Source organism: Enterococcus sp. DIV0183 (genome assembly GCF_050541505.1).
GTDB lineage: Bacteria > Bacillota > Bacilli > Lactobacillales > Enterococcaceae > Enterococcus > Enterococcus faecalis.
Window position 1 is genome coordinate 2357501 of record NZ_CP172932.1, and the last position, 230686, is coordinate 2588186.

The window sequence follows — 230686 nt, forward strand, 5'->3', positions numbered from 1 at the left end:
GAGCTTATTTGATTGAGAGTAGACCTCTCAAAACTGAACAAAGTAAAGACGAAATGTGTATTTCCGTAATATCCCTTAGAAAGGAGGTGATCCAGCCGCACCTTCCGATACGGCTACCTTGTTACGACTTCACCCCAATCATCTATCCCACCTTAGGCGGCTGGCTCCAAAAAGGTTACCTCACCGACTTCGGGTGTTACAAACTCTCGTGGTGTGACGGGCGGTGTGTACAAGGCCCGGGAACGTATTCACCGCGGCGTGCTGATCCGCGATTACTAGCGATTCCGGCTTCATGCAGGCGAGTTGCAGCCTGCAATCCGAACTGAGAGAAGCTTTAAGAGATTTGCATGACCTCGCGGTCTAGCGACTCGTTGTACTTCCCATTGTAGCACGTGTGTAGCCCAGGTCATAAGGGGCATGATGATTTGACGTCATCCCCACCTTCCTCCGGTTTGTCACCGGCAGTCTCGCTAGAGTGCCCAACTAAATGATGGCAACTAACAATAAGGGTTGCGCTCGTTGCGGGACTTAACCCAACATCTCACGACACGAGCTGACGACAACCATGCACCACCTGTCACTTTGTCCCCGAAGGGAAAGCTCTATCTCTAGAGTGGTCAAAGGATGTCAAGACCTGGTAAGGTTCTTCGCGTTGCTTCGAATTAAACCACATGCTCCACCGCTTGTGCGGGCCCCCGTCAATTCCTTTGAGTTTCAACCTTGCGGTCGTACTCCCCAGGCGGAGTGCTTAATGCGTTTGCTGCAGCACTGAAGGGCGGAAACCCTCCAACACTTAGCACTCATCGTTTACGGCGTGGACTACCAGGGTATCTAATCCTGTTTGCTCCCCACGCTTTCGAGCCTCAGCGTCAGTTACAGACCAGAGAGCCGCCTTCGCCACTGGTGTTCCTCCATATATCTACGCATTTCACCGCTACACATGGAATTCCACTCTCCTCTTCTGCACTCAAGTCTCCCAGTTTCCAATGACCCTCCCCGGTTGAGCCGGGGGCTTTCACATCAGACTTAAGAAACCGCCTGCGCTCGCTTTACGCCCAATAAATCCGGACAACGCTTGCCACCTACGTATTACCGCGGCTGCTGGCACGTAGTTAGCCGTGGCTTTCTGGTTAGATACCGTCAGGGGACGTTCAGTTACTAACGTCCTTGTTCTTCTCTAACAACAGAGTTTTACGATCCGAAAACCTTCTTCACTCACGCGGCGTTGCTCGGTCAGACTTTCGTCCATTGCCGAAGATTCCCTACTGCTGCCTCCCGTAGGAGTCTGGGCCGTGTCTCAGTCCCAGTGTGGCCGATCACCCTCTCAGGTCGGCTATGCATCGTGGCCTTGGTGAGCCGTTACCTCACCAACTAGCTAATGCACCGCGGGTCCATCCATCAGCGACACCCGAAAGCGCCTTTCACTCTTATGCCATGCGGCATAAACTGTTATGCGGTATTAGCACCTGTTTCCAAGTGTTATCCCCCTCTGATGGGTAGGTTACCCACGTGTTACTCACCCGTCCGCCACTCCTCTTTCCAATTGAGTGCAAGCACTCGGGAGGAAAGAAGCGTTCGACTTGCATGTATTAGGCACGCCGCCAGCGTTCGTCCTGAGCCAGGATCAAACTCTCATAATAAAAGTTAGAACAATCTTACGATTGTTAAGCTCAATTTGTTTGCTAGCATATTGCTTGCTTGTTAAAAATGTTTGTTGTCTTGAATTGAATCAAGACGCCCTACACATTTGGTTCGTCTATTCTTTGTTCAGTTTTCAAAGGTCTACGTTACCTCGCAGCAACTTTTATATCATAACAAACTTTCGTTTGAATGTCAAGAACTTTTTTAAAAAAGTTTTTTTAAGTTGTTTTGCTCGGTTGTTGTTGTCTGTTGTGACAACTTCTATATCTTATCATCTCGCTTGTTATTTGTCAACAACTTTTTTGTTGTTTTTTCAAACTTTTTTCGAGAGATTTGAAATCAAGAATTGTTATTTAATTATTGATTTCTGAATCGCTCAGCTGTGTGACTCGCCTTGCGACATGTAATAATATATCAAGATTTTGATGTTTGGTCAACACTTTTTTTCAAAAAAATTAAAAGAAGTTTTCAATCTGTTTTCATTCTTTTCAATTATTTCGTTTTTAAACTTTTTAAATCCTAATTGTCTATCAAAACAGTTTAATTCCTTACTAAAAATCGAACAATTTGAATCATATATTTGAAATAGTTCGATTAACTTTTTTACGTACAACATAAAAAAAGAAAGAATCTGTTCGATTATCGACAGATTCTTTCTTTTTTGTTTAAAACATTGGGACACCTTCAATATGATATTTTGACCAAATCGTTTTTAATTCTGCAGGTGCTACCCATGTATAGTCTTTATCCATTTCATTTTTAAGTGCTTGTTCATCCATCTCGAAGACAAACAGCGGAACATTTTCTTTATTGATATGCGCGTTAGTTAATTCTACTAAGCTAATTGAAGTAACGTCCAATTGAACCTCTTCTTTGAACCATTGTAGCATACTAGCTAAACCCGTCATCTCATCAGAAACTTTTGCCATCGCAAACTCAATCGCTTCACCTATTGGATGCATCAAAAATTTTTTACTACCATCGTTTAAGTTCAGTATGATTGTTCCAGCGACTTTTTTGTTAGACACGACATCCACCTCAATTAATTTTTAGATTCACTAACAAAAGAAATTGTAACACACTTTCTGAAAAAATACAGAATTATTTTTCAAGCAACTTATCCATTGCTTCATCAATCCATTCTGGAAGTTCTTTGTCTAAGGTTGCAAAGCCAATTTTTTTATTCTTATCCGTAAAATATTTTTTGCGTCGATGGTTCACTGAATGAACTTTGTCTTCAAGGGTTCGTAAAGATAAGCTAATCTTTTGAGAATATTCATCAACATCAATAACTTGAACGGTTACTTTTTGTCCAACGGTTAAGAGTCCATGGATATTTTTGGTAAAGCCAGCTTGTACTTCCGAAACATGAATCAGTCCTTGTGTTTCTTCGTCTAAAGAAACAAATGCGCCATATGGTTGAAGTCCGGTAATTGTGCCAGAAAGTACCATACCAATTTTGTACTTCATCAAATTTCCTCTTTTCATACGATAAATTTCTTTTTCCGTTTCTACTCATTTAAAATAATAGCATTTTTTCAACGTTTGTGCATTATTTCTTCCCTAGTTGTTAAAACTATTGTTTCATCTTTTAAGCAAAATCTACTATACTATAGGAAGTAAGACTTTATATAGAAGAAAAGGAGTTATCTTATGTTTAATTTTAATGAAACCATTGAGCGTCGCCACACGAATTGTGTTAAATGGGACACCGTTGAAACGAGTTACCACGAAAAAGATTTACTACCTTTATGGGTTGCTGATATGGATTTCAAAGTACATCAGCCTATTCTTGATGCCTTGTCACAAGTTATTGAACAGGGCATTCTAGGATATGCGGTGGCACCTAATGAACTGTATCAAGCAATTCAAGATTGGCAACGGCAACACCATCAATTGATTGTTGAAAAAGAAGAAATTTTGTTTAATAGTGGCGTGGTACCCAGTTTGGCCACAGCCGTTCAAGCGTATACAGCACCTGCTGATTCTGTCATGATTTGTGATCCAGTCTACCCCCCTTTTGCAGATGTGGTAAAACAAAATGAGCGTAGACTCGTGCGACATTCTTTACTAGAAGTTAACGGACATTATGAAGTTGATTTGGTTAAAATGGAACAACAGATAATCGAAGAAAAGGTGAAACTGTTACTTTTTTGTAATCCCCATAATCCTGGTGGACGTGTTTGGACAAAAGAAGAATTGCTAGCAATTGGCCGTTTATGCCAAAAACACCAAGTAACTGTGGTTAGCGATGAAATTCATCAGGATTTGATTTTCAAACCGCATACCTTCACTTCCTTTACTGTCGCTGATGAAGCATTTAAGGAATTCACTGTTACCTTAACCGCGGCAACGAAAACCTTTAATTTAGCGGGGATTAAAAATTCAATGCTGTTCATTCCTAATGAAAAACTACGGCAATCTTTCGTATCTTTACAAGACAAAAATCATCAAGGCGGTATCAATACTTTTGGCTACGTGGGAACGGCAGCTGCCTATCAAACAGGGGAAGAATGGCTAGCGGCGTTACTTGATTATTTAAAAGAAAATATTGATTTTGCCCTTTCTTTTTTCCGTGAAGAGCTGCCTAGCGTTCGTGTAATGGAGCCTGAAGGAACCTATCTTTTATGGTTAGACTTTAGTTCTTATTCACTAACGGATCGAGAACTTCGCGATACCTTAATTCATAAGGGGAAAGTGGTTCTAAATCCAGGAATTAGTTTTGGTCCCCAAGGTTCTCAACACATGCGTTTAAACTTAGCTTGTTCAAAAGAAACTCTCGAAGAAGGCCTTTTACGTATCAAAAAAGCCTTTAATTAAAAACAGCTGTCCTAGTTTTTAGGACAGCTGTTTTTAATTCTTTCTTTTGCGTTTAGCTAAATAAACTCTGACGAACCAGATACCTGAAAATAGAAGTAAAATTTCTCCAATTATTATTGTATAAAATCCTGGTTCATGAACGATTCCTTGCTGATCTACATACGTAAAAAACGTTCCTATAAATGGGAGTATTACTGCAAACAAAGCCAAGGCCATTGGATATCTGTATTTTTCTAACAAATTCGCTTCCTCTCCTTCTATTCTTTAACTCAGTATCCTATAAAGACTTCATTAAAAGAAGCGATTTGGATGCTTTTAAAAAAAAGTTAGTCGTTTTAAGAAAAAAATAAAGAGTACCAACGAATTTGTCCCTCGTTGGTACCCTCTTTTTCAATTGGTTAAACTTATTCACCAATGATTTCAACTGTGTCCATCACGACGTCAAATGTTGGACGGTCTTGGGCATCCCGTTGGACTCCACCAATTTCATCCACTACATCCATACCATCAACAACATGACCAAAAACAGTATGACGGAAGTCTAACCAAGGTGTTCCGCCTTGTTTGTAAGCTTCAATAATTTCTTCTGGAAAACCAGCGTCTTCTAACTGACTCATCATTTGAGCTGGAACATTTTGATTAGTAACAACAAAGAATTGGCTACCATTTGTGTTAGGACCAGCATTTGCCATTGACAATGCGCCACGCAAATTGAAAACATCCCGAGAAAATTCATCCTCAAATGCTTCTCCATAAATACTTTCGCCGCCCATTCCTGTTCCGGTTGGGTCACCGCCTTGAATCATAAAATCAGGAATCACACGATGGAAAATAACGCCATCATAGTAGCCCTTTTTCGCTAATTCAACAAAATTTTTAACCGTTTTAGGCGCTTGTTCTGGGAATAATTGAACAGTGATGTCGCCTCGGTTTGTTTTAATGACCGCTTTTGGGCCTTTAGCATTTTCTAAATCTAATTGTGGAAATTGTGACATGAGAATGTCCTCCTAGATAATTATTTTATAGTTCCATCATATCGAAAAATGCTGAAAATTGCTATGATCTTTTTCCAATGATTAAAGAATGCTTTGATTCGTTAGCCAAACTTGCTTTTTTCGAAAAGCCGTGCTATTTTGTGAAGTGTTCGCAAAACGATCAATAGTTGTCTCAACCCTAAATGAATTAGGAGGAATTTTCAAATGTCTGATGAAAAAGATATTTATGATTTAACGATTATCGGCGGCGGTCCTGTTGGATTATTTGCCGCTTTTTATGCGGGAATTCGTAAAGCGAAAACGAAAATCATTGATAGCCTGCCGCAATTAGGTGGTCAGCTAACAATGCTGTATCCCGAAAAATATATTTATGATATTCCTGGATTCCCTGCTATTAAAGCCGGTGAGTTAATTGCCAATTTGGAAAAACAGATGCAGCCATTTCAGCACGATGTTTGTTTGGAAGAAGAGCTCACACACCTTGCACAGGAAGCAGATGGACTTCTGCGCTTAGACACAACTAAAGGCACACATTATTCTAAAACGGTTATCTTTGCGATTGGTAACGGTGCTTTCCAACCTCGACGTTTAGCTATCGAAAATGTTGAAGCCTTTGAAGGTGAGTCAATCCATTATTATGTGACTGACATGAAAAAATTCGCTGGCAAAAAAGTTGCGATTGCTGGTGGCGGCGATTCCGCAATTGACTGGGCTTTAATGCTAGAAAACGTTGCAGAAGAAGTATCTATTATCCATCGTCGCCCACAATTTCGCGGCCATGAACATAGCGTGGAACAACTGGAAAAATCTAGTGTTTCTATCAGAACTCCTTATATCATTAGTGATATTTTAAAGGAAAACGAAACGTTCACAGGCATCCAATTAACGGAGACAAAAGGTGACCAAACATTGGATCTCCCTCTGGATGATTTAATTATTAATTATGGCTTCACTTCTTCTTTAACACACCTCAAAGAATGGGGATTAGACGTTTCTAGAAATGCTATTAATGTTCATTCCGATATGTCAACTAACATTCCTGGTGTATACGCTGTAGGGGATATCTGTTCCTATGAGGGAAAAGTGAAATTAATCGCTACAGGATTTGGTGAGGCACCTACTGCCGTAAATAATGCTTTACATTACTTACGGCCCGATGCTCGACGTCAACCAGTTCATAGTACAAGTTTATTTGAAAACGGCGTACCTAAATAAGGTTAGCACTGGACTTTAGCAGTTTTTAAGCCAAGGACAAAAATCTAAATCGGATTTTTGTCCTTGGCTTTCTGCTTTACTGAAAAGCCTTTCTTTTTCTCTTTTAAATTTATTTTTGATACAATAAAAAGTGCTAGGAGGAAGAAAGATGAACCAACCAATTATTTATTTAAATGAAGTATTCAACGAAGAACAACTGGAACAAGTGAAAGCTGTGGCGCCCAATTATCTAGTTAAAACATCTACCGATCATTTATCCTCTGCTGAAGAAGAGGCAATCGAAATTATGTTAGGCTGGCATAAAGAAATTGGTCCGCGTTTATTAGCCTCTGAGACTAGTCACCTAAAATGGATTCAGCTCATTTCTGCTGGTGCTGATTATATGGATTTTGATAAATTAAGAGAAAAAGGCATTCTGTTGTCTAATGGTAGCGGAATCCATAGTGTTTCTATCTCAGAACATGTTTTAGGCGTTTTATTAGCACATACCCGCGGACTGCAAGAAAGTATCCAACAACAAATGCAACACACATGGAATCAAACAGCCCCTTCCTATCAACAACTTTCTGGGCAAAAAATGTTAATCGTAGGCACCGGGCAAATCGGACAACAATTAGCTAAATTTGCTAAAGGTTTAAATCTTCAAGTTTATGGCGTGAATACCTCTGGACATGTGACGGAAGGCTTCATTGAATGCTATTCACAGAAGAATATGAGTAAAATTATCCATGAAATGTCCATTGTTGTGAACATTCTTCCTTTGACTGAAACAACAAAACATTTATACAATCAGGCACTTTTTGAAAAAATGGCTCCTGAAACAATTTTCGTAAATGTTGGTCGCGGCGCCTCAGTAGCAACGAACGATTTGATAACTGCCTTAAACAATAAAACCATTGCTTTTGCTGCCTTAGATGTCTTTGAAGAAGAACCTCTTCCCGAAGATAGCCCTTTATGGGAGATGCAGAATGTTTTATTAACACCTCATATTTCTGGCATGACACCGAAGTTCAAATCAAAATTACTGGCGATTTTTATTCCAAACTTAAATCAATTTGTGACGGATCAGACCCTCGTCAAAAACCAAGTTTCCTTAAAAAAAGGCTATTAACTCAAAAAAGGCCTTCAACCATCTTTCAAGTAATTGCATGGTTGAAGGCTTTTTTTGCTATTTTTTACCAGATAACCTTGAAGTTATCATTTGTCGACGCTTGAATGATTGGATGTTTTTTTAAATATTCTGCAATCAGTTCCGTCATATCAATTTGAATTTCTCGAATAATTTTTTCAGGTTGGAACATTTGATAGTTTCCGCCACCGACTGCTCGGTATTGATTTGTCACGATTTCCAAAACATCTTCTGCTTGCACTGCTTTGCCATGATAATTAAGTTTCGTCACTCTTTCACCAAACGGTTGTCTTAAGTCAAGCGTATACTCAATGCCTTCATACATATCATAATTATAGTATTGTGGTTTTGGATCGACATATTTCGGGTTGAAAATTGGTTGGCCTTTTTCTAACACAAAATAAGTAGCGCTTTGTTCTAACGCTTCACGGAGGTCTTGTCCAGTGACACGCAATACAGCCAAAGTATTTGGATAAATGTAGTTGGTAATGATATCGCGCATCGTAATTTGATTATTAAACCCTTTGCCTTCATTGTTAAAAAGTGCAGTCCCTGAAATATCCGTTCCGCTTGAAGCCATTTGGACGTTATTAATAAATTCTATATACGGATGTTCTTTGAGGCGTACGGCATTCGGATTTTGAATCGTCATATCCCCTTCCACATTTCCCACTGGTTGATCAAGCCACTCTTCTACCTCGTCATGTAACGCTGTTGTCAAAGCTAAAACTTCTGCATCTGGTTGTTCGTTTCCAACAGGATGAATAGCTGCATCACTTCCAATAACGCGATAGCCTTTAGCCATAGGTTCAATTTCTAAAGTAATTTCTCCAACGAAAGCTCCTCGAAAACCTGGTTGAATCACAGGTATTCCATTCAGTTTTGTAGCAATTTCTCGATGTTGGTGACCAGTGACTAAGGCATCAATCCCAGGAACTTTTTCCAATAAATCGTAGCCTTCATTTTCTCCTGTTAGTAATTCCGTGGGTTCCCCTGTTTCTAAATCTTTTTCAAAACCGCCATGGTAAGCGACAACAACTAGATCCGCTTCTTCCCGCAGTTTTGGCACGTATTCCGCCGCTGTTTCAACGACACTTTTAAACGTTAAATTTTTGACTGTTGCCGGCTGTTCCCAATGAGGAATATATTGAGTCGTCACGCCAAGGATGGCTACTTTAACCCCTTGTTTTTCTATGATGACATACGGCTGACCGAAATAAGGTTGTCCATCTTTACCAAGAATATTGGCAGCTAAAACTGGCTGTTGATAACTGGCAATCGTTTCCTTTAAATAATCTAAACCGTAATTAAATTCATGGTTGCCTAAAATGCTAACATCATAATTCATTTGATTAATGATTTTAGTGATGGCTTCCACTGAATGTGTTTCTGCTTTTCTTACGTAGTAACTAAGCGGCGAACCTTGAATAAAATCCCCATTTTCAATTTGAAAAACTGGTCCTTTGGCAGACGCCCGTAACTTTTTCAGCATGGTTGCTGCTTTTGCGGTTCCAAAAGGCAAATCCATCTTTTTTTCACTATAACTTGTTGGCATAATGTACCCATGCATATCACTTGTTGCTAAAATTTTTATTTGCATTTTGTTTCTCTCCTTCTTCCGCCCAAAAGAACAGGAAGGTTAGAACACGAGCCATAACGACTCAGATCCCAACCTCCCACGTCTGTTTATTTATTGATTATTGGTTCCATGCTTGTTCAAATTGTGATGTTGCATCTTTCAATAATTTTTTCGTGTCTTTATTTGATGAAGCAAAAATACTTTCCATAATTGTCCGCATTTCATTATAGGCTGAATCAGCATTTTCTTCTACTGGGATAGCGAATAAATCTTTTACTGCGTTTTCAAGTTGTGCAGGTACTTTGGTTGTCTTAGAATTTTTGTACTCATCACTGTGTAAAACAGATTCTAAAATTGGCATATAACCTGTTTGTTGTGCCCAGTACAATTGTGAATCAGGCGTTGCTAAGAATTTCATGAATTCAAATGCCGCTGTCCGTTGTTCTGGCGTAGCACTATCGAACATATAAATATCTGTTCCTTGTTGTAAGTTGATTTTTTCAGGACGTGGTGCAACACCGTATTCATAGCCACCAGCTTCAGCATCTTTTTGAACAAAACCAGCACCAGCAATACTACCGACAAACATTGCTACCTTTTTGTTTGCAAATGGGCCAGATAAATATTTATCTGAACCAGCTGTGCGGAAGTAACCTGCTTCGATACCATCACGGTAATAGTCCACGACTTCTTGTGAATCTTTGCTTGTTAAATCTAAGTCTTTATTAAAATCAACGCCTTTGTTTTTCATTCCAATTGCGTAATAGTTATTTAACGAGTCAAAACCAGCACCAACGACTTCTTTGTTGGATTTTTCGTAAATTGTTTTAGAAGCTTCTTTTAATTCCTCTAATGTTTTCGGTACTTCAACACCATATTCTTTCAACAAATCAGCATTATAGAATAACATTTCTGTCGATTTATTAAATGGAATGCCGTATTGTTTGCCGTCGATTTTGGCGCCGTCTAACAATACTTCACGAATTGGCTCTGCATCTTTCCAGCCGATTGTGTCATCATCCATATATGGTTTTAAGTCCACTAACATTTCATCTTGTGCAGCATTCCATAACCAGCCTGGGTACGCTTGCGTAATTGTTGGTAAATCTTTTGGTGAAGTTAAAGTCGAATTGATTTTGGCTTGTAAATCAGGGTAAGCAGATTGATTTTGTAATTCCACTTTAATTTTTGGATTTTCTTTCATGAAGTCTTTCGTTAATTTTGTTAACGCTTCTTCTTGAACCCCATTCATTGCATGCCAGAAAGTGATTGTCGTATCTTCCTTCACTTCTTTCACAATATCGTTTGATTCTTTGGCCCCATTACCGTTACCACAAGCCCCCAATGCGAAAATAGCTGCGGTTGCTAACACTGTTGTTGCTAGAGTTTTGAACTTCATTTTTTTCTCTCCCTTAAAAAAATTTATAAAACAATTTGCTCGCCACGTTCTGGCAATATTCTTTCACCATACGGGTTTTCCAGTTTTTCTGGTTTTAACGTATGGATTGGAACCAATACTTGAGGTTCAATCAATGCAATAATTTTATCCAGATCTTCTGGAATTGCATGTCCTGAACAAGCTAAACGGACAAAAGTAATGTCTTTTTTAGCCAACAAATCTAAAAACACGCGATACTGTGGATCAAAGTCCCCTAACGGTTGCGCATCACTGTGAATGTATAAACTACCTTCTTGGAGGTTGTCAAACTGGTTCACAACTTGCCACAAATAGTCTGTTTTGTCCTTTAGTAACGTGTCATACGGGATTTCTAACGCTGGATTCAATTCTAGTATTTTACCAGATTCAGCATAATAATAACGAACTTCTATTCCAAATACTTCAAGTAACAACGCAGCCATATTTGCTTCTAAAACGACTGTACGTGGTGACTTTTCAATAATCTTAGCAAAACGTTCCACGTTTGCTGGATAACCATTAAAGGTAATTTGTCGATTCGGGTTTTCTAGTTCTAAACGAACCAAGTGCTGAACAAGATCTTCTTCACTTACAACCGCTATTTGGGCTGGATCTGGTTCACGTTCTGGGAAGCTAATGCTTACGCCTTCCATCATTAATAATTCAGTATGTTTAGCTTTTTCACAAAAAGCTAAAGTCTCTTCACGATTATGGCCATGTAAGCGCAAATCACCTGTGTATGTGATAAAATGGTCAGGCGTGCGAATCAGTAATGCCGAAGCACCGTACGCATCATGATCAACAGGTACGATTTCCACTGAAATTTCGCCAACTTTAATCACATCGTTTTTATTAAGACCAATCATTTCTCGGGTAAAATTCTTTTCTTCAAACGGTGATGGAATCAAAAAATCACCTTTGCGATTTAAACTATTTAGAATCATCTTCGTTTCTTTTAATGCGTACAACGGAACAGCTGGGTCTAAATAATTAATCATGCGTGAATGATCTAAATGGGCATGAGATAAGAAAACAGCGGTGTGTTGATACTCTTTGTCTTCTGCACCATGATATTCATAACCTAAACGTGGGTCATATAAGTCTTTTAATTCTGGCACTAAACGATTATTAATTAAGGTTTCAATGTGATCATCGGGCAAATCTAATTCTGGTCGAAATTCTGTACCAAAATCAAAGAAGATGTGGGCATCTTTATACGCCACTTCAATCACGGTTCCTCCAATTGTTAAAATGCCACTGTGAAAAGTCACAGTTGTTTTAGCCTTTGATTCCATTTTTTGCAACTCCTCTGATAATTTCTTTTCTGAAAATCAAGTAAATAATTAAAATTGGAATAACGGTTAATGTTGCAGCAGCCATTTGTAAATGTACGTCACTACCGCTCTCTGTCGCAAAGGCCGATAGTCCATTATTCAATAGACGGTATTTTTTCTCGTTCGTCACCAACAATGGCCACAAGAAAGAATTCCAACTAGAAATGAATGTTAAAATCCCTACTGTTACCAACGCTGGTTTTGACATTGGTACTAAAATACGCCAAATATATTCTAAATCACTAGCGCCATCAATCTTGGCAGCCTTGTAAAAAGTATCAGGAATACCTTTTAAATAACCGTTTAAATAGTAAATATAAAAAATACTAGTTAAAAATGGAATAATTAAGGCGCTGTAAGTATTTAACAAACCTAATTGCGCAATCGTTTGATAATTGGTAAAAATAATAGATTCATACGGAACCATTAACAACGAAATCATCAAAGCAATGACCACATTTTTAAAACGGAACTTCAAACTCGTTAATGCGAATGAAGCTAACACGGCGGTGACTACCGTAGCAATCGTTGTAACGCCTGAAACAAAGACTGTGTTCAAGAAATACCGAAGAAAGGGTGCTTTTTGAAAGACCTCTGTGTAGTTTTGCCATTGTGGTTGTTTTGGAAACATGGTTGGCGGCATGCTGGTCGCTTCAGAGTAACTCATTAAACCAGCTAAAATCATATAGACAAATGGAAATAACGTAATAACGGCTAAAATGCCTAAGAAAACAAATGCGATAATCGTTAAAACTTTTTTCATTGGCTTATTGCCCCACTTTCTTTAAGAGTTTATTTTGTAAGAAAGTGACCACTAAAATAATCACAAATAAAATCACTGTGGCGGCCATCGCAATTCCGGGACGCCCTGCAATGTGGAATTTGTCATAAATATAGTACACTGCGGTTGTGGCACTATTGGCAATCCCCGCACGACCACCGAATAAAGCATAAACTTGTGTATAAACTTTAAAGGCGCCAATTAAATTGACCGTTAATAAAAAGGCAATGGTCGGGACTAGCTGCGGAAACGTAATACGTCGGAAAATTTCGCCGTCTGAGGCGCCAAACATTTTTGCAATTTTAAAATGTTCTTCATCAATATTTCTCAACCCAGCCAACAAAATAATAATATTAAATGCTAAACTCGTCCAAACCCCAAAAATAATCAATGTCGGCATACTCATTTGAACATTATCTAGCCAGTTGACAGAAGGAATGCCGAAAAAGCCTAAGACGTAATTGACAATTCCATAATCGCCATTAAAGAAGTAACGGAAGACAATCCCAATGGCAATCGTACTCGTTACATAAGGCATAAAGAAAATCGTTTCAAAGAAACTCTTATGTTTAACTTTTTCAAAGATAATCCAAGCAATTGCTAGGGAAATTATCAAGGCAATCGGTACCACAGCAAATGCATAGAGCGCTGTATTTTTTAACGCTTTATAGAAGATTGGATCATTCAATACACGTTGATAATTTTCTAAACCAGCGTAGCGTTGGTTAATTAAGGAACCTTTTTGGAAGCTCATCCACAAAGAACGAAACAGTGGATAAACGCTAAACAGTAAAATGATTCCTAATGATGGCAGAAGGAAGAGCCATGCTTTTGGTTGATTTTCTGGATTGTATTTTTTCATTAGTAAACCCGGTCTCCCGCTTCGTTAAAGATAAATACTTTTTTATATGAAAAATCAAAAGATAAAGTGTCTCCTTCTTCAATCGCTTCTTCTACACTTACAATTGATTTCACTTGTTCATTTCCTAATGTAAATCGTAAAATACGTTCTCGACCAATCAATTCCACTAAATCTGTCGTTGTGGTAAAGAGACCTGTTTCAGTTGGTACCACATCTTCTGGACGAGAAGCAAACGTATATTTCCCATCAGTCATTGGCATTTTAAAGCGTGCTTGCTCAAAACGCTCAAGCGGAATTTCAAAACTTTCGTGGTACATTTTGCCGTCTTTCACTTCAACAGACAATAAATTAATAATTGGGTTACCTATGAACTGAGCAACAAATAAGTTATTTGGTTCTAAGTAAAGGTTTTGAGGTTCATCATTTTGTTGAATAACCCCTTCGTTTAATAAAATAATTTTATCACTGATTGATAGCGCTTCCTCTTGGTCGTGCGTTACAAAGATTGTTGTAATGCCTACTTCTTTCACCAAGCGGCGGATTTCTTCACGAATTTTCAAACGCAAACGTGCATCCAAGTTACTTAAAGGCTCATCTAATAATAAAACATCTGGTTTTTGAACTAACGCCCGGGTAATCGCAACACGCTGTTGTTGACCACCAGAAAGTGTGCCTGGCTTTTTATGGCTTAACTCTTCAATATTCGTTAGTTTCATATATTCTTCGGCAATAGCTTGTGCCTCTGCCTTGGGAACTTTCTTACTTCCTACCGTCAAAGGAAACATTACGTTTTCTAGAACAGTCATATGTGGATATAAGGCATAATTTTGAAAAACGAACCCGATGTTCCGATCTTTTGGTGCTGTTTTGACAACCGATTGCTGTCGAAACTGAATATCTCCATCACTTGGATGTAATAAACCTGCAATTAAGTTTAAAATTGTGGATTTCCCACACCCACTTGGTCCTAACAAACAAACCAAGTCCCCTTGCTCAATCGTAAAATTGACCGATTTTAACGCTTCAAACCCATTATCGAATACTTTTTTCAAGTCGATAACTTCTATCATGACCCAACCTCCAAAAAAACATTTAATAGCATACCTTTTGATTTTAACATTTATTTCTTGCAACCGCGAGAGCAAAGCTGTTTCATTAAGATAAAAATAGGTAAAGTTAATGTATTTTTTATGTAAAAAATGTTGTTTTTCTGAAAAGTCTATTCACACTTTTTTTAATGCACAACAAAAAAACAGAGAATTTTTCTCTGCTTTTTTGGTTATTTTTTAGAATCTTTTTCTGATTCCTTTACAATATAAATTGGTCGTTTTTTCGTTTCTAAGAAAATTTTGCCGATATATTTGCCAATAATTCCTAAACATAATAGTTGCAAACCACCTACAAAAAGTACAATACAAACCATTGAAGGCCAGCCGCTTGTTGGATCACCATTAACTAATGTTCGAAAGATAATCACTAACATTGCTAGTGCAGAACCAATACACGAAAAGGCGCCAACGTATGAAGCAATATTCAATGGTGTTTCTGAAAAATTGACAATCCCGTCAATTGAATAACTTAATAGACTCCAGAAAGACCAAGAGGTTTCTCCAGCAATTCGTTCTCGATTTTTAAATTCAATATATTCTGTTTTAAAGCCGACCCAACTAAAAATCCCTTTTGAAAAACGATTATACTCAGATAACTCTAAAATCGCATCGACCATTTGTCGGGTCATGACACGAAAGTCACGGGCACCATCCACCATTTCCGTCTCAGCAATTCGATTAATGAGTTTATAGAACATCCGTGCAAACAAGCTACGAATGGGCGGTTCGCCGTCTCTTGTTATGCGTCGTGTGCCAACACAATCTAAATCTGTACTGGTTTCAATCATCTCAATCATTTGAGGTAATAACTCAGGCGGGTCTTGTAAATCAACGTCCATGACTGTCACTAAGTCACCTGTTGCTTCTTTTAAACCAGCGTATAAGCCTGCTTCTTTCCCAAAATTTCGTGAAAAAGAAAGATAACGGACCTTCTCTGGATGTTCGCGATAAAGCTGTCTTAAAACAGCTAACGTATTATCTTTTGAGCCATCATTCACAAATATATATTCTACTGAATGAGACAGTTGCTGGCTAATTTTTTCTACTTCTTCAAAAAACAGCGGAATCGCTGCTTCCTCATTATAACAAGGGACAACAATTGATAACATTTTATTTCCTCCACACTTCAGTTAATTATCATTATACCATATAATAGCCTTATTAAATAACGATATCCAACTAAAAATAACTTAAATAGAAAGAACCTGAGAAAAAATCCAAAACGATTTTTTCTCAGGCTGACTAGCGGTTAAACGAAAGCAACAGAAATAGTCCTACGCACTACTTCATCTTTTTCTGTTTAGCACTAAATTTATTTTGTTAAATCTTCTTGGTTCGCTTCAAATTGATAACGCGGTTCATCATTCTTTTCATCATAATCAACAATCAAATCATACCCTTTAAAGAACCAATCATCTGTTTCTTCAATAAAATAGGTAATCCCATCTAGGTTCTCTTTAATCATTGGCTCATCTGGCGCTTCTACAGACATCGCAATGGAAAAACCATCATGAACAGGTGTTTTTCCGTAAATTTTTCCGAAAAAACGAATGCCTGTCTCAGGCTGAACCCCGGTTTCTTCTTTAAACCATTGTTGGGCTTTCGGTGTCACTTCTAATTTCATTCTTTGTTCCTCCTTCACATCTCTGTCGCCATTTATTGTAGCACAGCGTAGTGCTTTTAGAGAATAAAGTGCTTAGCCATTCATTTTTTCATCTAATAAATCCACGTCTGCTGTATCACCGATAACTAATAAATTGTCGTTTTCTCGAACAATTTCAGAAGCATCTGGCGAAGCAATTACTTCTGTTTTCGAGCGGCGAATCGCTACCACAGTTAAACCAAATCGCTGACGGAAATTTAATTCTGCTAAGGTTTTATTGTAAAATTTAGGATTGGTGACCCGAACCTCAGCTAATGAAAATTCGCTAGATAATTCAATATAATCTAAAATATTGCGTGAAACAAGTTTGTGAGCAATTCGAATGCCCATATCCCGCTCTGGGTGAACGACCATGTCTGCCCCAATTTTATCTAAGACACGGGCATGATATTCATTGACTGCTTTGGCTAAGACATTGGGAACCCCCATCTCTTTAACCATTAATGTTACTAAAATACTCGCTTGAATATCTTCACCAATTGCCACCACTACGTGATCAAAATTCCGAATCCCTAAAGAACGCAACGTCATTTCATCTTGGGCGTTAGCCACCACTGCATGCGTTGCAATATTCATATATTCATTGACACGGTCTTCACTGCTGTCAATGGCCAAAACTTCTTGACCAGCTTCCACCAAAGTTTGGCATATGCTGCCGCCAAAACGTCCTAAACCAATAATTGCAAAATTTTGTTTCATTTCTTCTGACCGCTCCTGTCTGTTCGTTAAAATTAGTATAACAAATCCATAAATAAATTCCTAGAAGGATTTCCTAGAATTTATTTATGGATTTATCTGATATTTATTTGGCTAAACCATGTTGAAAAGCATAAATCGCCGCTTGGGTCCGATCATCCACATCTAGTTTTGCTAAAATGTTTGAAACATGTGTTTTAACTGTTTTCAAAGTGATAAAGAGTTCATCAGCTATTTCCTGATTACTTTTACCTTGTGCAATCAACATTAAAATTTCGTGTTCCCGGTTTGTCAAATCTTCGTGCAACACCGGCTCTTGTTTTTTTGTTAACCGTTCCATCATCTTATGCGTCACTTCAGGTTCCAACACACGCTCTCCGCGATAAGTCGCCCGAATTGCATCAGCAATCTCATGTGCTGTTGATGTTTTTAATAGGTAGCCCGCTGCACCAGCTTCAATCGCCGGATACACTTTTTCATCATCAATAAAACTCGTCACAATAATAATCTTGGCTTCTGGCCAATCTTTCAAGATCGCTTTTGTTGAATCAATGCCGTCCATTTCTTCCATTACCAAATCCATCAAAATAACATCTGGACGTAGTTCCAATGCTTTTTCATAGCCAATCTTACCGTTTTCTGCTTCGCCTACGACTTCTATATCCTCTTGAATAGATAAATATGATGAAACGCCTAAACGGACCATTTCATGGTCATCCACTAACATTACTTTGATCACTTGCAGTTTCCTCCTTTATGACAGGAACTTTAATTTCAACGCTGGTTCCCTGCCCTTTAAAACTAATAATTTTAACTGTACCGCCCATGCCGACAACACGTTCTCGAATATTATTTAAGCCATAACTACCGGCTTTATTACTTTGTTCCTTCATATCAAAGCCGACACCATCATCAACAATACGCAATAACACGTTTTTATCGACTTGGTGTAAGTATACCTCTAATTCCTTTGCTTTGGCATGTCTTAAGGTATTTGAAAGTAACTCCTGCACAATTCGGAAAAGATGATCCTCAATGCTGCTATTTAAATGAACATCTTCAACATCCCAAATCAATTCAATTTTAATTTTTGTTTGTAGTTCTTTCAGTAATTGTTCAATACCTTTACGCAAACTTTTTCCTTCTAGACTGATAGGACGCAAGTGCAATAGTAGCGCGCGCATTTCCGATTGGGAGGCATTAATGATTTCTGCCACCATGGCTAGTTGTTTACGATATGGTTCCGGGGTTTCTGTTCGTTGTGCTTGTTCATTTAATGCAGACAACATCATCATGGCTGCAAAAAGTTGTTGACTGACTGAATCATGCAACTCCCGCGCCAAACGATGCCGCTCGTTCTCTAAAATTTCTTCTTTTGTTTGCCCATCCATTAATTGCGGTCGACTGTTTAATAATTGCAATTCTTTAGACATCTCTAATAATTTATTTTTAATCGACCAAATATCTTGTTCGACTTCGGTTAGATAATGGTCTTGATTTTCACTGGTCGTTGGTTTGTTTAAGACTGGACTTTCATAATTACCGTTGGCCAATAACCGAAGTTTTTCTTCAATCCGTCCATATTGCCCTTTTTGAACCAATGAAATCAGTAAAAAGGTCAATAAGCCTATTAGTAAGGATATGAGAACAATGTGCACAATTAGTGGTAGATAAAAGACTTTTCTCTGAAGAAGCTCTAATAGCCACCGGTTTTGTTTAATCGAATGAAAATATGAAAACAATGTAATTAAGATAACAATAAAGGTGCTAAGGGACGCATATAATGAAATCATGCGTCTTGAAATCCGATCGGTCATACACGGATCACCTCAACATCTCCTACTAAAGTGTTCGTCATAATTTTCAAACGACGAAGATTGGTATCATAATCATTGCTGTAAATTTTTAATGATTCGTTTTTCAATTGATATTTTTCTTCTTCAAAACGTACCGTTCCGTAAAAAGTTGAATGTTCTAACAAAATAGCTACACCTAACGGCACTAGAATTCGCGTGCGGCCAAAACCTTTACGAATAATAATAATATTGTCTTCTTTCGGTAGTAGCGTATTACCTAAATCAATAATGGTGTCCCCAGAGATTAAATCAATATTGATATCGTCCCATTCATAGATATTGTTACCAATGCGTTCGTTGGCAAACCAGCGGCGTTTAAATCGTTTGCCATTTTTAGGTTCTTTTGCCGCCGTCTCCACCATAATCATTTGTTTTTTTCGCCAAGGTGCTCGCTCAGCTATATCCACGCCTGAAATCTCAAAGCCTTTTAAGCCGATAAAGAGTACGCCAAAAATCAACATAAACCAAACAGCCGTGCTATTCATTGCACCAATGACAATAAAAACAACGCCGAGGACGAATTGAAAGTTGTTAAAATGTGTTTTAGATGCTTTCCTGGAAACGTAGGCTACAAGTAAAACGCCAATTGTTAATAAAACAGCTAATCCAGGATTATGTACAATTTGCCATAACGCCAGAATAAAAAGTAATGCTTCTGCGACGATAAAAAAGCGCCAAGGGTTATTCATAGATTTGCCTCCTCCCTCTGTCATTTATTTTACTCGTTTATTTTATTTAATCATAGTGGTTTGCGCCTCAGGTTACCATAGGACTTTAGCCCTAAATGTCTTAGATTGCGAAAGGACAGGCCTTGGAAGCTGCCTGCCCTACTCAATTATTTAGTTTGCTTCAACTTTTGTAATTTTAACTGTCATGTCGCCACCAGGTGTTGCAATAATCACTTGGTCACCTAATTGTTTACCAATTAAGGCTTGCGCAATCGGTGAATCGTTAGAAATTTTACCAGAAAATGGATCGGCTTCGGCACTTCCTACGATTGTGTATTCCTCTTCTTCTCCATCAGGCAATTCTTGGAAAGTAACTGTTTTACCGATGGAAACTTCGTCTTGGTCCACGCCATCATTATCGATGATTTCTGCAAAACGAATCATATTTTCTAACGTTGTAATACGTCCTTCAACGAAAGCTTGTTCATCTTTAGCTGATTCATACTCTGAGTTCTCTGAAAGATCCCCAAAGCTACGAGCGATTTTAATACGCTCTACGATTTCTTTACGTTTAATTGTTTTTAATTCTTCTAGCTCTTGTTCTAATTTTTCTTTTCCTTCAAGAGTCATTGGATATACTTTTTCTACCATGTTAATTCTCCTTTTTCGCTTAACGATACGTAGTTCTTGGTTGGTTATTGAAAAAAATTCCGCTTTCAATCCACAAAAGAGTACCACGCTTTTTCTAAATTGTAAATATAATTATTGAATTTTTGTGATTTTGCTAAATTTTATTTATATAAATTTCTAGTTGCTACTCTTTCCCTCTGTTAAACAGATTAATTTTTGAGTATCTAAAAGCTTGGTGAATCATACAAAATTGATTCACCAAGCTCTTTTATGTTTTCATTTTATTCACTACTTGAATTATTGACATACTGATCTACTAATACTTGATGTTCTTCATATGTTTTTGAGAAGTAGACTTTTCCTGTAGAAATATCTGCTACAAAGTATAAATAGTCACTTGGTGTCGGATTCAAGACTGCTTTAATTGACTCCTCACTTGGGCTATCTAATGGTCCTGGTCCATAACCAGTATTTTTATACAAGTTATAAGACGAGTCCACTTCCAAGTCAGCATACGTTACAGTTTCTTTGTGTTCTCCTAGAGCATACAAAATAGAAATATCTGATTGGATCGGCATATCGGCAGCCAAGCGGTTAAAGAATACTTGCGCAATTTGTTTGCGGTCTGCTTCTTTGACTCCTTCTTTTTCAACCAATGAAGCTAACGTTAAGACTTGCTGATTGGTTAAATTCTTTGCATGAATTGTCGGCGTATATTGTTCCATTACTGTGTTCATTTTAGCAATCATTTGTTCGACAAATTCAGGAAGTGTTGCTTTTTTGTAGTAATCATAAGTTGCCGGGAATAAATACCCTTCTAAGCGATAACGAACCCCTTCTGCGGTTGCAGCACTTTCAAGTAAATCAGGATACTTAGCCTTCATTTGATTGAAGAAGTCTTCGTTTTTCATTAATGCAATGAAATCTGCTTTCTTGAAATCTGTATTTTTTTCAATAGCTTCGCCAATTTTATCTATATCGTAGCCTTCAGGAATCGTTACTTTGCCATCTGCAATTTTAGTTGGTTCTGGCGTGCCTCCTTCTTTTAGCATTTCACCAATTTCATCGAGTGTCATACTTGGAGACATTTGATAATAGCCCGCTTGAAAATCTGTTAAGTTTTTAAATTTTACGTAGTAGTTAAAAACCATTCCGCTTTTAATGACGTTGCTTTCTTCTAAAACCGCAGCAATTTGCTTATTAGAAGATCCTTCTGGGATATGCACTTGAACAAGCTTCTTATTGTTCTTGTCTAGTGGCTGTAGCCCAGCATCTACATATTTATAAAAAGTAAACCCAAAGATTGCCATCATTAAAACTAATACAGAAACTACAATTAACACGATACGACCGACTAAACGATCTTCTTTTTTACGTGTTTGTTTTTTTGTATTTGTTGGCTTTTCGTCTGTTTCAATCGGGGTTGGCTCTTCGACTGTCTGTGTTGTCTTGTCTTTCCCACGTCTTCGAGCAGCTCTAGAACCTGCACGTGTTTGTGTTGTGCGGCTCGCTGTTTCTTGTGATTCATCATATGAAGGTTGGGGAGACCTATCATTTTTTTCAGAGGAATCAGGTTGATCGCCATCATTTCTACCTTTTAAAGACCCAGTTACTTGATCTCTAAGCGAAGATTTGGGATCTTGGTTATTTTGGTTATCATTAGCCAAAACTAACCCTCCTTACTATTCTATCGTTTATGACTGAAACTATTATACATGAAACCTCTTTAAAATTAAATGTTTTTAATAAAAAGACCGTCATTCCCCGATAAAAAATTCATCATTGACAACGTTTAAAGCCTATGATGGCGCTTTTCTATTGAAACGATAATAAATCTTAAAATCCTCCTAAATTTATCGAAAATCCATTTTCTATTAAGAATTTTGTAGCAAAATAGCACCTAAGTCTTTAGGCGATTGTACTAGGAATGTCGCTCCCGCCTCTTGTAATTCTGTTTCTTCACCAAATCCATACAAGACACCTATACTATCTAAGCCATTTTGTTGAGCACCAAGAATGTCATGATTACGATCACCAACCATGATAATTGCTTCTTTGGTTGGGTCTAATTGAGCTTCCGTTAATGCATACTGAATCACATCTGCTTTTTTAGAACGATGACCGTCCATGCTCGCTCCATAGATGCCTGTAAAATAACGATCTAAATCAAAATGAGTAATAATCTTTTTAGCAAATTCTTCTGGCTTGGAAGTCGCAATGTATAACTTTGCTCCCGCTTCCTTTAACCTTGTTAGTACCTCTGGGATCCCTGGATACACATGATTTTCAAACATACCTTTTCTCTGATAATACGCTCGATAATGACCCACGGCTTGTTGCGCTGCTTCAGCTGAAGGCGCCATGTGCAAAAATGACTCATATAAAGGCGGCCCTATGAAAGAACGTAACGTCTCCTCGCTAGGAGCTGGCCAGCCTAATTGTTCTGTTGCGTACAAAATAGAACGCATAATGCCGCTACCAGAATCCGTAATTGTGCCATCTAAATCAAATAAAATCGTTTGATACATCTTCACTTCACTACTTTCTAGCATTTTTTGTCTAATTGATTCTTCAAAATAAGATACGCAAAAGAAGCACATTTTTCAGCGCTTCTCTGCCTTTTTATTTATTTTGCTGTAAACGTATCTGGTTTTTTATCTGATTGCTGCATTTCATAGGCAATGGCTTCAACGATTCGACGGCTAGCTTGACCATCCCCATACGGATTTTGTGCATGCGCCATCGCGTGGTAAGCATCAGAATCAGTCAATAATGTTTTCGCCTCTTGATAGACTACTTGTTCGTCTGTACCAACCAATTTCAATGTTCCTGCCGCTACGCCTTCTGGACGTTCCGTTGTATCTCGTAAAACTAAAACTGGCACCCCTAAGGAAGGAGCTTCTTCTTGCACACCGCCAGAATCAGTTAAAATTAACGCACTTTTCGCTGCAAAATTTTGAAAATCTTTGACATCCAATGGTTCAATTAAATGCACACGAGCTAATTCACCTAAGTGTTCCGCTACTATTTCACGGACTTTGGGATTTTTGTGCATAGGGAAAATGACTTCAATTTCTGGATGTTCCATTACAAGTCGACGAACAGCTTTAAAAACATTTGCCATTGGCAGGCCTAAATTTTCACGACGATGCATTGTGATTAGTACAATGCGTTGGTCTGTAGGGATTTTTTCCAATAAATCATTTTGATAGTGGGCATCAACGGTGTACGCCATCGCGTCAATCGCTGTATTGCCAGTCACATAAATATGTTCTTCTGGATGATTTTCTTTGATTAAATTGTCCTTACTTTGAGTGGTTGGGGCAAAATAAATATCAGTTAACACGTCTACCAGTTGACGATTCATTTCTTCCGGAAACGGAGAATATTTTTGCCAGGTCCGCAATCCTGCTTCCACATGTCCCACTGGAATCTGTTGATAAAAAGCAGCCAATGCAGCCGCAAATGACGTGGTTGTATCGCCATGAACCAAGACAATATCCGGCTGTTCTGTCACAAGAACCTCAGTTAATAAATTCAAAACACGACTTGTAATATCTGTTAAGGTTTGCCCATCTTTCATGATATTTAAATCATGATTCGGTGTAATTTGAAAATCTTCTAACACTTGATCCAACATTTGGCGATGTTGCGCTGTTACGACTACTACAGAGTCAAATCCTTGACTTTGCTCTTCTAAAACTTTGATTAAAGGGGCCATTTTGATTGCTTCTGGCCGTGTTCCAAAAACCGTCATTACTTTAATTTTCTTCATCATTTTCCTCCTAATTCTATGTTAGTTTCGGGTATTTTTGTTGGCGAAATTCTTCTGCTCGTTGAATATAATGTAAGGCGTTCGTATGATTACTGGCTATTTCTGCTGCCGTTAACGGACGGATAACCTTCGCGGGTCGACCAAATGCTAAAACATTTGGCGGGATAATTTTGCCTTCTGTCACTAAAGAGCCCGCACCAATCAGGCTGTTTTCTCCAATAATGGCGTTATTTAGAATGGTTGAACCCATGCCAATCAAAGCACCATCACCGATTTTACAACCGTGTAACATGCATTGATGGCCCACCGTTACATACTTGCCTACAATTGTCGGGGCATCTTCATCAACATGAATAATCGTGCCATCTTGAATATTACTACCTTCACCAATGGTAATTGTGTTACTGTCACCTCTTAAGACCGACTGAAACCAAATATTACTATCCTTCGCTAGTTGTACGTTTCCATAGACATCTGCACTAGCAGCAATAAAATATTCTTTTTTCAAACTCTGTCACCTCTTTTCATTAAGTATAGACAAGAATTCCTCACTTTCATAGTAAAAAAGACAAGAAAAGAGCGTGGGACAAAAATCACTTTGGATTTTTGCTCCACGCTCAAAAACTGATAAACGGCGGGAACAAAAGCAACTACTTCGGAAATAAGCCGGAATTCTCCAAAAATTACAGAACAATTTTCGGAAATTCCTTCTTATTTCTCGGAGTTAAACGCTTCTGTCCCGACCTCTTTTTATTCCTCATAGTCGCCTTCTTCAGCAAATTGACTATTGTATAGTTTTTCATAGAAGCCACCTTGTTCCAGCAACTCATGATGCGTACCTTTTTCAATGATTTCTCCTTGTTTCATAACAAGAATTAAATCAGCTTCACGAATAGTTGATAGGCGGTGGGCAATAACGAAACTCGTTCGTCCTTCCATAACACGATCCATTGCTTTTTGAATTAAGGCTTCCAAGCGTGTATCGACTGAACTAGTCGCCTCATCTAAAATCAAAATTTTCGGATCAGAAATTACCGCTCGGGCAATGGTCAACAATTGTTTTTGACCAAGGGAAACGTTATCTCCCTCAGAATTGATTTCCATTTCATACCCATCTGGCATTGTCCGAATGAAGTGATCCACATTGGCCGTTTTCGCTGCATCGACAACTTCATAATCCGTGGCATCCAACTTCCCAAAACGAATGTTATCTGCAATGGTACCTTTATACAACCAAGCATCTTGCAATACCATTCCAAATACAGATCGGACATCACTACGGTTCATTTTTTTCGTGTCAATGCCATCAATTTTAATGGCGCCTTCTGTTACATCATAAAAACGCATTAGCAAATTGATTAAGGTTGTTTTCCCAGCGCCAGTTGGTCCCACAATCGCAACCATTTGGCCCGCATCAACTTTAAAGTTCAAATTACGAATTAACGGTTTTTCTGGGTCATAACTAAAGCTGACATTTTCAAATTCAACAGAGCCTAAAATAGGTTCTGTTAAAGGAACATCTTGTTCGTTAAGTTCTTCTTCTGGTTCATCTAGGATTTCAAAAATCCGCATGGTCGAAGCTGAAGCGCTTTGTAAAGCTGCAGACAACTGCGTAATATTCCCCATTGGTTGGCTAATTTGCCAAATATATTGAATAAACGCTTGTAATTGCCCCACTACGATCACACCAGCAACCACATAGTAACTACCAAGGACAGCTACCCCGATATAGGTCCCATAAGCGGTCATCTGAACCAATGGCAACATTAATCCTGAGATAAAGGATGCTTTGAAACCAAAACCATTTAAACGATGATTAACTTGTTTAAAGCCTTCAAGGGTTTCTTTTTCCCGGCCATATAGTTTTAAGACACTGAACCCAGTCATATTTTCTTGAACATAACCATTTAAGTCTCCTAAAGAATTTTGCATTCCTTGGAAATATTTCTGGGAGATTTTAACAATTGTTCTGGAAATAATCAGAGACAACGGAATCATAATCACTGAAAAAATCGCCATCAGCGGATTGATCAAGAACATCATCACTACCGCCATCACAATCCCTAAGACTGCTGAAACAATATTGATAAAACTTTGTTGCATCGCATTGCTGACAGCATCCACATCGTTCGTCACCCGTGACAAAATATTTCCTTGTTGGTTCTTATCAAAATAAGAAACTGGCAAACGATTGATTTTTTCTTCAATATCGCGACGTAAATCGCGCATGGATTGTTGAACGACATTCGTCATTAAAAAGCCTGACAAAAATTGTGCCACACAATAACCTGTTCCCACAACTAAAATCCAAATTAAACATTGGATTACATAATCAAAATTAATGGATTCGCCAGCTGCAATATTACGGCTAATTTCTGTCGTTGGTAATCCAGTCAAATAAGGCAACGCTGCATTAAAGGCAACGGTTAATATTGTAAATAAAATAACTAAATAAAACGTCACTCGGTACGGTTTAATATAGCGACCGATTCGTTTCATAGAAGAAAAGGCGTGTTTCATGCTAATTCCTCCTCTGACAATTGAGAAGCCGCAATATCATAGTAAATTGGACAAGTCTCAAGTAATTCACGATGTGTGCCAATTCCGACCACGTCGCCTTCGTTTAAAACAACAATGCGGTCCGCATGCATAATTGTTCCAACACGTTGTGCCACAATTAAAACAGTAGATTCTGTTGTTTCTTTTTTCAGACGCGCTCGTAAATTTGCATCTGTTTGATAATCTAACGCAGAAAAACTATCATCAAATATATAAATTTCCGGATTGCGAATAATCGCCCGTGCGATAGCTAAACGTTGTTTTTGACCACCAGAAAAGTTCGTGCCACCTTCTGAAAGAGGTTCATCATAGCCTTGCGGTTTTTGTGAAACAAATTCTGTAGCTTGAGCAATGTCAATTGCTCGTTCCATTTCTTCTAACGTCGCATCTTCCTTACCGTAGCGAAGGTTATCAGCAATTGTACCAGTAAAAAGTAACGCTTTTTGTGGAATATAGCCAATCTTATTGCGTAATGCACTAAGTTGGTAATCTTTTACGTTCACTCCATCGATTAAAATTTCACCTTCTGATACATCATAAAACCGTGGAATCAATTGAATTAATGTTGATTTCCCACTACCTGTGCTCCCAATGAAGGCCACTGTTTCACCAGGTGACGCCTTAAAACTTACATTGCGGATGACTGGGCTTTCCGCATGTCCAGGATAGGCAAAGGTTACATTTTTAAACTCTAGATAGCCTTTAGTAGCTGTTTCTGTTACGCCTTCTTCTTCACGAATAGCTGGTTTCATGTCTAAGGCTTCTTGAATCCGCGAAGCCGAAACCGCAGCCCGCGGATACATCATAAAGACACTGGCAAATAACATAAACGAGAACAGCGCATGGAAAATATATTCAATAAAAGCTATTAAATTCCCAACTTCTAAATCCCCATGGCTGATTTGAACAGTCCCGCTCCAAATGATTAAGACCATCACAATATTAAATAAGAAAAAGAACCCTGGTTGGGCTGCTGCCATTAAACGAAACAAACTTTTTGAACTTTTAGTGTAAGTTTCATTGACTTTATTAAAACGAGATTCTTCAAATTTTTCATTAACAAATGCGCGTATTACCCGCAATCCAGAAAGATTTTCTCTTAAAATCCCATTGATTCCATCTAAGTTCTTTTGTTGCTTTTTAGATAACGGTTCTGACAAACGAGCAATCCCGACAACTGCTAGCAGCAGAAAAGGCAAGGCACCTAAAACGTACATTCCTAACGACGGACTCGTTCGCATCACCATGTAAAGACTGGCAATAAACATCACTGGCGTCATAAAGCCAAGACGTAAAATATTTCCCATGAAGAGCATAATTTGGTATGCATCATTGGTAGTTCGCGTAATTAAGGAAGAAACCCCAATACTTTCATATTCACTGTGTGAGAAAGTTTGAATCTTTTCAAATAAATCATCACGAATATCACGAACAATATTTGTTGTAATTCTGGCACCAAAGTACCCCAGCAAAATATTCATTGCGACACCAATAATCGTAATTACAACCATCCAAATCCCTTGCTGATAAATATAGTCCATATCTTTAGGAATAATTCCTTTGTCAATCATTCTTGCTAAAATGGTCGGCAAGCCTAATTCAATTAAAATAAAACCAAACACACAAATAAAATCAGCGAAAAGTAATTTCTTATAACGCATTGTGTAACGCCACATTAACTTCAATTAATCATCTCCTTCTTATCTTACTTTAAATTTTCTAGTACTCCCACTGTATCAAAAAGAAATCGGTAATACAAGCTGTCTGGCTAGAAAAAACAGCCTTTCTCTTTCTATCCTTTCTCTTTTAGATTTTCTAAAAAATAGATAATTTTAATGATTTACTTATACGATTAAAATTGCTACTTCCTTTTGATTGTGCCATAATTGGGAAAAACTGAAAGGACCCTTTGAATGAAAAAATTATTCTTCATTTTTCTCGGTTCCTGTACGTTTGCTTTAGGCACGTTAGGAATCTTTTTGCCGCTTTTACCCACCACTGGTTTTTATTTATTAACGGCCTTTTTTTGGATGCGTAGTTCAGATAAACTTTATAACAAATTTTTAGCTTCTTCTTATTATCAAAAATATATCCAAGAAGCCTTCTTTGAGAAAAAAATTACTCGTAAAGGTAAATGGAAACTATTTATTTCCATGTTTCTTTTATTTGCCATTCCGTGTTTAATTGTCCGAAATACGTTGATGACTACGACTTTAGCGATTGTTTATTTAGCCCACGTGATCGGCTTAAGTTGGTATTGGCGTCCTAAAAAAAAGGCACTCGAACTTGATCAAGAATAAGGTGAAACAAGAAGTTTGTTTTTTTTAAAAGTCCAGTGAGTGTTTCTATACTTCCTTATCATTCTATGATAAAATAAGCTTAATTGTTGTTATTCACAACACACGGGACGGTTGAAAAAAGAACACATAAAATCAAATACCCAGAATGAAGCAAAGTCGAGGCTTCATTTCATCATTAACAGATGTTTTTGATGAGCATTCTTTTTTAGGTGATCAGCACCTCGTTTTGTTGTGTTTAATTTTCTGTCTTAAAATGAAAAAAACTATAAATTGCTACTATTAGTAGCTGAAGGAGAAATGAATCGATGATTTACAAAGTATACTATCAAGAAACAAAAATCAGAAACCCAAAAAGAGAAGACACAAAATCTCTTTACATGGAAGCCGATAGCGATGTAATCGTGCGCCAATTAGTTGAAGAAAATACCCCATACAATATTGAATACGTTCAATTATTAGACGAAAAACATCTTGCTTACGAGCAAGAACATGCGGACTTCACTCTAACGGAGTTTTAACATGAAAGTAAACATAAAAAATAACGAAACTGGCGTTTTTGCAATCGGTGGTTTAGGCGAAATTGGAAAAAACACATATGGGGTACAATTCCAAGATGAAATTATCATTATTGATGCTGGGATCAAATTCCCAGAAGATGATTTACTTGGGATTGACTACGTGATTCCAGATTATAGCTACATCGTTCAAAATTTGCATAAAGTCAAAGCACTCGTTATTACCCACGGTCATGAAGACCATATTGGTGGCGTTCCTTATCTTTTACGTCAAGCGAATATCCCAATCTATGCGGGACCACTAGCCTTGGCTTTAATTACCAACAAACTAGATGAACATGGTTTATTGCGAGAAGCGGAATTACACGAAATTAATGAAGATACGGTGATTCGTTTTAGAAAAACAGCGATTAGCTTTTTCCGGACGACTCACAGTATTCCTGATGCCTTGGGCGTTGTGGTTAAAACGCCTTCTGGTAACATTGTCGCAACAGGTGACTTTAAGTTTGACTTTACACCCGTTGGCGAGCCAGCCAACTTACACAGAATGGCAAAATTAGGTGAAGAAGGCGTTCTTTGTCTTCTTTCAGACAGTACCAATGCTGAAATACCCACCTTTACAAAATCCGAAAAAACAATTGGGACCTCTATTTTAAAAATCTTTGAAAAAATTGATGGTCGGATTATCTTTGCCAGTTTTGCTTCAAACATTTTCCGTTTACAACAAGCTGCTGATGCAGCCGTGAAAACCGGTCGCAAAATTGCTGTTTTTGGTCGTAGCATGGAAAATGCCATTGTCAATGGCGAACGCTTAGGCTACATCAAAGTGCCAAAAGGAACGTTTGTCGATGCGGCGGAACTGAATCAATTGCCAGCAAATGAAACAATGATTTTATGTACTGGCTCTCAAGGAGAACCTATGGCCGCGCTTAGTCGGATTGCTAACGGTACACATCGCCAAATTAGTATTCAACCAGGCGATACGGTTGTTTTCTCAAGTTCACCAATTCCTGGGAATACGACAAGCGTTAACCGTTTAATCAACTTATTATCTGAAGCCGGTGCAGAAGTTATCCACGGAAAAATCAATAATATCCATACTTCTGGTCACGGTGGACAAGAAGAGCAAAAATTAATGCTTCGTTTGATGAAGCCTAAATATTTCATGCCTGTTCATGGTGAATTTAGAATGTTAAAAATCCATGCTTCGCTCGCTCAAGATACAGGGGTTCCTGAAGAAAATTGCTTTATTATGGGCAACGGCGATGTCTTAGCTTTAACGGCTGATAGCGCACGTCCTGCTGGTCACTTCAATGCTAATGACGTGTACGTTGATGGAAATGGTGTCGGTGATATCGGGAATGTTGTTTTACGGGATCGTCGTATCTTATCTGAAGAAGGTTTAGTTTTAGCGGTAGCAACAGTTGATATTAAAAATAAAGAAATTATGGCTGGTCCAGACATTCTTTCCCGTGGTTTTGTCTACATGCGTGAGTCTGGTGATATGATTCATGAAGGCCAACGTCTTTTATTCAATGCTCTACGTGAAGCAATGAAAGATAAAAACTGTACCGAAGCAAAATTAGGCGAAGCCATGACGACCGCTTTACAGCCTTTCTTGTTTGAACAAACAGAACGTCATCCAATGATTCTGCCAATGATTATGACTGCCACAGTTAGTGATCAATAAAGCTCTCATTTAATAGAGAAGAAAAATGTTTGTCCATTTTTCTTCTCTATTTTTTCTAACAAAAAAACACCTAACATGCGTTAGGTGTTTTTGGATTATTTTTTATTAGTTTTTTTCTACGTTAACTGCTTGAGGGCCACGGTCTGAATCTTCAACATCGAAAGTCACTGCTTGACCTTCTTCTAAAGTTTTGAAACCATCACCTTGGATAGCTGAGAAGTGTACGAATACGTCGCTTCCGTCTTCGCGTGAGATAAACCCAAAACCTTTTTCTGCGTTAAACCATTTTACTGTTCCTTGTTCCATTCTTTTGTTCCTCCTCGTGCATTTGCACATAAATAGTCGTAACTTTGCTCGCTTCCAATAGAATATTTAAAAAAATTTAAAAAGTCTACATAATTCCAAACAAGATTACCCTTTCATTTTACACGTGATAAAATATTTTTGCAAGAATTGTCCTCATTCTGAAGCAAAAAAATTCTCTTCTCTCAAACTAATGTATCCGCTATCACCAACAATAATATGATCCAACAATTGAATCCCCATCATTTCGCCACATTCTTCCATTCGTTTGGTAAATTGAATATCTTGTGGAGACGGTGTCGGATTGCCAGATGGATGATTATGAGCTAATAGTATGCGAGCAGAAGAATATTTAACCGCTTCCCGAAAAATTTCGCGTGGATGAGCAATACTTTGATTCAGTGATCCTTTGAAAATCGTTTTCTGTTGGATAATGTCATTCTTGGTATTCAAGTAAATACAAATTAAATGTTCTTGTTGCAGCCCCTTCATCTCTTGGAGTAATCGTTGAGCGACTTGTTGACTGGACGTAACTTTGCCAAATTTGATTTGACTACTTTGATAAATTCGACACCCCAATTCAATAGCCGCACGTAATTCAATGGCTTTCACTTGGCCAATGCCTTTAATAGCCATTAACTCGTTCAACGTGGCTTGCTGCAAATAAGAAAGCTGCTTAAACTGTTTTAACAGCGTTGCGGCAACAGTCATCACGTCTGCTTCTTTTGAGCCAGTACGTAACAGAATCGCCAACAACTCTTGATTCGATAATGCTTTTTCTCCTATCGCTAAGAACCGTTCTCGTGGTAAACAATCACTCGGCATCTCACGAATAAACAGATCCGATACTTGCATAAAAAAACCTCCTTTGCTAGTCATTAATAAACTACGCAAAGGAGTGTTGTTTTTATTATTTTAAATAATGTGGCGCTTGATGTAAACTCTCCAAGACATGTAATGTTTTCTCTTGGATAACTTCAGTTGGTTGCAATAAATCAGGTACCATGATCACTGGAATGCCCGCACTATGAGCCGCACTTACCCCATGAAATGAGTCTTCGAAAATCAAGGTTTTCGGGGCTTCTGTTCCTAAAAGTTGACGAGCTTTTTGAAAAATTTCTGGGTCTGGTTTTGCTCGTTTAACGTCCTCTGCTGAAACAATTCCTACAAAACGATCCTGAATCCCAGCATGGCTTAATAACATTTCAATTGCTGGACGGACGTTACTTGAAGCAACCAATCGAGGAATTTTTTGATCATCTAAAAAGTCGAGAAATTCCACCACCCCTGGTTTTAAAGGGACGTTACCAGATCGAAACTCTTGCAAGGTATCATCATAAGAACGGCGGATAAATTCTTCCACTGTGTCGTGACCATAGGATGCATAAATACGTCGGTAATTCTCTTGTACTTCTTCATCGGAAATCCCAACATAGTCTAAATAGACTTCTTTACTATATGGTAACCCCATTGCATCTGCTACTTTTTGAGTAGATGTATAGTAAATCAACTCCGTATCAAAAAGCAACCCATCCATATCAAAAATTACGCCATCAAATTTCTTCATCATTTCCTCCTATAGTTAAAAGTAATTCTCTTACTTGAGAAACAAAATATAATGAACCTGTTACTAATAATAAATCATCTGTCGACATTTTTTCTAAAATTTCGCCTAAGCCAAATTGCCATAAAGACACAATTTCTGTTAAATCGTCTTCATATTTTTCCATTTCTGTAAGTGCAATAGCTTTAGGGTAATCAAAGCTAGTTAAGTAAAGATGCGCATTCGGTACTTGCTTTAAGTCCTGAATCATCTCATCCACATCTTTAGTTGCTAAAGCTGAAAATAAAATATGAATCGTGTGTTGTGGAAACTCTTTGCGCAAGTTTTCAACTAAGCGTTTTACTGCATGATCATTGTGGGCACCATCTAAAACAATCAACGGTTCATCACTAAGACGTTCCATTCGAGCTGGCCATTGCGCTTTAGCTAACCCTTGAGTAATGTCTCGTTCTTTAAACGGCAAATGTTGTAGTTGGCAATACTTGTCAAATAATTGAATAGCTACCGCCGCGTTTTCTACTTGGTGACGCCCCAACAAGGGAACTTTAATCTTTGTCAGTTTGCCCATTTCTCCATAGAAATTAAATACTTCCCCCCATTGTGTATCAGGATGTAGATATTCCACTTGATACTCTTTGCCAAAACGAAAAATTGGACTCTGTTTTTCTTGTGCGACTTTTTCAATGACTGCTAGCGCATCAGCACAAATGTTGCCTGTTACTACTGGGACTTTTTCTTTAATAATACCCGCTTTTTGATAGGCAATTTCAGCAATTGTTTCACCTAAAATTTCTGTGTGATCCTTCCCAATTGTCGTAATTCCCGTCAATAATGGCATCACGACATTGGTGCTATCAAGTAATCCACCTAAGCCAACTTCAACAACTGCGATATCCACTTGTTCATTCACGAAATAGTCCAAGGCCATTCCTGTCAATGTTTCGAATTCTGTAATTCCAGCCACTTCAGTGATCTGGTCTAATTCTTTAATGATTGGTTGATACTTTTCCACATAAGTAATCAATTGTTCGTCTGAAATTGGTTGACCATTTATCGCAATTCTTTCATTAAATGATTCAATATAAGGAGAGGTAAAGGTTCCGACTTTCAAGCCCATTTCTTCTAATAGACAGCGTAAATATGTCACGGTTGAGCCTTTACCATTGGTTCCTGCGATATGAATCGTTGGCACTTTGTTTTCTGGATGATCAATTTTTTCTAATAACGCATTAATCCGATCCAAACCAGGTCTTGAACCAAAGGGTAACCGGCTATGAATCCATTCAATGGCTTCTTCTATTGTTAATTGCATCTTGTCCAACTCCTTGTCTTCTTCTACATTATAACTAAGTTAGGTGACTTTTTCACTAATAACCAATTGAAACTTTTTCTTGAAAACTTTTTGCATTTTTCATAATTTTGCGTTATTAGCGGATACATTAATGAACTTATGGTAAACTAACATTCTGGATGGTTCATTCCAGCCAGCCAATTAAAAACTATTTTTAGAGCGTTCAACACGCTTATTCATGATTTTTTTATAAAGGTGGACTTATTTTGATGAAAAACAAATCGAAGCTTTTATGGTTAGGAAGTTTTTTCTTGCCGTTTTTACTTCTATTGCTTGTATGGATGACATTACAACTTGCGCCTTTTGGTGACAACAACTTATTAGTTAGTGATTTAGGCACACAATACATGCCTTTCTTGAGTTTTTTAAAACGCTCTTTTCACGAGGGAATAACTACATTCTACTCTTTTTCCAATGAGATTGGTGAGTCGATTGTTCCTTTGGCAGCCTATTACTTACTGAGCCCTTTTAATGTGTTGGCTTTCTTTTTTCCTTATGAACAATTACCTATAGCAATTTTATGGATTATTACCTTAAAACTTGCCTTGATGGGCACGACGATGTTTAGCTATTTAAAATACACCTATCAAAAAGTTGATGGCACCACGTTACTTTTTTCAACGTCCTATAGTTTCTGTGGCTTTGTCACCGTCTATAGCCAAAACTTTATGTGGTTGGATGCACTAATTCTATTCCCGCTTATCTTATTGGGACTCCAACGTTTATGGGATCAACGCAAATGGGGCTTATACAGTATAACCCTGTTTTTAGCGATTGTGACGAATTACTACATGGGTTATATGATTTGTCTCTTTGCTGTTTTGTACAGTATCTATTGGTTCTTTAAAAAGAATACCCAAGCCCATGCTATTCGGCAATTTTTTAAACAAAGTCCGTTATTCATCCTCGTTTCTTTTTTAACAGGAACTGCAACTAGCTTTTTATTATTACCTGCAGCAGAAGGGATGCTCTATACAAAAAAAGCAGATTTTGATGTCTCGACGTTCTTTTTAACGCCTAAGTTCAACACTTCGTTTTTCTCGCAATTAGGCTTAGGTTCTATTAATTATGAGTTGCGTTTAGACCATTTACCAACCGTTTTTGCTGGATTATTTGTGACACTCCTCTGTGTTGCCTATTTTCAAACGAAACAAATTGCGTTAAAAGAAAGAATAGCTTCAGCAATTCTTTTATTCATTCTCTTTTTAAGCTTTTGGTTAGAAGCCTTTAACACTGTGTGGCACATTTTTCAAAGCCCAGCTGGTTTCCCTTACCGAAATGTCTTTATTTTTAGCTTTTTATTGATTGTCTTTGCCTATGAAGTTTGGCTTAAAAAAGTGACCATTCCTTGGACCGCACCTATTATTTTTAGTCTGCTGTTAGTCATTGGCTACGGATCTTTGTATTATGGTCCACAAAAGAATCTCTTAATTTCGATCAATTATTTATGGCTAAGTTTACTTTTTATTTGGTTGATTTTCTTTTGCTTGCGTTTAGCACACAAAAAGGCCTTAAGAAACTATGTAGTCGTGGCTTTATTCTTACTGGTCAGCACAGAATTAACAACGAATTTCTGGATTTCTTTTAAACATATGCCCTTTGGTAGCCAAGCAACATTTGCCCAAGATTACCGAAAACACAGCCAATTAATCGATGAAAAAATGGCCTCAGCACCAGAACTTTATCGCATGAAACAAGTCATTCCTTCCAAAGAAACAGGGTTCCGTGAAATCAATAACGGCTACAATAATCCTTTACTTTATGGCTATGCTGGCGTTTCTAGCTATACTTCGACTTTAACTGCCACTACCCAAGACACATTAAGTGCGCTAGGTTTATATCGAAAAAATGATCGCCGGATTGCCTATGTGGATAATTCACAACTAACCAATTTACTTTTAAATGTGAAATATGACTTTTTACCAATTGAAAAACCTACGAGTGAAAAATTGCTAAAAACAGTTGGTTCCACGAAAATCATGGAAAATGATGAAGCGATTGGTATGGGCTTTTTGGCGCCAACCGCATTAACCAAGTTAAAATTAGCAAAAAATAATCCTTTAGATGCCCAAGAAGAACTCCTGCAAACGCTCGTGCCGACGGATAAACCTTACTTTAAAACAGCTTCGTTGATAAATGAACCTCATCATACCAACGAAACAATTGAAGCAACCTTTAAAGTGAATAGCACTGGTGACTTGCATCTTTATATTCCGAATTTAAAATGGAAAAAAGTTACACAATTGAAGGTAAACCAACAAGTTATCTCGACGCCGATTTATATTGCAACCAATCAACTGTTCAATTTAGGGCATTTTGAAAAAGGAACTACCGTGACCCTGTCACTAACTGCTGAACAAGTGGTTGATTTAACCAATTGGCAACTTCAAACTTTAGACCAAACAGCCTTTAATCGTGCGGTTGACAAATTACGCCAACAAGCTCTTCAAGTGAATGCAACTAAAAAAGGCCATTTAAATGGCGCACTGAATGTACCTGGAAATGACACTCAGTTACTGTATACGTCCATTCCTTATGACCAAGATTGGCAAGTCAAATCGTCGCTACAAAAAGAACCCTTAAAAACACAACGCATTCTAGGTGGCTTTTTAGCTGTTGAAGTCCCAGCTGGCAAACAGCAGTTAACCTTTGCCTATCATCCAAGAATGATTTATCTCGGTACTGCCGTCAGCGGAACGGTTTTACTGGGAACGGCTGGTTATCTTGGCTTTAAAAAATACCGTCGAAAACGTCAGGAGGCCACTCATGACTAATCAGAAAAAATTTTTAAATGGACTCATTCGGTGGTTACCCCTAGTTGGACTGGTGCTTTTCTTCGGCTTAATTTTATGGGGATATTCCAGAGGAATTTTTCATTCTGTTGCTTCCTTGCAAGCTTTTATTAAACAGTTTGGTAACTATGCGGTTCTGTGTTTCATTCTTTTACAAATCGTCCAAGTGATTATCCCTATTCTACCTGGAGGAATCTCTTCTGTTGCAGGAATGTTGATGTTTGGCAATTTGCAAGGACTTTTGTATAGCTATCTTGGGTTGATCATTGGTGAGTTTATTGGCTTTTTACTGGTTCGTTACTATGGACGTAGCTTTGTAAAAATAATCCTTTCACCCAATAAATACAAAAAATTTGAAGAGATTTTGGACAAAAATGAACACAATGTCAAAAAGCTCTTAATCTTTACTATGTTAGTCCCCTTCGCTCCAGATGATATTGTTTGTTTAGTGGCGGGAATTACAGATATTTCTTTAAAAGAATTCATGAAAATTGTTCTTTTATTGAAATTCTGGTCTGTGGCTACTTACAGCTACTTAATGTTGTATTTGTTTCAATTATTTGGCAAATTATAACAAAAAGACAACAAAACCAACGTTTGGTTTTGTTGTCTTTTCTTTTTTAGATTGAACGTAATTGGGCAATCCGTTCTTTGACAGCCTCTTGTTTTTCAAGGTAGTCCTTTTCTTTTGCACGTTCTGCTTCCACGACCTCATCTGGTGCATTTGACACAAAACGTTCATTTGAAAGTTTGCCTTGCACACGTTTGACTTCTTTTGTCCATTTGTCTAATTCTTTTTCTAAGCGAGCAATTTCTTCCTCGATATTAATCAACCCAGCTAATGGTAGGAATAGTTCTGCGCCTGTTAATACAGCGGACATGGCTAATTCTGGCGCTTCTATTTCACGACTGATGACTAATTCCTCTGGGTTACAGAAGCGTTCTAAGTAGCTAGTATTAGCTGTTAAAAATTCTTCTACTTCTGTATCGTTTGTTTTAATTAACAAGGTAATTGGTTTAGAAAGTGGTGTATTCACTTCTGCTCGAATATTCCGAACCGAACGAATAACTTCTTTCAGAACTTCCATTCCTCGAGCTGCTGCTTCATCGTTAAATTCTTCATGAACAACTGGGTACTCTGCCACAACCAATGACTCACCTTGATGCGGAATTTTTTCCCAAATTTCTTCTGTTACAAACGGCATAATTGGATGCAATAAGCGTAAGATTTGATCCAATGTGTACACCAAGATGCTCCGTGTTGTTTGTTTAGCTGCTTCATTTTCTCCGTAAAGAATTTCTTTACTCATTTCAATATACCAATCACAGAAATCATCCCAGATGAAGTTGTATAATTGGCGACCTGCTTCACCAAATTCAAAACGATCAAATAATTCTGTCACACGGGCGACTGTTTCGTTTAAGCGCGTTAAAATCCAACGATCAGCGACAGTCTTTTCACCACTAAAGTCAATATCTGCAGCAGTCATACCTTCTACATTCATGATAACGAAGCGACTTGCATTCCAGATCTTATTGATAAAGTTCCAAGAAGCATCCATTTTTTCATAACTAAAACGAACATCTTGACCTGGAGCTGAACCATTTGATAAGAACCAACGCAATGCATCTGCGCCATATTTTTCGATGACATCCATTGGATCAATCCCATTCCCCAATGATTTACTCATTTTGCGTCCTTGCTCATCACGAATTAAGCCGTGAATTAAGACATTTTGGAAGGGACGTTCACCTGTAAACTCTAAGCTTTGGAAAATCATACGACTTACCCAGAAGAAGATGATGTCATAGCCAGTAACTAATGTGCTTGTGGGGAAGTAACGTTGATAATCTTCGCTTGCTTCATCTGGCCAACCCATCGTTGAAAATGGCCATAAAGCAGAACTAAACCATGTATCTAAGACGTCACTATCTTGAACCCAGTTTTCACTGTCGGCTGGCGCTTCCATCCCAACATACATCTCGCCCGTTTCTTTGTGATACCAAGCAGGAATTTGATGGCCCCACCATAATTGTCGCGAAATAACCCAGTCATGTACATTTTCCATCCAACGTAAAAATGTTTGATTGAAGCGTGGTGGATAAAATTCAACAGCGTCTTCTGTTTCTTGATTTTCTATTGCTTTTTCAGCTAATGGTCCCATTTTTACAAACCATTGGGTCGATAAACGAGGTTCCACGACAACGCCTGTTCGTTCTGAATGGCCCACGCTGTGATTCATTGTTTCGATCTTAATTAAGCGACCTAATTCTTTCAAGTCAGAGACAATCGCTTTACGTGCAGCAAAACGATCCATTCCTTCGTATTTTCCAGCCAGTTCATTCATCGTGCCGTCTTCGTTCATAACATTTACTCGAGGTAAGTCATGACGATTACCGACTTCAAAGTCATTTGGATCATGGGCAGGTGTGATTTTTACAACCCCTGTTCCAAATTCCATATCTACATAGTCATCTGAAATAATTGGAATTTCTTTATCTACTAATGGCAAGACAACTGTCTTACCAATAAGTTCCTGATACCGTTCATCTTCTGGATGGACCGCAATCGCCGTATCTCCCAACATTGTTTCAGGACGCGTTGTCGCAATTTCAACAACGCCAGAACCATCTGATAATGGGTAGCTCATGTGGTAAAAAGCTCCTTCAATATCTTTATGGATTACTTCAATATCAGACAATGCTGTTTTCGCTTTTGGATCCCAGTTAATGATATATTCACCACGGTAAATCAAATCTTTCTCGTAAAGAGAGACAAACACTTTACGAACGGCCTCAGATAGCCCTTCATCTAAAGTAAAACGTTCACGGCTGTAATCTAAAGAAAGGCCCATTTTTGCCCACTGTTCACGAATGTGAGAAGCATATTCTTCTTTCCATTCCCACACTTGATCAACAAATTTTTCACGACCTAAGTCGTAACGTGAAATTCCTTGTTGCGCTAGTTTCTCTTCTACTTTTGCTTGCGTGGCAATTCCGGCATGGTCCATTCCTGGCAGCCATAACGTATCAAAGCCTTGCATTCTTTTTTGGCGGATAATCATATCTTGTAATGTTGTATCCCAAGCATGTCCTAAGTGTAGCTTCCCTGTTACATTAGGTGGTGGAATAACAATTGAATAGGGCTTCGCTTTTTTGTCGCCACTTGGTTTAAATAAATCTTGATCTAGCCATTTTTGATAACGGCCAGCTTCGATTTCTGTCGGTTGATATTTCGTTGGTAAGTTTTTTTCTTCTGACATTTTTTCCCCTTCTTTCTTAAAATACGCGATTTGGAGCGGTAATTATTTTACAAATGAGTTTTTTGGGCTAAACACTAAAATACGCCCTAAAATACTTTCGTATTTTAGGGCGTAGACTCATCTTATTTACGCGGTACCACCTAAATTGCATTTGAATTGAATTCATTCAAATGCCACTCATTCGTGAGATAACGTTCACGAAACGAATCGTTCTACTAACGTACTGTGTTCAAACCATTGACTCACAAGCTACCTTCTCACTGGTTGTGTAAAAGTCTTGCACCTGAACGACTTTTTCTCTAAAACGACGCCAATGATACTCCTCTTGTTCGCTGTCTTTGCTTCATTCTACAATGAAGCGCAAGCAAAGTCAATTTGTAATCTAGAGGGATTACACTTTTTTTGCAGCTTCTAACGCTTGTTGATAATCGGGTTCCGACGAAACTTCTGAGACGATTTCTTCATAAACTAACGTTCCTTCTGGGTCAATCACAAAAATAGCACGTGCTAAACGGCCCATTTCTGGAATATACAAACCATAAGCTGCACCAAATGAGTCTTCAGTATCATGAAGCATTTCCATTTCGACACCCTCAGCGGCACACCAATTTGCTTGTTCTTCAACTGTGTTATTGGAAATCGTGATAATCTGAACACCGTCTAATTTCGCCGCTTCTTGATTGAAACGTTTCGTTTGCAGTGAACAAACACGTGTGTCGATATCAGGAACCACACTAATTAAAACCGTTTTACCTTTATAATCTGCCAAGTTGATTTCTTGGTTGTTTAAATTTTTCAAAGAAAAGACGGGGGCTTTTGTGCCAACTTTAGGCTGCTCACCTGTCAATTCTAATACGTGCCCTTTTCTTGTAACATTCATTCTGAAATCCTCCTTTTCCACTTTCAATAATAAGTATAGTAGAGGATTTTTATGAAGACAATTTTATTGCTTTGGGCTATTTGCTAGTGAAAAAGTTTCATTAAAATAAATCAGTGTTTGCAGTTCCGTTGTTAAATCAATATACTGCACACTAACGTTGGCTGGCACACTGACACGGTCTGGCGCAAAATTTAAAATCGCAGTCACACCCGCTTGTACAATTTTGTCGATGGCTTTTTGAGCATGGTGACTTGGTACTGTAGAAATGGCTACCGTGACCCCTTCTTGTCGAACGAATGCTTCTAACTCAGACATATCATGAACTAATAATCCATTAATCGTGGTGCCAACTAAAGCCGAATCATTATCAAAAGCACAGACAATATTCAAATTCTCGTTGCGTCTAAAATTATTTTTTAATAATGCCTTGCCTAAATTGCCACAACCAATCAGAGCAATTCTTTTTTCTTCTTGCGTATTTAAAATATTACTAAATACCTCAATTAAATACGGCACATCGTAACCATAACCGCTTCGACCCAGTTCACCAACGTGGGAAAAATCACGCCGAATCGTTGCAGAAGGAATCTGGATCATTTCACTAAACTCTCGTGATTTAATGCGTTTAACACCAGAATCCCCTAACATTTTTAAATAACGTAAATAAACCGGCAAACGTTTTGCCGTTGCTTTAGGCATTTTTTTCTCCATCCTCTGTCCTCCTTGTTACCTACTTCACATATTCAGTTTATCACGGTTCCCCTCTCCGAGCAACTTGTTTGTGAAATAAGTACAAAATAAATACAGTGACGTCTAAGCGACCGTCACTGTATTTATTTCTTATAGGAAATCTGCAAATTCGTCTTCTTGTTTATCTTTCGCTGTTTCTGCTGAAATCTCTGTAATTTTGAGTCCTTCTAAGGCCCGAGCCATTAAACCTTCTAAGTCTAAGCGCGCTTCATAATCTTGCGCTTTATCCAAGCGAGGTCGTGTTTTCGGTTGCGGTGGCGCAAAAATTGTACAACAATCTTCGAAGGGTTGGATGGCTAATTCAAACGTGTCAATTTTTTCGGCAATTTCGATAATTTCTGTCTTATCCATTGAAACAACGGGTCGAATTATCGGTGTTGAGGTAACCTCATTAATTGCTACCATACTTTGAAGTGTTTGCGAAGCCACTTGTCCTAACGATTCACCGTTAATAATGACTAAACCTTTCCGCATTTCACGAATTGCATCTGTTAAGCGTAACATTAAACGTCGTGTAATGGTCATTAAGTAGCCTTGGGGAACGACTCGTTTAATTTCTTCTTGAATTTCTGTAAAGGGCACTTCAATAAATTGAATAGTTCCTACATAAGGGACTAATTTTTCAGCTAAATCTTTAGCCTTTTGTAACGCTTGTTCACTTGTATAAGGCGGACTAGCAAAATGGACAGCTTCCACTTCCACGCCACGTTTCATAGCTAAATAACCAGCAACTGGTGAATCAATGCCTCCTGACAACATCAACATACCACGACCACTGGTGCCCACTGGCAATCCACCCGCACCGCGAATCGTTTCATAAGATAAATACGCCGCATCTTTACGAATTTCAATTCTTAAGTTGATATCAGGCTTTTTCATTTGTACTTGAATTTCCGGAATGGCTTCAATAACAGCCCCACCTAATTCTTGATTCAAGCCATTTGAATCAAGTTCAAATGAATGGTCCGAACGTTTAGCAGTAATTTTAAACGTCTTACCTGGCGTATAAACTTCCCGAACAACCTCTTGAACCATTGCACGAATCGCTGGCATTTCTTTTTCAATACGAATACTTGGCGAAAAATTTTGAATTCCAAACACTTTACTTAGTTTTGGAATCACTTCTTCACTATCTTCCCCATTTAATAAAATATGCATTCTATCTCGATCTGCATGGATTTTCAATGCTGGAAAATCAGCTAACGCACGTTTCACATTTTGTGCTAACTGCATGATAAACGTTTTACGATTTTTTCCTTTAGTTGATAATTCGCCATAGCGAACCATAATTTCTGTATATTTCACTCAATTAATTCCTCTCTGTTCCTGTATCTTCACAGGTCAATGTCTTTGCAAATTATACATCAAATAAGGGGCGTTTTTCTAGTGCTTAGTCGAAAAAAAACAGTTGATTCATAAGTTCATTGTCTTATGAATCAACTATTTGATAACTTTCTCTCTTGCTTATTGCGCATTCAGGATCCACATGAATCCGACAAAAACAAAGAACAAGCCATACATAATTGGCGAAACTTCTTTCCCACGTTTTGCCGCAATCATTGTAATTGGATAGAAGATAAAGCCTAAGGCAATCCCATCTGAAATGCTGTATGTCAATGGCATTCCTAACAAGATTAAGAAGGAAGGAATCGCAATTTCCATCTCGTTCCATTTAATTTTGCTTAAGGATTGTGCCATCAAAACACCAACAATAATCAACGCTGGTGCTGTAACTTGCGAAGTGACAACTGCTAACAAAGGAGAAAATAGCAAACTGAAAATAAATAAAATCCCGGTTGTAATAGCTGTGATTCCTGAACGACCACCCACAGCAATCCCCGCAGATGATTCGACATATGCGCCAACTGGCGATGTCCCTAATAGAGAACCAGCTAACATCGCTGTTGAATCAGCGGCTAAAGCTTTCCCCACACGCGGCATTTTATTGTCCTTCATAAAACCTGCTTGATTGGCTAAGCCCACCAACGTACCAGCCGTATCAAAGAATGTTACTAATAGGAACGTTAAAACCACGACCCACATTTGAATCGTATTGATATCTTTCACATGTCCTAACGCCACTAAAAATGTTGGTTCTAAACTTGGCGCGCTTGAAATAATCTTATCAGGCATTGGAATAACGCCTGTCGCTAAACCAACAATCGTTGAAATCGCCATCCCAATAAAAATACCACCCGGTACTCGACGAACTAACAAAATTGCAGTTACGACTAAGCCGACAATGGTAACCCACGTTGAACCAACATTCAAAGGTCCTAAGCCAACGAGTGTCGCATCATTAGCCACAATTAAGCCACCTTGGCTTAACCCAAGAAAAGCAATAAACAACCCGATCCCACCTGAAATGGCAAATTTCAAGTCTGCAGGAATTGCATCAATAATTAGCTCGCGTAATTTAAAAATTGTAATTAAAATAAATATCAATGAAGCCACAAAAACGCCTGCTAATGTCGTTTGCCAAGGAATCCCCATACCAACAGAGACTGAATAAGCAAAGAATGCATTAATTCCTAAAGCTGGTGCTGTCGCAATCGGATATTTCGCCAACACACCCATTAAAATACAACCTAAGGCACTCGCTAAAGCGGTGGCAGTAAAAACAGCGCCTTCGTCCATGCCAGAAGCACCAAGTACGGTTGGATTAACGAACAAAATATACGCCATTGAGATAAATGTGGTGAAACCAGCTAACATTTCTCGCTTCATATTCGTATTCAATTGTTCAAGTTCAAAATATGAACTTATTTTTTCTTTCATGTTCCGTCCTCCTAAAATCTAAATATTTTACAATGTTCGTAAAATATTCAATTTATTAATGAAACAACGTGTTTAATCATATAATAAACCAACAAATAAGTAAATATCAAATTCTAAATTCTGTAAAAAACGAACAATCACGATTAAAAAAAGTATTCCTTTCTAGGAATACTTTTTAAATTAAATCGTTTGTGTGGTCGGGCGAACAACCATTTCACTGATTGACATACGATCTGGCGTGTCTATGGCAAAGACCACTGCTTGCGCAATGTCTTCCGCCTTTAAGCCCCAACTTAACTGTTCTAGATGTAACGTTTCAGCTACTACTCGATTAGAAATTGTTTGATAAAGTTCTGTTTGTACAGCACCTGGTGAAATAATCGTTGATTTAATGTTATTCTCTCTTTGTTCTTGTCGCAATCCTTCCATAATTGCTCGAACAGCAAACTTTGTTCCACAGTAGACAGCCGAATCTGGATAAACGACATGTCCTGCCACAGAATCAGTAGCAATAATCTGCCCTGATTTTTGTTCAACCATAATTGGAAGAACTGCCGCAATGCCATTTAAAACACCCATAATATTAATATCTAGCATTTGACGCCATTCTCCTTTTGGTGCTTCAATAAGAGGCGCCGTTGGCATAACTCCTGCATTGTTAAAAAGAACATCAATTCGTCCATATTTTTCCATTGTAAGCTTGATTACACGCTGAACTTCCTCTTCTTTCGTTACATCTGCTTGTTGCACGAGAATCGTTGCTTCAGGAAGTTCTTTTTTTATAGCAATTAAACGTTCTTGTCGACGTGCTGCAATGACTAACTTCGCTCCTTTTCTGGCAAGTAAACGGGCTGTTGCCTCACCGATGCCACTGGAAGCGCCCATGATAACAATAACTTTTTCTGATAATGATTTCATTATATTTCCTCCTTATCTTCCTGAATCCAACGAATAATTTTAGCTGGTGTTCCTGCAACAATAGCGTTAGCTGGCACATCTTTAGTTACAGTCGCATTAGCTGCTACGATAGCATTTTCACCAATCGTAATACCTGGTAAAACAGTGACACCCGCGCCTAACCACGCAAATTTTTTAATGGTAATTGGTGCTAGCAATACGCCTCGCCGTTTCATTGGCAGTTCCGGATGATTGACACTTAAGAGATTAACGCGCGGACCAATTAAAACATTGTCTTCAATTATAATGCCCCCTAAATCAACAAACATAGCTGCCCGATTAATAAAAATATTTTTACCAAAATGTATATTGCGTCCAAAATCTGTATAAAAAGGCAATAAAATCGTAACGGTTTCGTCAATTTTGTCTTGGATAATCGTGGCAAGAAGATTCCTTACTTCATTATGTGTATAGGCTTGTTGATTTAATTCTATTAAATAGCGACTATTTTCCTCTTGAATCTGATGAATAAGTTGAAATAGTGGTTCATCTTTATCAATGCTACCTGTTGCAATTAGTTCTTGGAGATTTTTTGTAAGCATTCCTAATCGCCTCCTTTTGCTAAATTTATCGTAATACGTGACAACTCCTCTGTCTAATACTTATAATAAATAGATAAGTATGCGTTTTAGTTATAGGAGGGAAAGTAATGGAATTACGAGTGATTCACTATTTCTTAGCAGTGGTCCAAGAAAAAACGATTAGTGGCGCAGCCAAACAATTGCATGTATCACAACCAACATTATCTAAGCAATTAAAAGAATTAGAGGAAGAATTAGGCGTGACATTATTTATACGAGGAAATCGACAAATACAATTAACACCTGAAGGAGAATATTTAGCTAAACAAGGGCAAGATATTTTAAGCTTAGCGAATAAAACAGTCACCAACTTGTCGCAAAATGAATTCATTAATGGCGAAATCACGATTGGTGGTGGCGAAACAAAAGCTATGTCTTTTTTAGCGAATGCACTACAACAAATAACAAGCCAGCACTCAGCTGATATTCACCTTCATTTATACAGCGGGAATGCAGATGATGTAATAGAACGGCTAGACAAAGGATTATTAGATTTTGGTTTAATTATTGAGCCTGCACCTAAACAAAAATATAGCTATTTAACATTACCAGTTGTAGATACATGGGGCTTAATTACTGTAAAGGACCATCCCTTAGCCACTAAAAATGTTATTACTGCAGCCGATTTAAAAGAAGAACCTTTATTTATTTCTCGACAAGCACAAGTTCCGAGCCAACTCTCTGATTGGCTCGAAGCAAGTCTAGATCAGTTCCGAATCGTTGGGACCTACAACTTACTTTACAACGCTTCACTGATGGTAGAAGCTGGGCTAGGTAGCGCCCTAAGCATTGATGGTATTCTAGAAACAAAGCAAACAAATTTACGTTTTATCCCGCTATATCCTGCTTTAACAGCCAAAATTAGTTTAATTTGGCGCAAAAATACGATTCTTTCCACAGCTGCTGCATTATTTTTAGAACAAATAAAAAAAAGTATTCAACGCCCTGAATAATAGGTCGTTGAATACTTTTTTAAATCATCACTGTGATCGTAGCTGCTGCCAAAATCAAAACTAAGCCGATAATCGTTACGGTCATTTCCTTGGCTGTTTTCTTTTGACCTAAGAACCAAATACCTGTCAACGTTGCAAGCACAACTGATGTTTGGGATAGAATAAAGCCAGTTGCCAAGCCGTTCATATCTGGCTGCGCTGAAATTAAATAAGTTAACGCTGCAAAGGCGAAGAAAAAGCCTGAAAAAATTTGTTTGTAAGAAACGGCTTCTATAAATGGGGATATTTCCCCACCCTTAATAGTGACAACCGCTGAGTAAATAACTGCGACAATTACCATGCCTATTGCTTGTGGTAAAAAGGCATGCATGCCATCAATTGCCGTTGCTTGAGGTGCTGCAGAGTACGCCCAATAGCCGATTTCACCAACGGCTAATAGAAGAACTGCTTTTTTCATAATCCCAGCACTCTCAGCGGACTCCGTTTCCGACCAGACCGTCATTTTGGCACCAATCATGATTAACACTAAGGCAAATGCGCCTAACAATTTGGCTGTCGCACCTGGCCAGTTTCCTAAGAAAAAGACACCCCAGAGAGAAGCACCTAAAAGTTGGAACGCGGTCGTTACTGGCATGGCACGTGATGAACCAATCATCGTGAAGCATTTAAACGTAATGATTTGCGCACAGGCCCAACCGACACCAGATAAAATTGAAAAGAATAAATCCATGCCCGCTGGAAAAGCTAAACCATTAATCATTGAAAAAATAGCGGCAAAAATCAATGTTCCTAAACTGGTACCGAGAATTTGATTCACTGGACGACCACCAATTTTGGAAGCGATTGTTGGGAAAAGCCCCCAACCTAGAAGCGGTCCTAAACCGATTAATAATGCAGTCGCATTCATCTCTATTTCCCCTCTCTCGTTTAAAAGACAACGTTACTTTCTAATAAAATATTTGCGTAAGGAGTCATTTCCCCTGTCCGAATAAATGCATGGCAGTTGTTTAATTCTTGTTTCATTTCTGTATGAGGAATAAAACTGATGGGAGTTTCTGGTAAACGAGTTTCAATTGCTGCCAACATGTCAGGATTTTCTGTTTTAATTTCTTCTGCTAAATAAATTCGTTGAACTGCCAATTCCTCAAGGACATTGTTTAAAACTTCCATAAAACTAGGGACGCCATTGGTAACTGCTAAATCAATTTTTTCTGTAGTCCGAGGCACTGGCATGCCTGCATCACCAATACTTAATTTATCAAAATGACCCATTTGTGCGATGACGCGGGAAATATCTGAATTAATAACTTTTGTTTTTTTCATGTCGCTCGCTCCTTTTTATTTGTCTGCCAATTCGTGTTGATAAGGAATCGAAGGTTGGGCTCCAAAACGTTGAACAGTCAACGAAGACGCCTTGTTTCCATAACGAATAGCTTCTTCCAAATTGCTAAAATCTTTTTCTAATATACTACTTAATGCGCCAATAAAAGTATCGCCAGCAGCCGTTGTATCAACCGCTTTCACTTTAAAAGCAGGCACAATACCACTTCGTCCATTGACGTCATAAAAGGCGCCTTTACTACCTACTGTAATAATTACTGCTTCAATCCCTAATTGATGAAGTGCTTCTGCGGCTTTACGCATACTCGCTTCATCTGTGATTTTAATGCCTGTTAAAATTTCGGTTTCTGTTTCATTTGGTACAATCATATCTGTCACGTTTAGTAATTCTTCAGGAACTTGTTCTAACGCAGGTGCGGGATTTAAAATCGTTTTGACGCCTGCTTTTTTAGCAATTTTAAACGCTGCAATCGTACTATCAATCGCACTTTCAAATTGGGCAATCACAAAATCACTTTTTTCAATAATTTCTTGATGTTCCTGGACTTGTTTTGGCGTAAAGGCGTTATTGGCTCCTGCGTAAATCATAATGCTATTTTCACCAGCGTTATCTACCATAATAAAGGCTTGGCCAGTAGCTGTTTTCTCTAAAGTGGTGACCCCAGTTAAATTAATTTCATCTTGACTCATTAAATCAGTCATCATAGCTCCAGCGCCATCATTTCCCACAGCACCAATAAAATATGTTTCTGCGCCTGAACGTTTCGCTGCAACTGCTTGGTTTGCTCCTTTACCACCACCTGCTGTAAAATGTTCAATGGCGTGAATTGTTTCGCCTGGTTTTGGCATTTCTTTGACTCTTAATGTTGTGTCTAAATTGATACTTCCGATAATTGTAACCGCGTTCATTTTCATCCACCTCAATAAAATTTATTTTTTCATTCTAATTAAAACGTTTTAGTAAAACGTTTTAATTCCACAACAAAAATATAGCACACCTTGAAAGCTATTTCAAGGGTGCTGTCGAAAATCGTTCAATCAGTTGGACAGGCAAGGTTTGCTCCTCCCAATCTTTTGCAGGCTGATGGATTCTTTCCAATAATAAAGTCGCCGTAGTTTGCCCCAATTGAAAAACAGGTTGAGCAATTGTTGTTAGCGGCGGCGAAACATACTCGCACATATCAACATTGTCATAACCAATAATACTATAATCCTCAGGAATTTTTTTGCCCGCTTCTGCTAATCCTCGATATAAACCAAAAGCAATTTCATCATTGATAGCAAAAATTCCGGTGCTCTCTGTTTTTAAAATTTCGGGGACAGCTTGGTAGCCGCCAGTTTTTGATAATTCTGTTTCGATCAACTGGACCTTTTCCGTATAAACAGAACAAAAACCTTTTAACCGTTGCTGAATATTGACTGGCGCATGTGGCGGCATTACCACGATGACTTGTTCATGTCGTTGCTCTTGTAAATGCTTTGCTGCTAGTTGCCCACCTCTATAATCGTCTGTCAAAACAGCGTCGCTAAAGCCTTCTGCTTTTTTTTGGTCAAGTACAATAAACGGAATCTTTTTCGCACGTAGCGTTTCATTAATCGTTTGATTGGAAATTTCAGAACTTGCAATCACAAAGCCATCGACACTACGACGAATCAACTCTGTTAAATATTCATGTTCTCTTGTAACATCTTGGTCCGCATTGCATAACATCAGTATAAAATTTTCTTTGTATAAAACACTTTCAATTCCTCGAATCAATTGCGCGAAAAATGGATTGGTAATGTCAGGTACGATTACGCCAATCGTCTTACTTTTTTTCATCACCATACGTTGCGCAAAATAGTCGGGCTGATAGTTTAATCGCTCTTTTGCAGCCAATACTTTTTCGACCGTTTTCCCACTAAACCGTGCCCCATTCCCGTTTAAAATTTGTGAAACGGTAGTAATGGAGACACCTGAGTCATTGGCAACATCTTTAATTGTAACCTTTTTATTTGTCATCCTACTTCTCTCCTTGCCGTGAACGCGCCCATTCACCGGACCTCTTAATCTCATTTAATTTACTACAATCATTTACTTTACGCAACCACAAATAAATACGTACATTCGTTTAAACCGTCCTTTCATCCCTTCAACAAATTTCGTTGTTCTACTTTTAAAATGTTATACTGTAGAAAAAATGATTTACTTTTTGCTGAATGGAGGGCCTTAATTGAAAAAGAAATCGATTGGTTTGTTGTTAGCTAGCGCATATTTATTTCACGCACGTTCTCGTCAAAAATCCTTAAAAGCCTGTCTTTTTGAAGATTCTTTACGTCTTTCCCAAATTGCTCGACTTGAACGAAATCCGAAAGTCACCAAGGCTTTTTATCATTGGCAACGATCATTAAATGAACAAGTAACTTTGCCAAAACATTTACGTCATCTTTTTCCTCTTCAAGAAATGACTCAATTTCCTACGATGTATCGCATGGCAAACTCCGTTATTGCGCCTACCAAGAAAGCTGTACTGTACCTGCATGGTGGGGGCTTTACATTGAATCTCGCCTATAGCCAATTAGACTTTAGTTATAAACTAATTGAAGATCTCTCTTTTGCAACAGATTATTTTATCCCTGTATATCCATTAGCACCAAATAAGTCTTTTGCTGATATTTATAATCATTGCTATGCTGCTTACCAAGAAATTTTACAGCATTATGATCCCGAAGATGTTATTTTATTAGGTGATTCTGCTGGTGGTACATTGGTTTTAAACGTATTGCAGAATTTAGCCATCGATTTCCCTGAACGCTTACCCAAAGCTGCTGTTTTAATTTCTCCTTGGTTAGATGGACATTTAGACATTCCTGTTGCCAAAAGTTATCAAAAAAAGGACAAAATGATTGGCATGAACTATTTACAATTAATTGCCCAAGAGATTGACGACACGGCCAATCACTCCACGCTTTCTTTAAATTGCTTGTCCTTTGATTATCAAAAATTTCCGCCACTTTTTTTCGTGGGCGGCACACATGAAGTTTTTTGCCCTTCCTATCACCAATTTTTAAAACAATTAGGGCCACGACCACAAGATACTTGCCGATTGGTGCCTGGCATGCAACACGTTTTCGCAATGAAACAGTACTTGCCAGAAGGACGACAAGCGCGGAAACAAATTGCACAATTTATCCAAGAACAATGGTAAAAGGCAAATGGGACAGAAGTCAAAACGACTTCTGTCCCACTTGCCTTTTTAGAACAAAACACTTAGTTTTCTTCGGCGACTTTTTTCTCCCGCATAGTCAAAACAGCGCTAGCCAAAAGAACAACCACTACAAAAGCAATGATTCCTCCTACTAAAAGACTCGGACCTGCCTCACCTAATTTGCCTAAAAATAGGCCTGGGATTAAATAATCCGTATCCGCGAACGTTGAGGATGCTAACTGTAGATCACCCAAGACTGGTAAAATGAATAACGGTAACCAACTAATTAATAAGCCATTAAACGCAGCCCCTAAAATCGCTCCCCGACGTCCCCCTGTGGAATTTCCAAAAACGCCTGCCGCGGCACCACAGAAAAAGTGCCCGACAACGCCTGGTATAATCACGGTGGTATTCAGACCAACCATCGCTAACATTGAAATAGTTCCCACAATAAAGCTCACAAAGAACCCAATCAAGACAGCATTTGGCGCATAAGGAAAGATAATGGGAACATCAAGTGCTGGTTTAGAATTAGGCACTAATTTTTTAGCAATTCCTTGGAAAGCTGGCACAATTTCTCCTAAAACCATCCGCACACCCTGTAAAACCACTACGAAACCAGCCGTAAAGGTTCCTGCTTGAATTAATGAAAAGATGATCGCATTTTCGCCATTGCTTAACTCATGCTCGACATAGCCTGTCCCAGCCAGCAAAGCCAAAATCACATAGACAATCGACATCAAAATCATAATTGAGATGGTTGAGTCTCTTAAAAAACCAAAACTTTTAGGAATTTTAATATCTTCCGTTGACTTTTCTTTATTCCCAAAGACTTTTCCAATAAAGCCACTTGCCGCATAACCAATATTCCCTGTATGCCCCATTGCTACTTTATCATTTCCAGTAATTTGTTTCATAAAGGGCTGACAAAGAGCAGGTGTCACTGTTAATAAAGTTCCTTCAAATAAACCACCTAAAAGAATCATTGGCAAACTAACGCTAAAACCGGCCCCCACTAAAATAACGGCTGTCAAACACGAAACGTACATCATCGCTTGACCTGTCAAAAAGATATATTTAAAACGTGTAAAACGCGCCAACAGAATATTAACAACCATGCCCACCAACATAATCAGAGCAGTTGGTGTCCCATATTGTTGCAAGGCAATCGCTACAACTGCTTCATTACTAGGCACCACGCCTTGTGTATTTAACGCGGTTTGGAACATCTCCGCAAAGGGCGTTAACGAATTCGCTAATAGCCCTGCGCCACCAATTAAAACTAAAAAGCCGACGAATGTTTTCAACGTTCCTTGAACAACATCAGAAAATTTCTTTTTCTGTAAAACTAATCCCAACAAAGCAATTAATGAAACCAGAATCGCTGGCTGGCTAACAATTGAAACAAATAAATTCAATAAAGTTTCCATGTTTTTCCTCCTTCTTATTGATGTGCAATGCCATTGTCATCTAAAACTTTCAAGACTTTCTCCTTCGTTTCATCGTAATCAATAATCGCATTTAAAGGAATGATTTTTTCAGCAGGAATTGACCCTAAAGCATCTTGCAATGTTTTTTCGACAAAGAAGTAATCAGCCATATCGCCACTGGCACTCCCGACATCTGTGTGATCAATTTGAAAATTATCTGTATCAACACCGACTTCCTCTAAAATTTGTTGGATATTCATTTGCACCATAAAACTTGTTCCTAAACCACTTTGACAAACTGTAAAAATCTTCATCTTATTTCTCTCCTTCTTGGATAATTGATAGTATTTCTGGGACGGTTTCAGCCGCCACTAAGCGATGTAATGATTCTTTTTTTGATAGAATTTTTGTCAGACTAGATAAGGCCCGTAAATGTGTTTCGTTATCTGAAGCAGCTAAACAAATAAAAAGGTGAATTTCATGCTTAGGATCTTCTAATAAATCGACACTTTTTTGGATTTTTAGTAATGACATGCCTAACTGATTAACGCCATCTTCTGGTCGCGCATGAGGCAATGCTACGTCTGGACAGATATGGATAAATGGCCCAAACGATTCGACTTTTTGAATCATTGCATCAATGTACTTTTCCGTAATACTGCCATTTTTTAATAACGGCTTGGCAGCTTCTGTAATTCCCGCTCGCCAGTCTGCAACTTCAGGCAGGACTTGGACTGTTTCTGTTGTTAATAATTCCGATAACATTGGACGCAGATCCTCCTCTTTTTCTAAAATTTTGTTCATTTTACGATGCAAGACACGATATAACTGCGCTTCTGTGACTCCTTTTTTTAAGGAAATGTAAGGTTTTAACGCATCTAAAATATCTTTAACATCTGGCATGGAAATACCTGGCAATAGCCAATCTGATTGAACTTGGTGCATCAATTGATTTTTCTCCAAAGAGCTCATAATGGGCTTGGTAAGATAAACCTTTTTGGCTGTTTCAATAGGGACCGTTGAGAAAATGATGTCATAGCTTTTTTCAGATACATTCTCTATTTCCCTCACCGCATTTGTTTCTTTAAATTCAATCATTGGAAATAGCCGACGCAATTCCGATTGCAAAATCAACGAAGAACTGATACCACTGGGACAAACAATTAGCGCTTTTAGCTTTTCTTGCCGCTGTTCATTTTTTTGCCCGAAAATTTCTCCACCAAATAATATGGTAAAAAAACCGATTTCCTCTGACGGGATTGACCGTTTCGTTAATTTTTCTAAAGGAGCTAACGCTTGTTCACAAAGATGATAAAGCGACCGATACGATTGTCGAATATCCTTGATTAAAACATTCGGCAAGTAAAAGCCATAGTTAATTCGAAAATAGGCAGGAACCAGATGATAATACACATTCATGAGCAATTCACGAGGCTGCTCAAATTGAACGACGGCCAATAATTCCATTTTCCGAATAATTTCACCAGAAATATCTAATAAAAACTCTAACTTCGTATCTCGCAATTCTCCTTGCAAGGCTGTCATTAAACAAATCGTGAAAAAAAGACTCTCAGTTTCTATATTCGCCACAGGCCCAACTAAATCACTTAAAATACGACGACTGACGGGATAAGCGCGTAAGGACTGAATTAACTGGTTCTCAGGCCAGACGACTGTTTTATATTTGCCTAATCTTTTTTGAGAAAAAGCAAGAAAGTAACTAATTTCATCCAATCTGCTGGGTACTAGTTGAAGCTGCGCTTCCTGGACGGCTAATTGAATGCCGTCACGCATTTTTGCGTATTGGCTCATTTGATGCTGACTGAGCCAGCAAAATAAAGCGAAGGTGCCCGACTTTTGTTGTAAGAGGCGGGCAAGCCAATTTTTCCCGAAACGACGAATCCGAAATTCATCTCCTTCTAGGTAAAACCCTCGTTTTCGTTCGTAGGATAAAGCAATGTTTTCAGTTGCTAGTTGGTGTCGGACTTTTTTGATGTCCGCTAAAATAGTGCCTTTCGAAACGTCTAAAAAATTTTGGTAATGATAAACTGATAGTTCTTCGATCTCTGAATAAGTGAGTAAAAAAATGAGTGCTTGTCTTTCTGCTTCGCTATAGATCACTTGACGTTGTTGAAAAAGTTGCTTCCCCCATTCATTTGCGGAAAGACTTGGAATGCTGACAGTATTCTGTTGAACTTCTCCGCCTATTGCCGAAAGTTGCGTCACTAATTCTCGTTGCGAAAGATCGGTTATTTGTTGAGCCAAAGAGAGCGCAATTTTTTGCCCTGCATACTCGTCAAGGAGATAACTTATTTTATAATTCACAGCCTGTGTCCTCCTCCTGTAATCATCATATAATGGTAGCGCTTTATTTTCTATCTAAGTTGGGTACAAATGTCTACTGTACTTTTTTGATAAATTGTACCGTTCTTTATTTTAAAGTTAACAAAAACCCGTTGCAAGTTTCTTAAAAACTTACAACGGGTTTTCTTTATGTTAATTGTGTTTGTAATGCGATATTCAGCAAAATAGCCACCGCCACCCAGCCGCCACACATCACCAGAAGCAGCCAACTAAACATTGATTGTTTTACTAAAGACTGCTTAGGCTTTGCCAGATGTACAAAATTCATGCTATTTACTAAGAATAGTAAAAATAAAGCAAAACAAAGGACGGCCAAGCCAGCACAAATCCAAATCCACATCGTAATCTCCATCTATATTCCTCCTTCTACAATTGACTCTGTTTATAAAAACAGCACATTATTTTTCCTTTTTCCTTTTTTTATTCAAATAATAGAAACTTGTTAGTACTACGAGTAAACATGCAATACCAAGGCTGTAAAGCCACGTGCTATTTCGTTCACCTGTCCTTGGTAATGACGTCTGTGCATTAGTCGGATTCGTTTTAGCAGTGGTTTTTCTGCTCACTTTGTCTTGTTGTTGTGACGTTTTTTTATCTTTATCAGTGACTGGTTGCTCTGTTGGCTTAATGACACCTTCCGTTTTTAGTGGCTCTTTCCCTCCATAGAACGTTACACCGATATTCGTTTGCCCTACTTCTTCTGCAAAACTCTCAGAAGAAACAATTAGACTCGCAATGCCAACGGTTAAAAGTATTCCCAACATCACCAGAAGTGACCCTTTACTTTTCATTGTCATCATAGCGTGCTCCTTGTCTATTTTTCAAGGCTGCCTGTTTTTCTTGTTGTAAATAGGCTTGTTGTTTCAGTGTTGCTTTCTGTTGCGTAAAACGCCAAATAGCTAGAATTAGACTCACAATTGTTGCAGCTAACAAGCCATAAAAAGCTTGATTCCACCAAGTCGGTAGGACCAATTTCACTACTGCTTCTTTATTTAATTTTTTGGCTTCTTGACTACTGATGGTAAATTCTTGCTTAAACGGCCACACTTGTTGTTCATCTTCTTTCAAGACCGCTTTTCCTTCAAAAATATAGGTTCCTGGACGAACATCTTCTTTCCCGAAATCTAAATGGAAGTTCATCGTCGAATTTGGCGCAAAACGAACACTTGGTAAAATCCGTTTGGCATATTCTTTCGTTTCGCCTTTTTTCGTTACTTTTCCTTCTAAACGCACTTCAGGAAAAATAGCGGATGTCGGATTCTGAATAACCGCTTGGACCGATTTATTTCCTAAAGCAATGGTCGGAACTAATTTAACTAATTGAAGAGTCTCTGCTAGATACATCGGTGTATCTTCTGACATTCGTAAAGCAATTGCTACATTAAATCCATATCGACTGGTTAAACCCGTTGATTTTCCTTTTTCTTCCTTTTCATCTTCTGCAAGCGAAGCATAAACACCACCCAAAACTAATCCTTGGAAACCATTCGCTGGAATTTCGACAGTCATTTTGGCTGTTACGGTTTTCTTAGCGGGAACTTTTACATGTTCCTCAGGTAATTTAATTAATGTTGTCAAGGGTACTTTTAAACTTGAATCTGGTTTTTTCTCGAAATCATTGTACACAATTAAACCATTGTCATTCGTCACAGCATTCGCCAAATTTAAATCAATCGTCAATTCTTCATCTGTTTTATTAATTAAAGATAATTCGACTTCTTGTTTCTGTCCTGGTTTTACAATGATATCGTAGTAGGATTGCGTATTTTTCGCTTGATTCTCAGGAATATTGGGTTTAACTGTAAATTTTGTATTCATGTTGTCATCCGCTTCTTCTGCTTGTACAGCAGAAGGGATGCTTAATGCCATCACACAAATAAAAACTGTGACGATTAGCCAGCGCATTGTCTTCATTATTTGTTCCTCCTATGTATCGAAAAGGAGCCGTGCACCACTGCGCAGCTCCTTTTCTAGTAATGCAGTATTCTCGTTAGTAACTTTTTATGGCGCAGCCACTAATGTCCAAGTTACGTTACCTGTATACGCACCATTTGTAATTTGTGAACTAGGTGTTGTAATGTTTAATTTTACATTTGATAATTCAGAATCCCATGTACCTTGACCTTTACCAACTGCTGCTGTAGCAATTGATACAGCTGCTCCACCTACTGGAATAGTTGTTCCAGCAAATTCAGGACTTCCTGGATCTGCTGCAAAGGCAGCTACATCACGTGAGTATGTTTTTGCTGTTTCATCGTATTTCGCTACTGCTCCTGTTTGTGCAAAGGTAATTGAGCCTTCTAAAGTAGCAGTGCCATTTTTCATTTCAGCAACGCCGGCAGTAACTGACCAACCCGCTTGTGTTCCACGAACATCCCCAACGGCATAACGTTTTGTTTGGGTACCTGTCGCATCTAACGAAATCGCTGATAAATCAGAACTAACTTCTGTCGAAGCAAATTTGAATTCTGTTGGAACATATAACAAATCAAAATTTGTATTCGAGCCTGGTTCTGGTTCTTGGGTGCTTCCATCATCTCCATCACCCGTACCGCCTGGTAATGAACCACTTGTCATCTCTACGTTTGCTGGTGTTGTACCAGTTGTTGTTGCATGTGCTGCTGCAGGAGCAATGCTTGCCCCTAAAATTGCCGTTCCTGCAAATAAAGTTACCAATGTTTTTTTCTTCATTTTACTCTCTCCTTTATATCTTGGTTAATTAATGAATAAAAAAGTGAAAAACTTTTCTATCTCAGTAGAACGTAAACTAAGTATAGCGAAAAAAAGACTGCTTGTGATTTCAAATTTTAAACACCTCATGCAAAAAAAATGAATTTACTATAACAGCAAGATTCCAACGACTTTTTGTGTCTTTGAAAACGTAATTTTCAAAAAATATATTGTTTTTTTTCATATATAAAGTAGTAATTTTATAAAAAAACAGCGAGAAAACGTCAAAACATTAGTAACAAACACTAACATTTTGACGTTTTCTCGCATTTATTAAATCAAAATTTCCTCAATATTTTTAAAAAAAATAGTGAAAACTAAAATTATATCGTTTTCATAGACAAAACGTACATTTTTTCTTACGAAAATTGATAATCACTCGCTGACTATTCTCTAATCAAAGCTTGCGTTGTACAACGGAAAGAACCACCTAACATTCTAGAAACATGGTAATCAATTGCCTCAACTTTGATACCTTTTGCTTCTATTTGAGGAATTAAGGTTGTAAACGATTGGTCCGTTATATACGTTTCTTCGTTAAGCGGTAGACCATTTGTCACTAAATACGCTGCTTCTTGCAAAGTAACGTGAATTTTTTCCCAGTTTGCTAATTGCGCAGGAAGTCCATCCAAAAAGGCCTCTTCACAAACAATCATCAAGCCTTCTCTCAACAAGCTTAACGCACAATCTAAGTGGAGAATATGCGGATGTAACCGAACCGGCACCACTTCATAACCAAAATGACCAATCATATTGGCTAACCACTGAATCCCTGCTAGGTTACTTGCCAAGCCAGAGTAGCCCACAAAAATTGTTGTTCCTAGAACTAAAACATCGCCGCCTTCAATAAAGGGACCTGCTTCACTTAAAGCCCCTTCAGAAATGTCAGGTTGTGGCGCAGCAAAATAATAGCCTTCTGCTTCTTGTGTCCACTGCTGAATAATCGGACGAATTGGTAAAATTTCTTGTCGACGGTGTTGAAATCTTAAGTTTCCTTCTATTAAGAGATTGCCAATTGTAAAAAAAGGGTCTCGTGAAAAGAAGTTACTATATCCTACGCCCAATTCCTTGCCATGTTCTTTTTCATAGGTTGTCAATAAACGTGGACGAAATACTTCTACGCCATAAGATTCTAATACTCCTTGCATGACTTCTTTTTCTTTTTCCCAACGCACTTGTTGTTCTGGTGCAAAGTCTGCTAAATCACGCCCTTCATTATTCTGTGTTAAACGGGCATTTTCCTCTGTTAAAAAAGTCGTATCCGCTTCATCAAATTTATCTGGTAAACAAAATTGCGATTGTGCTAAAACAACTGAACGCAACGGTGCAAATTCACTTTCAACATGCATTTTTTTCATTATTTGACCTCACTTTTATCTGGTTACCTTCATTATAACAGAGATAAAATTTTTATGCCTTCAATGAAGAAAAAGCAGAACTTCTATACGTTCTGCTTTTTCTTCATTTTGTTATTTACCAATACCTTTATCTTTAATCTCAGCTTTTTGCCCGGTGCCATCTACTAAGCCAAAAATAATCTTCGCTTGGTCTGTATTATCAATTTGTCCTGAAAAAGCTTCTGCTTGTGGGCCATAAGCATAGACATTTACATCTTCTCCTGTGTGTCCGCCAGTAGTCCAACCAGTATTCGAACGTTCATCAAAAATCTTTCTTAATGCCTGAGCTATTTTTTCAACATCTTTTGACTCCGCCGCTGTTTTCACTGCTTTCAATTCAGCCTCACTTAATTGAAAATCAATATACTCAGTCACTGTTTTTTCCACATTACTATTTTTAATAATTTCTTCTGCCATAAAATCAGGCGTGCGTTTTGCCGCATGTAAAGGCTCCGTCAACCAGTTGTATTGATCTCCTTTGCCTAAAGACAAGCCCCCTGTTGAATGATCTGCAGTTGTAACCACCAATGTTTCACCATCTTTTTTGGCAAAATCGATAGCCTTTTCAAACGCCGCTTCGAAGTCTTGCATTTCGCTCATCGCGCCAACAATATCATTGCTATGCCCGGCCCAATCAATTTGACTACCTTCAACCATTAAAAAGAAACCTTTTTCATTTTTATCTAACCGTTGAAGAGCCGCTTCTGTCATATCAGCTAATGAAGGGACTTCTTCCGTTCGGTCAATCATTTTAGGTAGCCCGCCTGGTGCAAACAAGCCTAAAATTTTGTCGTCTTGGTTCTCATTCAACGACTTTTTGTCTGTGACATGACCATAACCCGCTTGGGAAAATTCTTTGACTAAATCACGATCTTTCCGGGCAAATAATTCAGAGCCGCCGCCAAGTAACACATCGACTTTGTGTTGTCCGTCGATTTGATCATCAAAATAGTCATCGGCGATTTCTGCCATATTTTTGCGTGAAACATTATGTGCGCCATATGCAGCAGGGGTTGCATGTGTTATTTCAGATGTTGCTACAAGACCCGTTGATTTCCCCACTTTTTTCGCACGTTCCAGCACTGTTTCTGTTTTGGACTTGTCATTATCGAGCGCAATAGCATTATTGTAGGTTTTCACTCCAGCAGCCATCGCTGTCGCTGCGGACGCTGAATCGGTGACATTCTCTTCTTCATCTTCTGGATAAGTGGCTTGTTGCCCAACTAAATAGGTATCAAAAGCTGTTTGGGGAACACGCTTGTCTGAGTGATTGGCTTTGAAATAGCGATAGCCCGTTGTATACGGATTCCCCATGCCATCTCCAATCATAAAAATAACATTTTTTACTGGTGCTTTTTCGGATTCAGTTGCCTTCGCTTCAGCAACCTCTGTTTGTTTTTCGCCGCTTTTTTGTTCAGATAAATTTGTACAACCCGCTAATGTTGTGAATGTTAATAAGGTAACCCCTAGCAAAGCTCTTTTCTTCATTTCCTTGTTTCCTCCTTCATATCTACCCATACATTGACTATAACAAGTCTTAGTTGATTTCTGATAAATAACAAGTAAACAAAGTGTTAAGTTGTTGTATTGCTTCTGTTAAGTTCCTTATTTGTCGCGTCTTGCTGCTCTTTTTTCGGCCTCTTTGCGTAATTGTTTCTGCGCTTTTTTTGAGCCGCGTTCAATATCTTTGAGTTTCTTTCGTTCATGGAAATCTGTAAATAAACTTTCTAAATCATAGTCTTGCGGATACAGATCTTGTGCTTTCGCTTGTAATTTCAACCGTCTTCGTGGTACATTTTCAATTTTATCATTCACAAATACTTGGATTTCTTGTTCACCCTCATCTGTAAAAACCAACCCAATTTGTTGTGTTTCTGTCAATAGGACACGATCACCTTTTTGATAACGGTCTGTTTCTTCTACAAACGTGGCAAAGGTCGTTTCTTTTGCTTTCAGGGGTTTAAATAGACTTCGATTAGTAGGGTATTCTTTCCGCTGAATATAATGAGCCGCCTTTTCAATGAGCTGTGGCTCCATCTTCATTTTACGTGCAATCCAAAGAGCCTGACTATCGCCAACTTCACCAATTTTCAATTGATATTTGGGCGTTAATGTTTCACGATCGAAGGCCATTGCGGCGGGCACAAAATCGTCATGCTCTTGGGCAAAACGTTTAATTTCACCATAATGGGTCGTTGCAACTACCAAGGCTCCCTTTTGATACATCGTTTCCATGATAGCAATCGCTAAGCCAGCTCCTTCGTTCGGCTCGGTACCACTGCCAATTTCATCTAATAAAACAAGCGTGTGTCGCTTAACATTACGCAACATTTCCGCAATATTTTTCATGTGCCCAGAAAAAGTGCTTAACGCATTTTCTAGATTTTGCTGATCACCAATATCGACAAAAATTTCATCTAATACTGGAATCTCTGTGCCCGCTTGTGCTGGAATTTGCAACCCAAATTGTGTCATGACAGTCAATAAGCCAACTGTTTTCAAGACAACCGTTTTACCACCAGCATTGGCACCTGTAATGACAAGTCCTCGATACTCTGCTCCTAAAGAAAACGTCAATGGTACTGCGTGTTCTAATAAAAGAGGGTGTTTTCCTTGAACAATGCGCAAGCGTTCTTCTTTGTTTACTTTTGGCGTAATCCCACCAATTTCGCGACTATACTTTCCTCGTGCAAAAATAATATCTAAGGTGGTCATTGTATCGACGGCTTGATCGACAAGTCGTTCTTGCTCATTAATTAACCCAGTTAGTTCTGCCAAAATTTGATATTCTTCCGCTGTTTCTTCCGCTTTTAAGAGTGTCAATTGTTCATTTAATTTACTAATTGCTACAGGTTCAATAAAGACCGTTTGTCCTTTATTGGATTGCTCAATGATTGTGCCTGAAACCTTATTTTTATAGCTAGCTTTGATTGGTACTGTGTAATGTTCCCCTTTTTTCACCATCATATTTTCTTGAATATACAGTTGATTATTTTTATTACGTAAAAATTTGGTGACTTTTGTTTCAATTTCTTGTTGGCATTCATTGATTTGACGCCGGATTTTCCGAAGTTGTCGAGAAGCATCGGTGGCAACTTTTTGATTATGGATTTTCGTATAAATTTGTTCTTCAATTGCTCTGAAATCAGCTAAGTGCTGACTGTAACTAAATAGGCGTGGTGTTTGGTATTGATTTTTTTCAAAAAACTTCTGGATTCGCTGACTACTTCTTAAAAAGTCAGCGACCTCAATCAATTCGTTTGGTGTAAGGATTAAGCCTTTTTTCACTTGCTGAAGCAAGCGGGTAATTTGGCTCAAGCCCATGAAAGGGACGTGTTGTCCGCTATCAATAATTAAGCGGGCCTCGGTTGTTTCCGTTAAGCGGGACTGCACTGTTTCTAAACGTGTTGCAGGGACCATTTTCGCCAACCGTTCTTTACTATACTCGCCAATCGCACGTGTTTGAACTTCTTTAAGAATTGTTGTAAATTGTAATTTTTGAATGGTTTCATGATTCATTTGTTTTTTCTTCCTTTCTATCACGAAAAGAATACCTGGCGCCTTTAAATAAAAACCAGTTTCTATAGAAAAAAGAGGACAGCGTTCTACCGCTGTCCTCTTTATCATTGGATAAAGGTTACTAAAGAAACCTCTTCTAAAGGAGGTATTTAGTAAATGAGATGACTGACAGGTATCACTTTCTAAGCACACCAAATAAACCTTGCTTGGTTCACTGGTTATTCAACTTATCAATTAGATACCTACGACACTCACCAAAATACCCCACATTCATTTGTTGGTTTTTATTTATTCTCCACTTGAGAGTAGCAAATCTGGCGAAGAAAGTCAAATAAAGATTGGCCCTTTACTTATTCAATGTGTTTTTCATCATGGTTAGTAACGTTTTCACGTCTTCTGTTCTAGTGTCCCCTGTTTCTTGATCGATAATTGAGCTGTAAACATGAGGAATGATTTTTTTAACGCCGACATCCACCGCAATTTGAACAATTTCTTCAAAGTTTTCTAAATCAATGCCCCCTGTTGGTTCTAAATAAAAGTCATACTTGGCACAAGCTGCTGCTACTGCTTGGTATTCTTCTTTGTGAGCCAAGCCTTTCATCGGGAAATATTTAATGGAACTGCCCCCCATGTCTTTCAACAATTTGATGGTGGTTTCGATAGGCACTTCCGCCGCTGGCGCACCCGAGCTTAACGGACCTGTCGCAATGTTGACATAGCCAACTTTGCCTGTGGGTGAAACCAAGCCATTAATCACTGTTTCGTCTTGACGAAGTAAGGCCCGCGAAGCGCCGACACCTGTGAAGACTTGGTTCACGTGTTGCGGTTGTAGAACTTCTGATAAGCGAGCCACCATTTGACTTTGATTTGGATCACCAGCTCCTAAGCCGACAGATAAAGCGTTGTTGGTTGCTGCTTGGTATTTTTTCATATCGTCAATGGCTGCTTCATCGGTTTCATAGTTTTTTGAAAGGACGCCTAACACAACATGCCCTTCTGCTGCTTCATAACAGGCTTGGGCATTTTCTACTGAATTGGCTAAGACGTTTAAACAAATGCGTTCTTCTAAATAATTAGGTTTTAATGACATGACTTATTTCTCCTTTGTGTCCATAATTTCTTGTAATCGTTGCACGATTTTGTTCATTTCTTCTTGATTGACAGAACGAATGTCAAACTCAATGATGCCATTGTTGGCTTGATATTCACGCGTATAAATGGCCGGACTTTCTGCTTTTAATGCTTGGATGACTTCCTTAGCGGTTTTTCTGCCGTCCACTTTGACACTGGCGCGATAAATGTCTCGGCCAGCGCCATCTTGGACGATTTTGGCGGTTAAATCTGACAAGTTGTTGATAGCTTCAACAAACGGTTTTAAACGCTCTTGCATCGAAGCCCCTGATTCACTGCCATGCGCCAAATATTCTTCCACTGCTTGCGTAAAGCCTAGAATATTGTCTTTGCCAATTTTCATTGCTCGACCAATGCCTTTGCCTTGTAGGCGCACCCAGTCAATGTATTCTTTTTTCCCGACCACTAAACCGGCACTTGGCCCTTCAATGGCTTTGGCGCCGCTGTAAATCACCAAATCAGCGCCTGCTTCAGTGTATTTGAAAAGATCTTCTTCTGCTGCCGCGTCAACAATTAGCGGCACCTTGTGGCGTTGCGCCACTTTGGCCGCTTCGGCCACCGTCAGCATACTTTTTTGCACGGTATGATGGCTTTTGATGTATAGAATGGCCGCTGTTTTTTCAGAAATCATCATTTCCACGTGTTCTGGACTGCACATGTTGGCGTAGCCAGCTTCCACCACTTGGCCGCCACCTTGCGCTACCATAACTTCTACAGGCGTGCCGTAGTCCACGTTGTGCCCTTTAGGTAAAACAATCTCTCGCTGTTCAATTTTTTCTGTATAGGGATGATACGCGTGGTACAAGCTGCCTTTTCCAATCAATGCAGCCACCGATTGGGCAATCCCCGCCGAAGCCGAGGAAACGATTTGGGCATCTTCTACCTTCAACAAGTTGGCTAAAAAGGCCCCTATTTGCACACTAAGTTCACTCATTTCAAAGAAATGTTCGCCGCCGAATCGTTGAGCTGCTAGGACTGCCTCCGAAACTTTGGAGACACCTAGAATGGTCATTTTGCCAGAAGCATTGATGACTTCTTTTAAGTGAAATTTTTCGTAACTATTCATTATTTTCTCCTTTATAACAAACCAAAGAATGAAGTGACCAAACTAACTAAGACAATCGTGCCGATAATGATACCGTAACGTGGGCCTTTTTTTACCATGAAGAAATAAATAGCCATGACTGCTGCTAAAGGAAGTAACCCTTTCATAATTTGATCTAGAATATCTTGTAAAACAATCGTGGCACCGCCAGTAACTTTAAACGTCATCGGGCTAGCAATTTTAACATAACTCGCACTTAAAGCGCCCATCATCATCATTCCTAAAACATTTGCTGAATAAATGACTTGCTTGATTTTGCCGTCTTTTAACAAACTTAAGATTGAATTACGCCCTAATGTATAGGACTTATTCACTAACGTCCAACTGATGTATAATGTAATGGCTGTGTACAGAACCAACGGACCGATACTTCCAATCACGTTACCTCCTTTAGCCATTGGAATAAAAATGGAAATGATTAACGGCATTAATGCTGCCCAAATAATCGAATCGCCAATCCCAGCCAGCGGACCCATCAGCCCAGTTTTAATCGATGTGATCGCCGTATCAGAGATCGCTGCGCCATTGGATTTTTCTTCCTCCATAGCAATTGCAATCCCTTGAATGGAAGCCCCTACTGTTCCTTCAGTATTAAAAAAATTCAAATGACGTTTCAGAGCTTCTTTTTGTTGTTCTTCATCGTCTGCGTAAAGTTTTTTAATTGCAGGAATCATCGATGCACAAAAAACTAAACTTTGAAGACGTTCATAAGAATTTGATAATTCACAGCCTAGTTGATAAATCCAAAAGGCTTTGGATAATTCTTTTTTAGTAATTTTTTTCTGTTCCAATTGTTGTTCATTTGCTTGTGTCATTTGTTCCATTATGCTGCCTCCTCACTCAATGCCTTGTTTCTAACTAAAAAGGCAATACAGATTCCTAAAATAGCGACGGCCATAACTTCTGCGCCAAAATATACTACTGCAACAAAACCAATTAAAAAATAAGGAATCAAATTTTTCTTGCCAATTACCATAATTGTTAAGGCGAATCCTAACGCTGGTAAAATACCACCCATTACTTCAAAGCCGTGCATCAACCATGCTGGGATAACTTCTAAGACTTTATTCACCACAGATTGACCAAAAAAGTTCGCCGCAAAAACCAACGGAAAGCGAATTAAAAATCCTGCTAAAGCTGGATAAACAAACGCAGCTCGGTAAATCCCCCCATAATTTAACTCTTCCGCATATTTATCAGCCATATGCACCCACGTCGCATTGATGGTGCGCCGTAATTGATCCATAAAGACGCCTAACACACCAAAAGGAACAGCTAGTGCAACAGCCGCCTCGGCATTCATTCCCACACCTAAAGCAATCGGAATCGCGATTGCTGAAGCTAAAGCCGGATCACTAGGCACATTGCCACCCGGTGTGGAGGTGACTCCGAGATAAACAAGTTGAATCCCCGCCCCCACAACCATTGCTTCACTAAGTTTTCCTGTTGCTAAACCAACCACAAACGCTGCACCTAATGGCTGAGACAGCATGCCTGAAAATGTGTACCCAAAACGCAAACGTGCAAACCAATAATAAAGTCCCATAATAATTGAAACACCTAAAACGCCCATATGATTCTCTCCTTTTTCTCTGATTATAGTGATTGATATTTTTCAATTAATTTTTGAATTGGTAGGGGATTTTCTTCGGGAATCGCTTGGAAGAAAACATGGATGCCCTTCGTTAAAAGTTCAGTCAAAATTGCAACATCTTCTTCAGATAAATTGATATTTTTTAAAACATTTTTCCGATTTGGTCCGCCACCTAAGCCACCAACTTGAATCTCCTCTTTAATAATTTCTTGGTCCACCATCGCTTTTAAGGTCGTTAAATCTGGCACTAAAAATAACACCTTTTTCTCTTCCTTTTCTTGCGATTCCCAATATTCTTTGGCACTTTCAATCCCTTTAATTACTACAGAAACCCCTGGAGGCGCCGCCATTAAATAAATACTTTGTAAAAATTCATCTTGCTCTAGTTCATCACTCACTACCAAAATTTCATTTGCACCTGATTGTTGTAACCATTTAGTCACTACTTGTCCATGGATTAAACGGCTATCGACTCTTGTTAATACGATTTTTGACATTCTGTTCACCTGTACTTTCTTATTTTGGAATTTCTAAAATTTGACAACTGTCTACTGCTGCTTGTTGAATCATCTCTGCATCTTGTAAACGAAATCCAGGACCACTTTGTTTCATGACGGATTCTAATAATAACGATGTGCATAATCCTGACACAATCAGGAGGTCATAATCTTTTGATAAACGTAATGCAACGTTACTAGGTGTGCCGCCTTTAACATCTGTTAAAATTAGCAACTGGTTGTGCCACGTTAATTGGTCAATTTTTTCTGTGACTCGTTCTAAATAATCCCCCAGTGAATCCTCTGCTTGTAATGCTACTTCATGTACATTTGTGACTTCTCCTACAATCATCTGGACGCTTTTGACTAATTCCAAGCCCCAACCATTGTGTGTTAAAAGTAAAATTGGTTCATTTTCCATAAACAAACTCCTTTGCTAATTAATCATTTTATTAAAAGCAATAAGTGTGCCAACTTTCATTTCCGTTTGAATTAAGCCTTTTCAAAGAGCAATTCATAAATATAGCGCACTTCCAAAGGTGGAATCAACAGATTATAGGACACTTCAAGCGGTCGAAACGCCATTTTTATGACAGATACTGCTTCTGGCAACTCTCGATATGACACTTCATAAGCTGTCGGGTCATATTCTGGATTCAATAATTGCCGTTCTAACATACAGGCACAATGAATGATAAAACGAAGTAAAATCTTTTCGTCACTTTTTATTTTAGTTTGCAAGCAAATGTCTGAATAAATCTTAGCTAATTCGATTGAAATGGTTGTAGGATTCAAAACCGTTAGTAAGTCTGTAATAGCTTCGATTGATAATCCTTGAATATATTTAGCTGAAACTTTTTTTAGTAACTCTTGGTTTTGTTTTTCTTCTAAATGATGGCCTAATAATTCGAAAACTAGCTGAATACCCCGCTTCGATAGTAAATCTTGTAAAGAAATAAACGGAATATCTGGCACTTCTGTCTTTACGGTGCCAATGATACCAACGATTTTCTCTTCTTTTCGAACAAAAGAATGCAAGCGATCAATATCTTCCACTTCTCTTTTCTCTAAAGTAATGATGCGTACATTCGTTAGTAATTCATTAGGAAAAGTTTTTAGTAACAACTGTTCAATTTTAATAGCAGTCCCCATGCCAGTTAGACAGGAAATAATGAGAACTTTTGCCTCGTTGAAGCGACCTTTACTGCAAATCAAGGCGCGATGATTTTTTTCTTTTAAGACTGGTAATAGATACTCAAACGCCGTCGATTCATAAATGACTTCTCGGGCCACTTCTAGCAATGTTAATAGATTGATATTGCTAATTAGCAGCACTTCCATTTGAAACGTTTGACTGATAGCATTACCAAAGTAAACCAGGGAACCGATGTCCACCATTAAAATAATTTTTTTATACTGATTTTGCTTTACAATTGTACGGACTTTTTCTAATGTTTCTTCCACTGATTGATTAATCGGCATATCAACTGCACGCATGACCGTTGTTGAAAACAGAAGGTTGGTGTACTCAACCATGCTACTGGCCGTCGCGGCACCATGTGCAACGACGATAACGCCACAGTTTTCTTCATCTGAGTGCGCTCTTTTTTTAGCTGTGACTTTACGAATAAATAGATCGAAAAAGAGGATTTCCGTATCAGCAAAAGAAATCCCAAACAATGTTTGTAGAAAGTCCACCATGGTCTTAGCAGCTTGATACTGGGTTACTTTGCCAGAATAGATATTTTTGGTATCTGAATAAAATGTTTCATTCATTTGTGCAGAATAAAAAACAGCAGAATAAAGGTGGACAATTAAAATATTCTGGAAATCCTCTGTCAATTTTTCTTGGATTAATTGTTCAAAAAAGACAATGGCTTCTTGAATTTTTGGCTGCAATGTTTCGTCAATGGCCTCTAAGGCTAGCGGTTCTTGAGCAAAAATGTCCATATCATAAAGTTGCTCGACTTTGTTTTGCATGATTGCTAGCGCATCCTCTGTCGAAAGAGTTAATTTTTTCAAATCCGCATATTCTTTCAATAGAAAATTATAAAAACGATCATTTTTCAGACTTTCCGATTTGAGTAACTCTTGACTGCTTAAATAAAAATGGTTGTATTGAATCGTGAGGCCATCGTTAGGTATCCACTCATTAAAAGCCAGCAGACTTTCTACATCAGGTTGCTCTTTGACTGTCCCCTCGTTTGCTTCAATGCAAATAGTTTCCGTTAATTGATCGAACACTTCTAAATAGGCTTGTGCGCTCATAAATTGAATCGCCGCTTTCAATTCGCCAACGTTGGCTTCAAAATGAGTAAACGTTAATTGTTTCAACGCCTCATAACGAATATGGATATTCTTTTGAATCCGTTGACTTTCTTCTAAGAAAAAGGACAAAATCAATTGAATTTTTTCTTTCAAAGAGCGCTCGGCTAAAGCTGGAATGGCTAATGTCACAGGGATCCTTCTTAAAAACGTTTTCAAAAAATGTTGATTGACTGCTTCGGTTGTTGCAAAAATAAATTTTATCGATACATTTCTTTGTTTTTCGGCTTCGCCCATCCGTGTAAAATACCCTTTATCCAAAACTGTAAACAATTTTTCTTGGCCTTCGCTCGTTAATCGATGGACTTCATCTAAAAATAAAAAACCGCCATCTGCCAACTCCACTAAACCTTTTTGGTCATTGACGGCACCAGTGAAACTGCCTTTTTTATAGCCAAACAGATGCGAAGTTAATAATTCTGGATTGTTGAAATATTCTGCACAATTAAAATAAATAAACGGAACTTCTTGGTTCATTTTAACTTGATAAAATTGGTGTAATTGTTCTGCAATTAAGGTTTTCCCCACCCCAGATTCTCCAGTAAGTAAAATATTCAAGCCATTAGGCGGATATAAAATAGCGGCTTTCAACTTCTTGATGGCGTCTGCTAAGCTCCCATCAAAACCAATTACGTTCGCAAATGGATTCATTTTCAGTAGCTGCTTTTTCTTATGTATCTGTTCTGTCTGTTGATAAATGTCCTCTTGCAGCGAAGCGAGGGAATCGTAGCACGTGCTACTTTTAAAAAAAGGAAACTGTTCCTCTAAGTAGTCTTTATCAAAAAATAACACTGGTCTAGATTTAACTTTAACGACTTGGTCTTTTCTTACTAATTCTGAAAGCTCTTCACTAACAGCGGTTCGGGTATAGCCAGAGGTCTGACTTAATTGCGAAGCCGTTGCGGGCAACAAGATTTCTTTGCTACTTGGATTTTGTACGTGAAACTGTTTTAACGCTTGATGAATATTATCAATTCTCATAGTCTTTTCCCCATTTCTTTTTTGATCCAAAAGTTAATTTATTATACATTAAAACGGAAGCGGTTTCTTATTTACCATAAAAAAAATCAAGTCTTTAACCAAAAGATTAAAGACTTGATTTTTATTCTCCGTATTGTACAAGTTGTGTATTTTCACAATGAAAGTCCAAGAAATCTTGGATTTTTTTACCATTGAAGTAGTTATCAATGACTCGCATAACCGCATTGTGGCAAACAAATAGGTAAGTTTCCTCTGAAGCCAAGGCTTCCTCAATCAGGGGATAAATTCGACCCGCGACATCTAGGACTGATTCCCCTTCTGGAAACGGCAAGGAAATCTCAGAACGATTTTCTTGGAAAGCCGTTGTTTCAATCGGTTCACCATCATAAATGCCAAAATTCATCTCAATTAAACGAGGTTCTGTTTCAATCGTCAATTGATTTCGTTCTGCAATTTTACGTGCTGTTTCTTGCGCCCGTTTTAAAGGGGACGCCAGTAAACGGTCGATTTGAATTCCTTGTTTGGCAATTTTTTCAGCTACCAATTCCGCTTGTTGATAGCCTTTTTCGGTCAATTGCGCTTCCGCATGACCACAAATTCTACGGGCCACATTATAATCTGTTTCACCATGTCTCACTACGTACAGCATTTTTCCACCTCAGTTTTTTGTCTTGTGTCTATTTTATCTGAAATTTGGTCACAATAACACCCTATTTAGCGGTAACTTTCTGGTAATTTAAATTTACCTTTTTGCTCAAACTGTTCGCCTACTTGGAATAAGAGATCTTCACGTCCACGAGCAGCCAGCAATTGAATGCCTAAGGGTAACCCAGCTGCCGTAATATGTGTGGGCAAGCTGATAGCTGGTTGTCCTGTCAGGTTCGCTAATTGAGTATAAGGTGTTAGCTGTAAACTTTTATCAAAATAATCATAGATTAATTCAGCTAGCTCTGCTTCTGTTAATTCAGCTGCCTGTTCCATTCGTTGACGAATATGCTCACTTTGCAAATCTTCGTTAATTTTTGGTGCTGAAAAAGCCGTTGTTGGTGATAAAAACAGATCAAATTTTTGAAAAAGTTCTTCCATCGTTACTGCTGCTTGATCCCACAACTGTAATGAATGAACATAGGTGGCTGCTGGAATCTTTTGGCCGAATTGATGCATGGTCCATGAAAAAGGTTCGATTTCTTCTTTACGAATTGGGCGCCCGAGCCCCTGTTGAATGCTGTTCATCATCGCTGTAGTTTCTGCGCCGTTCATTTGATAATAGGAGCGAATCAGCGCTGCACCATCGACTGGATAAGGAATTTCAATGATTTCATGGCCAGCGGCTGCCAGAAAATCAGCCGCTTGTTTCGCCGCTAGTGTTGCTTCTGGCGAAATCATTGAGCCGATAGGCGAAGCGGTACACAGAGCAATTTTTAGCCGTTGTTTTTTAGGGTGTGTTTGCCATTCTGCCAAGGGCGCTTGGTAGGGGGCGCCACTGTGGCTACCACGTAGGCCATAGAATAACGCTTTGGTGTCTCTCATAGAAATAGTCAACGCAAAGTCAATCGAGGCACCTTGCCAGCCTCGCCAGCCTTCTGGGCCGACAGGCATGGAGCCACGGCTAGGTTTTAAGCCAATTAAGCCACTAAAAGAGGCGGGAATTCGGATGGAGCCACCGCCATCGCTAGCGCCGGCGATAGGAACAATCCCGCTAGCGACAACTGCGGCAGCGCCGCCACTGGAACCGCCTGGCGAACGTTCCAGGTTCCAAGGATTGCGGGCTGGCCCGTAAAGCGCAGGGTCCGTAATATTTTTAAAGCCAAACTCTGGAGCGTTGGTTTGTCCTAAAGGCATCAAACCAATCGTTTCTGCTTGTTTGACAAAGTTAGAGGTCGTTGTTGCAGTACTATTTTTAAAAAGTTGCGAGCCGGCCGTTGCTGACCACCCCGCTTTTTCTTGGCCTAACATTTTCAATGGAAATGGCAAACCAGCAAATAGTGTGTCCTGCTGTTTATTTTTTTGATAAGTTGCTTCTGCTTCTTGGCTATCAAAAGTTACAAAGCCATTGATCTTTGGATTTAACTTTTGGACTTTTTTCTCAATATCCTTTAAGAGTTCTGTGCGACTTACTTTCTGTTCTTTTAATTGTTGTACCCAATATAGTCCGTCTTTCATACAGACCCACCTCCTATACTATTCCGTATTAGTATAGCATGGTTTTTAGGGGTCATCCTGTGATGGTGATTTTCATTCGTCAAGAGTTTCTTTATTTTAAGTAAATAATTCGCCAATGTAAGGAAGCAACTGCGGATGCAGTTTGTAGCCTTTATACCGTGTATTTTGGATACCTTGTTTTTTAAAGCCCCCTACTTGAATTTTTTTATTTAATTTTGTCAGCTGTTTGGTCATTTTTTTTCGATTATTGGCTGTTTCTTCTGTGTCATATATTAATTTACAAAGGCGCTCCATTGGTAAGTGTTCTTTTGGCGTACTATACAAGACAGCCAGTAGTGCACGTTCTGCGGCTGTTAGCTTTATCCCCTCTACATCTAACTTTTCATCTTCTCGTTGGATGGGTTTATTTAATTCTGCCAAAAGGAGATTTTCTCTTAATGTATCCAAAGTCGCATCCAATCGTAACCAATTGAGAATGCCATATTGATAGCTAATGCTCAATTCTTCCGAGGTAGGAATGTCTTCCGAGCGAAGAAACAACGGCGTTTTAACTCTGGCTAATTCCTTTAGATATAAATATTGTTCTTTGCGAGGAATCGTTTCGCTGAGAATGATGGCATCAAATTTTCGATAAAACAAATGACTTTCCTTAATTTCACCAATCAGACACGTCGTACAAAAAACTTGATGATCTAAATGCTGTAAGCGGTTTTGAAAAGCAGTTTCTGATAAAATATTTTTTGTGATGACCATTATTTTCATTCTTGATTCCTCCTTAATTCTTTTTTAGTTCAAAATTTTCTCAATTTTCGTGTTTTGTTTTGATATATTTAGTATACTGGAATTTTTTCGAATTAAAATTTAGAAATTTACAAGCAAATCAGTCATTAACAGTCATTCCTGTAATCCCCGATTTATAAAGGATTTCCAATAGTCTTATTTAAAAAATGTTTGTTATTTAATCCTCAACGTGCTATTTTTTTAATTTTTTTCTTTTTTATTTAACTGACAAACGTCAAAAGGTTGGTAGCTAATATCAACCTTTTGACGTTTGTTAGCTACTTTCTCTTGAAATCTTTGGATTTTTTTCTACTTTCACTAAAAAAAACAGCCAAAAATGGCTGTTTCTTTGCTGTTTATATTTATTTCATAATATCGATCAAGTCTTTTTTTGAAGCTGCCGAGGCAGGGAAATAGCTAAATACAACCCCGATAAAGACAGAAATCCCAATGGCTAATGAAACGGTCATTAAATCTGGTCGAACAGAAAACGGTAGTGCCATTGAGGCTAAGTAGGCAATAATCATTCCTAAAAGATAACCAGTAATTCCGCCGATTAAGGTCAAGGCAATCCCTTCTGTTAAGAATTGCTTTTTAATATCACTGGCTGTCCCGCCCAATGCACGTCGGATACCAATTTCCTTAATCCTTTCTGAGACCGAAATGTACATCATATTCATAACGCCGACCCCAGCAATTACCAGTGAAATGGCCGCAATTGCGGAAATAAACAAGGTTAAATTATTTAATAAAGAGCCCATTTCTTTGATGGTATCTTTAACATTATATTCTTGATACGTCCCACTGTTTTTCATGGTTCCTTGTTGAGAGAGAGTTTTTATTGTTTCTTTCAATACTTGATCTGGTTGATAGCCAGGTGCTACTGTTAGTTTCAACGTAGATGTATCTTTTAGCTTGCCGAAATAATGTTCATAGGTCTTTTTGGGAAAATAAAGCAATGAGTCATCATTACCTGGACCAATGGCACCGCTGGTATTGGTTGTCACGCCAACAATGGTAAAAAGTTGCTCTTTATATGGAAAAGTTCGATTAACTGCTGCAGTTGGGTCTTGGTAGAGTTCTTTGGCAACCAGTTCATCCACCACCACTGTTTTATCCAGTTTTGCATTGTCTCCATCATTCAGTTGGCGTCCCGCCAACAATTCTTTGGTGGTTTTGTCGGCAAGTTCATAGGTTACGGAAAGATTTTTCGGTCCTGCTTGAAAATTCAGTGTACCTTTTTGGGCGCCATCAACTTCTCTTTGATCAAAATCAATTTTTTCTACGCCAGGAACCATGCGCACGACCCCTAAATCATTGTCGGTAAACATCGCTTGGTCACTAAACATATCCGAAGTGTTGTAGGCCGAAAAAGAAATCTTTTTCACATTTTCTTTTTGTTTTTCAGCAGATAATTTATCGACCATGTCTTCTTTAAAGCCGTTACCGATAGCCACGATGGTAATCACCGAAGCGATCCCGATGACAATCCCTAGCATCGTTAACAAGCTGCGTCGCTTATTTTTCAAAATGGAACGGAAGGCGGTTTTCCAAATAATTGAACGTTTCATGTCAGCACCTCCTCTAAAATCTTTCCATCACGAACTTTAATCAAACGATTGCAGTATTCAATTGTTTCTTCATCATGTGTCACTAAAATAATGGTGACACCTTCATTGTTTAATTGCTGAAAGAGCGTTAAAATTTCTTCCGATGTTTTACTATCTAAAGCCCCAGTTGGTTCATCTGCAATAATAAAACTTGGCCGATTGACAATCGCACGCGCAATGGCAACACGTTGTTGTTGTCCGCCCGAAAGTTGTTTTGGATGCTTCTTGCCTTTATCTGGCAAGCCGACTTTTGTCAGAACTTCGTGGACACGATCTTTGGCTTCTTTTGGGGTTAACCCACTATATAAAAGAGGTAATTCAATGTTTTCTTCAACTGTTAGTGTTTCAATTAAACTAAAATTCTGAAAGACAAAGCCGACTGCTTCATTTCTAATTCGGGATAGTTCCTTATCAGAAAAGTCGCCAATTTCACGGTCTTCAAATAAATACGTTCCTTCAAACTTTTTATCAATAAAGCCTAGCAAATTAATCAAAGTCGATTTCCCAGAACCAGAAGGACCCATAATCGCTAAAAATTCTCCAGCGTCTACTTGGAGGTTAATATCATCTAACACATGCAGTGTTTCTTCTTCGGAATAATAATATTTATGAATATGGGCTAGCTTAATCATTGGCAGCTACCTGAACATCTTGATTATCTTTTAATTCTTTATTGGGATTGGCAATCACTTGGTCTTTCCAATTCAAGCCACTTTTGACAACTTTACGACCTAAATTTGTTTCTGTTTCAATCGGTGTTTTTTTCGCTTTGCCCGCTTTGTAAACATAGACAAATTCTTTTTGGCCTTCTTTTTGGATTGCTGCTGTCGGTATAATCATTTGCTTTTGCGGCACAGCGATGCTAGTAGACAAGCCTTCTGCCCAAGGAAAATCACCTTCTACTGTAAATTGATAACTCACTACTGGATTGCCTTCATTTTTAGCTATTGGGGTTTGCGCAATGGAAACAATTTTGCCTGGTGCTGATTTGCCTGAACCAACGGTCGTCACTGTTACTTCTTCCCCTGTCTGTAATTTATCGTAATCATATTCGGTTACTTTTCCTTGAATATTTTTCTTTTGTGTTGCAATTTTAATGACTGGTTTGTCGGTACTACTCATGGCACTAGCATCAACAGTGACTTGGCCATCAATTGGTGCTGTAACAACTGTGTTGACTTTGCCACGTGTTTGTTCAAGCGTGTTTGCTGCTCCGACGGCATCACTGTTGGCTAATTGAAGGGCTTGGTTAGCTTGGGCGACTTCACTATTCGCAGCACTAACGGCTTCATTCAATTGCTGAATTTCCGCATTTAGTGTTTCTTTCTCTTCAGCCTCTTTTGCGGTGTTTAATTTTTGCTTGGCTGCAGCAACTTTGTTTAACGCTTCATTGTATTTTTGAGTGGCTAAGTTAACGTTCTCTTGTGCTTGTTGAACTTGAAGATTGTTCCGATTAACGGCATTCGCTTGTTCTGTTTCTGTGGCTTGGATGTCTGAGTTATTGTACGTTAACAATGGACTATCTTTCTTGACTTCTTTACCATTTTCAACATTTATTTCGGCAATTTTTCCTAGAGAAGGATCAAAGAAAATATCCCGAGTATCTAGAAAACTCACTTGACCATCTAATTTTAATGAGGCCATTTCTGTAATGGTATACGTTGTGTATTCAGGTTCAACTTCTTTTGAAGAAAAAACTGTTTTTGCTCCGATAAATCCGACGACGACCACTGCGGCACCAATACCGAACCACACTTTTTTATTTCGCTTCTTCTGGCCTGACTTTTTCATTTATTTGTTCCTCCTTGATTTCTGTTGACGAGTTTGTCATTTTATTTAGTATATAATGAATAAAAAAACTGGTCCCTTCATCTTCCTATCATTCCTCTTACAGTTTTGACACATCTTTATCTAACAAAAAAACGTTTATCCTGTGTAAAAGGATAAACGTTTTTTGTTATTTTATTGTTCTAATTGACCCAACCAGCCAGATGTACCGCCTAGAACATTGGTTACTTGATACCCTTGTTGACTGAGAAACGCACACGCTTGTGCGGAGCGCGATCCCATTTGACAAATCAGATAATAGGGTTGGTTTTTATCTAATTGCTGATAATTTTCGGTTAAAGTACTTAAAGGTAAGTTGATGGCCTGGGGGACATGCCCCAGTTGGTATTCCATTTCTTCTCGTACATCAATAATCGGTAATTTTTTTCGTTTTGCTTCCTGATAAAATTCAGGCATGCCAATCGTGTTATACATTTTCTAGTTCCTCCGGTTTTACCATTCGATATAGCGCAAAAGCACCATCTAAATTTTTGGCTGAGATGCCCGCTTGTTTTAGCATCCGTTCTGCAATATAACTACGCAAACCGCTGTGACAACTAACAATGTACTCCGTTGACTTGTCTAATTCCTCCAAACGTTCTCTTAACCCATTTAAAGGAATAGAGACAGCATTTTTAAATTGACCATTGGCTTGTTCAGCGGGATTACGGACATCTAATAAAACAGCCCCATTAGCTAATTCGTTGGATAACTCATACCATTGAACGTTTTCACTCAATCCTTCTGCAAGGTTCATCGCTGCATAGCCTAACATGTTCACAGGATCTTTCGCTGAACCAAACGGCGGCGCATAGGTAAACTCTAATTCAGGCAAATCAAAAATAGTTAACTGTCCTTTAATAGCGGTCGCAAGAATATCAATCCGCTTATCTACGCCCTTTGCCCCAATTCCTTGTGCACCATAAATTTCCCCTGTCGTAGGATGGAAAACTAATTTTAACTGAAGATCTGTTGCGCCAGGATAATACCCCGCATGGTCTTTTCCACTGATATGCACAACAGCTGTTGTTAGTCCAGCAACTTTAGCAGCCCGTTCGCTTAAACCAGTTGAAGCAGCGGTTAAATCAAAGACTCGCACAATGGCGGTCCCAATGCTTCCTTGATTTTTTCTCTCTAACCCAGCAATCACATCCGCTACTTGACGTCCTTGGCGATTGGCGGGAGAAGCTAAAGAAATCAGCGCATCTTCTTGAGTGATTTGTTGTTTCACTACAATAGCATCCCCAACCGCATAAATATCGGGTTGATTCGTTTGATAGTGTTCATCAACAACAATACCGCCACGTAAACCAGTTGCTACACCTGCTTCAACTGCTAAGGTATTTTCTGGTTGGACACCCACCGACAAAATGGTTAAATCAGAAGCTAATGTTTGACCGTCTTCTAAGCGAATCACTTGCCCTTCTTCTTCAAAAGCAACCGCAGATTGTCCCGTAATTACTTGAACATTGTTTTTACTTAATTCAGCTTTGACAAAAGCGGCCATTTCTTCGTCTAATGGCGGTAAAACATGAGGCGCTTTTTCCACGAGAGTGACTTCTAATCCGCGTTTTTGTAAGTTTTCTGCCATTTCCAAGCCAATGAAGCCTGCGCCAATCACGACGGCTCGTTTTGTTTCTGGTGTCAAGGCTGTCATAATTTGATCTAAATCAGGAACATTTCTTAATGAAAAAACATTTTTGGCTTCTGCCAATCCTGTAATTGGTGGCACAAAAGGTTTCGCCCCTGGTGATAAAATTAATTTGTCATAGTGTTCTGTTAAAATTTCTGTTTCATGTTTCACTGTGATCACTTTTTCTATTGGATCAATCGCAACGACTTCATGGTGAGGACGAACATCTAAATTAAACCGTGCCTTTAACGCTTCGGGTGTTTGAACAAGCAGTTGCTCTCTTTCTGCGATTTCGCCAGAAACGTAGTAAGGCAAACCACAGTTTGCAAATGAAACAAAAGGGCCTTTTTCCATGACAACAATTTCAGCATCTTCCATTAAGCGACGTAAACGTGTCGCTGCTGACATACCACCAGCCACGCCTCCGATAATTACAATTTTCATTTATTTTCCTCCTTTAATTTGACCAGACCATTGGGACATCCCGCCACGAACGTTAATCACGTGATAGTTTTTTCTCGCTAAAATTTTGGCCGCATTTTTGCTGCGCATGCCGGACTGGCAAATCACATAGACTTCGTTAGCGGATTTGTTGTAGGCGGGAATTTTGTTAAGTGGGACATTAATCGCTTGTGGAATATGCCCTGCGCGGTATTCGCTAGGTGTCCGGACATCTAATAACGTTATCTCTTTAGATAAACGTGACTGCAATTCCTTTGTTGAAATACTTAGCGTTTTTTTAAACAATTGAAATAACATCTTTTTCTCCTTCTCTTATATACCTTATGGGGTATATTTAACATGAAAAAGATAGACTTGTCAACTGAAGAGATTTCTGCCATTTTTAGATTCAAAGAAAAGATAGTTGACAAAAATACCTCGTGTAGGTATATTTTAAACCAATCACTACTCTTAAGGAGGGGCAAAATGACTGAAGAAAAAAAGAAAGTGCTGAATCGTTTACGCCGCACAGAAGGTCAAATTCGCGGAATTCAAAAAATGATTGATGAAGAAAAAGAGTGTATCGATGTTATCACTCAGTTGAGTGCGGTCCGTTCTAGTATTGATCGCGTAATGGGGATGATTGTTGCGGAAAATTTAAAGCATTGCTTTGAAAATCCTGAAAAAGATCCTAAAGAACAAGAAGAGCGATTAGCACAAGCGATTAATATGATTGTTAAAAAGTAAAACAACGCAAACTTATTCAGCGAAAGATAAGTTTGCGTTGTTTTTTTATTTATTAGACGAATCTGCCCCGCGTTTTTTTAAATTAACAAGCATAAAAAGAATCGTGCCAATTAGTAAAATCACGACGGCGATATAAAAGCCCATGACTTTCGAACCCGTTGTGTCTGAAATTTTCCCAGTTAAAGCTGGGGCAATCACAGATGACATCATGCCGAAAAAGTTAAAAACACCCAAAGTAGTGCCAATTCCAATTTTTGGTGCATTTTCACCTAGCCAAGAAATAATAATCGGTTCTACAGCTAATTTCCCTAAGAACCCATACATAATTAAAGCAATTAATAACAACGTTGCATTACTTACTTGTACAGTTAACAAAAGCATGGCTGTTGCTAAAAATTCTAAAACAACGATGAATTGAACTTTTTTATGCATGTACTTATCCGCCAACCGACTAAAAAATAACGCTCCTGGAATAGAGGCAAATGCGACCAGCGAAGAGGACAATCCAATTGCTGCTCCTTGGAAACCACGTTCGGTACTTAAAAAATTAGGTAACCAAGTCACAATCATATAATATGCATAACAAGTGCCAAAATATAAAATATACGCAAATAGCATATGTGGCGCAAACAGTTTTTTAAAGGGCACTTTTTCTTTTACCGCTCCGTTATCTTTTTCATCAACAACGGTTGGCTGAATCAAGGCCATGTCTTCTTTATGATTGCGAATAATCACTTGAAAAGCCACTAACATACAAATAATCATAAAGGCGGAAATGTACATCATCACTTGCCAAGGCAATCCTTTTTGGGCAACTAAATAACTAGATAAAATCATCCCTAAACCTGAACCAACGGCTGAACCACTGTTGACAATAGCTGTTGCAAAACTTTTTTTGGCTTGAGGAATGTTTTGCGACGTCAACGAGTAAGCCGAGCCATAGAAAGAACCACATCCTAAACCTGCCAATAAGCTACCTAAGTAAATTGTTCCAATCGTTTGGGCTTGGGCAATCAGTAATGCTGCCAGCGCAAACAAGATAAAGCCTGGAATTAATACACGTTTTTTCCCAATTTTGTCTACCAAGAAGCCTGCAGGAATCTGCATGACTACGTAACCGAGAAAATAAAAGCTAGAAATGGACCCTAGGGCCGTATCGGAAGCGTTACCATTTAGAGACGCACGAATTTGTGGATAAACAGGAGAAAGCGCGGAACGATAAATCCAGATTGTTACCCAGCCCATACATAGTAAAATAACGATTTTTTTCCAATAAGCCAACGAACTTTTTGTCTTGTCTGTCATTTTCTTTTCCTCCACCAATCATTTTTTTGGTTAACGTTTCACAAGGAACAAAAGCACTACGCTTTTTTACGTAGTGACCTTTGTCCTACCTTCTTTTTTAGTTTAAATACTCAGCCAATGCATGAGTACTACCGCTACCGCCTTCAAATTGATAACCTTGGTGTTTCAATACAGTCTCAAAGGCACTTAAGAAATGCAACACATTGTCTTCGCGACTGCTGTAACCCATATTACCGACCCGCCAAATTTTTCCTTTTAAATCACCGAAGGAAGAGGCAATTTCAACTTTAAAATGATCCAATAATAAGCTCCGCACTTTTTCACCATCAATTCCTTCTGGAATGACCACAGGAATGACTGTTGGTGTTTTTGTGTCTAACTTCCCGAAAATTTCTAAGCCCATTTTTTGCAGACTTTCAACTAAAATACGATCGTTTTTCCGATGGCGTGCGTAGACATTTTCCATGCCTTCTTGAAGTAACAAGCGCAGCCCTTCATGTAGCCCATAAATCATTGTAGTCGCTTCTGTATGGTGATTTAAGCGCTCTGGTCCCCAATATTTTTCTAATTGCGATAAATCCAAGTAGTTACTTTGAATGAACCGTTCATTCCGCGCATCCGCGCCAAGCCCTAACTCTTTTTGGTAACGGCCCGCCAGATAGTCGGCCACACGTTGGTTGTAAGTAATCAAAGAAAGGCCTGAAGGTACACTGACACATTTTTGAGTGCCTGCTACCGCAATATCAATCTTCCAATCATCGACCTTTGTTTCGACACCGCCGTAAGTCGCCACCATATCTACTACGAAGAAAATTTCATTTTCCCGACAAAAGGCGCCAATTTGATCCAGCGGTTGCATTTGTGCATTCGCCGTTTCGCCGTGGACCATCGCAACAATTTTTGGTTGATGTTCTTTAATCGCTTCAATCACCGTTGTTTGTTCAAACGGTGCGAGCCAGTCCTTTTCTAAATAAATGACTTCGGCCCGGGCGCGTTCGCAAATTTCACCTAATAAATAAGCAAACCGGCCATACGCAGGCACAAGCACTTTGTCGCCTGGCTCAATCAACGCAAATAACCCCGCTTCCAAGCCTGAACGTGACGTGCCATCAATGGCAAAGGCTTGTTGATTCTTTGTGGCAAAAGGTACTTTAATCATTTCCCGAACTTCGTCCATAATCTGTAGAAATTCTGGATCAAATTGCCCTAAAATTGGTTGACCCATTTGACGAAGTACCGATGGATGGGCTTCGACTGGTCCCGGCGTCATGATTGTTCGCCGTACAAAATTTGGTTGTTGATACATAGTAATCCCTCACTTCATTTTTAATTCTTCTCTTTTATTATCTTTGGAAAAACCCAGAAATTCATTGTTCAATTTGCACTATTTTGACTTTGTTTTTTAGACATATTCAATAACTATCTTTTGTACTCCTTTTTATTCTTCGCTATACTATAAAAAAAGGAGGTTGTTGTGATGAAAATATTAGCTGAGGTCTTGGCTTTACCAAGATTTTCTGACTTACAATTATTATCGTCTCACTCAAACTTAACACAGCCCTTGGAAAGTGTAGAAATCACGGAAACACCTGATGTGGCTGATTTTATCCCTAAAAATGTCATGATTTTAACAACGGCAATGATTTATAAAGATGATCAAGAAAAATTGAAACCTTTTATTGACTCGCTAAAACAAGCAGAGTGTACGGCTTTAGGAATCAAAGTTGGGCGGTTCCTTGACGAAATTTCACCAGAAATTGTTGCCTATGCCAGTGCCGTTGATTTGCCCCTGATTAAAATTCCTAGCACACAGCCACTAGGCGGGTTGTTGCATGAAATTGTAGGCTATCTTCGTGATAGCAAAACCGAACAGATGTCTGTAGCATTTGACATACAAAAGCGTTTTTCAACATTATTAATGCAAGATGTTGATGCTACGCGCTTCATCGCTGAATTTGCGAAAATTTTAAATGCGCCAATTATTTTATTAAGTCCTTGGCAACAGGTGATTGCCCACTCGAATTATTTTTATGGCAATCAAAAATCGGCGGAGTTTTTCATCGAACAATTATCAAAAGACCACTTTCAACAATTGGCACAAGAAAAGAAAATCTTTCGTTTACAGGATGAGCGACAAGAAAACATTCAAGTAGCTGGCTTTCCAATTCGTGTGAACGATTATTTTCCCTATTATTTATTGGTCTTATCTCCTGAACAGATTCCTTATCCTATTTCTGAATTTGCCATTGATCAGGCCATTTTAGTTTTGACTTTTATGTTATTTAAAAACCAGAAAATTGCTGAATCTTTTGAGCATCTCAAAACAGACTTTTTGGACCGCTTGCTTGATACACATCAAGAAGCGCTGAGTAAACATCAAAATTGGTTGGAACTTTGGAAAAATTATCGTTTAATCAACAGTGATTATTATCAATTAGCGATTGTCTACGGCGTGACTAAACCAGAAAATGAAACCCATATTCGTTATCAGCAAGCGGAAGGGCAACTAATTTTCCAATGGCTCAAAGAACAATTGCCGGAAATCCTGCCAGATGTCGCCTTGTTTAAATTAAAAAATCAAAATAAAAGTATCTTGATTTTTCAATCTAAAAAAAATGACCATTTGATGATTTTGCAAAACCTCGCTGAACGTTTGCAACAGGCTTTGCCTATTACCATTCGCTTTGCTTTAGGCAATGCTTATGAAAACCTAGAAGATTTGCCTAATTCTTATATTGAAGCTTCCTCGACATTAGAGGCTTCTTTACACGCTCAAAAACCAGCGACTGTGCAATTGTTCCATCCCAAAGGCCTAGCTGGACTTTTTGAAAAGATTGGCACTGAAGATGTTGAATACTTTTGCCAGCAACAATTGAAAGAGTTGGCCTATCCGACGGAACCGACGTTACAAGAATTACGAAAAACCTTGAAAGTTTTTTTAGATTTCAATTGCGAAATTACTAAAACGGCCAACGCTCTTTACCTACACAGAAACACCATTAAATATCGCATGAATCAATGTGAAAAATTATTAGGCACCTCTATCCAAGAGCCTGAGACGAGTTTACTCTTACGGGTAGCGCTAGAACTTTCAGGAAAATAATTAACAGGAAAATAGCCGAATAAAAGTAACGTCTACCAAGAAGAAGGACTCTACCGTTCACCACTGCGTGTTCAAATCCTATTGTTCCGAGGTCATTACTTTACATTCGGCTTTTCTTTATAATTCTGGTTCACGATTGGCATCTTTGGAATAAACGTACATTAGCGGTTCTTCACGACCAACCGCATAGGCTGCTTGTGGCACATAGGCACTCATGAAAATATAGTCCCCTTTTTCCACTGGATACCATTCATTGTCCAAATTGTACATCCCTTGACCACTAATTAAATACGCACCATGCTCTTGGACATGCGTTTCAATATAGGCATGACTAGCGCCTGGTTCAAAAGATAAGATATGCATATTCATATCAAAGTCAAACTCTTTCGGCAATAAACTCCAAAGTAAAACGTCTGTCATTCCTTCATATTCTTCGGGTTGTTGGTCATGAATTGACCCAACCACTTTATAAGGTTGATGGCCTGCCAACGGCTGATAGCGTTTTTTATATAAGAAAACTTCTGTGTCCGCTTCCTGTGCGTTCGCTAAATACATTTTCATTTCAGGCGTAAAGTAGGCGTAGCCCCCGGCTTCAAGTTCATGAGTTTCTTGACCATCTGAAACGCGCAAACGACCGTCAATGACATAAACCAACGTTTGAATCCCGTCGCCACCAAAACCAGTTGTTTGTTGACCATTTTTATGAAACGTAGCAATGTAATCCACAAATGTCGCACCTAATTTAGGCGATCCCAAAATGGAAATATCGACATTTTCAAAACCAGGTACTGCATTTTGCACCAAACCATCATGGGGAATAATGGCGTAATTGTCTTTTTTTATCACAGCTCTTGATGTTAACAATTCTTTTTGGTAACCAACTCGATTATTTTTATAACCCATCACAATTCTTCCTTTTCTATCTTATTTATACGCTAATTCATATAAGGTATCTGCTAAAAGCTTGACGCCTTCAACCAAATCTGGAAATGCCGTTGCTTCTGCTGGATTATGACTAATCCCACCAATACTTGGCACAAATATCATCGCTGTCGGGTAATGGGGCGCAATAATTTGCGAATCATGCCCAGCACCACTATGCATCATACGATACTGATACTTGCCTTCTTTGGCTTTTTGTTCAATAACTTCTACAATTGCTTGATTCATCGGTACAGGGGCTTCATCCATCCAGCGGTCAATCGCAATCGTTAAGCCTAATTCTTGAGCAATTGTCTTCATCCGTTCTTCTAATTCACCTGTAAAATGTCGTAAAAAAGCAGCGTCGGTATGACGGCAGTCAATTGTAAATTCCACTTCTCCAGGCACCACGTTGACTGTATTGGGTTTCGGAATGACTTTGCCGAATGTTAAAACTAACGGATCCCCAATTTCGTTCGCACGATCAATGGCTTCTGCACAAATTTTAGCAAAGCCGTACACCGCATCATGACGGTAACTCATTGGCGTAGTGCCTGCATGATTGGCTTGTCCTTTTAAGTTAACCGTGTAGCGACGTTGCCCTACAATACTATGAACAACACCGACTTGGAGCTTTTCGTTCTCTAAAATATTGCCTTGTTCAATATGAATTTCGACAAATGCTTCAATGTCCTCACGTCTAGTTTGCTCCTGCCGAAAATCAAAGCCTTGGCGATGCATCTCATCAACAAACTTTTTACCTTCGTTGTCAGAGATATCGACTACTTCTTCACGTTTGGCTTCACCAACGACATTTTTGCTTCCCCAGAAAACCGTTGGAAAACGACTCCCTTCTTCTTCAGCCATGGAAAGCACTTCTAAAGAACGCCGTGGTTTCCCATATTTGTCTAATAAATATTGAACAGCCGTCATGGAAGCAATAACACCATATTGACCATCTAAGGTCCCACCATTTACTACTGTGTCGATATGTGACCCAGTTAAAATCGTTTCCTGAGGAAATTCCGTTCCTGCCACTCGACAAAACAGATTCCCGACTTCGTCAAATTGCGTTTCCAGTCCAAACGCCTCAGTTTGGCTTTGCACATACTTTTGTGCTGCCAACCACGAATCTGTATAAAGTAAGCGTGTCATCCCTCCTGCAGGATCACTCCCAATTGCTGACAACTCTTCGATTCTTTGTTTTAAAACTTTTTCCAAGTCCATCACAAAACCTCCTGACTGATTACACTCTGATTGTAAACGTTTCCCTAGTCATCTTCATTGTACTTATCAAACAAAATTAAGCCTTTTTTTGTGCAAAACAACCAACGAACATCCTCTAACTCATGGACAGAGGCGCTAATTCAATCACACTTCTGTCCCTTTTCATTTCTAAAATAGGTGTTTAATTTTTGATAAATACGCCGTTAAACGCCTCGGTTACCCCAGTTTCTTGTGCGTAAATTGTTTCGCCTCTTAAAATTGTTTGAATCACTTGGGCCCCAATTTCACGACCAATGTAAGGACTAATTTTATTTCGGTATTCTAAATCTTCTGCTTTTAAGATATACGGCGCATTAGGTTTAATTAGTACAAAATCGGCATCCTTACCAATGCTGATGCGGCCCTTTTGTGCTAAGTGATAACGGTCAGCTGGGTTTGCTGCAATCATATCCGCGAATTGTTTCAAGGATAAACCACGTTTTTGGACGGCTTCATCGAATAACACATCGACGTTATTTTGAACACCAGAAATGCCGCCCCAAGCTTCAAAAGCATTGGTTGTATCTTTTAAGTCTGGCGTACAAGGAGAATGGTCAGAGGTTACAAACGCGATGCCGCCTGTTTGCACGTGGTTCCATAATGCGGCTTGTTGGTCCGCGTCACGAATCGGCGGCGAACATTTGACAACTGGACCAATGGCATCAAGTTCATCCGTGGTAAAATATAAATAATGCGTACATGTTTCACAAGTCACATCTACCCCTTCTGCTTGGGCTTTTAAAACTTCTTCCACACCTTCTTGACAAGCCACATGACAAATATGAATCCGACAACCTGTTTCTTTGGCAAATAAAATGGCTTTTTGAATCGCTTCAACTTCGGTAAACACAGGACGTGTAGCTACATATGCCGCTAAAGTCGTTTCACCATTTTGATAAGCTAACGCGCCTAATTTATCCGTAATTGGCGCATTTTCTGCATGGATTGCTAGCACTTTGCCAGTCTTGGCGACTTGTTTCATTCCTTCATATAGCGAATAATCGTCGACATTTTGAAAATCTCCTTCAATTGAACGATCGCCGCACGTTCCTAAAAAGCATTTATAGCCGGAAACGCCTCCTTCATCAAGTTCCTGAATCCCACCAGCCAAGTTGGTCGGGACCACGCCGCCAAATGACCCTACATCTACTTTTAGTTTATTTTCTCCTGCCTTGTATTTGATCTCAAGAGAGGTCTTATCCACAGTTGCTGGAATCTGATTTAAAGGCATTTCCATAAAGGTCGTCACGCCCCCTTTGGCACAAGCGGCTGTTCCTGTGACATACCCTTCCCATTCATCGCGGTAACCACCACCAGGATCGGTAATATGAACATGAGCATCCACCATCCCAGGACTAACGACTAAACCCGTCGCATCAATCACACGTTCTCCTGATAAGTCTTGCCCAATCGCTACGATTTTTCCTCCTTGAACGGCGACATCCGTAATGACTTCTCCAGTTTCTAAAATAACTAACCCGTTTTTAATCACTAACTCTACTTGCATTTATTTTCCCTCCTGATAAGCTGTTTCTTTCACTTTTTTTGAATCCCAAGTCCATTTTTTTAACACTAAGTACAGCACAAAACCTGTGGCAAAGCCCACAAACCACGAAATATCAGCAATGATTTTAACCTGTGGAATAAATTGACCACTTAAGGAAAGAGCCAACGCTAGAATAGTAGCGACATATGCCGGCTTGTTTAATCCGTAAAAAGGATTGGCTTCCTCTTTTTTGTATTTATCTACGTATAAAGCATTTAAATCAATTTGTTGCTTTTGAACAAAATAATAATTCGCAATCATCACACCAGCGACTGGTCCTAAAACAGCCCCAATTGCGTTCAGAAAAATAAAAATACTATCGGCGTTTTCCATCAGTTTCCAAGGCATAATGAGAAAGCTAATAACACTGGCAATCATGACGCCTTTTTTATACGTCATTTTTTTAGGAAACAGCGCCGCCAATTGATAACCTGCCGGAATGATGTTCCCCGTTGCATTCGTTGAAATAGTCGTTAATAAGAAAACCGACATGGCTAAGACCACCACCGCCACATTATCTAAACGATCAATAATGTTTAAAATATTCCATTCTTGAATCCCAAAATACAGCGAACCACCTAACAGAATAACCACACTGGAAAAAGCGAAAATCCCATAACCAACAACTAAACCTGCTGTTTGCCCCACAACCTGAGCACGTGTCGAGCGCGCATTCTTAGTAAAATCCGCCACACTCGCACCAGGCGCTGACCAAACGGCCACAACCGAGTTAAAAATAATCAGATACGCCACAAGTGGATTGACTGAACGAATCGCACCAGAAACTTGATAGGACAAAATTGGTGTTAAACCGCCCCCAGCTCGAATGGCCCAAATCGTTAATCCAATAATAACGACATAAATCAACGGACTTAAAATGGCGGTAAAACGGTTCAAAATTTTGCTACCACCGAAACCTATTGCCACATTTAAGAGCCAGAAAAGAGTAAACGCCATTAATTCAGGTAGCCTGAGACCAAAAAACTGGAATGATCCACCAATTTCTAAAAAGTTCGGCCAAAATTTCCCGAGAATAATTAATAAAGCGAGCGATCCTGTAAATGTTTGCAGACCAAACCAAGCAATTGCGGCCACACATCCTCTTAAGAACCCTGGCAGTTTTGCCCCGAGACTGCCGTAAGTAGACTGTAAGTGCATCGCAAAAGGAATGCCATATTTAGAGCCAGCCACGCCATTCAAATTCATGAAAGTTGCTACAATGAACGAGCTTAACACAACTGCCAACATAACTTGCAGCGGCGATAAACCTAAGAAAATAAAGCCGCCCACTGCTGCATAATTCGGGATATTATGAATCGAACCCATCCATAATGTAAAAAAATTGCGCGCGCCCATTGTCCGTTGTTTCGGGCTACTTGGCAACAAATCCTCATTGTAGCCACGTGCTTTCATCGCTGTTTCTTCTTGAGCTGTTACTTGAGACACATTTTTCTCCACGACAAACTCTCCTTTTTATTAAAAATTTTTTTCTATTAAAACACCCTGCCTTCTCTTTTTTGTCACTTTTGCACAAACATGCGTACTACTCTCATCACACGAATTGTAAGCGCTTTTTATAACAACAATCATTAGTTACCCCAACTAAATAACAAACGATTCTTTGTTCACTTTGAACGAAAAAATAGCAACCTTTTTTATATCGTCCTCTCACTCTAGAAAGTAAGAAACAAATCTTTTTATTCACATATTATGTACAACTTCTCTTTTCAAATGCTAAAATACGCTTATTGTTAAAAATGACATAAACAAATTATACAGTTAAATGAAATCCAACACAACATTTTTTAATCAAACACACACAAATCAGATAAACTGAAGTGGATTTTCAGGAATAGACCCATCCTGAAAAAAGACACTGACAAAAGAGTTTTCTCACAAGATCGACAATTTTTCACAGATTCAAAATCTTCTTTTTCAATTTTTACGTTTTAAAAAATAACATTTTGAAAATAAAAAAATGCTTAATTTTAGTCAAAAAAATAAACAAAGATTTCTGATTTTATCAGAAATCTTTGTTTCTAAATTTTCTTGCTATAATTCCTTTAACAAAATAAAATCCGTCTGTTCATCGTCTCCCATAAAAAATGAATGTTGACTGTAATAGCGGTAGCCAATCGTTTTATAAAATGCCCGCGCCGCATCATTGTGTTCCCAGACACCTAGCCACAGTGCGTTTTTACCAAATTCACGAGCTTTCTCTTCCGCCAGTTCTAACAATTGTGTCCCCAGCTTCTTTCCTTTAAACGCAGGCAAAATATACAATCGCTCAACCTCGAGCTTTTCTGGCCCCATCGGTTCCGTTTGTGCCGTCTCACGATTTAATTTCATGTAGCCAGCTAATTGATTATCGACAAAGATAAAATAAAAGTCAGAGTGGGGATTAGCCAATTCCTTTTGTAATTTTTCTAAATTGTAGGCTTCTACTAAATAGGCTTGCATATTTTCTGGGGTATTATATGGTCCGAAAGTATCTGTATAAGTTTCAATGCTGATTTCTTGTAACGCTGGTGCATCTTCTATTGTTAATTGTTTTATTTCTCCCATCAATCAGTCGTCCTTTCCTTAATAATTTCGAGTGTTCCCTTTTTTGACAAATTCCCAATCTTCGCTGACATTTTTACGCATCCGGACTAAGTAATCTGCCAATTGTGAAATTTCCACTTCTGACAAGCCTTGCAAAGCAACTTGATTCGAGTGTTGATTTTCGCGCACAATGATTGGATAAACGTTTTTCCCTTTTTCTGTGGCATAAATCCGCTTAATTTTTTTGTTACTTGCATCTTCTTGACGATAAATAAAGCCTTGTTCTTCCAAACGCTTAATCGCCCGCGCCGCTGTGGTTCGATCAACTTTAATCAGTTCGGCGATCTTTTCTTGGATAATTCCAGGATTTTCACAGACCCTGACCAAATAAAGATATTGTCCTCGTGTTAAAGATAATTCCTTAAATTCAATATTACTGATTGAATCTAAGGCCCGCGCAATCATGCCAATTTCTCTTAAAATATCTGTCACTAGGACACTTCCTTTCGCTAATATTTTATGATTGTCATTACTTTAACTTATTTTTGTTGCAAATGCAACAAAAATAAGTATAAAAACTACAGATTTAAACAATTTGAGCATTCGTGAAAATAAAATAATTATTTCTTTTGTTATATTAACAAGTAAGATAAAATTAGTTATAGCGTCTATAGGAGGAATAGTATGAAAAAATTATTTTGTGTTATTTTAGTTATTTTTTTAACAGGTTGTAGTTCTCAAAAAGCGAATGAACCTAAAAAACAAGAAAATCCTACCAATCATACAACATCAATAAAAAGCAGTACTAATCATTACAGTTCTAGCACAGAAACAAGCTCTAGTAATAAACTAAAAGAAGCTTCAGAAAGTGCCAGTACCACTCAGGCTTCGTCAAAGTCTAAAAATGAAGTATCCACAAATGTCGAAGAAACAAATTCTTTAGAAGCAACACCTTATGCTGTCGATCTTAGTAGCTTAAACAATCCACTCGTATTTAATTTTAAAGGAATGAATGTGCCAACTTCAATTACGTTAGAAAACTTAAATTCAACACCAACTGCTACCTTCCGAACTAAATTGTTTGGGGCTGAAAATGATCAAGCGAAAGAAGCCATTAATAAATATGAGCTATCTATAAATACAATTCCTACAAAAGAGATTAGAATATTTTCAGCGGCCGATAACAGTATTCGCACCGTTAAAGTAAATACAGAATTAATTTTAGGAACTAATATTTCTTCAAACGATGAACAAAATAGATCGGGTACTTTATACTTATTCAACAATAAAAATGGTTCGATATCTTTAATCACTCCTAACTACGCAGGCAATGTTACGGATGATCAAAAAGACGTTATGCTAGAAGTAATTCAATAAATAACCAAAAAAATAATAAAGAGAAAACTTCATACTTAGAAGTTTTCTCTTTATTATTTTTTAGGAACTCCTCTAGAAACTCGTTTTAGTCCCCACTTATTTTTCTTATTTCTTCATCCATTAAGCACGCAATAGAAGATAGAACATTTCATTTGAAAATGGATTATTGTTCTGCAACATGCACCGTTTGTAAAAATTCTGCGACTGAGAAATGGTATTCTTTCTCTTGATTTCCTTGAATGGTTCGAATCATTTTTTCAACTTCTGGTTGCAGAGCGGCAAATTGAACTTGTTGTCCGCGACCTTCTGCTGCGAGACAAAATTCTTCTAAAATATCTAACGCCGTGCTATCAATGCTAGGAACTCCTCGCATTGAAAATACTACACCACTTTTTGTTTCCAATTGCAGTAACGTTTGTTTCAATCGTTCAGAAGACATGAAAAATAACGGGCCACTCAAATAAACCACCACCCAATTTTCCGTACAATCGGTCGGTACTAGCCCCATTCTTGACCAATCAACTTCCTCGACATTAATCGTAATCACGGCACTTTTCGCAATGAAAAACAGGCAACCCGCTAAGACCCCTAAAACAATCGCTAAACTCAAGTCAAAAATAACGGTCGCTACCATCGTTAAAAAGAATAAACATAAGGCTGTGTGGAAACGTTTCTGGAAGAATTCTTTAATCACCGACCATTCATTCATTCGCCACGCTGTCACCACTAAAACACCAGCTAACGCAGGCATGGGAATTTTAGACATGACTGGCGATAAAAGCAACATCGATAACAATAAAAAGACCGCATGAAAAATACCCGCTAAACGTGTTTGCGCACCAGATTTAATCACTACGCTCGTGCGGGCAATCGCTGCCGTTGCAGGTACGCCACCGAAAAATGGCAAAATTAAGTTGCCAATTCCTTGTGCCACTAGTTCCTGATTACTGTCTAATGGTTTCCCTGTCATGCGACCAGCCGAAGCGCCACAAAGCAAACTTTCAATCATACCTAACATAGCAATGCTAATCGAAGGCACCAAAATATCCTGAAACGCACTTAATTGAAGCGAACCAAGTTCCAAACGTGTATCACTAAAAATACTTGTCGGAATTTTCCCTACAGTGGCCACTGGCAGTTGAAAAACCACTGTTGCTAAAGTAGCTAAAATAATCATCACCAATGAAGCTGGTATCATCGCATTCCACTTTTTCGGAAAGAACACTAATCCAAGCACCACTAAAATCGACATAACCGTCGTTGGTATACTTAAATCAAAGCCCAATGAACGATAACTGCTGATTTTCTCAATTAAATTGTGGCCTTCTGAACGAACCCCAAAGAAATTATCAAGTTGCCCCAACGCAATAATAATAGCAATTCCTGAAGTAAACCCGGTAATGACCGGTGACGGAATAAAAGAAGTCAAGCTCCCTAAACGCAAAATCCCTGCCAAAAGCAAGAAAATTCCCGCCAAAAAGGTGGCCAACAAAATCCCTTGCATGCCATGCACTGCCGCAATTGACATTAAAATAGCTGCCATCGCACCTGTTGGTCCTGAAATTTGATAAAACCCACCCGAAAGGCTCCCAATCACAATTCCAGCGATAATCGCCGTGATCATGCCAGCTGCTGCAGTAGCACCGCTAGAGACCCCAAACGCTAACGCTAATGGCAACGCGACGGCTGCGACAGTCAAACCTGCCAAGAAATCTTTTTTCAATTTTTTTTGATCATACCCTTTAAATTCATCCCTTATCATTTGTGTGTACTTTTTAAACATTCGCATCCTCTTTTCATGAAATTTCCATTCTAAAGATATCATATTTTCGGAAAGATAATAAGGTGTTTTGTGAAGGAAATCGCTAAAAAATTTTTTTCACCTCATTTAGACAAAATTGTCTAATATTTTAAGAATTTAGCCACCGCTGTTTCCTAGAGTATGATATGCTTAACTAGTAAACAGGCTTCACAAACTTACATTAATTGGGGGAAACTATTATGTGTACAGGCATCAAGATTATTTCCAAAACAAATGATATTTTTTATGGACGTACGATGGATTTTACGTTTGACTTTTTTGGCAACGAAGATCCAATTGCACCAAAAATCCCTACTCTAATTGCTCAATTTCCAAAAGGTACAGTTCTAAATAGCCAACTAAATCCTTGGACGGCAAAATATTCCTTTATGGGACTAGCAATGTCAGGCACAGATCAACCAGCGAACGATGGTAAAACCGTCAGCCTTGCTATCACAGATGGTATCAATGAAGCCGGCTTATCTGGTGATATTCAATATTTAATGGAATCTTCAACAGCACCTGCTGAAAGTTTAGCAGATCGTGGTTTAACACCTCATATTGCAGAAGAAGTTCTCGCTTATATTTTGAGTAATTTTGAAAGCGTTGACGAAGTAAAAGTAGCTTTTGAAAAAATCGGCCTGTTAGATCAAAAATTCCAACTTGATTCATTGGGGGAAGTTCATTTTACCTTACACTGGACCATTAATGATAAAAATAATAATAGTATTGTTTTGCAACCAACAGATAACGGAGCGTTCGTCATTTATGATTCGATTGGCGTAGTCACAAACAGCCCAGAATACAATTATCATTTAACCAATGCACGAAACTATATCGGGATGCGCAACTATGCTATTAAGGAACCTTACACTTTAAAATCAGGCGCAACACTTGACCCAATTGAAGGTGGGACTTCTTACGGACTATTAGGAATCCCAGGAGACTTCACTTCGCCGTCACGCTTCATTCGTGCGTTATACTATTCTGACAATCTCCAAGAATTTGATAGCTCTGAAGGGATTATGCAACTCTATCGCGCCTTCCAAACAGTGATGATTCCTCGGGGAATTGGCCATTTAGGTCAAAGTAATTCTCTGTCTGATTTCACACATTATTGGTCAGGATATGATGTGACTAATCTAACCATGTATGTCCAACCAGAAAGTACTACCTCATTTACAAAATACACTTTGGATCCAGCTTTAACAGAAGTTACTACTTTTGCTGTTTCTAACGAGCTACTACTGACAGATTTAAATCAATAAAAACACAAACAACGTCTCTGACCAGGTAATTGGTCAGAGACGTTGTTTCGTTCATGCGTTTAGTTGTTCAGTTATTTTATCATACCACTCCGGAAAATAGAGCTTACAACTCTGCACCATTGGACTCAATGATCTTTTGATACCAATAAAAAGAGGCTTTCTTTTTTCGAGCCAGCGTCCCCTGACCTTCATCATCTAAATCTACATAAATCAAACCATACCTTTTACCAATTTCTCCAGTTGAAGCACTAATTGAGTCGATGGCACTCCAGACGGTAAAACCAATTACTGGCACACCATCTAAGACAATCGCTTGTTTCACTGCCAGCAAATGTTGTTGTAAATAATCAATGCGATAATCGTCATAAATTTCACCATTTTCTGAACAATGATCAACTGCTCCTAAGCCATTTTCAACAATCATAATTTCTTTCTCATATCGTTGATACAAACGATTTAAACTAATCCGCAGTCCCAGTGGATCCACTTGCCAGCCCCATTCAGATTGCTCTAAAAAGGGATTTTTCCCTCCTGTTGCCATATTTCCTGCTGCTGTTTCTGGTGCAGTAGTCCAACTCATATAATAACTTATACTAACAAAGTCCACTACACCTTCTCGTAAGTCTTGTTCATCTTCTTCTGTAATAGCTAGTTGGACACCCAGTTGCTCCAACATTTTTTTAGCCCACGGAGAATAATATCCTCGAATCTGAATATCACCAAAATAATAGGTTTCCTCATCATCCATCATTGCTTGAAAAACAGATTCAGGGTGACAATTGTGCGGATAAGTCGGGCCATACATAAGCATTGTTGCAAAACGATAGTTACTTGAATATTTCCGACCTAATTGAACCGCTTTTGCACTTGCTACTAACTGATGATGCGCCATTTGGAAAATTTCTTGATAATTTTCTGTATGAATCCCAGTAGAAAAATAAGGCATATACGTAATAACATTAATCTCATTAAACGGAATCCAATAGCGGACACGATCACTGAATCGTTGAAATAGCGCTTCACAAAAGCGTAAATAGAACGTAATGACTTGGCGATTTTTCCACGAACCATATTTTGTCACTAAATTTTCTGGTAAATCAAAATGTGAAATCGTTATAATTGGTTCGATTCGATGACGCTCTAACTCGTCCAAAATTTTTTCATAAAATAATAAACCTGCTTCATTAGGCCGTTCCTCTTCTCCAGTTGGAAAAATGCGTGACCATTGGATTGAAAATCGAAGACTTTTAAATCCCATATCAGCGAACAGTTGGATATCTTTTTGATAACTTTCATAAAAGCCAATCGCTCGATGAGAAGGATAGTATTGATTTACATCCACTTGTTGAGTTATTTGACGTTTCTCCCCTTTTTTACAACGCAAAGCTAAATCTAAATTACTCAAGCCTTTTCCGTCACGGTTATAGGCACCTTCTACTTGAGTAGCAGAAATTGCACCACCCCACAAAAAATCATTTGGCATACTGCTCAATTGTTTTTTTTCGCTGCTACTCATTTTCTTGTTCTCCTGTCGCTAAGGTCTGCTCTTCTTTCACTGCTCGTTCATCAGCCATACGGAAAAACGGATAATATAACAACGTCAGAGCAATTACCACAGCAATCATTGCCAACCCAAAGCGAATGCCGCCATAGAAAGTTTCTGCAACAACTGGTGGTGTCACCCAAGGTAATTCAACCGTTGGATTATAGTAATTTAAGAAACCAACTTTATAGAATAAATGTAACACCAAACCACCGACAGCTGTTGAACTTACCAACGGAATAAAGAAAATAGGGTTCAGCATAATCGGAACACCGAAAATCAATGGCTCATTAATATTGAAAATACTTGGTACAACACCTAATTTACCAAGGGATTTGTATCGTTCTGATTTTGCTCTTAACATACAAAAGGCTAAACCAATCGTATTCCCAGTTCCGCCAACCATAATAATACTAGAGAAAAACATAATTTCTGGATAAGGCAACGCTTGACCAGCAATAAATGCATTAATATTAGCTAAAAAGACTGGCGCCATCACAGCAAAGAAAATATTAATAATTGGACTTGGATGAATACCAAAAAACCATAATAGATTTGCTAGTGTAAAGACTACAATAACCGTCATTGGTGATTGACCTAATGATGCAATTGGTTTACTCACTAACTCGGTTAAAAAGCTCATCGCATCCCCCGAACCAGTATATGTGAAAATAGCTTTGACTAATAAAGCTACCACAAAAATTATCATGGCTACAAAGGTTGGACTTAACGAATCTGTCACCATCGTAGGAACGGAATCAGGTAATTTAATTCGTAAAAATTCTTTTTTCATTAAATAACTATATAACATAGTTACACCTAAACCGACTAGAATAGCTACAAAAATCCCGTCAGTCCCAATTGATGCTGTTTTAATGACAATTGTTTCTTCTCCACCTAATTTAACGGCAAACTGTGGTACCAAGATCAAGAAAAATGCCAAAGATAATATAACACTAGTGATGGGATTTTGTTTTTCCATCTTCGCAGTTTCATACGCAATAGTACAAACAATGTAAACAGCGTACAAGCCGCTGGTCATAGCAATGACTTCTTGAATGATTGGAGCTAACCCAATGGATGTTAAAAATTCTTGCCAAATTGGAATAGGAAAATTCCCCACAATTGCGATAAAAGCAACCCCTAAAGAAACGGGTAAAACAGCCATCATCCCATTAGTTAGTGCTTGAATGACCTTACTTTTTTGCATTCTTTCAGCGATTGGACCAATAAACTTTTCTAAAAAACGTTGAAACTTATCAAACATACAATTCTCTCCTCTTTCTAATTTACGTTGAGTATACACCTTAAAGTTACTTCAAGGTAAAGCGGTTTTATAAACTAATTTTGTGTTATACTAAAATTGAGGTGAATGCTGATGAACCAAGACCATCTTTACTCGCTAGAAACGATTGCTTCCTTGTTGAAAATTCCTAAGTCCACATTGCGCTATTGGGAAAAAGAACGGTTGATTCATTCTGTTCGAGGCGATACAAATGATTATCGACAATACACAACAGAACAGCTGATTGCTATCTGTGAAATCAAGTTTTATCGCGACTTAAATTTTTCCATTAAAGAAATTAAAAACTTATATACCAACCCATTATCAGATACCCAGAAATTACTAGAAAATGCACGTCAAGATTTAGAAGAACGCATTACACAGTTAAAACAAATTCACAGAAACTTAATCACTTATCAACAAAAATATGAAGAAGTCAGCCAACTACAAGAGGAAGTCTTGAAAGAAGAAATACCGCCGTTTAAAACTCTTTACTATTTCCACCCTGCAAAAGCAGAAAATCTTTTGCTTTACTTGAATGATCCAAGTATTTTAGGCTTTGTTTTATCACCAGATGAACAAACTATTGAACATTTTTCAACGACTAATAAAGACAGCGCCGCTTTCCCTTTAGTCTTACACTGGGAATTCGATGCTTCTAAAAGCTACTATAGTCAACTGATTCGTATAGAAGAAAGTAGCAATCAGTTGCAGCCACAACAAATTCAGAAAAATCTAATTTACTTAAAAGAACAAGGCTATCAAGTCCATCAACTATTGGGCCGCTATCTGCTTTCAAAAAAACATCAAGATTACTATCAACTATGGTTTGAGTGTTCTAATTAAAAAAACGTCAAATCGGCTTAATCCCCTAAGTCGATTTGACGTTTTTCTAGTTACTCTTAATAATTTTATTTTTCAATAGCCATTGTAAAAATAACACAAGGACTACAACTGGCCAAAGCGTGATTGGGAAAAAGAGCCCCACAAAAATGCCTGGTACAAGAATCGTCCCTAAAATCTGGGTTGTTAAACTCGTAGCAAAAATTGCGACAACAAAAAGCGAGTCAATTGTTGGGAAAAATTGTGCGACCGCAAACCCGATTAAAATAGCTGAAAAAACGACGGGAAAAATATCGCCACCTATCCAACCTGTCTGTAAACAAACTTGTAAAAATACTAGTTTCATTATCGCAGCGATCACCAAGATATACCAGGCTTGTTGACTACCAAAACTAGGAACTAAATGCATAAAAGATTGTCCTGAAAATAGTAATCTTGGCATTAAAATAACAAAAAGAAAAATACAGGCTGCACCAAAGCTTACCAGTATGCTTTGCTTTTCTTCAAAAGGTTGGCATAGTTTAGCCAGAGCAGCTTGCAACCATTGATAGGCGTTACCAATCACAAAAGCAGTTAATAAAGCGGGTAAAATCAGCCATAACGAAGCCATTTCAATTTTTCCAGTTCCTAACTTCGTAATAAACGATGGGTGTCCCACCAATTTCATTAAAAAGGTAAACACCACCAACCCGTTCACAATAAATAACCCGTTCATCACTTGTTTCAGTTTCTTTTTATCCGCAGGAGCGAGCCTTGTATCGTAGCGCTGAACAAACTGTTGCGGATGCAGCAAGCGCTGAATTTTTGTCCAAAATACTTGCTGTTCTTGCTCGTCATAATGAAAATAAAGGTACCGTAACTTATCAGATTGCCAGACTGACAACGAAATAATTGCTCCCAACAATGCGGCTTCAGGACCGACACCAGCCCCGAAAATTAAAATTACCAAGGCGGCCAATAAATTTCTAAACACACCTGAATAATCGACCGATTGTTTCGCCTTCAATTCTGTCAGCGCCTCATGCGCCGTTTGTGGTACTTGTCCGAAGCGTTTCTTCAGATAACTCAATACCAACGCTCCTAGCACACACAAGACAAAATAATAGAGGATTGGCCACTTCATTTGCGCTGGCAACACCTCCCAGAGCAGAGTCGTTAGCTCTCCTTCAATGATTAAAAACGCTCCTGAAATTCCCGCGATGATACTACTTAAAAATAACCCACTGACGATAATTGTCCACATTTTTCTGTTACGCATACTTCCTCCAAATGATAGTTGTTTCTTTTATAGTAGCAGATAGTTAGTGGTTTGTGTTTGAAGATTTTGGGAAGGATTTATTTTTTTGAAAAATTGAGGTTATGAAAAGATTCCATTTTTTATTGATCAAATTATCCTTCTTGTATAATCGTTTCTTTTAGCTATATATATTCCATTAAATTAAAAACCGCCACTTATATTGCTTCTTAAGTTCCCACAAACAACGCCACTTCCAGCGCCAACAAGTCCACTTCCTTATCAAAGTCCAACAGCACTAGCTGTTCAATTTTCTCCAATCGCTGTAATAAAGTATTACGATGAATAAAGAGTTTTTTGGCTGTTTGAGACAAGTTTCGTTTTGATTGAAAATAGACATTCAGTGTATGGACAAAGTCGGTATGTTGCTGTTGATCACTTTTCTGCAATGGTTGAAGATATTTTTTTCTGAGGGTTGCTTGTCCTTCTTCTAAAAAATAACGTTGCAATGTCTGTCTAAAATGAAAATTCGAGTAGGAAGCAATCCTCATTTCAGGTTTTTCTGCAACGAATTGGCGTTGAAAGGCTAAAACGTCAATCGCTTGTTGATAAGATTCATGAATCTGGGTCAGACCTTGAATCTTAGGTCCTATTGTTAGGAAAAGTTCCACATCTTCTTGTACTTTCATTAACTGATTTATGCTACTTTGTGCTAGGCGTTGCATCATTTTCAGATAATCGCCTTCTTTTTCAGGTGGATTTTCAACTAATAAGACAAAGGAACTGTCAATTTCAATACAAACAATTTTTTGTTTGTCCCCTAAAATAACTTGGTTTAACTGGTTACCTAAAATAGACATTCTTTCTTGCCTTTGGCGTTCATTTAAGGTTAATGAAATTAGCAAAATCGCATAGGGATTATCTATTGCCAAGCGATAATATTGTTGAAATTGTTGGAAAACAGCTTGGTCCCTCTTTTCATGCGCAATCAGCTTAAAAAATAATTCGTTTCGTTGTTGGTATTCTTCAAATTTCCGTGAGTATTCCAATTGCAATTGTAAAAGTAAGTAATGAGCTGTGATTTTAAAATGAGCCACATCGACTGGCCGTAATGGGGCCAAGGTGTTCCAGACGAGTAAATAATATAAAATAACATTTTTCTTTTTAATTGGATAAATTTCAATTGGCACCACTTGGTTCTGGAGTTTCAACTGTAAATGAATCGGTTCTTGATAAAAGCGTAATAATGGATGACTTTGTTCCAGCAATTGTTTTTGGAACTCTGAGGTTTCTTGTCTATCTTCTAAAATGCTAGAAATACGAATTGGATTTTTAGGCAAGTCAAAAAAATTAACTCCTTCAAAGTGGTCATTCAATAACAAGACAGGATTTTGAATGGTTTCTGCTAGATCCTGCAGCAAATGAAAACTGCTACTTCCCGTTTCTAAGATTTGGTAAATTTTATTATGCAATGCGGTTTCTTGCGCATTCATGTCAAATTGTTCTAACGTGACACGACTTTTCAACACGTCAGCAATTTGCGAAAAGGTGTAATTGTAAGGAATTGCTAAAATAGGAACGTTCATTTCATCTGCTAATTTGATTAGGTCTGGTGGAACTTCTTCAAAATAACGTTGGGTTTTAAATCCCAAGGCAGCACAATGGTGTTTGGCTAGTTCTTTCAAAAAATTTTTCTGTAATTTCCGATCATCTTTAAATATGTACCCTGTCGTTAACAGCAGCTCACCTGCTGTTAGCCAATCTAAAATATCAGGATTTTCTAAAATATTGACTTTTAAAATCGGTTGGTCCTGATTTTTATGTCCTGCCACTAAGGTAATGCCAGGTAATTCTTCTAACGTTAATAAATCACTCACTTTTAACATCATTTATCCTCCCAATGTACAAATTGTCCATTCAAACTTGTAAATCAATGTCATTTTTAGCAATTGTTTAGCGTGCTGGATTCTTTTATTATGAGGTCGTGAAAGCGCTATTAAAAAGGAGGTCGTTGGAATGACAAAAATTTTAGCTTATGACCAAACGATTTTATCGAAACTCCCTCATCAAACATTGACTAGTTTGCAATGTTTTACGCACGCTATTAATTATGGTCATGTAGACACCCAAGAAATTCTCTTGACCATTTCAACGCATCCCGAACATATAGCACCTAACACGATTATACTCGATGAAAAAAAACTTAGCCATTTCGCTGATTTACCTGTCCAAATTGAGCCCCTGTTTATCCGGTTAGGCCGACGACAATTAACCCTAGCCGATGCCCAAATTTGGCAACCAACGCCACTTTATTTAACACCCAGTAAAACAAAAATAGCTATTTTTTTAACGTATATTCAGCAAACTCGTTTCAATCCTTGGCAAGCGCTTTTTCCTGCTTCGCCGTCAACCTTTCTTTTTGATTCTTATAGTCGGACCCAGATTCAAAAAGAAATGATTCATTTTCAACAGGCTTGGGAGCAAAAATCTTTTAAAATAGCTCTTGATTGTTTAACGAAGATTTTGGGATTGGGGATTGGTTTAACCCCCACTGGCGATGATTTTATCACAGGATTACTTGCTAGTTTTTCTGCATTACAGCAGCTTCCCTCGAATTTCCAACAGCTGGCTGTGCTAGCCAAGGAACGAACGAATGCGGTCAGTTATGCGGAAATCCATGAAGCAGTGAACGAGCGGTTTTCTCAGCTAGTTCAGCGTGTTTTTTTATCAATTGAAAGTGGAAATACAAACGAAATGGCTCAAGCGGTTTCAGCTTTAGAGGAGGTGGGCTCAACTTCAGGAAGCGACATACTTTGCGGCATTATTTTTGGTTTAAAACTATTTTGTGAGGAGAATAATCATGACAATTCAAACAGTAATTAAAGAGAACGCCTATTTTGATTCAGTTACTTTAATGACCATTTCAACACGAGCCAATGAACTGGCTGGAGTTAAAACTGCAATGATTGGGATGGGAACCGACATGAATCTTGAAGTGATTCGGAATGTTGGTTTATATACACCCGCCTTGGATCATGTTACAACAGGTGATTTATTAATTGTTTTAGATCTTGATGACCAAGCGAACTCAGAAGAAATTTTACAGCAAGTCGACGAGTTATTTACGAAGAAAAAGAAAACCGCTTCTTCTGAAGTAACCTATAAGACGTTAGATTCAGCCCTTCATGAAGAGCCTGATGCCAACTTAGTTGTAATTTCTGTCAATGGAAAATTTGCTGCACGAGAAGCGCATAAAGCTTTAGATCAGCAAAAACACGTCATGCTCTTTAGTGATAACGTGACGGTTGACGAGGAATTAGCGTTAAAACAAAAAGCACACGAAAAAGAACTGTTTGTGATGGGCCCTGATTGTGGAACAGCGATTATTAATGGCGTCGGGTTATGTTTTGCTAACGAAGTACGTTCAGGAGATATTGGAATTGTCGGCGCTTCTGGTACAGGCAGCCAAGAAGTTAGTGTCCAAATCCATAAATATGGTTATGGGATTTCACAATTAATTGGTACTGGTGGCCGTGATTTGTCTGCTGAAATTGGTGGGCTGATGATGCTTGACGGGCTGGATGCTTTAATGGCTGACGAACAAACTAAGGCAATTTTGCTTATTTCTAAACCGCCTGCTCCAGAAGTAACAGAGAAAATTTTAAAAAAATTAGCTGTTTCAACTAAACCAGTTGTTATTTATTTTATCGGCAGTGAACAAACGGAACGAAAAATAGACAACGTCACTTTTGCTACTTCTTCTCTGGATGCAGTTCAAAAAGTGATTCAATTTAGTCAAACACAGGAAGCGGAAACCAGCCTCTATCAAAATCCGACAGGCGCAATGTTAACAGCTATCCAACAGCAACAAGCCCCTTCTCAAAAATTTGTTCGTGGGTTGTTCTGTGGTGGCACTCTTTGTGATGAACTTTTGTATGCTTTAACAGAAGTCTCTGATGATGTTTATAGTAATATTCATAAAATTCCTGAACGACAATTAGCAAATCCTGACCACAGCCAAGCACATACATTGATTGATTTCGGTGATGATCGTTTCACAGAAGGCCGCCCACATCCAATGATCGATCCGACTTCTCGGATTACTCGCATTCTTCAAGAAGCCAAAGATCCTGAAGTGGCAGTTTTAGCGTTAGATTTTGAATTAGGTTATGGTTCTCACGAAAATCCTGTTGGCGTGTTAGCGGAGGCGTTAAAGGAAGCCAAAGCAATAGCAAAAGCAGATGGGCGTGAGTTAGCCATTATTGGCTATGTTTTAGGGACCGAAGAAGATCCACAAGATATTCATGAACAGCGGAAAATTTTAGAAGATTTAGAGGTTCTCGTTGTCGACAGCAGTCATCAACTTTGCGAAGCCACCAAAACTTTTGTAAAAGGAGCGAACGAACATGAGCAGAAATGATCTTTTTAACCAGCCTTTAGATACGATCAATGTAGGCATTGACTTTATTCATGAAGATATGAAAAAACAAGGGATTCCTTCACATCAAGTAAATTGGGCACCGCCAGCCAATGGTGACCCAGAGCTATTAAAATTATTGGATCAATTAAAAAATCCAACACTTTATGAAAAAATCCAACAAGCCAACGAAGAAGCGGTTACCCGCATTATTCAATCAAAACCTATTTTAGTAGGATTTGATAAAGCAATTAATGTCATGCCCGATATGACTGAAACGACCATTTTACATGCTGGGCCACCCATTACTTATGAAAATATGTGCGGACCGATGAAAGGTGCCGTTCAAGGAGCGCTTGTTTTTGAAGGATTAGCAAAAGATCTAGCTGATGCCGATCGGGTTGCTCGTTCTGGCGCGATTACGTTTTCTCCTTGTCATGAACATGATGCCGTTGGTTCCATGGCTGGCGTGACTTCTCCGAATATGTACGTTCATATTATCAAAAATGAAACGTACGGCAACACGGCTTTTACTAATTTAAGTGAACAATTGGCGAAAGTTTTACGATTTGGTGCAAATGATCAATCCGTCGTGGATCGCCTGATTTGGATGCGCGATGTTTTAGGTCCATTACTTCATGATGCCATGACTTTTTGTCCAGAAGGCATTGATTTACGCTTAATGCTTTCGCAAGCCTTGCATATGGGCGATGAGTGCCATAATCGCAATGTAGCCGGAAGTACGTTGTTAGTCCAAGCATTAACACCTTACATGGTTCAAACTGATTTTTCTCGTGAACAATTAAAAGAAGTATTTGAATTTCTTGGCAGTTCTGACTATTTTTCTGGTCCGACTTGGATGGGTGCCGCTAAATGTGCGTTAGATGCTGGTCATAATGTGGAGAATAGTACAATTGTCACCACCATGTGTCGCAATGGGGTCGAATTTGGAATTCGTGTCAGTGGGATTGGTGGAAATCACTGGTTTACGGGGCCTGCCCAACGGGTGATTGGTCCGATGTTTGCTGGTTACACACAAGAAGATGCTGGTTTGGATATGGGCGATAGTGCTATTACAGAAACGTATGGTGTTGGCGGATTTGCTATGGCAGCTGCACCAGCAATTGTCCCATTAGTTGGCGGAACAGTGGCAGAAGCATTGAATTATTCAAAAGAAATGCTGGAAATTACTACGAAAGAAAATCCCAATGTCACGATTCCTGTTTTAGATTTTATGGGGATTCCTTCAGGCATCGATGTCTTAAAAGTCTTAGAAACAGGGATGCTGCCTGTCATTAATACTGCTATTGCTCATAAAGAACCGGGGATTGGTATGATTGGCGCTGGATTGACTAATCCGCCAGCAAATGTCTTTAACGAGGCACTAAAAGCTTTAGTAGCTAAAATAAACTAATTTCAAAAACTTAGTAAAATGTCATTTTTTTTGGAGCGATCATATGAAAAATAAATCGATCAATTACGAAGCCGTTTTAGCTCTTGTTGTAAAAATTTTTTTGGGAATATTCCTGTATTGGATCATGAATGGCTTTCGACATGTGTCTAACTTTTTTCCTTACAATGACGTAGTTACCAAAGTGAATCAGCAGGGATTTTACAAATTTATCTATTTTGTTATGAACTTCACGGAAGGGGAATTTTACGGTGGACTTTTTACAACGCTTTTCTTACTAATCGGCGGTCTGATTGCTTGGCAACTTTATCGGAAAAATTCAAAATGGCAGGGATTTGCAATTGCTGGTGGCTCTGGTGCTTGGCCTTGGGTACTTGCTTCTCAGCTACTTTCCCTCTTTTTAACTATTTATGTTTTTGATTTTACACGCTTTTTTACAAAAGAAGTGTTGTGGTTACCAACGTTTATTGTGGTTGTCGGCACGCCGCCAGCTTTAACGCTCGTTTATGGTCCTGGCTGGAAAAAATTAGGAACGATTTCTCTGTTGAGTGCGCTTTTCACCTTTCCGTTTGCCAATTGGCTGAATGCGCAATTGATGCCCCTTTTAAATGTACCTGGGACAGTTTCCAACGTTACCACAATGGCTTTTGTTGGCTGGATTGTTTCAGCCATCTGTCATCAACTTCCTTGGATGGTTCCTTCTGTTGCACCAATCGCTCAGAAGCGGCAAAAACAACCTAAAATTGAAAATACGCAAACCTTTCAATGGTCAATACGACGCACTTTTGCTGACTTCTCCGAAGCTTGGTTTTATGGAAATGAGTTAGTTGGAGGTTTGGTAATTCTAGGCGTTTTAACAGATTGGTTTGTCAATATTAATCATATTACAAATGGTTCTGGCTTGGTTCCTGACATTTTAATGGGACAAATGATTGCTTCGGCTGTTGGTGTTTTTCTTTATCGAAAACATTTCGCTGAAGAAGGTTGGTATCCAACGTTTATGCCACTGGTCAGCATTGTTCCTGGTGTGATTTTAATGATGGGTGGTGGCTTTTGGCTTTCCCTGACCATCGCCGTTTTAGCAGGAATTAGTGCGGCCCCTGTCGGTAGCTATATTGCTAAACGATTACCTCCGTTTGTTCCTGGTGCTGTCGGCTTTGTATCAGGAATGGCTGTTGTAACCATTTTATTGTCAGCCGTTTTGCATACATTTGATATTTTTGTATAGTGAATAAAAAGAAGCGAATGACGATTCGCTTCTTTTTTTAATTGACCAATCCCCTTTTTATCCGTATTCTTAAGCAAAAGGAGGTTTTGCCATGTACTCCATGTTAAAACGTGTGATAACGGAAAAAGATTTGCTTCGGCAAATTCGTTTGTTGGAACAGTTGTTAAATGTTCCTCAGCTGACAGCCAAGCGTTTAGCCACGCAAATCCAGACGACAGAGCGAACCGTTTTTTCGGATTTACAGTATATTCGCAGTCAATTACCCGCCGACTGGTCCATTGAAACCGATAGCAGTGGTATTCGGTTACGCAATCAGGGGAATGCGCAAACCAATGAGCTTTGGTCATTATTTTTACCTCAATCCATTAGTATTCAGCTATTAAAAGAGCTACTATTTACGAAAGAGTTGGTGACAACTTCTTTTTTGAGCACTAGTGGTGTTTCTTATGAAACTTTGAAGCGACATATCAAAAAGATGAATCTGGCCTTACGTGATTTTCATTTAACGATTCAGCTAACCACAGCCACCATTCAGTTAATCGGGGCAGAAAGCAATATTCGGATTTTTTATCATCGCTTGTTGGTGCCTTTTACTCATAATAATTATTTTTTTGACGATTATTCTATTCATGAGGAGCATTATTTTCAATTTTTGAAACAAGTTTACAGTAGTGAGTTGACGGTGGAAACGGAAGAAATTTTTGGCGCTTGTTGGTTTTTTATTAACACGATTCGCAACAAAGCCAATTGCCGAGTGAGTCAATTTTCTTTTGATTCAAAAGATGTCTTGTTTCAACTTTATCAACCGTCCTTGGCAAAGCTTTATGCTTCTGAAGGCATCTATTTGCAAGGAGAGGAAAGTTTTTTCGCCTTCTTTTGTTTCTTAGAAAGCTGGAATTACGATAATGTCTATGGCGAAACGTTGGCTTCTGCGCTCCACACTCATTACAGTCAGCTGCGAAAGTCGTTACAGCAGTTTGTCACTAATTTGTCCACTGAAGAAGCCCGGCCTGATTTAATCCAAACAAATTTATTGGATAATCTGTTATTGTTATTCATTAAATATACCGAGTCCCCAACACTTTCTGAGCAATTTCAATTGGAATATCAAGAATTAATGACTGAACAAGCCGCGGAGGACCTTGCGTTATCAAAGAGCAACCAAGAACTTTTGGAGATTTTATCTCGCTACACCACGATTGAAGAACCAACTTATTTTCTTAGTTTGGCTTCTTTGTTAGAAAAACAAGCCAGTTATTCTATTCAGGCGCAAACGATGACTGCCTATTTCCTCTTTCAAGGGGAACCTGCTTGGAAAGCTTTTTTACAACAAGAATTAGCTGCTTATTTAGGTACTCGTGTGAAATTACAAGCTATTGAATATGTGGAACTAAGCCAGTTGACGTTAAATGAAGCCGACATAATTATTTCCAATTTCCCCTTGGATCATCTTGATCTTCCTGTCTTTTATCTCTCTTTAATTCCAACAAAAAATGAACTCCGCCGACTAGCAGAGCTCACTCTTCATTCTTATTTTTAAAGGAACTAGCGAGGACATTCGCTAGTTTTTTGGCTTTCTTTCGTCATGAATCGTTTGGTTATATATTTTTCCCCTTCAACAAGGAAAAACAGACTCACAACATGGACGAAAATCATTGCTAATTGAAGGCCATTTAAAGAAGTTGTGCCAATTAATTGCTGCGCTACTGGCCAGTAAACTACTAGCGCTTGTAGTAAAAAGAGGATTCCTAATGAAGCAAACAACACTTTATTTTGGAAAAATCCTGTGCTTAACGACGGATCAACCAACTTACGACAGTTGATCATATACGCTGCTTGCGCTAAGACGATACTTTGTAAGAGGAACGTTTGCTGTAAGGCTTGGCCCTCAAATTGTAATGCCATAAGGTAACCTGGTACCATAATGAGTACCGACACATAGACGATTCTAAAAATACTGTACTTTGTTAAAATGCCTTCGTTGACATCTCTTGGTGGTCGTTTCATGGTATCAGCACTCGCTTTTTCAAAACCTAATGCATAAGACAAAGTAATCGTAGTTACCATGTTTACCCATAATATCTGGACAGGTGTCAACGGTAGAGGATGATTCATTAAAAGCGCCCAGACAACAATTAAACCTTGTGCTAAAGAGGTTGGCAAGAAGAAGGTAATCGTCTTTTTCAAGTTATCAAAAATGCGGCGTCCTTCTTTCACGGCTTTAGCAATCGTATGGAAATTATCATCTGCCAAAACCATATCTGCGGCTTGTTTGGTTACTTCACTTCCTTTAATTCCCATGGCAATTCCGACATCGGCTTTCTTTAGTGCTGGCGCATCGTTCACACCATCGCCGGTCATGCCGACAATTTCGCCATTGTTTTGTAACGCCGTGACAATTCGTAATTTATGTTCTGGCGTCGTTCGTGCAAATACATCGACTTTTTGAACGTGCTGAGCTAATTCTTCATCTGACATAGCATCAATTTCTAATCCTTCAAGGACTTTTTTCGTATGCTTTAAACCAACCTGCTCGCCAATGGCTTGCGCTGTATCTTTATGGTCTCCGGTAATCATTTTGACGGAAATACCTGCTTCTTGAGATTCTTTGACGGCTTGAATGGCACTTTCTTTTGGCGGATCGATGATGCCTGCCAGTCCAGCAAACGTCAATCCTGACAATGTTTCATGTGTCAGTTCCTGTTGTGACGTAACTGTCTTATAAGCGAAACCTAATACCCGTTGTCCTTTTTGCGCTAATTGCGCAGCTTGTGCTTGCCAAGCACCTTTTTGATTATCAGATAACGTAGAAAGTTGTAACAATACTTCTGGCGCACCTTTGACATAAATAATTGAACCTTCTGCTTGCGGATGGCGAGTGGCCATGTATTTATAACTTGAACTAAACGGAATTTTCTTTTCTACAGGGCGTAAAGACAGTTGATCCTGATCGACATATTGTAGTAAAGCTAACTCGGTAGGATTCCCCTGCAAGTCGGCGATTTTTTGTTGGTCTTGTAATTTCAATTCTTGACAGTTGGCCATAATCTCTTTGACAATGGTCATTTCTTCAGTCACTACATCCATTACCGTCATTTCGTTTTTAGTTAGCGTTCCTGTCTTGTCTGAACAGATAACTGTCATTGAGCCTAATGTTTCAACGGAAGGCATACCTTTAATAATCGCATTTTCTCTAGCCATCTCATGAACACCCATCGATAAAATCATCGTTAACACAGCAGGTAAGCCTTCTGGGATCATTGCTACAATTAATGCAATCATCGCAGAAAATAAGAGGCTCCATTCCATGCCATGACGAAAAGTGGTAAAGAAAATCAGAAACACGATCAAGACCATAATCCCTTGGAAAATTTGCTTGTTTAATTGGTGCATTTTCCGTACGAGCGGCGTTGTTTTTTGATCTACTGACTGCAACGCGTGATTAATTTTTCCAACTTCAGTGGAATCTCCTGTTTCTACTACAACGCCTAAGGCTGAGCCCGCTTGGACAAGTGTTCCTGAAAAAGCCAAATTCTTTTGATCGCCTGTTGGCAATTCCTCATTCAAGGAACCGGTAATTTTCTCCACGGCTTCTGATTCGCCTGTCAAAATTGATTCTTCAATCATCAGATTATGAACATCAAATAAGCGCAAATCTGCTGGGACTACATCTCCAGCTTGTAACGTGACTACATCTCCCAGAACCAATGTTTCAGAAGAAACGGTTGTTTTTTGTCCATCAATTAGAACGACTGCCTCTTGGCCCATCATCTGTTTCAGGCCGTCTAATGATTCTTCTGCTTTACGCTCTTGCCAATAACCGACAAAGCCATTGACAAGTACCACTAGAAAAATGATACTTCCTTCGACCACTTCGCCTGTGGCAAATTTTAGAATTGCGGCAGCGAGTAAGACCACCATTAGTAAATCTGTAAAATGTTTGGCTAGCTTTTGCCACGTTTTCAGTTGTTGTTTTTCTTCAATTTTATTTGGACCATTCGTTTGTAAACGTTGCTGACGTTCTTCGCTAGAAAGACCCGTTTGCTTCGTCTTAGTCTGCTCGATTACTTTTGTTGAGGAAAGTTGATACCATTTCATTTCGTGTACCTCCTATTTACTTGATACCTTTATTATAGAGAGGATTTTCTTCACAAAATGGTCGATAATTTCAGTGGCCCCTGAAAAAAATGGGGCCGAGATTATTAAAGAAAGGAACAACCCGCATTTTAGCGGGTTGTTCCTTTCTTTTAAATATTTTCTTGTTCGACCACCAATTGACTTTTGCCAATTAACGCTTTGACATCAATACTTTCACCATTTTTACGTCGGTCTGCTAACTCAACTGAGGTGGTAAACAACAAGTCACTAGAAGAGTTCAACGCTGTTTCAATGGAATCTTGGACTACGCCGACGATAAAGCCAACGCCGACGACTTGCATGGCAATGTCATTGGAAATGCCAAACAAACTACATGCAAGCGGAATTAACAACAAGGAACCACCAGCAATTCCTGAAGCCCCACAAGCAGAAACAGCGGCGATGATACTCAACAATAATGCTAAATAGATTGGCACGGACATGCCTAATGTGTGGACTGCCGCCAATGTCATAATGGTAATCGTAATGGCTGCGCCGCCCATATTAATCGTTGCGCCCAGCGGAATAGAGACCGCATAAGATTCTTCATTTAAATCCATTGCTTTCGCCAATTCCATATTAATGGGAATATTGGCCGCAGAACTGCGTGTAAAGAATGCGGGAATCGCACTTTCCTTTAATACAAAAAAGACTAACGGATACGGATTTTGCCGAATATTCCAAAAAACAATCGCTGGATAAACGACTAAAGCAACCACGGCCATCGTACCAATTAACAATAATAGTAACTGACCATACTTGGCTAACCCTGCAATGCCTGTGGTTGCCACCGAATGAAACACCAAACCTAGAATTCCAATTGGTGCAATGCCGATAATCATTTGAACGACCGTGGTAATCCCTGTTGAAAGATTGGCAATCACATCCTTGGTAGCGACCGAACTTTGACGTAGCCCAATACCGATTAATGAGGACCAAAATAAAACAGATAAATAATTGCCTTCAATCATCGCTTGAATCGGATTTTGGACAACGCTTGTTAACACATTGCTTAAAACATCACTAAGTTGCGTTGGGGCTGCTTGCGCTTCCTGCGCCGCCTCCAAGACAATCTTAACGGGAAACAGATAGCTTGCCGTCACGGCAACAACAGCTGCCAAAAATGTCGCTAACAGATACACAACTAAAATTGATCCAACATATGTTTTCGCCCCAGCCTTTTGTTGGGCTAGCGACGCAATAATTAAGACAAAAACTAAAATCGGCGCAATTGCTTTTAAGGCGCCCACAAACAATTCACCAAGAACGCTGATGAAGGTCCATTCTGGCACCAAGAAACCCAAGGTGGTTCCAATCACAATCCCTATCATGATTTTTTGAATTAACGATAATTTCCGAATCGCTTTGACCATTCACTTTACGCTCCTTTAAAATAAAATACAGTTTGGGACATACTACCATAATTATTAAGATAAAAAAAGAGTGTTTCTCAAAAAACTTTCATTTTTCGAGAAACACTTGGTCAACTCATCAATTTCGTCTATTTTTCTGAAGACTTTTCCGCTGAATGTTCTTTGTTTTTATGGTGATGGTGGTGATGACTTTGTTTAGAATACAAGTAGGATTTTGCTACGACCGAAATAAACATAGCCATAATCCCCAAGCCTACTGTAGCATAAACCATGGTGAAAATTTTTCCCAAGTCAGTAACTGGATGAACATCTCCATAACCAATCGTGGTTAACGTCATGAAACTTAAATATAACGAATCTAATGGCGACAATTTTTCCACTGTTGAATAAAAAATAGTCCCACTCAACAACGTGGTTGCCAGTAAAAAGAACAAGGCACGAGTGTCTTCTTTTTTTAAGATACCTAAAAAAGATGAAAATAATTTTTTGACAGAAATAAGTAAAGATAGCAAAAAAATGACCTCTTTCTATTGTTAATCTCTTCTTAACGTTAGCACTTTTTAGATGAAGTTCAACTTTTTAATTGGTGTGGTTAAAGAAAATTTATTTTTTTGTTATTTATAATAAGCTAAAGCTCATCTTCAAAGTAATCATTATCAATTCTAAATAGCTTGTACGTCTTGGCTATTTCTACACCAACACCAAACTCTAACATGAGCTCTGTTAATTTAATACCATCTATTAAAACTATCCCTTGATTTTTGGCAAATTCGTGCGCATTAGCACTAAAACTAGAAGTTGTTATAAAAACTCCTCTATCTGCATTTACAGCAGCTAAAGCGCCATAAAATCCTTGTATAGCAGGGCGACCAATGGTATTAGTTTCATGATATCGCTTTGCTTGAACATAAACAGTACTAGTTCCTAATGGATCCTGATTGATGATGCCATCTATTCCACCATCATTTGATTTGGATGTAACAACTGCCGTTCCGTGTTTTCCACTATATCCCATTGTCTCCAATAAATGTATAACTAACTTTTCAAAAAATACTGGCTCCACTTGTCGAACTTTGTTTAATAGTTCAATCGCAATTTGATTATTTTGATTGTTGATCATATCCTCAATGTCTATTTTAGCACTTTCAATTGGTGCGCTTGCTTCGATAGTAGTCGTTCCAACACGATTATTCCGTTCGACTAATTCTTGCATATATTTTTGATATGCAGGTTGTTGTTCCAAAAGTTTTCTATTGATTTTTTCACCATAATTATTTAATAAATCCAAACCTAGTTCTGTTATTTGATACATACCTCGTTTAATCCGTTCAACAGCTCTAGCTTTATACAAATCACTGATAGCAAAGCTGAAACGATTTGCTAAAATCCCATCTCCTTGAGGGTAGTTTGGATACATCATTGAGGCAATTTCATCCGGAATATCTAAGAACTGAATAATACGCTTTAAAATGATCTTTCTGTTCAGTACATCTCCATCTTTCAAAACTTCTAAAGTATATGGCATTAATGATTCAAATGTTGGAATACCTTCATTAGACGCTTTTAGTTTTTTCCAATCTTTATTCACTTTTCCCCCACCTCTAAAGTTGTTTATTTATAATACACTTCATCTAAAAATAACCCTTGTGCAGGAGCCGTTTCACCTGCGCCTTCTCGGACTTTTGTTGCGAACAATTCATCAATTATCGCTAATTCTTTGGTGCCTGCACCAATTTCTAAAAGTGTCCCAACGAGGATGCGGACCATTTTATGCAAGAACCCATTGCCCACAAAAGTGAACTGTAACATTTCGCCGTTTCTTTCAATCGTAATCTTTTCAATCGTTCGAGTAGTCGATTTTTTGTTTTTTTTCAATGCTGAAAAGCCAATAAAATCATGGGTCCCTATTAATTTTTGGCAAGCTTGTTCCATTTTTTCTTGATCCAACGCTTTGGGAAAGTGAAAACTATGATACCGTTCAAAGGCATTAGGAATTGGGCTATTCCAAACATAGTAGCTGTATTGTTTGCCTGTGGCATTATACCGTGCATGAAAACGTTCAGGCATTTCTGTAACTTCTTTAACAACAATATCGCCAGGTAAATATCGATTTAAAAAGGATAACATTTCGGTTGTTGTTAGTGAACTAGTCGTTTTAAAATTCGCTACTTGACCACGTGCATGTGTGCCGGCATCCGTTCTGCCTGAGCCAATAATTTCAATCGGTTCACCCGTCATTTGTGTTAAAATACTTTCAATTTTCCCTTGAATCGTTTTCTCTGAATTGCCTAGTCGTTGCCAACCTGAGTATCTTTTACCATCGTATTCAATGGTTAATTTTATGTTGCGCATGGGCGAAGCTCCTTCGTATTCTTTTTCTCTCTTATCATAGCAGAAATAAGTGGATTTTTCTTCTTTTCCAAGAATAAAACACCTCTTTTCTATAGAAAAGAGGTGTTTTATTTAGTTTAATCCTGCAATTTTCAATTCTTCAACATTCGCTGCTTTAGCATTTTCAGTCACTACGGCTTTAAATGTCACTTGGTCGCCCTCTTTTAAGAATAGCGCCAGCGGACTGTTATTAGTTGTTACGCTAAAAATGGTTTTTTCATCTTCTAGTAAAAATGAAACTACCGTTTGCGCTTCCCCAGCTACTACTGAGACACGAGCTACTTTACCTTGCATCGTTTTCAAGTTGGCTTTGTCTGTATTTTCATTGTTACTTCCTTTGGTTACTAACTCAATTCGATAAGCGTCTAATGCGCCTTGTGCCGTGTCTGCATCAATCACAATATCATTATCTACGGCGTTTATATAGACATATTTTTTGAAAATCCCTTTACTGTCCATTAACGAAACAATCCACGTTGGCACGCCATCAATGTTATAAAGGACTGGCATACTAGCTTTCCATTTCTTTTCTGGATAAATTTTTGAAGCGATAGAAATGGCGCCATCACTATCCATAATGCCGACTTTAGTATCACGATAATACGTAACTTGGCCTGTTCGGGCATTGATTAAGGAATAACCTAAAGCGGAATCTTGGTCTTTTTCACTACTTGTAAAGTCCGTAAAATAAAGCAACTGGTTCCCTTCCTTGTTCATCATCGGCGTAATTTGTCCTGATGCATAAATACCATTTTCAGTTGGAATTTTAACATCTTTTTTGGCACCAAACATTGTCTGGTTCCACCAGCCTTGACTGTAACGACCAAAGAATTCATTTAAGCTATTCGCCGCTGAACTAGTAATCGGCGCATCAACGAAACTTGGGGCTTTTTGACTGTCATAAACGTTAACTTCTCCTGTTGTAGCATTTAATACCGCCGTTTTAAATTCATTATAGTGCATGCGACCAGAAACCCCATACTCTTTGTAAAGCGTTTGAATATAGTAAGGATTCCCTTGGTCGTCCAGCTCTAAATTGATTGTGCCAGTTGCTGCATAACCTGGATAAGCGGAATAAATTTTTCGTGCAGCATCTTTGCCAAAGTAAGCTGAAGGAGTATAAACAATTGGTTTTTCTACAAATTCTGGCTGTGCGTTGATATCTGTCGCACTAATGATGAAATAGCCAGGTACTTCCCCCAGTTTTAGCCATTTAAAGAAGCCATTAAATTCGACTGTTGCTACATAAACATACTCGCCATTGACAACTTGTGCCGTTATACCATCCAAAGTAAACATATTGGAATTGGGAATGACAGAAAATTTCTGTAACATTTTTCGTTTCGCCGTTTGTGGTGCAATCGCAATGGGTGTTTCTTTCGCCGAAGTTAAAACTTCAGCTTTTTCTTCCGTTTTTAAAGGAATCGTTTGATAAATTTCATCAATAGAAGAGATTCTGGTAATACTACTGACAATAGTCAACAAAATCATTGCCAAAACGGCAACACCCAAAATTTTGCCAGACCAGTCTTTGTTAGCCGTTTTGTTGGTATTCTTTCCTACTTCTTTGCGGCCCTTTTGGATACCAGGAACTTCGACTTTACTAGCTAAGCGTGTACTTAATAACACCCCACTAGCAATCACTGCGCCAATCAGATTAATCCATAACACGGTTGAAAGATTTTTACTTGGCAAAGTCACAAATAAAAAGATACCTAACAAGAGCAATTCAATCGCCATTAATAGAATGGTCCCCTTACTCTTTTTCCCTTTATTCGCTACAATTTTGGCGCCATTCGCAACTAAGATCCCGATACCAAAAAATAACGTTAACCCAATAAAATTAAAAAACATTCACTTGCCCTCCTCATAGATAAGTAAAAAAAGTGCTCCCACGCATTGTAGAAGCACTTCCTGTGATCCATTCTATTATAACGTTTTCTATTTTTACTGACAATATCGTTGAAGCAAAATCAGTCGGAAGGCTTAGAGTTCTGAAAAACGTTTATTTCTCTGGCTGAATATAAGGAACGATAGGTGCGGTCACGCCAATTGAAGCCCCACGAACAAAAGGTTCATTTTGTAAGGCTTTGAAATTTTTAGTTTGTCCGGTGAGCATGACTCCCCAAATAGGTAATTTTTCGACTTTTTTATTTTTATTTTGTTGGATAAACTTTTGGCCTTCTTGGTTGTCAGCAAACAACGGGGATTTTTCTAAGGTTTCAAAAAAGTGTTGCTTGTTATTTTCAGGATCAAATATTTCGTTGTGATCGTCCATGCTTAATTGAAAACCATAAGGCAGCGTACCAGAAGGACCTTCTGCTTCATTAACCGTTTCGGAGTAAACATAGAGCCAAACTAAGTTGACATTGCTCGGTAACATTTTGCGGACTTCTTCATATGGATAAGGTTTATCAAAAGAAATCGCCACTTCCGCTACTTGGTTTTCCATTTTATCTAATTCACTTAATTCGTTTTTGATACCACCATAGTAATTGGTAATCGCTGGGTTATAAAAAGATGCTACTTTCTGCTTGGTTTGTCGGTTGTATTCATAAAAATTCTTAGAAGAATAATAGCTACCAGGATAGACTTCATTCCAGTCAATCGAATTTCTGAAAAAGCTATATCTGCTACGTAAATTACTCCACTCCACCGTGTAACCATCAATATTTTTTGAACGATTGGTCACAACTTCGCCCCCAAAAGGCGAACTATTAGCAATTACTTGGGAATCTAATTGAGTGTTTGGTGAAGCAATCATTTCTTGATCATTAATTACTTCTAGTAGGGTATGATAGTTTTTCGTCGAAAGTTTATCCATTCCCACAAAAAAACCGACAAACAATACGGCAAAACTAACAACGGTTATGGCACCAATCACGATAAATTGTTTTCTTTTCGCTTTACGAATACTTTTTTTTAAATCCACTTCTATTCCTCCAGTTCTTTTTTTAATTTTTGACGTGTGCGATACAATTTTTTGCGAACATTTTCAACAGATAATTCTAAAATCAACGCAATCTCGGCATACGATAATTGATAATAATATTTCAAAAGTATTAGTTCTTGTTCCTCATCTTTTAAGGAATCAATCAATAATAATAACTCTTGCCCTTCCATTTTTTCTATTGATTGCACAGGATGGCTGTTTGCCACAAAAGTGCGTTCTCGTTTCTTTTTTCGATACATCGTAATGTAGTAATTAAATGTTACTCGGAAAAACCACGGGCGTAGATTTTCTGATGTAATTTCAGGTAATATTGAAAAAATCGTTGTATACGTTTGCGACACTGCATCTTGTGCATCTTCAAGACTTGCTCCTCGGCGAATCAAGACTTGGATGACTTCTTGCCCCAAAGAAAATAGTACTTCGTCAAAATTTGCCTCCTTTTTCATCTGATTTCTCCTTTCACTTATACAACGTTTCAACTAGGGAAAAAGTGGACAGTTCTTCGTTCATTATTTTTATGTATTTTTTCTCTCAATAAAAAATACTCCTGCTTAGGCAGAAGCATTTTTTGTTTTTGCTTATTTATCATTTTCCAATGACTAATCTTCGTGTATAAACGGCTTGCCCAGAATGCATCACTGCATCATCAATCGCTGAAACTAAACGCACTTGTCTAGTCACCGGCGGGGTCCAATTTTTATCAATCACGTCTGACAATTGTTCTTCTTTGATTTGGTCTAAATAGCTTTTGGTAAGTGCCACACTGGCAGCCAAATAGTCACTAAGCAATTGCTTTTCTGCCACCACGACTTTCGCCGCTTCTTCTGGTGTGTGATGCCAGTCTTCTGTCTCATCTGGCAAATCCAAGGCAAATTTTTCTGTCCAGTGTTGGCTAAGCCATAACGGTTCACTATGATTAAGTGCGGAAATTTGTAGGTCTAATTCTCTGGCTGTGTGCCACATCAGCCAAGTAACAGACTTGATTAATGGAGCGGGCATCGTGTTTGCTTCGGCAACGGTCATTTGCGCAAGTGTTTCTTCAAAACGTTCGTGCGCTCGGTCAAGGGTTTCACTAGAAAGTTGAGTGACTTTCATAAAAATACCTCCTTTGTGTTGGTGCCTGTTCTTTCGTTTCTATTTTCTATTATACTGCAAAAGAATCCGTTGTAGTTCTTTTTTGGCTGCGGTATCTGCGGAAATGGTAAAGATCACTTTCTTTCTTCAAAAATAACCCCCCCCCTAAGTAAAAAAGAATTGACAATTCTCGTAGTTTCCCTTAGTATGTGGAAAAGTACCTTTAAGATAGTCCGAGAGGCTAACAAGGCAAAGTTCTGTAAAATTCTGTATTTTTGTATAGTGAATGATACGAGATGTCTTGCCCTTTTTTTGTGTGCAAGGCTTTTTTTGCGCGGTGCTTAATCAATTTATTTGGGAGGCAACAAAGTGGAAAAGAAAAAACGTGAAGTGAAAGGTATCTCATTTACCAAAAAAATGGTGATTTCATTGGTGGGAGGTTTAATCGTTGGGCTCGGCTTTTTATTTTTAAGAGAGCACCTTATTCGCAGCAATCAAGGCGCTGTGTGGCAGACAATCAATCAGATTCTTTTCCAAGATATTTCAGATCCTGAAAAAGGACAATCTGCGATTGGGCTTTTCTATATTATTGGTCAACTATTTATCAACGGCCTACAATTAGTGATTGTGCCGATGGTCTTTACTTCAATTACTTTAGCCATTTGTCATATTACCGATACGCAAAAATTAGGACGAATTTCTTATAAAACGATTTTTGGCTTTTTGTCGATGTCACTGATTGCGCTATTAACGGCTGGAATTGTGGGCTATAGCGTATATTTAACTGGTGCTTTTAATGTGTCGTTATCTGAAACGCTAGCTCCTGTCGAAGTAAGTACGAGCGGCAACCCATTAATGGTGATTGTCAATGCTGTCACGAAAAATATCGGTTCTGCATTTAGCGACAATGGTGCAATTTTAGCCGTTGTTGTGTTGGCAGTGATTACTGGTTTATGTATTAATGCATTAGGGGATAAAATTCGTGTTTTCAAAAAATTAATTGAAGAAGTCAATGCGATGGTCACGTTATTTTTAACCTTTGTAATTACTAAATTTGCTCCTATCGCCGTCTTTATGTTGTTAGTTCGGACGTTTGCTTCTTACGGGATTGATTATTTAAAACCAGCGTTAGTCTACGTCGTAACAACGACAGCGACGCTCTTAGCCTTTTTGATGATCGGTTACCCATTATTTATCTTATTTGCGACAAAATTAAATCCTGTTCCTTTTATTAAAAAGATTATGAAAGTTGTGGTCTTTGGATTTTCTACTTCTTCTTCGGCAGCCACTTTACCGTTAAATACAAAAACAACGGTTGAAGAGTTAGGTGTCGACAGCGATGTTGCCGCCTTTGTCTTGCCGTTAGGAATGACTATTAATATGAACGGCACAGCGATTATGCAAGTAATTGCGGCTATTTTTGTAGCGGGCGTAGCTGGTTATGAAGTGACACCAGCTAATATTGCCTTGATTGCCATTTTAGCTTTAATGTCATCCATTGGTACACCGGCGGCACCTGGCGCTGGCGGGATTATCCTTTTCACTATTTTAACTGGTTTAAACTATAACAATGAGATTGCGATTGCGACGTATTCATTGATTTTAGCCATTAATCGTCCAATCGAAATGCTCGTTACTAGCCTAAACGTGGTTGGTGATAGCGCCACTGCGATTTATGTTGCACATTCGGAAGATTTATTGGATGAAGCCACTTATCTGACTGATGTCGCTGACTTGCAAAATGCGGAAGCGGAGTAATTAATGAAAAAGCAGACTTCTTGTATGGAAGTCTGCTTTTTTATTATGTTTTTAGTGAATCCGTAATTTTTTACTTCTTCGATTTACTTTTACGAAAAACTAAAAGACACCCACTGGCGATAACTAGAAGACCAATAATCACAAGCGAGATCGATTTCTTTTCTCCTGTGCTCGGTAAAAATTGGCTAGCTTTTCTGAAACCACCTTGGCTTGATGGCTTAACTTGTTTCGTACCAGTTTGATCAACTCCTGTACTAGTATTTAAGTGTCCATTATTCCCCCCATTTTTTTGCTCCTTTTTATTTTCCCCACTATTTTTCAATGTTAATTGCTTCACCGCCGAACGTAGCTCTGCTTCTGCTTGGTCTACTTCTGCTTGTGTCGCTGTTGTTTGATCTGCCACAGTTTGTGCTTGTTTCAATGCTTCACTGTAGACTTTCCAGCTACTTGCGGTGTAGTCTTTTTCTTGGTGTTTCTCGTTTTCTTTGATGATTTTCAACAAGTTGGTTTTATCTACTTCTTTAGTTGGCACTTTTACCAATTGCTTCACTGCCGAGCGTAGCTCTGCTTCTGCTTGGTCTACTTCTGCTTGTGTCGCTGTTGTTTGATCTGCCACAGTTTGTGCTTGTTTCAATGCTTCACTGTAGACTTTCCAACTGCTTGCGGTGTAGTCTTTTTCTTGGTGTTTCTCGTTTTCTTTGATGATTTTCAACAAGTTGGTTTTATCTACTTCTTTAGTTGGCACTTTTGCCAATTGCTTCACCGCCGAACGTAGCTCTGCTTCTGCTTGGTCTACTTCTGCTTGTGTCGCTGTTGTTTGATCTGCCACAGTTTGTGCTTGCTTCAATGCTTCACTGTAGACTTTCCAACTGCTTGCGGTGTAGTCTTTTTCTTGGTGTTTCTCGTTTTCTTTGATGATTTTCAACAAGTTGGTTTTATCTACTTCTTTGGTTGGTACTTTTGCCAATTGCTTCACTGCCGAGCGTAGCTCTGCTTCTGCTTGGTCTACTTCTGCTTGTGTTGCTGTTGCTTGATCTGCCACAGTTTGCGCTTGTTTCAATGCTTCGCTGTAGGCTTTCCAGCTACTTGCGGTGTAGTCTTTTTCTTGGTGTTCTTTTTGTTCCTGAATTAATTTTTCTAACGCTTCTTTCGTTACTTCAGGAGTTGTTTTAACAGTGATTGAACGCGAGCTGCCATTTAACCCCGCACTATTTAAAGTGATAATATTTTGGTCAACAGAAATTTCTGGGTCCGCTGCGACTACTTCAAGAATGCCCTTATCAAATTCAATAGAAACGGATGCATTATTTTGTAAAGGATTCGCAAGAGTTAAGCGATAAACACCGTTATCAATTTTTTCTGAAATAACCGACATTGGATCATACGCATACAGTCCTGCAATTTCTTGGTCATTATTCCATGTATTCATCATGACATAATTACCTGCTTCAATGGCTTGTAAGTTTGCTGTATTTTCTAGAACAGTATAGCCTTTGTTTTTAGAAAGAGCTGCGATTTCTTCATTCGTTTTCCCAACCACTGTTAAATATTCGTAAGTACCATTTTCAACAGTCTTGCCATAATTTTTACTAATTTTAGCAAATGTATTTGTATAGGTTTTATCATTAACAAAGTATTCGTTAATATCTCCGTAGCGACCAGAGCGTTCTTCTATTTGAACATCAAGCGTATTCATTGAATTAGGAAAAACATAGCCAATGTTATTCAATGGATTCGCTGCGCTTAAACTAATCCAAGAATTATCTTTGTCTGAACCTTGGTTAAGCTTCACTTCCTGTGGATGAATCATCCGATTATCGAGGATTGTTTCAATCGAAGCATCTGTCGTACCAGTAATGCCACTTCCCAAATTAATGATTTGACCATCTAATAAGAACCAAGATTTTTTAGCAACTAAGTTCATTCCTTCATTACTTTTATCTAAAAACATTCCTATAGAGGCAACCTGTCCATTATTTGAGCCACCTACCCATGACTGGGGACTGCGTTTCCCTGTATAAGCACCATTTGCCAATTCTCTTGTATCAACTGTCGTTCCTGGTAATCGATATGGATCAACCGTTGCCCAATATCCTTCATCAAACTGAGCAAAGTCTTGATTGTATAAATAAAGCATGCCGTCTGCTGTATGCCAGCCTTTTTTATTTTCCGTATTCCCAAATTCATAGTTTCCGACACGTTGTGAATACATACTGATACCCACCGCATATTCGTTATTTTTCTGTAGGACTCGATCCATCGAACCATATACATTTAAAGATTGCATTGGTGTCGCTTGGGCAGGTGACGCACTATTCACCATATTTTTCAAGTCAATTAACGCTTCAAAATCTCTTGGTTTTTTAAAGAAATGATAGTATGACCCACTTTGTTGAAGCCATGTTTGGATAGATGTATAAATGTCATTTCTTAAATTTTCTGGTGCAAATTTTGCAATTAAGGTTAAATTAGCTATTGTTTCTTTACCCGATTCAAACTCTGTAGTAAAAGGATTCGTTTCTGGCGCTCTGGAAATACTTCTACCAGAAACCATCGATGGCATTTTTCCATTTACCATCAATTGTAAGTAACCTTTATCAACAACATTAAATAAATTACTAATGTTAGGGTCATTCATCTCCCAGTCGGAACCTTGTAAAATAGTCTGAATTCGTCCAAACCCTTTTAGCAACTCATTCCCGTAACTGCCGTTGTACGGAAAATAACCATGTTGAATCAAGGAACCATCAGGATATAAGCCATCACCAGAGGAAACACTTTTTAAAACGGACGGAACAGCTTCTTGTACTTGTACTAGGCGTTGATTATCTTCTAACAAAAGTCCAGTACCTAAAACGGTGATTGAAATATCTGTTAAGTTAGCCCCTGTTGCACGATAAATTGGCCATTGTATGTTTGGATCTTTTGCATACAGCATCAGCGGAGCAGTAAATTTATTTAATTTTTCTGCATCTGTATTCAATAGGTCATCATGTAATAAAATCAATGTATCTGTTAGCGGCTGCGCGGAACCAATTTGCCAATCCCACCAGTTACCTGTGTAATACGTTCCATTGTATTTTTTTGTATCAATCATAAATTCAATGCCTTTAACAATCGCATCATAAACTTCCGATTTTTCAAAAAGCTCACTTGATGGTTCATAGTAGCCTAACGCTAATTTTTTAATATTGGTAAATTGAGTCGTGTAATCAGCAGACACTGTATCCGATGGTTTTCGTTCCCACAGATACCCACGATCTGCTGCTTGATTAAGCGTTTGCCACAATGCTAAACTCTCCGTAGCAATCTGGGCACGATACTGTTGCACATCTGCATCGTTATCATACTGCGTAGTACCCAACAATCGCATTTTCCATTTTGCTCGCATTTCCGCATATTGTTTATTTTCTGCTACAACAGTCACAGGAATTGTATCACTAATTTCTGTTCCTTTAATTTTGACTGTTACCTTCGCTTCACCACTCTTAACTGCTGTTAAATTACCCGTTTGGTCAACCGTCACAATAGTAGGATCACTACTTGACCACTCAATCTGATCTTCTGTAATATCTACTCCAGCTGGTGACACTTCAAAGGCTAGCTGTTGCTTTCTTTTTTCACTAATAGTCAGGTTCTCTGTTAAAAGTTTAATCGCTTCTGGCAGTCGTTTTTTTTCATATGCTTCAAACGAAATAATACTTGAACTGTAAAATTGCTTATTTGTGTGTTGCCACATTTTCATCTGCTGATATTTTACAAAACGTGCTTGTACATTATTGCCATCAATATATTTTTTAGTAGGTTGGCCACCTTGCCCATTCTCTTCTTTAAAGATAGATTGATAGCTTTCACCATCTGTTGAAACTAAGATTTCATACACAGGACTTTCTGCATGCAACTGTAAAACGAGTTCGCCAATGTTTTTTACTTCACCCAAATCAACAATTAACCATTGTTCATCTTGCTTATCAGCGGACCAGCGTGTTGTTTCATCGCCATCAACAGCTTTTTCGCCAACAAATTGAGGGTATTTCCAATTCTCTCCAATTTTTCCTCCTTCCACACCAGAATATGTCACTTCTTTTTGTAAAAATAAATCAGTTATTTCTTCTGCAGAGGCACTCATCGCAGTTAGCGAGAAGCCTGTAAGCATGAAAGCAACAACGACTATTATTTTTTTAATCATATTTTTCCCCATATCTTTCTATTTTTAAGCAACCAATCCGACTTTTCCAAACACTTTTTTCTGATAATTTAATCAACTTCCTCCTCTACTAAGTATTCTATATAAAAATTAGGCATGAAAAGACAACCTAAAGTAATTACTTCAGACAGACTTTTCATGCCTAGTTTTCCCTAGTCACATGAAATATTATACATATTTACGCTTTCGCTTTAAGGTAATTTTTGGTTACTGTCAATAGCGTTTTCTTCATTCAAGAGCTTATTCAACTTTTCTCGTTAAAAATATTGATTTTTATGATAATCCCTTAATTTTTTCTCATTTTAAAATAATAATCATGGGTGCTGAACCTGTTTCTGAGGCACAACAATCGGACAATTTTAAAAAAAACGAGAGGAATGACCATTGTTTTTTGCCATTCCTCTCATTTTTATTTATTGTTTGAACGGTAACGTTTCTCTCAATCCAGTTTGATTGAATTTTTTTATTTTCTATCAAACAAACAGACTAAAGATATTTTACTTCATATGTTTTTCAAGCAATGACTTGATTCATAGAACTTACTGAGCAACCAGCCTACTTCCTATTTATGATACGGTTCCCCTTTCATAATCCGAAAACCGCGATAAATTTGTTCAACTAATACCAAACGCATTAACTGATGTGGATAAGTTAAGCGGCCAAAAGAAATTTGTTGGTTACTTCGCTGAAGGACTGAATCACTGAGACCTAAGGAGCCACCAATGACAAAGGTTAGATTACTTTTGCCACTAATCCCTAATTGTTCAATTTCTTTTGAAAATTCTTCACTAGATAATTGTTTGCCATTAATGGCTAAAACAAAGACGTATTCGTTGTCATTAATTTTCCCCAAAATACGTTGGCCTTCTTTTTCTTTGACTTGAAGCATTTCAGCGTCACTGAGTTTTTCTGGGGCTTTTTCATCTGGTACTTCAATGATTTCCATCTTGGCATAGCTATTTAAACGTTTCAGATATTCATTAATGCCTTGAATCAGGTATTTTTCTTTCAGTTTTCCGACTGTTACTAGTTTAATTTTCACCTATTCCACTACTTTCTCGTTTTCTCTTCTTTCTTATTTTAGCACGAAGTTTGGCTACTTTCCACAACGTTTCCACATACTTATACACATATACACAGAGTTATCCACAGAACAAACTAAAAAATTACTTTATTTAACAGCTTTTTCAATACAAACACATATTCGCCACTGATTTGTCCACATTATCCACATTCTGTGGATAACTTTCTTAAAAACTATACACAGAGTTATTCCCGATTTGTTCACATTTTTCTGTGTATAACTTTTTCATTCGTATTTTTTCTGTAATTTTTCCCTAAGTTGTTCATAAAAAATTCAAAGCTATTCGATAGACTAAAGGAGTAGGAAACAGATATACTTAATATAGAAAATTCAGATGCACTTATTGGGAGGTTATTTTATGCAACGAAAAGATGTTACACCTAATTCAGATAAAAAAAGTTTATTGCAAAAATTTGAGATTGGTTTAGCTGGCGGCTTACTTGGTGGCGCTCTTATTCTAGGAGGCGCTTATTCTGGGATTATTCCCACACCCAACGGCGGAAATAATGCGGCGACGACGACGTCCACTAATCACGGCGACACAAAAGTCAGCAATGTGAGTTACAATGTTTCTAGCGATGTCACAAAAGCCGTGAAAAAAGTTCAAAATTCTGTGGTTTCTGTCATTAATATGCAAAGTGCTAGCAACAATTCTTCGGCAGATGATCCTTTTGGGGGATTGTTCGGTGGGAATGAAGGTACTCAAGACTCTTCCGGCAACAATGGTAACGATTTAGAAGCAGCCAGTGAAGGTAGCGGGGTTATTTATAAGAAAGATGGTAAAACGGCTTATGTCGTGACAAATAACCACGTCGTAGATAAAGCGCAAGGATTGGAAGTTGTTTTATCTGATGGTACCAAAGTGAAAGGCGAATTAGTCGGAACCGATGCTTACACGGATTTAGCCGTGATTAAAATTTCTTCCGACAAAGTTGATCAAGTCGCTGAGTTTGGGAATTCTAGTAAAATCACAGTCGGTGAGCCTGCTATTGCGATTGGTTCCCCTCTAGGTTCTGATTATGCTAACTCTGTCACACAAGGAATCATCTCTTCTGTGAATAGAAATATTACCAATAAAAACGAGTCTGGTGAAACCATCAATATTAATGCCATTCAAACCGATGCTGCCATCAATCCAGGAAACTCCGGTGGTCCACTAATCAATATTGAAGGACAAGTCATTGGAATTAACTCAGTAAAAATTGTGCAATCAACTAGTCAAGTGAGCGTTGAAGGGATGGGCTTTGCCATTCCAAGTAATGACGTAGTCAACATTATCAACCAATTAGAAAAAGATGGTAAAGTGACGCGGCCAGCTCTCGGGATTACGATGTCTGATTTAACAGGTATCTCTTCACAACAACAAGAACAAATTTTAAAAATTCCAGCTTCTGTAAAAACTGGCGTAGTGGTTCGTGGCGTTGAAGCAGCGACCCCTGCTGAAAAGGCTGGATTGGAAAAATACGATGTTATCACGAAAGTTGACGGCCAAGACGTAAGCTCTACTACAGATTTACAAAGCGCGCTTTACAAGAAAAAAGTTGGCGACAAAATGGAAGTGACTTATTATCGTGGTTCTAAAGAAATGAAAGCAACCATCGATTTAACCATTGATAAATCAGCTTTAACACAACAAAATAATCGCAGCAATCAATAAAAGAAAGAAACGACCTGTTGTTCAAACAACAGGTCGTTTCTTTCTTTTATTCTCCTACCGCAAATGCAGAACCAACTTCTGCATCAAAAGGCAATTCTAAGATTCCTTTTTTAGCAGGTGCATTTGGTAAACGTAATTCTTTTGCTGAACAAATCATTCCAAAACTTTCTTCCCCACGTAAAACCCCTGGCCAAATCATTAAACCATCAGGCATCATTGCGCCTGGTTTGGCCACAACTACTTTTTGTCCTGCTTTGATGTTCGGTGCGCCACAAACAATTTGTAAGATTTCGCCGTTGTCTACTTCTGTTTGTGTGATAGATAAATGATCTGAATCTGGGTGTTTTTTACATGATTTGACAAAGCCAACCACAATTTTAGGGGTGTCGTCTTTTTCAAGGGTTTCTGAAAATCCCGCATCTTTAATCGCTGTATTGACTTTTTCGATTTGTTCGTCTGTTAAAGTCACTTGGCCGGTGCCATTAATGTCACCTAGAAGCGCTGAAGCATTGAAAATATTCCAAGCTACCACTGTTTCTGGCGCCTCAACTAAACTTACACGTGCCACATCGCCGACACGTTTTACTTGGTTTTCCGCACCTTGATCGTCCGCAACGATGACAAGTAAGACATCGCCAACGTGTTCTTTGTTATATGCAAAAATCATTTCTGTTCCTCCTCTGTCGTTTTCCTGTCTTATCTTATCAAAAATTGACCCCTTGTGCATACTTTTTTGTCGAAAAACTAAAAGACTTGGAAAATATGTCGCTACGACTTATTCTCCAAGTCCTCAATTTTGAGTGACAAGCCGCTGATCCTTTGAAAAAACAAAAGAAACGTAGGGTCAACTCTCTATTCAATCAATAACTTTTTTTGCTTATTTTTCTTCAGAGTGAACAATTAAGACATCGCAAGGGGCTTGACGAATAATGTAGCTACTGACGCTTCCCATGACCACACGTTCGACTGCGTTTAATCCTGATTGTCCCACCATAATTAAATCAACATTGTATTTTTCAGGTAATTCATGACTCATGACTTCTTTGGGTGAACCAAACATGGTAACTGTTTCAACATTATGAAAATCAACGCTTTCAGCATACTTTTTACAATCGGCCATTAATTCTTCCGCAGCGGCTGTTTCTTGATCAATTAATTGATCATTTAACGTCGAATACCCCATCATTGTATACACTTGATTTTCTAAAATATTTGCAACAATGACTCGGCTTCCGTTTCGACGAGCAACCTCAATTGCACGTTCATAAGCTAAATTGGCTTGATCACTACCGTCTACGCCGACAAGAATATTTTTATACATTTGTTCTTCCATTTTCGTCACCTTCCCGATGGAGGCTGATCTAAAAGGCTTCTTTGACTAAGAATCTAGAGTTAAAAATGAATTTAGGACCCTTGCGCAGAACGCCCTTTTGTCCAGCTGATTCTCTCTTAATTTAATGGTTCCTCTGGTTCATGAAAATTAGCCTAAGCTAGTTAAAAATGCACTGATTTCTTCTTTTGTTTTTCGGTCTTTGTTTACTAAGCGTCCTAACTCTTGACCGTTTTCAATTACGACAAAACTCGGAATACCAAAAATATTCCACTCGGCAGCCACGTCAATAAACTGATCACGGTCGACTTCGATAAATTGAAACGCTGGAAATGCTTCTTCAATTTCAGGCATGACTGGTTTAATGAAACGACAGTCTCCGCACCAATCAGCCGTAAAGAAGAAAACATTTTTACCTTTTTCAACATAAGTTGCTAGTTCTTCTAATGAATTGGGATAAATCATTTAAACATCCTCTACTTTCCGTAAACAATTGTATTAACTGTTGATTTATCCAAGCCACGTAATGCTTGTAACAACATTTCCCGCGCTGCTTCATAATCCGCAATACTAAACATTGTTTGATGCGTATGGATGTAACGACCACAAACGCCGATGACTGTACTTGGTACACCATTATTAGTTGTGTGCGCTGCCCCAGCATCCGTTCCGCCTTTAGAAACAAAATATTGATACGGAATATTGTGTGTCGCTGCTGTATCTAATAAATATTCACGTAAGCGAGGCAATGTGATCAAACCTGGGTCGAAAATCCGTAATAACGTTCCTTCACCTAAATGACCATACGTCCCTTTTTTCGTGTGAATATCATCTGCCGCTGAACAATCCACCGCAAAGAAGATATCTGGATTAAATTTATGAACAGATGGTTTAGAACCACGTAAACCAACTTCTTCTTGTACGTTTGCTCCAGCAATTAATGTGTGGCCTAATTCTTCATTTTGTAACGTTTCCAATGCATCTAATACCAACGTACAACCATAGCGGTTATCCCATGATTTACTGATAATATTTTTGCCATTGGCTGTTTTAATCGTTTCTGTTTGTGGAACAATGGAATCCCCTGGACGAACACCAAAGCTTTCAGCTTCTTCTTTTGAAGAGAATCCTGCATCAAATAACACATCAGAGACTTCTAATTGTTTTTGACCACTCGTACCACGCAACAAGTGTGGCGGAATAGATGAAGAAATACATGGATAGTTCCCTTTACTTGTTTTTAACGTAAAACGTTGTGCTGAAACAACATAGGGATTCCAGCCACCTAAAGGAACCACTTGGAATAAACCATTATCGTTAATTTGAGTTAACATGAAGCCAACTTCGTCCATGTGAGCTGCTACCATTACGCGTGGCGCTGCTTCCACTTTTGAACGTTTAATCCCAAAAATACCACCTAAACCATCATATTGGACATCGTCCACTAATGGGGTGATATGTTCTTTCATGTACGCGCGAATGTCGTCTTCAAATCCGCTGGTTCCTTGTAATTCAGTTAATTCCTTGATTCGTTGAAATGTTTTTTCTTCCATAGATGTATGTCCTATTGCTTTTGATTTGTTGGAAATTACGCCAACCAAGCGTCACTTTTTCTCTAAAAAGTCACTTTATCCTGTCGATAAAAATAGGTACTCCTTTCATATGATTTCACTCTTATTATAACGCAAATACTAGAAAATGCACATCGCTTTCTCTTTTTAAACGTGACAATGAGAATGTCCTAAAAGAATGATTGAAAAACTTTTTTTATTTCTCAGCGGCCCCTTCTCTATGGTAAAATAAGAGTGATACTGACAAAAGTAATAGTAAGCAGAAACCGACCAAGGGAGGTCATACAAATGAACGAAGAAAATGAGTTGACATACTTTAAAGGCGGCTTAGCGCTAGGCGTTGGTCTTGGTTTAGTAGGCGGCATTGCCTCAACCTTGTTCTACCATAAGAAAAAAACAATCTCCGCTGATCTCGTCTTAGAAAATGTAAAAGCTGCTTTTTTAAAAGAAGGACCGATTGAAGGTTCGTGGATTGAGTTTGAGAAAAAGCCCTTGCGGAAATTCGCCATCCACTCCAAAACATATACTGGAGGAATTTGCCGCATTGAAGACGACGGCATTGTTCAATACGAATTCACTGCAGATGCCTACACAGGAACTGTCATTGACATCCAACGATTAAAAGATTAAAAAGATTGTTACAAAAGCACTTATTTGCTTTTGTAACAATCTTTTTTTTTTCTCATTTGTTTTTTGTAAAAGGGATGTTTATTTTATGTCAAAAAAATCAAATCAATGATGAATAAATACTCAAAAATCGAATGTTTTCTGCATGGAAATCAGCTTAAATCTTTACTTATCAACGTTTGTCCACTTTTTTCATAAAAAAGATTAGACATTTTTTAAAAATTGATAAAAGAATAATCATTTCTAACGATTTTTTAATTTCTCCTTTTCATTTTTACATTATACTGAGAGTATTGCTAAAAATGAAAAGGAGCGTGTCAAATGAAGAAATCTGTTTTATTTACTTCATTACTTGTATTATCAAGCTTAGCTTTAGCGGCCTGCGGCGGTGGCAGTGACGATAAAGGAGCAAGCAACGGCGGCAGCGACAACCAAGTATACACAATGGTTGAATCCCAAGAAATGCCTAGTGCCGATCCGTCCCTTGCGACAGATGAAGTGAGTTTTACCACTTTAAATAATGTCTACGAAGGAATCTATCGTTTAGATAAAGACAACAAACCCGCGCCTGCTGGTGCAGCCGAAAAAGCGACTGTTTCAGAAGACGGTTTAGTTTACAAAGTTAAATTACGTGAAGAATCAAAATGGTCTGATGGCAAACCAGTTACTGCTGCAGATTACGTTTACGGTTGGCAACGAACAGTGGATCCTGCTACTGCTTCAGAATATGCCTACATGTTTGAACCAGTAAAAAATGCTGAAAAAATTTCTAAAGGGGAACTACCTAAAGAAGAATTGGGCATTAAAGCAATCAATGATCATGAATTGGAAATCACTTTAGAAACAGCAACACCATATTTTGACGATTTATTGGCTTTCCCTTCTTTCTTGCCACAACGTCAAGATATCGTTGAACGTTTTGGTAAAGATTATACAAAGAGTAGCGATAAAGCAGTCTACAATGGTCCGTTTACGCTAACTGAGTTTGATGGTCCCGGAACAGATACTAAATGGTCTCTAACTAAAAATGAAGAATATTGGGACAAAGAGACTGTCAAGTTAGATAAAGTCGCTATCAACGTGGTGAAAGAAGCCCCAACTGCCTTAAATCTTTATGAAACTGGTGAAGTGGATGATACGTATTTATCTGGCGAACTGGCCCAACAAATGCAAAACTCGCCTGACTTGGTCCAATTAAAAGCCGCTTCTTCTTTCTATTTAGAAATGAATCAAGCAGATGAAAAATCACCATTGACCAACGCAAACTTACGTCGTGCTATGTCTTATGCCATCGATCGCGATTCATTAGCTAAAAACATTTTAGCCAATGGCTCTCTTCCTTCACAAGGCTTCGTTCCTGTGGATGTCGCGAAATCACCAAAAACGGGTGAAGACTTTGTTAAAGAAGCCGGCAGCGACAAATTAGTCAAATACGACAAGAAAAAAGCTGTGGAATACTGGAATAAAGCGAAACAAGAACTTGGTGTTTCCAACTTAACGGTTGATTTAATGGTAGACGACTCTGAAGGCGCTAAAAAAATGGGCGAATATCTTCAAGGATCACTGTCTGATACTTTGGAAGGCTTAAAAGTAACTGTGACGCCTGTCCCTATGGCTGTTCGCTTAGATCGTACCTTAAAAGGGGATTTCCAAATCGCTGTTCGTGGTTGGAGTGCCGACTATTCAGACCCAATTAACTTCTTAGATTTATTAGAAAGCTCAACTTCTAATAACCGTGGACGTTACAGCAATCCTGAATACGATAAATTCATTGCTGCGTCCAAAACCACAGATGTTAACGATCCTGAAAAACGCTGGGAAGATCTAATCAACGCTGAAAAAACAGTAATTGCTGATATGGGTGTTGTGCCAATTTACCAAAAAGCAGAATCACACTTACGTGCACCAAACGTGAAAGAAATTATTTATCATCCAACAGGTGCTAAATACGACTTCAAGTGGGCGTATAAAGAATAGAGTAAAGGTCTCCTTCAATTTTGAAAGGAGACCTTTATTATTTATACTGACATGTTTCTAAATGATCATTTACCAAACCCGCCGCCTGTAAAAAGGAATAGACTGTCGTGGCACCTAAAAATTTAAATCCTCGTTTTTTTAACGCTCGACTAATCTGTTGCGATAATTCCGTGGAGGCTGGAACCTCTTCTGGGTGCTGCCAGTGATTAACGATTGGTTGCTGATCAACAAAGTTCCAGAGATAGCGATCAAAGGAGCCAAATTCTGCCTGAACTTCTTGAAAAACTTGCGCATTCGTAATGGTCGCTTGAATTTTTAAACGATGACGAATCACACCAGGATTTGCTAGTAAAGCTAAAATTTTTTTCTCATCATATTGCGCAATTTTCCGATAATCAAACGCATCATAAGCTGCTCTGAGCGTTTCTCGTTTATTCAAAATAATCGCCCAGCTTAAGCCCGCTTGCATACTTTCCAAGGTCAATAACTCAAATAACTGTTGCTCTTCATGAACTGGACGTCCCCATTCATCATCATGATAGGCTTGCATCTCTTCAGTTGTATTCGTTGCCCAAGTACATCGCTCCATTGTCCTGCCTCCTTTTATTTGCTAAAAAAGATGCGAACAAAGGGTACTGCCTGTTGTTCCACACCTTTTCTTATTCCTAATAAAATGCCCAGAAGTTTAACGCTTCATTCATCACTTCTTCGGCTGTAAATGTCCGTTTTGAATGGCACTTTTCTTCTGAATCGTTTGGATCATTAATCCAGAAATCGCCTTTTTCATCCACACCACTCATCACCATAATGTGACCAGTTGTAGTGAAATAGCCCGGTTTTACAGAAATAATGACTGGATGACCTTCCTTCAAGAAAGCTGCCACTGTTTCAATATCCCCAATTTCTTGACAGTTATAGCCTTTCATTTCAGCATATGCACTAAAAATAGACCACGCCGTCCCTTGTCCTTCCATAAAGAAGTCATTTTTTGCCCAAGCTAACACATCCAGAGGGGTAACTTCTTGGTGATCCATGTATGAACCAACCATTGCAAGCGACACAATCGCACAGCCATTAATTTCGATTGTATTCGGCTTATCCACATTGCCAAATCCGTATGCGGTGTCTTTCCATTTAGCATCTGTCTGCAATTCTAACGGCAAATCCAGATGTCCATTATATTGCTTCTTTTCAATTTCTTGATTGACCTGTTGTCCATAGCTTAAAGGTTTGACTTTTTTCTCAATTTTAACTGGTGCTGGTTCTTTTGTTTTACTTGATTCAGCACTAGCTTTGACATATGAATCATCAAACCAACTTGAAAACCCACCTGATTTCATCGGCGAAAACTGCGCTAACAACCCGCCAAAGCCAAACGATACCAACAACACCGTGAGAACTTTTTTTTGGTAACCTGATGGTTTTTTTGACATACTATTCATCCTTTTCTATCTATTGACTACATCCGATAATCTTATGTATTTCTTATATGCTCACACATTATACTACTTTCTTTTTCGAAAAACAGAAACGTTGGTAAATTCTCATAATTATTGAAGGCGAACATATTTTCTTGAATTTTATCACAAAATTAGGTAAAATACAGGTAATTAGTCATTTGAGTTTTATTCTATTTTATTCGTAAAGGAGGCAGAAGAATGGATCAACATAAAGCTACCATCAAGAGCATTTCTAAACTGATTACGCTCTCTTCCCAACATTTCTTTTCGGCATTTTTAGAAGATTCTCAAGATCAAAAGAATAAAGAAAAGGAACGCAGTGCGCTTTTACAAGAGCTCCAAGTCGCTGCCGCCCAAAAATCCTTAGTGGTCTTACAATTGAAAGAAGTCCCTACAGCGCATAAATTCGAAACGGTGATCGGCTGGATTGTCTCAAAAAATATTTCGGACAATATCGTTGTTCGTTTACAAACGGATGAACAACAGTTGCGCATGATTCCTGTTGCTTCTGTCATGAAAGTCAGCACGTTAGCCAATCGTCACCAACGTCAAATTCACTAGAATATTGAAGTCTTTATAAAATAAATGGAAACCACCAACCCTGGCGATTGCAGGTTGGTGGTTTCTTTTATTTATGACTTTAGTCAAAATCCCATGAAACTTCTGACTTAGGACTCAACTTATTTCTTAGGAACAAATAATTGCGGTGCTACTTTTGCCAATAAGCCTAGAACTAGACTTACATACAAACAATTGACGACGGTACTTGTACCGTTTAGAACAAAGGAATAGAGATATGGGCTCATTCCTTCTGGTGCATACATGCCCCAAACCAATACACCCGCCCAAAAATGCCAAAACCAGCGGGCGAAGACTGCGACAACACTTCCTAAAATAATCGTACGAATGGCTGATTTTAAACGATTCGCTTGAAAATACAGTTGAATTTTTCTAGCGAATACGCCACCCATTCCTCCAAACGCAAAAGCAAAGGGATATTCAAAAATAATCTGTGGAACGGACAAGAAATTTTTCATGGCTGTACCGAGAATAATATTTAACATGCCCCAAACAAAGCCTGCTGCAACTCCAGGAAGCAACCCACGACGAAACGAATAAAGAACTAATGGGACCATTCCCAACGATAGGTCCAAGCCACTATTGGCAAATTCAATCGGTAAAAAAGAGAGGGCCATTGCCATTGCTGCGACGACTGTTCCTTCTACCCAAATACGTAAATCCATTTTTCTAGCCAAACAAATTTCCTCCTATGTTCTGACGCTCTCAACCACTAATACATCGTTATTTTACCATAGGGACTTTAGAAAAACACGTTTGTCGAACAAGCAAAAAAATAGCTGATCAGCATTTAAGGGAATCAACTCCTACTCAAACGCATGCCAGCTACTTTTTATCCATTAATCGTCCCGCTCAGTTGTCAAAATTTTACCAGAATGAGCATCGATTTTTACCTCTATTTTTTGTTGGCCCTCTTTCACTTTCACTTCCCAATAGGTGATTCCTAATTCTTTCTCTAACTTCCAATCTGTTGCCTGGCCGACTTTCGCTTCTTTTTCAGCCAAGGTTGTGGCTTGTTCTCTGGAAATGATATTTGTTAAATCAAGTGCCTCTTCTTGCATTTTAACGCCATTTTGTTCATCGGCATCCAAGGTTTCAACTTTTTCTTTTGTGAATTCGCCTGTTTCTGCGTTCACTTCAACTTGATATTCTTTTTGCTGATCCACGCCTTCTATTTCATAAAAATAACGGCCAAAATCTGTATCTAACTGCAGACTTGTTATTTTAGCTTCTGGATATTTTTTCTCAAATGCTGTCGTTACTTTTTCTAAAGAGACAGCTACCGCACTTGTCTTCTCTGATGTCGTCGTTGCTTCTTGTTGTACGGATGAACTTGTTTCAGTAGTTGATATTACTGTTTCTTTTTGTTCATTTGTTGATGAAACAGCTGTAGGTGTTTTGGATGTACAGCCAGCTACCAAAAAGAGTGCCAAGCCAGTCATAGAGCCATAGAGTATTTTTTTCATTAAACAACCTTCTTTCCTTTTTATCATTTTATTATACTTGATTTCTCATCCAAATCATAGCTACAAAAAAAAGCCCTACTTTAGTTGATAAAGTTAGAGCTCTCTCAGCCTTCATGGGCCAACATAAAAATTTCACCGAAATCATTCTCTTGTTCAATGTGCCAAATGCGTTTTTCACTATTATAGACAAGCGTTGCCAAAATTTCTTCTTTTTGGTAAGAGGTATTTTTCATCTTGCTAAGTGAATCTTCCACCAAGTAAATAGGAATCCGATATTCTTCTTTATCCACTTCCGTTTGTTGGAAGCAAAAAATAACACCTTCTTGCAAGATACCTTTCATATTTTTAAGTAATTCAGGACTTAATTTTTCGACAGGCGTATTTCGTTTAAAGAAGGCCTTTTTCTGGTTGACTTTCTCTAAAACAACACGTGTAATTTTATCAGCAAAGATTCGATAAAATTCATCAATATAACGATAATAGACACGCGTCATCTGATCTGCAAATTCAAAAAAGACAAAATCATTTTGTAGCTTATAAAAGAAAGGCGAATGCAAACTATTCTTCATGTGTCCAAAATAAAGAAGTTCCGAAATTTCTAATGGCGTTAGCTCTTTTAGCATCGTCACATCGGAAAAGTCAATCCATTTAATCTCTTCAGTCATCCAACGACGTTGTAGCGATTGAAAATAGCGATTGACGCTTTCTTCTCCGCGAATAATTTTCAAGCCTGAATGCATATCGTATTCGCCAGCTTCGGCAGAAGGATCTAATAATAGTAAGTTCTGTGGATGATGCACAATTGAACGAACAAAATCGGAATGGGTAATTCCTTTAGATAAAACCGCGTTGCTGGTTACATCTATATGTACATAAATTAAATCAAGCAAATTCCCATCTCCCCTCTACTAGCCTCCTTACCATTTTACAATATTTTCAAAAGAAAAGCTTGTTTCTTTTACTTTAAAATTCCATTACAAAATGAGGATTTTTTTGAAAAATCAATCGGCTCAGTTGTTTTTTATTAAATTAAGGTCCGGCCAGCTTACCTATTCCCCAAAGAAAATAAATAGGTTTTTCAAATAAATTGTGGTAAACTTGATACATTAAAAGGAGGGAGAATATGCGCCCAAAAGAGAAAAAAAGAGGAAAAAATTGGTTAATCAACAGTTTATTAGTTTTACTATTTATCATTGGCTTGGCCTTAATTTTTAACAATCAGATACGCAGTTGGGTGGTTCAACAAAATAGCCGCTCGTACGCCGTTAGCAAGTTGAAACCAGCCGATGTGAAGAAAAATATGGCTCGTGAAACAACGTTTGACTTTGATTCAGTTGAGTCCTTGAGCACAGAAGCGGTGATGAAAGCCCAATTTGAAAACAAAAACTTACCTGTGATTGGTGCCATTGCGATACCAAGTGTCGAAATTAATTTGCCCATTTTTAAAGGATTGTCAAATGTCGCTTTATTAACTGGTGCCGGGACCATGAAAGAAGATCAAGTCATGGGGAAAAACAATTATGCCTTGGCTAGTCATCGAACGGAAGATGGCGTTTCCTTATTTTCACCTTTAGAAAGAACCAAAAAAGACGAACTCATTTATATCACTGATTTATCTACTGTTTATACATACAAAATAACTTCTGTAGAAAAAATCGAACCAACCCGTGTTGAGTTAATTGATGACGTTCCTGGTCAAAATATGATTACCTTAATTACCTGTGGCGATTTACAAGCAACGACGCGAATTGCTGTTCAAGGAACATTAGCAGCAACGACGCCTATTAAAGACGCCAACGACGATATGTTAAAGGCTTTCCAATTGGAGCAAAAAACCTTAGCCGATTGGGTGGCTTAATAAAAAAATCCTTGAAAAGTTTTGACACTTTTCAAGGATTTTTTGCTTTATTTCATCGCTTGACGTTCTTGCTGTTTCAAACGAGCAAAACCATAACGAATACCTGCAAATAATAAAACTAACGGAGATAAGAAAACAGAGATCATTAACCATTCACTTGTATACATACTACTAAAAGATAAATGATACGTGACAGCATACACTAGCGGCAGACTCATTATCAACAATAAATAATACAAACTCAATTCAAAAACATAGGATAAATAACTACTGTTCATCTTACTTCCCTCCTGTCTCTTTTTCCCTGAACAATTTGTTAACACTATTGTACCAAGGGGAAACAGAAAGTACTATCGGACTATAGTCCTAATCTTTCAGCTGTGCTTTTATTTTTTTCAACCATTCTGAGGTACCTGCTTCCACTAAGCGGTAAGTTTCCTCAAAATCACCAGTATAATAAGGATCAGGTACGTCCATGGTTTCTTTACCAACCACAACTTCCATAAATAAATGAATCCGCCGTTGCTCTTCTTGAGGAGCTAATGCTTTTAGATCTGCCACATTATTCGCATCCATCCCAATGATATAGTCATATTTTTTAAAATCACTTGGCTGGATTTGTGTCGCCCGCATTCCTTGATAGGAAATTCCTTGTTGCTCCAAAATTTTTCTGGTTCCCTTATGTGGCTGACTGCCAACTTCCCAGTGACTAGTAGCTGCTGAAAATACTTGAATAGTCGATTCTAAACCAGCTTGTTGGACTTTCTGACGAAAAATCGCTTCTGCCATTGGCGAGCGACAAATATTGCCTAAACAAACAAATAACACAGTTACCACAACGTTTCACTCCTTCATAAAACTTTTTATCCTTCACACATTACTCATTGGCTTCTTGTTCATACAAATGATAAGCCATAAATTCTGTATCTTTCGCTAAACGGAATAATTGCGTCGCCATTTCCAAAGGAGTCTGAGGATATTCCTCAAGAATCCATTTCGTTAAGACGCCGCTACATCCATAGGAAAAGAAATTCGCATAAAATTGTTTGTCTTTATCTGTTAAATGGTTCTCAACATCGACTTGTTCAAATAATGATATAAATAAGCGATTGGTCGAAGCGGAAAAAACATTAAGAAGAACTTCTGAATCTGAGGTCACCGTTGTATAGTAAAAATGACTCTTCTCTTTAATCGCTTTTAATAACTTCAGGGCTTGTTCCTCCCAGTTTTCCAAACAAATATCTGTTTCTAAGTAAATCAATGCATCGTGACGATAAATCCAACGTAATAAATCATATTTATCTGTAAAGTGATAATAAAATGTTTGGCGATTCAAGCCCACTTTTTTGGTAATATCTTGGACACTTATTTTACGAAAATCCTTTTGTTCACATAATTCTATTAAAGCTGAAGCGATTGCTTGTTTTGTATCGTGCGTTCCGCTCATGCTGATTCCTCCGCTCCTAATATGTATATACCTCTATAATTGCAAAAAAACGGCCAGATTACAATATTTTCAGATACATTTTATGCATATATTTAAAATTAAATGAATAAAAAAAGCGGCAACTAACGATTTTTGTTAGTTACCACTCCTTGTTATCAATTATTAATAGATGACTATTTAGCCTGGAAAACGCCATACAACAGCGCGGAATCCTGCTGGTGGTGCTGGTGACCAGTTAGAGTTAGAAGAAACATAACCAGAACCTCCTGGGTTGTTCGCTTCAACGATTTGGACACTTCCACCACTTACACCTGTAACTAAGACAGTATGCACGCCACCAATCCAGCTATCTGGACTATAGGCACTTTCATATTGAACAACATCGCCTGGTTGCACGTTACTCCAGCTAACTTGTGTTGCGCCAGAAGCAACATAGCCACTGTTTGGACCACCATAACCGAAGTTAATACCGCCTGCCGCTAGCCAGCGACGAACAGATACTAAACATTCGCCTGGTTGATTCCAACCTGTTGCATAAGAATTACCAACATCTGCTAAAGCTGCATTAATTGCGGCTTGTTTTCCTGAAGTCACGCCACCATTCCCTGGTTTTGCTTCATTACCTTTTTCAGGAGTCGTTGGGTTAGTTACAGGAACTTCTTTTTCTTTTTCAGGTGCTGCTGCCACAGGTGTTGTTACAACACTTTCTGTTTCAGTACTTGAAGTTGTTGTTTCTTGCGTTGTGGTACTTTCAGTAGTTGTTGATGATTCTACTGCTGGTGTTGCGGCTTTTTCTTCAGCGGCTGATGCTGCTGCCTCATTGGCTGCTTTTGTTGCTTGCGCTTGCTCTGCTGCCGCTTTTTGTGCTGCGGCTTGTGCTTGCGCTGCCGCTTGTTCTTCTGCTTTTTTAGCAGCTGCACGTTGGCGTGCTTGTTCTTCTGCTAAACGTTTTTCCGCTTCTTTTTTCTGTTTAATGAAGCCGTCTTTTTTCCCTTGTTCTTCAGAACGTTGCGCTTCTAAATCATTTTTAGCCACTTCTTGTTGAATCTTCAATGTTTTTAATGATTCTGTTTTGTCATTTAGTTCTTTTGTTGCTGCTTCTAATTCAGCAATTTGTTTTTCAACATTCTTTGTTTTCTTTTCAACAGTCGCTTTGTCTTCTTTTTGTTGTTCTAGTAATTCATTGTTGGCGCTCATCATTGTTGAGACCGCTTGAACGCGACCAATTGCATCTGCTACTGAATCTGCATCTAAGACAGCATCAATAATTGAATCACTTTGACCATTCACTTGGACATCGCGTGCTTGTTTTGTCATTTGTACTTCACGTTTTTGAATACGGACATTCAAATCAGAAATTTCACTATATAATTTAGATACTTCTGATGATAGCTTGTTCTTTTTAGCTGTTAATGTATCGATTTGTTTGGCCGTTTCAACCATATCATTTTCAATCGCGGCAACTTTTGCTTCTGCATCTGACATTTGGCTAGTTAACGCATTAATTTTTTGATCTTGTTGTTGAATCTTTGTATCGTATTCATCTGCAAATGCTGCGGATGGCAACGCTACGCTTGTTAATGTAATGGAACATACCATTAGAGCCGATAATACACTTTTCTTCAATCTGTTGTCCTCCGAAAATCCTTTTTTGTTAAGCTTTTTTATTATTTATTAAAATTTGAATAAATTTCTCTTTTTCAACGATAGAGCAATTGTAGCATAGCTGTATGTCACTGAGATAATATGGATGTTACAGTAATATTTCAATTTTCTTCTTGTAAATGACAAAAAAAAGCTTCACTTTTTTCACAACTTTCTTCAAGGCTCCAGGGTAAGCTTCTCATCGTTTTGTTATTTAAAGAAAATAAAAAAAGCGAAAAATGCTAACAAATGAGCATTTTTCGCAAACGAACAAAATTTCCAATTTTTATTTTACGGAAAACAGTTTTTTCAGCGGATAAGATAAAATAACATACCACACCATGTTCAATAGCAGTGTAGGGCCCAACACACGTGTAATAAATAAAATCGGGCTGACATCCGCTAAATGAAAGGCCACTTGAATCAGTACCGCAATCAGTTCATACAACGTGGTAAAAATAACGATCCCAAAAAAACCAGTTAGTAAATTTGTTTGAATTACTTCTTTAAATGTATACATCAACATAACCGAAAGTGTCAGTGCGACTGTATAAATCCCGATAATGCCAATGTAGTAGCTATCGCAAATAAAGCCTAAAATTAACGAAGTAATTAATAAATAACGTTTAGAAAAATTAGGAACGGCAAACATAAACGCAAGTAATAACAGATGAGAACTGGCGAAGTAAACATTACTTGTCCACGTTTCAAAAGACTTTGTTAAATGAGCATCAATTAACATTAAGAAAAACAAGAGAATAGGCGTGACGTATTTTAAATACTCTTTCCGAATCATTCGCTTTCCCCTGCCGATCTTTTCACGACCGTCACAACGGAGATCCCATAGACATCCGCATAAGGTTTCACATACACTTCACGATCTAAACCAAAACTATCTGGTTTCACTTTAATAACTGTCCCTACCGCTAAATCGGCTGGGGAATTACCACCTAAGCCAGAAGTCTGAACGACATCGCCTTCTTTCAGAGTGGCATCGCCAGTTAATTGTGACACAATTAATGCATTCGTCTTATTGTCGTAATTTTTAAGTAAACCAAATGATTCGCCATTTGCGGAAGTTACTCGCACAGGGAAATGGTTCGAGTTAACATTTTTAGACGTTAGTAGTTCCACTTTTGCAGTCGTTGCATTGACTTCAATAACACGCCCCACTAACCCTTTTTGCGCCATGACCGCCATGCCCGCTTCAATGCCGTCATTGGTTCCTTTATCGATAATTAATAAGTCTTGCCAAGTATCCGGCGAACGCGTAATGACATTCGCAGTTACTTTTTCATAGTTGGCTAACGTTTCGTTCAGATTCAATTCTTGTTTTAAACTATCAATTTCGCGTTTATAGTTATTGTTTTGGACAGCTAATTCATTATAGCTATCAATTTTTTCTTTTAGACGTTCGTTTTCTTTAAACGTGTTAATTAAATTGCCCATTGAAGACAAGCCATTTTCCACCACACGAGCTGGAAAAGAAATCACACGGTCCACCATACTAACGCTATTATTGACGCCACCTTGAACGACATTGGTTTTGCCTTTTTCAGAACGTTGCGCAGCAGTTAAACTAATAATGGTTACTAAAATAATGACTAAAATTAAGGTAATGATTATATTTTTATTTGGATTAAATTTTTTCACAAAGACACCCCAGATATTCTTCAGACTGATAGTATTAATTTTACCACTAATTGACTATAAACAAAAGAGTTGGCGATCGTCTTTAGCTTTTTTTATCATTTCTTTTTTAGGGCTTGTTTTCAACGAAAAAACCAACGAAAAGAAAGGAAGCTTCCTTGGTTTTCGTTGGTTTAAAAAGAAATTATTTTTCTTTGTTTTCTTCGTTTAATAATGCTTTTCTTGACACGTTGACACGGCCTTGTTTGTCAATTTCAGTTACTTTGACAAGGACTTCGTCGCCTAATTTCACGACATCTTCAACGTTGTTCACACGTTCGTTTGCTAATTGAGAAATATGGATCAAGCCATCTTTGCCTTTAATTAGGTTAACAAACGCACCAAATTTTTCAATGCGGACAACTTTTGCTAAGTAAACTTGACCGACTTCAACTTCTTTGGTTAATTCTTCAATAATCTTGATGGCTTTTTTAATCATTTCAGCATCTGATGAAGCAATACTTACGTTACCGTCTTGATCGATATCAATCTTAACGCCAGTTTCATCAATGATGCTGTTGATTGTTTCGCCACCTTTACCAATGACATCTTTAATTTTCGCTGGTTTAATTTGAATCATTTCAATTTTCGGTGCATATTGACTTAATTCTTCACGAGGAGCAGCAATCGTTGTTGTTAATTCTTCTAGAATTTCCATCCGTGCTTTCTTCGCTTGGTCTAATGCTTCCGTTAAAATTTGTTCTGTAATTCCTTGGATTTTGATGTCCATTTGTAAAGCAGTGATTCCGTCTTTCGTTCCTGCTACTTTAAAGTCCATATCGCCAAGGTGGTCTTCTAAACCTTGAATATCTGTTAAGATTGTATAGTTTTCGCCATCACTAACAAGACCCATTGCAATACCTGCAACTGGCGCTTTAATTGGCACACCCGCATCCATTAATGCTAATGTTCCCGCGCAAATACTTGCTTGTGAAGAAGAACCATTTGATTCTAACACTTCTGCTACTAAGCGGATTGTGTAAGGGAAGTCTTCTTCTGATGGAATAATTTGTGCTAAGGCACGTTCACCTAACGCACCGTGACCGATTTCACGACGACCTGGTGAGCCCGCGCGTCCTGTTGAACCAACAGAGAATTGTGGGAAGTTATAATGATGGATGAAACGTTTGCTATCTTGGACACCCAACCCATCGATAATTTGATGTTCCCCTAAAGGCGCTAATGTACAAACGGACAAAGCTTGTGTTTGACCCCGAGTAAATAAGCCAGAACCATGCACACGTGGTAAAATACTTACTTCTGATGATAAATGACGAATTTCGTCTAATTTACGGCCATCCGGGCGAATCTTATCGATCGTAATTAACTCACGTACGACATCTTTTTCAAGATCTTCCGCAATTTGTTTCACTTCTTTTAGTAATTGCGCTTCTTCTTCGTGTTCCGCAAATTTTTCAGCGTAAACTTCTTTGACTGTATCTTTTACTTTGTCAATTTCAACTTCACGTGCTAATTTTTCTTCCGTCATTACGGCTGTTTTCATTGTATTGTAGTATGCATCAAAAATTTCTTTTTTAAGATCAGCGTCCACTTGTAATAAGTCCACGTCCATTTTTGGTTTACCTACAGCGGCAACGATTTCTTCTTGGAACGCTACTAGTTCTTTGATGGCATCAAAACCGAAAAGTAAGGCACCTAACATATCTTCTTCTGATACTTCTTTGGCACCACTTTCAACCATATTGATGGCTTCTTTTGTTCCAGCAACAGTTAATTCAATATCTGTTTGTTCTGCTTGTTCTACCGTTGGATTTAAAACATATTCGCCATTAATACGGCCAACGTCAACACCAGCAATTGGTCCATCAAACGGAATATCTGAAATTGCTAACGCTAAGGAAGACCCAAACATTGCAGCCATTTCTGGTGTACAGTCTTGCTCCACACTCATAACGATGTTCGTGATTTGGACTTCGTTACGGAAGCCTTCTGAGAACATTGGACGAATAGGACGGTCGATTAAACGAGCGGTTAATGTCGCACGTTCACTTGGACGACCTTCACGTTTAATGAAGCCGCCAGGAATTTTTCCTACCGCATACATTTTTTCTTCATAGTTTACAGTTAATGGGAAAAAGTCTACATCTTTTGCTTCTTTAGAGGCAACAGCAGCACTTAAAACGACCGTATCGCCGTAACGTACTAAGACAGCTCCATTGGCTTGTTTGGCTAATTGGCCGATTTCTACTTCTAGTGGGCGGCCGCCCCAAGTTGTTTTAAAGACTTGTTTTTCTGTCATAATTCTTCTCCTTTACTCTTGCTCTTTGGAAAAGTCAGACGGCTACTAAACAAATGAAAAAGTAACAAGTCGTTGCTGCTCTTTCATTTGGTTAGTAGTTCCTAAAAACTTTCCAAAGAGGACCTTCAATAGTGACAATAAGATAAAAAGCGAGATTCTGATTGAACCTCGCTTTATACGTAATGATTAACGACGTAATCCTAAACGTTGGATCAATTCGCGGTAACGTTGGATGTCAGTTTTACGTAAGTAAGCTAACAAGTTACGACGGTGACCGATTTTTTTCATTAAACCACGGTAAGAATGGTGATCTTTTTTGTGTGTACGCGCATGTTCGTTCAATTGGTTAATGTCTTCAGTTAAGACAGCAATTTGTACTTCTGGAGAACCAGTATCTCCTTCATGACGTGCGTATTCTTTAATGATTTCGTTTTTTCTTTCTTGTGAAATTGCCATTTGTTCCACCTCTTTCTCTATTATTCGTCTGATCACTGAGTGAAGCGTTGGTGACTCGCTAAACCAAGTGATAGATGGTGTGTTTCCACACAAGCTTACTTTACAGGAAACACCGCTAAAATGCAAGCTTAATCTCTATTATTCGATAGTTTTTTTAAACAATCTAGCCCCTTTTTTAGTGATTTTGTGATACACTAAATGGTGGTAAACAACTGATTATTTCAGCGCATGAATAAATAAAAGAAGAATTTTTTTATGTTTCAAAGGAGGAACCATTGAATGATTACAATGAAAGATATTATTCGCGAAGGGAATCCCACACTTCGTGCTGTGGCAGAAGAAGTGCCTGTCCCTATCACTGAGGAAGACCGACAATTAGGCGAAGACATGTTGACTTTCTTAAAAAATAGTCAAGATCCAGTCAAAGCCGAAGAATTACAATTACGTGGTGGCGTTGGTTTAGCTGCACCACAATTAGATATTTCTAAACGAATTATTGCTGTCCATGTTCCTAGTAACGACCTAGAAAACGAAACGCCTTCATTAAGTACGGTAATGTACAACCCTAAAATTTTGAGCCATTCTGTGCAAGATGTATGTTTAGGTGAAGGGGAAGGCTGTTTATCTGTCGATCGGGATGTGCCTGGGTATGTTGTTCGTCATAACAAAATTACCGTCAGTTATTTTGACATGGCTGGCGAAAAACACAAAGTTCGTTTAAAAAACTACGAAGCGATTGTGGTTCAACATGAAATTGATCATATTAATGGCATTATGTTCTACGATCATATTAACAAAGAAAATCCATTTGCTTTAAAAGAGGGCGTTTTAGTCATCGAATAAAAAAAACTGGGCCGTTTGTTTTCAGACAAACGGCCCAGTTTTTTTAAATGGCCTTCATTTCTTTTAAGGCTTTCCAAATCCCATCATTATCATTTGTATCTGTGACCATTGTGGCCACTTTTTGAATGGAAGGACTCGCGTTGCCCATTGCGACGCCAATCCCTGCATGGCTTAACATTTCTCGGTCATTTTCGCCGTCCCCAAAGGCAATGATATTTTTTGCATCAATGCCCACACGTTTAGCTAAATACGTTAACGTAGCTGATTTTGAGCCATCTTTAGGCACAACATCTACGCTATGTTGATGCCAGCGAATAAAGCGAAATTCTGGGTATTCTTCTTCAAACGTACACTGATCTTCTGCGTCATAAAAAGCCAGCGCTTGGTAAATATCATTTTGACGATAAAAGTGTTCATCATAAGCAGGTGAATGAAAATGAAAAGAGTTCATCGCAATTTCCATTTTTTCAGCACGGTGCTGGTTGCTCTTCTTAATATCATCTAAGCCCACACAAGCAAATCCTAAGCCGCGTTGATCACTGTCTTGTGCCAAACGTTCCAACGCTTCAGCGTGCAATAAATTTTGATAATATTGCTCATGATCCACAAAAGCCGCGGCGCCATTACATAATACGTAATTAGTAAAATCTAAATCCCAAATCACCTCTTGCGCCATATAACGACTTCTGCCAGTTGCCAGCGTAACTAAGTGTCCTTGCTCCCGCAATTTTGCTAGCGCTTCTCTCGTGCTATCCAATGCTTTCTTCTCCGAATTTAACAACGTCCCATCAATATCAAATGCAAAAAGTTTTCTTTCCATCATTTCTCCTTATTCGCTCGCTTTCGCTAAATATTTACTGCCTTCTCGTTGTGCTAAAGGACTCAACACTAATTCTTTCATCAATTCCTCGACCCATTGCGGATTCGTTTTACTATATTGGCGTAATGACCAGCCAATCGCTTTTTGAATGAAGAACTCCTCTGTAGTTCTATCATAAATAATCGCCTTTTTCAACAGGTCCTGATTGGTCTTTTCTTTCAACATCAACTGTAAATTCAGCGCAACACGCCGATTCCAGAAATTTTCAGCGCCATAAAAAAGGGCAAAAATCGTTGGCAATTCAGTCAGATGCAACGCCACCCACGACCCAAAAAATTTTCGCCAAGCATCCACACTGTCCCACCACGCTTTTTGTGGAACATAGGCTTTAAACGCTACGACCTCTTCTAATGAAAATCTCCGAACATTTTGAAGGGCTAAATCAATAGCGACATACTGATATTCTCGTTCTGTTTTTTGATAGTAAGCCTCAATCTCTTGGCATAATTTTTCCTTTGGCCACGTATGACTTTCTTTTAAAAGTTGTTTACTTAACGCTTGACGTTCTGGGGCGGGGATGCCTGCAAAAACAAATTGATGTTTCATATAAGCAGACATTTTTGCTGCTGTTTCTGGGTTCTTCTGAAATTGAAGTGTGTCCATTCCTTCGCTCCTTATAATAAAAAAACTATAATAAAACAGTGTACCATGTTTTAGTATAGTTGGTTGGTCAATTAATCAAAATACGTTAAGTTTTTGTTGTCTTTATCTAACCAGGCATAGCCGAGACCCATAATTAAGCCACCACCGATAAAGTTACCGATAAAGGCCCAGAACAGATTATGAACAACATTACCAGCTGTGAAAGCTTCAATTGCGCCGTTTGAAGCAAAGTAAGCTAAACTGAAGGCTGGGAAGTTGGCAATCACGTGTTCAAAACCAAGGAAAGCAAAGATAAAGATAATGAAAATAATGGCCGCGACTTTGCCGGCATCATCTTTCATTCGCATACTCACTAATACGGCTGTATTAACTACAATATTGGCGAACATAGCTTCAACTAAAATTTGCAGGGTGGTTTTTTCTAATTTTCCAGCAATCGATGTAAAGAAGAAACTATCTTTTGGTAAATCTTGGAACGGCACCGTAAGTGATACCAAGAAACCAAATAAGACACCACCAATTAAATTGAATAAGATACAGGTAAATAAAATTTTTGCAGCTAAGGAAAAGTTGACTTTTTTACGATAGACCCCAACAGTCATGTACAACATATTCGAGGTACCAAGTTCGGCATTCATATATAAAATCATTACAAGTGACCAACTGAACATGAAGGCGTAAAGCATTTTCCCTAAACCATGAGAAATTCCTTCTCCTTTAATTGCGATTGCAAAAGCAACGGCTGTTCCCAACGTTAAAAATAGACAAGCAAGCATTGCACGAACAGCGTAGCGGGAAAAGCTGTTTGAGAATAAATTCACTTTCTTGTCGATGGATTTATCAATTTGTTCAAACAATGGTGAACCAGACTTCATTGTAAACTCCCTTTCATTCCGTTTTCAACTTATATTTTCAAAACATCTCCCCTTATTCTAATGAGGAAAAGTGTTTTTGTCTACCTTTTTTTCATATTTCACTTTAAAACCTTGACGTTTCCTATCCTATTAAGTATACTAGATTTTGTGTAAAATAATTGCAGCAGAAGAATAATAACTCGTCAACAGTTCATTGCCAAACTTGGTTCAACTGCGTAACCGCGGCTGCAAAGGCGAAGGTTGAAGAATGAACTGAACGAATATGAATTTTTCATCTAATTATTTTACTCCAAAAAAACATTTATTTATTGGAGGAATTTTTAATGTCTCGTTATACTGGACCATCATGGAAAGTATCTCGTCGTCTAGGTATCTCTTTATCAGGTACTGGTAAAGAACTAGCTCGTCGCCCTTACAAACCAGGACAACACGGACCTAACAGCCGTGGTAAAGTTTCTGAATACGGAATGCAATTAACTGAAAAACAAAAATTACGTCATATGTATGGCATGAACGAACGTCAATTCCGTACGTTGTTCATTAAAGCAAGCAAAATCAAAGAAGGTAAACACGGTGTTAACTTCATGGTTTTACTAGAACAACGCTTAGATAACGTTGTTTACCGTTTAGGTCTTGCAACTACTCGTCGTCAAGCACGTCAATTAGTTAACCATGGCCACATCACTGTAGACGGCAAACGTGTTGATATTCCATCATACCACGTTGAAGTTGGTCAAGTGATCGGTGTTCGTGAAAAATCTCAAAACATCTCAACAATTAAAGAAGCGGTTGAAGCAACTGTTGGACGTCCAGCATTCGTAAGCTTTGACACTGAAAAATTAGAAGGTAGCTTCACTCGTTTACCAGAACGTGATGAACTTTACCCAGAAATCGACGAAGCACTTGTCGTTGAATACTACAACCAAAAACTTTAAGATTTCAAAAGGTCGAACTACGGTTCTTACCTTCTTTCAAAACCTTGCCTTTCTTGGGCAAGGTTTTTTTCTTTGCCCTCTTTACAAAATTGTTTACTTCCGCTAAACTATTGTTAACCAAATAAAAATAATTGGTTAACAATAGAAAGTGAGGCTTCTTATGAATAAAGCATCGTTACGCTCTTTAATTTTAGCAGCAGAATTCGCTGTGATTATTGCTGTACTTTCACAATTTACAATTCCATTGGGGATTGTCCCCTTAACTGGACAAACATTTGCCATCGGCTTAACCGCTACCGTTTTGGGCAAGCGAACGGGGACCTACGCTATTTTAATTTACTTCTTATTAGGATTAATTGGTTTACCCGTTTACGCGGGGATGTCTAGCGGGTTCGGTGTACTCTTTGGACCAACTGGCGGCTATTTAATCGGCTTTATCTTTAACGGCTTATTAACTGGTTATATTTTAGAAAAAACAACCTTTAACTATACTTGGGCCATTATCGCAAATATTGCCGGCGCCTTAGTTACCTTAGTTTTCGGTATGATTTGGTTGAAATATTCCGCAAATCTGCCGTGGCCAAACGCTTTCGCTGGCGGGTTTGCTCCGTTTATTATTCCTGGTATCATCAAGGCTGTCGCAGCTGCTTATGTTGGTATTTTAATTCGCCAACGCTTTATGAAACGTTTTTTAGCACACCTTTCTTAAGGGGAAAACTTTTTTCTTTTCCTTGTCTGTAGTACACTAAAAGGACAAAGGAGTGAAGTCCATGTCCTCATTATTAAAACGATTGGTTCAGTTGGTTTTGTTAGTCGTCGCTGTCTTGCTGATTCGACACTATGTTTTCTCCCCTGCTGCGGTGAACGGCTCTTCAATGGAACCAACACTTCATAACAACGACCGTTTATGGGTGACCTCGATTAAAAAGCCACAGCGCTTTGATATTATCGCTTTTCCCAGTCCTCGCAACGGCCAACGAGTAGCCAAACGTTTAATTGGTTTACCTGGCGAAACAGTCGAGTATCGCGATGATACCCTTTATATTAATGGTGTATCACTCAGTGAAGATTACTTAGCAAGTGCTAAACGAAATGTCTCTAAAAATGAAAATTATACCCAAGATTTTACGCTAGAGACCTTAGAAGCCACCCAATCCCTGACCGTTCCAGAAGGCATGTATTTTGTCTTGGGGGATAATCGCCCGCGCTCAGATGACAGTCGTTACTTTGGCTTTGTTAAACAAGCGAGCGTGGAAGGTGTTTTGACTTTTCGTTATTATCCATTAGATAAAATTGGCTTTCCATAAAATAGTAAACCGCCCTCAAAAAGTTAGACTTTTTGAGGGCGGTTTACTATTTTTTTAAGGTCCAGTGACTAAGTTCCACGTCACCGTTCCTTGATATTTCTCATTTATTTTCCCTTGATTGGCAGGGACTTCTAATTTCACATTGGCAAAATCAAAATCTAATTGATAGACATCATTACCTGTAAATTGGTTATTAAGAATTACTGGTGTAGATGTACCGTCACTCGTCAAAGTTAAGGCTTTCGTAACCCCAACTTTATTTGTTAACTCTGTGACTTGATTATAGTTTTCGATTGCTATAACATCCGCACTTCCTAATAATAAACGCGTACTAGTTGGCAAACTATCAGCTGATGCTGTTAACTGTGACAATTGTGCTGTTAACTGCCAATTAGGTTGGCTTGTCTTTATTCGTAGATATGGATTACGTGTGCCGTTGCCATAGTAATCAGCTGCTTTTTTCAGTCCGTACTGCTTAGTGCTACTGTTAATCGTAATTTTCCCAAAATCAAATGTTGGTGTACTAATGAAACCTTCTTCTACTGGTGTTGGCGTAATCGTTTGATCTTCTCCTTGAATACGTACAAAGTTACTAGCTGTCACTGCAGAAAAGTTTCCACTAGCTGTCATTTCTGCGGTTAAAAGTTGTCTTGGTTCTCCCGTAATTTTCGCTGTGTTCACTGTCACTAAGGCTTCGCCGTTCACAGGAATCTCTATATCTAAGTTAACTCCTGCTTGCCATTGTTCTGCCGTCACTGTAATAATTTTATTTGGTGTATTACCAATGCGAACAGCTAATTGTGTTGGTGGTGAAATACCTGCCGCCCATTTGGCCGTTGGTGCTAGTTTAACGTTGGTCAATGGAACTTCACTGGTATTTTTTAGTTTAACTATCCACATCATAGAAGCTTCATTTGGGATCACTTCTAGTAACCGACTAACCGTCATTTCTGCTGTTGGTTGGACTTCCTCATAGACCGCTGTCATGTCATCTTTATCGTCGTAAGTCACGGCGTAACTTGGTGTTTTAGTCGTTGTCAAGGTGCCTGGTTTGGTTTTACCTTTGTACCAGCCTTTGAACTTATAGGATTTATCTCCTGTTGTATAAGTGTCTGGTAAGGCTTTCGTACTAGCGTAAGTGAAATTATCACTGTCAATCACCGTTTGTTTTCCTTGCGTGAAGCCTGTTGGCGGTGTAATTTTAGCGCCGCTTGGATCCACAAAGTTTTCAGTGACACGACGGTTTTCTAAATAATAGTAGATTGTTCCCTCTGGAGAAGCTAAGTTATAGTTTTTTCCGACTGTCCCTGAATAAATTCCCATAGCATACAACGTGTTATTCGGGTCCCATGTCCAAAAAGCTCGTCTGGTTCTAAAAAAAGTTCCAGCGTTAGTTAATTTGAAGGCTTCTACTCCGTCAGCTTGAGAAACAACCGTATATGGCGCTTCTATATTTTTCCGGATCTCTTTGGTCATAGGATACTTTGTTTTATCTCCCGTATAAGTAGCTAGCGGTGTAATCGACATTGTCTTATATTGTTTAGGAATTGTATGATTAACAGACCTTGCACCGTATGTCTTAAGCTTATCTATCGGGAAATCATATGACTTGCCAGGAATCGATAATTTTTTTAATTTACTCATCACTTCATCAGTTCCTTGGATTTTCCCTAATACTGTTGATTCAGTTTCGTCACTTTCACCTAATTCGGCTTCTACAGAAAAGCCTGCTGTATTCAATAGGTTACCTGCCTCATCAACATAACCAAAGTACACATCTTTGGCTGGTAAATTATACGTTTTCATCACGACTTCTTCATAGACTACCGTCAAATCATCATCATCATTATAAGTGACTGGATAACTGGGAGCTTTAGTCGTCGTCAAGGTGTCTGGTTTGTTTTTACCTTTGTACCAGCCTTTGAACTGATAGGTTTTCGTGCCGACTTTATAGGTATCTGGCAAATCTCCGCTTTGTTTAAAGGTGTACGAATCACTAGTAATTACTGTTTTTTTCCCTTGGGCGAAACCCGATGGTGCGGTGATTTTAGTACCATTGGTATCTACGAAGTTTTCCGTAACACGACGATTTTCTAGGTAAAGATACATACGTGCATTTTCATCTAGTGTATAGACACTCGGTTCTACTCCTTTACCAGTAATAGTCGCACTTAATAGTGTTGCAAGTCTAACATTTGTAGGCATTGATGACCAGTATATACCGCTCATCGTAAACTTTTGTGGATCTGTTGTCGGGTCAAGACCAATTCGCCATCCAGTTGTATCGATGTCACTTTTGACACCACTTCTTAAACTAAGACGATACGTTTCTGGAATAGAGTAGGCTGTACCTGTATAATTTGGGCCAGGTTGATACGTTACGGTTTTATACATTTTGGGCAACGTAAAGGTTGCATTGCGAACTCCATATTGCAACGGCGTAGGTCTTTCTGTATCGAAAACCCGACCTGGTATAGTGATTTCTTTTACTGCGCTATTATTGTTAGTCGGGACTGGGCCAATTGGCGTCACTTTGCCATCCGCAACCTCAACTAATTCTCCAGTAAAGCCATAACGATCAGCAAATGTCAGCCCCCCTGTTTCATTGATAAATAGGACACGATACATGCGATCAGGCAAAGTCACTGGATTCTGAATCGCCTTATTCATCACCTGAACAGATGACATTCCTTTTCCTTCTTGAATCGCCTCATACACCACCGTCAAATCGTCATTCCCATCATAGGTCACCGCATAGCTTGGCGCTTTGGTCGTGGTCAAGGTATTTGGCTTGGTTTTGCCTTTGTACCAGCCTTTGAATTTGTAGGTTTTGCCGTCTGCTTGATAGGTGTCTGGCAAAGTACTGGCTTGTTTGAAGGTGAAGTCATTGCTAGTCATTGGTGTTTTCTTGTTTTGGGTAAAACCTGTTGGCGGCGTGATAGCTACGCCGTTAGCATCTACGAACTTCTCGGTGACTTGTTTCCGAGTGACTACGTAATTAAGTGTTTCTCGGTACGTTGCAGTGCCATCAAATCCGTGTAATACTGGTTCTACTGGAGTGCCAATGGGGGCGACACTCAGGATTCTTAAAAATTCATTACCATCCGTGTTTAGAGAGAAAACATTTTCACTGCTTTTAGAAAACACGCTATCTCTTGTGCGTAATACAAAAGGAGTCATATGATTTCCAAACTGCGGTAACTCAGTTGTTTGTTGTGCACTATATCTGGTCATCCTCAGTGTAGAATTGGGCACAGCAACAATACTGTCGACATACTTTAGCGTGTTATCAATCTTTAATTGTTCAACCGCGTATATATTCATCCTGTAATTTGCTGGTAAATTTGTGAAAAAATCGTATGGTAAAGGAACCGTTGCATTGACAGCTACTCGATATTGACCACTACCTGCATTAGAAGAAGTAATTGGATAATTAACCGCATATGGTCGCCATAAACTAGTTGCGTTTTCATATCCAAATTTAGTATACATCCCTGATAACGTTAAGTTTTCATCAGTAAAAGCTTGCCCTGATTCATTAGTGAAAGCCAAGGTTATTCTCGGATAAATCACTTGATTATTCGGCACCCAACGTGGCGAAATACTCGTTTGTCGGTCATTTTCACTACTATTTTCTGCAGGTTGTTCTGTTGTGTTTGTTTTTATCTCTGGTGTTTCCAGTGGCGCTTTTGTCTCTGCTTGTTTCGCTGTTTCCTGTGTTACTTCTTCCTGACTCGTTTCAGTCGTTTCTTGACTGCTTTCCGTACTTTCTTGCGTTGTGCTACTTGCTGGTGTTGCTTCCTTAATACTATTTGCCACTGTCGGGCTACTTTCACTCGTGACTGTTTCCGCAATGGCTGTTACGCCAGAAAAGGCGTTAATCACTAAAGAACTACACAAGCCAATGGTTGCTAAGCGTTGCCAGTTAATTCTCTTCATGTCGTCCCTTCTTTCTATGTACCATTCCCGCCAAGCCGATGAAGGCTAAGCTGGGAATGCTAAAATTTGCTTGCCCCTTGTCCCTTCGTACAGGGCGCAAGGGTCAGTCGTGATAGCTTGTGCTGAACCACCTCTTAGGTGAGTTCCTTGTTGGAAGTAACTTTTGCCATTTTTGATTCATGCTATTCTCCTTTTTATGTATTGATTTATTGTTCATTGGTATATGTACAGCTTTTAATTTTCTCCATTATTCTATCAAAAAAAAGGCGGCCCTGAAATTTTAAATTTTGCTACAGCTAAGCTACTTTTCTGATGATTCCTATTATACCAAGGCGGAAGAGCACTTTTTCACTGGAAAAACACTCGAAAATTAAGAGAATCTGCCATTTTGCTACTGATTTTCAGCCAAATTCCTTAATTTACATAAACAAAAGCTCAAAATGTTAGTGTTTGATACTAACATTTTGAGCTTTCCTCATGATAACTTAACTATTTTAAGGACCTGTAACTAAGTTCCACGTAACTGCGGCTTGGTATTGTTGCCCTTTGACTCCTTGGTTGGCTGGCACTTCAAGTTTGACATTGTTGAAGGTGAAGTCCAACTGACAAATATTACTCCCAGTGAATTGCTGGTTGGCAATAATCCTAGTGGCCGTGTTGTTGGCATTCAAACTAATGGCACTCGTAGTACCGACCGCATTTTTCAACTCGGTAGGTTGGTTGTAATTTGAGAAACTCGAAACAGGAGCCGCCCCTAACAATAAGCGGGTCGCTGTAGGCAAGCTGTCTGTCGCTGATTTTGGTTGTGACAGCTGCGCCGTTAAGCTCCAATTCGGTTGGGTTTTCTTGATTCGCAGATAGGGATTGCGTGTGCCATTGCCATAATAATCAGCGGCTTTTTTCAGGCCATGTTGCTTTGTAGCGCTAGCAACGTCAACTTGACCAAAATTGAAGGTTGGAACACTGATGAAGCCTTCAGCCGTTGGTGTTACAATTGCTTGATCATTGTCTTTCACACGTACGGTGGCCGAAGTAGAAACACCACTGTAATTCCCACTGGTGGTAATCCCAGCGCGCAAGACTTGCCCCGCTGTCCCCGTCGCTTTCGTAGTGAACTGAACCGTGGCAGATTTTCCTACGGGAATGTCAGTGCCTAAGCTAACACCATTGGTCCACGTAGTCGCTGTGACGGGAACTGTTTTTGCGGTTCCGCCAGCTGGCGTGACAATCATGGCGGTTGGTGCTGCTAAGCCGGTTGTCCAAGCGGTTGATTTCTTGATGGTCGCCGTGGTTAGTGGCGCTTGGCTTGTATTGGTAATTGTGGCACGCCAGGTGACATTGCCGCCGCTAGTCACGGTTTCAGCGGTAGTGCGAGTTAAAGCGACACTTGCTTTCGGCACTTCTTCCTTATACATCGCCGTCATGTCGTCATTGCCATCAAAGGTTGTATTGTATGTTGGCGTAGTGCTGGTTGTTAAAGTAGTAGGCTTGGTTTTACCTTTGTACCAGCCTTGGAAAGTATAGGTCTTGCCACCTGCGGTATAAGTTGCTGGCAAGGCTTTTTCGGCTGTATACTTGAAGGTGTTGCTAGTCATGGGAATCTGGTTCCCCTGCGTGAATCCTGTTGGTGGCGTGATTTTAGTGCCGTTGGTGTCCACGAAGTTTTCGGTGACTTGTTTACGAGTGACTTTGTAGTTTACGGTTTGCTTGTAGTCTGGAGTACCATCAAACCCGAATAATCTTGAAAAACTGCCACTTTCTGCTAACAATAACATTTTGGGAACTATATGCGAAAACGTTCCATTTCCCCAAATTGATTTTATCGCAAAAGTGTTATCTGTTTGCTTAACAAATGTTTTATCAATAGGATTTAATTCTGTCTGAGAAGTATTGTTTGGTTTGCCCCCAATGTCCGAAACTCCAGTATAATCGTACATTGTAGTGTGCGTGTCAGTAGTTTCTATCTTGTCAACATATTTCATTTGATTGGTAATATCCAAGTTATTTAATGCGTACCCTCTATTAGCAATGTCAGCAGGCATGGCTGTCCAATAATTATTTGGTACTGCAACACTACTCGTTGTTTCAATCTTATACTTATTTGTCACTGTTGTATCGCGCTTACCTACCATTGGGTAAAAGGCGCCCTTCGTTTCAAAAACAGTAGTGCCTGTCTTTCTGAGAAACTCAGTATAATTTCCAGAAAGAGTTAGCGAATTAGTAAAAGCTTTGCCTTGTTCATCAACAAATTGCGCATAGAACCCTGGATAAACAGCTGTTACTTCTTCATACACCACATTCAAATCATCATTATCATTATAGGTTACCCCATAACTTGGTGCTTTCGTCGTGGTTAAAGGCTCGGTTTTGGTTTTCCCTTTGTACCAGCCTTTGAACTTGTAGGTCTTACCGCCTGTTGTGTAGGTATCAGGTAAGGTACCTGCTTGTTTGAAGGTGTATGGGTCACTGGTAATCGCTGTTTGTTTTCCTTGGGTGAAACCTGTTGGTGGTGTAATTTTGGCACCGCTTGTGTCTACGAAGTTTTCGGTGACTTTGCGGTTGGTTAAATAGTAGTAGACAGGTTTATCTATTACATAATAGACGGCTGTATTTGATATCAGATCGGGATTATAGACAATCTCTCGCAAGTAAGCAGGCACCTGAACATCGATTGGTGCTGCTGGAATCGGTTTGTTAAAAACAAACGATTGGTTCCCACTTTTCTTTAGTTCAAACCAGCTAGAAAGATTTTTGTGTAAGCCTTCAACAGATGGTTCTGAACTATTATTATTTTGGATATTTGGAAACAGGTAGCCTGCATCAAAAGTACCACTCTTGTTATAAACACTGATTTTCCCATAGTATTTGGGCAGTGTAAAGGTTAAATTAGCCGCACTATATTGTGTACTTCGATCACTCAGTATTTCAAGAGATTGCGCAGGATAAGCAATTTCCTTCAAATTGTTTTTGGTTGGTGCAACTTGACCTTTTTCAAGACTGACTGTTTTCCAGTCATTGACATTATTTGTTAACAACTCCCCACGCCATTTGTCATAAGTCAACCCAATTGTTGAAGCATCTACTCGTTTGCCAGACTCGTCCACGAACCCGAATTGATAGGTCAGCGCTGGGAAGTCAAAAAACTCAATCGCCTCATACACCACCGTCAAATCATCATCATTGTTATAAGTCACCGCATAGCTTGGTGCTTTGGTGGTGGTCAAGGTGTTTGGCTTGGTTTTGCCTTTGTACCAACCTTTGAACTTATAGGTTTTGCCGTCTGCTTGATAGGTATCTGGCAAGGTGCCACTTTGTTTAAAAGTGTACGCTTCACTATTAATAACCGTTCGCTTTCCTTGTGTGAATCCTGATGGTGGTGTAATTTTTTGTCCGTTACTATTAACAAAATTCTCATAAAGCTTTTTGTAATAAATATAATAATTAATAGTAGCACCAGAATTCCCTTTATTGAACTGTCCTGTTGTTCCTACAAGATTGTCACTAAACATAATATTGGTGCTTACTCCGCTATTAGAACTACGATTCGTTATACGCCATGTCTTACCAGTCGCTTTAGTAAAGTTATATGTTGAAATATCATAGTTACTTCTCGTATAAGTTGTTGATGTGTACGCTCTGGAAGTCATCACACCTGTTCGGCTGTCTGGAAGTGTTGCTTTAGGTGGTGCTAACACAATTTTATCAATTCTATTGGTGGTAGCTGTAGCAAAATTAATCGCAATATCGTTACTAAAGAAAAACCACGAACCCCCGTTACTAGTACCTATATTTTTTAGTCCTGTATCAAACCTATAAAGCCCACTACCAGCATTTGTCATAGTTAAAGGATATCTTAACAGCGTCCCTTCTACTCTCGAATTGGTTGATTTAAATAATACTGGGTTTATGGAAAGACTCATTTGTTCCTTACTAGCCACTCCATCCTCATCGTAAAATTTTAAATTCCCTTTCAAACCTAAGTTACCAGAAAATCTATCCACATACGTCATTTCATTTCGTCTATTCACTGCGCCAAATCCATTAAATCGAATCGTGGAATCGATATATTTTTTTTCGTTGTGTGTACCCGAAGTAATTCTTGTCTGAAAATACAATGTTTTGATATACCCAGTATTTCCAGAAGTTCGCCCGTGTAGACGATTGATAAATGCAGTGACCGTCCTAGTCGACTCTGTCCAAACAAAATATTCGCCACCACTATTGGCATTATGAGAGCCTTCTCCTATAACTACATTTTGTTCCTCGGGGCCAACTTTGATAATAACTGACGTTGGTCTAGTCATTCCAGCTGCCAATTTTGATTCAATTCGAATCGGACCAACAATATCTGAATTTGTATCATCTGTTGTAATATTTTCCAGTTTCATTCGATAATCAACTACATCGTTAAGACGAACCGTGGTTCTATTCGTGGTTCCTGTAGCTGCCCAGACAAATGCTCTAGGCATAATTTTCGCTTGAATACCAGATGGTTCCAGCAGATTTTCTTCTTGAGCTATTTCCGTTGTATCTTCTTGTTCCACTGTTTCCTGTGTCACTTCTTCCCGACTCGTTTCAGTCGTTTCTTGACTGCTTTCCGTACTTTCTGGCGTTGCGCTACTTGCTGATGTTGCTTCCTTAGCGCTACTTGCTACTGTCGGACTACTTTCTTCCGCAACTGCGGTCACGCCAGAAAAAGCGTTAATCACTAAAGAACTACACAAGCCAATGGTTGCTAATCGTTGCCACTTAGTTTGCTTCATGTCGTCCCTTCTTTCTCTGGACCATTCCGACAAGACCAATCAAGACAAGACCAAGAATGCTAAGATTTGCCTGACTCTTGCTCCCTGTACGAGGGAGCTGCGAGCCAGTTGTGGTGGTCTGTGTCGAACCACCACTTCGTTGATCTCCTTGCGGAGGACCAGCTGGTTCCTTGGGATCAGCAGCTGGCTCATCTGTTTTCGGTGGGGCATCTTTAGGAGCGGGTGTTGCCGGATTTTGGTAAAATTCAATTCCCACCGAACTAGAACCACCCTCAGATGCTTCAACATTTATAAAAAAACTAGGGGAAAATAGTAAACACGCAATTATTAAATAACGCTTTTTTTTCATTTAAAAACCTCCTTTTAACTCATTCACATTCTTCTATACAAAGAATGCGTAAACAACCTTTTTCATACCTTTATAATAGCAAAGAACTCTTTGTTCAAAACATCATTTTTTTCATTTGACAACATCTATTCGCGAAAATCCCTTATTAAGCAAGGGTTACTACTCTTGTTATTTAAGTAAAAAGGCTATCAAAACGTACTTTTTCATAGAAATCAGCCAGTCATCCCTTAATTTTTTTCAAAAAAACTACAGAAAAGCTCACAATGTTAGTAATTAAAACTAACATTGTGAGCTTTTCTCATTTTTGACGATTGGATAATTCGATAAAATAACACTAAAACACAAAATAACTGTCTGTTTCTCTTATTGGGCAACAGCTAATTGATACAATGGCAGGAGTTGTTGATAGGTTGCCAACATATAAGCGCGTGCTTTTTCAGGGTTTTGCCACAAGTCACTATCTTTGGGAATGATGCGCCCAATTTCAAACTCACCTTTTTTTACATCTCTAAAACGAGTTAAGGCTTTTTCTAAATCCGTTTCTGGCAGCGGAGTAATTTGAGGAACCGTATGATCCAAGGAAACATACGTATCTTCTGGTAATGCTTGGAATAATTGCTGATTCTCTAAAAAGGCTTGCGCAATCTGCTTTTCATTTTTAGGATTATCAATGAATGACAACCACATAAACACATAGTCGCCCCAAATGCCTAATTGAAAATGCGGCTGCATTTTATACCCGCGCTTATTCGGACTAAGTGCTGACCAAGTATTTTCTGGCGGATACACGGTGCGACGGCGATGTTGCGCAATATGGACAAACAACTCCGTTCCTAGTTCAGGCGCTAGTTGTTCGGCAAAATACGTGTCTAATTCTTGAAAAATAGGTTGAATTTGCGCACGGATAACCGCCATTCGTTCATCTAATCCAGCAACTTCAAAGGCTGCGAATTCTTTTTCTGTAAACATCAACATTTCTCTAATTCCTCTCTTAACTTGTCTTCCGCTTCTATTTTTGTCGATTTTGCCATGTTTCCAGTGTCATCCCACGATAAACATCTGTGACAATTTTCCCTTTACTAATTCGAGCATTGGGTAGTGTTCCTTCGTAGGTAAAACCAATTTTCTCCATGACACGACCAGAAGCTGGATTGTCTTGATCATGTAAAGCAAAGATTCTCATGAGTTTCATTTTTGCAAAACCCAGTTCAACTAACGCCGTCGCGGCTTCAGGCATGTAGCCATTGCCCCAAAAGGCACGGTTCAAGACATAGCCTAATTCTCCAATATTATTGGTTTCATTGACCCGCAAATCAATCGTGCCAATCATTTTGCCCGTTTCTTTCACTTCAATCCCATATTTTCCTAAAGGTTGCCCCATAAAAAATTTAGCAATGTTTTGTCTTGTTTCAGCGATTGTTTGGTTTTTCAAAAACACATAGCGGACCGTTTCCTCATCTGAAGCATATTCGTACATATCCTCTGCATCGGCTAATGTGACGGACCTTAAAATCAAGCGTTCGGTTTCGATTCGTTGGTTTTCTGCAAAAATCAATGGATAATTCATGAGCAAAACTCCCTACTTTTCTACATACTTTACCGAAAAACAGCGAAACACGCAAGGAAAATCGGCATTTCCCTTGCGTGTTTCTTTAATTAGCGTTTAAGCGAATGATGGCAATGATCGTCTGAACAGCTTTGGCCATTGATTCAACGGTAATGAATTCATATTGCCCATGAAAATTCTCGCCACCTGTAAATAGATTAGGCGTGGGAATGCCCATGAAAGAAATCTTAGAACCATCTGTCCCGCCACGAAATGGTGTGATGATTGGTTCAATGTCACAACTTTCCATTGCTTGGACGGCCAATTCTACAGGAGTCCAATCTTTTTCGATGATTTCCTTCATATTATAGTATTGGTCTTGGAAAGTAATTGTTAGTCTGGGTTTATCCGCCAGCGCATTTAAACGTTGGACTTGTTTTTCCAAAAATTGCTTTCTCGCTTGAAAGTTTTCTTGATCATGATCCCGAATGATATAGACAAGTTCTGCTTTTTCAATACTTCCTGTAAATTTATTGAGTAAATAAAATCCTTCATTTCCACGTGTTTGTTCTGGCACTTCCTTTTGCGGTAGTGATTGATCAAGTTGTTCGCCTAATTTAATGGCATTTATTAACGAACCATAGGCCGTTCCCGGATGGACACTGGTTCCCTCAATTGTTATCACAGCTTGAGCAGCGTTAAACGTTTCATACTCGAAATGCCCCACGCGGCCACTGTCAATCGTATACGCAAAAGCGACTGGGAAGTTCGGCGCATCAAATTGATCGGCCCCGCGTCCAATCTCTTCATCTGGACCGAAGGCGAGCCAAACATCCCCCCGCGCTACTTCTGGATGTGCCAAAAAATACTCAATAGCAGCTAATATCTCGACAATTCCCGCTTTGTCATCTGCTCCTAAAAGTGTGGTTCCGTCTGTAGTAATCAACGTTTCCCCTTGATACTCTTTTAAATTGGGAAATTCAGCAACCGATAAAACGATGCCTTGTTCTTGATTCAAGAGGACATCTTGGCCATCATAATTAGTGATGACTTGGGGACGAATATTTTCTGCTGAAAAATCCGCCGTATCCAGATGTGCAATCAACCCAATACTCTTCGCTGCAGGTTGGTTACCCGGCAACCGTGCCGTTAAAAAGCCGTTTTTTTCGTTATAATGCACATCGGCCAAGCCTAATTCATGAAGTTCTGTTTCAATCATTTTGGCTAAAACCACTTGACCGACCGTCGTCGGTGTGGTTTGACTGTTGGCATCTGAACGGGTGTTAACTTTCACGTAAGTTAAAAATCGTTCGACTAATTTTTCCATTTTTTGCTCCTTCTTCCTGAATCATTCTGTTAAATAGGCATTGCGCAAGTGGAAATAATCCCCATACAAGTGATAACTAATGCCTTTCAATTTAGGATTGATTAGATAATTTGAGGCACTTTGATACAGCGGTACTTGGGCAGCATCTTGGTTCAACAAGATGTCTTCCGCTTCTTTGTATTCTGCAAACTGTTTCTCTGGATTATTGGCATTAATCGTTCGTGCATCTTCTACCAATTGGTCGTATTTGGCATTATGATAATTGCCATAATTGTAACTTGATTCTCCTGCATATAAGTTAAAGTAAGAGTCTAATTCACTACTGCCGGCAATCCATCCTGAAAGAGACAACTCATAATTTTTTTCACGTCGCGATTGGTTCACATTATTACTTGGTTGCGATGAAATGGTAATTTCTAAACCTGGCAGATTTTCTTGCAACTGACTTTGAACATATTCAGCAATTCGTTTTCCTTGATCTGTATCTGCCGCCAGCAAGGAAAGTTTCACTTTTTTACCGACATCCGCTTGGGCTTTCGTCCATTCAGCTTGGGCTTTTTTGACATCATTTTTCAAATACTCGCCACTGTAAGCTCGGAAATCTTCATCTGTTTCTGGATTCGCATAAAGTTTACTTGGAATCAATCCGTTGAGGGGTTTTGACCCATCGTTTAAGACACTTTGTGTTAAGGCTTCTTTATCAATTGCTTGGCCAATCGCTTTTCGTAAATGAACATTCGCTAATGGCGTTCCTTCTTTTTTGTTGAAATCTAAGAAGTAGTTGGCCACATCTGGATGACTGACATAGCCTGGATCCTCTTGATATTGTTGAACATATTGTCCATTAATGCGAACTAAGTCTAGTTCATTCGCTTGATATAAATTAATCCCAGTATTATCTTCTTTGATTGTGCTAACCGCAACTTCTTCCAGTTTCACTTGATCCGCATCATAGTATTCTGGATTTTTTTTCAATGTCCAAGTATCTGAAGTCGCATCCCAATTGGCTAGCGTAAATGGCCCGCTATAAAGTAAATGTTCACTATCCAAGGCGTAATCTTTGCCTTGCGCTTCGACAAATTTTTGACTTTGTGGCGCTAACCAAGCAATCGAAACGACTGCTAAGAAGGAAGGTTGGGCCTGTTTTAATTCAACAATGAATTCTTTGTCATTAGGGGCTGAAATCCCTAATTCATCGACTGACTTTTCACCGTTGCGTATTTCAAAACTATTTTTAACACTGTCTAGTAAATAGGCATTCGGTCCAATCGTCGCTGGTGTCACCAGTTTTTTCCAAGAATAAACAAAATCTTGGGCCGTGATTGGCTCGCCGTTGCTCCACTTAATCCCCTCCCGCAAGGTAAAGTGGTACTTGCGTCCATCGTCACTAATCTTGACATCTTTAGCTAGAGCTGGCACCGTGGCACTATCATCATCAAACCGATAAAGGCCTTCAAATAAATGTTGTGCCATTGTAAAGGTATTTTTATCTGTTGTTTGTGTTGTATCCAATGTTGAGATTGGTGCAGGTGAACTAATACTGATTTTTTGTTCAGCTGCTAAATTTCCCGAATCTACTTTCTCTGCCGCTTCTTTGGTTCCGCCACATGCGGCTAAAAGAAACCCTGTTGCAATCAAACCTACTACTTTTTTCCCCAATTTCATGTTGTTGCCCCCTCATATTTTTTAAACAAATAAAAAAAGCATTCGTCCTAAAAAGGACGAATGCTTATGCAATCGCGGTACCACCTTTGTTGATCTCTTCGCTAAAAAAGATCCGCTCGTTTCCAGTACAATCATACTGTAGCGCTATAACAGGCGCACCTGAATTGGTTTAAGCAAACGGCTTCAACCAACCTGTTCAAAGGCCATTTTCCCCTTTAACGTCACTACCTCTTCTCACCAAACGAGGCTCTCTGCAAGCTATTTTAAAAAGTACTTTCCTTCTCATCACATTTTGTTCTTTTATTTGTTTCATCAATCATACTGATTTACGGATAGTTTAGCAAACATTTTCGAGGCCGTCAACCACATTTTTAATTTAAAACTTTTTTGATTTTCATCAAAAAAAGAAAAGAGGTTTCAATCCCTCTTTTCTAAAACAATTTTACTCTAATCCTTTTTTAACATCTTCTATCATCAAATGCATTGATTCTAATCCACCACCGCTTAGATACCAAACATCTGGTTGAAGCATAATGACTTTATCATTTTTACCAGCATCGGTTTTTTGAATCAATTCGTTTGCAGCGACGTTATCTTTTGAATCGTCGCCACCAATTGCTTTGGTGCGATCTACCACAAAGAGAATCCCAGGATTTTTTTCTAAAACATATTCGTAAGAAACACTTTGCCCATGAGTGGAAGCTTCAATCTTATCGTCTGCTGCTTTGAAGCCAAATGTATCATGAATTAAACCGAAACGAGAGCCTTTTCCGTAAGCGGAAAGTTGTCCTTCGTTAACTAACACAACAAGCGCATTATTCGCGCTAGCTTCTGCTTGTTTTTTCACGTCAGCAATTTCTTTTTCTAAGCCAGTTATTTTTTCTTTAGCTACCTCTTCTTTATCAAAAATAGTGCCCAACGTTTCGATATTTTGTTTCGTTGATGCCCAAGGATTTTTGGCATCTACAGCTAAGTAAATGGTTGGCGCAATGGCTTTTAATTGTTCTTGATAATCTTGTTGACGACCAGAAATAATAATTAAGTCTGGTTTTAGTTGATTGATTTTTTCTAAATCTGGTTCTTTAATGCCGCCTGCTGATTCAACTTTTTGGTATTTTTCCAAATACGCAGGGATATTTTTAGTTGGCGCACCTACCACGCGGTCACCGACACCTAGTGCATCCATTGTATCCAAGGAACCATTATCAAAAACAACGACTTTCTTAGGATTTTTGGGAACGGTTAATTGACCATTGGTGTCTTTGACTGTGACTTCCGTTTTAGCTGTTGTTTCTGTTGTTGCAGAATCTGCTGTTTTTTTATTTGTTTGACAAGCACTTAACATCAACAGTCCCATCATTGAAACTGCCATCATTGCTAAAAATTTCTTTTTCATTCTTTTCCTCCAAAAACGTTATTTTTAAATTGCCCGATTTAGTGATAAAGACAAAAGCGTTTTCCTTCAATTTCACAAATCCGGATATTCATTTCATAAAGATCATTTAAAATACTTGTTTGAATAACTTCTTCTGTTGCGCCATGCGCATAGAGCTTTCCGCCTTTCATGGCGACAATTTCATCTGCATAGCTTGCGGCAAAATTAATATCATGTAGAACAATCAGAATCGTTTTTCCTAGTTCATCTACTAAGCGTTTAAGAATCTGCATCATTTGAACCGCATAATTCATGTCGAGGTTATTTAAGGGCTCATCCAATAAAATATAATCGGTATCTTGGGCTAAAATCATGGCAATATACGCCCGTTGTAATTGCCCTCCAGAAAGGGTATCAATGTATTCTTCCGCCATTTCAGTTAAGCCCAATTGTTCCAGTGCTTCTGTTACTTTTTCATGGTCAGCGCTTTTTAAGCGACCTTTGGAATAAGGAAAGCGGCCAAAATTGACTAGTTCTCGCACAGTTAATTTAAGTTGTACACCGTTGGCTTGTTTTAAAAGGGCAATTTTTTGTGAAAAAGCTGATTGCTTCCAGGTTTTTACTTCTTGCTTGTCCAGATAAATTTCCCCGGTATCTTTGGGAATTAAACGACTCATCATGGCTAGCAGCGTGCTTTTCCCAGCGCCATTTGGCCCAATAAAGGCCGTTAATTTGCCTTCAGAAATAGGTAAATCAATGTCTGAAACGACAAATTTATCGCCATATTTTTTTGATACATCACTCATCTGGATCATGTGCGTTGCTTCCTTTCTGCAATAATTTTCCATATAAAATAAACGCCCCCAACAAATTGAATCACGACACTGAGCGGGGTATTCAAATGAAAGACCTGTTCAACCATCAATTGGCCGAACACCAGTAAAAAGACTGCTATTAAACTCCCTGCCACAAACAGTTCTCGGTGGCGATAGGTTTTCATGAATTGATAACTCATATTGGCCACGATAAAACCTAAAAATGTAATCGGTCCCACTAATGCTGTTGATAAGCCGACCAGACTACTGATCAAACACAACAACACTAATTGAAACTGATTCACAGCAATCCCCAAATTCTGGGCTTGATGGTTCCCTAAATGTAAAACGTCTAAACGGTAACTTTCCCGCCAAAGTATCCCACAAATTATGAGTACCGCCACACCAACGAAAACGAGATACTGACTATTGACGTTACCAAAACTGGCAAACAACTTTCCTTGGAGTAAGTCGTATTCGTTAGGATCCATAATCACTTGTAAAAACGTACTAATACTACTGAAAAAAGTACCTAAAATCATGCCAATCATCAATAATAAAAATAAATCGGATTGATTTTTGCGTAATAGAAAATACGATAAACTAGTACTTAAAAACACCATTAAAAAGACGTTCATCAAAAACGACCCAAGACTTACTTGACCTAACGCTTGTGCGCCTCCTAAAAGAAAAAATAACACCGTCTGCACAAAGACATACAAGGAATCCATCCCTAAAATGTTTGGCGTTAGGAAATGATTTTGCGTGACTGTTTGAAAACTAATAGTTGAAAAAGCCGCAGCGATTCCAACAAAAATAAAAGCCAATAACTTTTTCCCTCGTAACGCCAAAGCAAAGGACCAATTGCCATACGTGTTATAAGTTAAATAACAAAGGCTCACAATTACTACGGCAGCTAAAAGCAAAAGTAATGAAAGCCATTTTTTTAAAGGCCGTTTCATTGTTTGCGCCCCCTTAGTAATAATAAAATGAACAAAATGCTCCCTAATGTTCCGACAACCACGCTGACAGGAATTTCATAGGGGGCAATCAATACTCGTGCTAAAATATCACAGATTAACAAGAACAAACTCCCGCAAATCCCAGTTAACCACAAGGTATTTTTCATATGATCGCCATAACGTAAAGACACGAGATTAGGAATCACAACCCCTAAAAACGGAATATTCCCCACCATCAATAAAACGATGGCACTTGCTAAAGCAACCAGCGTCAAACCTAAAAACTGAATTCGCTGGTAATGGACGCCAAGACTATTTGCAAATGCTTCACCCATACCAACGACAGTGAAATGATAAGCAAATAAATAAATAACAAACCACAAAGGAATCATTAAGAATAACCATTCATAATTCCCTTTCATAACTGTGGAAAAATTTCCTTGTAACCAAGCAGACATATTTTGAACCAATTGGTATTGATAGGCAAAAAATGTGGCAATTGAGCCTAGAATGTTACCAAACATCACGCCCACCAAAGGGACCATCACTTGATTCTTACTTGGTAATAATCGAATGAGCGCTAAGAATAACAAGGTCCCGCTTAGCGCAAAAATAAAAGCAATTGCCGTTCGATAGAGAAACGGAGCTGTTGGGAAAAATAACATTGCGACTAAAATACCCAACCTTGCACTATCGGTTGTTCCAGCGACACTAGGAGCGACAAATTTATTTTGTGTGAGTTGCTGCATAATCAATCCAGAAATACTCATCGTACTACCAGCAATGATTAAACTCAACGTGCGGGGAACACGGGTGGTAAATAAAACAAATTGTTGCTGCGCATCTAATTGAAACAACTGAGAAAGTGCAATGTCCTTCACCCCTATCACTAATGACAATAAACTGAAAAGTAATAGTAGAACAAACAAACCAATCTTTTTCATGAGAAAACTCCATTTTTATTTAATTGAGAATGATTCTCATTCTTAGTTACAGTGTATGAGAAAACCATCACAAATGCAACCACTTTTTTTCCTTTATTAAAAACTTCTTCTCAAGCCGACTGACCAACGACTTATCTAAGATATGCTATAATGGAGGGAAACGTTAGGAAAGGAGTGTTACTGAATGGCGAATGATGACTTACAACAACGTCTGGATAAAGGAATGTACGGTACGCCCCTCGTTAATCCTGAAGAACAACACAAATACATGGGCACATTTCGTGAACGCTGCCGTCTCTCCATGACCGTCGCTGAAATGAAAGATGCACAGAACCAAAAACATTTATTAGAAGAATTAGCGAAGCATCCTGAAGTTACAGTACTTTTAAATGGCGAAATCTCTTCTGACCTGCAAAGTACCTATATTAAATTATTAAATCAGCATGGCGCAACCTTTAAGATTGTTAACAATTTTGTGGAGAACAACCCTGACTCTCTCGGCTTACTGTTAGCTGAAAAACATGCAGTCGATGAACCTGTGATTGACGTTACAGAAAAATATCCTCAAGCAACCGAAACGCCAAAAGAAGAGCCAACAGCTAAAAAAGGCTTTTGGCAAAAACTATTTCACTCATAAAAAGCTCAAGGAAAGTTATGAGCGCTTCCATTTATAATAGAATTATGCTATTATGAAAATGAAAAAGAGAGGTATGCGGGTACATACCTCTCTTTTATACCAGCGCCAGTTATAAGAACTGGTGGCTTACTGAGTTAAGTTTTTATTACTGTTTAACCGTTCGGCCTGTCAAGCTTATGAACGGTTATTTTTTATCGTTTTTCGTTGCTTCAAGGATACCGAAAATCAGTAACGCAACAAGGGTTGCAAAACTAATCATCAATTCCAATGTCGCTTCGATTGACAAAAAAAATGCTCCTTTCGTTAAAGTGCATCGGATACACATAGGCATCACCTGCCTCTCTAACTCAGAGCCACCGTCATACAACTTTCATTGGTAATAGTTTTAGTATAACCTATTGGGTTCACCAAGAAAACGTTTTTATAAAGAATACCGCCAAAAAATCTATTATGAATTTTTTGGCGGTATTCTTTTTTATTGAACCACTTCTGGGTATAAAAGTTTTAAAACGTCCATTGTTAAACGGCGTCCTTTTCCAGCGTAAGGATACACATGCATGTGCATGGCTGGATTAAAGTTTGCTTCGATAATCCCGTACGTTAAGCTATCACGTGTGCCTTTTACGTCTTTGTCAGGAATGATTAAATCAATGCCACAAATTTTGGCTCCTAAAGCAGCTACGGCCTCAATGGCGATTTGTTTATAACTATCATCAATGACATCGGTCATATCAATCGAATCCCCGCCCGTGCTAACATTAGAATTTTCTCGCAAGTACACGATTTGCTCTTTTTCTGGCACAGAATAGATAGTTAAACCTTGTTCTTTCAACATTAGTTTTTCTAAATCATTTAACTGGATTAATTCTAGTGGTGCACGGTGATTGGTTCCCCGCAATGGATCACTATTTTTAGCGGCCACCAATTCTTCTACAGTATGTTTGCCATCTCCGGTAACATTGGCTGGCACGCGCAACATGATGGCTTTTACATCATTATCTAACACAAAGAACCGATATTCTGTTCCAGGTAAAAATTCTTCAATTAAAACCGCTGTGTCCTCTTTAAAAGCAATCCGTAACGCTTCCGTAAAGTCTTCCAACGAAGCGCCTTCTTTAAAAATGGTAATTCCTAAACCGTAATTCGTTGATTTTGGTTTCACGACAAACGCTTTATTGGCATAGCGCAAATGTGCTTCTTGTGCCTCAATAAAAGATGAAAATTCTTCACCGCCAGGCACATGGAAACCTGCTGCAGACAAAATTTTCTTTGTCACGGTTTTGTTTTCCATAATCAATGGTACCACGTAGTTATCTTTGCTAGTCATGTTGGCATTTTTGACGTATTCAATGTGCTCGCCATGTTGCAGTTTCAAAAATTGCTCTTGTTCATCTAAAATTTCGATTTCCAGACCTTTTTGAATCGCATCAAATAAGAAAATTTGTGTGGATAATTCCATCTCACGGAAACCAGCTAATTGATAAGGGCGTTCAAAGGCCATACTTTGATATTGGTTTCCAAAAATATTACCCAATTCACTGTTGGAGTTTTCTTGAATAATCGTCCACATTTTGCCAGAAACGGTGTCTTGTGGATTCCGCAGTTGTTGATAATACTTACCGACAACTTCTTTGCCTTTGCGAATGCCTAGAGCATCTAACATATCAATCATTTCTGAAAAAATCCGATCGCCTTCTGCAATTAACTTAATCGTTTCATGAGGATGACCAAGAGCCACTTGTTCATTAAAAATATCCCCAGTTTTCACCCATTCATCCGCTTCTTCTTTTTCATCTGTCCACAATAAATACAACATGAAATAATGTAAGAAATCCACGGTATCTTCCACAATGCCTAAACGTGAAAAAGGATTTAAGTCTAAATTACGCAACTCGATATAGCGAATACCTGTTTTAGGCAGATCAGACATTTGTTTCCCGCCACGTAAGCGCACAGGCGCATAAAATTCTTTTTCTTCAGAAAGTAAACCATTTTCCACCATGCGATGAATATCTTCTAAATAGCGTTCCAATGAGGCATACGATACTTTCACATTGTCATGATTTCTGTAGCCATACGTACTATTCCGAATACTGCGAATAGGTTCTTGCGGTTGGTCGTCGTAGACCCTAAAGTAGCCGTCTTCACTAACTGGCGAAGCCCCAAAAAGATACGTAATTAACCAACGATAACGTAAAAAGTTACGGGCAACTTTCATGTACACTTTCGTTTTAAATTGTTTGCAATCTGTCACTTCGGATTGTTCATCATATAATTGCTGAATCAGGGCTTGGTCATATTCAAAATTAAAATGAATTCCGCTGACCATTTGTTTTCGTTTGCCATACTCTTTTGCCAAATAACGACGATATAACACCGCATCATATTGATCTAATTTAGCAATTTTAATCTCTTCATCTTTTGTTGGTAATTGTGGCGGCATACTTAATGGCCACAGCATTTCATCTTCTGGAATCGAACGACGAGCCACATCGTGAATGGCATCTAAAAAACGAAGCATTTCTGTGCCGCTATTTGCTACAGGCGTGATTAGTTCTAATTGTGTTTCACTAAAATCTGTTTGAATATATGGATGATAAGAACGGTTACCAAAAACCGTGGGATGATCAGTTGTCGCTAAAAGCCCTTCTCGTGTACTACGTTGGTTTTCTTTTTCTAAACCAAAACGAGCCATCAATACGTAAGGACGAACATTTTTCTTTTGCATTAATTCTCTATAATTCATCTTGTCGCCTTTCTTTCTACAAACTATCTGTTTCTCTTACTATTATATAGGAAAACGAGTAAATATGCTGTTTTTTTGAACGTTCGCTTGGGAATTTTCGAGACACTTTTAGAGAGCGCCTTTTTCCGTTATACTGAAAACAACTAGTTTATAGAAAGTGGGGATTGCTCATGAAAAATCGTGCATTACTTTTAATTGACTTTCAAAAAGGCATCGAAAGTCCGACGCAGCAATTGTACCGTCTACCAGCAGTGTTGGATAAAGTCAATCAGCGTATTGCTGTCTACCGCCAACACCATGCGCCCATTATTTTTGTTCAACATGAAGAAACCGAATTACCTTTTGGCTCAGACTCTTGGCAACTTTTTGAAAAACTGGATGCACAACCTACAGATTTTTTCATCCGCAAAACACATGCGAATGCCTTTTACCAAACAAATTTAAATGATTTATTGACGGAACAAGCCATTCAAACGTTAGAAATTGCTGGTGTCCAAACCGAGTTTTGTGTGGACACTACAATTCGGATGGCTCATGGTTTAGGCTATACGTGTTTGATGACACCGAAAACCACTTCCACCTTGGATAATGGGCATTTAACCGCGGCACAAATTATCCAACATCATGAAGCTATTTGGGCTGGCCGCTTTTTGACTTTTTTGAGCCTGTGACAAAAATCACTTTGGATTTTTGTTCCGGGCTCAAAACCTGATAAACGGCGGGAACAGAACCAACACTACGCGTTGCTTCGATCTCAACAACTTCTAAGAGCTAAAGCTCTAAGAGTTGAAGGTCCTTCGGAAATAAGCCGAAATTGTTGAGAATCACGAAGAACGTAGTGATTCGATGATGAACAATACCTACTTGGTCTCCAAAAATTAAAGAGCAATTTTCGGAAATTTCTTCTTATTGCTGATTAACATCTATTTGCAAAGCAAATAGATGTTAATCAGTACCTACTTGGTTCTCGGAGCTAAACGGTTCTGTCCCGACCTCTTTTCCAAAAAATTGTTTGTTCACTATGTTTTCTTGTCGTATTTCATGTTAGTATAAGGAAAAAGTGTTCAGTTGATTAGTTGAAGATTTAGAGTGTGGGACATAAGTCGATTAGGCTTGTCTCTCATGTTCTGTCTTTTTTTATGTCATCATTCACTAAACTAATAAATAATTGGAGGTATTTTATGAACAAATTTTTTACAGCCCAACGTTTAAAAGACACCGCCTATGTAACAGTCGGTGCATTCATTTTGGCCATTTCAATCAATGCGGTCTTATTGCCAAATAAACTTGTCGCAGGCGGAGCCAATGGCATTAGTATTGTTATTAATTATGTTTTCGGGATTAGTCCCGCCATTGTTCTTTACGCCATCAATATTCCTCTTTTAGTGCTTTGTTTCTTACTTCTTGGGAAAGAGGTCGGTGTCAAAACCATTTATGGCAGTCTTATTTATCCATTTTTTGTAGGAATTACTTCAGGGATGCCTGTTTTAACACATAATATTTTTCTAGCAGCATTATTTGGCGGTATTATTACAGGTGCTGGCCTAGGCTTGGTTTTCCGTGGCAATGCTTCAACTGGTGGGACAGCAATCATTTCACAAATTGTCAATAAATACTTCAAAGTTTCCTTAGGTATTGCTATTTTATTCGTCGATGGTTTAGTCATTTTATCAGCAATGTATGCTTTTAATGCAGATATTGTGCTATTCTCTTTAATTTGTTTATTTACAATTGGTCGTGTCGTTGACATGATTCAAGTTGGTCTGGTTCGCTCGAAGAATGTGATGATTATTTCACCAAAATATGTCGCTATTCAAGAACGCTTATTACGTGAACTAGATAAAGGTGTGACCTTGGTGCCAATCGAAGGCGGTTATCGAAGCGCGAAAGGCATGCTCTTAATGACTGTCATTCGTGAAAAAGATTTTCCCCGCTTAAAAGAAGCCATTCTTGATATTGATGAAGAAGCTTTTTTGATTTCAATGAGTGCGAGTGAAGTCTACGGAAAAGGATTTAGCTTGAAAAAAGTAGCTGATTCTTATGGCGTTGAAGCTACTAATGCCAATAATTTACAATAGTTTTTTGTAGGAAAAGAGCCGCAAAATCTGTAGAGATTTTGCGGCTCTTTTTACATCTTCATCCAGACAGGTTCTAAGCTATTGCCATCCAAATCTTGCACCTCTAAGCCATACATTTGCTCTTCTGGTATTCCCATATCAACTCGGTAACAGTTGCCTCCGTTAGCTTTGGCGGTTTCGCCAAACTGTTTTACGGCTTCGGCACTCTCTAAACTAAAGGAAATTAATGCTCCACTGGTTGTTTGCGCATCAATAATTTGCTTTTCTTGGATAAATTTTCCATAAAAGTCATGGTTCAACAACATAATCCAAAATTGATCATCCCACATCATCGAACTAGCTTCCTCTGTTGAAAATTCCTCGTTCTTTTTGAATCCAAGTTTTTCATAAAAGGCTGTAGAACGTTGGACATCCGCTACTGGGAAGTTAACAAAAACCATTGTGCCCATGTGATTCATCCCTCTCTTTTAATCATCTACGACAGCTAACTGTGCGTTGCGACAAAATCAACAAGCTTGTTTGATTTATACTAGCATATTCATAAAAGAAATGTTACTAAAACGTTTTCTTAAGGTAATTCTCGATAAGCCAAGTGCTGAATGATTTCACTATGTTGTGGATAATCGTTTAACAATTCCGCTTGAGTAAATAACTCGAAGTCTTCAAACTCAAAGCCTGGTGTAACTACACAACTGACTAACGCAAATCCTGTCGCTACTGTAGAACCAAAGATTGTACCGGCAGGAACTGAGAACGAAAGCTGTTGTCCTTGAACTAAGTCTTTCCCTAACTGAACAGCTTGATACGTTCCATCAGGAAAAATACAGTGAACGGTTAACGGCTGACCATCGTGAAAAAACCATAATTCATCCGCTTTTAAACGATGAAAATGTGACGGACTTTCTGTATTTAATAGAAACAAAATCGCTGTATGCAACGCCCGTTCGCCTCGTTTGGTCGGAATCAATTGTTCACTTTTATTGGTTTGTTTAAAATAACCGCCCTCAGGATGCGCTTCTAATCCTAACTTCTCAATCCACATTTGTTCTGTCATCTTCTCCCTCACTCCTTCATTTTTTTCAGAAACAATTTAGAAAGAACTTAGAACATCCGTCCTAATCCTAAAATAAACGGCGGGACAGGAGTAGCTTCTTCATTCTTGAAGCTAAATACTCCTGTCCCACGTTCTTCCCAAACCTGTTATTTTCTACAACTAAACATCTTTTAATAAGCCTTTAAATAAGCCCATTGCGAAATCGTTGGCATTAAATGGTTCTAAATCGTTAATGCCTTCACCTAGACCAACTAATTTCACTGGCAAGTGTAATTCATTCCGAATAGCAATGACAATACCACCTTTGGCTGTTCCGTCTAGTTTGGTTAAAACTAAGCCAGTGACATCGGTTGTTTCTTTGAACTGTTTGGCTTGTGTCATCGCATTTTGCCCAGTAGTTGCGTCCACGACTAAGAGAACTTCGTGAGGCGCATCTGGAATTTCTCGTTGGATGACTCGTTTGATTTTTTCTAATTCTTTCATTAAGTTGACTTTATTTTGTAAACGACCTGCTGTATCCACTAGCAAAACATCGGCCTGTTCTGCTTTGGCACGTTCCACTGCATCGAAAACGACCGCTGCTGGATCGCCGCCAGCATTCCCACGCACAACTTCAACGCCAGCCCGTTCACCCCAAACAACTAATTGATCGATGGCGCCCGCTCGGAACGTATCGGCAGCGGCCATTAAAACTTTCTTTCCTTCCAACTTGTATTGATGGGCTAATTTACCAATGCTGGTTGTTTTACCAACTCCATTAACACCAACAAATAAAATCACGGTTAAGCCATTTGGCTGTAAGTTAATCGCATTATTTTCATTAATTCCTGCTTCTTCATACAAATCAACCATTTTTTCAATGATGGTATTTTGAACTTGAGCTGGTTTTTTCACGTTTCGCAGTTTCACTTCTTGTCGCAAGGCTTCTGTAATTTTTAAGGATGTATCAAAGCCTACGTCTGCACCAATTAACGTTTCTTCTAATTCTTCAAAGAAATCTTCATCAACGCTCCGGAAATTAGCAAACAATTCGTTCAACCGTTGACCAAATGTCTTACGTGTTTTTTCCAAACCTTTTTCATATTTTTCTTGGACTTGTTCTTCTTTCGACTCTTCAATTTCTTCTGAAACCTGCGTGTCTGTTGGTTCTGCCAACGGAGTTACGACACTACTTTCTTCCTCAGGCGCTTCCACAACAACTTCTTGTGTTTCCTCTGTCAAGATTTCTTCTGGCTCTTCTTCTAACGCTTCTTCTACGCCAGCTAATTTTTCCATTTCAGCGTTGTCTGTTAAATCGGCTGTTTCTGTGACTTCTTCCGCTGTCGTTTCTGGCGTTGTTTGCGCCTCTTCTGCTGCGGTTTCTTTTGATTCAGCAGGCGCTGATTCATCACTAGGTGTTTCGTCTACTGTTTCTTCAATTATCTCTTGTTTTTCTTCTTCCTTTTTTTCAGCGGAAAAAGCTTTTTTAATTTTATCAAAAAATCCCATTCTTATTGGCCTCCTTCCAACGGCGTTAAAATATATTTTTCGACCGCTTTGGCAACGCCATCTTGGTCATTCGTGTCTGTAACGACATCTGCGGCTTCTTTAACTAATGGAATCGCATTTGCCATGGCGACACCTAAGCCAGCGTATTCGATCATCGGTAAATCATTTTCTTCGTCCCCTAGGGTCATGATTTCTTCTGCACGGATTCCTAAATCTTTGGCTAACAAGGAAATACCATAGGCTTTCGTAATCCCTTTTGGCATAAATTCTAATAAGTTATTTCGCGTTTTAATAATTTCAAAACGCTCATAAAAAGAGGCTGGAATTTCCTTGATGCGTTCATTTAAATACGCTTCATCAATCGCAACAACAACTTTATTATAAATTCGATTCGGGGTTAACTCTTCTAATTTGTAGGACTCAAAGGTTAATAATTTGTTTAGAGAACTATAAATTGAAGGATAATTAGGTGCAGAAGGCAATTGCATCACGACCTCATCGGATAAGACATCAAACGGCATGTTGAGTGTGGTTGCTAATTGGTACAGCTCATGAATCGCTTCCAAGGGCATCAATGTTTTCTCAATAATGGCCCCTGTATCATTTTTTTGAACCAATCCGCCGTTAAAAGTAATGCTATAATCGCCTTCCTCTTGTAAACCTAATTCTTCTAAGTAAGGACCAATAGCTGCCAAAGGTCGACCTGTGCAGATAACAACTTTCACGCCTGCTTGTTTCGCAGCCATCAGTGCTTGTTTATTCCGTAAAGAAATCTCTTTTTGGCTATTTAATAATGTTCCATCTAAATCAATAGCAACTAATTTTATCAAACGTTCGCTCCTCCTTGCTTCTGGCTAATTGCTTTTTTCAATTGCGCCACCTTCTTTGACCTCTTCCAAGCGAACTGAAACGATTTTTGAAACCCCAGATTCTTGCATAGTCACGCCATATAAAACATCTGCGGCTTCCATTGTCCCTTTACGATGCGTCACCACGATAAACTGTGTACCATCTTCAAATTCGCTTAAATAATGGCCAAAACGAGCAACGTTGGCTTCATCTAAAGCTGCTTCTACTTCATCTAAAATACAGAACGGAACTGGTCGAACACGAATAATTGAAAAGAGTAACGCAATCGCCGTTAATGCCCGTTCGCCTCCAGACAACAAGCTTAAATGTTGTAATTTTTTCCCTGGTGGTTGCGCCTCAATCTCAATCCCTGTATTCAAGAGATCCTCTGGGTTGGTTAGCACCAGTTCTGCCCGTCCGCCACCAAACATATTAGGAAATACCACTTTGAACTGGCCACGAATTGCTTCAAAGACTTCTTTAAACCGTTCTTTCACTTCTTGGTCCATTTCATCCATGGTTTCAAATAATTGTTCTTTCGCATTTAATAAATCATCACGTTGACTGACTAGAAATTGATGGCGTTCATCGACTTGTTCAAATTGCTCGATGGCACTTAAGTTAACAGGTCCTAACCGCTCAATTTCTTGTTTTAGGCGTTTCACTGTTTGCTGCGCTTGCGCTAAATCATCGATTGGGAAATACGCTTCATAGGCAGCTTCAAAGGTTAAGCTGTATTCTTCCTGTAAGTAACTTAACGAGCTATCTAATTGCATTTCTGCACGATTTTTTAGGACTTCAATTTGTGTTTTATCTGCTAAATACTGTTGTTGGCGTTTGTTTTCTTCCGCTAATTTTGTATCTAACTCGTCTACTTCCTCTTGCAACGCTTGTCGTTGACTGCGTGCCGTTTGTAAAGACGTTTGCAACGCTGTTTGTTTCTCCGCTAATTGCGCGACTTGTGCCGCTAAGCCTTCTTCGGTTAACTGGTGATCGCTAGAATGGCTACTTAATTGTTGTAGCTGTTGACGGATGGCCGTTTCTCGAATCAACAATTCGTCCAATTGTTCTTGTTTGTCTTGTTTTTGACGAGCAAAATGGGCACATTGTTCCGCCGCTACTGCTTGTTCTGCTTGAACTGTCGTCAAGCGTTCTTGCGCTTGGGCTTTAAAGGTTTCCATTTGGCTAGCTTCTTGTTCCACTTGTTTCATTTCAGCATCTAAACGTTCTTTCGTTGCCGTTAAGTTTGCTTGTTGCTCTGTCAATGTGGCTTTTTTCGTTTGATATTCGGTTAAGAATTGATGCAATTCACGTGATTCATATTCAAACAAGCGTTTTTCTTTTGTTAAACGAGTAATCGTTTCTGTTTGATTGGCTAATTTATTGTCAATTTCTTGTTGTTTTAAGCGATTTTGTTCACCAGCAGAGCGCAACATTTCTGCACGTTCCGTGGCTGTTTTCACTTCTTGCGAGAGCGCTTGGACTTCTTGTTCCACACTTCTTAGTTGTGTTTCTAATTGAGTCATTTGTTCAGTAATTGTTTGAAGTTCTTGCGCTTGTGAAAATAGGCTTCCTTGGTTGCCACGTTTATTGGCTCCCCCAGTCATCGAACCGCCAGGATTCATCACATCGCCTTCCAATGAGACAACGCGATATTGGTAATTGACTAATTTTGCTAACTGGTTGGCACTCGTTAAATCTGCCGCTAAAATCGTGACGCCTAAGAGATTTTGAATAACGGTTTGTACTTGTTCTGGATAACGAACTAATTCACTGGCAATCCCCACGAAGCCCGGTGCACCAGCCAAACGATTCTGAACCATCGCCGATACAGAGCGTGGCTTAATGGTAGTCAATGGTAAAAAGGTTGCTCGGCCACTGTGTTGTTGTTTTAAGAAGGTGATGCCTGCTCGACCATCTTTCTCATTTTCCACAACAATATGTTGCGCCGCACCACCTAAGGCCGTTTCAATCGCCAACGTATATTCTTTAGGCACTTCAATTAACTCAGCCACTGCGCCAACAATCCCAGTTAGTTGGTTTTTGTGACGCAATACAGCTTTCACGCCTTGATAGAAGCCAGCGTAATTTTCTTGAATTTCTTGCAAACTTTTTTGGCGTGCCTTCGCTTGTTGCACTTGATTCATCGCTTGGTACATATCGTTTTGACGCTGTGCTAATCGTTCACGTTTGGCTTCAAGCGTTACTTTCAACGCAGTGTATTCTTCCAACTGTTCTTGTAAGCCTTGTTTTGCAACTTTTTGCTCTTTTTCTAGCGTCTCTTTCATTGCGAGAGCTTCAACCATCTGTTCTTCTAGCGCTTCGTGTTTTGCTAGCGATTGTTGATTTTTAGCTGTTTCTTGTTGATATTGTCGTTCTAAATATTTTAAGTCATTGGCTGTATTGGCTTGTTCTTGCATGACTTCCACATACTGACTGCGCAATTCTTCCATTAATTCTTTAGAAGACTTACTATATTTTTCCACATCTTTCGTTGCCAAAGCCAATGCTTCTTTTAACGTCTGACGTTGTGCCGTTTTTTCTGCGATTGCTGTTTCCAGCGTCTGCAATTCTTCTCGATAACGAACAATTTTTTCGGCCGTTTCTGCCAATGTCTCTTCGTATTCGCTTGCCGTTTGGGAGGTGTGTTTGGAACGTTCAATTAAAACATTTTTTTGTCCTTCTGCTTGTTTCAACGCTTCTGTCACTTGTAATAATTGTTGTTGTTCCGTTTCAATTTGTTCATCTAAACGATTGCGCTTGCTTCGTAAACGTACCAATTTTCCTTCTAAGTCATGGACTTGCTTACTTGCGCCAGCTAACTTTTCTTCAATGGCTGTTAATTCTTGCGTTTTCGTTTCCCAAATAGCTTTTGCTTCTTGAATTTCGGTCACAGTTAAATTGACATCAATTTCGGTAAGTTCTTCTTTCAAAGCTAAATACTTTTTAGCCGCATCTGCTTGGGCGGCTAGAGGAACTAATTGGTCTTCCAACTCGTAAATGATATCTTGGACACGGCTTAAGTTGTCCTCAGTTTCGAAAAGCTTTTGTTCAGCCTTTTTCTTCCGTTGTTTGTATTTTAAAACGCCCGCTGCTTCTTCAAAGATCCCACGACGGTCTTCAGGTTTACTATTAAAAATCGCTTCAACTTTCCCTTGCGAAATAATTGAAAAAGATTCTTTGCCTAACCCTGAATCCATAAATAAATCTTGAATATCTTTTAAACGGCACGCTTGTTTATTAATAAAAAAGTCACTTTCGCCCGTTCTTTTTAAACGACGGGTGACACTAATCTCACTATAATCCAATGCTAAATAATGGTCGCTGTTGTCTAACGTCACGGTAACTTCCGCAATATTTAGCGGTTTACGACCTTCCGAACCGGCAAAGATAATGTCGTTCATTTTGCCACCGCGAAGGTTTTTCGCAGATTGTTCACCTAATACCCAACGAACGGCTTCCGTGATATTACTTTTCCCACTTCCATTCGGACCAACCACTGCTGTCACATCATCTTCAAATTCAATAATGGTTTTATCTGCAAATGATTTAAATCCTGTAATTTCAATTCGTTTTAAATACACGAATATTGCTCCTTCCAGCCTTACTGAGGAATACTTTTCAGTGCCCGCTCAGCGGCATCCTGTTCAGCTAACTTCTTCGATTTTCCTTGGCCTAACCCAATGAGTTCACCATTCATGTAAACTTCAGTGAAAAAGGTGCGGTCATGAGCAGGGCCTTCTTCTTTAATTAAGCGATATTCAATTGAAACATCGCCTTTGCGTTGTAAAACTTCTTGTAATTGTGTTTTGTGATCCATCTCATGTGAAAAAGCACCGGCATCAATTTTCGGAAAAATAACGTCTTCAATAAATTTCTTGGCTGCGCCAACTTTTTGGTCTAAGTAGAGGGCACCTAAAAAGGCTTCAAATAAGTCACATAATAATGATGCACGTGTTCGTCCGCCCGATGCTTCTTCTCCTTTACCTAATAAAATGTAGTTGTCGAAGTGACATTCTTTCGCAAATTTGGCTAAACTATCTTCCCGAACGATGGCTGCGCGCATCTTCGTTAATTTTCCTTCTGGAAGTTCTGGGAATTTTAAATACAAATATTGTGAAACAATTAATTCTAAAACTGCATCTCCTAAAAATTCAAGACGTTCATTATCGGATAATTTTAAATAGCGATGCTCATTCACATAGGATGAATGAGTAAAAGCTTGCTCTAATAGATTGACATCATGGAAAACAATGCCGTAACGTTCTTTTAACTCTGTTGTTAACTGATTGTCCATTCTCCACATTCCTTTACATTTATTTACACCTTGTTTCATTATACTTTTTTTTTCACTTTTTTTAAATGGTTCTATTCAGAAAAAGCCTGTTATTCACTGTGTTCTCATTATTTTTTAGAAAAAAATAAATAAATCACCTCTCCAGCTATCAAATCAGCCACTGCTACCCCATAAAAAAAGAGAAAACGTAGCAACGTTTTCTCGGAATTTTTTGAATAAACGTACCAGCAAGAGACAATAAAAAAAGCATTCAGTTATTCACTTTCACTAAATATTAACATCTCATTTAAAGATTGGGATAATTCTTCTTTTTGTCGTCTTTTTAATTTTGTTTTAGTCGCATCATGATTCTTTACTGTGCCTATATGAACCTGCACCTCTTTCTTATTATTTATAGCAACAATAAAAGGTACAGAAAGCGACTCATCCCCAGTATATTTTTGATAAAATTTTTGTAATAATTCATCATCATTTTCTGTATAGTCATCACCACGAGTATTTACAGCATAAGCATTCATACTTTCCTTATCTAATTCTTTATCTAGTATTGGTAATAATTCTAGACACCAAGGACAAGTCGGAAAGCCAAAATAATAAATTCCTTGTTGTCTGTTCACCAGATTTTCCATTATTTTTGAAGTATCAGTATGTACAAACTGTTTTGTCTCGTCATTATATGATACATACTTATTTTGATTAAACGCTAAGTAATAACCAAAAACAAATATAATCAAACTAACAAGAAAAATAATGAACACTTTTCTTTTTTTCATTTATTTCTCCTCCTAAAAATTTGAAAAATTGAAAGCAAAATTATTTCTCCATCTGCAGTAAACGGTAAGAGATTAAAAATATTACTAATACAAGATACTTTTAAAATCACAGTATAATAATTTAATGGCAAAATTATTCCTACTATAACCAAGAAAAGCGGAGATATCGCTGAAATCAATAAATTATCTAGAGGATTATTTCTGTTCGTATACACCACTTTAAATGGGTATAGACCAACTCTCTTTATATAAGCATTGTATTTGAAGAATTTGGCTAAAATAAAATGTAACCACTCATGTACAAGTAACACGACATATATTGACAACACATACAATATTGATAACTTAATAATCATATTTTCTTTTTTCCAAATAACCCAGTCAAAATATAGACAACTAACAATAACAACAAATAGAGTACTAATACCTTAATTGTCAAACCAAAAGTAGTTGAAATTTCATGTTTACTTATACGATTATCAATCGTAATTCCTAATAAGGTAGTGACTTTCGTTGATTCTGTGCGACTGGTATGGAATAGCTCCCATAATGTTTCGATCACAAGAACTAACAAATAGATAACTGTTATACTTCCTAAATATTTACTATTCTTTTTCATTTCTCACCTTCTTAATTACTAACAAATGCAAGAGTACTAAAACAATTAGAATCAACCAACCAAAAGAGCGATTTGTCAATAAACTAACTAGAACAAATACAATAAATAATAACAATAATGAAGTCGTTTCATTTAAACTTCCTTGTGATTTTGGAAATACATATCCCAAAATTATAGCTACTAATGATAACGACAACGCTGTAATTAGTTGAGCTAACTCCCCAAATCCCCAAAAACAAAGTAGTAACAATGGCATTGCCAACATTATCACTAGCAATAGTTGACTCAACCATTCATTTCTAATTTTTATTCTCAATAAATCATATTGTTTTCTGAAATCAGCAGTAATATCTCCATAGCTTAATAATAAAACGCCTGAAAAGGCCATAACAGTTGTCAAAATGAATAACATTGTTCTTAAACCACTTTGGAAAAAAATAACCAACATAACAACTGTAGTAAAACTAATAAAATACCAATTCGCTTTATAACGAAATATAACTTTATTTAAGAATGGAATGTATATATATTTTGAATGTTGAGACATTTGATTTTCAAGAATACTAATTAGTCTTAATAGGCCTATACTAATAAGCATTAAACATACCACTATTAGAAAAAAAGTGATAGGAATCATATAGGAGATACTCCACAATTGGTTTGCTAGAAATAATTCTAAACCATAACGAAAATCAAAAAAATAAAAAGTAGCAAAAATCATTAATAAACTATCACCTATCACTTTGAGACTATTAATTTGTTTCACTCTTCGTTTCAAAAAGAATGTAAACAAACAATGTATAAACTCAATCACCCCAATTACCACTAGATAAAAAAGATGCTGAACAATAAAAAAAATGACATATTCAATAGGAACAGTCGTCACAAGTTTAATAGCTGGCGTAGAAATGATCATAACTAATTCATAAAGCAATATCATAATTACAAATTTGAATAGCATAAAAGATAAGCTGATGTCTTTCTTTCTAAAAGGCAATGTTTTCACAAAAAATAAGGAGTTTTTATCTAATGCAACAGTATTATCAACTAAAATATATGCTATTATACCTAAAACAAATGTATTACTAAAATAACTATAAAAAGTTATTTTTCGACCTTGTTCTATCAAAATATGACTAATTTTTTCTGAATCTGGTACAATTCTAGCTAGTTCACTCATATTATAAAAAAAGTATGCAAAATAGATAAAAAATACACACACCTATTACGATGCGAGTACTCTTTTTTGACAAAATAGAGTGCTTGAGCAAACCTCGTAAAGCATTATCAATAAATAACTCGATTAATAGGATGATATCCTTTGATGTATTTAATTTTTTCATGAATTTTCTCCGTACTTATCACTTCTTTTTCTAAATTCTCTGACGCCCCTAAAAATGGAGTTAAATTGCCATTGGACATCAATAAAATATTCTCTGAAAACCTTTCAATAATTAATTTATTATGAGAAATAATCACTATCCCTACTTCTCTAGATAAATTTTCAAACAGCTCTAACGTAAGCAATGTTGTCTCAAAGTCAAGTCCATTAAATATTTCATCACCTAATATATAATCAGTGTTAGCTAGTGCTGCTGCAACTATTTGTATTTTTTTCTTCATACCAAATGAGTACGATTCTATTAAATTAGTTCCAGCAAATTTTAAATCAAATAGTTCTAAAAAATCATCTATCCGTTCTATATCACTACAGCGATATCTTGATAAAACAAAGTTTAAGTACTCTTTACCCGTCATATAATTAGGTAGATAAAATTCCGATGGTATATAGAATATACATTCTTTAAACTTTTCAGAATCATTAGAATAGCTCTCAATAAATACCTTTCCAGACGTTGCATCTTTCAATCCTACAATACAATCTAATAAAGTAGTTTTCCCACTTCCATTTATACCTACAATCACACTAACTCGGTTTTTAGGCAATGAGATAGTTATATTATCTAAAACTTTCCTATCAAATTTTTTTGTTAAATTTTCAATTCTTATCATAAGTTTCTTAACAAGAAGCCTCCATAAAATAGAGGCTCCTTCCTTCTTAAATATCAACGTTTACAATTGAAGGTAACGTGTACCAAGTCGGGAACACCAATTTTAATACTCCCAGCAAATGTTCCACCTACCCAACTACAGTAAACTGCATAACCAATACAGCCAATCACTGAAAGTAATATTACAACTGCCCAAACCCATTTTACAGTTATTTCTTGTGAATATTTTGATTGCAATGCAAGCAAATAATTCTCCATATAAAGTGGCATATCCATTCACTCCTTTCTTTAAATATAAGTTTTAGTTATAAACAATACCAAACACACCTTCAAAAACTAACTAAAACTTAATCTAATTGTAACTTATCGTTCTTTATACGTAAAGGAAGTATTATATATATAATAAAAAAAATAACATTTCATAACAAATATGTAGATATACACACTAAATAAAATAAAAAAACAGAACCTCCCATCAAAAACCATACTGCATAAAAAACAATTCATCTATAACAAAAAAATAACGCATACATATAAATTGTAATTGCTTAAAGTAACAAAAATTTTCACATAAAATAAGATGGCCTAAGAAACTATCCTATCCAAAAAAACAGATTCTAGAAGAGCTTTATGTCTTCTAGAATCTGTTTTTTTATTTCCGTGAGTCTGCTGTGACACCCACCGTTGCCCATGGATTATCTTTCGTATCAACTGCCCAAGTAAAGTCAACTACACGGTCGTTGACAGGCAAGACTTCATTTCTGTAAAGCGTTGGGATTACAAACGCTTCATCAATGGCATACTCTTGCCAATCGTAGAAGGCTTTTTTACGTTTTTCTTCATCAAATGATGCTTTTGAATCAATCGCATCAAGTAATTTAGTATTTTCTTCTGACTCAAAACGTGTATAGTTAAAGGCTGAGTTTGGACCATATAAGCCGGTTGGTGAAGGATCTGAACCTGTGCCCCACGCGCCTTGATAGATATCTACTTCTGGGTCATCATTTTTCAATTTATCATAGAATGCTTGGAAATCAATTAAGCGTCCTGTTGTATACGTTACGTTTAAGCCAATTTCTTTCCATTGTTGGACATAGTAATCAGCAAGTGGTTGTGCAGTTTCGCCGCCTGACATTGAAGCAAACTTGATTTCTAGTGGTTTGCCTTCTTTGTCTTCGCGAATGCCATCGCCGTCTACGTCTTTATAACCAGCATCGTCTAATAATTTTTTCGCTTTGTCTAAATCAAGCGTATAGCCTTTCGCTTCGCTATCATGCAAGCTCTTGAAGACTGGTGGGATTAACGTTGTTGCCCCTGTTCGTAAGCCGTTGTAGAATTTTTGGCCGACTGCATCATTGTCAATTGCATAGCCCATGGCTTGACGTAAGCTTTTATCTGCCATTTTAGCTTTTGGATTGTATTTCACTGTATTGGTTTCTTTGTCAAACGTACCCATTTTAAAGCCAATATACGTGTAGGCTTGTTCGGGACGTCCTAAGATTTGATACCCTTCAGTATCTTTGTATGTTGGATACGTATCTGTTGGCATTGATAATGCAATATCGTATTGTTTCGCTTTCATCGCTTCTACAATACTCGCAGAAGGAACAGATTTGAACACTAATTTATCTAATTTAGGTTTGCCACCGTAGTAATGCTCATTTGGTAGGTATTCAACAGATTCACCTGTCACAATATTACTCATGTAGTATGGTCCAATAGTTACAGGGTTTTTACGAACTGCATCGCTTGATTCCATGTCTTTAACAGCAATTCCTTCAAAGGCATGTTTTGGTAAAACAGAACCCCAAACACCGCCACCTAATTGTTGCATTCCTGGGTGAACTTCTTTATAAGTGATTTTAACTTCTTTATCATTGACTTTTTCTATGCCAGAAATGGTTGGTGATTTACCAGCATGGTAGTCTTCCATGCCAACAATATTCGTAAAGTTATCATCATAACGAATCCCTGTATAGTCTTTATGACCAATGACTTCATAAGAGAAAATCACGTCATCTGCCGTCACATCTTTACCGTCAGACCATTTCAAATTGTCACGTAATTTAATGGTTGCTGTATTGGCATCTTCATCTAATTTCAGATCCGCAGGACCCCCATCGACAATCTTAAAGTCTGCATCATTGTTAAATAATGGCTGTACTGTTGGAAGCATGTATTGTGCATCATAGTTGTCTTGATAAAATTCTTGCTGGAAAAGTCCTTGGAATTGTGTATCCATAACTACAGCGACATCTAATGTCCCGCCATCAATTGCTTTTTTATCATTTTTAACAGCGATTGGCATTTTTGAAATGTCTTCTGTTTCCGTTGCTTTATTGCCCCCGCCTTTATTGCCGCCACCACATGCAGCTAACCCGAATACTAACACAGAAGCTAACGTGATTGCACCTAAAATCCGTTTCTTGTTCATCTCTTTTCCTCCCTCATTTTTTGGCTAATTAGCCTAATCGTTGTCGTGCATCTGCTGAGCGCTTAAATGCTTGTCCAACATAGTTTATACTTAACATCAAGACTAAAATTAGAATTGATGCAGGTAACCAAACCCATTGTTTATTGACTAATACATCCCCACTGCTGGCGTAGCCAATTAAGGTTCCTAAACTTGGGACACTTTGTGGTAACCCGAAGCCTAAGAAAGTTAACGTTGTTTCGATCCCGATATTGGCCGCGAAATTAATCGTTAAGTTCGTAATAATTAATGAACTTAAATTCGGCATAATTTCTCGAAACATAATTTTAAAATCGCTTGTTCCCATTGTCTTAGAGGCACTAACGTAATCTCGGCGCCCTTCAGATAACGTTTTACTGCGGAACAACCGCGCTTTTCCAACCCAATAAAACGCACACATAATCCAAATAAAGGACCAGATACTATATTTAGGAATCACGGAAACGAACACAATAATAATTAACATAATTGGCAAAATCATAATAAAATCCACGATACGCATCAAAATATTATCAATCATACCTCCATAATAACCGGAAATAATCCCTAAACCGACCCCGATAATAGACGTAATAATCGTAATGGCAAAACCGATTAAAATCGAGTTCCTAGCCCCGATAATCAATTGTCCTAAAACATCACGACCACCTTCATCGGCACCTAAAATGAACTTGGTGCCATTCATTGTAACGGTACCTGGTTCCGCATATTTATCTAAAATACTTACATGCATAACGGCACTTTGGTCTAACACTAACGAACCGATAAAAACGGCTAATAAGATAATGACCAAAAGGATTAAAGAAAACATCGCCATTTTTTCTTTGACGAATTCTCGCGCAATCATCCGAAAGCCCATTGGTGGAATACTTTCTTGTAAGACTTCTTCTCTTTTTTCTTCTGTCAATTCCATTTTTATCACCCTTTCTTCGTGTTTTTTCTACTGAATTCGAATTCTTGGATCAACAATACTCATTACAATATCAGAAATTAAGGTTCCGATAAGGGTTGCCAATCCCAAAATCAACACGAGAGCGGTAATAACGGAATAGTCACGTTGAATGATACTATCAATAAATAATTTTCCAATTCCTGGGAAAGCAAAAATCTTTTCAATAACGACTGATCCGGCAATCAAAGCAGTAATTTCATAACCTAATTGAGAGGCAATTGGTAATGCTGCATTTCTAAAAATGTGTCGATTAAAAATTTTATTCGTTGGCACTCCTTTTGAACGAGCAGTACGAACAAAGTCCATGTTTTTAACATCAATCACTTCACTGCGCAAATATTGAATAGTGACCGCTGTCCCTAGCAACGCTTGAGTGACCCCTGGTAAAATTAAATGCTTCAGTTTATCTAAATAATACGGCCATGTTCCCTCAGCCAAACCAACAGTCACGGTTCCACTCGTTGGGAACCAGTCTAAGCGATACCCAAAAATAAAGAGCATAATCAAGGCAAAGATGAATAATGGCACGGCAAAACTGAAGAAGTTGTAGATAACCACCATTTTGTCAAACCATGAATTTTGGTAACGGCCAGCAATTAAACCGAAAGGAATGGCGATTAAATAAGTGATTATGACTGATACAGCGGCCAATGCAATCGTATTCCCCACCCGACCAGCAATGAGCGTGGACACAGGTAATTTAAAGATAAAACTATGCCCAAAATCTCCATGTAAGGCATTGCCAATCCAACGGAAATATTGTTCGTACCAAGGATCATTTAACCCGGCAGCTTCGCGCATGGCTTCAATCACTTTCGGGTCTTGGTTCGGATTAATCAATCCTGTAAACGGATCACCTGGCATCATTTTAGCCAATAGGAAAATCAAGACACTTAAAATAATCACTTGCGGAATCATCAATAACAAACGGCGTAAAATTGTTTTCCACATTATTCAGCACCTCCATTTTTTAACGCTACTTGGTGGGTTGGACTAATCGCATGTAAGTTATAAACCCGCCCATTTTCATCATAATAGTCTTTATGATTTTCCCGATACTCTTGCTCAACTCTTCTTCGTTCTTCTTTGTGAGCTTCTCGGTTCGCTACGTCAATTTTAGGAATTGCTGAAAGTAAGCGTTTGGTATAAATGTGTTGTGGATTAGTGTAAATATCTTGGCGTGTACCGATTTCTACAAAACGGCCTTTGTACATAATGGCAATGTTGTCACACATATGTTTAACTACGCCCAAATCATGGGAAATAAATAAGTAACTTAACCCATATTCCTGTTGAATGTTCTTCATAAAATTCAATACCTGTGCTTGCACAGATAAGTCCAGTGCTGAAACAGGTTCATCTGCAATAATTAATTTGGGGCTAGTAGCCACCGCTCGGGCGACGCCTAAACGTTGGCGTTGTCCACCAGAAAATTCATGAGGATATTTGTACAACGCATCTTCTGGCATCCCCACAATATCCAACAAACTTTTGACTTTTTTCTTTTCTTCTTGGTCACTTAACCGTTCAAAATTTCGAATTGGTTCGGCGATAATATCTAGTACTCGTTTTTTAGGGTTTAAACTTGACATCGAATCTTGGAAAATCATTTGGACATCTTTGTTGTATCCAATCGCTTTTCGACTTCGCGGCTTGGTTACATCTTGTCCTTGATAAATAATTTCACCATTTGTAATTTTTTCTAAACCAATAATTGCTTTTCCTGTCGTTGATTTTCCAGAACCCGATTCACCAACTAACCCATACGTTTTACCTTGTTCAATCATGAAATCCACACCATCAACCGCCAAAACATGATCAGTGATTCGATTGAAGAAGCCGCTGCGAATTGGATAATGAACTTTTAAATCTTTAATTTGAATAATTTCTGTCATTACGCTTCCCCTTCCCCGTCTCTAAAATGAAAATGTTTATAACATGTACAACGAACAAAATGATTCGGTGCAACTTCATGTAATGTTGGATTTTCTTCATGTTCCGATGCATCAATCCAAGGAATTCGTGGAGCAAACCGACAACCTTTTCTAGGTAATTTGGTTAACGAAGGAACAATCCCTTCAATCACATGAAGTTCTTCTTCATCTGAATTCTCTTGGGGAATGGACTGAAGTAAGGAACGTGTATATGGATGTTTCGGATGACTAAACAATTCTTCAGCAGTGGCTACTTCTACAAACTGACCCGCATACATAACCGCTACACGATCAGCCATTTCCGCAACTACACCTAAGTCATGGGTAATTAAAATAATGCCGCTCCCTGTTTCTTCTTGCAAATCTTTTAACAAATCGAGAATTTGTGCCTGAATGGTAACGTCTAAGGCCGTTGTGGGTTCATCTGCAATTAAAATCGGTGGTTTACACGCGATTGCAATGGCAATAATCACCCGTTGGCGCATGCCGCCAGACAATTCATGAGGATACTGTTTCCCGACACGCTCTGGGTTGGGAATCCCCACTTGATCTAACAGTTCAATGGCCCGTGCTTGTTTTTGTTGTGCGGTCATTTTGGTATGATACGTGAGACTTTCTTTAATTTGGTCTTCAATTCGCATGAGCGGATTCAGTGCAGACAACGGATCTTGGAAAATCATCCCAATATCGTTTCCTCTGACTTTGTTGTACAATGTTTCATTAAACGTAGTTAAGTTTAAATTGTTGTATAAAATTTCCCCAGTAATTTTGGTATGATTGGGATCATGTAAGCCCATAATCGTTGTTGCTAAGGTACTTTTTCCACAACCAGATTCTCCGACGATTGCCAGAATCTCATTTTTCTTCAATTCAAATGAAACATCATCGACGGCATTATAATAATCATCTTTGATTCTAAATGCTGTTTCTAATCCTGAAACCTCTAGTAATTGTTCATTTCCTTGCATCCATACGCACCCCTTACGTCCTTTCAAAAACATTATATAAATTAACTAATATTTAATGATAGCACTTTCTAATTTTTATCAATGTTAATTTACAGCTCATTGTTTTTTCATAATTTTATAGAATTATTCCATAAAAAGCAAGATAAAATAACTTTTTTCGCAGTTATTTTTTTACATGTATGATTTTTTTTACAAAAATATGTGTAAAAATAGCCTTATTGCTTAATAAAATAACCATTATGTACGCAAAAAAAGTCGATTAACAGGAATGTTAATCGACTTTGTCTTATTATTTTTTATGAATTACTCACAATATAATCTACAGCGGCACCAACTGTTTCAATTTTTTCTGCATCTTCATCTGAAATCTCTGTTCCAAATTCATCTTCAAGTTCTAAAACAAACTCCATTACGCTAATTGAGTCAGCGTTCAAATCATCTTTAATGTTTAATTGATCTGTTACTTGATCCGCTTCAATATCAAAGTGGTTTGAGATAATCTTCGCTACTTTTTGAAGTACTTCTTCACGAGTCAACTGTATTCACCTCCACTGCTTTTGAAAAAAGGTTCTTTCTTTTACTAAAACGCTAAGATACATTGTACTCACAATTTGGGTATTTGTCCATCTTTTTTTCATTTGAGTAACAAACTGATGTCAAGACAATTGCAAATTACTCTGCTTTGCCTTCATAATATTCCACTAATTGTGGGACAACTTGGGTTTCTAACATTGTATGAATTTGACGAATGGTGTAGCGGACGGCATCAGGACCCGTGGCCCCATGCGTTTTAATGACTGGCGCTTTTAAGCCAAATAAAACCGCTCCCCCATGTTTTGAGTAGTCCATTTCGTCTTTCATGCCACGCAACGCATTCTTTAATAATAAGGCACCCATTTTTCCTTTGACACCTTCAGAAAGAATCGCTGTTTTCAGCAAGCTCATCATGTTCATAGCTGTGCCTTCGATGGATTTTAAAACGGCATTTCCTGTGAAGCCATCTGTCACCACCACGTCAGCTACGCCATTTAATAATTCTCGTGCTTCAACGTTTCCGACAAAATTAATCGTTTCATCTGCTGCTAACAATTCGAAGGCTTTTTTCGTTAATTCACTGCCCTTTGTTTCCTCAGTTCCGTTATTTAATAGACCGACACGAGGATTCTGAACGTTCCGAACTTTTTCAGCATAGAATGAACCTAAAACGGCATACTGAACCAAATGTTCTGGTTTATTGTCTGCATTGGCTCCTAAATCTAACATGTCAAACCCTTTGTCTGGTTCTCCCATGACAGGTAAAGTTGACATCAAACCGGGACGTTCCACATTTTTGATGCGGCCGACAATGAACAGACCCGCTGCTAATAGCGCTCCGGTGTTGCCTGCAGAAAAAATCGCATCGGCTTCCCCATTTTTAACTGCTTGCGCTGCTAAAACCATGGAAGCAGTTTTCTTACGACGGATTGCTTTAACTGGCTCATCGTCACTAGCAATTTTTTCATCGGTATGAATAATCGTAATGTTTTTTTCATCGGTGATGTATTTTTTTATTTCGGCTTCTTTTCCATATAATTGAAATTCAATGTCTGGGAAGTCTTGTTTGGCTAGCATAACCCCTTCAACAATTGCTTGTGGGGCGTTATCTCCACCCATTGCATCTACAGCAATTTTCATGAGTGATTCCCTCCTACTTTTTTGTTTCCTAACAAGTATAACATATTTTTTTCAAAGAAATACGCATTGGCTTTTACTTTCTGGCTTCAAAAATTACCTCTTCTAATCGAAAAATTGGGCCGCCTCATCTTGGGGTTTCACTCGATTGGCTAAGCCTTGATAAGCAGGATATTGCCACCACTCTTTCACTTTCCATAGGGCACTTGCTTCTTGGCGCGCAACTTCTAAAATGTTAAAGTCCGTCACGATATCTCCTACCGCAAATTGAGGCACCCCTGATTGCCGTGCACCGAACAATTCCCCAGGTCCGCGAAGTTCCAAATCACGCTCACTCAAGACAAAACCATTGGTGGTTTCTGTCATGATTTTCATACGCTCAACGCCCATTTCATTTTTCGGATTGGCTACTAAAATACAATAAGAAGCACTGGAGCCACGCCCCACACGGCCCCGTAACTGATGTAACTGTGCTAACCCAAACCGGTCCGCATCCATAATTAACATCACCGTGGCATTTGGTACATTCACGCCAACTTCAATAACTGTGGTAGAAACCAATAATTGTAGCTGATTGTCTTTGAACTCCTGCATAATGTCATCTTTTTCTTGGTTTTTCATTTTACCGTGTAGCAATCCCACTTGATATCTTGGGGAATAAAAGCTTTGCATATGTTCAAAAATTTCTGTTGCGTTTTTCACATCTAAGGCTTCTGATTCTTCAATCAAGGGACAAATAATATAGGCTTGATGTCCTCGAGCTAGCTCTTTTTCCATCCATTCTAAAACAGTATCTAACTGCGGCGGCCGAATCCAACGTGTTTCGATTGGAATCCGTCCAGCTGGCATTTCATCGATGATTGATACATCCATTTCGCCATAGGCTGTAATGGCCAGCGTTCGAGGAATCGGAGTGGCCGTCATGAATAAAACATCTGGTTTTAAGCCTTTTTCTCTTAATATTTTTCTCTGATTCACACCAAAACGATGTTGCTCATCGGTGATTACCAAACCTAATTGATGGAAACTGACATCTTGTTGTATCAAAGCATGGGTCCCTACCACAATGTCAATCTCGCCATTGGCCAGTTCTTCGAGAATTAGACGACGTTCTTTCGTTTTGGTGGAACCTGTTAATAAGGCCGTTCGCACTTCTAATGGATCAAACAACTGCTGTAAGCTTTCCATGTGTTGCTGCGCTAAAATTTCAGTCGGAACCATTAACGCCCCTTGAAAGCCAGCGGTCATGGTGGCGTATAGCGCAATCGCAGCCACTACCGTTTTCCCACTCCCCACGTCACCTTGAAGCAATCGTTGCATATGCTTTGGACTTCGCAAGTCTCGACAAATTTCATTGGTCACTTTTTTTTGGGCGCCTGTCAATTCAAACGGCAGTCCTTGGGTGAACGTTTTTAAGCGATCCACGTCATATTGAATAGCTAAACCATTTTTTTCCGCTTTTTCTTGTTTCTTCAGTCCTTGCATTTTAAGTTGGAAAAGGAAAAACTCTTCAAAGACTACTCGTCGTTTAGCTTGATGGCTTTCTTCTGGATTACTGGGAAAATGCATCGCCCACATTGCTTCTTTTCTAGGCATCAAGCGGTACTTTTCTAATAAATCATTCGGTAAAATCTCTTCAATCAGTGAACCATACTCTTCAAAAGCAGTGCGGATTAACTGAACCAACGTGCTTTGGCGGACTTTTTTATTCACATGATAAATGGGGGCGAAATCTTCATTGTCTCCTTTAGAAGCTAAGATTTTCATGCCATTTAATGATTTTCTCTTGGCGTCCCACTTGCCATAAACAGCAATTTCTTCGGAAAGAACTACTTTGTCTTTTAAAAAAGGTTGGTTGAAGAAGGAAACATTAATGACCGCATGTTCCTGCATCATTCGAAACGTTAACCGGCTCTTCTTATAACCGTACCGACTAACGACTGCTTCCGAAACCACTAGCCCTTTTAGCGTAACTTTTTCCTGATCCTGAATCTCGCTTAAATCCTTTTCTTGGATATCATCGTAGCGGAAGGGATAATACGTCAATAAGTCTTCAATTGTAGCAATCCCCAGTTCTTGTAAATTTTCAGCACGTTTTGGGCCAACACCGGGCAATACGCTGACTAAATCTGTGATGTCCATAAAATCCCCTCCTCATTAATATACGCAAAAAAATGGATCATTCATTAAATAGGCTGGTTCATTAGCCCTAACTAATGAACCAGCCTATTCGTTTTTATTTTTTCATCACGAAAACCTATTCTGCTGAGAATAAGTATGGATACACAGGTTGTCCACCTTCATGAAGTTCTGTTTCTAGTTCATCGTTTTCAGAAACTAAAATAGCGATTAGCTTTTCAGCTTCTTCAACCGAACCATCTTCGCCGACAATAATTGTCACGATTTCAGTGTCTTCATCAATCATGCGGTTCAACGTGTCTAATGATGCATTAAAACGATCTGCTTCAGAAACGACGATTTTACCATCAATCATTCCTAAGAAGTCATCTTTTTTAATTTCAACGTCATCAATGGTTGTGTCACGAACAGCTGTGGTTACTTGACCACTCACAACGCTGTCTAACATTTCCGTCATACTTGCTTTGTTTTCTTCTAATGATTGTTGATCATTGAAAGCTAACATTGCTGTCATTCCTTGAGAAATGGTTTTAGATGGAACAACCGCTACTGGTACATCGGCAACTTCTGCTGCTTGATCAGCTGCCATAAAGATGTTTTTGTTATTTGGTAAGATAATGACTTGCTCTGCATTCACTTCTTTGACTGCTTTTAAAATATCTTCCGTACTTGGGTTCATTGTTTGGCCACCACTAATAATGTAGCTTGCACCTAAACTTCGGAATAATTCTTGAACGCCTTCACCGGCTGCAATAGCAATCACAGCAAACGGTACGCGAACTTTTTCAGTCAACGCTTCTTGCTGAGCATCGCGTTCAACTAACGTTTCATGTTGTAAACGCATATTGTCTACTTTTATTTTTACTAACGAACCAAATTTTTGGCCGTAGTTCATCACTTCACCTGGATGCTCAGTGTGTACGTGAACTTTGATAATTTCGTCATCGTTAACGACTAATAGAGAATCGCCTAGTTCATTTAAGTAGTTTCTGAATGTTTCATAATCAAAAGCGCTGTCCACGGTTGGGCCTTCGCCGATACGAACCATAATTTCTGTACAATAGCCAAATTTAATGTCTTCTGTCGCAACGTGGCCACTAACACCACGGTGATGTTCAGCATTAACCATTTCGTCCATTTCGGCAGGACTTGGTTCATAGGTTTCAGTTGGTAAAAATTCACCACTAAGCGCTTCTAAAAATCCTTCATAGATAAATAGTAGTCCTTGACCCCCACTATCTACAACGCCGACTTCTTTTAGGACAGGTAATAAATCAGGTGTTTTCGCTAAGGCACGTTTAGCACCTGCTACAACAGCTGTCATAACTTCGATACAGTCATCTGTTTCTTTCGCTTTACGTTCACCAGAACGCGCCGCTTCACGAGAAACAGTTAAGATTGTTCCTTCAACGGGTTTCATCACTGCTTTATACGCTGTTTCTACACCATGTGTAAATGCAGCGGCCAAGTCTTTGGCATTTAATGTTGTAACCTCAGGAATTTGTTTTGAGAAGCCGCGGAATAATTGAGATAAAATAACCCCAGAATTTCCACGAGCACCCATTAATAACCCTTTGGATAACGCACCTGCTAATTCTCCTACTTTTTCAGAGCGAGAATCGGCCACAGCCTTTGCACCACTGGTCATTGATAAGTTCATATTTGTTCCTGTATCACCATCGGGTACAGGGAAAACGTTTAATGAGTTGACATATTCTGCATTTGTGTGCAGACGAGTCGCACCTGCCTGGACCATTTCCTGGAACTGACCTGCGCTGATTTCTGTTACATTCACCTAAAAAATCCTCCTTCAGATTTACCGCTAACGGCAACACACGACTTCCTTGTGCAATTGCATCGTTGACAGTACACTACCTCTAATCCGGTAATACACGAACTCCTTGAACAAAAACGTTAACTGAATTCGCAGTGACACCTAATAATGTTTCAAGATTATATTTTACTTTTTCTTGGACGTTACGAGAAACTTCAGAAATTTTTGTACCATAACTAACAATCGTGTAGACATCCACTGCGATTCCGTTGTCTTCTTGACGAACAACGACACCACGTGAGTAATTCTCACGACGTAAAATATCGTTTAAGTTATCTTTAATTTGATTTTTGCTTGCCATTCCGACAATTCCGTAAATATCTGTCGCAGCTCCGCCAACTACTGTAGCGATCACATCATTGGTAATCTCAATGGTACCTGCGGGTGTTTGAATTTTTACAGCCATTGATGAAAGCCTCCTTATAAGAGCACATTCGCCCTATTTTCTTCCATAACATTTTATCATATCCAGCCTTTAATTAAAAGGAAGTTCGTCAGATATTTTCATTCTTCCACTTCTAAGTGAACATTCTAGCAAGATTTCAATTTACTCTTTTTGATTGCTAAAGTCAAATCATAGAAAAAAATCTTCTTGCAAATCAGTGCCTAATATGATAAATTAAGTTAGTATGAGCTGAATATTATCGCTCCAAGATCAAGGCAAAGGAGGAAACTTAAAATGGCAAAAGTATGTTACTTCACTGGTCGTAAGACTTCAAGTGGTAATAACCGTTCACATGCGATGAACTCAACAAAACGCACTGTGAAACCTAACTTACAAAAAGTTCGTGTATTAATCGATGGTAAACCTAAAAAAGTTTGGGTGTCAACTCGTGCTTTGAAATCTGGTAAAATCGAACGTGTTTAATAAACTTAAATAAGCAAAGCTGGACGTTCGTTGTTCGGCTTTTTTTATTGCAAAAAAAAAAGAAGTTGGACCTTCATCACTTTGATGAAGGTCCAACTTCTTTTTACTTATCTTTACTTTGAATAACCGCAATCATCCCTGCATCGAAGGAAAAAGCAGCGGCTTCTTCGATAAATTCATTACTTGCATACGATGTTGGGTAAGGAACATCTTGATTGGTTAATAAATATTTACTACGTCGTAGCGTCAAGTTTTCTACAGGCGTCAAACAGCAGTAGGCCAGATATTCTTTATCTGGCTCTTTCGGTACGATATACGAACCAGGGGCGTAATACTGGATGCTATTTTGACGATCGCATAGACGGATTTGACGAAGTACGCCTTGAAATCGTGGTTCAAAGGGTAACCAAAGATTGGCTAACAGGTGGTCAATTCTGCCCCCTGTCGCACCGATAATCGTCATCTCTGCTTGTGGAAATCGTTGTAAAGCTTCTTGAAGCGCTAATTGTGTGTCTGTATCATCTTTTTCAGCAGGTGCTTGAATGAGTGTTTCGGCAGTTTCTTGGACAAAATGGTATTCTTCTCGTGATAATGAATCAAAATCGCCCACCGCTAATTGTAACGGTAAATCGGCCTCTAATAAATGGAGACAGCCGCGATCAATACCTACGAAATAATCATACGTAGCTGGTTCAATGGTTGGCCAATCACTTGGATTGCCCCCAGCTACCAGTAAGACATGACTCATTTGTCTAGCACTGCTCTCAGTGCATCGATTCGTTCTTGAGGATTTTCAGCATTATAAATGTAGGAGCCTGCAACGAACACTTCCGCACCGGCTTCTTTACAACGTGCGGCAGTTTCAGGAACAATCCCGCCATCGACTTCAATTTCATAGGTGTATCCTTTTGTTTCTTTCCATTCTTTTAATTGAGCAATTTTTTCTAGTGAGTTTTCAATAAATGATTGTCCGCCAAAGCCTGGATTGACAGTCATTACCAAGACTTGATCTGCCAAGTCTAATACATTTTTGATCATCGAAAGTGGTGTCCCAGGATTGATGGTTACGCCAGCTTTCACACCCGCATTTTTAATCATTTGTAAGGCACGATGAATATGGGGTGTTGCTTCTTGATGGACGGTAATAATATCCGCACCGGCTTCCGCAAAGGCATTGATATAGTTTTCAGGTTGTACAATCATCAAATGAACATCCAATGGTAGTTTTGTCACTGGACGAATCGCTGAAACGATATTCGGTCCTAAGGTAATGTTGGGTACAAATTGACCGTCCATGACATCAACATGAATATAATCTGCTCCTAATTCTTCTACTAAACGGATATCTCTTTCTAAATTGGCAAAATCGGCACTTAAAATGGATGGTGCTAGTTTCATTTGGCTCTCTCCCTTTATATTTGCTATGATTTTTTCTTATAAACAGGTCGTCGATTCTCGATTTCCATTAAAAACTGTAAATAATTTTCGTAACGACTCGTCGCAATGGTTCCCGCTTCCACTTGACGTTTCACTTCACAACCAGGTTCTTTGTGGTGCATACATTCACGAAACTTACAGTGAGAGGCCGCGGCAACAAATTCAGGAAATTGCTTTGGTAATTCCACTGCTTCCATCTCCAAGAAATCGATGGCACTAAATCCTGGTGTATCAGCAACCAAACCGTCGTATAACGGAATCAATTCCACGTGACGGGTCGTATGTTTGCCCCGTCCTAAAGATTGGGAAATTTCCGCAGTTGCTAGTTGTAATTCTGGTGAAATTTGATTCAACAATGTTGATTTTCCAGCGCCTGATTGTCCCATAAAAACAGTCAATCGTTCTGGGAAAAAGCGTTCTAATTCTTTGGTGGCTTCTACGTCTTCCGAAGCGATTACCGCATAACCTAACGCTTCATAAATCTGTTTAATTTCAGTGACTTCTTGACGTTGCGGCTCATCTAATAGATCAACTTTCGTTAAATAAATAACTGGTTCTATATCCTTATACTCTAAGCTGACTAAGAAACGATCCAACAAATTAAACGAAAAATTTGGCGAAACCATACTCATGACAACCACGCCTAGATCCACATTTGCAACAGGCGGGCGCACTAATTCATTTCGTCTTGGTAAAATTTCCAACACATAACCATCTGTTAAATTATCGCTTTCAAAAAGTACTTCATCTCCCACGAGTGGCGTAATTTTTCGATTACGAAAATTCCCTCGCGCTCTTGTTTGATATGTTTCTCCATCTGCGTATACATAATAAAAACCGCTTAACGCTTTTCTGATTTGACCTTTCAGATAAACCACTCCTAACTACTTTCGAATATACAGGATAGTGGCAGAGAAATCAAGGGAGCCTCTCGATTCTATTAATTAAAAAGAGCCTAGGACATAAGTCGAAATGACTTACCTTCCTAGACTTAAATCTTAAGATAAACGGCGGGACAGGAACAGCTTCTTCTTATTGCTGAGAAACACTATTTGAAAAGCAAATAGATGTTAAACAGTACCTACTTGGTTCTTGAAGCTAAACCCTCCTGTCCCAACCTCTTGTCTTAATTACTCGTACTACTTTCACTAGTGGTGCTTTTTGAATCATTTGCTTTTGAATAATAAACTGTAACAGAGTCGCCTTTTTTGACTTTGCTGCCAGCGGATGGGCTAGTTCGTTCAACGACTTGGCCATCGCCAGAGCCAGATAATCCTTGTTCATTGATTTTAAGGCCAGCGTTATTGATGCTGTCTTCTGCAGCTTTTGGCGAATAACCTGAAATATCAGGAACAGTTACTGAGTCACTGCCTTTGCTGACATGTAAAGTAATCGTGTCATTTTTCGGATCAACAGCGGTACCAGAAGCTGGTTCTTGACTAATCACGGTATCTTTTTCAACTTTGTCGCTTTCTTCGTCCACTCGTTTAATTTGAGATTCTGGGATACCTAAAGCAATTAAGCGACTTACCGCATTATCGTAAGAAATTCCGCTATAATCAGAAAGTGTCACTTTGTCGCTACCTTTACTTACATATAACGTCACTTGGCCATTTTTAGGTGTCACGGTGCCACCTGGTGCGGGGTCTTGCGTAATGACTAAACCTGGTTCTACCGTATCGCTTGCTTGGTCGACACGCGTAATTTGAGATTCAGAAATGCCTAATTGTGCCAATGCATTTACTGCATTTGTGTAAGAATAACCGGCGTAACTAGGCAAAGTAACCGCTTCTGGTCCTTCACTGACCGTTAAAGTGACGTTGTCTTTTTTCGGATCAACTTTTTTACCTGCAGCTGGTTTTTGTTTAATAATGTTATCTGTAGACACAGAATCACTGTATTCTTTTTTTGTTGTAATTTGGTCTTCTGAAAACCCTAGTTTTTTCAAGGCTTCGACAGCAGATTCATACGATTCGTTTGTATAATCGGCCATCTCAATTTTTTCTGTCCCAGAGCTGATGTACAAAGTAACAGATCGGCCTTTTTTCACAGATGATTTTGCTTCGGGGTCTGTTTTGACCACCTTGCCTTCTTCAATCTTATCGTCGGGAATTTTTTTGGTTTCACTATCGACTTTCAGCCCGGCACTTTGTAGCGCTTGTGAAGCGGCCGCTTTCGTTTCATTTGTAACATCAGGAACTTCAACGTCTTTACCACCCGACATTGCAAAGGCTAAGCCACCTATTGCTAAAGCAATTAATGCCGCAATTGCTAAGCCAATCCACAATTTTTTGCGGTTTTTCTTCGGTGGTTGTTCAGCTAAAATGTCATCTGCGATATCTTCTGGAACTTCGACAGGCGTTGTCTCTTCCGGTTCAGCGATGTCTTCGGGAATCGGAGTTAATACTTTCGTTTCTCCTAATAAAGCCGTTGGTTCCCACGCAGGTTCGTTTAAACGACTGGCTGACAAGGACGTGTATAAGTCTTCTGCCATCTCATTCGCTGTTTTGTAGCGATCGCTTGGGTCTTTTGCGGTTGCGTGACGAACCACATTTTCCAATGATTGAGGAATTCCTGGATCAAACATTTTGACAGAAGGAATTTCTTCTTGGAAATGTTTTAAGGCAATCGTTACGGCTGATTCACCATCAAAAGGTACATTCCCTGTTAGCATTTCATAGAGAATAATTCCCACAGCGTAAATATCTGATTGGTTGGTCGCCATGCTTCCGCGCGCTTGTTCTGGCGATAAGTAATGCACCGAACCTAACATTGTGTTCGTTTGCGTAATTGACGTTTCTGACAAGGCAATCGCAATCCCAAAGTCAGTAATTTTGACTGTGCCGTGTTCGTCAATCAGAATGTTTTGCGGTTTTAAATCCCGGTGAATAATTCTATGTTCATGTGCCATTGCGACAGCAGATAAAATTTGTTGCGTAATGTCCACAACTGTGGAATAAGGAATTGGGAAATGCGTTTGGATGTAACGTTTTAAGTCCATTCCTTTCACATATTCCATGACTAAATATTGTAGTCCATCTTCTTCGCCTACATCGTACACACTGACGATATTCGGGTGAACCAGCTCAGTTGCGGCTAGTGCTTCACGCTGAAAACGTCGGATGGCGGCTTGATCGTTTTGGAAGTCAAAGCGCAAGACTTTTACTGCAACGTCTCGGTCTAAAATTAAATCGTGTGCTAAATAGACGTTGGCCATGCCGCCGCTTCCGATGCTGCCAATAATGTGATATCGACCATTCAGCTTCTTGCCGATTTCTATCATTGGTTTTCCTCCTTCTGTTCGTCAAAGTGTATCACTAACACGGTAATGTTATCTAAACCACCCGCTTCATTTGCTTGGGCAACGAGTTGGCTTAATTTGGATTCTAAGGGATCTGACGTCTCTAAAATCTCTAAAATTTTTGTCTCAGGAACCATATTGGTTAAACCGTCCGAACATAACAGTAAATAGTCATTAGGCAGCCATTCATGATTGGTTACATCGACTTCGACAGTACCAGGCATTCCCAAAGAACGTGTTAGGACATTTTTTCGTGGATGATTTGCAGCCATCTCACGAGTAATCTCCCCTGATTTTACTAGTTCATTCACTAAAGAATGATCTTCTGTTAATTGTAACATGTGTTGGTCACGAACTAAATAAGCACGACTGTCCCCCACATTTGCTAAGACAAATGAATCCGGTAAAAGGATGGCACCAACCACGGTTGTCCCCATTCCTAAATACTCTGGTTTCGATTGTCCGCGTTCATAAATTTTTTCATTTTCCTTTTGAATTGCTTGAATTAACCACTGTGCAGATTTTTCAGCTGAGTCGACAGACGCATTGGACCAACTCTCACCTAAATTATTGACTGCCATTTGGCTAGCGACATCACCTGCTTGGTGACCACCCATTCCATCTGCTAAAACAGCAAAGGTTATGTGTTGTTGGTTCTCAAAAACGTTGGCATAATCTTGGTTCGTATTTCTTTTGCGACCGACATCTGATTGAACGTTGATTTCCAAATTATTTCACCTCATTTGAACTAACTTTCCGCATACAGCAAATAAAGAAGCCATCTGTCATGTATTGATGGGGATACAGAACCAGTTCTTGCTCTTTTACTACTGCTTGGACGTTTTCATTTGCAACAATTTCAATTTTTTCAAATTCAGGGTGTTTGGCTAAAAAGGCTGCCACCACTTCCTGATTTTCTTCTGGCGTAATAGTACAAGTGCTATAGACCATTATACCCCATTGTTTTAGTGTTGGGGCAACACTTTCTAAGATTTCTAACTGAATTTTAGGTAAATTTTGAAAATCATTGGCCGTTTTATGGTATTTAATGTCTGGTTTACGGCGCATTAGCCCTAAGCCTGAACATGGTGCATCAACTAAAATCCGATCAAAGGTTTCTGCGGGAAATTCTTCGGCCACTTGTCGCGCATCAAGCTTTTCTGCTTGGACGACATCCGCTACATGGAGGCGTTGCGCATTTTCATTAATTAGCTTAATTTTGTGCGCATGAATATCTAAAGAGGTCACACGACCACCTGCTTCAGCCTCTAAAAAAGTTGCGATATGAGTCGTTTTGCCACCAGGAGCCGCACAAGCATCCAAGACACGATGATGCGGTTCAATTTGCATCGCTGGAGCCACGAGCATAGAGCTTTCATCTTGAATGGTTAAACAACCGTTAATAAACAGTTCACTGCCAGCTAAGTAGCCTTTTTCAGCGACAACACCATAAGGGGAAAGTTGACTTTCCTTCGCGGCAATCCCTGTTTCTTGTAATTCTTCCAGCGCTTCTTCTCGTGAAATAAATCGTGTGTTTACTCGGCCACTCGCATGACTTTTTTCAAATAATGACAAACCTAACTGCCGTGTTTCTTCTTCGCCTAATTGGGCAAGTAATTTTTCTGTTAACCAACGTGGCATGCTAATTTCCGTTGCTAAACGATCAACTGGATCGCTAATTGCGGCCAAACTAGGTGCTCCATTTCGTTGGAACGCCCGCAGCACGCCATTCACGAATTTACCAATCCCAGGATTGCCACGACGTTTGCCAATTTCAACCGCTTCATTAATGACTGCATGATCGGGCACTTTATCTAAATAAAGTAATTGATATAACGATAAAATCAATAAATTTCTCACCCAATTATCGACTTTTTGCGGTTTCTTAACAAATGGTGTTAAGTAGTATTCCAACAATAATTTGCGACTAATTGTGCCGTAGACAAGTTCTGTAAACAAGCGGCCATCTTTCTCGCTTAGTTCTGATTTTGTCATCATTTCATTAAGTAAAAGATTGGAGTACGCCCCACCTTTATCCACACGTTCGATGGTTTCTAAAGCAACGTATCGAACAGAACGTTTTAATTTCTTGGGGATTTTTTCAGCCATTTTTGTTAGTCCACCTTATCTTTTTCTGCGACATTTTGACCAACGCCATTTAAAAATTCTTGAATCGTTAATTGACCTTTACCTGCTGGTTGCAGGCGATCAATTTGAAGGACTGTCCCTTCACCACAAGCAATCCATAGCACTTTTTTACTACGCTGGATAATCGTTCCTGGGGCGCTGGTTGTTGTTTCAGTCAGTGGTGTCACTGCCCAAATTTTCCAGTTGGTCCCTTGATAGGTTGTGAACGCTGTTGGCCAAGGACGCATACCACGCACTTGGTTATCAATTGCCTCAGCGGTTTTTTGCCAGTCAATTCGTTCTTGTTCTCGAGTAATATTTGGTGAAAAAGTAGCCTCTTCTTCCACTTGTGGAATAGGCGTAATTTCGCCAGCAATTAGCTTAGGTAACGTCTCTAATAAAAGTTCTTTTCCTAGAATGCTTAATTTTTCAAACATGGTGCCTACATCGTCTTGTTTCGTAATCGGAATTGCACGTTGCGATAAAATCGCGCCAGCATCCATTTTTTTCACCATTTCCATAATCGTGACGCCTGTTTCTTTTTCTCCTTCAATAATCGAGTAATGTACAGGTGCGCCGCCACGATATTTTGGTAAAAGTGAGGCATGGACATTAATCGCACCTAGTTTGGGCGCTTTTAAAATTTTCTCTGGTAAAAATTGTCCAAAGGCTGCTGTCACAATTAAATCTGGTGCTAAGTCAATCACTTTTTCCATTTCAGGAGAACCTGAAATTTTCTCTGGTTGTAAGACTAATAAGTTATGTTTTAAAGCTGCTTCTTTGACAGGCGTTGGGGTAATCACTTTTTTTCGGCCAACTGGTCGATCTGGTTGCGTGACAACCGCTTGAACGTCATAGCCTGCCTCGATTAAACTTTCTAAAATCGGAACAGAAAAGGCTGGTGTGCCCATAAATACAATTTTAGTCATCAAAATGTTCCTCCATATACGCTTCTAAATCTTCTGGTGCAATTTTCTCAATCATTTTATCGATAAATAACTCGCCGTTCAAATGATCAATTTCGTGTTGAAAAGCTCGAGCTAAATAGCCGTAAGCCGTAACTTCCATTTCTTCACCTTCACGGTCAAAATAACGGACAGTCACTTCATCTGCTCGTTCAACGGTTCCATATGTTTCTGGAATACTTAAACAGCCTTCCACATCAATACTGGTTCCCTTTTTTTCAATAATCACTGGATTAATTAGTTCAAAACGACCAGATTCTTCATCGATTTCAATCACTGCCATTTGCAAATTTTTACCAATTTGCGGGGCTGCTAAGCCAATCCCATCATGGGCCAGCATTGTTTCATACATATCCTCTAGTAACTGCACAATTTCATCGGTAATAATCGTCACAGGTTGAGCCTTCATTTTTAAGTGTTCGTTCGGGTGAATCACAACTGGATAGCGCATAAGTGCTCCTTTCAAAGCTGTATTTTTTAAATAAAATTCATGGGTTCTGCATCAATGGAAAGCTTTAAGCCACGAGCCGTTGCTCGTTGTGTATCGGTTAAAATTTCTTTCAATAATGGTTGAAGCATTGGTTCTTGTTTATACTTGATAATCACTTGATAAAAGTATCGATTATTGACACGCATAATTGCGTTAGGCGTTGGTCCCAACAAAATAGCTTGCGGCGATAAGCCTTGTTTTAATTTCCTCGCGATTTGAAACATTTGTTTCGCTGCTTCATTTTCTTCAGGATGGCTAGCCGTAATTTGGACCGTAAAATAGTACGGCGGATAATCCCCACGATGACGAATATACATTTCTTTTGTATAAAAATCTTCATAATCTTGGGCTTTTGCCAATTGTATCGCATAATGCTCGGGGTTAAAAGATTGAATGATGACTTCCCCCGGTTTTTCAGCACGACCAGCTCGGCCACTGACCTGTGTCAATAATTGGAAGGTCCGTTCACTGGAACGAAAATCGGGTAAATTCAAGGCGGTATCAGCATTTAAGACACCGACTAACGTCACATTTGGAAAGTCCAGTCCTTTGGCAATCATTTGTGTGCCTAATAAGATATCCGCTTGTCCTTCACCAAATGTTCGCAAAATCTTTTCATGCGCACCTTTGCGACGGGTCGTATCAACATCCATTCGGAGAATACGACTGTCTGGTAATAACGTTTGTAATTCTTCTTCTACTTTTTGTGTGCCTGTTCCGTAGTAGCGAATTTTATCTTGGCCACAGTTAGGACAGCGATAAGGAATCCGTTCTTCATGCCCACAATAATGACATTTCATTGTTTTACTATCCATATGCAAAGTCAAGGAAATATCACAATTCGGACACGGCAACACATAGCCACAATCGCGACACATCACAAATGACGAATAGCCACGGCGATTAAGTAGGAGAACACTTTGTTCGTTTTTCTCTAAGCGTTCTTGGAGTTTTTCTTGCAACGACATGGAAAAAGAAGAGACATTGCCATTTTCTACTTCTTGCCGCATATCCACTACATCAATCGTAGGCAAGGTTGCCGCTTGATTGGCACGCTGTGTTAATCGTAACCGCTGATAAACATTTTTTTGTGCGCGAGCGCGTGATTCCAAGGACGGCGTGGCACTACCTAAAACAACAGGGCAATGATGGTACTCCGAACGCCAAATCGCTAAATCTCTCGCGTGGTAGCGGGGGGGTTCTTCTTGTTTATAACTTGCCTCGTGTTCTTCATCAATAATGATCACACCGATGTTTTCGATTGGCGCAAAAATGGCTGAACGCGCGCCAACCACCACTTCCGCTTCTCCTCGTTCGATCTTCCGCCACTCATCGTATTTTTCACCTTGCGATAAGCCACTGTGCATTACAGCAACATGTTCGCCAAAGCGACTTTTAAAGCGTTGCACCATTTGCGGAGTTAAAGAAATTTCAGGGACAAGCATAATGGCTGTTTTGCCTTGGTTAAGAACTTCTGCAATGACCTGTAGATAAACTTCTGTTTTCCCACTTCCTGTAATACCTTCCAATAAGTAGGTTTGGCTTTGCTGTTCTTGGACCGATTGTAAGATTGTTTCCACAGCCACCTGTTGTTCTGCATTCAAAGATAACGCAGTCGTTTTTTCAAACGTCTGATTAGCAAACGGATCACGATACGCTTCTTTTTCAATGAACGTTAACCAGCCGTTTTTGGCCGCTTCATTTAAAAGCGCGGTACTGAAACCTAATTCTTTCATTTCCTTCACAGCGGTGACTTTTTCAGTGCCCAAGCGTTGTAAATAGTAAAGAAGTTGCCCTTTCTTCTTAGCTCCCTTGCGTAACCCCAAACGAATTTCCTCTAGTTGTTCAAATTCCTTAGCGGCTTGAATGAAGCGGACCATTTTGACTTTATTTCTCGTCGTAACTTCGTAGCGAATATCGACTTTTTGCTGTTTACGCAACGCCATTAGTTGAGGCAAAAGCCCACGTTCTTGCGCTTGGTCCCACGAAATTTCCTCTAAACCATAAAATAACTGATCTTGTAATTCTTCAGAAAGCTCATCCGTTAAATAAATATATTTTTGGTAATCGGCACGCATTACGCTAGGCAACATAGTTTGCAAACAAGTGATTTTAAAGGCAAACGTTTTTTCCTTCATATAATCAGCTAAAGCCAACATTTCTGTATTTAAGACAGGTTTTAAATCCAACACCGCCACTAGTTCTTTCAACTGAACATTGGTTTCGTCAAGAACCGTTGCAGCCACTGGTTCAATGGCTAGAACAAACCCTTGAACATGCCGATTACCGTTACCAAAAGGCACTTCTACACGCATGCCGACAGCCAATTGCTCATTTAAATTTTCAGGAACTAAATAAGTGAATGGTTGATCGGTTTGCATCGTTGGTACATCCACAATAACTTTGGCTACTTTTTGCATGGTGCGTCCTCCTTTTTATGTAAATTCTCTTTGCCTATTGTACTAAAGATTGACTGATTTGTCTTGTGTGTCTCGTTGGCACCTTTCAGAATAAACGAAGAGAAAGCCTCTGAAATAGACAGACGGCTTTCTCCATTCGTTGACAATCATTCAATTAATTTTTTTCGTCACGTAAACGGTTTTCTAATTCTTTTTGTTCTTGTTCACGTTGGCGTTTGCGTTCTTCACGTTCAATGCGTAGACGTTCACGTTTTTCTTCAGGATTTGGATCACTGATCACTGTTCCTGCTTCGATTTCTTCTAACGCACGACCCACACTTTTTACAGAATCAAAGGATTCAACGGTTGGTTGAACGCCTTCATCTAATTCATGCGCACGTTTGCTTGCTAAAATAACCAAAGAATATTTTGAAGGGACTTCTTTTAACAATGAGTCAATTGACGGTTTTAACATCATAAGGCTACATCTCCTCTAACATTTTAATATATTTTCCAATTACACGGTCAACACGGAAGTGCTCACTCGCGATAATGTCTTTAATTCGTTGCACGGCTAAAGGAACTTCATCATTCACTACCGCATAATCATACAGCGCCATCATTTCGATTTCTTCTCTGGCCACAGCCATTCGTTCTTCAATCACAGACATTTCGTCTGTTCCGCGGCCAATAATTCTTGATTTTAATTCCGCTAAATCGGGGGGTGTCAAAAAGATAAATACGCCATCAGGCACTTTGTCTTTGACTTGTTTAGCCCCTTGGACTTCGATTTCTAAAAAGACGTCTTTGCCTTCATCTAGCGTCTGGTTAACATACGTTAATGGTGTCCCATAATAGTTACCAACATATTCCGCATATTCCAACATTTCTCCAGCTTCAATCATCGCTTCAAATTCTTCTCTTGAACGGAAATAGTAATCTACTCCATCCACTTCGCCTTCTCGCTGTTTCCGAGTGGTCATTGAGATTGAATATTGAAAATCATTTTCTTCACTGTCGAAAATAGCCTTTCTTACAGTCCCTTTCCCCACTCCTGAAGGACCTGACAATACGATTAATAACCCGCGCTCTGACATAACGACTTCCTTTCAAAACATAATTTCACAGTATTAGTTCTATTTTGCACTTTTTTTCTGCAATTTTCAAGACTTTCTTGGAGATTCACTGAAAAAATAACATTTCTTCTTTAATTTGGCTTTCATAACTTGTTCTTTTTTTAAACAAATTACCTAGAATTCCTATACAGGCAGCCATTTTTTAAGTAAAATGAAGTGATGACTCCTTTAGGATGAAAAAACGTGAATAAGAAAGGACTGAGAAACATCGCACGAATTAAACCATTTACATTGTTTCTGCTAGGCTTAGTTGTCAGTTGTGGGGCCTTTTTTGCCCAACCTACTGTGACTCACGCAGAAGAAGATATTACCGCAATTGCTAAAAAAATGGGGACAACCCTGAAAGCGGATGGCATTCCCAAAGCAGCCATCGTTGTTGATGCTGATTCTGGAGAAATTCTCTGGTCGCAGCAACCAGATTTAGCGTGGAATCCTGCCAGTATTGCCAAAGTGATGACCATGTACTTGGCCTTTGAAGCAATGGAGCAAGGAAAATTTACAATGGATACGACTGTGACTGCTACGCAAAAAGATGTCGATATTTCTAAAATATATGCCATTAGTAATAACAAAATTACGTTAGGTGTTGCTTATCCAGTCCGTGAACTGTTAAAAATGATTGCTGTCCCCTCTTCTAATGTGGCGACTCTCATGTTGGCAAACTTAATTTCAGGGAACCAGCCTACTGACTTTGTTCATTTAATGAATCAAAAAGCGGCTGAATTAGGGATGACAAATACTACCTATTACAACTGCAGTGGAGCGCAAGCAAGTGCCTTTAACGGCCTGTATCAAATGCAAGGAATTGACCCAAATGGCGATAACGTCTCTACAGCTAGAGATTTAGCTTCACTAACCTATCACTTTCTGAAAAATTATCCAGAAATTTTAGAAATCACCAATAAACCAGTGGTGAAAACAATGGTCGGCACGCCTTACGAGGAAACGTTTGAAGCGTACAATTATTCTTTACCAGGCGCTAAGTATGGTTATCAAGGCGTGGATGGTTTAAAAACAGGCTCTAGTCCAACAGGCGGTTTTAACTATATTGCGACTGTCAAACAAGGAGATTTCCGTTTAATTGAAGTCATTTTAGGCGTTGGTAATTGGCAAAACCAAGATGGTGAATACGAACGGCATGTGGCTGGGAATGCTTTGCTGGACTATGCCTATACGACATACGAACGCAAAAAACTTTTAGACAAAGGACCACAAACCATTGATCACAAAAAAGTCACTTTGGCTAACGATTTATACGGTGTCGTTCCCAAAGGCAGTCAGCCTACTTTTAAATTAGTAGCAGGGCAGGTGCAAGTCGACACGCCTTTGACATTGTTAAATAGTACTGTTCAAGCGCCTAAAGTGGCTTACCAAGAAGTTAAGCCAAAACAAACAACAGCTGAAGCTGCGGAAGAATCAAACGAACATTCTGGGGATACCACCGTTGCAGAACCGAATCATTTTATTCCCAAATCGATTGCCACAAGTGTTTTAGTCCTTTTCGGGCTAATCTTCTCAGTAATTACCCGTCAGCTTCAAAAACGTTTAGAACGTCAGAAAAAACACGGCAAAGAAAGCAGTAAAACTGCAGCCATGCGGACAATCTTTTTAAGTGCCGCAGTTCTTTCTTTCCTATGCGCCGTTGGCTTGTTTCTTTTATTCTAATTAAAAAAAATACCACCAAGCGTGAAATGCTTGGTGGTATTTTTTATAAGCCCATATTAGAAAGCGTATTGACCACGTTCATCAATTCATCGCGACGACGAACTTGTTTGTCGACAGGGCCGTCAACTTCTTTCACGTCAATGCGAACAACAAAGTGACGATTCAAAGTAACAAACGTGTCTTCGTTAATTTGGATATTTAATTCTGTTTCAGAATAGCTTGCACAAGCATCTTGCCAGACGTCAAATGGTTCTCTGTCTGAAGCGACTTCTGTTTTTACCACAGAACGACCACTTAATTCTTGAAAGGTTACATCATAAAATTTAGTCATTGCTTTCACCTCTGTCATTTATTCGTTACTTCTATATTATAGCGTTTTCTGGAAAAACACGAAACCATTTTCTCTATTCGACATTTTGAATTTGTTCACGAATCTTTTCTAAGGTTGTTTTCATTTGAACGACACTATTTTTTATTTCAATTGGACTTGATTTCGAACCAATCGTATTGACTTCACGGTTCATTTCTTGAATTAAGAAATCTAGTTCTCGGCCCACTGGTTCTGTTTCGTCAAGCAACTGATGCAACTTATCAATATGGATATCCAAACGATCTAATTCTTCATGAATATCGCCTTTTTCCAATAAAATGGCCATTTCTGTTAATAAGCGTGTTTCATCCACTTGGCTACCTAACCATTCGTTTAATTTCGCTTCAAAACGTTGACGGTATTCTTGTTCAAAAACGCCCACAAACGCTTGCAGTTCTTGAATTGATTGGGTCAACACTGCTACATAGTCAAGCAGGACTTGTTTAATTTGCGTTCCTTCTTGCACACGGCTTTGGTCAAGACTAGCGATGGCTGCTTCAAATGCTTGAACAAGAAATGGTTCAAATGTCTGATCAACGATTTCTGCTTCCACTATTTCGACAAAATCATTTTGCTTTAATAAATGGTTGACCGTGTCCCCTGCATCAAACGTTGCTTCCGGATAGTTTTCCTTTAAATGTTGATCTACCGAAGTTAATAATTGATCAATTAAGTCCCACTGCACGCGCACTTCTTTTTGATTGTTGCCGATTTTTTGGAGATTTACATAGACTTCCACACGTCCACGTTTTAACGTGCGTTTGATTACTTGCCGAATCACCAGTTCATAGGCATTCAGTTCCTTTGGCATACGCAATTGAATATCTAAAAACCGCTGGTTGACACTTTTGACTTCAACATCCAATTGATAATTTTCATTTTGAATGGTCTTTTTTCCAAATCCAGTCATACTTTTCATTGACAGGGTGCTCCTTTTACATGGATTTAATTGTTTTGCTTAATTCAGCAAATTCTTCGTTAGTTAAGGTGATGCCTTTACCCATTTTTTCGTGATCAGGGGCCCACTCACGCAAATCAAATTTTGGTGGACGACCATTCCAACTAATTAAATTCAATTCTTTACGCCAGCCACGAGCATTCTCAGATAACACAGCGACTTCTTCTAAAATTTCATATGAAAATTCTTCTTTCATAACATTCACTCCTTGTTAGTATTCCTTAGGTTATTGTACCATCTTTTCCTCGACACTTAAAATACACATCTCTTTTCTATCACCCTGTCTATATAAACATACGCAAATTTTTCAAAAAATCAGTAAAAAAAAGCGACAACTGCTCGTTTCAATCGTGTCAGTCACCGCTTCTCTGTCTATTCTTTTTCTCTATAAAGATCCACCACTTCAAAACTTTGGCAAACTAACAGCATGTCGGGATAAAATTGTAGCTGATAGGGGGCCAGTTCTTCTTTAAAGAACCGCGCATGCTCTTCATACCAATAATCCAGCGTCAAATCTCCTTCACCTTCCGCTTGTGCAAAAGATTCTGAGACCTTATTCATGGGCATAATTTCAACTTTGGTTGTTCGAATAATAGCCAGCGGTTGAGACTGACCATCTAAAATTATGTCGTATTGACCAGCTTTAGGGAGTTGTTCTTCTTCCATCTTATAAATATCTAAAGAAGAACATGTCGCTGTCTTACGACCAGAAACGACCAATTGACCCAAACGATTACCCATCTCAGAAGAGCCATCACCAAACATCCACACATCGGGCATCAACATATCTAATTCATGTTTATCTAAAAAGTTTTGCCAGAACACTTCTACATTTTTTAACATCCTTTGCTCTCCTTTTTATTTTTACTTCACGCAACCTTCTTTCACTAATTATACATAACTGATTGCTTTTCTCCTATACTATTTTTACAAAATGAAAACTAAAATAATGTCAGTAACATTTGGACAAAAAAAAGAGAGCGTGGGACAAAAATCACTTTGGATTTTTGCTCCACGCTCAAAAACTTATAAACGGCGGGAACAGAAGCAACTCCTTCGGAAATAAGCCGAAATTCTCCAAAAATTACAGAACAATTTTCGGAAATTCCTTCTTATTTCTCGGAGTTAAACGCTTCTGTCCCGACCTCATCTTTTTATTTTGCTTGTCGTTCTTTGATTTTCGTGAGTAAAGATTGAACATGCTGGCGTGCCGAAGCTTCATCTTCTTGAAGCATCTTTTCCGATAAAATAAAGGAGCCGCCCACTGCTAATACTTCTTTTGCTTCCACATACTCTATAAAGTTTGTTTCATCAATCCCACCAGTTGGTAAAAATTGAACATCATAAAACGGGCCACTTAAACTTTTGATGGCTTTTAACCCGCCGTAAATATCGGCTGGGAAAAATTTAACCACTCGTAAGCCATACGCCAGCGCTCGCTGAATCTCCCCAGGCGTAGCTGTTCCTGGAAAAATAGGCACCTCATTTGCCAGACAAAAATCAATGACTTCTGGAACAATCGCTGGGGAAACAATGAACTGCGCACCGTTCGCTACTGCCTCTTGGGCTTCTTTCAAGGTTCTAACAGTTCCTGCGCCTACTATTAAATTCCCTGAAGCAGCAAGTTGTTTGATGGCAGGCAAGGCCAGCTGACTCCGAAAAGTGACTTCAATAAACGGTAATTCGTTTTCTACTAAGACCGATTCTACTTGTGGCAAATAGCGTAAATCTGTTGCAGTGTATAGTGGTAAAAGTTTACATGTCGCTAATTGTTGATACAGTTGATTTTTTTCAACTTTTGTTTCCATTCTGTCACTTCCTATTTTGTTTGGCTTTGGTTGCTTCGTACAGTCCTTGAATATAGGTCAACCCCATTGCTCGATCATATAAACCATAACCAGGCATCGCTTTTTCATCCCAAATTGCCCGCCCATGATCAGGACGAATAACACCTTCATACTCTACATCTACCAGTGCTTGCATTAATTCCGCCATATCTAACGAACCAGCGACACTCGGATGCGCCGTTTCTTCAAAACGATGCTCACCTAAATACTTCACATTGCGGAAATGAACAAAATTAATTCTGTGACCTATTTCACGAATCATAGTAGGCAAATCATTCGTCGGGTCCGCACCGAGGGAACCTGTACAAAATGTAATCCCATTTGCTGGTGAGTCCACCAAGGAAAGGATCCGTTTTAAATCCGCTAAATTTTTAGTGATTCTTGGCAAACCAAAAATTTCCCAAGGTGGATCATCGGGGTGAATCCCCATTTTGATATTTTCTTCTTCACAGACAGGAATCACACGTTCTAAAAAGTAGCGCAAATTTTCGACCAAATCTTCTTCTGTTACGCCGGCATACATGGCTTTCAATTCTTGAAATTGTTGCAAACGCTCCTCTTCCCAACCTGGTAACCGGAATCCTTTTGACTGACTGTGAATCAATTGATACATGTCTTCTGGCTGCATGTTCTCTACCACAGCTTGATCAAATAACAACGATAAGCTGCCATCTTCATTCTCATACGCCAAGTCCGTTTTAGCCCAACCAAAAATAGGTTTGAAACTGTAGCACACTAAGGAAATTCCACATTTCCCCAAGTTACGCAACGTCTGACGATAATTATCAATATAGTGGTCTCGTTGATCCGTCCCCGCTTTAATGGCATCATGAATAGCGACACTTTCAATTCCTAAAAGTGCTAATCCTTCTTGTTCCACCGATTGTTTAAGTGCCTGAATTTCGGCTACTGTCCAAACATCACCTGGTAGTTTATTTAACAAGGTACCGACAACACCAGTAATTCCTGGAATCTGTCGAATATGTTTTAACGGAATGGCATCGCCTGCCGCTCCGTACCATCTAAATCCCCATTTCATTGCTTTCACCCTTTACTACATTCTTAAAAATCATCGTCCTCATCCTCTTCGTCCTCAAAGGAAGTCATAGAAATATCCCATGCTTGCACACTTTCTTTGCCTTGCGCAACAATCGCTTGCGCCGCTTCAGCAATCGGTGTGCCCAATAATTGATGGTTTATCGCTTCTAAGACCATTGGTAGGTTGGTACCACTCACCACAAAGATTTTCTTTTGTAGAGCTGGTTCGAGTTCGTTAATCACCAAAACTGCCTGATTGTAAGGACTCGCACTTAATAAGTCAACCATGACCAACACGCCATCCCCTTGTTGGACGTTCTCAACCGCTGTTTTAATTTGTCCGCCTAGTGCTTGGACATCGTCTCCACTATTTAGATTAACGGTTTCGATATTTTCGGTTGCGCCCATAATCACGGTAGCTGCGTCTTTCGCACCGTCACTTAGTGCACCGTGTGTAGCAATCACAATCCCTAACATAAAAGTTCCTCCTTCAATTCAGTGGCTTGAGTCATTACTTCAAACAGTCATGCAATGACTCAAGCGACTGGCCTTTTTTATAAATTAAATTTGCCTAAAACCTCTTTTAAACTAGTTTTTGGTGCAGAAGGCGTTGCTTGGAAATAAATATCTTCTACGCCATACACCTCATGTAGTTCTTTTAATTTTTCGGCATCTTCTTTGTTTAAATAAACTGATTTGGTTACTAATAAATCTTTTTCTGGATTCTTCTGTGCAATACCGCCGATGTTTAACTCCTTCATAGGGACTCCGTGTTTTACTAAGTCATAAATTACAGAGACGGTTTTAGCGATTAAAATACAGTTGTACTCTTTGAATTGGTATTCATCCCAATAAAATTTAGCTTTTTCCGGCGTAATGACAATGGTTTTTTGTCCTGTCCGACTGCCTGCACTTTTGTATAAATCACGCATAAATTTATCCTTTGCCACCACTTCATCGACAACGAAAATGGAATTAACGCCACTTTTTTGGGACAAGGTCACCATCACTTGTCCATGAATTAATCGTTCATCTACTCTTGCTAAATTTACTACGCCCATCTGATTCACGTCCTTTTCTTTTTATAAAATACCGACTGTTGCTAAGACAATTAGGATACCTGTTAACCACAATAATGCTTGCGTAACTTTCAAGCCTTTTTTCGTATAGAACCAATACACGCCCATTACGACAGCTAGCGGCAAGAGTCCTGGGACAATCTGATCAAGGATATCTTGGACCACAAACTCACGGCCAGAAAGTTTAAATTGAAGAGTTGAAGAAACTTTGACATAATTACCAGCTAAAATCCCCATCATGAACAACCCTAAAACAGATAACATTTCAATAGCTTTTTGAATCCCAGCACTTTGCATTAAGCCTGTGGCATTCCGCCCCATTTTGAAGGATTGTCTCGCAAAGAACACACCTAACAGTACTTGATAAAGGGCAAACGCGACAAAGGGGAAAATCGCGCCTAATGCGCTACCTTGTTGCGCCCACGGCACCGCAATCGCAATAAAAATATATTGAACCGTACCTGAGTCAATCGCATCACCAATCCCCGCTAACGCGCCCATCAAGCCAGCTTTGGTGTTATACATTAAATCATCTTGCATCATGATTTCGCGGCCTTCATGTTCTTCTTTGGCCCGCTCTTGTTCCATGGAAGCCATCAACCCAGTAATGACCCCGCCGCCCCAGCTTAATTGCGTATTGAAAAACAGCAGTTGACGCATATAAGCGGCTTTTAATTGTTCATCGTCTTTATATAATTTCTTTAAAAGTGGCATCATTGCGTACAATAACGAAGGCGCCAAGTAACGTTCAAAGGAATGGGGAATTTCATTGGCAAAATGCCAACGGAGATAGGCTTTTGTAACATCTTTATTGGTAATTTCTTCTGGTGCTAAATTCGTTGTTTTCGGCACGACTTTTTCTGTTGTTTCCGTCATTTCAGTTCCTCCTTTTTCTTTTAAAACCCGTCATCGTAATCGTCATCATCATCAAAATCAGTGGTGGCACTGGCGGAACCAGCACTTTCTGCTACAGGTTTGCCTTTTTGGACTTGCACAAAAATTAACGCAATAATTACGCCAAAGATGGCATACGTTACCATGGTAATTTCCAATGACTTAAAGACGATACTCATGAAGTATGCAAGGAAAAAGAAAACCAAGAAATCTTTTCGACCAATGACATAGACCGTTGTCGCAATCCCAATTGCGGCTAAACCACCACCGACTACTTCTAACACGTGAATCACAACGGTTCCTTCTAATGCTTTAATAATATCGGCAATGACTGGTGCCCCTAAATAAAGAGCAAAAAAGACTAATGGAACGAATAAAATAAATGAGGCAATCGTTGGATACCAGATAATTGAGCGGGCAATTTTTTTAGAATTTAGTTCAGCCACCGCACGATCGGTATACTTCCCTAAAAACGTGTTAATAAAGAAACGGAATTGATATAAATAACTTCCTAAAAGACCGACAGGAACCGCTACGGCAATAGCCGCTTCCGGCTTCAAATTCCCTAGCAACGCAACTGGCACAGCAATCGCTGCCGCAATTGATGGTTCTGCTGGCATAGAGCCACCTGGTGAAAAAACACCCATGTAAATCATTTGTAATGCTGCGGTGACAATCATCGCTTTCGGGACATCGCCCATCACTAAACCTGCTACTAACCCTGTCATTAAGGGCGAGAAACGCAACGTTAACGTTGCTCCTCCTCCAAGCCATCTGGACATAATTGCTGCCACCCAAAGCGCCATTATCAAACTTTGTAAAACACTTAACGTTTCCATAGTTCCTCCTTCTTATCCTTGGTTTTGGATATACTTTTCTAGCTCTTCAATCCCTTGACGTAAACGTTCTTCCGAAATCTCAATAGGAATTAAATGAACCTTTTCTTTTGAATCAATAAATTGAACCATTGCATCGAGTACTGCTTCTTCTTCTGGGTAAAGGCCCATTTGTCGTAACGACATGGGCAAGTTTAGCTCTTGATAAAAAGGGATTAATGCGTCTATGATGGCCCACCTTTTTTCCAATGCTAATTGATAGAAGATGCCGTAAGCTACTTTTTCGCCATGTAAATAGTCATGACTTTTTGGTAAAAATTTACTCATAGCATCATGCATGGCGTGTGCTGCTGCATTGCGGGCGTATTTGTCGCCGAAGCCGCCGACTAATCCAGAAACAGCGAAAACAATTTCTGAAAGATGGACAAATTCAGGCGTGAGTTTGCCCTCATCCATCGCTGCTAAGGCTGCTTTTGAGTCCCGCATAATCGCTTCTTGCGAAAGCTTGGCGGTCGCTCCCGCTAATTGTAAAAAGGGTTCCCCTTGCAAATGGGCTTGGCGTAAAATGGTCTCTGATTCATACCATTTCGCTAACGTATCAGCTAAACCAGCGACAAAATAATCACGGGGCGCATCAAGAAGCAACTTAGGATCAGTGATTAAAAACGCAGCTTGGCGAAAGAAATGTTCCGTTTTGCCTTCGGCCGCGCCATTTTCTTGATACATCACAGCTAACGGTGTCCACGGCGCACAGTTACTAGCCAAAGTAGGGACCAAGCCAAAATTCAGATTGTTTAAATGGGCGCTGTAGCCCACTAAATCGGCTAACTTACCGCCGCCGACTCCCAGAAGAAAGTCAATCTGGTGTTCCTTTATTTGCTGTGAAATTTGTTCGGCGCCAAAATAACTACATTCTCCTGTGTAAGTGTGATAGAAGAATTGATACTCTGAATCTGCCAAGAAGGACAAAAATGGCTGAGCTTTTTCAAAGGATACGGTGCCATGCACCACCAAAATTCGTTGGGCGTGATATTCCTTGAAAAGTGACGGCACCGAAGCTAAGGCGCCTTCGTGGTAACGATAAAATTGCGGTCCAACTTTCACTTTTAAATCAGTTAACATGCTCCTCCTCCTTCTTAACTAACGTAACGACTGACTTCTTGCACTGCCCGTTGAGGTAAAATACCTTGCACCACGTCTTCCACATCTTGCACGCATTTTTCTCCCATCGCTTGCAGGCATTCCATGGTATAAGCGGAGGTGTGCGGCGTCATTACTACATTTTCAAACGCAAGATAAGGATGATTTTTCCGACCTGGTTCCTCTTCTAAAACATCTGTCCCAAGCCCAGCAATTTTGCCCGATTGTAAGCCGACAATCATGGCTTCTTCATCAATCAAGGCGCCTCGTGCGCTATTGGAAAGATAGACGCCGTCTTTCATCTTGGCAATTTCCGCCGAACCAATCATGTGATAACTTTCTTCAGTTAAATTGGCACATAAACAAATGATGTCAGCTGAAGCTAGCAACGTATCTAAGTCTACTTTTTTGGCTCCATAACTTTGCAGATAAGTGGCGGATTTATAGGGATCATACGCTAACACGTCACAGCGAAATCCGTTTCGTAACGTCTCCACGACACAACTTCCTGTGTTCCCAACACCAATGACACCCACAGTTTTGTTAAATAACGTCCGACCGACAAAATTCGCTCGTTTTTCCCATTGATCTGCTTTAACGCTGGCATCTGCAGCCACGGTTTGCCGTAAAACAGCTAGTAAATTTGTGACATTGTTTTCCGCCACGGCATCTCGTTCTACTAAAGCTGGGATGATGGAAACAATTGTCTCGTGCTGTTTTGCAGCGTCTAAATCGATGTTGTTATACCCAATACCATGGCGAGAAATCAGCAATAATTCATCTTTATGTTCAAAAAATTCTTTCGTGAAAAATGGCGTCACGCTAGCAATAATAATCGTATATCCTTGTAAACATTCCGCTAACTCTTTGCCACCAATTTCACTGTCGACTGTAAAATGCTTCACGGTGCCTATTTTTTCTAAGCTCGTCAAGTGTTCAGGAAAAATTTGACCAAAACTACTGGAATTCACTATGGCAATTTTTTGTTTTTTTAACATGACTAAACTCCTTTACTGACTTTTTACGACTTCATGCCCGCCAAATCCTTGTCGCAAAGAAGCGACCACTTTGTTTGAAAAATGATTTGCTAGCATACTTTCATTTCGAGTAAATAAGGACAACGCCGTAGTTGGGACGGGCATCTCCAAACGCAATGCTTCTTCAATCATCCATTTGGCTTCGCCATTTGCTGCAACTTTCCCTTCTAGATTGGCTAACGTAGGATTTTCCGCAAAAACCTCTTTCGCTAAGCCCATCAAGCGAGCTTCAATAATCGAGCCGTGATTCCACACATCGGCTACTTTCTCCAACGCAAAATCATATTCGGCAGCTTCTAATAAATTGAATCCTTCGCCCATGGCTTGCATCATGACGTACTCAATCCCGTTATGCACCATTTTCAAATAGTGACCAGCTCCTGATTTCCCAGCATAAAGATACCCTTGTTCACAAGCTAAATCTTCAAAAAATGGGGTTAACACCTTGACGGCTTCAGGCGCACCGCCAACCATTAAACACGCTCCTTCCCGCGCTCCTTTGATGCCACCAGAAGTACCACAATCAATAAAATAAATTCCTTTTTCCTTAGCAAATTGAGCATTCGCAACACTATCATGAAAATTTGAATTGCCACTATCCACAATGATATCCTCTGGTGCTAATTGCTCTACCAATTCTGCCACTAATTGATTGGTAATCTGACCAGCGGGGGTACTTAAAAAAATCACCCTCCTTTTGTTAAGCGCTTTCAATAGTTCCGGCAACGAATCTACAACGGAAAGCCCCTGCTCTCTAGCAGTCGCTCTTGCTTCCTTTGTCACATCAAAGCCAATAATGGGCCAGCCTTGTTCGTGAACATTTAATGCCATGTTCAAACCCATTTTCCCAAGTCCAATAAAGCCAATGTCCATTTTTCTTTCACCTGCCTCTTTTGATACTTCAATCATAAAGGATAAAAAAAATAATGTAAACGATTACACTAATTAAAAAATATTTTTTATTTTTTAGCAAAAATCTTGCCTGCTCAAAAGGTAAAACGTTTTTATTTTTAAGGAGCTTTCATACAAAAAACACAAGTAAATCTCTTGGTATCAGGTTCTTTTTACTGGCTACTTTCTTTAGTTGAGAGAAGTCTTTTCAAGACCCCTTCATTTTTCAGAAAAAAGATTATTTATTTTTTTTGGGCTTTTTTTAAAGAATTTCTTTTTTGTGGAGAAAAAGAGAAATTGTATTTGTCCTCTTTTTCCACTATAATCAGTCTATACCAACAATGAAAAGGCATTCATTTTATTTTTAAAAAAATAAGATTGGAGGAACGTGTTAATGAAAAACCACTATTTGGATCAACGGATTCGGATCAAAAAACCGAATTTGAGCCTCACAGAAAAGAAAATTTCCGATTACTTTGTTCATTCTGAATCATTATTGACACAAATGACGTTAGAAAGTCTTGCCAACGAAATTGGCGTCTCCCAATCTTCCGTGTATCAATTTGTAAAAAAGATTGGCTATTCTGGGTTCCAAGAATTTAAAATTGATATCGCCAGGAATTCTAATTATCAGCCGACTTTTCAAAACGTCAATAGCGTGAATGGCGCCGATGATATTTCACCAGATGATGATAGTATTACGATTGCTAAAAAAGTCTTACAAGCCAATATTTATTCCCTCAGTAACGCCACACAGTTCTTAACAAAGGAGCTGTTAGATAACGTGTTGGCTTTGATGTACTCTGCCAAAACGCTTCACTTTTTTGGGCAAGGTGGCTCCTCGATTGTGGCTTTTGATAGTTTCCATAAATTCATTCGGACCAACTATCGGTGCAACTACATTTTTGATTACCACATGCAGTTAAGTTTTGTCACAAAATTAACCAGTGAAGATTGTGTGTTTATTTTTTCCCATTCAGGCAAAACCAAAGAATCAATCAACCTAGCACGACAAGTTAAAAAAACCAACGCAAAAATGATTACGTTAACCGGTAACAGCGGTTCAGAGTTGGCAGGCTTGTCCGACGAAGCAATTATTGTCGTCACCGAAGAAGGCTTGTTTCGTGCGGAATCCTTGGCTTCACGGATCAGTTACTTAACGGTAATGGATATTTTATATACAAATACGATGTATCACAATTTTGATCAAAATGCCGATTCCTTGAAAAAAATCCGTGATAACATTAGCACGACTAAGACAGATCCGCATTATTTGTCGTAAAGATCTGAATGGTGCTTATTTTTGTAATATCGGTCCTCGCGAATTGGCTTTATACCGTGACTCTACATTTTATGAAGTAAGTGAACTACCATGGAGGTATTTAAAGAGGTCGGGACAGAAGTGTTTAACTCCGAGAAATAAGAAGGAATTTCCGAAAATTGTTCTTTAATTTTTGGAGAATTTCGGCTTATTTCCGAAGGAGTTGCTTCTGTTCCCGCCGTTTATTAGTTTTTGAGCGTAGAGCAAAAATCCAAAGTGATTTTTGTCCCACGCTTTTTATCTTGTGGGTAAAAATAAGTTAGAAAAAAGAACTTGGGGGTTATGTCCAAGTTCTTTCTAAATCTTAAGACAATTAGTTAAATGCATGTGTTGTCTTAGCTTCATTTTAAGTTTGCTTATTTCGTTCATTCCGTTACTTTAAATTGTTCGGATACATATTTAGCGTAAGTTTTATGTTTACTTACTAGCTCATCATGTTTTCCTGAACCAGTTACTTTCCCTTTTTCAACAAAGTAAATGCTATCCGCATCAACAATTGTCGACAATCTATGGGCAATAACCAATGTCGTTCGGCCCTTCATTAAATTAGACAATGCCTCTTGGACCTTCATCTCAGATTCTGAATCTAGGCTAGCAGTAGCTTCATCTAACATTAAAATCTTGGGATTCCGCAAGAATGCACGAGCAATTGCAATACGCTGTCTTTGTCCTCCAGAAATTTTAACGCCACGTTCACCGACTTCCGTATTCAATTTATCTGGCATTTCTTCTACAAATTTTCGCGCATATGCTAGTTCCAAGACATCCCATAGTTGTTCATCTGAGAAGTTTTCTGCTAAGCCATACGTTAGATTATCTCTGATTGTCCCTGCCATAATCGCAGAATCCTGTGATACAAAGCCGATTTGACGACGATAATCTGATAATTTGATATCTTTTATGTCAATATCTCCAAATTTAATTTGTCCTTCTGTAGGTTCATAAAACCTTTCAATTAAACTAAAAATCGTCGATTTCCCGCCACCTGATGGGCCAGCAAAAGCAATTACTTGGTTTGGCTGAGCAGTAAAAGAAATGTCTGTTAAGATAGGTTCCTCTGGTGCATCTTCATAAGAAAATTTTACATTTTTAACTAATAAAGTCTTTTCCGATAAATCAATATCTTGTCCACTTTCAAAGTCTTCAGGTTCTCTAGATAACAATTCTTGCACTCGTCGCGTTGATCCTGCTGCTTTAGCTACTTCAGAAAATAACGTCGCAATGATTGGCATGGCGCCAATAAGATTAAATAGATACATTAAGAAACTCATCAATGTTCCGATTGTCATCACACCAATGGCAATTCGATGCATCCCATATGCTAATAGCCCAAATACCATGCTCATAAAGACCATCATCATAATTGGTTGCATAGATGCATCAAATATTGCTTCTTTTTTCCCTACATTAAATAACCGATCCACTTCATTTGCAGCACGAACCTGCGCCTGAGATTCAGCATTAGAAGTTTTGACTAAACGAATTTCACTCAACGTTTCAGTAGCAAGTCCGTTAAATTGACTCATAGCATCTTGGCGAATGTGACTAACTTTTGAACCAAATGCCATTACTGGAATCATACAAAGGATTACAACAGGAACAGCAATTACCATAGCAAGCGACATATGCCAATCCATTTTAATCATCATATATACCGTACCAATAACTGTAATCACACTGGCAACTGTTTGAGGAAAAGTAACGGCTAACAATTGCTTAACTTGATTAGTATCATTTACGACCCGGCTGGATATTTCACCCGCTTTAACAGAGTCAAAATAAGAAACTTTTAGAATAGTTAATTTATTCCATAAGCGTTTACGCATATTTTGGATGACATTTTCACCAAAAATACCTAAAATTGTCCCTCCTAATGCAGAAACGAGTGCTGAAAATATAAATAATCCAACAACTTTACCTAATAAACTATAATTTACCCCCTTTTGAAAATTATTGACTAAACTTGAAGCAAGTTTTGGAACGTACACTTGGATACTAGAAGAAATCACAAGAAATATCATCCCAATGCCAAGCAGTAAATAGTTAGGCTCTGTCATCTTGATTAAGCCTAAAAATTCTTTAAACGAAAATTTTGTTTTATCTGCTCGGATAGAATCATGACTATTTTTGCCGCCTCCACCTACTGCCATTATCTTCTCCGACCTCTCTTCCATCCTTCAAAGCCACCGTATTCACCATTGAATTCACCAAATCTACCAAAGCCATCATGTCCCATCATCTGTTCTCTAGCTCTACAATATCTAGCTGATATTTTTCTGAAATGTTCCCAATTTTTATCGTCGCCAAAAATTGTTTCAATTTTATCTAAAAATTCTTCACTAGAAATATTCTTTTCTATACGTTCTAAATAATTATTTAAAGACTCTAGTTCCTCCTCTGAAAAGCCCTTAAACATTTCTTCATTAAATCCATTGGAAATATTTCCTTGAGTACTTAAACTTTCTCGTCCCTTATCGGTCAATACAACGAATGTGACCCGAGCATCTGATTCATTTTTGACTCGTTTAACTGCTTTAACAGACTCTAATTTTTTTATGATTTGTGTCACACTAGAAGGTTTTATATCTAAATATTCAGCGATTCTTCCAGCTGTTACATTTTCTTCAGAAGCAAGCAATTTTAACGTTTCAAAAGTGTTATCTGGTTTCTCCTCTATGCTAGAAGCAAAGATTAAGTAAGGTTGTTGAGCAATTTTTAATAGTTTATTTAAAATATCTGTTTTTTTCATAATTTCCTCCAAAAAATTTATTTAGTTTATATATAAGCTAACGAACTAAATAGTAATCTATTTAGTTTACTTTATCAACAACAAACTAATTATTTGTATGTAGATATAACCAAAATGAAAAATAGCATACAGAAACTGCCGATTTGTTTTATCGATTCATCTGTTCCTCTACTTAAAAATCTATTTGCCGATTCAATCATGAATACTAAAAAAACGCTTGGCACAAGCCAAGCGTTTTGATTCTCTCTTTACATCGAACCTTTAAAAACATCTTTATTCTTAGCAAAATAATCAACACCAGAGTAAATGGTGAAAATCAAGCAGGCATATAGCATGATTTGATCTAGTGGTAGATGAAGTGCTGAAAATGGAATGTTGTTAATGAATAGTAAAATAATTGCAACCATTTGGGTAGCTGTTTTTACTTTTCCCGGCCAAGCTGCTGCCATTACTTCGCCATGTTCGACTAATAACAACCGTAAACCAGTTACTGCCAATTCACGACAAACAATAATTGCTACAATCCAAGCAGGTACTTTGCCTTGACCAACTAAGACGATAAAAGCGGTCATCACTAGCATTTTGTCCGCTAATGGGTCCGCAAATTTTCCGAAGTTCGTCACCAAGCCTTGTGCACGGGCAATTTTGCCATCCAACCAGTCTGTAAAACTAGCAACTGCAAAAATAATCGCGCCCACTAATTGGGTAACGGCTAACGTTGTGTCGCCAAAACTAATCGTTCCCCAGTCCATTGGCACCGACACAATAATAATAAAAATCGGAATCATAAATATTCTTAAAACTGTTAATTTATTTGGTAAATTCACTTCAATTGCCCCTTCCTTCTCCTGTTCTATTTTACGTTATCTTGCTGGCAGTGTCACGAAAAAAAGAAAAGAATCTGGAATAATTGCCGTTTGACCGTTTATTCAGAAATATTCTTGCCTTTTTTTAGAAAGAGCTGGTAATAGCCTAAACCGAAATCAATCATTCCAATCAATGTGATACTGTCTAAAAATTTAGAACCATAGATAAAGTAGAAATACAGTTGTAAGCCAACAATCAAGAAGCCCATGACCAACAGAGCGATTGAAAATATGGTGATAAGATTAAATTTTTTATTAACTATTTTAAGCATTGATAACCCCTTCTCTCTTGAATTATTATTGTCGTCTTTTTAACCATTCGCTGTTAATTATAAAAGAAAAGAATCTGGAATAATTGCCGTTTGACAGTTTATCCAGATTCTTCTTACACCATTTCTAACGATACGTAATCCCTAATGTAACATCCTTACGAATTAAAACTGGCGTTTTTTCCAGTGTTAAATCGGCGCCATCGACTTGAATGGCGACGTTATTTGAGGCGCCTAAAATCAGTGTTGCATTGGCGGCATTCGCAGGTAAAGCTGTTGTTTCTGTTTCTCCTGCTTGCAGGGTGTGTTGGTAGGTGTAGTTGCCATCGACCATCACGCCAATCCAGCAAGAGCCTTCAGTCCCTTTAAAGGTAATGTTGATTGGACTATTCGCATCTTTAACCGTTGCAGTCACTTGATTGTTAGCATCGCTCACCACAGCCACAGCTGTTTTCTTCTCTGGTTCGCTTGAAGAAGACGGCGGTGTACTACTTTGTGTGCTACTTTCTGGGGCTTGACTTGATTCTTTGGGTTTTTCCACACTGGCACTAGTTGCCGGTGTTTGAATAATCGGTTCGGCTTTTTGATCTTGCCACATAATATACAGCACTACGACCGCAATGGCTAAACCAATTAACGAAAAGGCAATGGCCGGTAAGTTCCGCAGTAACCAACTGGATTGCTTTTCTTCGTCATGCAATTGCTTACGTGACCCTTCAAGCTCTTCATACACTGGCTTGGGTTCTTCGACAATTGCTGGTTCTTTGCCATCATAGATATCTACCAATTGATTGCCATCTAAGCCGACCGCACTTGCATATTGGCGGATAAACGCCCGCACATAAAAGGTGCCTGGTAAGGACTCAAAATCGTTTTGTTCAATAATTTCTAAATATCTTTTTTGAATTTTTGTCATTTGTTGCAGTTCATCAATTGAGATGTTCTTCTGCAATCTTGCTTCTTTTAGTGTTTCTCCAATATTTACGCTGGCCACTCGTCCATCTTCTCCAGTCTATTTTGTTAATTTATCGATTGTCTCATCAGTCTTTTTCAATTGCCAAGGAAAACATTCCCGTCCTTTAAGAATACCACAAAAGAAGCCAACTGAGGATAACAAAATTGAAAGATTTCAAAGATTTTTCTTTTTCTTAAACAGTTGGTTTATTGCTCGGTTTCTCCTTTAGGATACATGTAGAAACGGCTCAATCCTTCTTCACGAATCAAGGTCTCTGCTACTTGGCGGACGTCGGCTAATTGAATACTTTCAATGACTTCAATCTTATCAAACAGCGTGGTTTCCCCAAACAATGATTGTGAAAATTGGTTGGCGATATACTCTAAAGAGTTTAAGGATTGGAAATATTTACCAATCATTTTTTTCTTCAATAAGGACAAATTTTCTTCCGTTAATTCTGGACTTGTTGTGGCAGATAATAAAATAGCTTCAATTCGTTCTGCTAAGACTTCTGGTTGCTCACTATCGCCGCCAATATCCGCAAAATGGAAACTGCGATCTAAATTAAAGTCATAACTAAAACTATCATCTAACAAGCCTTCATCATAAAGAGCCAAATAGTTTTGAGAGGTATTACCAAACAATAATTGTAACAACAAGTTCACGGTGACTTGATATTTCATTAAGTCACGACCCGTTGTTGGCACTTCATCTAAGCCTTTCAAGCCAACAAGCACTTTTGCCCGTGTGACTGCCATTTCAATGGCGCTCTCTTTGACAATGTCAGCAGCTGTTTCTTCAGGAAAATGCCGACGAATAGGTTGGGCGGCAGGAAACTCTTTCGCCGCTTGGTTTTCACGAATGAAGGCCATTAACGCTTCAGGGTCCATTTTCCCTACCACGAATAAGGTCATATTACTTGGATGATAAAACGTATTGTAACATGTATACAAATCCTCTGCGGTAATCTCCGCAATACTTGCCACTGTGCCGGCAATATCAATATGCAATGGATGTTTCGGATAAAGGTTGCCTAAAATGCCAAAGAACAAGCGCCAGTTAGGATCATCTAAATACATTTGAATTTCTTGTCCAATGATGCCTTTTTCTTTTTCGACCGTTTCCTTCGTGAAATACGGCGATTGCACAAAATCAAGCAACGTTTCTAGATTTTGTGTCACTTGATCCGTCGTTGAAAACAAATAACTCGTCTTCGTAAAACTGGTAAAGGCATTCGCTGAAGCCCCTTGTTGCCCAAATTTTTGGAAGACATCGCCATCTTCTTTTTCAAACATTTTATGTTCTAAAAAGTGGGCGATTCCGTCAGGCACTTCAATCATTTCCTCTTGACCAATTGGCACGAACGTATTGTCAATGGAACCATAATCGGTCGTAAACAAGCCATACGTTTTTTGGAAATCATTTTTCGGCAATAGGTAAACTTTTAAACCATTCGCCAGTGTTTCTGTATACAATGTTTCTTTAATTTGTGCATAGTCTTTTTTAATCATTTTCTGTTTCTCCTTCCAAAAAGAAGATCGCTTGAAGTTCCAAGCGTTTGGCCACTTCTTGGATTTCTGAAATGGTCACGGCATTGATCCGCGCAATCCATTCCTCCGCCGTCAGCATCGTCTGCGGCATTAATTCGTTCAAGTATTCTTTTTCCAGCCACGCGCCTGCATTATCTAACGCTAAGATATACTGATTTTTTAGCATTGCTTTCGTTTGTTCAATTTCTAATTCGCTAATCTTACCTAAGCGAATATTTTCCAATTCTGTCGAAATCAAACGCAAGACCTGATTCCGATTTTTGCCATCGATTCCTGTTTGAACCGTCATGAAGCCACGGAAAGTGTCGATACTACTAGAAGCATAATACGCTAAATGTTCTTTTTCACGGACATTCATAAATAATTTAGAATGCGGGAAACCGCCAAAAATCCCATTAAACACTTGCAACGCAAAATAATAGCTATCGCCATAATAAATATCCGTGTTGTAAGCCAAGTTTAATTTCGATTGGGCTAACACCTCACGCTCGGTCCGCTCTTCAATCACATTGCGAATTGGTTGATTGTAGAAAATCGCGGCTTTGCC

At 38.7% G+C, this 230686-nt stretch carries 210 protein-coding genes, 1 rRNA gene and 2 other annotated features (1 of these 213 only partly in view); of the genes, 36 read left to right on the forward strand and 175 right to left on the reverse strand.

The window, feature by feature from the left end; all coding sequences use genetic code 11:
• Window positions 1-79: 79 nt before the first annotated feature.
• The 4 genes from IGK72_RS11470 to IGK72_RS11485 all read right to left on the reverse strand — a co-directional run bounded on the left by IGK72_RS11470 (window position 80) and on the right by IGK72_RS11485 (window position 3111).
• Window positions 80-1640, reverse strand: a 16S ribosomal RNA gene (locus IGK72_RS11470).
• Window positions 1641-2074: 434 nt separating this feature from the next.
• Window positions 2075-2323: a hypothetical protein gene (locus IGK72_RS11475; RefSeq protein WP_002392518.1), complete on the reverse strand. Its 249-nt coding sequence runs from the start codon at window positions 2321-2323 to the stop codon at window positions 2075-2077.
• Entirely contained in the window at window positions 2307-2678 is a 372-nt protein-coding gene (locus IGK72_RS11480) for a hypothetical protein (RefSeq protein ID WP_002385270.1), read from the reverse strand. The genes IGK72_RS11475 and IGK72_RS11480 overlap by 17 nt, the downstream gene beginning before the upstream one ends.
• A gap of 64 nt (window positions 2679-2742) precedes the next feature.
• Entirely contained in the window at window positions 2743-3111 is a 369-nt protein-coding gene (locus IGK72_RS11485; protein WP_002365178.1) for a CvfD/Ygs/GSP13 family RNA-binding post-transcriptional regulator, read from the reverse strand.
• Between the two features lie 183 nt (window positions 3112-3294).
• Between IGK72_RS11485 and IGK72_RS11490 the strand changes: the two genes are divergently transcribed.
• Window positions 3295-4461, forward strand: a complete 1167-nt coding sequence (locus tag IGK72_RS11490) for a MalY/PatB family protein (protein WP_023894776.1) — start codon at window positions 3295-3297, stop codon at window positions 4459-4461.
• Window positions 4462-4494: 33 nt separating this feature from the next.
• On the opposite strand, the gene IGK72_RS11495 is transcribed toward IGK72_RS11490, so the two are convergent.
• Together IGK72_RS11495 and IGK72_RS11500 are read right to left on the reverse strand one after the other, a co-directional pair.
• On the reverse strand, window positions 4495-4701 hold the full coding sequence (locus tag IGK72_RS11495; RefSeq protein ID WP_002355151.1) for a DUF3955 domain-containing protein: 207 nt from the start codon (window positions 4699-4701) through the stop codon (window positions 4495-4497).
• A gap of 164 nt (window positions 4702-4865) precedes the next feature.
• Entirely contained in the window at window positions 4866-5456 is a 591-nt protein-coding gene (locus IGK72_RS11500; RefSeq protein ID WP_002355150.1) for a peptidylprolyl isomerase, read from the reverse strand.
• A gap of 204 nt (window positions 5457-5660) precedes the next feature.
• Here IGK72_RS11500 and IGK72_RS11505 point away from each other — a divergent pair, with 204 nt between their 5' ends.
• Both IGK72_RS11505 and IGK72_RS11510 read left to right on the forward strand, forming a co-directional pair.
• Window positions 5661-6671, forward strand: a complete 1011-nt coding sequence (locus IGK72_RS11505; protein ID WP_023894777.1) for an NAD(P)/FAD-dependent oxidoreductase — start codon at window positions 5661-5663, stop codon at window positions 6669-6671.
• A 148-nt stretch (window positions 6672-6819) separates the two neighbouring features.
• Window positions 6820-7782, forward strand: coding sequence for a phosphoglycerate dehydrogenase (locus IGK72_RS11510; protein ID WP_002380857.1), 963 nt, complete (start codon window positions 6820-6822; stop codon window positions 7780-7782).
• 64 nt (window positions 7783-7846) lie between these two features.
• Here the strand turns inward: IGK72_RS11510 and IGK72_RS11515 are convergent, their stop codons facing one another.
• The 19 genes from IGK72_RS11515 to efrA all read right to left on the reverse strand — a co-directional run bounded on the left by IGK72_RS11515 (window position 7847) and on the right by efrA (window position 28414).
• The gene (locus tag IGK72_RS11515) at window positions 7847-9400 is read right to left on the reverse strand and encodes a bifunctional metallophosphatase/5'-nucleotidase (protein WP_002369963.1); all 1554 of its coding nucleotides are present in this window, start codon (window positions 9398-9400) and stop codon (window positions 7847-7849) included.
• A gap of 97 nt (window positions 9401-9497) precedes the next feature.
• Entirely contained in the window at window positions 9498-10778 is a 1281-nt protein-coding gene (locus IGK72_RS11520) for an extracellular solute-binding protein (RefSeq protein ID WP_002359172.1), read from the reverse strand.
• Between the two features lie 23 nt (window positions 10779-10801).
• Window positions 10802-12091 (reverse strand): MBL fold metallo-hydrolase, encoded by a 1290-nt coding sequence (locus IGK72_RS11525; RefSeq protein WP_070416027.1) that lies wholly within the window; start codon window positions 12089-12091, stop codon window positions 10802-10804.
• On the reverse strand, window positions 12075-12893 hold the full coding sequence (locus tag IGK72_RS11530; protein ID WP_002355144.1) for a carbohydrate ABC transporter permease: 819 nt from the start codon (window positions 12891-12893) through the stop codon (window positions 12075-12077). Before IGK72_RS11530 ends, IGK72_RS11525 begins: the two co-directional genes overlap by 17 nt.
• A 4-nt stretch (window positions 12894-12897) precedes the next feature.
• The gene (locus IGK72_RS11535) at window positions 12898-13773 is read right to left on the reverse strand and encodes a carbohydrate ABC transporter permease (RefSeq protein ID WP_002355143.1); all 876 of its coding nucleotides are present in this window, start codon (window positions 13771-13773) and stop codon (window positions 12898-12900) included.
• Window positions 13773-14906 carry an ABC transporter ATP-binding protein gene (locus IGK72_RS11540; protein ID WP_002385276.1) on the reverse strand — a complete coding sequence of 378 codons (1134 nt, stop codon included), beginning with the start codon at window positions 14904-14906 and terminating at the stop codon, window positions 13773-13775. Before IGK72_RS11540 ends, IGK72_RS11535 begins: the two co-directional genes overlap by 1 nt.
• 146 nt (window positions 14907-15052) lie before the next feature.
• Complete coding sequence (locus IGK72_RS11545) at window positions 15053-15991, reverse strand: glycosyltransferase family 2 protein (protein ID WP_023894780.1); 939 nt, start codon at window positions 15989-15991, stop codon at window positions 15053-15055.
• A 203-nt stretch (window positions 15992-16194) separates the two neighbouring features.
• A complete protein-coding gene (locus IGK72_RS11550) occupies window positions 16195-16524 on the reverse strand; it encodes a HesB/YadR/YfhF family protein (protein ID WP_002355140.1) in 330 nt (109 codons plus the stop codon).
• Between the two features lie 54 nt (window positions 16525-16578).
• Window positions 16579-17244 carry a potassium channel family protein gene (locus tag IGK72_RS11555; protein ID WP_002355139.1) on the reverse strand — a complete coding sequence of 222 codons (666 nt, stop codon included), beginning with the start codon at window positions 17242-17244 and terminating at the stop codon, window positions 16579-16581.
• A 103-nt stretch (window positions 17245-17347) separates the two neighbouring features.
• The gene (locus IGK72_RS11560) at window positions 17348-17980 is read right to left on the reverse strand and encodes a response regulator (RefSeq protein WP_002355137.1); all 633 of its coding nucleotides are present in this window, start codon (window positions 17978-17980) and stop codon (window positions 17348-17350) included.
• Window positions 17955-19058, reverse strand: a complete 1104-nt coding sequence (locus IGK72_RS11565) for a sensor histidine kinase (protein ID WP_002365182.1) — start codon at window positions 19056-19058, stop codon at window positions 17955-17957. Before IGK72_RS11565 ends, IGK72_RS11560 begins: the two co-directional genes overlap by 26 nt.
• Window positions 19055-19786 (reverse strand): cell wall-active antibiotics response protein LiaF, encoded by a 732-nt coding sequence (gene liaF, locus IGK72_RS11570; protein ID WP_002381168.1) that lies wholly within the window; start codon window positions 19784-19786, stop codon window positions 19055-19057. Before liaF ends, IGK72_RS11565 begins: the two co-directional genes overlap by 4 nt.
• A 150-nt stretch (window positions 19787-19936) precedes the next feature.
• Entirely contained in the window at window positions 19937-20416 is a 480-nt protein-coding gene (gene greA, locus IGK72_RS11575) for a transcription elongation factor GreA (RefSeq protein WP_002355133.1), read from the reverse strand.
• A 260-nt stretch (window positions 20417-20676) separates the two neighbouring features.
• A complete protein-coding gene (mltG, locus tag IGK72_RS11580) occupies window positions 20677-22062 on the reverse strand; it encodes an endolytic transglycosylase MltG (RefSeq protein WP_002407365.1) in 1386 nt (461 codons plus the stop codon).
• A gap of 207 nt (window positions 22063-22269) precedes the next feature.
• Window positions 22270-22947: an HAD family hydrolase gene (locus IGK72_RS11585; protein WP_002386325.1), complete on the reverse strand. Its 678-nt coding sequence runs from the start codon at window positions 22945-22947 to the stop codon at window positions 22270-22272.
• Between the two features lie 74 nt (window positions 22948-23021).
• A complete protein-coding gene (gene wecB / locus IGK72_RS11590; protein ID WP_002402063.1) occupies window positions 23022-24173 on the reverse strand; it encodes a non-hydrolyzing UDP-N-acetylglucosamine 2-epimerase in 1152 nt (383 codons plus the stop codon).
• A gap of 13 nt (window positions 24174-24186) precedes the next feature.
• The gene (locus tag IGK72_RS11595) at window positions 24187-24678 is read right to left on the reverse strand and encodes a gamma carbonic anhydrase family protein (protein ID WP_002355129.1); all 492 of its coding nucleotides are present in this window, start codon (window positions 24676-24678) and stop codon (window positions 24187-24189) included.
• A gap of 242 nt (window positions 24679-24920) precedes the next feature.
• Entirely contained in the window at window positions 24921-26690 is a 1770-nt protein-coding gene (gene efrB, locus IGK72_RS11600; protein ID WP_023894781.1) for a multidrug efflux ABC transporter subunit EfrB, read from the reverse strand.
• Window positions 26687-28414, reverse strand: coding sequence for a multidrug efflux ABC transporter subunit EfrA (gene efrA, locus IGK72_RS11605; protein WP_023894782.1), 1728 nt, complete (start codon window positions 28412-28414; stop codon window positions 26687-26689). Before efrA ends, efrB begins: the two co-directional genes overlap by 4 nt.
• A 228-nt stretch (window positions 28415-28642) precedes the next feature.
• Between efrA and IGK72_RS11610 the strand changes: the two genes are divergently transcribed.
• The 3 genes from IGK72_RS11610 (at window position 28643) to rnjA (ending at window position 31234) form a co-directional block, all read left to right on the forward strand.
• A complete protein-coding gene (locus tag IGK72_RS11610; protein ID WP_002355126.1) occupies window positions 28643-29029 on the forward strand; it encodes a YbaN family protein in 387 nt (128 codons plus the stop codon).
• Window positions 29030-29334: 305 nt separating this feature from the next.
• Window positions 29335-29547 (forward strand): DNA-directed RNA polymerase subunit epsilon, encoded by a 213-nt coding sequence (locus tag IGK72_RS11615; RefSeq protein ID WP_002355123.1) that lies wholly within the window; start codon window positions 29335-29337, stop codon window positions 29545-29547.
• Between the two features lies 1 nt (window position 29548).
• A complete protein-coding gene (gene rnjA, locus IGK72_RS11620) occupies window positions 29549-31234 on the forward strand; it encodes a ribonuclease J1 (RefSeq protein WP_002355122.1) in 1686 nt (561 codons plus the stop codon).
• 105 nt (window positions 31235-31339) lie between these two features.
• On the opposite strand, the gene IGK72_RS11625 is transcribed toward rnjA, so the two are convergent.
• The 4 genes from IGK72_RS11625 to IGK72_RS11640 all read right to left on the reverse strand — a co-directional run bounded on the left by IGK72_RS11625 (window position 31340) and on the right by IGK72_RS11640 (window position 34413).
• On the reverse strand, window positions 31340-31540 hold the full coding sequence (locus IGK72_RS11625; RefSeq protein WP_002355121.1) for a cold-shock protein: 201 nt from the start codon (window positions 31538-31540) through the stop codon (window positions 31340-31342).
• Window positions 31541-31693: 153 nt separating this feature from the next.
• The gene (gene radC, locus IGK72_RS11630; protein ID WP_261990866.1) at window positions 31694-32392 is read right to left on the reverse strand and encodes a RadC family protein; all 699 of its coding nucleotides are present in this window, start codon (window positions 32390-32392) and stop codon (window positions 31694-31696) included.
• A gap of 55 nt (window positions 32393-32447) precedes the next feature.
• A complete protein-coding gene (locus tag IGK72_RS11635) occupies window positions 32448-33107 on the reverse strand; it encodes an HAD family hydrolase (protein ID WP_002385286.1) in 660 nt (219 codons plus the stop codon).
• Window positions 33091-34413 carry a bifunctional folylpolyglutamate synthase/dihydrofolate synthase gene (locus IGK72_RS11640; protein WP_002371398.1) on the reverse strand — a complete coding sequence of 441 codons (1323 nt, stop codon included), beginning with the start codon at window positions 34411-34413 and terminating at the stop codon, window positions 33091-33093. The genes IGK72_RS11635 and IGK72_RS11640 overlap by 17 nt, the downstream gene beginning before the upstream one ends.
• 248 nt (window positions 34414-34661) lie before the next feature.
• On the opposite strand from IGK72_RS11640, the gene IGK72_RS11645 reads away from it, so the two are divergent.
• Window positions 34662-37226, forward strand: coding sequence for a YfhO family protein (locus IGK72_RS11645; RefSeq protein ID WP_070416099.1), 2565 nt, complete (start codon window positions 34662-34664; stop codon window positions 37224-37226).
• Window positions 37219-37818 (forward strand): TVP38/TMEM64 family protein, encoded by a 600-nt coding sequence (locus IGK72_RS11650; protein WP_002355114.1) that lies wholly within the window; start codon window positions 37219-37221, stop codon window positions 37816-37818. Before IGK72_RS11645 ends, IGK72_RS11650 begins: the two co-directional genes overlap by 8 nt.
• A gap of 46 nt (window positions 37819-37864) precedes the next feature.
• Here IGK72_RS11650 and IGK72_RS11655 read toward each other — a convergent pair whose 3' ends face one another.
• The 7 genes from IGK72_RS11655 to IGK72_RS11685 all read right to left on the reverse strand — a co-directional run bounded on the left by IGK72_RS11655 (window position 37865) and on the right by IGK72_RS11685 (window position 46414).
• Window positions 37865-40507: a valine--tRNA ligase gene (locus tag IGK72_RS11655; RefSeq protein WP_070416098.1), complete on the reverse strand. Its 2643-nt coding sequence runs from the start codon at window positions 40505-40507 to the stop codon at window positions 37865-37867.
• A 102-nt stretch (window positions 40508-40609) separates the two neighbouring features.
• Window positions 40610-40849, reverse strand: a binding site (T-box leader).
• 49 nt (window positions 40850-40898) lie between these two features.
• Window positions 40899-41387, reverse strand: coding sequence for a thiol peroxidase (gene tpx, locus IGK72_RS11660; protein ID WP_002355111.1), 489 nt, complete (start codon window positions 41385-41387; stop codon window positions 40899-40901).
• Between the two features lie 63 nt (window positions 41388-41450).
• Window positions 41451-42098: a redox-sensing transcriptional repressor Rex gene (locus IGK72_RS11665; protein WP_002365189.1), complete on the reverse strand. Its 648-nt coding sequence runs from the start codon at window positions 42096-42098 to the stop codon at window positions 41451-41453.
• Window positions 42099-42227: 129 nt separating this feature from the next.
• Window positions 42228-43442, reverse strand: a complete 1215-nt coding sequence (thiI, locus tag IGK72_RS11670; protein ID WP_002359156.1) for a tRNA uracil 4-sulfurtransferase ThiI — start codon at window positions 43440-43442, stop codon at window positions 42228-42230.
• 159 nt (window positions 43443-43601) lie between these two features.
• Window positions 43602-44915, reverse strand: coding sequence for an NCS2 family permease (locus tag IGK72_RS11675; RefSeq protein ID WP_002355107.1), 1314 nt, complete (start codon window positions 44913-44915; stop codon window positions 43602-43604).
• 180 nt (window positions 44916-45095) lie between these two features.
• Window positions 45096-45833 (reverse strand): SDR family oxidoreductase, encoded by a 738-nt coding sequence (locus IGK72_RS11680; protein ID WP_002359155.1) that lies wholly within the window; start codon window positions 45831-45833, stop codon window positions 45096-45098.
• Window positions 45833-46414, reverse strand: coding sequence for a DapH/DapD/GlmU-related protein (locus tag IGK72_RS11685; protein WP_002355105.1), 582 nt, complete (start codon window positions 46412-46414; stop codon window positions 45833-45835). The genes IGK72_RS11680 and IGK72_RS11685 overlap by 1 nt, the downstream gene beginning before the upstream one ends.
• Before the next feature lie 107 nt (window positions 46415-46521).
• Between IGK72_RS11685 and IGK72_RS11690 the strand changes: the two genes are divergently transcribed.
• A complete protein-coding gene (locus IGK72_RS11690; protein WP_070416097.1) occupies window positions 46522-47406 on the forward strand; it encodes a LysR family transcriptional regulator in 885 nt (294 codons plus the stop codon).
• A gap of 19 nt (window positions 47407-47425) precedes the next feature.
• Here IGK72_RS11690 and rbsU read toward each other — a convergent pair whose 3' ends face one another.
• The 4 genes from rbsU to rbsR form a co-directional block, all read right to left on the reverse strand.
• Window positions 47426-48313 (reverse strand): ribose/proton symporter RbsU, encoded by an 888-nt coding sequence (gene rbsU, locus IGK72_RS11695; protein ID WP_002378904.1) that lies wholly within the window; start codon window positions 48311-48313, stop codon window positions 47426-47428.
• A gap of 20 nt (window positions 48314-48333) precedes the next feature.
• Window positions 48334-48729 carry a D-ribose pyranase gene (gene rbsD, locus IGK72_RS11700; RefSeq protein ID WP_002359153.1) on the reverse strand — a complete coding sequence of 132 codons (396 nt, stop codon included), beginning with the start codon at window positions 48727-48729 and terminating at the stop codon, window positions 48334-48336.
• 15 nt (window positions 48730-48744) lie between these two features.
• On the reverse strand, window positions 48745-49662 hold the full coding sequence (gene rbsK / locus IGK72_RS11705; RefSeq protein WP_002381157.1) for a ribokinase: 918 nt from the start codon (window positions 49660-49662) through the stop codon (window positions 48745-48747).
• A 91-nt stretch (window positions 49663-49753) separates the two neighbouring features.
• The gene (gene rbsR, locus IGK72_RS11710) at window positions 49754-50749 is read right to left on the reverse strand and encodes a ribose utilization transcriptional repressor RbsR (protein WP_002414145.1); all 996 of its coding nucleotides are present in this window, start codon (window positions 50747-50749) and stop codon (window positions 49754-49756) included.
• Between the two features lie 211 nt (window positions 50750-50960).
• On the opposite strand from rbsR, the gene IGK72_RS11715 reads away from it, so the two are divergent.
• A complete protein-coding gene (locus tag IGK72_RS11715) occupies window positions 50961-51935 on the forward strand; it encodes an alpha/beta hydrolase (RefSeq protein ID WP_002378906.1) in 975 nt (324 codons plus the stop codon).
• 62 nt (window positions 51936-51997) lie between these two features.
• Here IGK72_RS11715 and IGK72_RS11720 read toward each other — a convergent pair whose 3' ends face one another.
• The 26 genes from IGK72_RS11720 to IGK72_RS11845 all read right to left on the reverse strand — a co-directional run bounded on the left by IGK72_RS11720 (window position 51998) and on the right by IGK72_RS11845 (window position 79780).
• On the reverse strand, window positions 51998-53365 hold the full coding sequence (locus IGK72_RS11720) for a PTS ascorbate transporter subunit IIC (protein WP_002355097.1): 1368 nt from the start codon (window positions 53363-53365) through the stop codon (window positions 51998-52000).
• A gap of 14 nt (window positions 53366-53379) precedes the next feature.
• Window positions 53380-53679: a PTS sugar transporter subunit IIB gene (locus tag IGK72_RS11725; RefSeq protein WP_002367331.1), complete on the reverse strand. Its 300-nt coding sequence runs from the start codon at window positions 53677-53679 to the stop codon at window positions 53380-53382.
• A gap of 1 nt (window position 53680) precedes the next feature.
• Window positions 53681-55690 (reverse strand): BglG family transcription antiterminator, encoded by a 2010-nt coding sequence (locus tag IGK72_RS11730; protein WP_023894787.1) that lies wholly within the window; start codon window positions 55688-55690, stop codon window positions 53681-53683.
• 166 nt (window positions 55691-55856) lie between these two features.
• Window positions 55857-56081, reverse strand: coding sequence for a hypothetical protein (locus IGK72_RS11735; protein ID WP_002355093.1), 225 nt, complete (start codon window positions 56079-56081; stop codon window positions 55857-55859).
• 46 nt (window positions 56082-56127) lie between these two features.
• Window positions 56128-56529, reverse strand: coding sequence for an LPXTG cell wall anchor domain-containing protein (locus IGK72_RS11740; protein ID WP_002385298.1), 402 nt, complete (start codon window positions 56527-56529; stop codon window positions 56128-56130).
• On the reverse strand, window positions 56510-57643 hold the full coding sequence (locus tag IGK72_RS11745) for a DUF916 and DUF3324 domain-containing protein (RefSeq protein ID WP_070416096.1): 1134 nt from the start codon (window positions 57641-57643) through the stop codon (window positions 56510-56512). Before IGK72_RS11745 ends, IGK72_RS11740 begins: the two co-directional genes overlap by 20 nt.
• 87 nt (window positions 57644-57730) lie before the next feature.
• On the reverse strand, window positions 57731-58420 hold the full coding sequence (locus IGK72_RS11750) for a WxL domain-containing protein (protein WP_002365278.1): 690 nt from the start codon (window positions 58418-58420) through the stop codon (window positions 57731-57733).
• 425 nt (window positions 58421-58845) lie between these two features.
• Entirely contained in the window at window positions 58846-59817 is a 972-nt protein-coding gene (locus tag IGK72_RS11755; RefSeq protein WP_002367340.1) for a dimethylarginine dimethylaminohydrolase family protein, read from the reverse strand.
• A 111-nt stretch (window positions 59818-59928) separates the two neighbouring features.
• On the reverse strand, window positions 59929-61374 hold the full coding sequence (locus IGK72_RS11760) for an alkaline phosphatase (protein ID WP_031324096.1): 1446 nt from the start codon (window positions 61372-61374) through the stop codon (window positions 59929-59931).
• An 87-nt stretch (window positions 61375-61461) separates the two neighbouring features.
• A complete protein-coding gene (locus IGK72_RS11765; protein WP_002361095.1) occupies window positions 61462-63375 on the reverse strand; it encodes an endonuclease MutS2 in 1914 nt (637 codons plus the stop codon).
• Window positions 63376-63721: 346 nt separating this feature from the next.
• Entirely contained in the window at window positions 63722-64465 is a 744-nt protein-coding gene (gene dagF / locus IGK72_RS11770; protein ID WP_070416095.1) for a 2-dehydro-3-deoxy-phosphogluconate aldolase, read from the reverse strand.
• 3 nt (window positions 64466-64468) lie between these two features.
• Window positions 64469-65572 carry a DgaE family pyridoxal phosphate-dependent ammonia lyase gene (locus IGK72_RS11775; RefSeq protein WP_202229313.1) on the reverse strand — a complete coding sequence of 368 codons (1104 nt, stop codon included), beginning with the start codon at window positions 65570-65572 and terminating at the stop codon, window positions 64469-64471.
• An 11-nt stretch (window positions 65573-65583) separates the two neighbouring features.
• On the reverse strand, window positions 65584-66435 hold the full coding sequence (locus IGK72_RS11780) for a PTS system mannose/fructose/sorbose family transporter subunit IID (RefSeq protein WP_002355080.1): 852 nt from the start codon (window positions 66433-66435) through the stop codon (window positions 65584-65586).
• Window positions 66435-67184 carry a PTS mannose/fructose/sorbose/N-acetylgalactosamine transporter subunit IIC gene (locus IGK72_RS11785; protein WP_070416093.1) on the reverse strand — a complete coding sequence of 250 codons (750 nt, stop codon included), beginning with the start codon at window positions 67182-67184 and terminating at the stop codon, window positions 66435-66437. Before IGK72_RS11785 ends, IGK72_RS11780 begins: the two co-directional genes overlap by 1 nt.
• Window positions 67185-67207: 23 nt before the next feature.
• A complete protein-coding gene (locus IGK72_RS11790) occupies window positions 67208-67702 on the reverse strand; it encodes a PTS system mannose/fructose/N-acetylgalactosamine-transporter subunit IIB (protein WP_002355078.1) in 495 nt (164 codons plus the stop codon).
• Between the two features lie 19 nt (window positions 67703-67721).
• Window positions 67722-68123 (reverse strand): PTS sugar transporter subunit IIA, encoded by a 402-nt coding sequence (locus tag IGK72_RS11795; protein ID WP_002365282.1) that lies wholly within the window; start codon window positions 68121-68123, stop codon window positions 67722-67724.
• Window positions 68124-68194: 71 nt separating this feature from the next.
• Entirely contained in the window at window positions 68195-71008 is a 2814-nt protein-coding gene (locus tag IGK72_RS11800) for a sigma 54-interacting transcriptional regulator (protein ID WP_023895469.1), read from the reverse strand.
• 121 nt (window positions 71009-71129) lie between these two features.
• Entirely contained in the window at window positions 71130-71657 is a 528-nt protein-coding gene (locus IGK72_RS11805; RefSeq protein ID WP_002359138.1) for a histidine phosphatase family protein, read from the reverse strand.
• 65 nt (window positions 71658-71722) lie between these two features.
• Window positions 71723-73171 (reverse strand): amidase, encoded by a 1449-nt coding sequence (locus tag IGK72_RS11810; RefSeq protein ID WP_023895468.1) that lies wholly within the window; start codon window positions 73169-73171, stop codon window positions 71723-71725.
• A 96-nt stretch (window positions 73172-73267) separates the two neighbouring features.
• A complete protein-coding gene (locus IGK72_RS11815) occupies window positions 73268-73933 on the reverse strand; it encodes a helix-turn-helix domain-containing protein (protein WP_002359135.1) in 666 nt (221 codons plus the stop codon).
• Between the two features lie 380 nt (window positions 73934-74313).
• A complete protein-coding gene (locus tag IGK72_RS11820; protein WP_002359134.1) occupies window positions 74314-75522 on the reverse strand; it encodes an ABC transporter permease in 1209 nt (402 codons plus the stop codon).
• On the reverse strand, window positions 75519-76193 hold the full coding sequence (locus IGK72_RS11825; protein WP_002365285.1) for an ABC transporter ATP-binding protein: 675 nt from the start codon (window positions 76191-76193) through the stop codon (window positions 75519-75521). The genes IGK72_RS11820 and IGK72_RS11825 overlap by 4 nt, the downstream gene beginning before the upstream one ends.
• A complete protein-coding gene (locus IGK72_RS11830) occupies window positions 76186-77352 on the reverse strand; it encodes an efflux RND transporter periplasmic adaptor subunit (RefSeq protein ID WP_002359132.1) in 1167 nt (388 codons plus the stop codon). Before IGK72_RS11830 ends, IGK72_RS11825 begins: the two co-directional genes overlap by 8 nt.
• A gap of 171 nt (window positions 77353-77523) precedes the next feature.
• Window positions 77524-77823, reverse strand: coding sequence for a rhodanese-like domain-containing protein (locus IGK72_RS11835; RefSeq protein WP_002355066.1), 300 nt, complete (start codon window positions 77821-77823; stop codon window positions 77524-77526).
• Window positions 77816-79465 (reverse strand): FAD-dependent oxidoreductase, encoded by a 1650-nt coding sequence (locus tag IGK72_RS11840; RefSeq protein ID WP_070416091.1) that lies wholly within the window; start codon window positions 79463-79465, stop codon window positions 77816-77818. The genes IGK72_RS11835 and IGK72_RS11840 overlap by 8 nt, the downstream gene beginning before the upstream one ends.
• Window positions 79466-79780: a rhodanese-like domain-containing protein gene (locus tag IGK72_RS11845; protein WP_023895466.1), complete on the reverse strand. Its 315-nt coding sequence runs from the start codon at window positions 79778-79780 to the stop codon at window positions 79466-79468. It abuts the gene before it with no gap.
• A 168-nt stretch (window positions 79781-79948) separates the two neighbouring features.
• Between IGK72_RS11845 and IGK72_RS11850 the strand changes: the two genes are divergently transcribed.
• The gene (locus IGK72_RS11850) at window positions 79949-80209 is read left to right on the forward strand and encodes a metal-sensitive transcriptional regulator (protein WP_002355063.1); all 261 of its coding nucleotides are present in this window, start codon (window positions 79949-79951) and stop codon (window positions 80207-80209) included.
• Between the two features lie 45 nt (window positions 80210-80254).
• Here IGK72_RS11850 and IGK72_RS11855 read toward each other — a convergent pair whose 3' ends face one another.
• Entirely contained in the window at window positions 80255-81514 is a 1260-nt protein-coding gene (locus IGK72_RS11855) for an MFS transporter (protein ID WP_002368361.1), read from the reverse strand.
• A 97-nt stretch (window positions 81515-81611) separates the two neighbouring features.
• The gene (locus tag IGK72_RS11860; RefSeq protein WP_002355061.1) at window positions 81612-82820 is read right to left on the reverse strand and encodes a pyridoxal-phosphate-dependent aminotransferase family protein; all 1209 of its coding nucleotides are present in this window, start codon (window positions 82818-82820) and stop codon (window positions 81612-81614) included.
• Between the two features lie 171 nt (window positions 82821-82991).
• Between IGK72_RS11860 and IGK72_RS11865 the strand changes: the two genes are divergently transcribed.
• Window positions 82992-84617 (forward strand): PucR family transcriptional regulator, encoded by a 1626-nt coding sequence (locus IGK72_RS11865; protein ID WP_010710916.1) that lies wholly within the window; start codon window positions 82992-82994, stop codon window positions 84615-84617.
• A 117-nt stretch (window positions 84618-84734) separates the two neighbouring features.
• Here IGK72_RS11865 and allE read toward each other — a convergent pair whose 3' ends face one another.
• From allE to sylA, 6 genes are all read right to left on the reverse strand, one after another.
• Window positions 84735-85520, reverse strand: a complete 786-nt coding sequence (gene allE, locus IGK72_RS11870; protein ID WP_002384779.1) for a (S)-ureidoglycine aminohydrolase — start codon at window positions 85518-85520, stop codon at window positions 84735-84737.
• A 21-nt stretch (window positions 85521-85541) separates the two neighbouring features.
• Window positions 85542-86765, reverse strand: a complete 1224-nt coding sequence (gene allC / locus IGK72_RS11875; RefSeq protein ID WP_002383320.1) for an allantoate deiminase — start codon at window positions 86763-86765, stop codon at window positions 85542-85544.
• A gap of 181 nt (window positions 86766-86946) precedes the next feature.
• Window positions 86947-88311 (reverse strand): allantoinase AllB, encoded by a 1365-nt coding sequence (gene allB / locus IGK72_RS11880; RefSeq protein ID WP_023895460.1) that lies wholly within the window; start codon window positions 88309-88311, stop codon window positions 86947-86949.
• Window positions 88312-89808: an allantoin permease gene (gene allW, locus IGK72_RS11885; RefSeq protein ID WP_023895459.1), complete on the reverse strand. Its 1497-nt coding sequence runs from the start codon at window positions 89806-89808 to the stop codon at window positions 88312-88314.
• A gap of 594 nt (window positions 89809-90402) precedes the next feature.
• A complete protein-coding gene (locus IGK72_RS11890; RefSeq protein WP_002399070.1) occupies window positions 90403-90915 on the reverse strand; it encodes a GNAT family N-acetyltransferase in 513 nt (170 codons plus the stop codon).
• A gap of 18 nt (window positions 90916-90933) precedes the next feature.
• Window positions 90934-91386 (reverse strand): transcriptional regulator SylA, encoded by a 453-nt coding sequence (gene sylA, locus IGK72_RS11895; RefSeq protein WP_002359121.1) that lies wholly within the window; start codon window positions 91384-91386, stop codon window positions 90934-90936.
• A gap of 192 nt (window positions 91387-91578) precedes the next feature.
• Here sylA and IGK72_RS11900 point away from each other — a divergent pair, with 192 nt between their 5' ends.
• Entirely contained in the window at window positions 91579-92271 is a 693-nt protein-coding gene (locus IGK72_RS11900; protein WP_023895458.1) for a hypothetical protein, read from the forward strand.
• Window positions 92272-92434: 163 nt separating this feature from the next.
• Here IGK72_RS11900 and IGK72_RS11905 read toward each other — a convergent pair whose 3' ends face one another.
• On the reverse strand, window positions 92435-94096 hold the full coding sequence (locus IGK72_RS11905) for a SulP family inorganic anion transporter (RefSeq protein WP_070416088.1): 1662 nt from the start codon (window positions 94094-94096) through the stop codon (window positions 92435-92437).
• 176 nt (window positions 94097-94272) lie between these two features.
• Between IGK72_RS11905 and IGK72_RS11910 the strand changes: the two genes are divergently transcribed.
• Window positions 94273-95340 (forward strand): choloylglycine hydrolase family protein, encoded by a 1068-nt coding sequence (locus tag IGK72_RS11910; RefSeq protein ID WP_002384771.1) that lies wholly within the window; start codon window positions 94273-94275, stop codon window positions 95338-95340.
• 103 nt (window positions 95341-95443) lie between these two features.
• Here IGK72_RS11910 and IGK72_RS11915 read toward each other — a convergent pair whose 3' ends face one another.
• Complete coding sequence (locus tag IGK72_RS11915) at window positions 95444-96856, reverse strand: glycoside hydrolase family 1 protein (RefSeq protein ID WP_023895457.1); 1413 nt, start codon at window positions 96854-96856, stop codon at window positions 95444-95446.
• Window positions 96849-98150, reverse strand: a complete 1302-nt coding sequence (locus tag IGK72_RS11920) for a PTS sugar transporter subunit IIC (protein WP_002397595.1) — start codon at window positions 98148-98150, stop codon at window positions 96849-96851. The genes IGK72_RS11915 and IGK72_RS11920 overlap by 8 nt, the downstream gene beginning before the upstream one ends.
• Window positions 98151-98261: 111 nt before the next feature.
• Here IGK72_RS11920 and IGK72_RS11925 point away from each other — a divergent pair, with 111 nt between their 5' ends.
• On the forward strand, window positions 98262-99014 hold the full coding sequence (locus IGK72_RS11925; protein WP_002372894.1) for a MerR family transcriptional regulator: 753 nt from the start codon (window positions 98262-98264) through the stop codon (window positions 99012-99014).
• 46 nt (window positions 99015-99060) lie between these two features.
• Here the strand turns inward: IGK72_RS11925 and IGK72_RS11930 are convergent, their stop codons facing one another.
• Window positions 99061-100269, reverse strand: a complete 1209-nt coding sequence (locus tag IGK72_RS11930; protein WP_023895456.1) for a chloride channel protein — start codon at window positions 100267-100269, stop codon at window positions 99061-99063.
• 206 nt (window positions 100270-100475) lie between these two features.
• Window positions 100476-102134, reverse strand: a complete 1659-nt coding sequence (locus IGK72_RS11935) for a PucR family transcriptional regulator (RefSeq protein WP_165548664.1) — start codon at window positions 102132-102134, stop codon at window positions 100476-100478.
• A gap of 127 nt (window positions 102135-102261) precedes the next feature.
• On the opposite strand from IGK72_RS11935, the gene IGK72_RS11940 reads away from it, so the two are divergent.
• From IGK72_RS11940 to IGK72_RS11960, 5 genes are all read left to right on the forward strand, one after another.
• A complete protein-coding gene (locus tag IGK72_RS11940) occupies window positions 102262-103128 on the forward strand; it encodes a DUF2877 domain-containing protein (RefSeq protein WP_002361070.1) in 867 nt (288 codons plus the stop codon).
• Entirely contained in the window at window positions 103106-104665 is a 1560-nt protein-coding gene (gene fdrA, locus IGK72_RS11945) for an acyl-CoA synthetase FdrA (protein ID WP_070416086.1), read from the forward strand. Before IGK72_RS11940 ends, fdrA begins: the two co-directional genes overlap by 23 nt.
• Entirely contained in the window at window positions 104652-106076 is a 1425-nt protein-coding gene (locus IGK72_RS11950) for a DUF1116 domain-containing protein (RefSeq protein WP_010777969.1), read from the forward strand. Before fdrA ends, IGK72_RS11950 begins: the two co-directional genes overlap by 14 nt.
• Window positions 106077-106119: 43 nt before the next feature.
• Window positions 106120-107301: a hypothetical protein gene (locus IGK72_RS11955; protein ID WP_430619605.1), complete on the forward strand. Its 1182-nt coding sequence runs from the start codon at window positions 106120-106122 to the stop codon at window positions 107299-107301.
• A 100-nt stretch (window positions 107302-107401) separates the two neighbouring features.
• Complete coding sequence (locus tag IGK72_RS11960) at window positions 107402-108841, forward strand: helix-turn-helix domain-containing protein (RefSeq protein ID WP_002400483.1); 1440 nt, start codon at window positions 107402-107404, stop codon at window positions 108839-108841.
• Window positions 108842-108846: 5 nt separating this feature from the next.
• Here the strand turns inward: IGK72_RS11960 and IGK72_RS11965 are convergent, their stop codons facing one another.
• The 9 genes from IGK72_RS11965 to gst all read right to left on the reverse strand — a co-directional run bounded on the left by IGK72_RS11965 (window position 108847) and on the right by gst (window position 119250).
• On the reverse strand, window positions 108847-111399 hold the full coding sequence (locus IGK72_RS11965; RefSeq protein ID WP_002385260.1) for a cation-transporting P-type ATPase: 2553 nt from the start codon (window positions 111397-111399) through the stop codon (window positions 108847-108849).
• A 149-nt stretch (window positions 111400-111548) separates the two neighbouring features.
• Window positions 111549-112811, reverse strand: a complete 1263-nt coding sequence (gene sstT / locus IGK72_RS11970) for a serine/threonine transporter SstT (protein WP_002359106.1) — start codon at window positions 112809-112811, stop codon at window positions 111549-111551.
• A 128-nt stretch (window positions 112812-112939) separates the two neighbouring features.
• A complete protein-coding gene (locus IGK72_RS11975; protein ID WP_002355036.1) occupies window positions 112940-113323 on the reverse strand; it encodes a potassium channel family protein in 384 nt (127 codons plus the stop codon).
• Between the two features lie 116 nt (window positions 113324-113439).
• On the reverse strand, window positions 113440-114399 hold the full coding sequence (locus IGK72_RS11980) for a restriction endonuclease (protein ID WP_002368392.1): 960 nt from the start codon (window positions 114397-114399) through the stop codon (window positions 113440-113442).
• Window positions 114400-114422: 23 nt separating this feature from the next.
• Window positions 114423-115163: a tRNA pseudouridine(38-40) synthase TruA gene (truA, locus tag IGK72_RS11985; RefSeq protein ID WP_002359105.1), complete on the reverse strand. Its 741-nt coding sequence runs from the start codon at window positions 115161-115163 to the stop codon at window positions 114423-114425.
• A gap of 111 nt (window positions 115164-115274) precedes the next feature.
• On the reverse strand, window positions 115275-117056 hold the full coding sequence (locus IGK72_RS11990; protein ID WP_002391386.1) for a hypothetical protein: 1782 nt from the start codon (window positions 117054-117056) through the stop codon (window positions 115275-115277).
• A gap of 151 nt (window positions 117057-117207) precedes the next feature.
• On the reverse strand, window positions 117208-118134 hold the full coding sequence (locus IGK72_RS11995) for an anti-sigma factor (RefSeq protein ID WP_002406041.1): 927 nt from the start codon (window positions 118132-118134) through the stop codon (window positions 117208-117210).
• 2 nt (window positions 118135-118136) lie between these two features.
• On the reverse strand, window positions 118137-118601 hold the full coding sequence (locus IGK72_RS12000; RefSeq protein ID WP_070416085.1) for an RNA polymerase sigma factor: 465 nt from the start codon (window positions 118599-118601) through the stop codon (window positions 118137-118139).
• Between the two features lie 139 nt (window positions 118602-118740).
• A complete protein-coding gene (gene gst / locus IGK72_RS12005; protein ID WP_002361063.1) occupies window positions 118741-119250 on the reverse strand; it encodes a DinB family glutathione transferase in 510 nt (169 codons plus the stop codon).
• A 333-nt stretch (window positions 119251-119583) separates the two neighbouring features.
• Between gst and IGK72_RS12010 the strand changes: the two genes are divergently transcribed.
• Complete coding sequence (locus tag IGK72_RS12010) at window positions 119584-120987, forward strand: dicarboxylate/amino acid:cation symporter (RefSeq protein WP_002387350.1); 1404 nt, start codon at window positions 119584-119586, stop codon at window positions 120985-120987.
• Window positions 120988-121057: 70 nt separating this feature from the next.
• Here IGK72_RS12010 and IGK72_RS12015 read toward each other — a convergent pair whose 3' ends face one another.
• A complete protein-coding gene (locus IGK72_RS12015) occupies window positions 121058-125176 on the reverse strand; it encodes an EF3023 family LPXTG-anchored polysaccharide lyase (protein WP_080480259.1) in 4119 nt (1372 codons plus the stop codon).
• A 580-nt stretch (window positions 125177-125756) separates the two neighbouring features.
• Window positions 125757-126236, reverse strand: coding sequence for a 23S rRNA (pseudouridine(1915)-N(3))-methyltransferase RlmH (gene rlmH / locus IGK72_RS12020; protein ID WP_002355021.1), 480 nt, complete (start codon window positions 126234-126236; stop codon window positions 125757-125759).
• A 400-nt stretch (window positions 126237-126636) separates the two neighbouring features.
• On the opposite strand from rlmH, the gene IGK72_RS12025 reads away from it, so the two are divergent.
• Entirely contained in the window at window positions 126637-127935 is a 1299-nt protein-coding gene (locus IGK72_RS12025; RefSeq protein WP_070416083.1) for a S1C family serine protease, read from the forward strand.
• A gap of 46 nt (window positions 127936-127981) precedes the next feature.
• On the opposite strand, the gene ytpR is transcribed toward IGK72_RS12025, so the two are convergent.
• From ytpR to pepA, 4 genes are all read right to left on the reverse strand, one after another.
• Complete coding sequence (ytpR, locus tag IGK72_RS12030) at window positions 127982-128602, reverse strand: YtpR family tRNA-binding protein (RefSeq protein WP_002361057.1); 621 nt, start codon at window positions 128600-128602, stop codon at window positions 127982-127984.
• A gap of 210 nt (window positions 128603-128812) precedes the next feature.
• On the reverse strand, window positions 128813-129268 hold the full coding sequence (locus IGK72_RS12035; RefSeq protein ID WP_002385249.1) for a universal stress protein: 456 nt from the start codon (window positions 129266-129268) through the stop codon (window positions 128813-128815).
• Window positions 129269-129415: 147 nt separating this feature from the next.
• Window positions 129416-129730, reverse strand: a complete 315-nt coding sequence (locus tag IGK72_RS12040) for a thioredoxin family protein (RefSeq protein WP_002355015.1) — start codon at window positions 129728-129730, stop codon at window positions 129416-129418.
• Window positions 129731-129741: 11 nt separating this feature from the next.
• Window positions 129742-130818, reverse strand: coding sequence for a glutamyl aminopeptidase (gene pepA / locus IGK72_RS12045; RefSeq protein ID WP_002355013.1), 1077 nt, complete (start codon window positions 130816-130818; stop codon window positions 129742-129744).
• A gap of 306 nt (window positions 130819-131124) precedes the next feature.
• Between pepA and IGK72_RS12050 the strand changes: the two genes are divergently transcribed.
• Complete coding sequence (locus IGK72_RS12050; protein WP_002355012.1) at window positions 131125-131466, forward strand: PepSY domain-containing protein; 342 nt, start codon at window positions 131125-131127, stop codon at window positions 131464-131466.
• 318 nt (window positions 131467-131784) lie between these two features.
• Window positions 131785-133440 (forward strand): peptide ABC transporter substrate-binding protein, encoded by a 1656-nt coding sequence (locus IGK72_RS12055; protein WP_002355011.1) that lies wholly within the window; start codon window positions 131785-131787, stop codon window positions 133438-133440.
• A 37-nt stretch (window positions 133441-133477) separates the two neighbouring features.
• On the opposite strand, the gene IGK72_RS12060 is transcribed toward IGK72_RS12055, so the two are convergent.
• A complete protein-coding gene (locus tag IGK72_RS12060) occupies window positions 133478-134029 on the reverse strand; it encodes a DNA-3-methyladenine glycosylase I (protein WP_002370077.1) in 552 nt (183 codons plus the stop codon).
• A 76-nt stretch (window positions 134030-134105) separates the two neighbouring features.
• Window positions 134106-134882: a peptidase C39 family protein gene (locus IGK72_RS12065; RefSeq protein WP_165548668.1), complete on the reverse strand. Its 777-nt coding sequence runs from the start codon at window positions 134880-134882 to the stop codon at window positions 134106-134108.
• A 216-nt stretch (window positions 134883-135098) separates the two neighbouring features.
• Here IGK72_RS12065 and IGK72_RS12070 point away from each other — a divergent pair, with 216 nt between their 5' ends.
• Complete coding sequence (locus tag IGK72_RS12070; protein WP_002354999.1) at window positions 135099-135461, forward strand: hypothetical protein; 363 nt, start codon at window positions 135099-135101, stop codon at window positions 135459-135461.
• Between the two features lie 119 nt (window positions 135462-135580).
• On the opposite strand, the gene thiT is transcribed toward IGK72_RS12070, so the two are convergent.
• The 3 genes from thiT to IGK72_RS12085 form a co-directional block, all read right to left on the reverse strand.
• Window positions 135581-136156, reverse strand: a complete 576-nt coding sequence (thiT, locus tag IGK72_RS12075; RefSeq protein ID WP_002354998.1) for an energy-coupled thiamine transporter ThiT — start codon at window positions 136154-136156, stop codon at window positions 135581-135583.
• 162 nt (window positions 136157-136318) lie between these two features.
• Window positions 136319-136972 (reverse strand): PepSY domain-containing protein, encoded by a 654-nt coding sequence (locus tag IGK72_RS12080; RefSeq protein ID WP_002385242.1) that lies wholly within the window; start codon window positions 136970-136972, stop codon window positions 136319-136321.
• A 77-nt stretch (window positions 136973-137049) separates the two neighbouring features.
• Complete coding sequence (locus tag IGK72_RS12085; RefSeq protein WP_002354996.1) at window positions 137050-137835, reverse strand: hypothetical protein; 786 nt, start codon at window positions 137833-137835, stop codon at window positions 137050-137052.
• Window positions 137836-138068: 233 nt separating this feature from the next.
• Here IGK72_RS12085 and IGK72_RS12090 point away from each other — a divergent pair, with 233 nt between their 5' ends.
• Window positions 138069-138803, forward strand: a complete 735-nt coding sequence (locus IGK72_RS12090; RefSeq protein WP_002354994.1) for a class A sortase — start codon at window positions 138069-138071, stop codon at window positions 138801-138803.
• 47 nt (window positions 138804-138850) lie between these two features.
• On the opposite strand, the gene IGK72_RS12095 is transcribed toward IGK72_RS12090, so the two are convergent.
• The 8 genes from IGK72_RS12095 to rpsO form a co-directional block, all read right to left on the reverse strand.
• Complete coding sequence (locus IGK72_RS12095; protein WP_002383277.1) at window positions 138851-139081, reverse strand: hypothetical protein; 231 nt, start codon at window positions 139079-139081, stop codon at window positions 138851-138853.
• 88 nt (window positions 139082-139169) lie between these two features.
• Window positions 139170-139640 (reverse strand): low molecular weight protein-tyrosine-phosphatase, encoded by a 471-nt coding sequence (locus IGK72_RS12100; RefSeq protein ID WP_002365336.1) that lies wholly within the window; start codon window positions 139638-139640, stop codon window positions 139170-139172.
• Window positions 139641-139680: 40 nt separating this feature from the next.
• Window positions 139681-140250 carry a TetR/AcrR family transcriptional regulator gene (locus IGK72_RS12105; RefSeq protein WP_002354991.1) on the reverse strand — a complete coding sequence of 190 codons (570 nt, stop codon included), beginning with the start codon at window positions 140248-140250 and terminating at the stop codon, window positions 139681-139683.
• A gap of 177 nt (window positions 140251-140427) precedes the next feature.
• Window positions 140428-141849, reverse strand: a complete 1422-nt coding sequence (locus IGK72_RS12110; RefSeq protein ID WP_002394023.1) for a CHAP domain-containing protein — start codon at window positions 141847-141849, stop codon at window positions 140428-140430.
• Between the two features lie 331 nt (window positions 141850-142180).
• Window positions 142181-142690 carry a rod shape-determining protein MreD gene (gene mreD, locus IGK72_RS12115; protein ID WP_002354987.1) on the reverse strand — a complete coding sequence of 170 codons (510 nt, stop codon included), beginning with the start codon at window positions 142688-142690 and terminating at the stop codon, window positions 142181-142183.
• Window positions 142687-143547: a rod shape-determining protein MreC gene (gene mreC / locus IGK72_RS12120; RefSeq protein WP_002383273.1), complete on the reverse strand. Its 861-nt coding sequence runs from the start codon at window positions 143545-143547 to the stop codon at window positions 142687-142689. The genes mreD and mreC overlap by 4 nt, the downstream gene beginning before the upstream one ends.
• A 181-nt stretch (window positions 143548-143728) precedes the next feature.
• Window positions 143729-145843 (reverse strand): polyribonucleotide nucleotidyltransferase, encoded by a 2115-nt coding sequence (gene pnp, locus IGK72_RS12125; protein WP_002354984.1) that lies wholly within the window; start codon window positions 145841-145843, stop codon window positions 143729-143731.
• A 186-nt stretch (window positions 145844-146029) separates the two neighbouring features.
• The gene (rpsO, locus tag IGK72_RS12130; protein ID WP_002354983.1) at window positions 146030-146299 is read right to left on the reverse strand and encodes a 30S ribosomal protein S15; all 270 of its coding nucleotides are present in this window, start codon (window positions 146297-146299) and stop codon (window positions 146030-146032) included.
• A 279-nt stretch (window positions 146300-146578) separates the two neighbouring features.
• Here rpsO and def (IGK72_RS12135) point away from each other — a divergent pair, with 279 nt between their 5' ends.
• Window positions 146579-147142, forward strand: coding sequence for a peptide deformylase (gene def, locus IGK72_RS12135; protein WP_065813779.1), 564 nt, complete (start codon window positions 146579-146581; stop codon window positions 147140-147142).
• A 43-nt stretch (window positions 147143-147185) separates the two neighbouring features.
• On the opposite strand, the gene IGK72_RS12140 is transcribed toward def (IGK72_RS12135), so the two are convergent.
• From IGK72_RS12140 to IGK72_RS12150, 3 genes are all read right to left on the reverse strand, one after another.
• Window positions 147186-147962 (reverse strand): HAD family hydrolase, encoded by a 777-nt coding sequence (locus IGK72_RS12140; protein WP_002361040.1) that lies wholly within the window; start codon window positions 147960-147962, stop codon window positions 147186-147188.
• Between the two features lie 9 nt (window positions 147963-147971).
• Window positions 147972-148625 carry a DNA alkylation repair protein gene (locus IGK72_RS12145; protein ID WP_002354978.1) on the reverse strand — a complete coding sequence of 218 codons (654 nt, stop codon included), beginning with the start codon at window positions 148623-148625 and terminating at the stop codon, window positions 147972-147974.
• 71 nt (window positions 148626-148696) lie between these two features.
• Complete coding sequence (locus IGK72_RS12150) at window positions 148697-149500, reverse strand: formate/nitrite transporter family protein (protein ID WP_002365340.1); 804 nt, start codon at window positions 149498-149500, stop codon at window positions 148697-148699.
• A gap of 323 nt (window positions 149501-149823) precedes the next feature.
• Between IGK72_RS12150 and rpsD the strand changes: the two genes are divergently transcribed.
• The 3 genes from rpsD (at window position 149824) to lepB (ending at window position 151742) form a co-directional block, all read left to right on the forward strand.
• Window positions 149824-150435, forward strand: coding sequence for a 30S ribosomal protein S4 (gene rpsD / locus IGK72_RS12155; protein ID WP_002365342.1), 612 nt, complete (start codon window positions 149824-149826; stop codon window positions 150433-150435).
• Window positions 150436-150595: 160 nt separating this feature from the next.
• Complete coding sequence (locus IGK72_RS12160; RefSeq protein WP_002354975.1) at window positions 150596-151144, forward strand: biotin transporter BioY; 549 nt, start codon at window positions 150596-150598, stop codon at window positions 151142-151144.
• 61 nt (window positions 151145-151205) lie between these two features.
• Window positions 151206-151742: a signal peptidase I gene (gene lepB / locus IGK72_RS12165; RefSeq protein WP_002385230.1), complete on the forward strand. Its 537-nt coding sequence runs from the start codon at window positions 151206-151208 to the stop codon at window positions 151740-151742.
• Window positions 151743-151796: 54 nt separating this feature from the next.
• Here the strand turns inward: lepB and IGK72_RS12170 are convergent, their stop codons facing one another.
• The 11 genes from IGK72_RS12170 to IGK72_RS12220 form a co-directional block, all read right to left on the reverse strand.
• Window positions 151797-155681 (reverse strand): WxL domain-containing protein, encoded by a 3885-nt coding sequence (locus IGK72_RS12170; protein ID WP_070416081.1) that lies wholly within the window; start codon window positions 155679-155681, stop codon window positions 151797-151799.
• Window positions 155682-156175: 494 nt separating this feature from the next.
• A complete protein-coding gene (locus tag IGK72_RS12175) occupies window positions 156176-160444 on the reverse strand; it encodes a WxL domain-containing protein (RefSeq protein ID WP_430608814.1) in 4269 nt (1422 codons plus the stop codon).
• Window positions 160431-160793 carry an LPXTG cell wall anchor domain-containing protein gene (locus tag IGK72_RS12180; protein ID WP_047648951.1) on the reverse strand — a complete coding sequence of 121 codons (363 nt, stop codon included), beginning with the start codon at window positions 160791-160793 and terminating at the stop codon, window positions 160431-160433. Before IGK72_RS12180 ends, IGK72_RS12175 begins: the two co-directional genes overlap by 14 nt.
• Window positions 160794-161156: 363 nt before the next feature.
• Window positions 161157-161768, reverse strand: coding sequence for a YktB family protein (locus tag IGK72_RS12185; RefSeq protein ID WP_002359064.1), 612 nt, complete (start codon window positions 161766-161768; stop codon window positions 161157-161159).
• Window positions 161769-161802: 34 nt separating this feature from the next.
• Window positions 161803-162360 carry a GNAT family N-acetyltransferase gene (locus IGK72_RS12190; RefSeq protein ID WP_070416079.1) on the reverse strand — a complete coding sequence of 186 codons (558 nt, stop codon included), beginning with the start codon at window positions 162358-162360 and terminating at the stop codon, window positions 161803-161805.
• 85 nt (window positions 162361-162445) lie between these two features.
• Window positions 162446-163666 carry a peptidase T gene (gene pepT / locus IGK72_RS12195; protein WP_023894562.1) on the reverse strand — a complete coding sequence of 407 codons (1221 nt, stop codon included), beginning with the start codon at window positions 163664-163666 and terminating at the stop codon, window positions 162446-162448.
• 21 nt (window positions 163667-163687) lie between these two features.
• Window positions 163688-165331, reverse strand: coding sequence for a peptide ABC transporter substrate-binding protein (locus tag IGK72_RS12200; protein WP_023894563.1), 1644 nt, complete (start codon window positions 165329-165331; stop codon window positions 163688-163690).
• 49 nt (window positions 165332-165380) lie between these two features.
• Window positions 165381-165626 (reverse strand) — a binding site (T-box leader).
• A 147-nt stretch (window positions 165627-165773) separates the two neighbouring features.
• A complete protein-coding gene (locus IGK72_RS12205; protein ID WP_002375576.1) occupies window positions 165774-166727 on the reverse strand; it encodes a siderophore ABC transporter substrate-binding protein in 954 nt (317 codons plus the stop codon).
• 38 nt (window positions 166728-166765) lie between these two features.
• Window positions 166766-167521, reverse strand: a complete 756-nt coding sequence (locus IGK72_RS12210) for an ABC transporter ATP-binding protein (protein ID WP_002354962.1) — start codon at window positions 167519-167521, stop codon at window positions 166766-166768.
• A complete protein-coding gene (locus tag IGK72_RS12215) occupies window positions 167518-168483 on the reverse strand; it encodes an iron chelate uptake ABC transporter family permease subunit (RefSeq protein WP_002367415.1) in 966 nt (321 codons plus the stop codon). The genes IGK72_RS12210 and IGK72_RS12215 overlap by 4 nt, the downstream gene beginning before the upstream one ends.
• Window positions 168480-169427: an ABC transporter permease gene (locus tag IGK72_RS12220; RefSeq protein WP_002354960.1), complete on the reverse strand. Its 948-nt coding sequence runs from the start codon at window positions 169425-169427 to the stop codon at window positions 168480-168482. Before IGK72_RS12220 ends, IGK72_RS12215 begins: the two co-directional genes overlap by 4 nt.
• Before the next feature lie 184 nt (window positions 169428-169611).
• On the opposite strand from IGK72_RS12220, the gene IGK72_RS12225 reads away from it, so the two are divergent.
• Window positions 169612-170064: a YueI family protein gene (locus IGK72_RS12225; protein WP_002359057.1), complete on the forward strand. Its 453-nt coding sequence runs from the start codon at window positions 169612-169614 to the stop codon at window positions 170062-170064.
• Between the two features lie 184 nt (window positions 170065-170248).
• Here the strand turns inward: IGK72_RS12225 and IGK72_RS12230 are convergent, their stop codons facing one another.
• Together IGK72_RS12230 and gshAB are read right to left on the reverse strand one after the other, a co-directional pair.
• On the reverse strand, window positions 170249-170350 hold the full coding sequence (locus IGK72_RS12230; RefSeq protein WP_021164442.1) for a putative holin-like toxin: 102 nt from the start codon (window positions 170348-170350) through the stop codon (window positions 170249-170251).
• Window positions 170351-170539: 189 nt separating this feature from the next.
• Window positions 170540-172810: a bifunctional glutamate--cysteine ligase/glutathione synthetase gene (gene gshAB, locus IGK72_RS12235; protein WP_002368430.1), complete on the reverse strand. Its 2271-nt coding sequence runs from the start codon at window positions 172808-172810 to the stop codon at window positions 170540-170542.
• A 170-nt stretch (window positions 172811-172980) separates the two neighbouring features.
• Here gshAB and IGK72_RS12240 point away from each other — a divergent pair, with 170 nt between their 5' ends.
• Both IGK72_RS12240 and IGK72_RS12245 read left to right on the forward strand, forming a co-directional pair.
• Window positions 172981-173481: a cysteine hydrolase family protein gene (locus tag IGK72_RS12240; protein ID WP_023894564.1), complete on the forward strand. Its 501-nt coding sequence runs from the start codon at window positions 172981-172983 to the stop codon at window positions 173479-173481.
• A 510-nt stretch (window positions 173482-173991) separates the two neighbouring features.
• Entirely contained in the window at window positions 173992-174888 is an 897-nt protein-coding gene (locus IGK72_RS12245) for a YitT family protein (protein WP_002368434.1), read from the forward strand.
• A 50-nt stretch (window positions 174889-174938) separates the two neighbouring features.
• Here the strand turns inward: IGK72_RS12245 and IGK72_RS12250 are convergent, their stop codons facing one another.
• From IGK72_RS12250 to IGK72_RS12350, 21 genes are all read right to left on the reverse strand, one after another.
• Window positions 174939-175337 carry a VOC family protein gene (locus IGK72_RS12250; protein WP_002354951.1) on the reverse strand — a complete coding sequence of 133 codons (399 nt, stop codon included), beginning with the start codon at window positions 175335-175337 and terminating at the stop codon, window positions 174939-174941.
• A 119-nt stretch (window positions 175338-175456) separates the two neighbouring features.
• The gene (locus tag IGK72_RS12255; protein ID WP_002381091.1) at window positions 175457-175942 is read right to left on the reverse strand and encodes a cupin domain-containing protein; all 486 of its coding nucleotides are present in this window, start codon (window positions 175940-175942) and stop codon (window positions 175457-175459) included.
• Window positions 175943-176101: 159 nt separating this feature from the next.
• Window positions 176102-177430 (reverse strand): signal recognition particle-docking protein FtsY, encoded by a 1329-nt coding sequence (ftsY, locus tag IGK72_RS12260; protein WP_002385216.1) that lies wholly within the window; start codon window positions 177428-177430, stop codon window positions 176102-176104.
• Between the two features lie 2 nt (window positions 177431-177432).
• On the reverse strand, window positions 177433-178260 hold the full coding sequence (locus tag IGK72_RS12265) for a Cof-type HAD-IIB family hydrolase (RefSeq protein ID WP_002354948.1): 828 nt from the start codon (window positions 178258-178260) through the stop codon (window positions 177433-177435).
• Window positions 178261-178284: 24 nt separating this feature from the next.
• Window positions 178285-181863, reverse strand: coding sequence for a chromosome segregation protein SMC (gene smc / locus IGK72_RS12270; RefSeq protein WP_070416077.1), 3579 nt, complete (start codon window positions 181861-181863; stop codon window positions 178285-178287).
• Between the two features lie 20 nt (window positions 181864-181883).
• The gene (gene rnc, locus IGK72_RS12275) at window positions 181884-182576 is read right to left on the reverse strand and encodes a ribonuclease III (RefSeq protein WP_002354946.1); all 693 of its coding nucleotides are present in this window, start codon (window positions 182574-182576) and stop codon (window positions 181884-181886) included.
• A 254-nt stretch (window positions 182577-182830) separates the two neighbouring features.
• Window positions 182831-183349: a transporter gene (locus tag IGK72_RS12280; RefSeq protein ID WP_070416076.1), complete on the reverse strand. Its 519-nt coding sequence runs from the start codon at window positions 183347-183349 to the stop codon at window positions 182831-182833.
• A 352-nt stretch (window positions 183350-183701) separates the two neighbouring features.
• Window positions 183702-183968, reverse strand: coding sequence for a hypothetical protein (locus tag IGK72_RS12285; protein WP_002368441.1), 267 nt, complete (start codon window positions 183966-183968; stop codon window positions 183702-183704).
• Window positions 183955-185148 carry a hypothetical protein gene (locus IGK72_RS12290; protein ID WP_011109583.1) on the reverse strand — a complete coding sequence of 398 codons (1194 nt, stop codon included), beginning with the start codon at window positions 185146-185148 and terminating at the stop codon, window positions 183955-183957. The genes IGK72_RS12285 and IGK72_RS12290 overlap by 14 nt, the downstream gene beginning before the upstream one ends.
• A gap of 107 nt (window positions 185149-185255) precedes the next feature.
• On the reverse strand, window positions 185256-186038 hold the full coding sequence (locus IGK72_RS12295; protein ID WP_165548671.1) for an ATP-binding cassette domain-containing protein: 783 nt from the start codon (window positions 186036-186038) through the stop codon (window positions 185256-185258).
• The gene (locus IGK72_RS12300) at window positions 186035-186256 is read right to left on the reverse strand and encodes a hypothetical protein (RefSeq protein ID WP_002368444.1); all 222 of its coding nucleotides are present in this window, start codon (window positions 186254-186256) and stop codon (window positions 186035-186037) included. Before IGK72_RS12300 ends, IGK72_RS12295 begins: the two co-directional genes overlap by 4 nt.
• A 376-nt stretch (window positions 186257-186632) precedes the next feature.
• The gene (gene opp2A / locus IGK72_RS12305; RefSeq protein WP_033786643.1) at window positions 186633-188414 is read right to left on the reverse strand and encodes an oligopeptide ABC transporter substrate-binding protein Opp2A; all 1782 of its coding nucleotides are present in this window, start codon (window positions 188412-188414) and stop codon (window positions 186633-186635) included.
• A gap of 28 nt (window positions 188415-188442) precedes the next feature.
• On the reverse strand, window positions 188443-189366 hold the full coding sequence (gene opp2C / locus IGK72_RS12310) for an oligopeptide ABC transporter permease Opp2C (protein ID WP_002365358.1): 924 nt from the start codon (window positions 189364-189366) through the stop codon (window positions 188443-188445).
• A gap of 27 nt (window positions 189367-189393) precedes the next feature.
• Window positions 189394-190356 carry an oligopeptide ABC transporter permease Opp2B gene (gene opp2B, locus IGK72_RS12315; RefSeq protein ID WP_002354943.1) on the reverse strand — a complete coding sequence of 321 codons (963 nt, stop codon included), beginning with the start codon at window positions 190354-190356 and terminating at the stop codon, window positions 189394-189396.
• Window positions 190356-191300 (reverse strand): oligopeptide ABC transporter ATP-binding protein Opp2F, encoded by a 945-nt coding sequence (gene opp2F / locus IGK72_RS12320; protein ID WP_002354942.1) that lies wholly within the window; start codon window positions 191298-191300, stop codon window positions 190356-190358. The genes opp2B and opp2F overlap by 1 nt, the downstream gene beginning before the upstream one ends.
• Window positions 191300-192340, reverse strand: coding sequence for an oligopeptide ABC transporter ATP-binding protein Opp2D (gene opp2D / locus IGK72_RS12325; protein ID WP_002365359.1), 1041 nt, complete (start codon window positions 192338-192340; stop codon window positions 191300-191302). The genes opp2F and opp2D overlap by 1 nt, the downstream gene beginning before the upstream one ends.
• Before the next feature lie 263 nt (window positions 192341-192603).
• A complete protein-coding gene (gene acpP / locus IGK72_RS12330; protein ID WP_002354939.1) occupies window positions 192604-192843 on the reverse strand; it encodes an acyl carrier protein in 240 nt (79 codons plus the stop codon).
• A 136-nt stretch (window positions 192844-192979) separates the two neighbouring features.
• Window positions 192980-193981, reverse strand: coding sequence for a phosphate acyltransferase PlsX (plsX, locus tag IGK72_RS12335; RefSeq protein ID WP_002354938.1), 1002 nt, complete (start codon window positions 193979-193981; stop codon window positions 192980-192982).
• 102 nt (window positions 193982-194083) lie between these two features.
• A complete protein-coding gene (gene recG, locus IGK72_RS12340; protein WP_430608818.1) occupies window positions 194084-196120 on the reverse strand; it encodes an ATP-dependent DNA helicase RecG in 2037 nt (678 codons plus the stop codon).
• A 115-nt stretch (window positions 196121-196235) separates the two neighbouring features.
• Window positions 196236-197912: a DAK2 domain-containing protein gene (locus IGK72_RS12345; RefSeq protein ID WP_002354936.1), complete on the reverse strand. Its 1677-nt coding sequence runs from the start codon at window positions 197910-197912 to the stop codon at window positions 196236-196238.
• Window positions 197913-197994: 82 nt separating this feature from the next.
• Window positions 197995-198357 (reverse strand): Asp23/Gls24 family envelope stress response protein, encoded by a 363-nt coding sequence (locus tag IGK72_RS12350; protein ID WP_002354933.1) that lies wholly within the window; start codon window positions 198355-198357, stop codon window positions 197995-197997.
• 273 nt (window positions 198358-198630) lie between these two features.
• On the opposite strand from IGK72_RS12350, the gene rpmB reads away from it, so the two are divergent.
• Window positions 198631-198819 carry a 50S ribosomal protein L28 gene (gene rpmB, locus IGK72_RS12355; protein ID WP_002354928.1) on the forward strand — a complete coding sequence of 63 codons (189 nt, stop codon included), beginning with the start codon at window positions 198631-198633 and terminating at the stop codon, window positions 198817-198819.
• A gap of 103 nt (window positions 198820-198922) precedes the next feature.
• On the opposite strand, the gene IGK72_RS12360 is transcribed toward rpmB, so the two are convergent.
• The 11 genes from IGK72_RS12360 to gmk form a co-directional block, all read right to left on the reverse strand.
• Window positions 198923-199567, reverse strand: a complete 645-nt coding sequence (locus IGK72_RS12360) for a thiamine diphosphokinase (RefSeq protein WP_023894673.1) — start codon at window positions 199565-199567, stop codon at window positions 198923-198925.
• Complete coding sequence (gene rpe / locus IGK72_RS12365) at window positions 199564-200217, reverse strand: ribulose-phosphate 3-epimerase (RefSeq protein ID WP_023894674.1); 654 nt, start codon at window positions 200215-200217, stop codon at window positions 199564-199566. The genes IGK72_RS12360 and rpe overlap by 4 nt, the downstream gene beginning before the upstream one ends.
• A gap of 23 nt (window positions 200218-200240) precedes the next feature.
• The gene (rsgA, locus tag IGK72_RS12370; protein ID WP_002359046.1) at window positions 200241-201134 is read right to left on the reverse strand and encodes a ribosome small subunit-dependent GTPase A; all 894 of its coding nucleotides are present in this window, start codon (window positions 201132-201134) and stop codon (window positions 200241-200243) included.
• Window positions 201135-201382: 248 nt separating this feature from the next.
• A complete protein-coding gene (gene ireK / locus IGK72_RS12375) occupies window positions 201383-203539 on the reverse strand; it encodes a serine/threonine protein kinase IreK (protein ID WP_002380961.1) in 2157 nt (718 codons plus the stop codon).
• The gene (locus tag IGK72_RS12380) at window positions 203536-204285 is read right to left on the reverse strand and encodes a Stp1/IreP family PP2C-type Ser/Thr phosphatase (protein ID WP_002354922.1); all 750 of its coding nucleotides are present in this window, start codon (window positions 204283-204285) and stop codon (window positions 203536-203538) included. The genes ireK and IGK72_RS12380 overlap by 4 nt, the downstream gene beginning before the upstream one ends.
• Window position 204286: 1 nt before the next feature.
• Window positions 204287-205666 (reverse strand): 16S rRNA (cytosine(967)-C(5))-methyltransferase RsmB, encoded by a 1380-nt coding sequence (rsmB, locus tag IGK72_RS12385; protein ID WP_002367437.1) that lies wholly within the window; start codon window positions 205664-205666, stop codon window positions 204287-204289.
• A gap of 5 nt (window positions 205667-205671) precedes the next feature.
• Complete coding sequence (gene fmt, locus IGK72_RS12390) at window positions 205672-206613, reverse strand: methionyl-tRNA formyltransferase (protein WP_002367438.1); 942 nt, start codon at window positions 206611-206613, stop codon at window positions 205672-205674.
• Window positions 206606-207100 (reverse strand): peptide deformylase, encoded by a 495-nt coding sequence (gene def, locus IGK72_RS12395; RefSeq protein WP_002371656.1) that lies wholly within the window; start codon window positions 207098-207100, stop codon window positions 206606-206608. Before def (IGK72_RS12395) ends, fmt begins: the two co-directional genes overlap by 8 nt.
• Before the next feature lie 26 nt (window positions 207101-207126).
• Window positions 207127-209559, reverse strand: coding sequence for a primosomal protein N' (gene priA, locus IGK72_RS12400; RefSeq protein WP_070416073.1), 2433 nt, complete (start codon window positions 209557-209559; stop codon window positions 207127-207129).
• A gap of 154 nt (window positions 209560-209713) precedes the next feature.
• Window positions 209714-210016, reverse strand: coding sequence for a DNA-directed RNA polymerase subunit omega (gene rpoZ / locus IGK72_RS12405; protein ID WP_002354916.1), 303 nt, complete (start codon window positions 210014-210016; stop codon window positions 209714-209716).
• A gap of 4 nt (window positions 210017-210020) precedes the next feature.
• Entirely contained in the window at window positions 210021-210635 is a 615-nt protein-coding gene (gmk, locus tag IGK72_RS12410; protein ID WP_002354915.1) for a guanylate kinase, read from the reverse strand.
• A 222-nt stretch (window positions 210636-210857) separates the two neighbouring features.
• On the opposite strand from gmk, the gene IGK72_RS12415 reads away from it, so the two are divergent.
• Window positions 210858-212339 carry a DUF1958 domain-containing protein gene (locus IGK72_RS12415; protein WP_002389422.1) on the forward strand — a complete coding sequence of 494 codons (1482 nt, stop codon included), beginning with the start codon at window positions 210858-210860 and terminating at the stop codon, window positions 212337-212339.
• Window positions 212340-212382: 43 nt separating this feature from the next.
• On the opposite strand, the gene IGK72_RS12420 is transcribed toward IGK72_RS12415, so the two are convergent.
• The 13 genes from IGK72_RS12420 to gnd form a co-directional block, all read right to left on the reverse strand.
• Window positions 212383-212688, reverse strand: coding sequence for a hypothetical protein (locus tag IGK72_RS12420; RefSeq protein WP_002383233.1), 306 nt, complete (start codon window positions 212686-212688; stop codon window positions 212383-212385).
• Between the two features lie 55 nt (window positions 212689-212743).
• On the reverse strand, window positions 212744-213628 hold the full coding sequence (locus tag IGK72_RS12425) for a YicC/YloC family endoribonuclease (protein ID WP_002359037.1): 885 nt from the start codon (window positions 213626-213628) through the stop codon (window positions 212744-212746).
• A 16-nt stretch (window positions 213629-213644) separates the two neighbouring features.
• Entirely contained in the window at window positions 213645-213863 is a 219-nt protein-coding gene (locus IGK72_RS12430) for a YdbC family protein (protein ID WP_002381076.1), read from the reverse strand.
• 176 nt (window positions 213864-214039) lie between these two features.
• The gene (locus tag IGK72_RS12435; RefSeq protein WP_002361000.1) at window positions 214040-214510 is read right to left on the reverse strand and encodes an ASCH domain-containing protein; all 471 of its coding nucleotides are present in this window, start codon (window positions 214508-214510) and stop codon (window positions 214040-214042) included.
• 311 nt (window positions 214511-214821) lie between these two features.
• Complete coding sequence (locus IGK72_RS12440; protein ID WP_002354907.1) at window positions 214822-215475, reverse strand: bifunctional 4-hydroxy-2-oxoglutarate aldolase/2-dehydro-3-deoxy-phosphogluconate aldolase; 654 nt, start codon at window positions 215473-215475, stop codon at window positions 214822-214824.
• 4 nt (window positions 215476-215479) lie between these two features.
• Complete coding sequence (uxuA, locus tag IGK72_RS12445) at window positions 215480-216553, reverse strand: mannonate dehydratase (protein ID WP_016626286.1); 1074 nt, start codon at window positions 216551-216553, stop codon at window positions 215480-215482.
• A 23-nt stretch (window positions 216554-216576) separates the two neighbouring features.
• Complete coding sequence (locus IGK72_RS12450; protein WP_070416072.1) at window positions 216577-217029, reverse strand: PTS sugar transporter subunit IIA; 453 nt, start codon at window positions 217027-217029, stop codon at window positions 216577-216579.
• Between the two features lie 77 nt (window positions 217030-217106).
• Window positions 217107-217613 carry a PTS system mannose/fructose/N-acetylgalactosamine-transporter subunit IIB gene (locus IGK72_RS12455; RefSeq protein ID WP_002354904.1) on the reverse strand — a complete coding sequence of 169 codons (507 nt, stop codon included), beginning with the start codon at window positions 217611-217613 and terminating at the stop codon, window positions 217107-217109.
• A gap of 21 nt (window positions 217614-217634) precedes the next feature.
• Window positions 217635-218507: a PTS system mannose/fructose/sorbose family transporter subunit IID gene (locus IGK72_RS12460; RefSeq protein WP_002354903.1), complete on the reverse strand. Its 873-nt coding sequence runs from the start codon at window positions 218505-218507 to the stop codon at window positions 217635-217637.
• 20 nt (window positions 218508-218527) lie between these two features.
• Window positions 218528-219364: a PTS mannose/fructose/sorbose/N-acetylgalactosamine transporter subunit IIC gene (locus IGK72_RS12465; protein WP_002354902.1), complete on the reverse strand. Its 837-nt coding sequence runs from the start codon at window positions 219362-219364 to the stop codon at window positions 218528-218530.
• Between the two features lie 12 nt (window positions 219365-219376).
• Window positions 219377-220483, reverse strand: a complete 1107-nt coding sequence (locus IGK72_RS12470; protein WP_002367445.1) for an iron-containing alcohol dehydrogenase family protein — start codon at window positions 220481-220483, stop codon at window positions 219377-219379.
• A 14-nt stretch (window positions 220484-220497) separates the two neighbouring features.
• Window positions 220498-221499: a D-isomer specific 2-hydroxyacid dehydrogenase family protein gene (locus IGK72_RS12475; RefSeq protein WP_002367446.1), complete on the reverse strand. Its 1002-nt coding sequence runs from the start codon at window positions 221497-221499 to the stop codon at window positions 220498-220500.
• Window positions 221500-221511: 12 nt separating this feature from the next.
• Complete coding sequence (gnd, locus tag IGK72_RS12480) at window positions 221512-222447, reverse strand: phosphogluconate dehydrogenase (NAD(+)-dependent, decarboxylating) (protein WP_016627517.1); 936 nt, start codon at window positions 222445-222447, stop codon at window positions 221512-221514.
• A gap of 376 nt (window positions 222448-222823) precedes the next feature.
• Between gnd and IGK72_RS12485 the strand changes: the two genes are divergently transcribed.
• A complete protein-coding gene (locus IGK72_RS12485; RefSeq protein ID WP_002383224.1) occupies window positions 222824-223711 on the forward strand; it encodes a MurR/RpiR family transcriptional regulator in 888 nt (295 codons plus the stop codon).
• A gap of 404 nt (window positions 223712-224115) precedes the next feature.
• Here IGK72_RS12485 and IGK72_RS12490 read toward each other — a convergent pair whose 3' ends face one another.
• The 7 genes from IGK72_RS12490 to yfmF all read right to left on the reverse strand — a co-directional run.
• Complete coding sequence (locus IGK72_RS12490) at window positions 224116-225900, reverse strand: ABC transporter ATP-binding protein (RefSeq protein ID WP_430608820.1); 1785 nt, start codon at window positions 225898-225900, stop codon at window positions 224116-224118.
• The gene (locus tag IGK72_RS12495) at window positions 225900-226499 is read right to left on the reverse strand and encodes a MarR family winged helix-turn-helix transcriptional regulator (RefSeq protein ID WP_070416070.1); all 600 of its coding nucleotides are present in this window, start codon (window positions 226497-226499) and stop codon (window positions 225900-225902) included. The genes IGK72_RS12490 and IGK72_RS12495 overlap by 1 nt, the downstream gene beginning before the upstream one ends.
• A 248-nt stretch (window positions 226500-226747) precedes the next feature.
• Window positions 226748-227326 (reverse strand): CDP-diacylglycerol--glycerol-3-phosphate 3-phosphatidyltransferase, encoded by a 579-nt coding sequence (gene pgsA, locus IGK72_RS12500; protein ID WP_002365382.1) that lies wholly within the window; start codon window positions 227324-227326, stop codon window positions 226748-226750.
• A 98-nt stretch (window positions 227327-227424) separates the two neighbouring features.
• Window positions 227425-227637 (reverse strand): hypothetical protein, encoded by a 213-nt coding sequence (locus IGK72_RS12505; RefSeq protein ID WP_023894764.1) that lies wholly within the window; start codon window positions 227635-227637, stop codon window positions 227425-227427.
• Between the two features lie 124 nt (window positions 227638-227761).
• Complete coding sequence (locus tag IGK72_RS12510; protein ID WP_002360992.1) at window positions 227762-228628, reverse strand: RodZ domain-containing protein; 867 nt, start codon at window positions 228626-228628, stop codon at window positions 227762-227764.
• 167 nt (window positions 228629-228795) lie between these two features.
• On the reverse strand, window positions 228796-230100 hold the full coding sequence (gene yfmH / locus IGK72_RS12515) for an EF-P 5-aminopentanol modification-associated protein YfmH (RefSeq protein ID WP_002354885.1): 1305 nt from the start codon (window positions 230098-230100) through the stop codon (window positions 228796-228798).
• Window positions 230093-230686, reverse strand: the end of a protein-coding gene (gene yfmF, locus IGK72_RS12520) for an EF-P 5-aminopentanol modification-associated protein YfmF (protein WP_070416069.1). 675 nt of this gene lie beyond the right edge of the window; the window shows 594 of its 1269 coding nt (coding positions 676-1269); the start codon falls outside the window, past its right edge — the gene reads right to left on this strand; it ends in the stop codon at window positions 230093-230095. Before yfmF ends, yfmH begins: the two co-directional genes overlap by 8 nt.

What these genes read in the sequence shown, in the direction of transcription:
- IGK72_RS11745 (WP_070416096.1), bottom strand. Translation starts at nt 57,643, where the DNA reads ATGAAGACAATGCGCTGGCTAATCGTCACAGTTTTTATTTGTGTGATG.
- IGK72_RS11860 (WP_002355061.1), bottom strand. Translation starts at nt 82,820, where the DNA reads ATGTATCAACAACCAAATTTTGTACGGCGAACAATCATGACGCCGGGA.
- IGK72_RS11920 (WP_002397595.1), bottom strand. Translation starts at nt 98,150, where the DNA reads ATGTTTGATAAGTTTCAACGTTTTTTAGAAAAGTTTATTGGTCCAATC.
- IGK72_RS12475 (WP_002367446.1), bottom strand. Translation starts at nt 221,499, where the DNA reads ATGTTAAAAAAACAAAAAATTGCCATAGTGAATTCCAGTAGTTTTGGT.
- IGK72_RS11585 (WP_002386325.1), bottom strand. Translation starts at nt 22,947, where the DNA reads ATGCTAGAAAGTAGTGAAGTGAAGATGTATCAAACGATTTTATTTGAT.
- IGK72_RS11935 (WP_165548664.1), bottom strand. Translation starts at nt 102,134, where the DNA reads ATGATGTTAAAAGTGAGTGATTTATTAACGTTAGAAGAATTACCTGGC.
- plsX (WP_002354938.1), bottom strand. Translation starts at nt 193,981, where the DNA reads ATGAAAATTGCTGTAGATGCAATGGGTGGAGATAACGCCCCACAAGCA.
- IGK72_RS12420 (WP_002383233.1), bottom strand. Translation starts at nt 212,688, where the DNA reads ATGACAGAGGTGAAAGCAATGACTAAATTTTATGATGTAACCTTTCAA.
- IGK72_RS12200 (WP_023894563.1), bottom strand. Translation starts at nt 165,331, where the DNA reads ATGAAATTGGGGAAAAAAGTAGTAGGTTTGATTGCAACAGGGTTTCTT.
- IGK72_RS11820 (WP_002359134.1), bottom strand. Translation starts at nt 75,522, where the DNA reads ATGAAACGTTCAATTATTTGGAAAACCGCCTTCCGTTCCATTTTGAAA.
- IGK72_RS12460 (WP_002354903.1), bottom strand. Translation starts at nt 218,507, where the DNA reads ATGACGGAAACAACAGAAAAAGTCGTGCCGAAAACAACGAATTTAGCA.
- IGK72_RS11650 (WP_002355114.1), top strand. Translation starts at nt 37,219, where the DNA reads ATGACTAATCAGAAAAAATTTTTAAATGGACTCATTCGGTGGTTACCC.
- IGK72_RS11665 (WP_002365189.1), bottom strand. Translation starts at nt 42,098, where the DNA reads ATGGAGAAAAAAATGCCTAAAGCAACGGCAAAACGTTTGCCGGTTTAT.
- rbsK (WP_002381157.1), bottom strand. Translation starts at nt 49,662, where the DNA reads ATGAAAATGAACGCGGTTACAATTATCGGAAGTATCAATTTAGACACA.
- priA (WP_070416073.1), bottom strand. Translation starts at nt 209,559, where the DNA reads ATGCAAAAAGTAGCCAAAGTTATTGTGGATGTACCAACGATGCAAACC.
- gmk (WP_002354915.1), bottom strand. Translation starts at nt 210,635, where the DNA reads ATGTCAGAGCGCGGGTTATTAATCGTATTGTCAGGTCCTTCAGGAGTG.
- IGK72_RS11865 (WP_010710916.1), top strand. Translation starts at nt 82,992, where the DNA reads ATGAAAATATTAGCTGAGGTCTTGGCTTTACCAAGATTTTCTGACTTA.
- IGK72_RS11855 (WP_002368361.1), bottom strand. Translation starts at nt 81,514, where the DNA reads ATGACAGACAAGACAAAAAGTTCGTTGGCTTATTGGAAAAAAATCGTT.
- IGK72_RS12065 (WP_165548668.1), bottom strand. Translation starts at nt 134,882, where the DNA reads ATGAATAGTATGTCAAAAAAACCATCAGGTTACCAAAAAAAAGTTCTC.
- IGK72_RS12435 (WP_002361000.1), bottom strand. Translation starts at nt 214,510, where the DNA reads ATGTTAAAAAATGTAGAAGTGTTCTGGCAAAACTTTTTAGATAAACAT.
- IGK72_RS11535 (WP_002355143.1), bottom strand. Translation starts at nt 13,773, where the DNA reads ATGAAAAAATACAATCCAGAAAATCAACCAAAAGCATGGCTCTTCCTT.
- IGK72_RS11990 (WP_002391386.1), bottom strand. Translation starts at nt 117,056, where the DNA reads ATGTTTTTTAATTTTATTGGGTTAACGTTATTTTTTGGTATCGGGATC.
- IGK72_RS11545 (WP_023894780.1), bottom strand. Translation starts at nt 15,991, where the DNA reads ATGTTATCAATTGTTGTCCCTTGTTATAATGAGGAAGCAGCGATTCCG.
- IGK72_RS12280 (WP_070416076.1), bottom strand. Translation starts at nt 183,349, where the DNA reads ATGAAAAAAAGAAAAGTGTTCATTATTTTTCTTGTTAGTTTGATTATA.
- IGK72_RS12490 (WP_430608820.1), bottom strand. Translation starts at nt 225,900, where the DNA reads ATGGCAGTAGGTGGAGGCGGCAAAAATAGTCATGATTCTATCCGAGCA.
- ytpR (WP_002361057.1), bottom strand. Translation starts at nt 128,602, where the DNA reads ATGATTTTTGCATATAACAAAGAACACGTTGGCGATGTCTTACTTGTC.
- IGK72_RS12110 (WP_002394023.1), bottom strand. Translation starts at nt 141,849, where the DNA reads ATGGTATGTTCCATTACATTAACAAGCGTAGCGTTGCCATCCGCAGCA.
- IGK72_RS12215 (WP_002367415.1), bottom strand. Translation starts at nt 168,483, where the DNA reads ATGAAACGGCCTTTAAAAAAATGGCTTTCATTACTTTTGCTTTTAGCT.
- IGK72_RS12170 (WP_070416081.1), bottom strand. Translation starts at nt 155,681, where the DNA reads ATGAAGAGAATTAACTGGCAACGCTTAGCAACCATTGGCTTGTGTAGT.
- IGK72_RS12300 (WP_002368444.1), bottom strand. Translation starts at nt 186,256, where the DNA reads ATGGATATGCCACTTTATATGGAGAATTATTTGCTTGCATTGCAATCA.
- IGK72_RS12210 (WP_002354962.1), bottom strand. Translation starts at nt 167,521, where the DNA reads ATGATCCAGATGAGTGATGTATCAAAAAAATATGGCGATAAATTTGTC.
- IGK72_RS11965 (WP_002385260.1), bottom strand. Translation starts at nt 111,399, where the DNA reads ATGAAATGGTATCAACTTTCCTCAACAAAAGTAATCGAGCAGACTAAG.
- IGK72_RS11510 (WP_002380857.1), top strand. Translation starts at nt 6,820, where the DNA reads ATGAACCAACCAATTATTTATTTAAATGAAGTATTCAACGAAGAACAA.
- IGK72_RS11645 (WP_070416099.1), top strand. Translation starts at nt 34,662, where the DNA reads ATGAAAAACAAATCGAAGCTTTTATGGTTAGGAAGTTTTTTCTTGCCG.
- IGK72_RS11690 (WP_070416097.1), top strand. Translation starts at nt 46,522, where the DNA reads ATGGAATTACGAGTGATTCACTATTTCTTAGCAGTGGTCCAAGAAAAA.
- IGK72_RS12220 (WP_002354960.1), bottom strand. Translation starts at nt 169,427, where the DNA reads ATGAAAAAGATTGGTTTGTTTGTTCTACTATTACTTTTCAGTTTATTG.
- IGK72_RS11805 (WP_002359138.1), bottom strand. Translation starts at nt 71,657, where the DNA reads ATGCTGTACGTAGTGAGACATGGTGAAACAGATTATAATGTGGCCCGT.
- IGK72_RS11720 (WP_002355097.1), bottom strand. Translation starts at nt 53,365, where the DNA reads ATGGAAACTTTATTGAATTTATTTGTTTCAATTGTTAGCCAGCCAGCG.
- IGK72_RS12255 (WP_002381091.1), bottom strand. Translation starts at nt 175,942, where the DNA reads ATGACAGAACAAATGTGGATTGAGAAGTTAGGATTAGAAGCGCATCCT.
- gshAB (WP_002368430.1), bottom strand. Translation starts at nt 172,810, where the DNA reads ATGAATTATAGAGAATTAATGCAAAAGAAAAATGTTCGTCCTTACGTA.
- IGK72_RS12150 (WP_002365340.1), bottom strand. Translation starts at nt 149,500, where the DNA reads ATGAAGTCTGGTTCACCATTGTTTGAACAAATTGATAAATCCATCGAC.
- IGK72_RS12455 (WP_002354904.1), bottom strand. Translation starts at nt 217,613, where the DNA reads ATGGGCGTAGTAAATTTAGCAAGAGTAGATGAACGATTAATTCATGGA.
- IGK72_RS11655 (WP_070416098.1), bottom strand. Translation starts at nt 40,507, where the DNA reads ATGTCAGAAGAAAAAAACTTACCAACGAAATATCAACCGACAGAAATC.
- opp2F (WP_002354942.1), bottom strand. Translation starts at nt 191,300, where the DNA reads ATGACAGAAATTATTCAAATTAAAGATTTAAAAGTTCATTATCCAATT.
- IGK72_RS12040 (WP_002355015.1), bottom strand. Translation starts at nt 129,730, where the DNA reads ATGATTTATCCCAATTCATTAGAAGAACTAGCAACTTATGTTGAAAAA.
- IGK72_RS11505 (WP_023894777.1), top strand. Translation starts at nt 5,661, where the DNA reads ATGTCTGATGAAAAAGATATTTATGATTTAACGATTATCGGCGGCGGT.
- rnc (WP_002354946.1), bottom strand. Translation starts at nt 182,576, where the DNA reads ATGGACAATCAGTTAACAACAGAGTTAAAAGAACGTTACGGCATTGTT.
- IGK72_RS11750 (WP_002365278.1), bottom strand. Translation starts at nt 58,420, where the DNA reads ATGAAGAAAAAAACATTGGTAACTTTATTTGCAGGAACGGCAATTTTA.
- IGK72_RS12160 (WP_002354975.1), top strand. Translation starts at nt 150,596, where the DNA reads ATGAATAAAGCATCGTTACGCTCTTTAATTTTAGCAGCAGAATTCGCT.
- IGK72_RS12245 (WP_002368434.1), top strand. Translation starts at nt 173,992, where the DNA reads ATGAACAAATTTTTTACAGCCCAACGTTTAAAAGACACCGCCTATGTA.
- IGK72_RS12015 (WP_080480259.1), bottom strand. Translation starts at nt 125,176, where the DNA reads ATGATTAAAAAAATAATAGTCGTTGTTGCTTTCATGCTTACAGGCTTC.
- IGK72_RS12080 (WP_002385242.1), bottom strand. Translation starts at nt 136,972, where the DNA reads ATGATAAAAAGGAAAGAAGGTTGTTTAATGAAAAAAATACTCTATGGC.
- IGK72_RS11485 (WP_002365178.1), bottom strand. Translation starts at nt 3,111, where the DNA reads ATGAAGTACAAAATTGGTATGGTACTTTCTGGCACAATTACCGGACTT.
- IGK72_RS11795 (WP_002365282.1), bottom strand. Translation starts at nt 68,123, where the DNA reads ATGGAAAATGAACCAATTTTACTTTTAACACACAATGGTTGGGGCTTG.
- IGK72_RS12495 (WP_070416070.1), bottom strand. Translation starts at nt 226,499, where the DNA reads ATGAAAAAAACAGATATTTTAAATAAACTATTAAAAATTGCTCAACAA.
- IGK72_RS11675 (WP_002355107.1), bottom strand. Translation starts at nt 44,915, where the DNA reads ATGAAAGAAAAAATAAGTTCATATTTTGAACTTGAACAATTGAATACG.
- IGK72_RS12180 (WP_047648951.1), bottom strand. Translation starts at nt 160,793, where the DNA reads ATGAAAAAAAAGCGTTATTTAATAATTGCGTGTTTACTATTTTCCCCT.
- allE (WP_002384779.1), bottom strand. Translation starts at nt 85,520, where the DNA reads ATGGGTTATAAAAATAATCGAGTTGGTTACCAAAAAGAATTGTTAACA.
- wecB (WP_002402063.1), bottom strand. Translation starts at nt 24,173, where the DNA reads ATGATGAAGAAAATTAAAGTAATGACGGTTTTTGGAACACGGCCAGAA.
- IGK72_RS12035 (WP_002385249.1), bottom strand. Translation starts at nt 129,268, where the DNA reads ATGGAAGAACAAATGTATAAAAATATTCTTGTCGGCGTAGACGGTAGT.
- opp2A (WP_033786643.1), bottom strand. Translation starts at nt 188,414, where the DNA reads ATGAACAAGAAACGGATTTTAGGTGCAATCACGTTAGCTTCTGTGTTA.
- IGK72_RS11900 (WP_023895458.1), top strand. Translation starts at nt 91,579, where the DNA reads ATGAAAAAATTATTTTGTGTTATTTTAGTTATTTTTTTAACAGGTTGT.
- IGK72_RS12360 (WP_023894673.1), bottom strand. Translation starts at nt 199,567, where the DNA reads ATGAGTCATGTCTTACTGGTAGCTGGGGGCAATCCAAGTGATTGGCCA.
- IGK72_RS12060 (WP_002370077.1), bottom strand. Translation starts at nt 134,029, where the DNA reads ATGGAGCGATGTACTTGGGCAACGAATACAACTGAAGAGATGCAAGCC.
- IGK72_RS11625 (WP_002355121.1), bottom strand. Translation starts at nt 31,540, where the DNA reads ATGGAACAAGGAACAGTAAAATGGTTTAACGCAGAAAAAGGTTTTGGG.
- sstT (WP_002359106.1), bottom strand. Translation starts at nt 112,811, where the DNA reads ATGGTCAAAGCGATTCGGAAATTATCGTTAATTCAAAAAATCATGATA.
- IGK72_RS12185 (WP_002359064.1), bottom strand. Translation starts at nt 161,768, where the DNA reads ATGTTGATGTTTACAGAAAAAGAATTCGCAGCCTTTGAAGTTGCTGGA.
- pepA (WP_002355013.1), bottom strand. Translation starts at nt 130,818, where the DNA reads ATGGAAGAAAAAACATTTCAACGAATCAAGGAATTAACTGAATTACAA.
- IGK72_RS11925 (WP_002372894.1), top strand. Translation starts at nt 98,262, where the DNA reads ATGAACCAAGACCATCTTTACTCGCTAGAAACGATTGCTTCCTTGTTG.
- IGK72_RS11810 (WP_023895468.1), bottom strand. Translation starts at nt 73,171, where the DNA reads ATGAAAGACGGACTATATTGGGTACAACAATTAAAAGAACAGAAAGTA.
- IGK72_RS12025 (WP_070416083.1), top strand. Translation starts at nt 126,637, where the DNA reads ATGCAACGAAAAGATGTTACACCTAATTCAGATAAAAAAAGTTTATTG.
- rsmB (WP_002367437.1), bottom strand. Translation starts at nt 205,666, where the DNA reads ATGGCTGAAAAAATCCCCAAGAAATTAAAACGTTCTGTTCGATACGTT.
- IGK72_RS11735 (WP_002355093.1), bottom strand. Translation starts at nt 56,081, where the DNA reads ATGGAGATTACGATGTGGATTTGGATTTGTGCTGGCTTGGCCGTCCTT.
- allB (WP_023895460.1), bottom strand. Translation starts at nt 88,311, where the DNA reads ATGCAAGTAGAGTTAGTGATTAAAAACGGGTTAGTTATTTTAGAAACT.
- opp2D (WP_002365359.1), bottom strand. Translation starts at nt 192,340, where the DNA reads ATGTTTTTGAAAGGACGTAAGGGGTGCGTATGGATGCAAGGAAATGAA.
- yfmH (WP_002354885.1), bottom strand. Translation starts at nt 230,100, where the DNA reads ATGATTAAAAAAGACTATGCACAAATTAAAGAAACATTGTATACAGAA.
- IGK72_RS12425 (WP_002359037.1), bottom strand. Translation starts at nt 213,628, where the DNA reads ATGAAAAGTATGACTGGATTTGGAAAAAAGACCATTCAAAATGAAAAT.
- IGK72_RS11955 (WP_430619605.1), top strand. Translation starts at nt 106,120, where the DNA reads ATGAAAAATAAATCGATCAATTACGAAGCCGTTTTAGCTCTTGTTGTA.
- IGK72_RS11790 (WP_002355078.1), bottom strand. Translation starts at nt 67,702, where the DNA reads ATGTCAAAAATCGTATTAACAAGAGTCGATAGCCGTTTAATCCATGGA.
- IGK72_RS11635 (WP_002385286.1), bottom strand. Translation starts at nt 33,107, where the DNA reads ATGATGAAGAAATTTGATGGCGTAATTTTTGATATGGATGGGTTGCTT.
- IGK72_RS12225 (WP_002359057.1), top strand. Translation starts at nt 169,612, where the DNA reads ATGGCGAATGATGACTTACAACAACGTCTGGATAAAGGAATGTACGGT.
- IGK72_RS11845 (WP_023895466.1), bottom strand. Translation starts at nt 79,780, where the DNA reads ATGTTATTTCAATTGTTTAAAAAAACGCTAAGTATTTCAACAAAGGAA.
- IGK72_RS11775 (WP_202229313.1), bottom strand. Translation starts at nt 65,572, where the DNA reads ATGAATAGTTACGAAAAATTTCACTTAAAAGAAGTCATCAATGCTTCT.
- IGK72_RS11835 (WP_002355066.1), bottom strand. Translation starts at nt 77,823, where the DNA reads ATGTATAACACGATTGGCATGCCTGAATTTTATCAGGAAGCAAAACGA.
- IGK72_RS12095 (WP_002383277.1), bottom strand. Translation starts at nt 139,081, where the DNA reads ATGAACAGTAGTTATTTATCCTATGTTTTTGAATTGAGTTTGTATTAT.
- recG (WP_430608818.1), bottom strand. Translation starts at nt 196,120, where the DNA reads ATGGACATCACAGATTTAGTCAGCGTATTGCCCGGTGTTGGCCCAAAA.
- IGK72_RS11680 (WP_002359155.1), bottom strand. Translation starts at nt 45,833, where the DNA reads ATGAAATCATTATCAGAAAAAGTTATTGTTATCATGGGCGCTTCCAGT.
- efrB (WP_023894781.1), bottom strand. Translation starts at nt 26,690, where the DNA reads ATGAAACACGCCTTTTCTTCTATGAAACGAATCGGTCGCTATATTAAA.
- IGK72_RS11840 (WP_070416091.1), bottom strand. Translation starts at nt 79,465, where the DNA reads ATGAAAATTGTAATTATCGGAGGCGTGGCTGGTGGTATGTCAGCAGCG.
- IGK72_RS12140 (WP_002361040.1), bottom strand. Translation starts at nt 147,962, where the DNA reads ATGGAAAGAAAACTTTTTGCATTTGATATTGATGGGACGTTGTTAAAT.
- pnp (WP_002354984.1), bottom strand. Translation starts at nt 145,843, where the DNA reads ATGACAGAAAAACAAGTCTTTAAAACAACTTGGGGCGGCCGCCCACTA.
- rpmB (WP_002354928.1), top strand. Translation starts at nt 198,631, where the DNA reads ATGGCAAAAGTATGTTACTTCACTGGTCGTAAGACTTCAAGTGGTAAT.
- IGK72_RS12090 (WP_002354994.1), top strand. Translation starts at nt 138,069, where the DNA reads ATGCGCCCAAAAGAGAAAAAAAGAGGAAAAAATTGGTTAATCAACAGT.
- dagF (WP_070416095.1), bottom strand. Translation starts at nt 64,465, where the DNA reads ATGTCATTAAAACCTAATTATTTAGAAGAACGCATTTGTTTAAACGTC.
- IGK72_RS11685 (WP_002355105.1), bottom strand. Translation starts at nt 46,414, where the DNA reads ATGCTTACAAAAAATCTCCAAGAACTAATTGCAACAGGTAGCATTGAT.
- IGK72_RS11515 (WP_002369963.1), bottom strand. Translation starts at nt 9,400, where the DNA reads ATGCAAATAAAAATTTTAGCAACAAGTGATATGCATGGGTACATTATG.
- ireK (WP_002380961.1), bottom strand. Translation starts at nt 203,539, where the DNA reads ATGATAGAAATCGGCAAGAAGCTGAATGGTCGATATCACATTATTGGC.
- mreD (WP_002354987.1), bottom strand. Translation starts at nt 142,690, where the DNA reads ATGATTCGGAAAGAGTATTTAAAATACGTCACGCCTATTCTCTTGTTT.
- IGK72_RS12145 (WP_002354978.1), bottom strand. Translation starts at nt 148,625, where the DNA reads ATGGACACACTTCAATTTCAGAAGAACCCAGAAACAGCAGCAAAAATG.
- IGK72_RS11755 (WP_002367340.1), bottom strand. Translation starts at nt 59,817, where the DNA reads ATGAAAAAAATGCATGTTGAAAGTGAATTTGCACCGTTGCGTTCAGTT.
- IGK72_RS12450 (WP_070416072.1), bottom strand. Translation starts at nt 217,029, where the DNA reads ATGTTAGGGATTGTGATTGCTACACACGGTGCACTAAGTGACGGTGCG.
- gnd (WP_016627517.1), bottom strand. Translation starts at nt 222,447, where the DNA reads ATGATTGAAGTATCAAAAGAGGCAGGTGAAAGAAAAATGGACATTGGC.
- IGK72_RS12105 (WP_002354991.1), bottom strand. Translation starts at nt 140,250, where the DNA reads ATGAGCGGAACGCACGATACAAAACAAGCAATCGCTTCAGCTTTAATA.
- IGK72_RS12285 (WP_002368441.1), bottom strand. Translation starts at nt 183,968, where the DNA reads ATGAAAAAGAATAGTAAATATTTAGGAAGTATAACAGTTATCTATTTG.
- IGK72_RS11490 (WP_023894776.1), top strand. Translation starts at nt 3,295, where the DNA reads ATGTTTAATTTTAATGAAACCATTGAGCGTCGCCACACGAATTGTGTT.
- opp2B (WP_002354943.1), bottom strand. Translation starts at nt 190,356, where the DNA reads ATGTGGAAAACAATTTTACGCCGTTTGTTATTGATGATTCCGCAAGTG.
- IGK72_RS11780 (WP_002355080.1), bottom strand. Translation starts at nt 66,435, where the DNA reads ATGGAACAAATGACACAAGCAAATGAACAACAATTGGAACAGAAAAAA.
- IGK72_RS11760 (WP_031324096.1), bottom strand. Translation starts at nt 61,374, where the DNA reads ATGGGTAGATATGAAGGAGGAAACAAGGAAATGAAGAAAAGAGCTTTG.
- pepT (WP_023894562.1), bottom strand. Translation starts at nt 163,666, where the DNA reads ATGGAAAAATTAGTCGAACGATTTTTAACTTACGTGAAAGTTAACACC.
- IGK72_RS11830 (WP_002359132.1), bottom strand. Translation starts at nt 77,352, where the DNA reads ATGAAAAAGTCAGGCCAGAAGAAGCGAAATAAAAAAGTGTGGTTCGGT.
- rpsD (WP_002365342.1), top strand. Translation starts at nt 149,824, where the DNA reads ATGTCTCGTTATACTGGACCATCATGGAAAGTATCTCGTCGTCTAGGT.
- rbsU (WP_002378904.1), bottom strand. Translation starts at nt 48,313, where the DNA reads ATGAATGCGACTGCATTATTAATCGGTTTAGGACCGCTTCTAGGTTGG.
- IGK72_RS11815 (WP_002359135.1), bottom strand. Translation starts at nt 73,933, where the DNA reads ATGAAAATAATGGTCATCACAAAAAATATTTTATCAGAAACTGCTTTT.
- IGK72_RS12175 (WP_430608814.1), bottom strand. Translation starts at nt 160,444, where the DNA reads ATGAAGCAAACTAAGTGGCAACGATTAGCAACCATTGGCTTGTGTAGT.
- opp2C (WP_002365358.1), bottom strand. Translation starts at nt 189,366, where the DNA reads ATGGAATTGACAGAAGAAAAAAGAGAAGAAGTCTTACAAGAAAGTATT.
- IGK72_RS11915 (WP_023895457.1), bottom strand. Translation starts at nt 96,856, where the DNA reads ATGAGTAGCAGCGAAAAAAAACAATTGAGCAGTATGCCAAATGATTTT.
- IGK72_RS11785 (WP_070416093.1), bottom strand. Translation starts at nt 67,184, where the DNA reads ATGGGCGTTTTAGGTGTTTCAATTATTATGGGACTTTATTATTGGTTT.
- allC (WP_002383320.1), bottom strand. Translation starts at nt 86,765, where the DNA reads ATGGACTTGGAAAAAGTTTTAAAACAAAGAATCGAAGAGTTGTCAGCA.
- IGK72_RS11530 (WP_002355144.1), bottom strand. Translation starts at nt 12,893, where the DNA reads ATGAAAAAAGTTTTAACGATTATCGCATTTGTTTTCTTAGGCATTTTA.
- rnjA (WP_002355122.1), top strand. Translation starts at nt 29,549, where the DNA reads ATGAAAGTAAACATAAAAAATAACGAAACTGGCGTTTTTGCAATCGGT.
- rbsR (WP_002414145.1), bottom strand. Translation starts at nt 50,749, where the DNA reads ATGACAAATAAAAAGGTTACAATTAAAGATGTTGCCAATGACTCAGGT.
- IGK72_RS11765 (WP_002361095.1), bottom strand. Translation starts at nt 63,375, where the DNA reads ATGAATCATGAAACCATTCAAAAATTACAATTTACAACAATTCTTAAA.
- IGK72_RS11905 (WP_070416088.1), bottom strand. Translation starts at nt 94,096, where the DNA reads ATGATATCTTTAGAATGGAAATTTCATGAAAAGAGGATGCGAATGTTT.
- IGK72_RS11555 (WP_002355139.1), bottom strand. Translation starts at nt 17,244, where the DNA reads ATGAAACAAAATTTTGCAATTATTGGTTTAGGACGTTTTGGCGGCAGC.
- IGK72_RS11520 (WP_002359172.1), bottom strand. Translation starts at nt 10,778, where the DNA reads ATGAAGTTCAAAACTCTAGCAACAACAGTGTTAGCAACCGCAGCTATT.
- truA (WP_002359105.1), bottom strand. Translation starts at nt 115,163, where the DNA reads ATGCGCAACATAAAATTAACCATTGAATACGATGGTAAAAGATACTCA.
- def (WP_065813779.1), top strand. Translation starts at nt 146,579, where the DNA reads ATGATTACAATGAAAGATATTATTCGCGAAGGGAATCCCACACTTCGT.
- IGK72_RS12190 (WP_070416079.1), bottom strand. Translation starts at nt 162,360, where the DNA reads ATGAATTATCCATTGATTTTTGCAGAAAACCAACGAATCGAAACCGAA.
- rpe (WP_023894674.1), bottom strand. Translation starts at nt 200,217, where the DNA reads ATGAAACTAGCACCATCCATTTTAAGTGCCGATTTTGCCAATTTAGAA.
- tpx (WP_002355111.1), bottom strand. Translation starts at nt 41,387, where the DNA reads ATGAATGTTACAAGAAAAGGGCACGTATTAGAATTGACAGGTGAGCAG.
- IGK72_RS12205 (WP_002375576.1), bottom strand. Translation starts at nt 166,727, where the DNA reads ATGAAAAAGAAATTTTTAGCAATGATGGCAGTTTCAATGATGGGACTG.
- IGK72_RS11640 (WP_002371398.1), bottom strand. Translation starts at nt 34,413, where the DNA reads ATGCAATTAACAATAGAAGAAGCCATTGAATGGATTCATAGCCGGTTA.
- IGK72_RS12485 (WP_002383224.1), top strand. Translation starts at nt 222,824, where the DNA reads ATGAAAAACCACTATTTGGATCAACGGATTCGGATCAAAAAACCGAAT.
- IGK72_RS11525 (WP_070416027.1), bottom strand. Translation starts at nt 12,091, where the DNA reads ATGGAATCAAAGGCTAAAACAACTGTGACTTTTCACAGTGGCATTTTA.
- IGK72_RS12465 (WP_002354902.1), bottom strand. Translation starts at nt 219,364, where the DNA reads ATGGAAACGTTAAGTGTTTTACAAAGTTTGATAATGGCGCTTTGGGTG.
- rpoZ (WP_002354916.1), bottom strand. Translation starts at nt 210,016, where the DNA reads ATGATGTTAAAACCGTCAATTGACTCATTGTTAAAAGAAGTCCCTTCA.
- IGK72_RS11725 (WP_002367331.1), bottom strand. Translation starts at nt 53,679, where the DNA reads ATGAAGATTTTTACAGTTTGTCAAAGTGGTTTAGGAACAAGTTTTATG.
- IGK72_RS11940 (WP_002361070.1), top strand. Translation starts at nt 102,262, where the DNA reads ATGACAAAAATTTTAGCTTATGACCAAACGATTTTATCGAAACTCCCT.
- IGK72_RS12000 (WP_070416085.1), bottom strand. Translation starts at nt 118,601, where the DNA reads ATGAAAAAGGAGGCAAATTTTGACGAAGTACTATTTTCTTTGGGGCAA.
- gst (WP_002361063.1), bottom strand. Translation starts at nt 119,250, where the DNA reads ATGAAAGTCACTCAACTTTCTAGTGAAACCCTTGACCGAGCGCACGAA.
- IGK72_RS11565 (WP_002365182.1), bottom strand. Translation starts at nt 19,058, where the DNA reads ATGACCGATCGGATTTCAAGACGCATGATTTCATTATATGCGTCCCTT.
- lepB (WP_002385230.1), top strand. Translation starts at nt 151,206, where the DNA reads ATGTCCTCATTATTAAAACGATTGGTTCAGTTGGTTTTGTTAGTCGTC.
- IGK72_RS11850 (WP_002355063.1), top strand. Translation starts at nt 79,949, where the DNA reads ATGACTGAAGAAAAAAAGAAAGTGCTGAATCGTTTACGCCGCACAGAA.
- uxuA (WP_016626286.1), bottom strand. Translation starts at nt 216,553, where the DNA reads ATGAAATGGGGATTTAGATGGTACGGAGCGGCAGGCGATGCCATTCCG.
- greA (WP_002355133.1), bottom strand. Translation starts at nt 20,416, where the DNA reads ATGGTAGAAAAAGTATATCCAATGACTCTTGAAGGAAAAGAAAAATTA.
- IGK72_RS11890 (WP_002399070.1), bottom strand. Translation starts at nt 90,915, where the DNA reads ATGGGAGAAATAAAACAATTAACAATAGAAGATGCACCAGCGTTACAA.
- IGK72_RS12290 (WP_011109583.1), bottom strand. Translation starts at nt 185,148, where the DNA reads ATGAGTGAACTAGCTAGAATTGTACCAGATTCAGAAAAAATTAGTCAT.
- IGK72_RS11960 (WP_002400483.1), top strand. Translation starts at nt 107,402, where the DNA reads ATGTTAAAACGTGTGATAACGGAAAAAGATTTGCTTCGGCAAATTCGT.
- IGK72_RS12350 (WP_002354933.1), bottom strand. Translation starts at nt 198,357, where the DNA reads ATGGCTGTAAAAATTCAAACACCCGCAGGTACCATTGAGATTACCAAT.
- IGK72_RS12250 (WP_002354951.1), bottom strand. Translation starts at nt 175,337, where the DNA reads ATGGGCACAATGGTTTTTGTTAACTTCCCAGTAGCGGATGTCCAACGT.
- IGK72_RS11615 (WP_002355123.1), top strand. Translation starts at nt 29,335, where the DNA reads ATGATTTACAAAGTATACTATCAAGAAACAAAAATCAGAAACCCAAAA.
- IGK72_RS12505 (WP_023894764.1), bottom strand. Translation starts at nt 227,637, where the DNA reads ATGCTTAAAATAGTTAATAAAAAATTTAATCTTATCACCATATTTTCA.
- IGK72_RS12470 (WP_002367445.1), bottom strand. Translation starts at nt 220,483, where the DNA reads ATGTTAACTGATTTAAAAGTGAAAGTTGGACCGCAATTTTATCGTTAC.
- IGK72_RS12430 (WP_002381076.1), bottom strand. Translation starts at nt 213,863, where the DNA reads ATGAAAGAAGAATTTTCATATGAAATTTTAGAAGAAGTCGCTGTGTTA.
- IGK72_RS11910 (WP_002384771.1), top strand. Translation starts at nt 94,273, where the DNA reads ATGTGTACAGGCATCAAGATTATTTCCAAAACAAATGATATTTTTTAT.
- fmt (WP_002367438.1), bottom strand. Translation starts at nt 206,613, where the DNA reads ATGACTAAAATTGTATTTATGGGCACACCAGCCTTTTCTGTTCCGATT.
- IGK72_RS11825 (WP_002365285.1), bottom strand. Translation starts at nt 76,193, where the DNA reads ATGATTAAGCTAGCCCATATTCATAAATATTATTATTCCGAAGAAGAA.
- IGK72_RS12050 (WP_002355012.1), top strand. Translation starts at nt 131,125, where the DNA reads ATGAACGAAGAAAATGAGTTGACATACTTTAAAGGCGGCTTAGCGCTA.
- def (WP_002371656.1), bottom strand. Translation starts at nt 207,100, where the DNA reads ATGCGCTATCCAGTTGTGATTCACCCGAACGAACACTTAAAAATGAAG.
- ftsY (WP_002385216.1), bottom strand. Translation starts at nt 177,430, where the DNA reads ATGGGATTTTTTGATAAAATTAAAAAAGCTTTTTCCGCTGAAAAAAAG.
- IGK72_RS11500 (WP_002355150.1), bottom strand. Translation starts at nt 5,456, where the DNA reads ATGTCACAATTTCCACAATTAGATTTAGAAAATGCTAAAGGCCCAAAA.
- liaF (WP_002381168.1), bottom strand. Translation starts at nt 19,786, where the DNA reads ATGAATAACCCTTGGCGCTTTTTTATCGTCGCAGAAGCATTACTTTTT.
- IGK72_RS12055 (WP_002355011.1), top strand. Translation starts at nt 131,785, where the DNA reads ATGAAGAAATCTGTTTTATTTACTTCATTACTTGTATTATCAAGCTTA.
- IGK72_RS12440 (WP_002354907.1), bottom strand. Translation starts at nt 215,475, where the DNA reads ATGGAAACAAAAGTTGAAAAAAATCAACTGTATCAACAATTAGCGACA.
- rbsD (WP_002359153.1), bottom strand. Translation starts at nt 48,729, where the DNA reads ATGAAAAAAACAAAAGTTATTAATTCAGATATTTCCCGCGTCATCGCA.
- rpsO (WP_002354983.1), bottom strand. Translation starts at nt 146,299, where the DNA reads ATGGCAATTTCACAAGAAAGAAAAAACGAAATCATTAAAGAATACGCA.
- radC (WP_261990866.1), bottom strand. Translation starts at nt 32,392, where the DNA reads ATGCAAGTATCGGATCTGTTTATTCGTGAGATGCCGAGTGATTGTTTA.
- IGK72_RS11740 (WP_002385298.1), bottom strand. Translation starts at nt 56,529, where the DNA reads ATGATGACAATGAAAAGTAAAGGGTCACTTCTGGTGATGTTGGGAATA.
- IGK72_RS12240 (WP_023894564.1), top strand. Translation starts at nt 172,981, where the DNA reads ATGAAAAATCGTGCATTACTTTTAATTGACTTTCAAAAAGGCATCGAA.
- IGK72_RS11610 (WP_002355126.1), top strand. Translation starts at nt 28,643, where the DNA reads ATGAAAAAATTATTCTTCATTTTTCTCGGTTCCTGTACGTTTGCTTTA.
- IGK72_RS11800 (WP_023895469.1), bottom strand. Translation starts at nt 71,008, where the DNA reads ATGAGAATTGATAATATTCATCAAGCGTTAAAACAGTTTCACGTACAA.
- IGK72_RS12070 (WP_002354999.1), top strand. Translation starts at nt 135,099, where the DNA reads ATGGATCAACATAAAGCTACCATCAAGAGCATTTCTAAACTGATTACG.
- IGK72_RS11950 (WP_010777969.1), top strand. Translation starts at nt 104,652, where the DNA reads ATGAGCAGAAATGATCTTTTTAACCAGCCTTTAGATACGATCAATGTA.
- fdrA (WP_070416086.1), top strand. Translation starts at nt 103,106, where the DNA reads ATGACAATTCAAACAGTAATTAAAGAGAACGCCTATTTTGATTCAGTT.
- IGK72_RS11930 (WP_023895456.1), bottom strand. Translation starts at nt 100,269, where the DNA reads ATGCGTAACAGAAAAATGTGGACAATTATCGTCAGTGGGTTATTTTTA.